The organism is Arthrobacter sp. alpha11c (assembly GCF_054149985.1).
The window spans coordinates 1,606,346-1,837,031 of the sequence record NZ_CP196747.1 but is presented as its reverse complement, the minus strand read 5'-3'; the positions used below and the strand labels follow the sequence as shown (position 1 = coordinate 1,837,031).

At 62.0% G+C, this 230,686-nt stretch carries 204 protein-coding genes, 1 tRNA gene, 3 rRNA genes and 5 pseudogenes (1 of these 213 only partly in view); 144 read left to right on the top strand and 69 right to left on the bottom strand.

Annotated features, from left to right (window positions below):
• On the top strand, positions 1-1,840 hold the 3' portion of the coding sequence (locus ACTAQJ_RS08440) for an ATP-dependent DNA helicase (protein ID WP_498701685.1). The gene continues 218 nt to the left of window position 1, outside the view; the window shows 1,840 of its 2,058 coding nt (coding positions 219-2,058); its start codon lies off the left edge, out of view; its stop codon occupies positions 1,838-1,840.
• Between the two features lie 9 nt (positions 1,841-1,849).
• Here ACTAQJ_RS08440 and lexA read toward each other — a convergent pair whose 3' ends face one another.
• Positions 1,850-2,593 carry a transcriptional repressor LexA gene (gene lexA / locus ACTAQJ_RS08435; RefSeq protein ID WP_224093932.1) on the bottom strand — a complete coding sequence of 248 codons (744 nt, stop codon included), beginning with the start codon at positions 2,591-2,593 and terminating at the stop codon, positions 1,850-1,852.
• Positions 2,594-2,949: 356 nt separating this feature from the next.
• On the opposite strand from lexA, the gene ACTAQJ_RS08430 reads away from it, so the two are divergent.
• From ACTAQJ_RS08430 to ACTAQJ_RS08395, 8 genes are all read left to right on the top strand, one after another.
• Positions 2,950-3,309 (top strand): LysM peptidoglycan-binding domain-containing protein, encoded by a 360-nt coding sequence (locus tag ACTAQJ_RS08430; RefSeq protein WP_431119515.1) that lies wholly within the window; start codon positions 2,950-2,952, stop codon positions 3,307-3,309.
• Positions 3,310-3,386: 77 nt separating this feature from the next.
• Positions 3,387-4,505 carry a histidinol-phosphate transaminase gene (locus ACTAQJ_RS08425; RefSeq protein WP_498701684.1) on the top strand — a complete coding sequence of 373 codons (1,119 nt, stop codon included), beginning with the start codon at positions 3,387-3,389 and terminating at the stop codon, positions 4,503-4,505.
• Between the two features lie 46 nt (positions 4,506-4,551).
• On the top strand, positions 4,552-5,178 hold the full coding sequence (gene hisB / locus ACTAQJ_RS08420) for an imidazoleglycerol-phosphate dehydratase HisB (protein ID WP_216925246.1): 627 nt from the start codon (positions 4,552-4,554) through the stop codon (positions 5,176-5,178).
• On the top strand, positions 5,175-5,936 hold the full coding sequence (gene hisH / locus ACTAQJ_RS08415) for an imidazole glycerol phosphate synthase subunit HisH (protein WP_431119519.1): 762 nt from the start codon (positions 5,175-5,177) through the stop codon (positions 5,934-5,936). Before hisB ends, hisH begins: the two co-directional genes overlap by 4 nt.
• Positions 5,937-6,095, top strand: coding sequence for a CG2302 family histidine operon protein (locus tag ACTAQJ_RS08410; RefSeq protein WP_216925244.1), 159 nt, complete (start codon positions 5,937-5,939; stop codon positions 6,093-6,095). It begins immediately after the preceding gene.
• A 34-nt stretch (positions 6,096-6,129) separates the two neighbouring features.
• Positions 6,130-6,873, top strand: a complete 744-nt coding sequence (gene priA, locus ACTAQJ_RS08405; protein ID WP_431119520.1) for a bifunctional 1-(5-phosphoribosyl)-5-((5-phosphoribosylamino)methylideneamino)imidazole-4-carboxamide isomerase/phosphoribosylanthranilate isomerase PriA — start codon at positions 6,130-6,132, stop codon at positions 6,871-6,873.
• Positions 6,873-7,751: an SseB family protein gene (locus ACTAQJ_RS08400; RefSeq protein WP_431119522.1), complete on the top strand. Its 879-nt coding sequence runs from the start codon at positions 6,873-6,875 to the stop codon at positions 7,749-7,751. The genes priA and ACTAQJ_RS08400 overlap by 1 nt, the downstream gene beginning before the upstream one ends.
• A gap of 53 nt (positions 7,752-7,804) precedes the next feature.
• A complete protein-coding gene (locus ACTAQJ_RS08395; RefSeq protein ID WP_477513579.1) occupies positions 7,805-9,109 on the top strand; it encodes an MFS transporter in 1,305 nt (434 codons plus the stop codon).
• Between the two features lie 104 nt (positions 9,110-9,213).
• On the opposite strand, the gene ACTAQJ_RS08390 is transcribed toward ACTAQJ_RS08395, so the two are convergent.
• Positions 9,214-9,618 (bottom strand): DUF1844 domain-containing protein, encoded by a 405-nt coding sequence (locus tag ACTAQJ_RS08390; protein ID WP_431119524.1) that lies wholly within the window; start codon positions 9,616-9,618, stop codon positions 9,214-9,216.
• A gap of 308 nt (positions 9,619-9,926) precedes the next feature.
• Between ACTAQJ_RS08390 and infC the strand changes: the two genes are divergently transcribed.
• From infC to ACTAQJ_RS08365, 5 genes are all read left to right on the top strand, one after another.
• Positions 9,927-11,057 (top strand): translation initiation factor IF-3, encoded by a 1,131-nt coding sequence (gene infC, locus ACTAQJ_RS08385; RefSeq protein WP_498701683.1) that lies wholly within the window; start codon positions 9,927-9,929, stop codon positions 11,055-11,057.
• Positions 11,058-11,176: 119 nt separating this feature from the next.
• On the top strand, positions 11,177-11,371 hold the full coding sequence (gene rpmI, locus ACTAQJ_RS08380) for a 50S ribosomal protein L35 (protein WP_059387794.1): 195 nt from the start codon (positions 11,177-11,179) through the stop codon (positions 11,369-11,371).
• A gap of 119 nt (positions 11,372-11,490) precedes the next feature.
• Positions 11,491-12,171: a 50S ribosomal protein L20, sunset domain variant gene (rplT, locus tag ACTAQJ_RS08375; RefSeq protein ID WP_431119525.1), complete on the top strand. Its 681-nt coding sequence runs from the start codon at positions 11,491-11,493 to the stop codon at positions 12,169-12,171.
• A 26-nt stretch (positions 12,172-12,197) separates the two neighbouring features.
• Positions 12,198-13,118, top strand: a complete 921-nt coding sequence (locus tag ACTAQJ_RS08370; RefSeq protein ID WP_498701682.1) for a TrmH family RNA methyltransferase — start codon at positions 12,198-12,200, stop codon at positions 13,116-13,118.
• Between the two features lie 92 nt (positions 13,119-13,210).
• Entirely contained in the window at positions 13,211-14,128 is a 918-nt protein-coding gene (locus tag ACTAQJ_RS08365) for a cation diffusion facilitator family transporter (protein ID WP_498701681.1), read from the top strand.
• Positions 14,129-14,221: 93 nt separating this feature from the next.
• On the opposite strand, the gene ACTAQJ_RS08360 is transcribed toward ACTAQJ_RS08365, so the two are convergent.
• A complete protein-coding gene (locus tag ACTAQJ_RS08360) occupies positions 14,222-15,433 on the bottom strand; it encodes an MFS transporter (protein ID WP_498701680.1) in 1,212 nt (403 codons plus the stop codon).
• Positions 15,434-15,595: 162 nt separating this feature from the next.
• On the opposite strand from ACTAQJ_RS08360, the gene ACTAQJ_RS08355 reads away from it, so the two are divergent.
• Positions 15,596-16,030 carry a (deoxy)nucleoside triphosphate pyrophosphohydrolase gene (locus tag ACTAQJ_RS08355; RefSeq protein WP_498701679.1) on the top strand — a complete coding sequence of 145 codons (435 nt, stop codon included), beginning with the start codon at positions 15,596-15,598 and terminating at the stop codon, positions 16,028-16,030.
• Positions 16,031-16,057: 27 nt separating this feature from the next.
• Here the strand turns inward: ACTAQJ_RS08355 and ACTAQJ_RS08350 are convergent, their stop codons facing one another.
• Entirely contained in the window at positions 16,058-17,152 is a 1,095-nt protein-coding gene (locus tag ACTAQJ_RS08350; RefSeq protein ID WP_431119534.1) for an Rv2578c family radical SAM protein, read from the bottom strand.
• A gap of 77 nt (positions 17,153-17,229) precedes the next feature.
• Between ACTAQJ_RS08350 and pcp the strand changes: the two genes are divergently transcribed.
• The gene (gene pcp, locus ACTAQJ_RS08345) at positions 17,230-17,877 is read left to right on the top strand and encodes a pyroglutamyl-peptidase I (RefSeq protein ID WP_498701678.1); all 648 of its coding nucleotides are present in this window, start codon (positions 17,230-17,232) and stop codon (positions 17,875-17,877) included.
• Here pcp and ACTAQJ_RS08340 read toward each other — a convergent pair.
• Both ACTAQJ_RS08340 and ACTAQJ_RS08335 read right to left on the bottom strand, forming a co-directional pair.
• Entirely contained in the window at positions 17,846-18,478 is a 633-nt protein-coding gene (locus ACTAQJ_RS08340) for an SIMPL domain-containing protein (protein WP_498701677.1), read from the bottom strand. The two genes, pcp and ACTAQJ_RS08340, sit on opposite strands and share 32 nt — an antisense overlap.
• A complete protein-coding gene (locus ACTAQJ_RS08335) occupies positions 18,475-18,894 on the bottom strand; it encodes a hypothetical protein (RefSeq protein ID WP_498701676.1) in 420 nt (139 codons plus the stop codon). Before ACTAQJ_RS08335 ends, ACTAQJ_RS08340 begins: the two co-directional genes overlap by 4 nt.
• A gap of 163 nt (positions 18,895-19,057) precedes the next feature.
• Here ACTAQJ_RS08335 and pheS point away from each other — a divergent pair, with 163 nt between their 5' ends.
• The 5 genes from pheS to ACTAQJ_RS08310 all read left to right on the top strand — a co-directional run bounded on the left by pheS (position 19,058) and on the right by ACTAQJ_RS08310 (position 25,451).
• Entirely contained in the window at positions 19,058-20,119 is a 1,062-nt protein-coding gene (pheS, locus tag ACTAQJ_RS08330; protein ID WP_223936608.1) for a phenylalanine--tRNA ligase subunit alpha, read from the top strand.
• Between the two features lie 2 nt (positions 20,120-20,121).
• Positions 20,122-22,665, top strand: coding sequence for a phenylalanine--tRNA ligase subunit beta (gene pheT / locus ACTAQJ_RS08325; RefSeq protein ID WP_498701675.1), 2,544 nt, complete (start codon positions 20,122-20,124; stop codon positions 22,663-22,665).
• Positions 22,666-22,873: 208 nt separating this feature from the next.
• On the top strand, positions 22,874-23,836 hold the full coding sequence (locus ACTAQJ_RS08320; RefSeq protein ID WP_498701674.1) for an aldo/keto reductase: 963 nt from the start codon (positions 22,874-22,876) through the stop codon (positions 23,834-23,836).
• A gap of 134 nt (positions 23,837-23,970) precedes the next feature.
• Entirely contained in the window at positions 23,971-24,792 is an 822-nt protein-coding gene (locus ACTAQJ_RS08315; protein ID WP_498701673.1) for a nuclease-related domain-containing protein, read from the top strand.
• Positions 24,789-25,451, top strand: coding sequence for a 4'-phosphopantetheinyl transferase family protein (locus tag ACTAQJ_RS08310; protein ID WP_498701672.1), 663 nt, complete (start codon positions 24,789-24,791; stop codon positions 25,449-25,451). The genes ACTAQJ_RS08315 and ACTAQJ_RS08310 overlap by 4 nt, the downstream gene beginning before the upstream one ends.
• Here ACTAQJ_RS08310 and ACTAQJ_RS08305 read toward each other — a convergent pair.
• From ACTAQJ_RS08305 to ACTAQJ_RS08290, 4 genes are all read right to left on the bottom strand, one after another.
• Positions 25,448-26,791 carry a M1 family metallopeptidase gene (locus tag ACTAQJ_RS08305; RefSeq protein WP_498701671.1) on the bottom strand — a complete coding sequence of 448 codons (1,344 nt, stop codon included), beginning with the start codon at positions 26,789-26,791 and terminating at the stop codon, positions 25,448-25,450. The genes ACTAQJ_RS08310 and ACTAQJ_RS08305 overlap by 4 nt on opposite strands.
• A gap of 13 nt (positions 26,792-26,804) precedes the next feature.
• Positions 26,805-30,728, bottom strand: coding sequence for a Pls/PosA family non-ribosomal peptide synthetase (locus ACTAQJ_RS08300; protein ID WP_498702165.1), 3,924 nt, complete (start codon positions 30,726-30,728; stop codon positions 26,805-26,807).
• A 166-nt stretch (positions 30,729-30,894) separates the two neighbouring features.
• Complete coding sequence (locus ACTAQJ_RS08295) at positions 30,895-31,860, bottom strand: quinone oxidoreductase family protein (protein WP_498701670.1); 966 nt, start codon at positions 31,858-31,860, stop codon at positions 30,895-30,897.
• A gap of 85 nt (positions 31,861-31,945) precedes the next feature.
• Positions 31,946-33,034, bottom strand: coding sequence for a fatty acid desaturase family protein (locus ACTAQJ_RS08290; protein WP_498701669.1), 1,089 nt, complete (start codon positions 33,032-33,034; stop codon positions 31,946-31,948).
• Positions 33,035-33,212: 178 nt separating this feature from the next.
• Here ACTAQJ_RS08290 and argC point away from each other — a divergent pair, with 178 nt between their 5' ends.
• From argC to ACTAQJ_RS08245, 9 genes are all read left to right on the top strand, one after another.
• The gene (gene argC, locus ACTAQJ_RS08285; protein WP_498701668.1) at positions 33,213-34,244 is read left to right on the top strand and encodes an N-acetyl-gamma-glutamyl-phosphate reductase; all 1,032 of its coding nucleotides are present in this window, start codon (positions 33,213-33,215) and stop codon (positions 34,242-34,244) included.
• Entirely contained in the window at positions 34,241-35,407 is a 1,167-nt protein-coding gene (gene argJ / locus ACTAQJ_RS08280) for a bifunctional glutamate N-acetyltransferase/amino-acid acetyltransferase ArgJ (RefSeq protein WP_431119554.1), read from the top strand. Before argC ends, argJ begins: the two co-directional genes overlap by 4 nt.
• A gap of 10 nt (positions 35,408-35,417) precedes the next feature.
• Complete coding sequence (gene argB, locus ACTAQJ_RS08275; RefSeq protein WP_431119555.1) at positions 35,418-36,362, top strand: acetylglutamate kinase; 945 nt, start codon at positions 35,418-35,420, stop codon at positions 36,360-36,362.
• On the top strand, positions 36,359-37,633 hold the full coding sequence (locus ACTAQJ_RS08270) for an acetylornithine transaminase (protein WP_498701667.1): 1,275 nt from the start codon (positions 36,359-36,361) through the stop codon (positions 37,631-37,633). Before argB ends, ACTAQJ_RS08270 begins: the two co-directional genes overlap by 4 nt.
• Complete coding sequence (gene argF / locus ACTAQJ_RS08265) at positions 37,630-38,637, top strand: ornithine carbamoyltransferase (protein ID WP_477519066.1); 1,008 nt, start codon at positions 37,630-37,632, stop codon at positions 38,635-38,637. Before ACTAQJ_RS08270 ends, argF begins: the two co-directional genes overlap by 4 nt.
• Positions 38,637-39,173: an arginine repressor gene (locus ACTAQJ_RS08260; RefSeq protein ID WP_216925220.1), complete on the top strand. Its 537-nt coding sequence runs from the start codon at positions 38,637-38,639 to the stop codon at positions 39,171-39,173. The genes argF and ACTAQJ_RS08260 overlap by 1 nt, the downstream gene beginning before the upstream one ends.
• Before the next feature lie 88 nt (positions 39,174-39,261).
• Positions 39,262-40,467, top strand: a complete 1,206-nt coding sequence (locus ACTAQJ_RS08255; protein WP_091466547.1) for an argininosuccinate synthase — start codon at positions 39,262-39,264, stop codon at positions 40,465-40,467.
• Complete coding sequence (gene argH, locus ACTAQJ_RS08250; protein WP_431119561.1) at positions 40,467-41,882, top strand: argininosuccinate lyase; 1,416 nt, start codon at positions 40,467-40,469, stop codon at positions 41,880-41,882. Before ACTAQJ_RS08255 ends, argH begins: the two co-directional genes overlap by 1 nt.
• 100 nt (positions 41,883-41,982) lie before the next feature.
• The gene (locus tag ACTAQJ_RS08245; protein WP_498701666.1) at positions 41,983-42,720 is read left to right on the top strand and encodes a maleylpyruvate isomerase family mycothiol-dependent enzyme; all 738 of its coding nucleotides are present in this window, start codon (positions 41,983-41,985) and stop codon (positions 42,718-42,720) included.
• Positions 42,721-42,732: 12 nt separating this feature from the next.
• On the opposite strand, the gene ACTAQJ_RS08240 is transcribed toward ACTAQJ_RS08245, so the two are convergent.
• Positions 42,733-44,262, bottom strand: coding sequence for a DNA-3-methyladenine glycosylase 2 family protein (locus ACTAQJ_RS08240; RefSeq protein WP_498701665.1), 1,530 nt, complete (start codon positions 44,260-44,262; stop codon positions 42,733-42,735).
• Between the two features lie 94 nt (positions 44,263-44,356).
• On the opposite strand from ACTAQJ_RS08240, the gene ACTAQJ_RS08235 reads away from it, so the two are divergent.
• The 7 genes and pseudogenes from ACTAQJ_RS08235 (at position 44,357) to rrf (ending at position 56,555) form a co-directional block, all read left to right on the top strand.
• Entirely contained in the window at positions 44,357-45,004 is a 648-nt protein-coding gene (locus ACTAQJ_RS08235; protein WP_498702164.1) for a DNA-3-methyladenine glycosylase, read from the top strand.
• Positions 45,005-45,103: 99 nt separating this feature from the next.
• Positions 45,104-47,332: a HelD family protein gene (locus ACTAQJ_RS08230; protein WP_498701664.1), complete on the top strand. Its 2,229-nt coding sequence runs from the start codon at positions 45,104-45,106 to the stop codon at positions 47,330-47,332.
• Between the two features lie 37 nt (positions 47,333-47,369).
• Positions 47,370-48,680 carry a tyrosine--tRNA ligase gene (tyrS, locus tag ACTAQJ_RS08225; RefSeq protein WP_431119567.1) on the top strand — a complete coding sequence of 437 codons (1,311 nt, stop codon included), beginning with the start codon at positions 47,370-47,372 and terminating at the stop codon, positions 48,678-48,680.
• A 397-nt stretch (positions 48,681-49,077) separates the two neighbouring features.
• Positions 49,078-50,339: pseudogene (locus ACTAQJ_RS08220) on the top strand (IS110 family RNA-guided transposase).
• Positions 50,340-51,021: 682 nt separating this feature from the next.
• Positions 51,022-52,542 (top strand): 16S ribosomal RNA (locus ACTAQJ_RS08215).
• A gap of 569 nt (positions 52,543-53,111) precedes the next feature.
• Positions 53,112-56,256: ribosomal RNA gene (locus ACTAQJ_RS08210) — 23S ribosomal RNA — on the top strand.
• Positions 56,257-56,438: 182 nt separating this feature from the next.
• Positions 56,439-56,555 (top strand): 5S ribosomal RNA (rrf, locus tag ACTAQJ_RS08205).
• The 16S, 23S and 5S rRNA genes sit together here, the layout of an rRNA operon.
• Positions 56,556-56,837: 282 nt before the next feature.
• Here the strand turns inward: rrf and ACTAQJ_RS08200 are convergent.
• The gene (locus ACTAQJ_RS08200) at positions 56,838-58,034 is read right to left on the bottom strand and encodes a hypothetical protein (protein ID WP_498701663.1); all 1,197 of its coding nucleotides are present in this window, start codon (positions 58,032-58,034) and stop codon (positions 56,838-56,840) included.
• A 6-nt stretch (positions 58,035-58,040) separates the two neighbouring features.
• Between ACTAQJ_RS08200 and ACTAQJ_RS08195 the strand changes: the two genes are divergently transcribed.
• The 9 genes from ACTAQJ_RS08195 to xerD all read left to right on the top strand — a co-directional run bounded on the left by ACTAQJ_RS08195 (position 58,041) and on the right by xerD (position 67,362).
• Positions 58,041-58,892, top strand: coding sequence for a hypothetical protein (locus tag ACTAQJ_RS08195; protein WP_498701662.1), 852 nt, complete (start codon positions 58,041-58,043; stop codon positions 58,890-58,892).
• Positions 58,885-59,871, top strand: coding sequence for an HAD-IIA family hydrolase (locus ACTAQJ_RS08190; protein WP_431119572.1), 987 nt, complete (start codon positions 58,885-58,887; stop codon positions 59,869-59,871). The genes ACTAQJ_RS08195 and ACTAQJ_RS08190 overlap by 8 nt, the downstream gene beginning before the upstream one ends.
• Before the next feature lie 9 nt (positions 59,872-59,880).
• On the top strand, positions 59,881-60,144 hold the full coding sequence (locus ACTAQJ_RS08185) for a hypothetical protein (RefSeq protein ID WP_431119574.1): 264 nt from the start codon (positions 59,881-59,883) through the stop codon (positions 60,142-60,144).
• Positions 60,145-60,147: 3 nt separating this feature from the next.
• Positions 60,148-60,960 (top strand): TlyA family RNA methyltransferase, encoded by an 813-nt coding sequence (locus ACTAQJ_RS08180; RefSeq protein ID WP_431119576.1) that lies wholly within the window; start codon positions 60,148-60,150, stop codon positions 60,958-60,960.
• Positions 60,961-60,973: 13 nt separating this feature from the next.
• Positions 60,974-62,050: an NAD kinase gene (locus tag ACTAQJ_RS08175; RefSeq protein ID WP_431119578.1), complete on the top strand. Its 1,077-nt coding sequence runs from the start codon at positions 60,974-60,976 to the stop codon at positions 62,048-62,050.
• A gap of 3 nt (positions 62,051-62,053) precedes the next feature.
• On the top strand, positions 62,054-63,793 hold the full coding sequence (recN, locus tag ACTAQJ_RS08170; protein ID WP_498701661.1) for a DNA repair protein RecN: 1,740 nt from the start codon (positions 62,054-62,056) through the stop codon (positions 63,791-63,793).
• Between the two features lie 146 nt (positions 63,794-63,939).
• The gene (gene pyrG / locus ACTAQJ_RS08165; RefSeq protein WP_431119582.1) at positions 63,940-65,685 is read left to right on the top strand and encodes a CTP synthase; all 1,746 of its coding nucleotides are present in this window, start codon (positions 63,940-63,942) and stop codon (positions 65,683-65,685) included.
• A gap of 52 nt (positions 65,686-65,737) precedes the next feature.
• Positions 65,738-66,400, top strand: coding sequence for an NUDIX domain-containing protein (locus ACTAQJ_RS08160; protein WP_498701660.1), 663 nt, complete (start codon positions 65,738-65,740; stop codon positions 66,398-66,400).
• Positions 66,373-67,362 carry a site-specific tyrosine recombinase XerD gene (xerD, locus tag ACTAQJ_RS08155; RefSeq protein ID WP_498701659.1) on the top strand — a complete coding sequence of 330 codons (990 nt, stop codon included), beginning with the start codon at positions 66,373-66,375 and terminating at the stop codon, positions 67,360-67,362. Before ACTAQJ_RS08160 ends, xerD begins: the two co-directional genes overlap by 28 nt.
• A 9-nt stretch (positions 67,363-67,371) precedes the next feature.
• Here xerD and ACTAQJ_RS08150 read toward each other — a convergent pair whose 3' ends face one another.
• A complete protein-coding gene (locus ACTAQJ_RS08150; RefSeq protein WP_498701658.1) occupies positions 67,372-68,157 on the bottom strand; it encodes a hypothetical protein in 786 nt (261 codons plus the stop codon).
• 112 nt (positions 68,158-68,269) lie between these two features.
• Between ACTAQJ_RS08150 and ACTAQJ_RS08145 the strand changes: the two genes are divergently transcribed.
• Positions 68,270-68,767: an 8-oxo-dGTP diphosphatase gene (locus ACTAQJ_RS08145; protein ID WP_498701657.1), complete on the top strand. Its 498-nt coding sequence runs from the start codon at positions 68,270-68,272 to the stop codon at positions 68,765-68,767.
• A gap of 107 nt (positions 68,768-68,874) precedes the next feature.
• On the opposite strand, the gene ACTAQJ_RS08140 is transcribed toward ACTAQJ_RS08145, so the two are convergent.
• The 9 genes from ACTAQJ_RS08140 to ACTAQJ_RS08100 form a co-directional block, all read right to left on the bottom strand.
• Entirely contained in the window at positions 68,875-70,014 is a 1,140-nt protein-coding gene (locus tag ACTAQJ_RS08140) for a bifunctional 2-methylcitrate synthase/citrate synthase (RefSeq protein WP_498701656.1), read from the bottom strand.
• Positions 70,015-70,089: 75 nt separating this feature from the next.
• Positions 70,090-70,995: a methylisocitrate lyase gene (gene prpB / locus ACTAQJ_RS08135; RefSeq protein ID WP_498701655.1), complete on the bottom strand. Its 906-nt coding sequence runs from the start codon at positions 70,993-70,995 to the stop codon at positions 70,090-70,092.
• Positions 70,996-72,516, bottom strand: coding sequence for an MmgE/PrpD family protein (locus ACTAQJ_RS08130; protein ID WP_498701654.1), 1,521 nt, complete (start codon positions 72,514-72,516; stop codon positions 70,996-70,998).
• Between the two features lie 39 nt (positions 72,517-72,555).
• Positions 72,556-73,197, bottom strand: a complete 642-nt coding sequence (locus ACTAQJ_RS08125) for a GntR family transcriptional regulator (RefSeq protein WP_498701653.1) — start codon at positions 73,195-73,197, stop codon at positions 72,556-72,558.
• A gap of 68 nt (positions 73,198-73,265) precedes the next feature.
• Positions 73,266-74,369: a class I SAM-dependent methyltransferase gene (locus ACTAQJ_RS08120; RefSeq protein WP_498701652.1), complete on the bottom strand. Its 1,104-nt coding sequence runs from the start codon at positions 74,367-74,369 to the stop codon at positions 73,266-73,268.
• A 151-nt stretch (positions 74,370-74,520) separates the two neighbouring features.
• Positions 74,521-75,033, bottom strand: a complete 513-nt coding sequence (locus ACTAQJ_RS08115; protein WP_498701651.1) for a helix-turn-helix transcriptional regulator — start codon at positions 75,031-75,033, stop codon at positions 74,521-74,523.
• The gene (locus tag ACTAQJ_RS08110; protein WP_498701650.1) at positions 75,011-76,147 is read right to left on the bottom strand and encodes a helix-turn-helix transcriptional regulator; all 1,137 of its coding nucleotides are present in this window, start codon (positions 76,145-76,147) and stop codon (positions 75,011-75,013) included. Before ACTAQJ_RS08110 ends, ACTAQJ_RS08115 begins: the two co-directional genes overlap by 23 nt.
• A gap of 57 nt (positions 76,148-76,204) precedes the next feature.
• The gene (locus ACTAQJ_RS08105; protein ID WP_431119600.1) at positions 76,205-76,918 is read right to left on the bottom strand and encodes a response regulator; all 714 of its coding nucleotides are present in this window, start codon (positions 76,916-76,918) and stop codon (positions 76,205-76,207) included.
• Positions 76,915-78,561, bottom strand: coding sequence for a sensor histidine kinase (locus ACTAQJ_RS08100; RefSeq protein WP_498701649.1), 1,647 nt, complete (start codon positions 78,559-78,561; stop codon positions 76,915-76,917). The genes ACTAQJ_RS08105 and ACTAQJ_RS08100 overlap by 4 nt, the downstream gene beginning before the upstream one ends.
• A 139-nt stretch (positions 78,562-78,700) precedes the next feature.
• Here ACTAQJ_RS08100 and ACTAQJ_RS08095 point away from each other — a divergent pair, with 139 nt between their 5' ends.
• The 10 genes and pseudogenes from ACTAQJ_RS08095 (at position 78,701) to ACTAQJ_RS08050 (ending at position 88,453) form a co-directional block, all read left to right on the top strand.
• A complete protein-coding gene (locus ACTAQJ_RS08095; protein ID WP_431119602.1) occupies positions 78,701-80,047 on the top strand; it encodes a cation:dicarboxylate symporter family transporter in 1,347 nt (448 codons plus the stop codon).
• 273 nt (positions 80,048-80,320) lie between these two features.
• Entirely contained in the window at positions 80,321-81,220 is a 900-nt protein-coding gene (locus ACTAQJ_RS08090) for a ParA family protein (RefSeq protein WP_216922900.1), read from the top strand.
• A gap of 7 nt (positions 81,221-81,227) precedes the next feature.
• Positions 81,228-82,115 (top strand): segregation and condensation protein A, encoded by an 888-nt coding sequence (locus ACTAQJ_RS08085; protein ID WP_498701648.1) that lies wholly within the window; start codon positions 81,228-81,230, stop codon positions 82,113-82,115.
• A 79-nt stretch (positions 82,116-82,194) separates the two neighbouring features.
• Positions 82,195-82,764, top strand: coding sequence for an SMC-Scp complex subunit ScpB (gene scpB, locus ACTAQJ_RS08080; RefSeq protein WP_498702163.1), 570 nt, complete (start codon positions 82,195-82,197; stop codon positions 82,762-82,764).
• A 143-nt stretch (positions 82,765-82,907) separates the two neighbouring features.
• A complete protein-coding gene (locus ACTAQJ_RS08075; RefSeq protein ID WP_431119606.1) occupies positions 82,908-84,113 on the top strand; it encodes a pseudouridine synthase in 1,206 nt (401 codons plus the stop codon).
• A gap of 3 nt (positions 84,114-84,116) precedes the next feature.
• The gene (locus ACTAQJ_RS08070) at positions 84,117-85,223 is read left to right on the top strand and encodes a prephenate dehydrogenase (RefSeq protein WP_498701647.1); all 1,107 of its coding nucleotides are present in this window, start codon (positions 84,117-84,119) and stop codon (positions 85,221-85,223) included.
• A complete protein-coding gene (gene cmk / locus ACTAQJ_RS08065; protein ID WP_431119609.1) occupies positions 85,223-85,936 on the top strand; it encodes a (d)CMP kinase in 714 nt (237 codons plus the stop codon). The genes ACTAQJ_RS08070 and cmk overlap by 1 nt, the downstream gene beginning before the upstream one ends.
• Positions 85,926-86,674, top strand: a pseudogene (locus ACTAQJ_RS08060) (lysophospholipid acyltransferase family protein). The gene cmk and the pseudogene ACTAQJ_RS08060 overlap by 11 nt, the downstream one beginning before the upstream one ends.
• Before the next feature lie 10 nt (positions 86,675-86,684).
• Positions 86,685-88,235 (top strand): ribosome biogenesis GTPase Der, encoded by a 1,551-nt coding sequence (gene der / locus ACTAQJ_RS08055; RefSeq protein WP_431119613.1) that lies wholly within the window; start codon positions 86,685-86,687, stop codon positions 88,233-88,235.
• Between the two features lie 141 nt (positions 88,236-88,376).
• Positions 88,377-88,453 (top strand) — tRNA-Pro (locus ACTAQJ_RS08050).
• Between the two features lie 53 nt (positions 88,454-88,506).
• On the opposite strand, the gene ACTAQJ_RS08045 is transcribed toward ACTAQJ_RS08050, so the two are convergent.
• The 5 genes from ACTAQJ_RS08045 to ACTAQJ_RS08025 all read right to left on the bottom strand — a co-directional run bounded on the left by ACTAQJ_RS08045 (position 88,507) and on the right by ACTAQJ_RS08025 (position 89,910).
• Positions 88,507-88,827 carry a tyrosine-type recombinase/integrase gene (locus ACTAQJ_RS08045; RefSeq protein WP_498702162.1) on the bottom strand — a complete coding sequence of 107 codons (321 nt, stop codon included), beginning with the start codon at positions 88,825-88,827 and terminating at the stop codon, positions 88,507-88,509.
• Between the two features lie 86 nt (positions 88,828-88,913).
• Positions 88,914-89,060 (bottom strand): hypothetical protein, encoded by a 147-nt coding sequence (locus tag ACTAQJ_RS08040; protein ID WP_498701646.1) that lies wholly within the window; start codon positions 89,058-89,060, stop codon positions 88,914-88,916.
• Between the two features lie 141 nt (positions 89,061-89,201).
• Positions 89,202-89,486 (bottom strand): tyrosine-type recombinase/integrase, encoded by a 285-nt coding sequence (locus tag ACTAQJ_RS08035; protein WP_498701645.1) that lies wholly within the window; start codon positions 89,484-89,486, stop codon positions 89,202-89,204.
• Positions 89,487-89,562: 76 nt separating this feature from the next.
• Entirely contained in the window at positions 89,563-89,760 is a 198-nt protein-coding gene (locus ACTAQJ_RS08030) for a hypothetical protein (protein ID WP_498701644.1), read from the bottom strand.
• Positions 89,761-89,766: 6 nt separating this feature from the next.
• Complete coding sequence (locus ACTAQJ_RS08025; protein ID WP_498701643.1) at positions 89,767-89,910, bottom strand: hypothetical protein; 144 nt, start codon at positions 89,908-89,910, stop codon at positions 89,767-89,769.
• 672 nt (positions 89,911-90,582) lie between these two features.
• On the opposite strand from ACTAQJ_RS08025, the gene ACTAQJ_RS08020 reads away from it, so the two are divergent.
• The 9 genes from ACTAQJ_RS08020 to ACTAQJ_RS07980 all read left to right on the top strand — a co-directional run bounded on the left by ACTAQJ_RS08020 (position 90,583) and on the right by ACTAQJ_RS07980 (position 95,071).
• Positions 90,583-90,804 carry a helix-turn-helix domain-containing protein gene (locus ACTAQJ_RS08020; RefSeq protein ID WP_498701642.1) on the top strand — a complete coding sequence of 74 codons (222 nt, stop codon included), beginning with the start codon at positions 90,583-90,585 and terminating at the stop codon, positions 90,802-90,804.
• Between the two features lie 200 nt (positions 90,805-91,004).
• Positions 91,005-91,154 carry a hypothetical protein gene (locus tag ACTAQJ_RS08015; protein WP_498701641.1) on the top strand — a complete coding sequence of 50 codons (150 nt, stop codon included), beginning with the start codon at positions 91,005-91,007 and terminating at the stop codon, positions 91,152-91,154.
• Positions 91,155-91,243: 89 nt separating this feature from the next.
• Positions 91,244-91,513 carry a hypothetical protein gene (locus tag ACTAQJ_RS08010; protein WP_498701640.1) on the top strand — a complete coding sequence of 90 codons (270 nt, stop codon included), beginning with the start codon at positions 91,244-91,246 and terminating at the stop codon, positions 91,511-91,513.
• A gap of 23 nt (positions 91,514-91,536) precedes the next feature.
• The gene (locus ACTAQJ_RS08005; protein ID WP_498701639.1) at positions 91,537-91,752 is read left to right on the top strand and encodes a hypothetical protein; all 216 of its coding nucleotides are present in this window, start codon (positions 91,537-91,539) and stop codon (positions 91,750-91,752) included.
• 206 nt (positions 91,753-91,958) lie between these two features.
• Entirely contained in the window at positions 91,959-93,314 is a 1,356-nt protein-coding gene (locus tag ACTAQJ_RS08000) for a YfjI family protein (RefSeq protein ID WP_498701638.1), read from the top strand.
• Between the two features lie 253 nt (positions 93,315-93,567).
• Positions 93,568-93,765, top strand: a complete 198-nt coding sequence (locus tag ACTAQJ_RS07995) for a hypothetical protein (RefSeq protein ID WP_498701637.1) — start codon at positions 93,568-93,570, stop codon at positions 93,763-93,765.
• Positions 93,766-93,937: 172 nt separating this feature from the next.
• Positions 93,938-94,162 carry a hypothetical protein gene (locus tag ACTAQJ_RS07990; RefSeq protein ID WP_498701636.1) on the top strand — a complete coding sequence of 75 codons (225 nt, stop codon included), beginning with the start codon at positions 93,938-93,940 and terminating at the stop codon, positions 94,160-94,162.
• Between the two features lie 24 nt (positions 94,163-94,186).
• The gene (locus ACTAQJ_RS07985; protein WP_498701635.1) at positions 94,187-94,324 is read left to right on the top strand and encodes a hypothetical protein; all 138 of its coding nucleotides are present in this window, start codon (positions 94,187-94,189) and stop codon (positions 94,322-94,324) included.
• 9 nt (positions 94,325-94,333) lie between these two features.
• Positions 94,334-95,071: a hypothetical protein gene (locus ACTAQJ_RS07980; protein WP_498701634.1), complete on the top strand. Its 738-nt coding sequence runs from the start codon at positions 94,334-94,336 to the stop codon at positions 95,069-95,071.
• Positions 95,072-95,212: 141 nt separating this feature from the next.
• On the opposite strand, the gene ACTAQJ_RS07975 is transcribed toward ACTAQJ_RS07980, so the two are convergent.
• Positions 95,213-95,626: a hypothetical protein gene (locus ACTAQJ_RS07975; RefSeq protein WP_498701633.1), complete on the bottom strand. Its 414-nt coding sequence runs from the start codon at positions 95,624-95,626 to the stop codon at positions 95,213-95,215.
• Positions 95,627-95,817: 191 nt separating this feature from the next.
• Between ACTAQJ_RS07975 and ACTAQJ_RS07970 the strand changes: the two genes are divergently transcribed.
• Both ACTAQJ_RS07970 and ACTAQJ_RS07965 read left to right on the top strand, forming a co-directional pair.
• A complete protein-coding gene (locus ACTAQJ_RS07970) occupies positions 95,818-96,177 on the top strand; it encodes a phage terminase small subunit (protein ID WP_498701632.1) in 360 nt (119 codons plus the stop codon).
• Positions 96,178-96,486: 309 nt separating this feature from the next.
• On the top strand, positions 96,487-97,245 hold the full coding sequence (locus ACTAQJ_RS07965) for a hypothetical protein (RefSeq protein ID WP_498701631.1): 759 nt from the start codon (positions 96,487-96,489) through the stop codon (positions 97,243-97,245).
• Here ACTAQJ_RS07965 and ACTAQJ_RS07960 read toward each other — a convergent pair.
• Positions 97,242-97,661, bottom strand: a complete 420-nt coding sequence (locus tag ACTAQJ_RS07960; protein WP_498701630.1) for a hypothetical protein — start codon at positions 97,659-97,661, stop codon at positions 97,242-97,244. The two genes, ACTAQJ_RS07965 and ACTAQJ_RS07960, sit on opposite strands and share 4 nt — an antisense overlap.
• A 76-nt stretch (positions 97,662-97,737) precedes the next feature.
• Here ACTAQJ_RS07960 and ACTAQJ_RS07955 point away from each other — a divergent pair, with 76 nt between their 5' ends.
• On the top strand, positions 97,738-98,004 hold the full coding sequence (locus ACTAQJ_RS07955) for a hypothetical protein (RefSeq protein ID WP_498701629.1): 267 nt from the start codon (positions 97,738-97,740) through the stop codon (positions 98,002-98,004).
• 574 nt (positions 98,005-98,578) lie between these two features.
• Here the strand turns inward: ACTAQJ_RS07955 and ACTAQJ_RS07950 are convergent.
• Positions 98,579-98,728, bottom strand: coding sequence for a hypothetical protein (locus ACTAQJ_RS07950; protein ID WP_498701628.1), 150 nt, complete (start codon positions 98,726-98,728; stop codon positions 98,579-98,581).
• Positions 98,729-98,780: 52 nt separating this feature from the next.
• Between ACTAQJ_RS07950 and ACTAQJ_RS07945 the strand changes: the two genes are divergently transcribed.
• Both ACTAQJ_RS07945 and ACTAQJ_RS07940 read left to right on the top strand, forming a co-directional pair.
• Positions 98,781-98,906: a hypothetical protein gene (locus ACTAQJ_RS07945; RefSeq protein WP_498701627.1), complete on the top strand. Its 126-nt coding sequence runs from the start codon at positions 98,781-98,783 to the stop codon at positions 98,904-98,906.
• 103 nt (positions 98,907-99,009) lie between these two features.
• Complete coding sequence (locus ACTAQJ_RS07940; RefSeq protein ID WP_498701626.1) at positions 99,010-99,387, top strand: helix-turn-helix domain-containing protein; 378 nt, start codon at positions 99,010-99,012, stop codon at positions 99,385-99,387.
• Between the two features lie 289 nt (positions 99,388-99,676).
• Here the strand turns inward: ACTAQJ_RS07940 and ACTAQJ_RS07935 are convergent, their stop codons facing one another.
• Positions 99,677-100,123: a MarR family winged helix-turn-helix transcriptional regulator gene (locus ACTAQJ_RS07935; protein ID WP_216922909.1), complete on the bottom strand. Its 447-nt coding sequence runs from the start codon at positions 100,121-100,123 to the stop codon at positions 99,677-99,679.
• Between the two features lie 175 nt (positions 100,124-100,298).
• Here ACTAQJ_RS07935 and ACTAQJ_RS07930 point away from each other — a divergent pair, with 175 nt between their 5' ends.
• Complete coding sequence (locus tag ACTAQJ_RS07930) at positions 100,299-101,507, top strand: MFS transporter (RefSeq protein ID WP_498701625.1); 1,209 nt, start codon at positions 100,299-100,301, stop codon at positions 101,505-101,507.
• Between the two features lie 99 nt (positions 101,508-101,606).
• Here ACTAQJ_RS07930 and ACTAQJ_RS07925 read toward each other — a convergent pair whose 3' ends face one another.
• Positions 101,607-102,188, bottom strand: a complete 582-nt coding sequence (locus tag ACTAQJ_RS07925) for a hypothetical protein (protein ID WP_498701624.1) — start codon at positions 102,186-102,188, stop codon at positions 101,607-101,609.
• Between the two features lie 117 nt (positions 102,189-102,305).
• Between ACTAQJ_RS07925 and gcvH the strand changes: the two genes are divergently transcribed.
• The 5 genes from gcvH (at position 102,306) to ACTAQJ_RS07900 (ending at position 105,381) form a co-directional block, all read left to right on the top strand.
• The gene (gene gcvH, locus ACTAQJ_RS07920; protein ID WP_216922914.1) at positions 102,306-102,692 is read left to right on the top strand and encodes a glycine cleavage system protein GcvH; all 387 of its coding nucleotides are present in this window, start codon (positions 102,306-102,308) and stop codon (positions 102,690-102,692) included.
• Between the two features lie 138 nt (positions 102,693-102,830).
• A complete protein-coding gene (locus tag ACTAQJ_RS07915; RefSeq protein WP_431119621.1) occupies positions 102,831-103,307 on the top strand; it encodes an FHA domain-containing protein in 477 nt (158 codons plus the stop codon).
• 23 nt (positions 103,308-103,330) lie between these two features.
• Complete coding sequence (gene ftsR / locus ACTAQJ_RS07910) at positions 103,331-104,047, top strand: transcriptional regulator FtsR (protein WP_431119622.1); 717 nt, start codon at positions 103,331-103,333, stop codon at positions 104,045-104,047.
• Complete coding sequence (locus tag ACTAQJ_RS07905; RefSeq protein ID WP_216922920.1) at positions 104,047-104,550, top strand: bifunctional nuclease family protein; 504 nt, start codon at positions 104,047-104,049, stop codon at positions 104,548-104,550. Before ftsR ends, ACTAQJ_RS07905 begins: the two co-directional genes overlap by 1 nt.
• Positions 104,551-104,787: 237 nt before the next feature.
• Complete coding sequence (locus ACTAQJ_RS07900) at positions 104,788-105,381, top strand: MerR family transcriptional regulator (protein ID WP_275965381.1); 594 nt, start codon at positions 104,788-104,790, stop codon at positions 105,379-105,381.
• 90 nt (positions 105,382-105,471) lie between these two features.
• On the opposite strand, the gene ACTAQJ_RS07895 is transcribed toward ACTAQJ_RS07900, so the two are convergent.
• Positions 105,472-106,281 (bottom strand): ParA family protein, encoded by an 810-nt coding sequence (locus ACTAQJ_RS07895; RefSeq protein WP_431119624.1) that lies wholly within the window; start codon positions 106,279-106,281, stop codon positions 105,472-105,474.
• Positions 106,282-106,585: 304 nt separating this feature from the next.
• Here ACTAQJ_RS07895 and ACTAQJ_RS07890 point away from each other — a divergent pair, with 304 nt between their 5' ends.
• Positions 106,586-109,981, top strand: coding sequence for a pyruvate carboxylase (locus ACTAQJ_RS07890; protein ID WP_498701623.1), 3,396 nt, complete (start codon positions 106,586-106,588; stop codon positions 109,979-109,981).
• 88 nt (positions 109,982-110,069) lie between these two features.
• On the opposite strand, the gene ACTAQJ_RS07885 is transcribed toward ACTAQJ_RS07890, so the two are convergent.
• Positions 110,070-111,881, bottom strand: a complete 1,812-nt coding sequence (locus ACTAQJ_RS07885; RefSeq protein ID WP_498701622.1) for an AMP-dependent synthetase/ligase — start codon at positions 111,879-111,881, stop codon at positions 110,070-110,072.
• A 187-nt stretch (positions 111,882-112,068) separates the two neighbouring features.
• On the opposite strand from ACTAQJ_RS07885, the gene ACTAQJ_RS07880 reads away from it, so the two are divergent.
• Positions 112,069-113,127, top strand: coding sequence for an ROK family protein (locus ACTAQJ_RS07880; RefSeq protein ID WP_498701621.1), 1,059 nt, complete (start codon positions 112,069-112,071; stop codon positions 113,125-113,127).
• Positions 113,128-113,191: 64 nt separating this feature from the next.
• Here the strand turns inward: ACTAQJ_RS07880 and ACTAQJ_RS07875 are convergent, their stop codons facing one another.
• From ACTAQJ_RS07875 to ACTAQJ_RS07865, 3 genes are read right to left on the bottom strand one after another with little or no spacing between them, the layout of a single operon-like run.
• Positions 113,192-113,770 carry a hypothetical protein gene (locus tag ACTAQJ_RS07875; RefSeq protein WP_498701620.1) on the bottom strand — a complete coding sequence of 193 codons (579 nt, stop codon included), beginning with the start codon at positions 113,768-113,770 and terminating at the stop codon, positions 113,192-113,194.
• Complete coding sequence (locus tag ACTAQJ_RS07870; protein ID WP_498701619.1) at positions 113,757-114,560, bottom strand: alpha/beta hydrolase; 804 nt, start codon at positions 114,558-114,560, stop codon at positions 113,757-113,759. Before ACTAQJ_RS07870 ends, ACTAQJ_RS07875 begins: the two co-directional genes overlap by 14 nt.
• Entirely contained in the window at positions 114,557-115,345 is a 789-nt protein-coding gene (locus ACTAQJ_RS07865; RefSeq protein ID WP_498701618.1) for an alpha/beta hydrolase, read from the bottom strand. The genes ACTAQJ_RS07870 and ACTAQJ_RS07865 overlap by 4 nt, the downstream gene beginning before the upstream one ends.
• Before the next feature lie 109 nt (positions 115,346-115,454).
• Here ACTAQJ_RS07865 and ACTAQJ_RS07860 point away from each other — a divergent pair, with 109 nt between their 5' ends.
• Entirely contained in the window at positions 115,455-116,246 is a 792-nt protein-coding gene (locus tag ACTAQJ_RS07860; protein WP_431119634.1) for a lysophospholipid acyltransferase family protein, read from the top strand.
• Positions 116,247-116,312: 66 nt separating this feature from the next.
• Positions 116,313-117,716 carry a class II 3-deoxy-7-phosphoheptulonate synthase gene (locus ACTAQJ_RS07855; protein ID WP_431119635.1) on the top strand — a complete coding sequence of 468 codons (1,404 nt, stop codon included), beginning with the start codon at positions 116,313-116,315 and terminating at the stop codon, positions 117,714-117,716.
• 93 nt (positions 117,717-117,809) lie between these two features.
• Here the strand turns inward: ACTAQJ_RS07855 and pknB are convergent, their stop codons facing one another.
• Complete coding sequence (gene pknB / locus ACTAQJ_RS07850; protein WP_498701617.1) at positions 117,810-119,924, bottom strand: Stk1 family PASTA domain-containing Ser/Thr kinase; 2,115 nt, start codon at positions 119,922-119,924, stop codon at positions 117,810-117,812.
• A gap of 77 nt (positions 119,925-120,001) precedes the next feature.
• Positions 120,002-121,348: a lytic transglycosylase gene (locus ACTAQJ_RS07845; RefSeq protein ID WP_498701616.1), complete on the bottom strand. Its 1,347-nt coding sequence runs from the start codon at positions 121,346-121,348 to the stop codon at positions 120,002-120,004.
• A 260-nt stretch (positions 121,349-121,608) separates the two neighbouring features.
• Here ACTAQJ_RS07845 and ACTAQJ_RS07840 point away from each other — a divergent pair, with 260 nt between their 5' ends.
• Positions 121,609-121,962, top strand: a complete 354-nt coding sequence (locus tag ACTAQJ_RS07840) for an Rv2175c family DNA-binding protein (RefSeq protein WP_216922937.1) — start codon at positions 121,609-121,611, stop codon at positions 121,960-121,962.
• 107 nt (positions 121,963-122,069) lie between these two features.
• On the opposite strand, the gene ACTAQJ_RS07835 is transcribed toward ACTAQJ_RS07840, so the two are convergent.
• Both ACTAQJ_RS07835 and ACTAQJ_RS07830 read right to left on the bottom strand, forming a co-directional pair.
• The gene (locus ACTAQJ_RS07835; RefSeq protein WP_498701615.1) at positions 122,070-123,164 is read right to left on the bottom strand and encodes a polyprenyl synthetase family protein; all 1,095 of its coding nucleotides are present in this window, start codon (positions 123,162-123,164) and stop codon (positions 122,070-122,072) included.
• Complete coding sequence (locus ACTAQJ_RS07830; protein WP_498701614.1) at positions 123,161-123,730, bottom strand: hypothetical protein; 570 nt, start codon at positions 123,728-123,730, stop codon at positions 123,161-123,163. The genes ACTAQJ_RS07835 and ACTAQJ_RS07830 overlap by 4 nt, the downstream gene beginning before the upstream one ends.
• Positions 123,731-123,804: 74 nt before the next feature.
• Here ACTAQJ_RS07830 and dinB point away from each other — a divergent pair, with 74 nt between their 5' ends.
• From dinB to dnaE, 23 genes and pseudogenes are all read left to right on the top strand, one after another.
• Positions 123,805-125,064, top strand: coding sequence for a DNA polymerase IV (gene dinB, locus ACTAQJ_RS07825; RefSeq protein ID WP_431119645.1), 1,260 nt, complete (start codon positions 123,805-123,807; stop codon positions 125,062-125,064).
• A gap of 239 nt (positions 125,065-125,303) precedes the next feature.
• On the top strand, positions 125,304-125,672 hold the full coding sequence (locus tag ACTAQJ_RS07820) for an SCO2097 family morphological protein (protein ID WP_431119646.1): 369 nt from the start codon (positions 125,304-125,306) through the stop codon (positions 125,670-125,672).
• A 453-nt stretch (positions 125,673-126,125) separates the two neighbouring features.
• Positions 126,126-126,557 (top strand): division/cell wall cluster transcriptional repressor MraZ, encoded by a 432-nt coding sequence (mraZ, locus tag ACTAQJ_RS07815; RefSeq protein WP_223936683.1) that lies wholly within the window; start codon positions 126,126-126,128, stop codon positions 126,555-126,557.
• 136 nt (positions 126,558-126,693) lie between these two features.
• The gene (gene rsmH / locus ACTAQJ_RS07810; protein ID WP_431119648.1) at positions 126,694-127,722 is read left to right on the top strand and encodes a 16S rRNA (cytosine(1402)-N(4))-methyltransferase RsmH; all 1,029 of its coding nucleotides are present in this window, start codon (positions 126,694-126,696) and stop codon (positions 127,720-127,722) included.
• Positions 127,719-128,381, top strand: coding sequence for a cell division protein FtsL (ftsL, locus tag ACTAQJ_RS07805; RefSeq protein WP_431119649.1), 663 nt, complete (start codon positions 127,719-127,721; stop codon positions 128,379-128,381). Before rsmH ends, ftsL begins: the two co-directional genes overlap by 4 nt.
• A 42-nt stretch (positions 128,382-128,423) precedes the next feature.
• Positions 128,424-130,220, top strand: a complete 1,797-nt coding sequence (locus tag ACTAQJ_RS07800) for a peptidoglycan D,D-transpeptidase FtsI family protein (RefSeq protein WP_431119650.1) — start codon at positions 128,424-128,426, stop codon at positions 130,218-130,220.
• Between the two features lie 104 nt (positions 130,221-130,324).
• The gene (locus ACTAQJ_RS07795) at positions 130,325-131,962 is read left to right on the top strand and encodes a UDP-N-acetylmuramoyl-L-alanyl-D-glutamate--2,6-diaminopimelate ligase (RefSeq protein ID WP_431119651.1); all 1,638 of its coding nucleotides are present in this window, start codon (positions 130,325-130,327) and stop codon (positions 131,960-131,962) included.
• A gap of 6 nt (positions 131,963-131,968) precedes the next feature.
• A complete protein-coding gene (locus ACTAQJ_RS07790; protein WP_431119652.1) occupies positions 131,969-133,459 on the top strand; it encodes a UDP-N-acetylmuramoyl-tripeptide--D-alanyl-D-alanine ligase in 1,491 nt (496 codons plus the stop codon).
• Positions 133,456-134,565 carry a phospho-N-acetylmuramoyl-pentapeptide-transferase gene (mraY, locus tag ACTAQJ_RS07785; RefSeq protein ID WP_431119653.1) on the top strand — a complete coding sequence of 370 codons (1,110 nt, stop codon included), beginning with the start codon at positions 133,456-133,458 and terminating at the stop codon, positions 134,563-134,565. The genes ACTAQJ_RS07790 and mraY overlap by 4 nt, the downstream gene beginning before the upstream one ends.
• A complete protein-coding gene (murD, locus tag ACTAQJ_RS07780; protein WP_431119655.1) occupies positions 134,547-136,136 on the top strand; it encodes a UDP-N-acetylmuramoyl-L-alanine--D-glutamate ligase in 1,590 nt (529 codons plus the stop codon). Before mraY ends, murD begins: the two co-directional genes overlap by 19 nt.
• A 2-nt stretch (positions 136,137-136,138) precedes the next feature.
• Positions 136,139-137,440 (top strand): putative lipid II flippase FtsW, encoded by a 1,302-nt coding sequence (gene ftsW, locus ACTAQJ_RS07775; RefSeq protein ID WP_498701613.1) that lies wholly within the window; start codon positions 136,139-136,141, stop codon positions 137,438-137,440.
• A 6-nt stretch (positions 137,441-137,446) separates the two neighbouring features.
• Positions 137,447-138,565, top strand: a complete 1,119-nt coding sequence (gene murG / locus ACTAQJ_RS07770; protein WP_498701612.1) for an undecaprenyldiphospho-muramoylpentapeptide beta-N-acetylglucosaminyltransferase — start codon at positions 137,447-137,449, stop codon at positions 138,563-138,565.
• Entirely contained in the window at positions 138,562-139,932 is a 1,371-nt protein-coding gene (murC, locus tag ACTAQJ_RS07765; protein ID WP_498701611.1) for a UDP-N-acetylmuramate--L-alanine ligase, read from the top strand. The genes murG and murC overlap by 4 nt, the downstream gene beginning before the upstream one ends.
• Complete coding sequence (locus ACTAQJ_RS07760; protein ID WP_498701610.1) at positions 139,925-140,785, top strand: cell division protein FtsQ/DivIB; 861 nt, start codon at positions 139,925-139,927, stop codon at positions 140,783-140,785. Before murC ends, ACTAQJ_RS07760 begins: the two co-directional genes overlap by 8 nt.
• Before the next feature lie 216 nt (positions 140,786-141,001).
• The gene (gene ftsZ / locus ACTAQJ_RS07755) at positions 141,002-142,222 is read left to right on the top strand and encodes a cell division protein FtsZ (RefSeq protein ID WP_431119664.1); all 1,221 of its coding nucleotides are present in this window, start codon (positions 141,002-141,004) and stop codon (positions 142,220-142,222) included.
• A gap of 24 nt (positions 142,223-142,246) precedes the next feature.
• A pseudogene (locus ACTAQJ_RS07750) lies at positions 142,247-142,958 on the top strand (purine nucleoside phosphorylase YfiH/LACC1 family protein).
• Positions 142,951-143,709: a YggS family pyridoxal phosphate-dependent enzyme gene (locus tag ACTAQJ_RS07745; RefSeq protein WP_498701609.1), complete on the top strand. Its 759-nt coding sequence runs from the start codon at positions 142,951-142,953 to the stop codon at positions 143,707-143,709. The pseudogene ACTAQJ_RS07750 and the gene ACTAQJ_RS07745 overlap by 8 nt, the downstream one beginning before the upstream one ends.
• Before the next feature lie 85 nt (positions 143,710-143,794).
• The gene (locus ACTAQJ_RS07740; protein WP_216922977.1) at positions 143,795-144,328 is read left to right on the top strand and encodes a cell division protein SepF; all 534 of its coding nucleotides are present in this window, start codon (positions 143,795-143,797) and stop codon (positions 144,326-144,328) included.
• A gap of 132 nt (positions 144,329-144,460) precedes the next feature.
• Positions 144,461-144,748, top strand: coding sequence for a YggT family protein (locus ACTAQJ_RS07735; RefSeq protein ID WP_431119670.1), 288 nt, complete (start codon positions 144,461-144,463; stop codon positions 144,746-144,748).
• Positions 144,749-144,918: 170 nt separating this feature from the next.
• On the top strand, positions 144,919-145,614 hold the full coding sequence (locus tag ACTAQJ_RS07730; protein WP_431119671.1) for a DivIVA domain-containing protein: 696 nt from the start codon (positions 144,919-144,921) through the stop codon (positions 145,612-145,614).
• A gap of 99 nt (positions 145,615-145,713) precedes the next feature.
• Positions 145,714-146,319 (top strand): signal peptidase II, encoded by a 606-nt coding sequence (gene lspA, locus ACTAQJ_RS07725; protein WP_498701608.1) that lies wholly within the window; start codon positions 145,714-145,716, stop codon positions 146,317-146,319.
• A complete protein-coding gene (locus ACTAQJ_RS07720) occupies positions 146,312-147,238 on the top strand; it encodes an RluA family pseudouridine synthase (protein WP_431119675.1) in 927 nt (308 codons plus the stop codon). The genes lspA and ACTAQJ_RS07720 overlap by 8 nt, the downstream gene beginning before the upstream one ends.
• Positions 147,239-147,308: 70 nt before the next feature.
• Complete coding sequence (dnaE, locus tag ACTAQJ_RS07715) at positions 147,309-150,866, top strand: DNA polymerase III subunit alpha (protein WP_431119676.1); 3,558 nt, start codon at positions 147,309-147,311, stop codon at positions 150,864-150,866.
• A 30-nt stretch (positions 150,867-150,896) separates the two neighbouring features.
• On the opposite strand, the gene ACTAQJ_RS07710 is transcribed toward dnaE, so the two are convergent.
• Positions 150,897-151,397 carry a flavin reductase family protein gene (locus ACTAQJ_RS07710; protein ID WP_416418636.1) on the bottom strand — a complete coding sequence of 167 codons (501 nt, stop codon included), beginning with the start codon at positions 151,395-151,397 and terminating at the stop codon, positions 150,897-150,899.
• 115 nt (positions 151,398-151,512) lie between these two features.
• On the opposite strand from ACTAQJ_RS07710, the gene ACTAQJ_RS07705 reads away from it, so the two are divergent.
• From ACTAQJ_RS07705 to nrdR, 3 genes are all read left to right on the top strand, one after another.
• Positions 151,513-152,043 carry a hypothetical protein gene (locus ACTAQJ_RS07705; protein WP_498701607.1) on the top strand — a complete coding sequence of 177 codons (531 nt, stop codon included), beginning with the start codon at positions 151,513-151,515 and terminating at the stop codon, positions 152,041-152,043.
• A 4-nt stretch (positions 152,044-152,047) separates the two neighbouring features.
• On the top strand, positions 152,048-153,421 hold the full coding sequence (hisD, locus tag ACTAQJ_RS07700) for a histidinol dehydrogenase (RefSeq protein WP_498701606.1): 1,374 nt from the start codon (positions 152,048-152,050) through the stop codon (positions 153,419-153,421).
• A gap of 197 nt (positions 153,422-153,618) precedes the next feature.
• On the top strand, positions 153,619-154,140 hold the full coding sequence (gene nrdR / locus ACTAQJ_RS07695) for a transcriptional regulator NrdR (protein WP_431119681.1): 522 nt from the start codon (positions 153,619-153,621) through the stop codon (positions 154,138-154,140).
• Here the strand turns inward: nrdR and ACTAQJ_RS07690 are convergent.
• The 3 genes from ACTAQJ_RS07690 to map all read right to left on the bottom strand — a co-directional run bounded on the left by ACTAQJ_RS07690 (position 154,137) and on the right by map (position 156,666).
• On the bottom strand, positions 154,137-154,904 hold the full coding sequence (locus ACTAQJ_RS07690) for an SDR family oxidoreductase (RefSeq protein WP_498701605.1): 768 nt from the start codon (positions 154,902-154,904) through the stop codon (positions 154,137-154,139). The two genes, nrdR and ACTAQJ_RS07690, sit on opposite strands and share 4 nt — an antisense overlap.
• 7 nt (positions 154,905-154,911) lie before the next feature.
• Positions 154,912-155,715: a polyphosphate--glucose phosphotransferase gene (gene ppgK / locus ACTAQJ_RS07685; protein WP_431120183.1), complete on the bottom strand. Its 804-nt coding sequence runs from the start codon at positions 155,713-155,715 to the stop codon at positions 154,912-154,914.
• 72 nt (positions 155,716-155,787) lie between these two features.
• On the bottom strand, positions 155,788-156,666 hold the full coding sequence (gene map / locus ACTAQJ_RS07680; protein WP_431119683.1) for a type I methionyl aminopeptidase: 879 nt from the start codon (positions 156,664-156,666) through the stop codon (positions 155,788-155,790).
• Between the two features lie 109 nt (positions 156,667-156,775).
• On the opposite strand from map, the gene ACTAQJ_RS07675 reads away from it, so the two are divergent.
• Positions 156,776-156,940: an SPOR domain-containing protein gene (locus tag ACTAQJ_RS07675; protein WP_216922998.1), complete on the top strand. Its 165-nt coding sequence runs from the start codon at positions 156,776-156,778 to the stop codon at positions 156,938-156,940.
• Positions 156,941-156,956: 16 nt separating this feature from the next.
• Here the strand turns inward: ACTAQJ_RS07675 and panB are convergent, their stop codons facing one another.
• Positions 156,957-157,862, bottom strand: a complete 906-nt coding sequence (gene panB / locus ACTAQJ_RS07670; RefSeq protein ID WP_498701604.1) for a 3-methyl-2-oxobutanoate hydroxymethyltransferase — start codon at positions 157,860-157,862, stop codon at positions 156,957-156,959.
• Between the two features lie 188 nt (positions 157,863-158,050).
• Between panB and ACTAQJ_RS07665 the strand changes: the two genes are divergently transcribed.
• From ACTAQJ_RS07665 to ACTAQJ_RS07645, 5 genes are all read left to right on the top strand, one after another.
• Entirely contained in the window at positions 158,051-159,391 is a 1,341-nt protein-coding gene (locus tag ACTAQJ_RS07665) for a glutamine synthetase family protein (RefSeq protein WP_224089573.1), read from the top strand.
• A gap of 9 nt (positions 159,392-159,400) precedes the next feature.
• Positions 159,401-162,412 (top strand): bifunctional [glutamine synthetase] adenylyltransferase/[glutamine synthetase]-adenylyl-L-tyrosine phosphorylase, encoded by a 3,012-nt coding sequence (locus tag ACTAQJ_RS07660; RefSeq protein ID WP_498701603.1) that lies wholly within the window; start codon positions 159,401-159,403, stop codon positions 162,410-162,412.
• Positions 162,413-162,424: 12 nt separating this feature from the next.
• Positions 162,425-162,982 (top strand): GNAT family N-acetyltransferase, encoded by a 558-nt coding sequence (locus ACTAQJ_RS07655; RefSeq protein WP_431119688.1) that lies wholly within the window; start codon positions 162,425-162,427, stop codon positions 162,980-162,982.
• Between the two features lie 47 nt (positions 162,983-163,029).
• On the top strand, positions 163,030-163,230 hold the full coding sequence (locus ACTAQJ_RS07650; protein ID WP_498701602.1) for an AsnC family protein: 201 nt from the start codon (positions 163,030-163,032) through the stop codon (positions 163,228-163,230).
• Between the two features lie 571 nt (positions 163,231-163,801).
• Positions 163,802-164,155: a hypothetical protein gene (locus tag ACTAQJ_RS07645; RefSeq protein WP_224089577.1), complete on the top strand. Its 354-nt coding sequence runs from the start codon at positions 163,802-163,804 to the stop codon at positions 164,153-164,155.
• Between the two features lie 169 nt (positions 164,156-164,324).
• Here the strand turns inward: ACTAQJ_RS07645 and glnA are convergent, their stop codons facing one another.
• Positions 164,325-165,749: a type I glutamate--ammonia ligase gene (gene glnA / locus ACTAQJ_RS07640; protein ID WP_431119690.1), complete on the bottom strand. Its 1,425-nt coding sequence runs from the start codon at positions 165,747-165,749 to the stop codon at positions 164,325-164,327.
• A gap of 325 nt (positions 165,750-166,074) precedes the next feature.
• On the opposite strand from glnA, the gene ACTAQJ_RS07635 reads away from it, so the two are divergent.
• Positions 166,075-166,512, top strand: a complete 438-nt coding sequence (locus tag ACTAQJ_RS07635; protein WP_431119692.1) for an RDD family protein — start codon at positions 166,075-166,077, stop codon at positions 166,510-166,512.
• Between the two features lie 137 nt (positions 166,513-166,649).
• Here ACTAQJ_RS07635 and ACTAQJ_RS07630 read toward each other — a convergent pair whose 3' ends face one another.
• The 3 genes and pseudogenes from ACTAQJ_RS07630 to lipB all read right to left on the bottom strand — a co-directional run bounded on the left by ACTAQJ_RS07630 (position 166,650) and on the right by lipB (position 169,196).
• Positions 166,650-167,411, bottom strand: coding sequence for a DUF4191 domain-containing protein (locus tag ACTAQJ_RS07630; RefSeq protein ID WP_431119694.1), 762 nt, complete (start codon positions 167,409-167,411; stop codon positions 166,650-166,652).
• 113 nt (positions 167,412-167,524) lie between these two features.
• Positions 167,525-168,531, bottom strand: a pseudogene (gene lipA / locus ACTAQJ_RS07625) (lipoyl synthase).
• Positions 168,528-169,196 (bottom strand): lipoyl(octanoyl) transferase LipB, encoded by a 669-nt coding sequence (gene lipB, locus ACTAQJ_RS07620; protein ID WP_498701601.1) that lies wholly within the window; start codon positions 169,194-169,196, stop codon positions 168,528-168,530. Before lipB ends, lipA begins: the two are co-directional and overlap by 4 nt.
• A gap of 149 nt (positions 169,197-169,345) precedes the next feature.
• On the opposite strand from lipB, the gene ACTAQJ_RS07615 reads away from it, so the two are divergent.
• On the top strand, positions 169,346-170,998 hold the full coding sequence (locus ACTAQJ_RS07615) for a serine/threonine-protein kinase (RefSeq protein WP_498701600.1): 1,653 nt from the start codon (positions 169,346-169,348) through the stop codon (positions 170,996-170,998).
• 57 nt (positions 170,999-171,055) lie between these two features.
• On the opposite strand, the gene ACTAQJ_RS07610 is transcribed toward ACTAQJ_RS07615, so the two are convergent.
• On the bottom strand, positions 171,056-171,955 hold the full coding sequence (locus ACTAQJ_RS07610; protein ID WP_498701599.1) for a TIGR01777 family oxidoreductase: 900 nt from the start codon (positions 171,953-171,955) through the stop codon (positions 171,056-171,058).
• Between the two features lie 97 nt (positions 171,956-172,052).
• On the opposite strand from ACTAQJ_RS07610, the gene ACTAQJ_RS07605 reads away from it, so the two are divergent.
• A complete protein-coding gene (locus ACTAQJ_RS07605; RefSeq protein WP_498701598.1) occupies positions 172,053-175,550 on the top strand; it encodes a S41 family peptidase in 3,498 nt (1,165 codons plus the stop codon).
• 76 nt (positions 175,551-175,626) lie between these two features.
• Here the strand turns inward: ACTAQJ_RS07605 and ACTAQJ_RS07600 are convergent, their stop codons facing one another.
• From ACTAQJ_RS07600 to ACTAQJ_RS07580, 5 genes are all read right to left on the bottom strand, one after another.
• Positions 175,627-176,055 (bottom strand): OsmC family protein, encoded by a 429-nt coding sequence (locus ACTAQJ_RS07600; RefSeq protein ID WP_026005506.1) that lies wholly within the window; start codon positions 176,053-176,055, stop codon positions 175,627-175,629.
• A 187-nt stretch (positions 176,056-176,242) separates the two neighbouring features.
• Positions 176,243-176,596, bottom strand: coding sequence for a hypothetical protein (locus ACTAQJ_RS07595; RefSeq protein ID WP_224089587.1), 354 nt, complete (start codon positions 176,594-176,596; stop codon positions 176,243-176,245).
• A 182-nt stretch (positions 176,597-176,778) separates the two neighbouring features.
• A complete protein-coding gene (gene sucB / locus ACTAQJ_RS07590) occupies positions 176,779-178,527 on the bottom strand; it encodes a 2-oxoglutarate dehydrogenase, E2 component, dihydrolipoamide succinyltransferase (protein ID WP_498701597.1) in 1,749 nt (582 codons plus the stop codon).
• A gap of 114 nt (positions 178,528-178,641) precedes the next feature.
• The gene (gene lpdA, locus ACTAQJ_RS07585) at positions 178,642-180,024 is read right to left on the bottom strand and encodes a dihydrolipoyl dehydrogenase (RefSeq protein ID WP_431119701.1); all 1,383 of its coding nucleotides are present in this window, start codon (positions 180,022-180,024) and stop codon (positions 178,642-178,644) included.
• A gap of 298 nt (positions 180,025-180,322) precedes the next feature.
• Entirely contained in the window at positions 180,323-181,846 is a 1,524-nt protein-coding gene (locus ACTAQJ_RS07580; protein ID WP_498701596.1) for a leucyl aminopeptidase, read from the bottom strand.
• Between the two features lie 336 nt (positions 181,847-182,182).
• Here ACTAQJ_RS07580 and ACTAQJ_RS07575 point away from each other — a divergent pair, with 336 nt between their 5' ends.
• The 4 genes from ACTAQJ_RS07575 to ACTAQJ_RS07560 all read left to right on the top strand — a co-directional run bounded on the left by ACTAQJ_RS07575 (position 182,183) and on the right by ACTAQJ_RS07560 (position 187,481).
• Entirely contained in the window at positions 182,183-183,121 is a 939-nt protein-coding gene (locus ACTAQJ_RS07575) for a proteasome assembly chaperone family protein (RefSeq protein WP_216923036.1), read from the top strand.
• Between the two features lie 35 nt (positions 183,122-183,156).
• Complete coding sequence (locus tag ACTAQJ_RS07570; RefSeq protein WP_498701595.1) at positions 183,157-184,518, top strand: MFS transporter; 1,362 nt, start codon at positions 183,157-183,159, stop codon at positions 184,516-184,518.
• Positions 184,519-184,638: 120 nt separating this feature from the next.
• The gene (locus tag ACTAQJ_RS07565) at positions 184,639-185,907 is read left to right on the top strand and encodes a DUF4192 domain-containing protein (protein WP_498701594.1); all 1,269 of its coding nucleotides are present in this window, start codon (positions 184,639-184,641) and stop codon (positions 185,905-185,907) included.
• 254 nt (positions 185,908-186,161) lie between these two features.
• Complete coding sequence (locus ACTAQJ_RS07560) at positions 186,162-187,481, top strand: RNA polymerase sigma factor (RefSeq protein ID WP_431119705.1); 1,320 nt, start codon at positions 186,162-186,164, stop codon at positions 187,479-187,481.
• A gap of 228 nt (positions 187,482-187,709) precedes the next feature.
• Here ACTAQJ_RS07560 and ACTAQJ_RS07555 read toward each other — a convergent pair whose 3' ends face one another.
• A complete protein-coding gene (locus ACTAQJ_RS07555) occupies positions 187,710-187,931 on the bottom strand; it encodes a DUF7455 domain-containing protein (protein ID WP_021473125.1) in 222 nt (73 codons plus the stop codon).
• 220 nt (positions 187,932-188,151) lie between these two features.
• Between ACTAQJ_RS07555 and ACTAQJ_RS07550 the strand changes: the two genes are divergently transcribed.
• Positions 188,152-190,260, top strand: a complete 2,109-nt coding sequence (locus ACTAQJ_RS07550; protein ID WP_498701593.1) for a DNA gyrase/topoisomerase IV subunit B — start codon at positions 188,152-188,154, stop codon at positions 190,258-190,260.
• A gap of 2 nt (positions 190,261-190,262) precedes the next feature.
• Here ACTAQJ_RS07550 and ACTAQJ_RS07545 read toward each other — a convergent pair whose 3' ends face one another.
• From ACTAQJ_RS07545 to ACTAQJ_RS07535, 3 genes are read right to left on the bottom strand one after another with little or no spacing between them, the layout of a single operon-like run.
• Positions 190,263-191,510, bottom strand: coding sequence for an MFS transporter (locus ACTAQJ_RS07545; RefSeq protein WP_498701592.1), 1,248 nt, complete (start codon positions 191,508-191,510; stop codon positions 190,263-190,265).
• Positions 191,511-191,567: 57 nt separating this feature from the next.
• Positions 191,568-192,569 (bottom strand): M56 family metallopeptidase, encoded by a 1,002-nt coding sequence (locus tag ACTAQJ_RS07540; RefSeq protein ID WP_498701591.1) that lies wholly within the window; start codon positions 192,567-192,569, stop codon positions 191,568-191,570.
• 5 nt (positions 192,570-192,574) lie between these two features.
• Entirely contained in the window at positions 192,575-192,961 is a 387-nt protein-coding gene (locus ACTAQJ_RS07535; protein WP_189016115.1) for a BlaI/MecI/CopY family transcriptional regulator, read from the bottom strand.
• A gap of 281 nt (positions 192,962-193,242) precedes the next feature.
• On the opposite strand from ACTAQJ_RS07535, the gene ACTAQJ_RS07530 reads away from it, so the two are divergent.
• From ACTAQJ_RS07530 to ACTAQJ_RS07515, 4 genes are read left to right on the top strand one after another with little or no spacing between them, the layout of a single operon-like run.
• Positions 193,243-194,853 carry a cytochrome ubiquinol oxidase subunit I gene (locus tag ACTAQJ_RS07530; protein WP_431119711.1) on the top strand — a complete coding sequence of 537 codons (1,611 nt, stop codon included), beginning with the start codon at positions 193,243-193,245 and terminating at the stop codon, positions 194,851-194,853.
• 17 nt (positions 194,854-194,870) lie between these two features.
• A complete protein-coding gene (gene cydB, locus ACTAQJ_RS07525; protein ID WP_431119713.1) occupies positions 194,871-195,947 on the top strand; it encodes a cytochrome d ubiquinol oxidase subunit II in 1,077 nt (358 codons plus the stop codon).
• A 7-nt stretch (positions 195,948-195,954) separates the two neighbouring features.
• Positions 195,955-199,377, top strand: a complete 3,423-nt coding sequence (gene cydD / locus ACTAQJ_RS07520) for a thiol reductant ABC exporter subunit CydD (protein WP_498701590.1) — start codon at positions 195,955-195,957, stop codon at positions 199,375-199,377.
• Positions 199,378-199,386: 9 nt separating this feature from the next.
• Positions 199,387-200,409 (top strand): GNAT family N-acetyltransferase, encoded by a 1,023-nt coding sequence (locus tag ACTAQJ_RS07515; protein WP_431119715.1) that lies wholly within the window; start codon positions 199,387-199,389, stop codon positions 200,407-200,409.
• Positions 200,410-200,419: 10 nt separating this feature from the next.
• Here ACTAQJ_RS07515 and ACTAQJ_RS07510 read toward each other — a convergent pair whose 3' ends face one another.
• Positions 200,420-200,938, bottom strand: a complete 519-nt coding sequence (locus ACTAQJ_RS07510; RefSeq protein WP_498701589.1) for a DinB family protein — start codon at positions 200,936-200,938, stop codon at positions 200,420-200,422.
• A 128-nt stretch (positions 200,939-201,066) separates the two neighbouring features.
• Here ACTAQJ_RS07510 and ACTAQJ_RS07505 point away from each other — a divergent pair, with 128 nt between their 5' ends.
• Positions 201,067-201,450 carry a VOC family protein gene (locus ACTAQJ_RS07505; RefSeq protein ID WP_431119718.1) on the top strand — a complete coding sequence of 128 codons (384 nt, stop codon included), beginning with the start codon at positions 201,067-201,069 and terminating at the stop codon, positions 201,448-201,450.
• Between the two features lie 90 nt (positions 201,451-201,540).
• Here the strand turns inward: ACTAQJ_RS07505 and ACTAQJ_RS07500 are convergent, their stop codons facing one another.
• Positions 201,541-204,066 (bottom strand): DNA gyrase/topoisomerase IV subunit A, encoded by a 2,526-nt coding sequence (locus ACTAQJ_RS07500; RefSeq protein ID WP_498701588.1) that lies wholly within the window; start codon positions 204,064-204,066, stop codon positions 201,541-201,543.
• A 54-nt stretch (positions 204,067-204,120) separates the two neighbouring features.
• Between ACTAQJ_RS07500 and ACTAQJ_RS07495 the strand changes: the two genes are divergently transcribed.
• The 4 genes from ACTAQJ_RS07495 to ACTAQJ_RS07480 all read left to right on the top strand — a co-directional run bounded on the left by ACTAQJ_RS07495 (position 204,121) and on the right by ACTAQJ_RS07480 (position 209,598).
• Positions 204,121-206,808 carry a bifunctional acetate--CoA ligase family protein/GNAT family N-acetyltransferase gene (locus ACTAQJ_RS07495; protein ID WP_498701587.1) on the top strand — a complete coding sequence of 896 codons (2,688 nt, stop codon included), beginning with the start codon at positions 204,121-204,123 and terminating at the stop codon, positions 206,806-206,808.
• A gap of 81 nt (positions 206,809-206,889) precedes the next feature.
• Positions 206,890-207,615 carry a DUF5998 family protein gene (locus tag ACTAQJ_RS07490; RefSeq protein ID WP_224089611.1) on the top strand — a complete coding sequence of 242 codons (726 nt, stop codon included), beginning with the start codon at positions 206,890-206,892 and terminating at the stop codon, positions 207,613-207,615.
• A 20-nt stretch (positions 207,616-207,635) separates the two neighbouring features.
• The gene (locus ACTAQJ_RS07485; RefSeq protein WP_431119722.1) at positions 207,636-208,841 is read left to right on the top strand and encodes an alkaline phosphatase family protein; all 1,206 of its coding nucleotides are present in this window, start codon (positions 207,636-207,638) and stop codon (positions 208,839-208,841) included.
• Positions 208,834-209,598 carry a thymidine kinase gene (locus ACTAQJ_RS07480; RefSeq protein WP_498701586.1) on the top strand — a complete coding sequence of 255 codons (765 nt, stop codon included), beginning with the start codon at positions 208,834-208,836 and terminating at the stop codon, positions 209,596-209,598. The genes ACTAQJ_RS07485 and ACTAQJ_RS07480 overlap by 8 nt, the downstream gene beginning before the upstream one ends.
• A 42-nt stretch (positions 209,599-209,640) precedes the next feature.
• Here the strand turns inward: ACTAQJ_RS07480 and sepH are convergent, their stop codons facing one another.
• Positions 209,641-211,035 (bottom strand): septation protein SepH, encoded by a 1,395-nt coding sequence (gene sepH, locus ACTAQJ_RS07475; RefSeq protein ID WP_498701585.1) that lies wholly within the window; start codon positions 211,033-211,035, stop codon positions 209,641-209,643.
• Positions 211,036-211,341: 306 nt separating this feature from the next.
• Between sepH and ACTAQJ_RS07470 the strand changes: the two genes are divergently transcribed.
• Positions 211,342-211,641, top strand: a complete 300-nt coding sequence (locus tag ACTAQJ_RS07470) for a DUF4193 domain-containing protein (protein WP_431119728.1) — start codon at positions 211,342-211,344, stop codon at positions 211,639-211,641.
• A gap of 47 nt (positions 211,642-211,688) precedes the next feature.
• Here ACTAQJ_RS07470 and ACTAQJ_RS07465 read toward each other — a convergent pair whose 3' ends face one another.
• The gene (locus ACTAQJ_RS07465; protein WP_431119729.1) at positions 211,689-212,180 is read right to left on the bottom strand and encodes a DUF3093 domain-containing protein; all 492 of its coding nucleotides are present in this window, start codon (positions 212,178-212,180) and stop codon (positions 211,689-211,691) included.
• A 79-nt stretch (positions 212,181-212,259) separates the two neighbouring features.
• Here ACTAQJ_RS07465 and dut point away from each other — a divergent pair, with 79 nt between their 5' ends.
• From dut to ACTAQJ_RS07445, 4 genes are read left to right on the top strand one after another with little or no spacing between them, the layout of a single operon-like run.
• Positions 212,260-212,769 (top strand): dUTP diphosphatase, encoded by a 510-nt coding sequence (gene dut / locus ACTAQJ_RS07460; RefSeq protein WP_431119731.1) that lies wholly within the window; start codon positions 212,260-212,262, stop codon positions 212,767-212,769.
• Positions 212,770-212,825: 56 nt separating this feature from the next.
• A complete protein-coding gene (locus ACTAQJ_RS07455) occupies positions 212,826-213,599 on the top strand; it encodes a DUF3710 domain-containing protein (RefSeq protein WP_431119733.1) in 774 nt (257 codons plus the stop codon).
• Positions 213,592-213,969, top strand: a complete 378-nt coding sequence (locus ACTAQJ_RS07450; protein ID WP_498701584.1) for a hypothetical protein — start codon at positions 213,592-213,594, stop codon at positions 213,967-213,969. Before ACTAQJ_RS07455 ends, ACTAQJ_RS07450 begins: the two co-directional genes overlap by 8 nt.
• On the top strand, positions 213,966-214,748 hold the full coding sequence (locus tag ACTAQJ_RS07445) for a DUF3159 domain-containing protein (RefSeq protein ID WP_498701583.1): 783 nt from the start codon (positions 213,966-213,968) through the stop codon (positions 214,746-214,748). Before ACTAQJ_RS07450 ends, ACTAQJ_RS07445 begins: the two co-directional genes overlap by 4 nt.
• Here ACTAQJ_RS07445 and ACTAQJ_RS07440 read toward each other — a convergent pair.
• Positions 214,718-215,452: a potassium channel family protein gene (locus tag ACTAQJ_RS07440; protein ID WP_431119735.1), complete on the bottom strand. Its 735-nt coding sequence runs from the start codon at positions 215,450-215,452 to the stop codon at positions 214,718-214,720. The genes ACTAQJ_RS07445 and ACTAQJ_RS07440 overlap by 31 nt on opposite strands.
• Positions 215,452-216,123 carry a potassium channel family protein gene (locus ACTAQJ_RS07435; RefSeq protein ID WP_498701582.1) on the bottom strand — a complete coding sequence of 224 codons (672 nt, stop codon included), beginning with the start codon at positions 216,121-216,123 and terminating at the stop codon, positions 215,452-215,454. The genes ACTAQJ_RS07440 and ACTAQJ_RS07435 overlap by 1 nt, the downstream gene beginning before the upstream one ends.
• A 114-nt stretch (positions 216,124-216,237) precedes the next feature.
• On the opposite strand from ACTAQJ_RS07435, the gene ACTAQJ_RS07430 reads away from it, so the two are divergent.
• From ACTAQJ_RS07430 to acnA, 3 genes and pseudogenes are all read left to right on the top strand, one after another.
• On the top strand, positions 216,238-218,214 hold the full coding sequence (locus ACTAQJ_RS07430; RefSeq protein ID WP_431119738.1) for an APC family permease: 1,977 nt from the start codon (positions 216,238-216,240) through the stop codon (positions 218,212-218,214).
• Positions 218,211-219,579: pseudogene (locus ACTAQJ_RS07425) on the top strand (class I SAM-dependent RNA methyltransferase). Before ACTAQJ_RS07430 ends, ACTAQJ_RS07425 begins: the two are co-directional and overlap by 4 nt.
• A gap of 265 nt (positions 219,580-219,844) precedes the next feature.
• Positions 219,845-222,655, top strand: a complete 2,811-nt coding sequence (gene acnA, locus ACTAQJ_RS07420; protein ID WP_498701581.1) for an aconitate hydratase AcnA — start codon at positions 219,845-219,847, stop codon at positions 222,653-222,655.
• 183 nt (positions 222,656-222,838) lie between these two features.
• Here acnA and ACTAQJ_RS07415 read toward each other — a convergent pair whose 3' ends face one another.
• The 3 genes from ACTAQJ_RS07415 to ACTAQJ_RS07405 form a co-directional block, all read right to left on the bottom strand.
• Positions 222,839-223,681, bottom strand: coding sequence for an MBL fold metallo-hydrolase (locus ACTAQJ_RS07415; protein ID WP_498701580.1), 843 nt, complete (start codon positions 223,679-223,681; stop codon positions 222,839-222,841).
• 37 nt (positions 223,682-223,718) lie between these two features.
• Entirely contained in the window at positions 223,719-224,558 is an 840-nt protein-coding gene (locus ACTAQJ_RS07410) for a shikimate dehydrogenase family protein (protein ID WP_498701579.1), read from the bottom strand.
• A gap of 172 nt (positions 224,559-224,730) precedes the next feature.
• Positions 224,731-225,066 (bottom strand): carboxymuconolactone decarboxylase family protein, encoded by a 336-nt coding sequence (locus tag ACTAQJ_RS07405; RefSeq protein WP_431119745.1) that lies wholly within the window; start codon positions 225,064-225,066, stop codon positions 224,731-224,733.
• 133 nt (positions 225,067-225,199) lie between these two features.
• Here ACTAQJ_RS07405 and ACTAQJ_RS07400 point away from each other — a divergent pair, with 133 nt between their 5' ends.
• From ACTAQJ_RS07400 to ACTAQJ_RS07380, 5 genes are all read left to right on the top strand, one after another.
• Positions 225,200-226,096 carry a helix-turn-helix transcriptional regulator gene (locus ACTAQJ_RS07400; protein ID WP_498701578.1) on the top strand — a complete coding sequence of 299 codons (897 nt, stop codon included), beginning with the start codon at positions 225,200-225,202 and terminating at the stop codon, positions 226,094-226,096.
• A 110-nt stretch (positions 226,097-226,206) separates the two neighbouring features.
• Complete coding sequence (locus ACTAQJ_RS07395; RefSeq protein WP_498701577.1) at positions 226,207-226,641, top strand: cupin domain-containing protein; 435 nt, start codon at positions 226,207-226,209, stop codon at positions 226,639-226,641.
• Positions 226,638-226,778, top strand: a complete 141-nt coding sequence (locus tag ACTAQJ_RS07390; protein ID WP_498701576.1) for a hypothetical protein — start codon at positions 226,638-226,640, stop codon at positions 226,776-226,778. The genes ACTAQJ_RS07395 and ACTAQJ_RS07390 overlap by 4 nt, the downstream gene beginning before the upstream one ends.
• A 446-nt stretch (positions 226,779-227,224) precedes the next feature.
• Positions 227,225-229,168, top strand: coding sequence for a beta-glucoside-specific PTS transporter subunit IIABC (locus ACTAQJ_RS07385; protein ID WP_498701575.1), 1,944 nt, complete (start codon positions 227,225-227,227; stop codon positions 229,166-229,168).
• Between the two features lie 27 nt (positions 229,169-229,195).
• A complete protein-coding gene (locus ACTAQJ_RS07380; protein ID WP_498701574.1) occupies positions 229,196-230,614 on the top strand; it encodes a glycoside hydrolase family 1 protein in 1,419 nt (472 codons plus the stop codon).
• Positions 230,615-230,686 lie beyond the last annotated feature (72 nt).

Genomic DNA, 230,686 nt, shown 5'->3' with positions numbered 1-230,686 from the left:
CGCCCATTCCATGGACAGCGACAAACCCACGCTTGTGTCCACCGCTACCTTGGCCCTGCAAACGCAGATTGTGGGCAGGGACCTGCCCCGGCTGTTGGAGACCATAAGCCCGGCCCTTGAGCGTCCCGTGAACGTGGCGCTCGTCAAGGGCCGGGCAAATTATGTTTGCCTGCAAAAGCTGGAGGGCGGCTTCCCCAGCGAAGAGCCGTCCGAGGGCCAACTTTTTTCCCTGGGTGAGGACACCAGCGTGCCGCATTTCGCAGCGGCGGTTGGCGGCCCGTCGTCGCAATTGGGTAAGGAAGTCATCCGGCTCCGTGAATGGGCCGAAAAGACGGCCACAGGCGACCGCGATGAACTGATGCCGGGCGTTACCGACCGCGCCTGGAGGCAGGTCTCCGTGACGTCCATGGAGTGCCTGGGAGCGCAAAAATGCCCACTTGCCGAGGAGTGCTTCAGCGAACAGGCACGGGCCAGAGCGGCTGAGGCCGACGTCGTGGTGACCAACCATGCCATGCTGGCCGTCAGTGCCTTCGAAGGGCTTGCTGTCCTGCCCGAGTACGACGTCGTGGTGGTTGACGAAGCGCATGAGCTGCAGGACCGCGTCACGGGGGCCGTTACAGGGCAGCTGTCCGTGGCAATGGTGCATGCTGCCGCTTCGAGCGCGCGCAAACACACTGCGATTACCGTAGACGCCCTGAACGCGGCAGCCGATCGACTGGACATGGCCATTGCCGGAGTCCCCAACGGTCTGCTGCCCAATGGGCTCAACGACGAACAACTGGACTGCCTGGACCAACTGCGCGATGCCACACGCGCCGCACTGTCTGACTCGAAGACTGACTCTTCAAACGCGGTCGACGGCGGCAGGCAGCTTGCGCGCTCACGGCTCATGCTCATTCTGGAACTGTGCGAGCGGATGCTCGCAGCCAAGGAGAACCGTGAAGTGGTGTGGTTCTCCAGGAACAGCACCTTCGATCCCCAGCAGGGGTACTCGCACCCGGACGAGACCGCCCCCGCACTGATCAACATCGCCCCGCTTAGCGTTGCTGGCCGGCTGCGGGAAGGCCTTTTCGCGGGGCACACAGTGGTGCTTACTTCTGCCACGCTGGCTATTGGATCCGCCTTTGAGCCCGCAGCAGGTGGCCTGGGCCTCATTGGAGATGGTGCGCCCAGCTGGACCGGGTTGGACGTCGGATCGCCTTTTGATTATCCGAAGCAGGGTGTCCTTTACGTGGCCAAGCACCTGCCCAAGCCCGGCAGGGGCACTTCTCCCGAGGCACTGGATGAGCTTGAAGACCTCATCCGTGCATCCGGTGGGGGAGCCCTGTGCCTGTTCTCCTCACGTCGAGCGGCCGAGGAAGCCGCAGACGCGATGCGGCCACGGCTGGATGTGGATATCCTCTGCCAGGGGGAATCCACTATGGCCGCACTGGTGAAGCAGTTTGCCGATGAACCGGACACCTGCCTCTTCGGCACCATGTCCCTGTGGCAGGGCGTCGATGTCCCTGGCGGTTCATGCCGCCTTGTGGTGATTGACCGCATTCCGTTCCCGAGGCCCGATGACCCGCTGATGACCGCACGCTCGCGAGCCGTTGCACAGTCCGGGGGCAACGGGTTCATGGCGGTGTCAGCTACCCACGCGGCAATTCGTCTTGCACAGGGAGCAGGACGCCTTATTCGATCCACCAGCGACAAAGGCGTGGTCGCTGTCCTGGACTCACGGCTTTCCACCGAACGGTACGGCGGGTTCCTGCGTGCCGCTTTGCCGCCATTTTGGGCAACGACGGACCGCAACGTGGTGCGCGGCGTCCTGGAACGCTTGGGCGCAAAGAAAACGTAGGCGAACGCCCTAGAGGGAGCGCAGGACCGAGACGACCTTGCCCATAATGGTGGCTTGGTCTCCCAGTATCGGTTCGTACTGCGTGTTCTGGGGGAGCAGCCAGGTGTGGCCGTCCCGCTGGCGGAAGGTTTTTACTGTGGCTTCGTCATCCAGGAGTGCTGCCACGATGTCACCGTTGATGGCGTCATTCTGGCGGCGGACAACCACCCAGTCACCGTCACAAATTGCGGCATCGATCATTGAGTCCCCAGCGACCTTCAGCATGAACAGTTCGCCGTGGCCCACCAGTTGCCGTGGCAGGGGCAAGACGTCCTCAATAGTCTGGTCTGCCAGGATGGGCCCACCGGCTGCGATGCGTCCCACCAAGGGCACCATCGCGGTGTCGCTGGCGCTGGCCAATTCCGTCACGGCGAGTCCACCTGCGCTGCGCAGTGTAGTAGCTGCTTCAACTCCGGGAATTGTGCCGCCGTCAAGGGTCAAAGGCATGAGTACTTCCATGGCGCGGGGGCGCTTGGGATCTCTGCGCAAGTAGCCGAGCTTCTCCAACTGGGAGAGTTGGTGCGTGACGCTGGAGAGGCTCGCGAGACCAACGGTGTCGCCAATTTCGCGCATGCTGGGCGGATACCCGTTGTCATTGACAGAGCGCTGGATGGTTTCCAGGATTTTCTTCTGCCGGACAGTCAGGCTTTTGGGACTCTTTTGAGGCTGCTGGCTCCGCAGGGGTGCCCCGCCGCCGGTGGCTTTCGCTGCCATGTTCGCCAATGCCCTTCCGTTCCGCCCGGTCACGGTCTGAAGTGCGCCCGGGGATGTTGGATCTGAAAAAATGTCAGACCCTCCTGTTCCACTGAAACAGTGCCTGTTTCTTCACTCAAACCTAGGCCAGGCACAGGCGTTTATCAAACATTCGTTCTAGCGAGTCTCGACACCGTTCGTTGATAAGTGCTAAAAATGTCATAGCAAGGTTCGAATATGTGTTCTATAAAAGTTGAACGCAGCTCGGATGTTCGAAGAAAGTGTTCGAACATTCGGGCCGGGTCCAAACGAACACAAGGAATTGGCAGCCGGCAACGGGCATCCGATGCAGGCAATCGCTCAGAAGGGCTCAGCTCATGTCCGCAATCTCAACGTTCCATGAATTCCGCAACACTCCGGCTCCTGCGCGTCTCCGGCTTACCCAACGCGGCAGGATCGTCTTCTTCGGAATCCCCACCATGCTGCTCCTTGCCGCGCTGCTGAGCCTTGCCGGCTTCATTAACTCCCCGGCCAAGGCCTCTGACTCCCAAGGCCAGCTGCAGCCGCCGGTGGCCGTCACGGTGACTGTCCAGCCCGGGCAGTCCCTGTGGGGCATCGCCGGTGCGGCCGCGCCGGAGCGGGACCCCCGTGATGTCATTGCAGAAATTATCCAGTTGAACGATCTCCGTGGGGGACGCATCCAGCCGGGCCAGCAGCTGTTCGTTCCCGCCAATTGAGCGGCCGGCGGGCTATGGGTCGCCTTCCTTGGCGTCACAGTTACTCCGCAGTCGCACCGGCACCTTAAACTGTCTTGGTGAGTGACCAGCTTGAGCGACTTGACCGACTTCCCCTCCGGACCAACCTGCGTGGACTGAGCCCTTATGGCGCACCGCAGCTTGATGTCCCCATTTTGCTCAACGTCAACGAGAACACCCATGGTGTGCCGGCCGATGTGCAAGCGGCCATTACCGAGGCTGTTGCGGCCGCGGCCACCGGTCTGAACCGGTACCCTGACCGCGAATTTACGGAACTCCGCGAATCCCTTGCCGACTACCTCGGCCACGGGCTTTCCGCGGAGAATATCTGGGCGGCCAACGGCTCCAACGAGGTCCTGCAGCAGATTCTGCAGGCCTTTGGAGGTCCGGGGCGCAAGGCACTGGGCTTCCCTCCCACGTATTCCATGTACCCGCTTCTTGCCAGTGGCACAGACACTGAGTATCTCCGCGGAGTGCGGGCTGATGATTATGGCCTTGATGCGGCCTCTGCTGCTGCCCAGGTGAAGGAGACTGGCGCAAATATCGTGTTCCTGTGCTCTCCGAACAACCCCACCGGAACGGGACTGGGCTTGGACGTGGTCGAAGCCGTGTACGAAGCCGGCCAGGCCAGCCAAGCCATCGTCATCGTGGACGAGGCCTACCACGAGTTCGCGCACGACAACACGCCCAGCGCGCTGACGCTGCTTCCCGGGCGGGAGCGTTTGATCGTCTCGCGCACCATGAGCAAGGCCTTTGCCCTGGCAGGTGCGCGCCTGGGCTACATGGCTGCCGCACCTGAGGTTACCGATGCCATCAGGCTCGTTCGGCTGCCCTACCACCTCTCTGCCGTCACGCAAGCCACGGCCCTGGCCGCCCTCAACCACCGCGAAGCGCTCATGGCTGACGTCGAGGACATCAAGGTCCAACGGGACCGGATTGTGACCGAGCTCCTCCGAATGGGACTCAAGCCGGCCGCCTCGGACTCAAACTACGTCTTCTTCGGTGGGCTTTCGAACCCGCACGCGATCTGGCAGGGCTTGCTGGATGCGGGCGTCCTGATCCGCGACGTCGGCATTCCAGGGCACCTGCGGGTGACTGCGGGAACAGAAAAGGAAACAACGGCCTTCCTTGAGGCCTTGGAAGCCCTTCTGGACAACCCTGCGTCCCAGCCCAACTAAACTTGTCAATAGACCCACCCCATTCTTCGTGTATAAGGACGTCCCAATGAGCGAAACCGGCGCCAAGCCGTCCGCGGACCGCACTGCGCGCATGGAGCGCACCACCAGCGAATCCTCCGTCCTGGTGGAGATCAACCTGGATGGCACCGGTGTCTCGGACATCAGCACCACGGTTCCCTTCTATGACCACATGTTGACGGCGTTGTGCAAGCACTCCCTGATTGACATGACCGTCAAAGCCACGGGTGATACCCACATCGATGCCCACCACACCGTGGAGGACGTGGCCATTACCTTTGGTGAGGTCTTGCGTACTGCCTTGGGTAACAAAGCCGGAATCCGCCGCTTCGGCGAAGCAACGGTTCCTTTGGACGAAGCCTTGGCGCACGCTGTCGTGGACGTATCGGGGCGCCCGTATCTGGTGCACGGAGGAGAACCTGCAGGGCAGGAGTACCACCTGATCGGTGGCCACTTCACGGGTTCGCTGACCCGTCACGTCTTTGAGGCCATCACGTTGCACGCCGGCATCTGCCTGCACATGAACGTTCTTGCAGGCCGCGATCCCCACCACATCGTCGAGGCCCAGTTCAAAGCCTTTGCGCGGGCTCTTCGCTCGGCAGTGGAGTCGGATCCCCGCGTCGAGGGCATTCCATCCACCAAGGGGGCGCTATGAGTGGGCAAATCCTGAAGGACGGTGCGGTTACTGACGCTTCGGCTACCGTCAAGCCGGAGTCGCCTGAAGGTAAGCCCACGGTTACGGTGCTGGACTACGGTTCGGGCAACGTCCGTTCGGCCGTTCGCGCCCTTGAGCGTGCAGGCGCCGAGGTGGTTCTCAGCTCCAAGCCTGAAGACGTGCTGAATGCCGACGGGCTGCTGGTCCCCGGCGTGGGTGCCTTTGAAACGGTGATGAGGGAACTCAAGGCCGTCGATGCCATCCGCATGATTGGCCGCCGCGTCGCAGGTGGACGGCCCGTCCTGGCAATCTGCGTTGGGCTGCAGGTGCTCTTCGAAGCGGGAGTCGAGCACGGCACCGAGTCCGAGGGCATGGCCGAATGGCCCGGCAAGGTTGAACTCCTTCCGGCCCCCGTGGTTCCCCACATGGGTTGGAACACGGTGGACGTGCCTGAAGGATCCAAGCTTTTCGCAGGCGTCGAGCAGGAACGCTTCTACTTCGTGCACTCATACGGCGTGCAAGAGTGGAACTTCGACGTCGTTCAGCCCCGGATGGCTCCACCTTTGGTGACGTGGTCCGAGCACGGTGCCCGCTTTATCGCTGCTGTTGAAAACGGCCCCCTGTGCGCAACCCAGTTCCACCCCGAGAAATCCGGAGACGCCGGGGCGCGCCTCCTGCGCAACTGGGTGGATGGGCTTCGCAAACCTGGATCCACGGTGGCACAGGCTCCGGCAGCGGATGATCGTGGTGCAGCCTAAGTGTGGTCCGTAGTGCTTATGGGCCTTGCCGGCGTGCTGGTGGGTGGAGGTATCTCTTTCCACCAGCAGAAGAAGCCACTGTGGGTTTCCGTTTCCTTCTATGTGCTGGCGGGGATGTCCCTGCTTGCCGCCTATCTCCTGACGCTGCCGGGCAACTGAACGCCTCGCGTCCCTATCAACTCCTAGGACACACATGACCACCTCTGCCCAGTCCGTTCTGGAACTCCTCCCCGCCGTCGACATCGTTGATGGCCAGGCAGTCCGCCTGCTGCAAGGCGAGGCAGGCTCGGAAACCAGTTACGGCACGCCTCTGGAAGCTGCCTTGAACTGGCAGAACGCCGGTGCTGAATGGGTGCACATGGTGGACCTCGACGCCGCTTTTGGCCGTGGCAACAACGCGGAACTCATCAGCGAGGTCGTGTCCCAGCTCAACGTCAAAGTTGAGTTGTCCGGCGGTCTGCGGGATGACGAGTCGCTGGAACGCGCCTTGGAGTTGGGCGTGGAGCGGGTGAACCTCGGTACAGCAGCATTGGAGAACCCCGAGTGGACACGACGCGCCATCGACCGCTTCGGTGACAAGATCGCCGTCGGCCTCGATGTCCGTGGTACCACGCTGGCCGGTCGCGGCTGGACCAAAGAAGGCGGCGACCTCTGGGAAGTTCTTGCCCGCCTGGAGGACGCCGGCTGCGCACGCTACGTGGTCACCGACGTCACCAAAGACGGAACGCTGCAGGGCCCTAACGTTGACTTGCTGCGCCAGATGGTGCAGAAAACAGGCAAGCCCGTCGTGGCTTCAGGCGGTATCTCCAGCCTTGAGGATCTTCGCGTGCTCCGTGAACTCGTGCCCTTGGGCGTCGAGGGCGCGATTGTTGGCAAAGCCCTCTATGCAGGTGCTTTCACTCTGCCCGAAGCCCTGGATGTAGCCGGTCGTCGCTGATGGCTGCTTCACGACGCGAACTTCCAGGCCACATTGCCGCTGCCTTGGCTGGCGCCGGCGGTGCCACAGACTCGGCGGGGCAACCTTGGGAAGGCCGCAGCCTTAGTGGTGACGATGCCAGGATCCACAATTTCGAAGACGACGACGGTACGGCTGACTCCGGTTACCTCGCCGCCGTTGTTGCATTGCTGAACGGGACGGGCACTGAGGCAGAGGTCGTAGCTTCACTCGCTACCGCCCGGGTCTTCGTTCCCGTGGTAGCCCAGCTCGCCGAGGAAGCTGAAGGTGTTGATGGGCTGCACGCGGACAAGCAGGCCGATATGGCATTAGTCACACTCAAGGCACCTGATGGTCGGAAGGCAATGCCGGTCTTCACCACTGCCGCCGCTCTCGAAGCGTGGCATGCCCAGGCCCGGCCCGTAGCTGTTTATGCGGCAAGGGCGGCCCTTTCGGCCGTTTCAGAAGAGGCGCAATTGTTGGTGCTGGACCCCGGTTCAGCGTTCACCTTCGTGGTTCGGCGGCCAGCTATGTGGGCGTTGGCGCAGCAGCGGGACTGGACGCCGTCATACCTTGATGATCAACTGGAGTTTGCTCTCGCTTCACAGGCTGAGGCGTTTCCGGCGGTGCGCCGGCTCGAAACACAGGCCGGTGGTGGCGTCGCTTCCTTGACTGCGGACGGCCGCACGGTCCCGGGCGGAGGCGCTGGCCCGGAACTGCGAATAGTGCTCTTCCTTGAGGACGGACTCGACGCCGCTGCCGTCCAATCGCTGGTGGCTGACCTGAACGAGGCGTGGGCGCAGGTGGAGTCGTTTGCCGAAGGCGTCGATTCCATTGAAGTAAAACTGCAACGTGCGGCGCAGGAGCCTGGGCGGCACTAACGGCAGTACCCGTCCACCGGGGACTGCCCCGGGGGAACAAGAGGAATTAGCCCGTGAACTTCGCTCTGTACAAAGAGATGCTGTCCATCCGCCCTGTCCGGCGGCTCCTGCTGGTGGGCATGATCGCCCGCATTCCGCATTCGGCGGCTGGCGTGCTCCTGACGTTGCACATTGTCCTGTCGCTGGGGGAGGGGTATGCCGCGGCCGGCGCGGCTGCTGCCGTCATGACCATAGGCATTGCCTTGGGGGCGCCCTGGCGTGGTCGGCGCGTTGACATGGTGGGCCTGCGGAAAGCCCTGATCCCATCCGTCATCTCGGAAACAGTGATTTGGTCAATTGTTCCGCACGTCCCGTACGCCTGGCTGCTTCCCTTGGTCTTTGTGGGGGGCTTGTTCACGTTGCCGATCTTCAGCGTGGTCCGTCAATCGCTGGGTGTCATGGTGGACGGCGACCAGCGACGCTCGGCGTTTGCGCTCGATTCCATCGCTACTGAGCTCGTGTTCATGATTGGTCCCGCCGTTGGTGCGATCGTCGCCACGAGCGGCTTCTCGGCCGTGGGACTTACCGCGGTGGGAATTTCTGTCTCCGTGGCTGGCCTGTTTTTGATCTGGTTCAACCCTCCGACCCGCAGCGATGCCAATTGCACTCCGGAGGAATCCGCGGCACGGGCCGCCGCGGACCTTGCCGCTGCCGAGGCGGCCATGGTGGCCTCCGCACCGGGCCATGTGCAGGAGGCGGCGTCTGAAATGGCGCCGGCAGCCACGTCCCGCACAGGAGGACTTCGGAACCGCGTGGCCCGCAATTTCACGTGGTTTACGGTTTCCGTTGCGGCCCTTTTCGCCGTAGCTGCGGGATCGGGGATGGTACTTAGCGGCTCGGACGTCAGTATTGTTGGCCTGTTGGAGCGCGGCGGCCACCAGAACGAGATTGGCATCGTCTTCTTCTTCTGGTGTGCGGCATCGGTTGTGGGTGGGCTCATCTACGGCGCCATGAACCGTTCGGTCTCTCCCATGCTGCTGCTGTTGGGCATGGCCGCGCTCACCATCCCGATGGGTTTCGCACACGATACCTGGACGCTTGCGGTGCTCTCGATTCTCCCTGGCCTTCTTTGCGCTCCGGTGTTGTCGGCGTCATCGGAGAAGGTGGCGGACCTCGTAGATGAGGAACGACGCGGCGAGGCCATGGGATGGTATGGATCCGCGCTGACGGCCGGGATTGCCTTCGGCGCGCCGCTAGCCGGGATTTTTATTGACACTGTTGGGCCATCCGGAGGTTTTGCCTCCGTCGGTTCCGCGGGAGTCGTACTGTGCATCGCGGGATTCGCCCTCATGTCCAGGCGGCGCCGCGCCCGGGTATAGCTCCAGCGTCGGTAAATCTTCAGTAATTGCACGGCATTAACCACGACGGCGGCCCGACCACATGTGGTCGGGCCGCCGTCGTATGTACTTGGGGCAGCTCCTGGCTAGTTCACCGGCCCGGTGAACTTCTCACCGGGGCCCTTGCCCGGTGCGTCGGGGATAAGGGAAGCTTCGCGGAAAGCCAACTGGAGGGAGCGCAGTCCATCACGCAAGGGCCCGGCATGCTGTGAACCGATTTCGGGGGCAGCCGCCGTTACGAGGCCGGCCAACGCAGTGATGAGCTTGCGGGCCTCGTCCAGGTCTTTGAGGTCTTCTGCGTTGGGGTCATCGGCGAGGCCGACCTTCACAGCGGCGGCGCTCATCAGGTGGACCGCGCCGGTGGTGATGACTTCTACTGCCGGAACTTCCGCGATGTCACGGATCTGCTGGGATACCCCGGCATCGGCGGCGGGGGCTGTGGCGGTGTCCTCGGAGTAGGAGTTGCGCGAATTGCTGTCTTCAGTGCTCATACTGGTAAGCTTGTCATAGACCGACTGGAAGTCGTTATTCGCATTAAATGCTCCCGCCGCGTGCAATGTGCGCTTGGCGGGTTATTTCTGTAGAATTGATTTTCAGTTTGCAAGCGGAGTTCTCTCCCACCCGCGTCAGCCGTTTTCCCTTCGGGGAGCAGGATTCCTTCACGGAACAAGAGGTTGCCGGGTACAGGTCGGACACTCGGAGGCGTAGCCTCCGGAGTGCGTGCTTCTCTTCAAGGGAGCACACCCGATCCTTGAGGCCTTCGATTGCACCAGCAATTGGAGGCCTTCTCTATTTGCCGGTGAAACTCACCACAACCACAGGAAGCTTTAACATTAGCGAGCCAAGAATCAATGAGCGTATCCGCGTCCCCGAGGTGCGGTTGGTCGGCCCTGCCGGCGAACAGGTAGGAATCGTCCGCATCGAGGACGCCCTGCGTCTTGCTGCCGAATCCGATCTCGATCTCGTTGAAGTTGCCCCGCAGGCTAAGCCTCCTGTTTGCAAGTTGATGGACTTCGGCAAGTACAAGTACGAAGCTGCCGTGAAGGCGCGCGAGGCCCGCAAGAACCAGACCAACACGGTTCTGAAGGAAATCCGTTTCCGCCTCAAGATCGACAAGCACGACTACGAAACCAAGCGCGGACACGCACTTCGCTTCCTCGGCGCTGGTGACAAGGTCAAGGCAATGATCCAGTTCCGTGGCCGCGAGCAGCAGCGTCCGGAGATGGGCATCCGCCTGCTTCAGAAGTTTGCTGAAGACGTTGCCGAGGTGGGCATTGTTGAGTCCAGCCCGCGTATCGATGGCCGCAACATGGTCATGGTGATCGGTCCGCTGAAGAACAAGGCCGAAGCCAAGGCTGAAGCCCGGCGTGCAGCCCAGCGTGCTGAAGCCAAGGCCCAGAATGAGGCCAAGGCATCCGGACGCGTGGACACCACGGGTGACCAGGCTCCGCTGACGCAGACCCTGGGCGACCTTCTTCCGGCAGGCTTGCTGGCTTCCGAAGAAGAGCCCAAGCAAGAGGCTGTGGAGGCTTCCGAGGTTGAAGCACCTGTTGCCGAAGAGGCTCCGGTTGTTGAAGAAGCTGAGGAAGCTCCGGTTGTTGAAGAAGCGCCCGTAGCTGAAGAAGCTCCCGTAGTCGAAGAGGCTCCCGTAGTCGAAGAGGCTCCGGTTGTTGAAGAGGCTCCGGTAGTCGAAGAAGCACCCGTGGTTGAGGAAGCCCCGGCTGTGAAGGCTCCACCGGCGGAGAAAGCCCCGGCCCCCAAGGCAGCCCCCGCACCGGCAGCTCCGAGGCCAGCTGTTCCGGCTGCTGCCCCGAAGCCTGCAGTTCCTTCGGCTCCGAAGCCCGTCGCCAAGCCGGCAGCTCCCAAGCCGGCAGCTCGGCCCGCAGCCCCCAAGGCTGCGCCGAAGCCTGCATCACGCAAGACCAACTAGTTCAACGCCGCGGTGGCCCTGGCCTCCAACGGCAAGCAACCAGCACGCCGGCCCTTGTAGGCCGGCTGCACGAAAGAACTGCGGACTTTGTCCGTGGACACGTAAGGAGATCGGTTCCCATGCCGAAGATGAAGACCCACAGCGGTGCTAAGAAGCGCTTCAAGCTGACCGGTACCGGCAAGCTGAAGCGTCAGCAGGCCAACCGCCGCCACTACCTGGAGCACAAGTCCTCCACGCTGACCCGTCGCCTCGCCGGCGACAAGATCGTCTTCAAGGGCGATGCCAAGGTCATCAAGAAGATGCTCGGCGTCTAAGTTCCAAGTTCTTTGGTTGCTGCCATCCGGTAGCGGCCGACTACACCAAAAGCCTTCTCAGGCCGGCCGGATTTCCGGCAGTAGCAGCTTGGGATAAAGATTTCTGAAGGAGTACGCACGTGGCACGTGTGAAGCGGGCGGTAAACGCCCACAAGAAGCGCCGGGTTATCCTCGAACGCGCCAAGGGTTACCGCGGTCAGCGTTCGCGCCTGTACCGCAAGGCCAAAGAGCAGCTGCTGCACTCGTTTGTGTACAGCTACGGCGACCGCCGCAAGAAGAAGGGCGACTTCCGTCGCCTCTGGATCCAGCGCATCAACGCTGCATCCCGCGCCAACGGCCTCACCTACAACCGCCTGATCCAGGGCCTGAAGGCCGCTGAGGTTGAGGTTGACCGCCGCATGCTGGCCGAACTGGCTGTTTCGGACGCCAACGCATTCGCTGCACTGGTGAACATCGCCAAGGCTGCCCTCCCGGCCGACACGTCTGCTCCGGCTGCCAAGGCCGAGGTTGCAGCTCCGAAGGCTGCCAAGGTTGCTCCGGCTGCTGCTACCGCAACGGCTGTCAAGGCTTCTGTCTCCGAGAAGCCGGCCATCGATGGCGCCATTGCTGCCGTTGAGGGCGAAGGTGCTCCGGAAGGCCATGCCATCAAGGGCAACGCCGAGTCCAAGAAGTACCACGTACCGGGTTCCACTTGGTACGAGAACACTGCTGCTGAATACTGGTTCTCCACGGTTGAGGCTGCAAAGGCTGCTGGCTTCGAGCCGGCCGGCGGCGAAGCCCGCCAGCAGATCAAGAACTAGTCGCAACTGCCACTAAAGTTCTTTATATGAACCAAACCGGGCGCCCGCAAGACTTTCCGATGACCAACCCCCGAGCAGATCGGGTGAGGGACGTCGCCAAGCTTGCCGGGCGCCCGGCCCGTTTAAAGCGCGGCCGTTTCCTGGCTGAGGGTCCACAGGCGGTTCGCGAGGCTTTGACCCTTCACCGGGAGCGCACTGCGGCAGGGGGTTCCGCCGTCGTGCATGAAGTCTTTGCGAGCGAGGCCTGCCTGGAGCGGCTCCCGGAACTCGCAGACCTTGCAGAAGGAACACAGCTTCGGCTGGCCAGCGACGACGTCCTGGCAGCCATGGCGGACACCGTCAACCCGCAGGGCATTGTTGCCGTGTGTAGTTTTGTGGATGTCAGCCTCGAATCAGTCCTCGACGCCGGTCCTCGTCTTATTGCGGTGATGTGCCAGGTCCGGGACCCCGGCAATGCAGGCACAGTTTTGCGCGCGGCCGACGCTGCAGGTGCCGACGCTGTGATCCTGACGGGTTCAAGCGTGGACATCTACAACCCCAAGGCGGTGCGGTCCACGGCCGGTTCGTTGTTCCACCTGCCGGTGGTCCTGGGGGCTGATGTTGAAGATCTCGTAGGGCGCTGCCGGGAACAGGGGATAGGGGTCCTGGCTGCCGACGGCTACGGGACAGTAAACCTGGACCAGCTCCAGGACGAGAATGCTGCCCGGAGGCTGGGAAATGGCTCTGTGGCCTCTGCTTACGCCCTTGAAGCACCCACAGCATGGTTGTTCGGGAACGAAGCTCAAGGGCTGTCCGATGCCGAACTGGCACTCGCGGATCACCGCGTAGCCGTGCCTGTTTATGGCGCAGCCGAGAGCTTGAATCTGGGTACAGCCGCCACCGTTTGCCTCTATGCAAGCGCCCGTTCGCAGCAGGGCGCCGGGGTCCGGAATGTAGAAATAGCCTGACGCCCGGTACGGTATTTCTTGCAAGATCGTCACGATGACGACTCTTCCTGGCCCATTCCAAACTTTCCCAAAACCGAAGAGGTGAAGCTTTCGTGGCTGCAAGTGGCGGTACCAACGCGATCGTGGCGGCGCTCGCCGCGAACCTGACCATCGCTGTCCTGAAGTTCGTTGCATTCGTCCTGACGATGTCATCGTCCATGCTCGCTGAGGCCATTCACTCGGTAGCTGACTCCGGCAACCAGCTCCTTCTCCTGGTAGGTGGCAAGCGCGCACAGCGTGCGGCAAGCCCCGAGCACCCCTTTGGTTACGGCCGCGAGCGGTACATCTACGCGTTCATCGTCTCCATCGTCTTGTTCAGCGTGGGCGGCCTCTTTGCCCTGTACGAAGCGTGGGAGAAGTTCCAGCACCCGCACGGCATCGAAGGCGACTTCTGGTGGGTGCCGTTGGCCGTCCTGGTTGGCGCCATCGTTGCCGAGTCATTCTCCTTCCGAACCGCCATTGTGGAATCGAACCATATCCGTGGCAAGCAGACGTGGGCCAAGTTCATCCGCAACGCCAAGCAGCCCGAGCTGCCGGTGATCCTCCTGGAAGACTTCGGCGCCTTGCTGGGCCTGGTGTTCGCGCTCTTCGGTGTCAGCATGACCCTCGTAACCGGCGATGGCATCTGGGACGCCTTCGGTACAGCCATGATCGGCCTGCTGCTTGTCGCCATCGCCGTCATCCTTGCGGTCGAGACCAAATCGCTCCTGCTGGGTGAGTCGGCCACCAAAGACGACGTCGCACGCATCACGGAGGCACTGCAGGCGGATGGCACCCGGATCATCCATCTCAAGACCATGCACCTGGGTCCGGAGGAACTGCTGGTTGCCGCCAAGATCACCATGGGTGCCGCCGATACCGGTCAAGCAATTGCCCGGGTGATTGACGACGCCGAGCAACGGATCCGGGCGGCCGTACCGATCGCGCGGGTCATCTACCTTGAACCCGATGTTGAGCGCGTCCAGGCGTAGTCAGGTCAGCATTAACCAAAGATGGGCTCTTCACGTTGAAGAGCCCATCTTTCTTTGCAGCGGTATCCAGCAGGTGGATTACGCTCTAGCGATTCATGAGGTAGCCAGCGGCTTCTTGCGTTCCAGCAGCCCGCTGATGATGGCAACTCCCAAGCCGAGGATGGCCAGGACCGCACCCACGAGGGCCGGAGCCACGTAGCCCCAACCCCAGGCGATCACGGTCCCGCCGAGGAAGGCCCCCAGGGCATTGGCAATGTTGAGGGCGGAGTGGTTCAGCGACGAAGCGAGCGAGGCTGCGCCTGGGGCGGCATCCAGGAGGCGAGTCTGCAACGCTGGCGTGAGCATGGAGCCTATGCCACCAACGACGAAGGCCATGATGAAAGCGGACCAAGCCCAGTGGGCTGCGATGGCGTAAACCACCAATGCTCCGGCGATGCCCGGCATGACCCAGTAGATGGTGCCCATAACGGACTTATCTGCAATGCGGCCACCGATGATGTTGCCCGCAACCATGCCTAGCCCATAAAGCGCCACCACTGCCGGAATGAGGCTTTCGGGTATGCCTGCCACGCCCGTCATGGTGTGCGCGATGTAGGTGTAGACGGCGAAGAATCCACCAAAGCCAATGATGCCGATCAGCAAAGCAAGCCATACCTGAAGCCGTTTGAGGGCACCGAGTTCGCGTCGAATACTCGCCTCAGGGTGCGCTGGTTCGAAGGGGACGAATTTCCAGACCATGACCACGGTCAGCAGGCCTATGACCCCCACGATGATGAACAGAAGGCGCCAGCCGAAGGTCTGCCCCACCCAGGTGGCCAGAGGCACGCCGATGACGTTGGAGACTGTGAGGCCTGCCATCACCATGGAGATGGCCCAACCGCGTTTTGTGGGTGCCACCAAGCCGGCAGCGATGACAGCAGCCACACCAAAGAATGCTCCATGGGGGAGCCCGGAAGCGAAGCGGGAGAGCAGCATAAAACCGTAGTCAGGAGCAATGAAAGAGGTCAGGTTGGCGATGGAGAGGAACAGCATCAAACCCAGCGCCAGGTGCTTCCTGGGAAGTTTGGCCCCGAACGCAGCGAAGATGGGCGCTCCGATGACAACGCCCAAGGCATAGGCGGAGATGAGGTTGCCAGCCTCGGGAGTGCTGATGCCCAGTCCTTCCTCAATTTCCTTGAGAAGACCCATCATGGCGAACTCGGTGGTGCCGATGGCGAACCCGCCCGTGGCCAGCGCGAGGATAGCCAAGCCTAGGTGGCGCCTTGCTTTTTTGGCGACGGCGGGTGGGGACACGGTGATAGTCATGAGCCTGCTTCGTGAGGTGCCTTGAGGGCTGGGAAAAGGTGGAGAAAATCCGATAACAAGCTTAGTCCTGTGACCGTGTCTTGACGTCGCTATGTGACGATGCCCAGTCTTGACGTCGCTATGTGACGATGCCCATGATTCCCACACCCATAGACTGTTTCAGTGACTGGATTGATAAACGTGGTGGGCGCCGCCGTCGTCGACTCCCTGGACGCCCCGGCCCGACTCCTTGTAGCACGTCGGACTGCGCCGCCGCAGTTCGCCGGAATGTGGGAATTTCCCGGCGGCAAAGTAGAGGAGGGCGAGTCGGCCGAAGCTGCCCTTCATCGGGAGCTTGCGGAGGAGTTGGGAGTTACTGTTCGGCTCGGGCCGGAGCTGGAGTCCGGTGAGGCCGAGGGGTGGCCCCTCAATGAGCGCGCGGCAATGCGTGTCTGGTTGGCGGAACTCGCTGAAGGCACACCTCGTGCCCTTGAGGATCACGACGAGCTGCGTTGGGTATCCCTGGTTGATGACGAAGAAGCTCTTGGCCTTGCCTGGATCCCGGCTGACTTCCCTATAGTCCGGGCGTTGCTGGAACGCGTGACTGCGCGGGCGTAGCTGCCGTTACTGCAGTGGCCCAGCGGCTTAGAAAAGTGGATCCTGCCCTGGCAGCGCCGCCCCAAAGGCATCATCCGTGCCCGAAGCTGGAGTGGTGGCTGGCCGGGCATTGCGGTGGCTGAAGCCTTGCGTTCCGGTAAAGCCATGCTTGGCTTTGAAGTGATTGATCCTGGCCGACAACCAGGAGCGGTACTCTTTTGACGCATACGATCCCTGCCCGTACAGGCGACGGTACCGTCCTACAAGTTCGGGATGGTGGGCGGCGAGCCACTTCATGTACCACTCACGTGTACCGGGCTTGAGGTAGAGGGCTCCTGCAGTGACGCCCGTGGCGCCGGCCTTGGAGAGTTCTGAGAACAAGGACTCAAGGGCTTCGTCTGAATCCGTGAGCCAAGGCAGAATGGGCATGGCCATGACTCCGCAACCCAGACCTGCCTCACGTAGCCGCGCAATGAGCTTGAGGCGGGCTCTCGGCGAGGGGGTGCCGGGCTCAACAATCTCGGCAAGGTCCTCGTTGGTCATGGCCAGTGAGATGCCCAGGTCCACTGGAACCTGGGTCGCCGCATGCTTGAGCAGGGGAATATCCCGGGCAAGCAACGTGCCTTTGGTCAGGATGGAAAACGGTGTGCCGGAATCGGCGAGGGCCCGGATGATCCCCGGCATCAGCGCGTATCGGCCTTCGGCGCGCTGGTAGGGGTCTGTGTTGGTTCCGAGGGCAACCTGGTGCCGTTCCCACGATGGTTTGGCCAGTTCCTTCCGAAGGACCTCTGCAGCGTTGATCTTCACTACCACCTGGGAGTCGAAGTCGCGTCCGGCGTCGAACTCCAGGTAGGTGTGCGTCTTCCGGGCGAAGCAATAGACGCAGGCATGGCTGCAGCCCCTGTAGGGATTCACTGTCCATTCGAAAGGCATGTTGGAACCGGAAGGCACCTTGTTGAGCACTGACTTTGCGGTGACCTCATGGAAGGTGACTCCGGAGAATTCGGGTGTTGAGATGGAACGCACAAGCCCGGCCAGCGGCAGCAGGGCGTCCATGGCCGGGGCAGGGCCAGGTGCCATACTGTCAAGGCCTTCGGACGCCGATCCATGCGTTGGCGAAAGTGCTTGTGCGTCCCATCTCATGCACTCCATTCGAATGTATGTTCGAACGAATGTCAAGCACTACGAATGTCGATTCCGGACATTGCTAAGGTTGGCCCATGATTCTGTTGACTGGCTTCGAACCGTTTGGTGAAGAGAAGGTCAATCCTTCCTGGCAGGCTGTCCTGCGCGCTCGCGACATCCTTCGTTCGGAGGGGCACAAGGTGGAAGCTTTAGAGCTGCCCTGCGTGTTCGGTGAAGCGGCAACCCTCCTGCTGGCCGCCGTAGAAACCCTGACGCCGGACGTCGTGGTGTGCGCTGGATTGGCGGGAGGGCGGGGAAGGGTCTCCCTGGAGCGTGTAGCCATCAATTGCGATGACGCCCGCATCCCGGATAACAAGGGCAAGCGTCCCATCGACGAGGAAGTGGTTCCTGGCGGCCCGGCTGCTTACTTCTCGACGTTGCCGATCAAAGCCGCGCTACGGAACCTGCAGATCGAAGGCATCAAGGGTGAGATCTCACAGTCTGCAGGAACCTATGTCTGCAACCACGTGTTCTATGCGCTGATGCATGCCCTCGCAACCAAGGCCGGCATCCGGGGAGGATTTGTCCATCTTCCCTACATTCCGGAGCAGGTACCCGAGGGGAGCGCGACGCCGTCCATGCCGCTTGAGGCCATGGCTGCTGGCATCGCAGTGGTCGTGCGGACGGCAGTCCAGGCGCCGGTGGATGGACCTAAGGCTTCAAGAGTTCCCATTCCACAGTGACGCTTGCCGCTACGGACGACTCGCCGGCCTGGATGGGAAGTGCTTCAGCAGCAGAAGCCCTGACGAGTCCACCCATCGGAATGGGAGAGCCCGGCAGAGGTTGCTGGGAAATGGAAACCACCGAGCCCAGCCGGACGGACGCCAAGGACGCGTACTGCTCCGCCCGCTGAAGCGCGTCCTGCCACGCCGCCTCCTGCGCCTGGCTCGTGACCGCAGAGGCATCTGCAAAGCCTTGCTCTATCCCGTTGATCCGGATGTCGTCCCCACCGGCGGCCACCGCCGCAGCAATGGTGGCAGGCGCGTCCGTTTGCGAGCGGATGCCGACGCGCACATTGGTGGACGCCACATAGGCAGCGACCTTCTGTCCCTGCCCCTCCACCCACACCAGGTCTGCTCGAAGGTTTAAGCCGCTGGTGTGCAGATCTGCATCCTGCACGCCAGCCGCGCGCAAACTGGCGGCGACGGCGGCCGCTGCCTTGCCGGCGTCGTCATATGCCTTGGATGCAGTCTCCCTTCGCGTCTCGACGCCCAAAGTCATTGTCACCAGGTCCGGAACTGCCTTGGCGCTCGCCGTTCCCGTGACGGTAATGGTGCGTTTCATGCTTCGGTCTCGATTCGGTTGTCAATGTAGCCGCCCGCTGCAAGTCCAGCTTGCCGTTCAAAGAAATTCCTCGACGCCGGATTGCCCGCACGCAGCGTGGACCAGCCGGCGGCGACACCGTAGAAAACGAGGAACGGCAACCCCAGACAGTAGGCGTACTGAGTGCTGTGCCGTTCCTCGTGGGCAAGGAGCAGCTCATTGCGTCCTGCCACGCCGTGGGCTGCGCGGTAGAGGATGACGTTCCCCACCGTAAACGCCCCGGCGCGTGGAAGCTTCCACGCATACCCTGCTGCTATCAGCAGTCCCCGGGGCCCACGCGAAATGCGCGATCGGGACGTCCACGCGACCAGCAGCCCCAACGGTGTGGTCAGGTTCAGGATGTTGGCAACTTGCCGTAAGCGCTGCCCGGGAGTCATGAAGCCATGCTAGACCCGTGGCGTACACAAACCAGGGGTTAAATGGCGCCTGTGAGCTTCAACTAGACTGAAGGGTAGTGCCTGCCATCCGTGGTGAGCACTGCCCTTTCGTTTTGCAGGCCAGCCATGCCGGCCGCTCCCGACTCGTAGCTAAGAACAGTAGATGACTGACACTTTGCCAGGCGCTGCCATCCCGAATCCGCTGGATGAAGCCGCCATCAACGCCGCCGTTGAGGATGCGATCGCCGCGATTGCGGCTGCCTCCTCCCTCGAAGAACTCAAGGCTGTCCGCCTCGCCCACACCGGAGAGAAGTCGCCCCTGAGCCTGGCCAACCGTGAAATCGGTGGCCTCGCCAAGGAGCACAAGGCTGCGGCCGGAAAGCTCATGGGATCCTCGCGCGGCCGGGTCAACCAAGCGCTCGCAGCCCGGACCGAAGTCCTGGAAGCCGAGAACGACGCCCGGATCCTGGTGGAGGAAACCGTTGATGTCACGGCTGCTCCGCGTCGACGCCGGGCGGGAGCGCGTCATCCGCTGTCCACGCTGCAGGACCGTGTTTCGGACATCTTCGTCGGCATGGGCTGGGAAATTGCCGAAGGCCCTGAGGTCGAGTCCGAGTGGTTCAACTTTGACGCCCTGAACTTCAAGCCGGACCACCCGGCCCGTGAAATGCAGGACACGTTTTTCGTGGAGCCTCCCGAGGCACACCTGCTCATGCGCACGCACACGTCTCCGGTGCAGGTGCGTTCGATGCTGGAGCGCGAAGTTCCCATCTACGTGCTGTGCCCGGGCAAGGTGTTCCGCACGGATGAACTCGATGCAACGCACACGCCTGTCTTCCACCAGTTCGAAGGCCTGGCGATCGATAAGAACCTGAGCATGGCCGACCTCCGTGGAACGCTGGAGCACTTCGCCCGCCAGATGTTTGGCGACGAAGCCTCCATTCGCCTGCGCCCGAACTACTTCCCGTTCACCGAGCCCTCTGCTGAGCTGGACATCTGGCACCCCGGTGCCAAGGGTGGTCCCCGCTGGATCGAATGGGGTGGCTGCGGCATGGTCAACCCCAACGTCCTCCGGGCTGCCGGCATCGATCCGGACGTCTATTCAGGTTTTGCCTTCGGCATGGGCATCGAGCGCACGCTCATGTTCCGCAACGAGGTCGGCGATATGCGCGACATGATCGAGGGCGATGTACGTTTCAGCGAGCACTTCGGGATGGAGATCTAACAGTGCGTATCCCACTTTCCTGGCTGCGCGAATTTGCGCAGGTTCCGGCCGATGCTACGGCCGAAGATGTCATGGCGGACCTGGTCAAGGTCGGTTTTGAAGAAGAAGAAGTCCACCGTCCCACGGATGAACTCACGGGTCCCATTGTGGTTGGCCAGGTGCTGAGCCTGGTCAAGGAACCGCAATCCAATGGCAAGACCATCAACTGGTGTCAGGTCCGTGTTGTCCCTGAAGGGCAGGAACAGACCCTGACTGGCGAGGGAATCGATCCCTCCGGCGTGCAGGGCATCATTTGTGGTGCACACAACTTCGTGGAAGGCGACAAAGTTGTTGTCACGCTTCCCGGAGCTGTGCTGCCCGGAAACTTCCAGATTTCGGCGCGGAAGACCTACGGTCACCTGTCCGCAGGCATGATCGCTTCCGTTCGCGAACTGGGTATCGGCGATGACCACGATGGAATCCTGGTCCTCTCACGGATCGGGCTGGATCCGGAAATCGGCACGGACGCGATGAAACTCCTTGGCCTCTATGACCAGGCTGCAGAAATCAACGTCACCCCGGACCGCGGCTACGCCTTCTCCATCCGTGGTGTGGCACGTGAGTACGCACACGCCACCGGAACATCCTTCGTTGACCCGGCCTCCAAGGTCAACGCTCCGGCCAGCCTGCAAGGCGGCTACGGCGTCAAGCTCAACGACGACGCCCCCATCTATGGCAAGCCGGGCTGTGACCGGTTCGTGGCACGCAGAGTGCGTGGCGTGGACGCTTCCCGTCCCACTCCGCCGTGGATGTCCGCGCGTCTTCGTCTGGCCGGCGTCCGTTCCATCTCCCTGCCGGTTGATATCTCCAACTACGTCATGCTTGAGCTCGGCCAGCCAAACCACTGCTACGACCTCGACAAGCTTGCGGGCGACATCGTGGTCCGCCGTGCCGTGGCGGGGGAGAAGATCACCACCCTGGATGACAAAGAGCGCACGCTCGACGTCGAAGACCTGCTGATCACTGATGACTCCGGAGCCATCGGCATCGCCGGGGTCATGGGCGGTGCCCACACCGAGGTTTCGGATTCCACCACGAACATCCTGGTGGAAGCCGCGCACTTCGATGAAGTCTCGATTGCCCGTTCGCGTCGTCGGCACAAGCTGCCGTCCGAGGCTTCCAAGCGTTTCGAGCGCGGCGTTGACTGGCACGTTGCCAGTATCGCCGCCCAGCGCGTCGTGGACCTTTTGGTTGAACTCGCTGGTGGCACAGCTGACGAGACCGGTACCGACGTCGGAACGGCCCCTGACGCCGTCACGATTGAACTGCCGGCCGAGTTCGCTGCCGCCCGTATCGGCATCGACTTCACGGAAGAGCAGATCACCACATCCCTGGTGGATCTTGGTGCTGCCGTGGAAAAGACTGCCACCGGCTACCTGGTGACTGCTCCGAGCTGGCGCAACGACCTTGAAACCAAGGAAGACCTCTCCGAGGAAATTGCCCGCTTGGTTGGTTATGACAACATCCCGGCCACCCTGCCGGTGGCGCCTCCTGGCCGTGGCCTGAGCCGCAGCCAGCAGCAGAAGCGCCGCGTGGTGCAGGCACTGGCAGATGCCGGACTGACGGAAGTCTTGTCATATCCGTTCGTGGCCAAGGCAGCCAACGACACCTTCGGCGTGCCTGCGGAAGGCGAAGAACGTCCCGCCCTGAAGCTGGCGAATCCCATCAGCGAGGAACACGGTTACCTCCGTACGTCCATCCTGCCGGGTCTGATCGAGGTTGCCCGCCGCAACCACTCCCGCGGCTTCCGTGACCTGGCACTTTACGAGGCGGGCTCTGTCTTCCTCCCTGGCGAGAAGCTCGGTACCGAATCCATCCCGCCGCTGGGCGTTAAGCCTTCCGACGAGGTACTGGATGCACTGTACGACGGCGTCCCGCACCAGCCGCTGCATATCGCCGCTGTCTTGACTGGCCATGACTCGCCTGCGGCCGCTACGCACACGCCGCGTGCCTGGGACTGGGCCGATGCTTTGGATGTGGCCCGGCTCATCGCGGATGTTCTCGGCGTTGAACTTGTCGTCAGCCAGGGAAGCCACCAGGCATTCCATCCCGGACGTGCCGCCCAGCTCGCGCTGCGGTCCGGCGACGTAGTGGGCTACGCCGGTGAGCTGCACCCGAAGCTTCTCGCAGCCCACGACATGCCAGCACGCTCTGTGGCGGTTGAGGTCAACGTGGAGGCGCTCTTTGAAGCTGCCGCCGACGTCATTGTTGCCAAGCACATCTCCGGATTCCCAGTGGCCACCCAGGACGTGGCGCTGGTTGTTCCGCAGGACGTGCCGGCTGACCAGGTGCTTGCCGCGTTGCGTGAAGGTGCCGGCGAACTCCTCGAAGACGTCGCCTTGTTCGATGTCTACGTTGGACCGGGCATTGAGGAAGGCAAGAAATCCTTGGCCTTTGGCCTTCGCTTCCGTGCCGCTGACCGCACGCTCACTGCGGACGAGGCCTCAGAGGCCCGCGCTGGCGCCGTGGCTGTTGCTGCAGAGCGCTTTGGAGCAGTCCAGCGCTAGGCCTCTCGCTGTGCGAAGAAATCCCCGGAACCTCCTGGTTCCGGGGATTTTTTTCAGTTGCCTCCCCACGCGGCGGTGCTGGCGTGCCGAAATATGACCAATTGGTTAGTGTTTAAACTCAGCCTCGGCTCGTAGCAGCCGTCACGGACGTCCTCAACGAACGCTCCACGTCCCAGTCGGACCGAACTCGCAGATGGGAATCCTTAGGATGAAGTACTCCGTTCTCGGCCCGACCGGCGTGCGTGTCTCCCGCATCTGCGTGGGCACCGCGACCTTCGGTGTGGCACCGAGGGCACACGAAGCTGATGGTGTCGTCGAAGCAGCCCTGGACCTGGGCATCAACTTCTTCGACACCGCAGACGTTTACGGCTCCACGCCGACCTTCGACCGGCCTGGTGCCCCGCCTGCCTCGGAGCGGGCGTCCGCCGAGGAGATACTAGGCCGCGCACTCGCTGGTCATCGGGATGAGGTGGTGCTGGCCACGAAGTCGGGGGAGCGGCGCTTCGACCCGGATGCCGGTCTCTCGCGCCGGTACATCATCCAGCAGGTTGAGCAGAGCCTGCGCCGGTTGCGCACAGACCGCATCGATCTCTATTACGCGCATTTCCCTGATCCGGACACGCCGCTGGAGCAGACACTCGCCGTCTACGACGACCTGATCCGTCAGGGAAAGCTGCGCTACGTCGCACTGTCCAACCATCCTGCCTGGCAGGTCACCGAGTCACTGTGGATCGCCGATGACCGTCGGCTGGTCTCCGCTCCAGTCGCTGCGCAGGTGATGTACAACCTCCTGGACCGAAGCGTCGAGCGCGAGCTGAGCGCCGCGTGCATGCGGTTCGGTCTGTCGATCATTCCCTACGCGCCGCTGCACGGCGGCCTGCTCGCGGATCTTAAGGTTCTGGACCGCGAAATTGCAGGGGACCAGCGCTACGGCGGAGCCGGATATTCTGAGTCAGAGATCGCCGTTGCGCACAAGCTTGACCGTTTGGCCAAAGAATGGGGGCTCGGAATGCAGCAGGTCTCACTGGCGTGGCTGCTCTCCCGCCCGGCCGTGGCCTCGGTGATCGTCGGGGCGGAGACCGTCGACGAGCTCCGCACCAACGCCTCGGCAGCGGACCTCGAGCTCACCCCGGAGCAGCTGGATGCGGTCTCGGCGCTGACAGGGCTGTAACCGCCGTGAGCGCGACACGGCGGAAAAACTCCTGCGGTGGGTGAGGATTGAGCCATGGCAAAGCGTATCCACGGTGTAACCGCCGTGATTCACCAACCGACGGGGTCCGTGTCAATGTTCCACCGCGTATCCTCATGAAGCAGATGCGGCTCCGATACGGCGGAGCGTGCCGGCTGTGCGGTGTATCTCTTCCGGCCGGGACAGAAGCGATCTATGAGAGCGAGACAAAGACTGTCCGTTGCTTGGAGTGTGCCACCGAGGCTACGGAAACTACGTCCCCCTACACGGGACCACCTGGTTTGGAGTCACCGGCCACTGAGCCCGGAGTAGCCGGTGCATCCGCTCGACGCGAATATGTTCGCCGCAAGGCGAAGGACGAGGAAAGGCTTCGCGGGAAGTGGGGTCGATTCGGTGGCCTGGCGGTCGCGCTCTCTGACGAGCGGCCGCAGACCAAATCCTGGGATCGAGGCGCGATCGGTGAGGAACGCCTCGGCGCACGGCTAAATGCGCTGTCCACCGATGCTCTGGCTGTTCTCCACGACCGAGGCATCCCCGGCTCCAAGGCCAATATCGACCATATCGTCATCACTCCGGCTGGAATCTGGGTGATCGACGCCAAGCGGTACAAGGGACGGCCTGAACTGGAGATCGAGGGTGGCATCCTTCGCCCACGCGTCGAGAAGCTGCTAGTCGGCAGGCGCAATTGCACGAAACTGGTCGATGGCGTGCTCAAACAAGTCGACGTCGTTCGTAATCTGGTCGGAGATATCCCGGTCACGGGCGTGTTGTGCTTTGTTGAGGCCGACTGGCCCCTCATCGGGGGCGCGTTCTCGACTCGTGGCGTTCACGTCTTGTGGCCCAAACGGCTGGTCAAGGTGCTTTCGGCGGAGACAACCGGCGATGTTGATGTGGCGACTGTGCTGGAAGTGGTCGCCGCTCGATTCAGGTCTGCGTGACCCCTGTGCAAAGCCCTGTGCTTGAGCTGCAGAAGCTCGCCGACGTTCCTGTTCCGGACTCTCCCGTCCAAGATCTGGGGCAGGCAGCTATGGAACGGGCACGGCGGTTTGCCAGAGCCAAGGATCGGGAGGAATTCATTGCTGGCCGGGTTGCCCTGCACCGCTTCGCCGCCGCCCTCCTTGAGGTAAGCCCGAACCGGTTGAACCCCGATTATCACTGCCCTCAGTGCGGTCAAGGACAGGACCACGGCCGTCCCGGTTTCATGCTCGACGGCGCCCCCGCGCCCCTGGCGTTGAGCGCATCCAAAGCGCGGGGCTGGTTGTTGCTGGCCGGCGTCGTGAATCCAGGGCTTGGGATCCGGCTGGGAGTGGACCTTGATGCGACTGATCAAGCAGCGTTCGTGGGCTTTGACGATGTCGCCCTGTCAGCAGGGGAAAAGCACTTCCTCACGACAGTGCCGGATGAAGAGCGGGCCGGGCAGCGCGCGCGGCTGTGGGCGCGCAAGGAGGCCTGGCTGAAGATGACAGGGGAAGGCCTTCGAAGGAACCCCGCGGAGGTGGATGTGCTCGAGCGTCCGGGCTTGCGGGACCTGAACAGCAACAGCGGTGGGGGCATTGACCTGCCGGAAGGTTTCGTCGCCGCCTTGGCCGTGGGCTAAAGAGGCGATGGCAGCGAAGGAAGTGCTGCCTCGTAGAGCCACGGCCCAAGGATGCCCGCGGCATCAAACCCCGGAATGAAAGAGTCGGCGGCGTCGATGAATGCCGCCGTGGAAATGGATCCGTGCCGGTTCCGCTCCGTCCAATGCTGCAGGAGCCCGAAGAACGCTTCGTCCCCGGCTGCCAGTCGGACGGCGTGGACAGCAAGGGCGCCTCGCTTGTACACGCGGTCATCGAACATCAGCTCGGGACCGGGGTCGCCAACCAGCAGGTCCTGCGGCCCGGCGTCGAGCTTTTTCCACGCGGCGAGGGCACGGGCCGCAACTGGCATGGTTTCGGACTCCTCGGACCACAACCACTCGGCGTAGCAGGCGAATCCCTCGTGGAGCCAGATGTCCTTCCAATTGGTGACGGTCAGGGAGTTGCCAAACCACTGGTGGGACAATTCATGGGCGATCAGTCGTTGGGCCTCCCACGTGCCGCGCATGTGATTGCGGCCGAAAATGGAGACGGTCTGTGCCTCCAGCGGGATTTCCAACTCATCTTCGGTGACAACCGAGGTGTAATCGCTGAACGGGTAGGGGCCGAAGCAGTCCTCAAAGGTCTTCATCATGTCCGGCTGGCGTTGAAGCCCCTGGCGGGCGTCGTCAGCCATGTCTGCGGTGACCGCGGCGAACTGCGGGACCCGATGATGGGTGTCTGCCGGGTTGAGCGGGACCATGACATACCGGCCGATCTGCATCGTGGCGAGATATGTGGCCATGGGTTCGGAATGTTCGTAGACCCAGGTCTCACGGCTCGATTTTCGTGATCGGGACACCAGCTGGCCGTTGCACACCGGCCGGTAATTGTCATCCGTGGTCACTGAAATCCGGAACGAGGATTTGCTGCGGGGATGATCGTTGCAAGGAAACCACGACGCTGCGCCGTTGGGCTGGCCGGCCACCAGGACGCCGTCATTCAGTTCTTCCCAGCCAACCTCGCCCCACAAGCCTCGGCGCGGTTGCGGGTTGCCCTCGTAACGGATCTCGAGGATGAAGGGCTGACCGGCCTTCAAAGGGGACGCAGTGGTGACCACAAGGTGTTCGGCCCGTTGGCTGAACTTCTGGACCTTCTTGCCATCCATCTGGATTTTGGACGCCCGGAGTCCCACCAGATCCAGGATTATCTGGGAAGCCGGCTCCAGGGCAGTGCAGCGGAGGATCGCCTTTCCGATCAGCTTGTTACTGCCGAGCCTGACATCGAGATCCAATTCATACCGATCCACACGGTAGCTAGTGCTGCCGTGGTCCAGGGTATAGGGGTCAGCAGGGGTCACAAGTGTGGTGATCGGTTCCGTCATGATCTGCCCTAATCTACTTGAGCCGGGCGGCCAGTGCCGCAGGACCCTCCCAAGGGCTCACCGGATTTCCCATCCAGTATGTTCCGGCCGGCACGGTTTCGCCGCGCATGACCAACGACGCCGGCCCAACAGTTCCGCCGTTCCCGATGCTGGCCGCGGGGAGGATGACGCCGTGTGGTCCCATTGTGGCACCATTTCCCAACGTGACCGTATCCAGGCTCATGACCCTGTCGTGGAAAAGATGTGTTTGGACAACGCAGCCCCGGTTGACGGTTGAATTCTCCCCAAGTGTCACGAGGTCAGCCTCGGGCAGCCAGTAGCTTTCACACCACGTTCCCCGTCCGATTTTCGCTCCGAGGCCACGAAGCCACCACACCAGGGCCGGGGTGCCCGCGGCCGAACGGGCGAACCAGGGTGCACTCACCATCTCGATGAACGTGTCCACTACCTCGTTCCGCCAAATGAACGAACTCCATAGTGGGTGCTCGCCGGCCCGGATGGCACCCACCAGGACCCACTTGGCAATGACGGAACTGAACGCGGCCACGGCGCCTGCTGCCAAAACCACAACACCGCCCAGCAGGGCCGCCACCCAGTAACCCCAACCACGGGCGATCCAATCCAAAGCCAGCATCACGCCGGCTGCAATCGCCACCGTGAGGATGACAGGAACAAGCCGGCAGGCCTCCCACAGTGCTCTGGCTACTTTGAGTTTCAGGGGTGGCTGGAACGTGCGCGTCTGGTCGGCATCGACGGCGGTGCGGCGCAGCCTGACGGGTGGGCTGCCCAGCCAGGACGTCCCTGACTTTGCTTTTGCGGGCGTTGCTGACAGCACCGCCACCAGCGAGTTCTTGGGTACATTCCGTCCAGCTGCCGTCATACCCGAGTTGCCCAGGAATGAGCGCTTTCCGATCTTGGCAGGGGCGATCCTCATCCAACCGCCGCCGAGTTCATAGGAAGCCACCATGGTGTCGTCCGCGAGGAAAGCACCATCGCCGATGGTGGTCATCCGGGGCACCAACAGCACGGTTGACGCCTCCACGTTCTTGCCCACTTTTGCCCCCAACAGGCGTAGCCAGACGGGAGTGAAGAGGCTCGCATAGATCGGGAAGAGCAGGTCCCTTGCCATGTCCAGCAACCGCTCGGTGGCCCAAACCTGCCAGCCAATGCGGCTTCGGACCCGGTAGTAGCCTTCCTTCAACCCCAAGCCAAGGAGCCGCGCCACGGCCAGGATGAGGATGAGGTTGCCGAAGAACCAGACGAGGGCTGCAAGAGGCAGTGCCAGTGCAATCCGGGGGACTGCAGTCTCCAGGGAATCTTGGCCCTGGATGAAAGCAAGGACCACCATCGCGCCCGCGAAAGCTGAGACGTAGGGGATCAATGCCAGCAATGCAGACGCAGCAGCGAAGGCGGAGAACCAGAGCCGGTCCATCAGGGAACGCCGGCTACCGGGCTCGGGCCACTCGTGTTTCGCTTTTCCGCGGCGTTCGGCCGGGGAGCCGGCTACGAGGTGTCCGGCCTTGACCTTGCCCAGCACGGCAGACCCGGCTTCAACGTGTGCGCCTGCGCCGATGGTGGCACCAGGCATGAGCGTACTTCGGGAGCCCACCACTGCTCCTGCTCCAACGTGGATTTGGCCGATGTGGACAGAATCACCGTCCACCCACCAGCCGGAGAGGTCCACTTCCGGCTCAATGTTGGCCCCTGTTCCCAAGGACAGCAGGCCGGTGACCGGCGGCAATGAATGCAGATGGACGTCTCTTCCGATCTTTGCCCCGAGGGCCCGTGCGTAGTAGGGCACGAAGGGTGCGCTGGCCAGACCAATGGCACCGGAGAGGTCCTGTATTTGCTCTGCCAGCCAAAGCCGCAGGTGCGTCTTGCCGGACCGCGGATATGTTCCTGGCTCAACCTTGCCCAACAGGATGCGGGCAGCTGCCACCGAGATAACCATGCGTCCAAGCGGACTCACAAATACCAGCCAGGAAGCCCCGATCCACCACCAGGAAACAACGGGGGCTGCGGTGAACCCCGCGAAATCGGACAACAGCCTGTTGGCAGCCATGAGGTAGGTCAACCATCGCATGCCGACGAGGATGTGCAGGGGTACGCCCATGAGCACCTGGAAGAGCTGTGACTTAAAGGCTGTGGGCCGTACGGTGCGCTCCGCGGCGGGACCCGGCATGCCGCCGTCGGGAAGAGACTGCCGCGCAGTATCTATCAATGCGCCAACCCGGGGTGTCGCGTAGATGTCCGCCACCGTGATGGTCGGGTAGCGGACACGCAACGCGGAAACAAGCTGTGCAGCCGCCAGTGAGCCGCCACCGTAGGCGAAGAAGTCGGCGTCAAGGGAGCTCACAGGGCTGCCGAGGACCGACTCCCACTGCTCCACAATCCATCGGGCGTCGTCGGGCAGATTCAGTGGTGCTTTGCCTGCCTCCTTTGCTCCGGCGCCAGCAAGAGGCCATGGAAGCGAATGACGGTCCACTTTGCCGCTGGTCTTTGTCGGCAACGAATCAACAACCGTCAGCAGGGGGACCAACGCTGCCGGCAGGCTCTCGCCCAACTGTCTGCGTGCTTCGTCCAGGTCCAGTACGTAGCCCTCGGTGGGCGCCAGGTAACCGACAAGAATTTGGTTACCTGCCGCTGTCGTTTGCACCGCGGCGGCCGCACCTCCCACCCCAGGCAGCGACTGCAGTGCGGCATCGATTTCGCCCAGTTCGATCCGTCGGCCACCCAGTTTGACCTGTTCGTCGGCCCTCCCGATGAAGACCAGCCCCTCGGCTTCGAAGCGCACAAGGTCCCCGGACCGGTAGGCGCGTTCCCAGCCCAGGGTCGGCATGGCTGCGTACTTCTCAGCGTCTTTGCCGGGATCCAGGTATCGGGCCAGTCCGACTCCGCCGATGATTAATTCCCCAATTTCCCCTTCGGCCACCGTAACGCCGGCGGAGTCGACGACGGCGAGATCCCAGCCATCCAGCGGAAGTCCGATCCGAACCGGGCCGGGTCCGCCCAAGGGAGCCGCGCAGGCGACAACAGTGGCCTCGGTGGGCCCGTAGGTGTTCCAGACTTCACGGCCGTCGACGGCGAGCCGCTCGGCGAGTTCAGGTGGGCAGGCCTCCCCACCAAAGATGAGGAGACGCACGTTCTCGAGGGCTTCGACTGGCCACAAAGCAGCGAGGGTGGGCACTGTGGAAACAACGGTGATGCCGTGGTTGATGAGCCATGGGCCCAGATCCATGCCGGTCCGTACAAGGGCGCGTGGAGCCGGTACCAGGCAGGCACCATGCCGCCAGGCCAGCCACATCTCCTCACAGGAAGCATCGAACGCAACCGATAGGCCGGCCAGGACCCTGTCCTGCGGGCCGATCGGATCGGTCTGCAGGAAGAGACGGGCTTCCGCGTCCACGAAAGCGGCCGAGGAGCGGTGCTTGACGGCCACGCCTTTCGGCGTACCAGTGGAACCCGAGGTGAAGATGATCCATGAGTCATCATCCAGCCCGGGTTTCTGCAGCTCCGTGACAGCGTTCCGTGCCGCGCCTGCCAGCTCAACGGCCAGACCGGCACCAATGACGGCGGCCACCTTGGCTTCGCCAAAAACCAGCCGGGCGCGCTCCTCGGGGTCGTCCGCATCCACGGGGACGTAGGCTGCCCCGGCCATGAGGATTCCCAGGATGGCGACGTAGAGATCACTGGTGCCTGATGGGATGCGGACGCCGATCTTGTCCCCTCGGCCAAGACCGGCGGCGTTCAGGACGTGCGCGAACGTGCGGACTGCTGCGAGCAGCTCGGTGTAGCTCAGTGATTTCCGGCCATCGTCCAGTGCCGAGGACTCCGGAAAAGCGGCTGCGGTCCCTTCGAGGATATCCACCAGGGTCCGCTGGGCCGGTGCTGCAGACGCCCCCGGAAACTGGGGGCGGTAGCTGGCCAAGTCATGCATGTTCCCGGCCACGGCAGATTGTTCTGTGCTCACGTAGTCAGCTTTGCCCAGAAAGGTGAACAAAAGGTGTCGGACGCTTCCTGCCTGTCACCGTTTGTTGCACCGATGTTCGCTTTGCCGTCACAGCCGGCCGGCCCACTAGAGGTTCTTCCGTTAATCGGGGCGATCAGGGAAGCAGGAGGACCTTCCCCGTGGTGAGGCGCCCTTCAAGGTCTCGGTGCGCCTGCGCCGCTTCGGCCAAAGGGTAGGTAGCGCCGACGCGAACCGCCAGCGTACCGTTCGCTGCGGCCTCGAAGATCTCAGCTGAACGCCAACGCCGTTCATGGGTGTTCTGGACGAAATGGCCCATCGTGGGTCGGGTCAATGACAGGGAGCCGCCGGAGTTCAGGCGTTGGGGATCGAACGGGGGGACGGGCCCTGAAGCGGCGCCGAAGAGCACCATGGCACCCCTGATGCGCAGGCTTCGCAGGGAGTCGTCAAACGTATCCTTGCCGACGCCGTCGTACACCACGTTGACGCCCTCGCCGTCGGTGAGTTCGCGGACCTTGTCCGCGAAGCCTTCATAGCGCAGGACTTCGTCGGCGCCGGCGAGCTTGGAGAGGTCGGCCTTTTCGTCGGAAGAAACCGTGGTGATGACCCTTGCGCCACGTGCCTTCAACAGTTGGGTCAGGAGCAGTCCCACACCACCGGCTCCCGCGTGCAGCAGCACCGTGTGCCCGGGTTCCACACGGAAGGAGGAGTTCATCAGGTAGTGGGCGGTGATTCCCTGCAGCGGCAGGGCAGCGGCAGTGTGATCATCGACGCCGGCCGGCACGGGGAGTGCCTTTGAAGCGTCCACAAGTGCGTAGTCAGCGTAGGTCCTGGAGCCTTCGGCGGTGGCAATCCTGTCACCTACCGAGAAGTCCTCGACGCCCTCACCGATTGCTTCGATCGTTCCGGCGGCTTCCGCGCCGGGGGTGAAGGGGTAGGCAACCTTGTAGGTGCCGCTGCGCTGGTAGGTCTCAATGAAATTGACCCCGGCAGCTGCGACTTTGATCAGCAGCTGCCCGGGACCTGGTACGGGTGGCTCCACGGAGGCGTATTCGAGGACTTCAGGTCCTCCGGGCTCCTTGGCAACAATGGCGTGCGTCATGGTGGCTCCTTACTCCGGGACGGTCCTTCCGGTGCCCGGTTCCAGAACCCATCCTATGAAGGATGCCGCCTTTGGTTGTGGAGGCCTAGAAGCGTCCGTGCGTCGAAGCCACGGGGCAGTCGAAGCCACGTCCAGCTGCCAGGCCTACCTCGTTGAGGTAGCTGACCACTATCCCGTAGGACTGAATCAGCGTGGTTTCCGTGTAGGGGATGGAGTGCTTCGTGCAGAACTCCCGGACGATTCCTGCTGCCTTGTGAAGGTGGGGCCGGGCCATGTCAGGGAACAAGTGGTGTTCCACCTGGCGGTTCAGTCCGCCCAGCAGGAAGTCCATGAAGCGTCCGCCCGAGATGTTGCGGGAGGTAAGGATCTGGCGGTTGAGGAAGTCGACGCGGCTGTCCTTGGGAAGGACCGGCATGCCCTTGTGGTTGGGGGCAAACGAAGCACCCATGTAGAAGCCGTAGACCATGATCTGGACGCCGAGGAATGCAAAGGCCATACCGATGGGCAGGAAGGTGAAGGCGAGGACGGGAAGTGCGGTAAGACGTGCCACGAGGATAGGCGTCTCCACCCAGCGGTGGCGTACCTTCTGCTTGCCGAAGATAAAGCGAAGAGAGTCGAATTGCAGGCTCAGGCCTAGGAGTGTCAGGAGCGGGAAGAAGAACCAGCCCTGCTTCTTGGTCAGGAAGGCCAGGCGTCCCTTGCGTTCCGCGGCTGCATCTTCGTAGAAGACCAACGCGTTGTTCCGGATGTCGGGGTCCTTGGAAATGACGTTGGGATGGTTGTGGTGGGCACCGTGCTTTTGCTCCCACCAGGAGTAGCTGATGCCTGCGATTCCTGTTGCCAGGAGGCGGGCTGACCAATCGTTGGCACGACGGGAAGCGAAGATCTGCTTGTGTCCGGCCTCGTGGGCCAGGAAGCTCAACTGTGTACAGAAGATACCCACGGCGGCAGCGATCAGGAGCTGGAACCAGGAATCACCCAAGAGGGCGAAGCCTGTCCAGGTGGCGGCCATGAGGATCATGAGGGCTACGAAGAGCCAGATGTAGAACCCGCTGCACCGTTCAAGAAGGCCGGCAGCTTTCACGCTCTTAAGGAGCTCCGAATAGCTTTGGACAACGGGGTTTGGCTGAATTGCGCGTGTTTTGGGGCGCTCAGCGGTGGACGTGGGTGCCATATATGTGCCCCGTATCGCTAACGGGCAACGCTGCAGCCGACGTTCGGACTGCACGGTCTGGATCACCCTCCACTAAGCATACGCCGTCGGCACTAACCTATGTGACGCCGTGCACTTACCAGAAGACGGCATGCATAAATATCGGCAACCATGAATAGTTTTGCTGTACAGTGGAGCTATGACTATTTCTGTTGCCGTCTCCGGTGCCAGCGGCTACGCCGGGGGAGAAGTGCTGCGGCTGCTTGCAGGCCATCCGAACGTCACTATCGGTGCCATCACTGCGCACAGCAACGCAGGTTCCAGACTAGGCGAGTTGCAGCCTCATCTCCACGGTTTGGCCAGCCGGATTCTCGAAGACACCACTGTGGAGAACCTGTCCGGGCATGATGTCGTGTTCCTGGCACTCCCGCACGGCGCTTCGGCAGAGATCGCTGCACAATTGCCGGAAGGCACAGTGGTCATCGACGCGGGTGCCGACCACCGTCTGCAGGATGCGGCTGCATGGGAAAAGTTTTATGGCTCGGCCCATGCCGGCACCTGGCCGTACGGGCTCCCTGAGCTGCCGGGCCAACGCGACGCCCTCAAGGGTGCCAAGCGCATCGCCGTTCCCGGTTGCTACCCGACGTCGGCCCTGCTCGCCTTGACGCCCGGGTTCGCCAACAATCTCCTTCTGACGGACGACGTCGTGATTGTCTCGGCCTCTGGAACCTCCGGTGCCGGCAAGGCCGCAAAGGTGAACCTGATCGGCTCCGAAGTCATGGGTTCCATGAGTCCCTACGGTGTTGGCGGCGGCCACAGGCACACGCCGGAAATCGAGCAGGGACTGTCCAATGCCGCAGGGGAGCCGGTGACAGTGTCCTTCACTCCCACACTGGCCCCGATGAGCCGTGGCATCCTCACCACGGCCACAGCAAAAGTTGGCCACGGCGTTACCTACGCGGAGCTGCGCCAAGCCTGGGTGGACTCCTACGACGACGAACCGTTCGTGCACCTCCTGCCTGAAGGCCAATGGCCGACGACCAAGTCGGTGCAGGGTTCCAACCATGCCGTCATGCAGGTGGCCTTTGATCAGCACGCTGGCCGTGTGATCGTGACGTGCGCCATCGACAACCTCACCAAGGGAACTGCCGGCGGAGCCGTGCAGTCCATGAACATTGCCCTCGGCCTGGACGAAACCGCCGGCCTGAACCTGCAGGGAGTTGCACCGTGACCATTACCGCACCCAAGGGATTCCGGGCATCCGGCATCAAAGCCGGCATCAAGGCATCCGGCAACCCGGACCTGGCCCTCGTGGTCAACGACGGTCCGCAAAAGTCCGCTGCTGCCGTCTTCACCTCAAACCGCGTAGCCGCTGCCCCGGTTCACTGGTCACGCCAGGTGGTCAGCGATGGGCGTGTGGACGCCGTGATCCTGAACTCCGGGGGAGCCAACGCCTGCACTGGTCCGCAGGGATTCCAGAACACGCACGCCACAGCCGAGAAAGTGGCGGAAGTGCTGGGAGTCTCAGCTTCCGACGTCGTGGTTTGCTCCACTGGCCTGATCGGCGAGCAACTGCCCATGGACAAGATCCTCCCGGGCGTTGAAGCCGCATTCGGTGAGCTGTCCGCAGACGGCGGTTCGGCTGCTGCAACAGCCATCATGACGACGGACAGCGTGTCCAAGGAAGCCGTCTTCACAGGGACTGATGCTGAGGGCAAGCAATTCACCGTTGGTGGCATCGCCAAGGGTGCCGGCATGCTGGCCCCTGGCCTGGCAACGATGCTGGTTGTCCTCACTACCGACGCCGAGGTACCTGCGATCGAGCTCGACGTCGTCCTCCGCGACGCCACGCGTGTCACCTTTGACCGTGCCGACTCTGACGGCTGTATGTCCACCAACGACACCGTGGTGCTGCTGGCATCAGGTGCCTCGGAAGCTTTGCCCTCAGCGGAGCAGCTGAGCGAGGCCATCACGAAGGTCTGTGCCGAGTTGGCCCGTAAGCTCATCGGCGACGCCGAAGGTGCAAGCCACGACATCGCCATCCGTACCTTCAATGCAGCAAGCGAACGCGACGCCGAGATCGTCAGCCGCGCCGTAGCACGCTCCAACCTTTTCAAAGCCGCCATCTTCGGCAAGGACCCCAACTGGGGACGGGTGCTCTCCGCCGTGGGCACCACCGATGCTGTGTTCGAGCCGGACCAACTCAACGTGTCCATGAACGGTGTGCAGATCTGCCGCAACGGTAGCATCGGCGAGGACCGTAACCTTGTTGACCTGGAACCGCGTGAGGTGCTCGTCGACATCGACCTTCAGGCCGGCGACGCCGAGGCAACCATCTGGACCAACGACCTCACGCACGACTACGTGCATGAGAACAGCGCATACTCGAGCTGAGCGGATGACTATGACTGCGCACACCCGCGAGACCACGTCCATGAGCGACGCCCAGGACAAAGCGGGCACGCTGATCGAGGCACTGCCGTGGATCCAGCGTTTCGCCGGCACCACCATGGTGATCAAGTACGGCGGCAACGCCATGGTCAACGATGACCTTCGGCGTGCCTTCGCCGAGGACATCGTGTTCCTCCACCACGTGGGCATCCACCCTGTGGTGGTTCACGGCGGCGGCCCCCAGATCAACTCCATGCTGGGCAGGCTTGGCATCGAGTCCGAGTTCAAGGGTGGACTCCGCGTCACCACTCCGGAAGCCATGGACGTGGTGCGCATGGTCCTCACCGGTCAGGTGGGACGCGAACTGGTGGGCTTGATCAATTCCCATGGTCCGTACGCTGTTGGCATGTCCGGCGAGGATGGCGGCCTGTTGCGCGCAGTCCGCACCGGCACCGTGGTGGACGGCGAGGAAGTTGACCTCGGCTTGGTGGGCGAAGTCGTAGGCGTGGACCCCGCCGGGATCAAGGACATCCTCGACGCCGGCCGCATCCCGGTGATCTCGACGGTCGCCCCCGAAATTCTCGACGACGGCAACGGTTCCGGTCCCACTACCGGCCAGGTCCTGAACGTCAATGCGGACACGGCGGCCGCAGCTGTCGCATCTGCATTGGGCGCCACGAAGCTCGTCATCCTAACGGACGTCGAGGGCCTCTACGCGAACTGGCCGGACAAATCGTCGCTGATCTCTTCGCTGACGGCATCCGAACTCCGCGAGATGCTGCCCAGGCTCGAGTCGGGCATGATCCCCAAGATGGCCGCGTGCCTGAAGGCGATCGACGAAGGCGTGGAACGCGCGCACATCGTGGATGGCCGCCTCCCGCATTCGATGCTTCTTGAAACTTTCACCACCGCCGGCATCGGCACGCAGGTAGTACCCGACGAGGAAGTAGACGCATGAGTACCGAACTGAGCCATTCCGCTATCGCTGCGGAGGCTGCCGCAACCACGCTCGTTTCCCAGAGCTCAGGCGCTGACTGGCTGGCCCGTTACTCGTCGTCCCTCATGGGTGTCTTCGGCACGCCGCAGCGGGTCCTCGTTCGGGGTTCGGGTTGCCTCGTGTGGGACGCCGACGGCAAGGAATACCTGGACCTCCTGGGCGGTATTGCCGTGAACGCCCTGGGCCACGCCCACCCGTTCGTCACCTCGGTCATTTCCAGTCAGCTCGCCACGCTGGGACACGTGTCCAACTTCTTTACGAGCCCCACGCAGATTGCCCTGGCTGAAAAGCTCCTGGCCATCACTAACGCTCCCGCCGGTTCCAAGGTTTTCTTTGCCAACTCCGGCACGGAAGCCAACGAGGCAGCGTTCAAGCTGGCCCGCCGGAACAGCGACGCCAAACGCACCAAGATCATCGCCCTTGAAGGCGCTTTCCATGGGCGCACCATGGGTGCCCTCGCACTCACGGCCAAAGAGGCTTACCGGGCACCGTTCGAGCCCCTGCCCGGCGGCGTGGTCCACATCCCGTTCGGTGACATCGAAGCCCTGCGCTCCGCCGTCGACGAATCCACAGCAGCCGTCTTCCTGGAACCAATCCAAGGCGAAGCGGGTGTCCGGCCGCTGAGCGCCGAATACCTGCAGGCAGCCCGCGAGGCCACCACTGCGGCTGGTGCCTTGTTGATTTTGGACGAGGTCCAGACCGGCATCGGCCGGACCGGCAAGTGGCTCGCCAGCGAAGATGCAGGCATCGTGCCAGACGCCATCACGCTTGCCAAGGGACTTGGTGGCGGGTTCCCGGTTGGCGCGCTGATTACTTTCGGAAGCACGACGTCGGCCCTGCTCACCGCCGGACAACACGGAACCACTTTCGGTGGAAACCCCGTGGCCACGGCGGCCGCTCTTGCCACGCTGCACGCGATCGAGAGCCAGGGTGTCCTCCAGAATGTCCTGAGCGTCGGGGCACACCTACGCGAGGGCCTTGCCGGAGTGGACGCCGTGACCGAGGTCCGCGGTGAGGGCTTGTTGATCGGGTTTGACGTGGACGCACCCGTTGCGGCCGCCATGGTCACCGCCGCACTGGACGCTGGATTCATCATCAACAGCCCGGGGCCCAAGACGATCCGGTTGGCACCGCCGCTGATCCTCACGATCGAACAGGCAGACCGTTTCCTGGCGGCCCTGCCTGAGCTGATTGCCACGGCTACCGCCCAAACTGCTAAGGACGCACAGTGACTACATCCACCACCACCCGTCACTTCCTCAAGGACACAGACCTGAGCCCGGCTGAGCAAGCCGAGGTTCTTGAGCTCGCTGCCCGCATGAAAGCGGCGCCGTACAGCGTCCAACCCTTCGCGGCCGATGGCAATGGCCGCAAGACCGTGGCTGTCATTTTCGACAAAACCTCCACCCGTACCCGTGTTTCCTTCGCAACCGGCATTGCGGACATGGGCGGCAACGCCCTCATCATCAATCCCGGTGAAGCGCAGATCGGCCACAAGGAATCCGTGGAGGACACCGCCAAGGTCCTGGAGCGCATGGTGTCCACCATCGTGTGGCGTACAGGGGCCCACTCCGGCCTTGTGGCCATGGCGGAAAACTCCAAGGTCCCCGTCATCAACGCCTTGTGCGACGATTACCACCCCTGCCAGCTCCTCGCGGATCTTCTGGCGGTCAAGGAGCACAAAGGTGAACTGAAGGGCCTGAGCATGGCCTACCTCGGTGATGCGGCCAACAACATGGCCAATTCATACCTTCTGGCTGGCGTTACAGCTGGCATGCACGTCCGCATTTCCGGTCCCGAAGGCTACCTGCCGGCAGCCGACATCGTCGCGGCTGCAGAAGAGCGTGCTGCTGAGACCGGTGGTTCTGTGCTCATCACGAGCGATGCCGCCGAGGCCCTCAAGGGCGCCGACGTCGTCGCTACAGATACCTGGGTGTCAATGGGACAGGAGGCGGAGAAGGAAGCCCGGATGCAGTTGTTCCGCGACTACTCCGTCGATGAGGCAGCCATGGCACAGGCCGCACCCGACGCCGTCGTTCTTCACTGCCTTCCGGCCTACCGTGGCTATGAAATTTCCGCTGGCGTTATCGACGGCCCGCAGTCCATCGTCTGGGACGAGGCGGAGAACCGCCTCCACGCCCAGAAGGCGCTGATGGCCTGGCTGATGCACCGTTCCGGACTTGCGTTCGTGGACGGGCTTTCTCCCGTTGAAGGCACTGGGGAGAGCACGTTCTAGTGTCCACGAATCCGTCGGTTCCGGGCGCAAGCCCGGCCACCAAGACTGCCCGCCAGGCGCGTATCACCGCGATCCTGACGGGTGAGTCCGTGCGTTCCCAGGCAGAGCTTGCAGCCCTGCTGGCGGACGACGGCGTTCAGGTCACCCAAGCCACGCTGTCCCGGGATCTCGTGGAACTTGGGGCGGTGAGGGTCCGGGGCAAGGAAGGCGCCCTGGTCTATGCCGTTCCGGGGGAGGGCGGGGACCGCAATGCCAAGAGCGGCGTCACGCAGGAGATCCTGGACGCACGGCTTTCCCGGCTATGCGGTGAACTGCTGGTAACTGCCGAGGCCTCGGGCAACATTGTGGTCCTGCGGACACCTCCGGGTGCCGCGAACTTCCTGGCACTGGCCATCGACCACTCGGTGATGCCGTCGGTATTAGGTACGATCGCAGGCGACGACACTCTGCTGTTGGTTGCCAGGGATCCCGACGGCGGGGCGGAACTCGCGGCTCGCTTCCTCCAGCTGGCCGAGGAAGCCGGACCCGGAAACTAACCTCCGTGGACGCGGCCCATGAATTTACAGCATTGATTCACACAGCATTGATTTCAAATGAACCAAGCAACAACAAAGGAGCACTCTCGTGACTGAGCGCATTGTTCTGGCCTACTCCGGTGGCCTTGATACGTCCGTAGCCATTGGCTGGATCGGTGAAGCCACCGGCGCCGAGGTCATCGCCGTGGCCGTCGACGTCGGACAGGGCGGCGAGTCCCTGGAGACCATCCGCCAGCGCGCATTGGGTTGCGGCGCCGTCGAGGCTTACGTGGCCGACGCCCGCGACGAATTCGCCAACGAGTACGCCATGCCCACGCTGAAGGCCAACGCCCTCTACCAGGGCCACTACCCGCTGGTGTCCGCTATCTCGCGTCCGGTTATCGTGAAGCACCTCGTGAAGGCTGCCCGCGAATTCGGCGCCACCACCGTTGCCCACGGTTGCACCGGCAAGGGCAACGACCAGGTCCGCTTCGAAGTTGGCATCCAGACCTTGGGCCCGGACCTGAAGTGCATCGCACCGGTCCGCGACCTCGCCTTGACCCGCGACAAGGCCATCGCCTTCGCCGAGGAAAAGGGTCTGCCGATCGAGACCACCAAGAAGAACCCGTACTCGATCGACCAGAACGTCTGGGGACGCGCCGTCGAGACCGGTTACCTCGAGGACATCTGGAACGCTCCTACCAAGGACATCTACGACTACACCGCCACTCCGGAATTCCCGCCGGCGCCGGATGAGGTCACCATTTCCTTCCAGGCCGGTGTGCCGGTAGCGATCGATGGCGTGAAGGTCACCCCGCTGCAGGCCATCCAGGAACTGAACCGCCGTGCAGGCGCACAGGGCGTTGGCCGCATCGACGTCGTCGAGGACCGCCTGGTGGGCATCAAGTCCCGCGAAATCTATGAAGCCCCGGGTGCCATGGCGCTGATCACCGCGCACAAGCACCTCGAGGACATCACCATCGAGCGCGAGCAAGCCCGCTTCAAGGCAACTGTTGGCCAGCGCTGGGCTGAGCTGGTCTATGACGGACAGTGGTTCTCCCCGCTGAAGCGCTCCCTGGACGCCTTCATCGAGGACACGCAGCAGTACGTTTCCGGTGACATCCGCATGGTCCTCCACGGAGGCCAGGCAATCGTCAACGGTCGTCGCTCCGAGACCTCGCTGTACGACTTCGACCTCGCCACCTACGACACAGGCGACACCTTCGACCAGTCCATGGCACGCGGCTTCATCGAGCTGTGGGGCATGTCCTCCAAGGTTGCCTCCGGCCGCGACCTGCGCGTCGCAGGCGAGTAATGACGTCCGCAACTAACGAAGGTGCACTGTGGGGCGGCCGGTTCGCCGGCGGCCCCGCGGATGCGCTGGCAGCATTGAGCAAGTCCACGCATTTTGACTGGCGGCTGGCCCGCTATGACATTGCCGGCTCCAAGGCGCACGCCCGCGTGCTGGCCAAGGCCGGTCTGCTGGACGACGCCGAACTTGAAGGCATGCTCGCAGCCCTCACCCAGCTGGACGAGGACGTCGCGAGCGGCGCTTACCTGCCGGCCGAGAGTGACGAGGACGTTCACGGTTCGCTGGAACGTGGCCTGATCGAGCGTGCCGGAACACAGTTGGGCGGCAAGCTTCGTGCCGGCCGTTCCCGCAACGATCAAGTCGCAACGCTCGGCCGCATGTTCCTGCGCGATCACGCAAGGATCATTGCCAGTGGGGTCCTTGCCACGATCGATGCCCTGGTTGACCAGGCCCAGGCACACCAAGGTGTGGCCATGCCTGGCCGGACGCACCTGCAGCACGCCCAGCCGGTATTGCTGAGCCACCACCTCCTTGCCCACGCGTGGGCATTGCTGCGCGATGTCCAGCGGCTCCAGGACTGGGACAAGCGTGCTGGCGTTTCGCCGTACGGTTCGGGTGCCTTGGCAGGTTCGTCGTTGGGACTGGACCCCGAGGCCGTTGCAGCTGATCTTGGCTTCTTCTCGGCTGTCCACAACTCGATCGATGGCACCGCCTCCCGCGATGTCTTCGCCGAGTTCGCCTGGGTCTGCTCCATGATTGGCGTTGATCTGTCCCGGATCTCCGAGGAAGTCATCTTCTGGGCAACCAAGGAATTCTCCTTCGTGACGCTGCACGACTCGTACTCCACTGGGTCCTCGATCATGCCGCAGAAGAAGAACCCGGACGTTGCCGAGCTCGCGCGCGGCAAGGCAGGACGCCTCATTGGCAACCTGACCGGACTGCTGGCAACGCTCAAGGGCCTGCCGCTCGCGTACAACCGCGATCTGCAGGAGGACAAGGAACCGGTCTTCGACGCCGCCGACACCCTGGAGCTGTTGCTTCCGGCCGTGTCCGGCATGATCGCGACCCTCAAGTTCAACACCGAGCGCATGGAGTCCCTGGCTCCCCAGGGCTTTGCGCTGGCTACGGACATTGCAGAATGGCTCGTCCGCCAGGGCGTTCCCTTCCGTGAAGCACACGAGCTGTCCGGTGCTGCCGTCAAGCAGGCCGAAGGCCGTGGCGTGGAGCTGTGGGACCTGACGGATGAGGAATACGCAGCAATCTCGGAGCACCTCACTCCGGAGGTTCGCAGCGTGCTCAGCACTGAAGGTTCGCTCAACAGCCGCAACTCGCAGGGCGGAACTGCACCGGCCGCCGTCGAACGCCAATTGGTGGCGCTCAAGGCAGAACTCGACGCAGCGCGCAGCTACGCCGGCTGAACCGTTTCGCCAGTGAACTACGACGGGACGGCACCCCGCAGGCAGGCTTCCAGGCCTATCTGCCACGGGGTGCCGTCCCGCTGTGCGTTAACATGGCGCTATGACCGCAATCACAGCTGAGACGCTGCCCGCCGAGCTTCACAAAGCCGCTGACGTCGTCACCCGCATCCTTGCCAAACTCGATGACGCTTCGATCCCGGAACCGTCCGAGCTCCCGGACTGGACCCGCGGCCATGTTCTGGCCCACCTCGCCGGAATTGCGAATGCCATGGCCAGGCAACTGGAGTTCGCCCGGCGTGGCGAAACCATCGAACTGTACGACGGTGGAGTTCAAGGCCGCACGAAAGCGATCGAACTTGCCGCCGGGCACAGCCTTCAGGAACACAAGCAGTCCGTGGAAACCGCCTTGACGCGGGCGCTCTCAGCGTTCGACGCCTTGGGACCCGACGACTGGGCTGCACGTATCAGTTACCGGAACGGAACAGTCCTCGACGGCGGCCTGGCGCTGTGGCGAGAACTCGTCATCCACGCTTCGGACGTGGGTTTGGGCTACGGCCCGGAAACCTGGAGCCGCCCCTTCTGCGAGCACCTGTTCACTTTCCTCGAAGCACGCGTTCCGGAGACGTACAAATTTGTCTTGCAGCCCACGGGCCTGCCGCAGCAAGTTATTGGCCACGGGGGCACATCGATTGCCATTACGGGCATGCTCACGGACATTGCTGCATGGCTCGCCGGCCGCGAACCGAACCTGGGAAGTCTGCGAGCTACCGCGGCTGCCGACGGCGTCGACTTGCCGGACCTGCTCCCATGGCCCGCCGCACTTCCCGCAGCTCGCTAGGCCGATCTTCTCTCACGTCCTGACGCTTTTGGGCCGATCTTCTCTCACATCCTGACGCTTTTGGGGCGATGCGTCGTTGGGCTTTGCTGCCGCGCGCCACAAGTGCATGGTGGCGTAGGACCGCCAGGGGCTCACTTCCCGGAAGTCAGAGCTGAGGCCCGGGCCAGGCGGGAGGACTTTCAATCCGTTTCGAACTGCCGCGTCATTGCCCAGGAAAACGTCCGGCGCTCCGAGCACCCGCATGGCGACGTACCCTACGGTCCACGGCCCAACTCCTGGCAACGGCAGCAGCTTGCGCTCCAGCGCGGCAACATCGTCGCCGTAGCCAAACTCAAGGGCCCCTGTGGCCATAGCTTCGGCCGCAGCAATGACGGACTCGATGCGACGCCGGGGTCCCCGCAGCAGCTCGCGTCCGTGTCCGGCGATTTCAGTCGGCGTCGGAAACAGCCGCTCCAGCCCGGGGGTGGGGGTCTCGGCGAGGGAGCCAACAGCGGACAACTGTGTCAGTGCTGTTCGAGCAGCAGCAACTGTGATCTGCTGACCAATCATTGCCCTGACAAGCAATTCCTGGGGGTCCACTGCTCCCGGCACGCGAATTCCGGGAATCGCCGTGATGCTCCCCGTGAGCCGCGGGTCTGTTCCCAGTGCTTCGTCGATTGCCTGCGGGTCCGCGTCCAGGTCGAACAACCTCCGGACGCGGCTCAACAACGCAGGAAGATCGTGCAGGTCCACAGCCGTGGCCGTCAATTGCAAGGATTTGCCCGACGTCGAGGGGCTGTAAACCACGGAGAAAGAGGCGGTGCTTCGGGGGAGGCGGAGGGTGCGGCCATAGCTCCTGGTTCCGTCGGCTTCGGTACGTGCCACTTCAATTCCGGGCACCGCACGGACGGCCAGGAAGTCGAAGATGCCTGGATCAAATGGTTCCCGGTAAGGCAGGTTAAGCGTCAGGGCAGTCGGCGCGGCAGCACCCCGGCGAACGCCGGACTTTGAGCCTGTGGCACGCAACGCCGTCGGGGTCATCGCAAAAACCTCGCCGATGGTGTCGTTGAATTGCCGCACGCTATTGAACCCTGAGGCGAAGGCGACATCGGCGAGGAGCATGTCCGTTGAGACCAACAGCGCCCTGGCCGTCTGCGCCCTGCTGGCCCGTGCCAGTGAGAGGGGGCCGGCGCCGAGTTCGTGGCTAAGGATCCGGTTGAGCTGGCGGGCGGAGTACCCCAGGCGGTGCGCCAGGCCGTCGACGCCCTCGCGGGTGATAACGCCGTCGTTGATCAAACGCATTGCACGGCCGGCAACGTCAGATCGGATGTTCCACGCCGGTGTTCCGGGGACGGCCTCGGGGAGGCATCGCTTGCAAGCGCGGTACCCGGCTTCGTGGGCAGCGGCCGAGGTCTCGTAGAACGTGACGTTCTCGGCCTTCGGCGTCCGGGCGGGGCAGGACGGCCGGCAGTAGATGCCTGTGGAGCTGACGGCCGTGAAGAATTGTCCGTCGAAGCGTGTGTCGCGGGCGTCAATTGCCCTGTAGCGCTGCCAGAAGTCCATTCCCTCATCCTGTCAGGAGTCCATGCCCGCTGCTAGCGGTAATCGGACATGGCCGTTCCACGATTTTTGCTAGGGTCTGGGCATGAGCTCGTCCATGGAGAAAGGAGTCAGCGATCCCGAAAAAGTGCGCAAGTTCCTCGAGGGCGACCCCCGTGCCATCGCTCCACTGATCCTCGGCGCCGTGCTCACCCACCACTCCGAAGCCGGCCCGGTCGCGGTGAGGCTCACCGAAGTGGAGGCGTACATGGGCCCACGCGATTCCGAACACCCCGATCCCGGATCGCACACTTTCGGCGGTCCCACGGCGCGTAACGCACCCATGTTCGGACCGCCAGGATTCCTGTACGTTTACTTCACCTATGGCATGCACTACTGCGCCAACATCGTCTGCGGTCCCCAGGGTTCGCCGTCTGCGCTGCTCTTGCGGGCCGGCGAGATTGTAGAAGGGGAGGGGCTTGCCACTGTCCGCAGGCCTGCCTCCAAAACGCACAAGGACTTGGCCAGTGGACCTGCACGCCTGGCATCGGCGCTGGGACTTACGACGGCGGACACGGGCCGTGACGCGCTCGCCTCACCGTTCAGCTTCTGGCTGCCTAAGACGCCGGCAGCGGCCGTGGCCAGCGGACCTCGGGTAGGGGTGGCTGGCCCTGGTGGAAGTACGGACTATCCCTGGCGATTCTGGATCGAAGATGATCCAACGGTGTCACGGTACAAAGCGGCGCGGCCCCGCAACCGGGCGTGAACTTTGGCCGCTGGTCCGCCATATGACCTGGACCCCACGCGTTTACCAAAATCGCTGTAGAATGGACGGTCTGTCTTTTGCGATAGGGGTTACGGTTCGATGCACGACGCTGATTTGGTCCACGAGCAGGAATACGTTGCTGGGCTATATGCCCGGCTCGATGAGCTGCGCGAAGAAAAGCGCGCCCAGCTGGCCCAGGTGCGCAAGGCCGGTGCAGTGGGAACCATGCAAAACGTGTCCGAACGTGACGCGTTCGCCGCGCTGTATGAGGACCGCCTTGCCCAGCTCGACGCCGTCGATGACCGTTTGGTTTTCGGCCGCCTGGATCTGGACTCGGGTGAGGCCCAGTACATTGGCCGCATCGGGTTGTCCACGGCCGATCTGCAGCGGCTCATGGTTGACTGGCGCGCGCCCGAAGCCGGCCACTTCTACCAGGCCACCGCGTTCGACCGCCAAGGTGTGCGCCGCCGTCGACACCTGATCCTGCAAGGCCGCGACGTGAAGGCGATCGAGGACGATGTCCTGGATGCCGGGATGCTCGCGGACAACGATTCCCTGCAGGGCGAGGGCGCGCTCCTTGCGGCCCTGAATTCCAAGCGCACGGGCCGCATGTCGGACATCGTGGGAACCATCCAGTCGGAGCAGGACAGGATCATCCGTTCCTCAATCTCGGGCGCGCTCGTCGTGCAAGGTGGTCCGGGGACGGGTAAGACCGCAGTGGCACTCCACCGTGCCGCCTACCTTCTGTACACGCACCGTGATCGACTTAAGAGTGCCGGCGTGCTGCTGGTGGGACCGTCGTCGTCCTTTATGCACTACATCGAGCGTGTGCTGCCGTCGCTGGGCGAGACCGGCGTCGTCATGGCCAGTCTTGGCCGGCTTATGCCCGGAATCCACGCTGTTCCCGAGGAAGATCCCGACGTCGCTGCCCTCAAAGGCAAGCTCGACATGGCCACGGTGGTGGCCAACGCTGTAGCGAACCGGCAGCGCACGCCTGCGGAAGACCGCATTCTCGAAGTGGATTCCCGCAAGCTGACGCTGACTGTCCGCCAGGTACGCCGGGCACGGGAAAAGGCCCGGGCCACCGGCAAACCCCACAACGAAGCCCGGCTGACGTTCGTCAAGATCCTCCTCCGTGAGCTCACGGAGCAACTGACGGACCTCGTCGAGGAATCGAACATCGGCAATAACGCCGATCGCGCCTACCTCGCCGAAGACGTCCGGTCTGCCCGGGACGTCCGTATCGCGTTGAACCTGTGCTGGATGCCAATGACACCGGAGAAGCTGATCTCCGAGCTCTTCAGCAAGCCCGCCATCCTGGAAGCCTGCACGCCGCACCTCACACCGGAACAGCGATCCCTCCTGCAGAGGCCCGTCGATGCTCCCTGGACCGAGGCGGACGTGCCGCTCCTGGACGAAGCTGCCGAGCTGCTCGGTGAGCTGGACCCTGCCGCGGGCAGGGGACTGGCCCAGCAGGAAGCCGACCGCGCCCGCGATCTCGCCAACGCCAAGCAGACCCTGGCCAACATGGAAGCCATGGGCGTGGATGTCCTGGTGAGCGCCGAAGAACTGGCAGACCAGAACCAGGAACGCGAGAACCGGCTCACCGCAGCCGAGCGCGCCACGAGTGACCGTTCCTGGGCTTTCGGCCACATCGTGGTTGATGAGGCACAGGAGCTTTCGGCCATGCAGTGGCGGCTCCTCGTGCGTCGCTGCCCGTTGAAGTCCTTCACGATCGTGGGGGATATCGCCCAAACGAGTGCCGCGGCCGGCGCCAATTCGTGGCAAAGCGCGCTGGCGCCGTCGTTCGGTGACCGCTGGCAACTCGAAGAGCTCACCGTCAACTACCGCACGCCGTCCCAGATCGCGGAAGCCGCTGTCCGGATGGCCAACCGCGCAGGCCTTGTGGTCTCAGCTCCGAAGGCCGTGCGCGAAGGCAAATGGTCGCCCATTGTGGACCGCGTCGATGCGGACGGAATTGTCTCCCGCTTGGTCGAGGTCCTGCCTGAGGAAGTGGAAGCAATCGACGGCGGCCTGCTGGCTGTGATCGCCGATGGCCCCCTGCTGCCGCAGGCGGCTGCGGCGCTGCGTGAAATCTACGGTCGGCGCATCGGCTCCGGGGCCGGAAGCTACGAACAGGACATCGTGGTCATCAGCCCCAAGGAAGCGAAGGGCCTCGAATTTGATGGCGTCATCGTCCTGGAACCAGCCGCCATGCTCAATCACGAGCACGGCAAGGTGGGCGACCTCTACGTCGCCATGACCCGACCCACGCAACGGCTCAGGCTCATCGCTGCGGCACCGCTGCCTGCCGGCATTGAACGCTAGGAAAAGCAGGCTCAACAATCCTGCTAACTTAGAACTCGTGTCACACGTAAACAACATCGAGTCCCAGCACAACGATCCCGCCTTTGCCAACATCTGGCAGGAGCTCAAATGGCGCGGCCTTGTCCACGTTTCCACCGATGAAACGGAACTGGAAAAGCTGCTCGCCGGGGACCCGATCACGTATTACTGTGGCTTCGACCCCACCGCGCCGTCCCTTCACCTGGGTAACCTCGTGCAGCTCCTCCTGATGCGTCGATTGCAGCTGGCCGGCCACAAGCCGCTCGGCTTGGTGGGCGGCTCCACGGGCCTGATCGGCGATCCACGTCCGACGGCGGAACGCACCTTGAACACCAAGGACACCGTTGCGGAGTGGGTCGGCTACCTTCAGGGCCAGGTGCGCCGTTTCCTCAGTTTTGAGGGCGACAACGCAGCGCGCATGGTCAACAACCTGGACTGGACCGCGCCGCTGAGCGCCATCGACTTCTTGCGTGAAATCGGCAAGCACTTCCGTGTGGGCACCATGCTGCGCAAGGATGCTGTCGCGTCGAGGTTGAGCTCCGACGAGGGCATCAGCTACACCGAGTTCAGCTACCAGATCCTGCAGGGCATGGACTACCTCCAACTGTTCCGTGACTACGGCTGTGCACTGCAGACCGGTGGCTCGGACCAGTGGGGCAACCTCACCAGCGGTACCGAGCTCATCCGTAAGGTGGAGGGCAAGAGCGTCCACGCCCTGGGTACGCCGCTCATCACCAACTCGGACGGCACCAAGTTCGGCAAAAGCGAGGGCAACGCCATTTGGCTGGACCCCGAAATGTGCAGCCCGTACGCGTTCTACCAGTTCTGGCTGAACACGGCCGATGCCGATGTTGTCGATCGGCTGAAGGTCTTCACCTTCCTTTCGCGTGCGGAAATTGAAGCGCTTGGCCAGTCTGTTGCTGAGCGGCCCTTTGCCCGCGAAGGCCAAAAGAAGCTTGCGTTCGAAGTGACCTCGTTGGTACACGGCATCGATGCGACCGAAAAGGTCATCGCCGCCTCCGCAGCGCTTTTCGGCAACGGCGACCTCACCGTCCTGGACGAGCACACCCTGGAATCAGCGACGGCGGAACTTCCGTCCGCGAAGATCAGCGCCGACGGTCTGGGCATCATTGACTTGCTCGTGGCCTCGGGTCTGTCCGACAGTAAGTCGGCAGCCCGACGTACCGTGGGGGAGGGCGGCGCGTACGTGAACAACACGAAGGTGTCCGATCCCGACGCCGTCATCGCCCAGGACGAGCTCCTCCATGGCCGGTACCTGCTCCTTCGACGGGGCAAGAAGAACCTGGCGACCATTGAGGTTTCAGCCTAGGTTTTCTCAGTAGTCCCGTTTCGAAAGGGCCGGCAGCCGTTATGGTTGCCGGCCTTTTCTGCGTTTAAGCGTGCTTGTCCTGGACCCGGGGGTGGAGTGGTGCCGTCCCGCCCCCGGTTGTTCTCTCACATCGTCGTTGTTTTCGAGCATCCTTCTCTCACATCCGGATGCGTTTGGACCGTTCTTCTCTCACGTCGGGGCGTGTTTGGGGATCCCTCGTTACCTTTTTCGTAGCCCGTTTCCTGGTGCAGGATGTGGGTGTGCTGGCCTGCTGCCCCGGCATGATTGCGTTCCTCTGTCGATCCGATGATCTTGAGAGTGTTGTCACCGGGGTTGGTAGGTGCCGGGAGACCGCTGATAGGGGCAGGACAGTTCGGGAACGTCGTGCGTAACGTGGGTGCCGGGTCCTGACACCGCTGCCGGGCCAGCATGGGAGCTGACTACGACTGGAGGGACCGGATGATCGCGAACCACGATGGTGTCGAAGTGTTTATTGGTCTGGATGTTGGCAAGGGCGTCCATCATGCCGTTGCCGTGGACCGGGCCGGAAAGAAATTGCTGGACCGGGCGCTGCCCAACGATGAAGCCAAAATCCGGGAAATCATCGCCGAACTCGAGGACGCCGGACGAGTGTTGTTGGTCGTTGACCAGCCAGCAACCATCGGCGCGTTGCCGGTAGCGGTGGCCCAGGCCGCCGGTGTTCTTGTCGGGTATCTGCCGGGGCTGGCGATGCGCCGGATCGCGGACCTGCACCCCGGAGAGGCGAAAACCGATGCCCGGGATGCGTTCATCATCGCCGAGGCCGCCAGGACCATGCCGCATACATTGCGCTCGGTTCAGTTGGCCGATGAGCAGCTCGCTGAGCTGAGCATGCTTTGTGGTTTCGATGATGACCTGGCCAAGCAGGCCACGGCGACCTCGAACCGGATCCGCGGGCTGCTCACCCAGATCCACCCTGCTCTGGAAAGGGTGTTGGGACCCTACATGGATCATCCTGCGGTGCTGGACCTGCTGCGGACCTGGCCTACCCCCGAAGCGCTCCGTCACGCAGGCCGGCGCCGGATCGGGAACCGGCTGACCAAACTCGCGCCGCGGATGGGCGAACGCCTTGCCGATGAAATCATCGAGGCCCTGGGCCGGCAAACAGTCACTGTTGTCGGCACGAATGCCGCGACCATCGTGCTGCCCCAGCTCGCGGCCATGCTCTCCGGGCTTCACGAAAACCGCGCCATGGTCCTCACCCAGGTCGAAGCTCTCGTGGAGGCCCACCCTCTTCACCCGGTCCTGATGTCTCTGCCGGCCGTGGGCATCAGGACCGCCGCACGAATCCTCACCGAAGTCGCCGGGAAAGACTTCCCCACCGCCGGGCACCTGGCCTCTTACGCCGGGCTGGCCCCAGTCACCTGGCGATCCGGGTCCTCCATCCGCGGCGACCACTCCTCCAGAAAAGGCAACAAAGTCCTCAAACGAACTCTTTTCCTCTCCGCGTTCGCTGCGCTCCACGACCCGCCGTCCCGGGCCTACTACGAACGCAAACGCGCCGAAGGAAAACGCCACAACCAGGCAATCATTGCCCTGGCACGACGCCGCTGTGACACCCTCTACGCAATGCTCCGCGACGGCGCCCTCTACCAACCCCCAACACCCGCCACCACTTGACGAAAAACATAGGGGCACTCTCATGTCCTGTCGCCCATTGGTGGCGGGTTGGGAATGTTCGACGGCGGTGGTTGGGTTTGGTGTTTGGCGGCCGGGTCGCGGGGTGTTGGCTGGTGTGACGGGCTTCACGGGTGGTTGTTTTCGTGGTTTTGGGGTGGTTTTGGGTTTGGGTGGCCTTGTTTGGCACGTGTTTGCGGGGTTTTTGGTTGGTGTGGGGGTGGATTTGTGTCGGGGCTGGTGGGCGTGTAATGTCTTCTGAGTCGCCGCGAGTGAGACAGCCTGGTGCTGGGAACTGCGGGGGCCAACCCCTTTGATAACAGCCTGGAAAATGGTGCGCTTTTGGGCGTGCCGGTGCCGGGTGGGGCCGAAGATCGGATCGGAAATCGCGGAAACGTTGATTTGCATGGATCGGGTTGATCGGGTAAGTTTGAAAAGTTGCTCCGGAGCGATCCTGTGGCCCTGTAGGGGTCCGGTGGTGCCGGTTAGTGTCTGTTGTTTGAGAACTCAATAGTGTGCCAAGTTTGTTGATGCCGATTGTTTTATTGATTGGTTGAAATTATGGCCGGATTGCTGCGCACCCCCGTGTGTGGTGGTCTGGTTTTCAGCTGGTTTCGAATTTTGTGCAGCCGCGTCCGTCGTTATTTCCGGTGGGTGTGGTTGTGTCTGTTTGATTTGTTTTACTTCAACGGAGAGTTTGATCCTGGCTCAGGATGAACGCTGGCGGCGTGCTTAACACATGCAAGTCGAACGATGATCCCAGCTTGCTGGGGGATTAGTGGCGAACGGGTGAGTAACACGTGAGTAACCTGCCCTTGACTCTGGGATAAGCCTGGGAAACTGGGTCTAATACCGGATACGACCATCTGGCGCATGTCATGGTGGTGGAAAGCTTTTGTGGTTTTGGATGGACTCGCGGCCTATCAGCTTGTTGGTGGGGTAATGGCCTACCAAGGCGACGACGGGTAGCCGGCCTGAGAGGGTGACCGGCCACACTGGGACTGAGACACGGCCCAGACTCCTACGGGAGGCAGCAGTGGGGAATATTGCACAATGGGCGAAAGCCTGATGCAGCGACGCCGCGTGAGGGATGACGGCCTTCGGGTTGTAAACCTCTTTCAGTAGGGAAGAAGCGAAAGTGACGGTACCTGCAGAAGAAGCGCCGGCTAACTACGTGCCAGCAGCCGCGGTAATACGTAGGGCGCAAGCGTTATCCGGAATTATTGGGCGTAAAGAGCTCGTAGGCGGTTTGTCGCGTCTGCTGTGAAAGACCGGGGCTCAACTCCGGTTCTGCAGTGGGTACGGGCAGACTAGAGTGCAGTAGGGGAGACTGGAATTCCTGGTGTAGCGGTGAAATGCGCAGATATCAGGAGGAACACCGATGGCGAAGGCAGGTCTCTGGGCTGTAACTGACGCTGAGGAGCGAAAGCATGGGGAGCGAACAGGATTAGATACCCTGGTAGTCCATGCCGTAAACGTTGGGCACTAGGTGTGGGGGACATTCCACGTTTTCCGCGCCGTAGCTAACGCATTAAGTGCCCCGCCTGGGGAGTACGGCCGCAAGGCTAAAACTCAAAGGAATTGACGGGGGCCCGCACAAGCGGCGGAGCATGCGGATTAATTCGATGCAACGCGAAGAACCTTACCAAGGCTTGACATGAACCGGAAAGACCTGGAAACAGGTGCCCCGCTTGCGGTCGGTTTACAGGTGGTGCATGGTTGTCGTCAGCTCGTGTCGTGAGATGTTGGGTTAAGTCCCGCAACGAGCGCAACCCTCGTTCTATGTTGCCAGCGCGTTATGGCGGGGACTCATAGGAGACTGCCGGGGTCAACTCGGAGGAAGGTGGGGACGACGTCAAATCATCATGCCCCTTATGTCTTGGGCTTCACGCATGCTACAATGGCCGGTACAAAGGGTTGCGATACTGTGAGGTGGAGCTAATCCCAAAAAGCCGGTCTCAGTTCGGATTGGGGTCTGCAACTCGACCCCATGAAGTCGGAGTCGCTAGTAATCGCAGATCAGCAACGCTGCGGTGAATACGTTCCCGGGCCTTGTACACACCGCCCGTCAAGTCACGAAAGTTGGTAACACCCGAAGCCGGTGGCCTAACCCTTGTGGGGGGAGCCGTCGAAGGTGGGACCGGCGATTGGGACTAAGTCGTAACAAGGTAGCCGTACCGGAAGGTGCGGCTGGATCACCTCCTTTCTAAGGAGCTGCTAACAGCTGTGTTGTTTGCCTGCATGGGTGGATGACGGGTTGTCAGTGTTGCCCATTGCGCAGGCGTCTGTTCTGCGGTGGGTGCTCATGGGTGGAAACATCAACGAATCAAGAGTTTTTTTGGCATGGCCTTACCGGTTGTGTCCTGGTGTTAGTACGGCAGTGCCGCGTCCCCTTGGGGGTGTGGTGGTGTCAGGAACGCGCTGGGGCGTGGTTTGTGTGGGTTGTGTTTGGCGCACTGTTGGGTCCTGAGGCAACAGGACCTTTTTGCAGCAATGCATTTGGGGCACTTCTGGTGTTTCTTTTGTTCCTGCTTCCGGTATCACCGGTCACTGTCAGCAGCTCCGCTCCTTTTATGGGTGTGTGGGTTGTGGTGTCCGGGGGTCTGGTTGATGGGGTTGTTGTTTGAGAACTACATAGTGGACGCGAGCATCTAGAACATGCACGGTGCCGGCTCCCTTGGGGGTTGGTGGGTGTGTGTTCTTACAGCAATTTCTTATGAATGAACCTGGCCCTTGTGGTCATGGTTCTCTCGAGTAAGTTTTTGATCTTTGTGTGGTCAAGTTTTTAAGGGCACACGGTGGATGCCTTGGCATTAGGAGCCGAAGAAGGACGTAGGAATCTGCGATAAGCCTGGGGGAGTTGATAACCGAGCGTTGATCCCAGGATGTCCGAATGGGGAAACCCCGCACAACGCTTTTGGGTGATTGTGTGACCCGCATCTGAACACATAGGGTGCGTGGGGGGAACGCGGGGAAGTGAAACATCTCAGTACCCGCAGGAAGAGAAAACAAGAGTGATTCCGTTAGTAGTGGCGAGCGAACGCGGATCAGGCTAAACCGTTTCCATGTGTGATAGCCGGCGGGCGTTGCATGGGCGGGGTTGTGGGACTTTCCGTACTGGTTCTGCCGGACTGGTGGGGTGTGTAGTGCAGGCATAGGTGAACGGTCTTGAAAGGCCGGCCAGAGAGGGTGTGAGCCCCGTAACCGTAATGTTGTGTACCGCCTGGAGAGGATCCCAAGTAGCACGGGGCCCGAGAAATCCCGTGCGAATCTGTCAGGACCACCTGATAAGCCTAAATACTTCCTAATGACCGATAGCGGACCAGTACCGTGAGGGAAAGGTGAAAAGTACCCCGGGAGGGGAGTGAAACAGTACCTGAAACCGTGTGCTTACAATCCGTCGGAGCCAGTCTGATTCTGGTGACGGCGTGCCTTTTGAAGAATGAGCCTGCGAGTTAGTGTTACGTCGCGAGGTTAACCCGTGTGGGGTAGCCGTAGCGAAAGCGAGTCTGAACAGGGCGAGTGTAGTGGCGTGATCTAGACCCGAAGCGGAGTGATCTACCCATGGCCAGGTTGAAGCGACGGTAAGACGTCGTGGAGGACCGAACCCACTTCAGTTGAAAATGGAGGGGATGAGCTGTGGGTAGGGGTGAAAGGCCAATCAAACTCCGTGATAGCTGGTTCTCCCCGAAATGCATTTAGGTGCAGCGTTGCGTGTTTCTTGCCGGAGGTAGAGCTACTGGATGGCCGATGGGCCCTACAAGGTTACTGACGTCAGCCAAACTCCGAATGCCGGTAAGTGAGAGCGCAGCAGTGAGACTGTGGGGGATAAGCTTCATAGTCGAGAGGGAAACAGCCCAGACCACCAACTAAGGCCCCTAAGCGTGTGCTAAGTGGGAAAGGATGTGGAGTTGCGAAGACAACCAGGAGGTTGGCTTAGAAGCAGCCATCCTTGAAAGAGTGCGTAATAGCTCACTGGTCAAGTGATTCCGCGCCGACAATGTAGCGGGGCTCAAGTACACCGCCGAAGTTGTGGATTTCACACAGTACCCTAGCCTTCGTGGTTCAGGGGTGTGGAGTGGTAGGGGAGCGTCGTGTGGGCAGTGAAGTCGCGGTGGAAACCAGCGGTGGAGCCTACACGAGTGAGAATGCAGGCATGAGTAGCGAAAGACGGGTGAGAAACCCGTCCGCCGAATGATCAAGGGTTCCAGGGTCAAGCTAATCTGCCCTGGGTAAGTCGGGACCTAAGGCGAGGCCGACAGGCGTAGTCGATGGACAACGGGTTGATATTCCCGTACCGGCGAAAAACCGCCCATGCCAAGCGGGGGATACTAACCGCCCGGAGCCTGCCCGCCCACCCTTGTGGTGTGTGGGTTTTGGCCGAGCGCGGGACCTGATCCCGGGAGGTAAGCGTATTAACAGGTGTGACGCAGGAAGGTAGCCGGGCCGGGCGATGGTTGCCCCGGTCCAAGGATGTAGGGTCAGGGATAGGCAAATCCGTTCCTGTGTGCTTCGAGCACGCTCCTGAGATCTGATGGGACCCCCGTTCGGGGGGATCCGGTGATCCTATGCTGCCTAGAAAAGCATCGACGCGAGGTTTTAGCCGCCCGTACCCCAAACCGACACAGGTGATCAGGTAGAGAATACCAAGGCGATCGAGAGAATTATGGTTAAGGAACTCGGCAAAATGCCCCCGTAACTTCGGGAGAAGGGGGGCCTGCCCCGTGATACAGACTTGCTCTGTGGAGCGGGTGTGGGCCGCAGAGACCAGGGGGAAGCGACTGTTTACTAAAAACACAGGTCCGTGCGAAGTCGCAAGACGATGTATACGGACTGACTCCTGCCCGGTGCTGGAAGGTTAAGAGGACCGGTTAGCCCCTTCGGGGGCGAAGCTGAGAATTTAAGCCCCAGTAAACGGCGGTGGTAACTATAACCATCCTAAGGTAGCGAAATTCCTTGTCGGGTAAGTTCCGACCTGCACGAATGGAGTAACGACTTCCCCGCTGTCTCAACCATAAACTCGGCGAAATTGCAGTACGAGTAAAGATGCTCGTTACGCGCAGCAGGACGGAAAGACCCCGAGACCTTTACTATAGTTTGGTATTGGTGTTCGGAGTGGCTTGTGTAGGATAGGTGGGAGACGTTGAAACCCGGACGCCAGTTCGGGTGGAGTCATCGTTGAAATACCACTCTGGTCACTTTGGACATCTAACTTCGGCCCGTGATCCGGGTCAGGGACAGTGCCTGATGGGTAGTTTAACTGGGGCGGTTGCCTCCTAAAAAGTAACGGAGGCGCCCAAAGGTTCCCTCAGCCTGGTTGGCAATCAGGTGTCGAGTGTAAGTGCACAAGGGAGCTTGACTGTGAGAGAGACATCTCAAGCAGGGACGAAAGTCGGGACTAGTGATCCGGCGGTACATTGTGGAATGGCCGTCGCTCAACGGATAAAAGGTACCTCGGGGATAACAGGCTGATCTTGCCCAAGAGTCCATATCGACGGCATGGTTTGGCACCTCGATGTCGGCTCGTCGCATCCTGGGGCTGGAGTAGGTCCCAAGGGTTGGGCTGTTCGCCCATTAAAGCGGTACGCGAGCTGGGTTTAGAACGTCGTGAGACAGTTCGGTCCCTATCCGCTGCGCGCGCAGGAAATTTGAGAAGGGCTGTCCTTAGTACGAGAGGACCGGGACGGACGAACCTCTGGTGTGTCAGTTGTACTGCCAAGTGCACCGCTGATTAGCTACGTTCGGATGGGATAACCGCTGAAAGCATCTAAGCGGGAAGCTCGCTTCAAGATGAGATTTCCATACACAATTTGTGTGAGAGGCCCCCAGCCAGACCACTGGGTTGATAGGCCGGATGTGGAAGCGAGGACCAAAGACTCGTGAAGCTGACCGGTACTAATAGGCCAACAACTTACACCACACACAACACTGCACGCGTCCACTATGTGGTTCCCGAACAACAACCCGTTGCTCACAGGAACCAACAACTGAATAACAACACCACAGGACCCTCAACACCGAGGGAACACACATGTTGTAACCACAAAGTCTTCCCACCCCCGCCACCCAAACCGGTGCACACAGGGGTTCGGGTAACAAGGTTACGGCGGTCATAGCGTGGGGGAAACGCCCGGTCCCATTCCGAACCCGGAAGCTAAGACCCACAGCGCCGATGGTACTGCACCCGGGAGGGTGTGGGAGAGTAGGACACCGCCGGACACACATTAGGTCGAGACCCCCCAACCCACACCAGGGACGGGGGGTCTCCCACATTTAAGAGACAACCAGCCACACCAGAACCAACCAAGCCCCGACCACCACGGCCGGGGCTTGCCCCACTTAAGCCCAGAAGACGCAGCGCCAACAATGCTGTGAGACTTGCCACGGGGCGCCCATGGAGGTGCCCTGACGTTCGGCGCCTGAGGCGCTGTCGCCTAGAATTGCATAAGACATACGAGTCGGCAGCCCAGTGCTGCAGACGGCGTGACAACGAAATAAGGGTTATGAGCGACTACGCACGCGCCAGTGGTCGGCTCGCAACAGGAGGAATCCACCATGGCTGAGCACAACGGCGGCAATCGCGACGGCAATCGCGGGAACTTTGGCGGGAATCGCGGTGACCGCGGTTCTTTCCGCCCCAACAACAACTCCGGTGGAGATCCTCGCGGATTCCGTTCCAGGGAGAATCGCGACGGCAACGAGCAGGGTCGTTCCTTTAGTGGCGATCGTGACCGTAAGCCCTTCGGCGACCGTGGTGACCGCGCTGATCGTCCGGCCCGTGATGGTGAGCGTCGTCCGTTCAACAGCGACCGTGGCGAGCGTAAGCCGTTCGGCGACCGACCGCCCCGTGATGGTGAGCGTCGTTCCTTCGGTGGCGATCGTGACCGTAAGCCCTTCGGCGACCGTGGTGACCGCGCTGATCGTCCGGCCCGTGATGGTGAGCGTCGTCCGTTCAACAATGACCGTGGCGAGCGTAAGCCGTTCGGCGACCGACCGCCCCGTGATGGTGAGCGTCGTTCCTTCGGTGGCGATCGTGACCGTAAGCCCTTCGGCGACCGTGGTGACCGCGCTGATCGTCCGGCCCGTGATGGTGAGCGTCGTCCGTTCAACAGCGACCGTGGCGAGCGTAAGCCGTTCGGTGACCGCCCGCCCCGTGATGGTGAGCGTCGTTCCTTCGGTGGCGATCGTGACCGTAAGCCCTTCGGCGACCGTGGTGACCGCGCTGATCGTCCGGCCCGTGATGGTGAGCGTCGTCCGTTCAACAGCGACCGTGGCGAGCGTAAGCCGTTCGGTGACCGCCCGGAGCGTGGAGGTGAGCGTCGTCCGTTCGGTAACGACCGTGGCGAGCGTAAGCCCTTCGGTAGCCGCCCTGAGCGTGGCCCGCGGAACTTTGATGGCCCGCGTCGTGATGGCGAGGAGCGTCGTCCCTTCAACAACGACCGTGGCGAGCGCAAGCCGTTCGGTGACCGTCCTGAGCGTGGCGGCGAGCGTCGTCCCTTCAACAATGACCGTGCCAACTCCTGGGAAGAGCGCCCGGCCCGGGTCCCCAACGCGAAGGACATTCGCAGCGCCAACCGCCCTGACCGCGAACGTTCTCCCGAGATCGATGAGGATGTCACGGGTAAGGAACTTGACCGCGCAACCGGGCATCAGATCAAGACCCTCGAAGAGCAGAGCGCAGGCTGGGTTGCCAAGCATCTGGTCATGGCTGGACGCCTGATCGACATCGAGCCGGAGCTGGCCTTCCAGCACGCTTTGGCCGCCAGCCGAAGGGGTGGCCGGCTCTCGGCTGTCCGGGAAGCTGTTGGCTTGACGGCTTACGCTGCGGGTCACTATGGCGAAGCGCTGCGCGAATTCCGTACGTACCGCCGTATCAGCGGATCCAACGTTCACCTGCCCGTTATGGCGGACTGTGAGCGTGGCCTTGGCCGCCCTGACCGTGCACTGGACATGGTCCGGTCTCCTGAAGCGCAGGACCTGGATGCTCCGGGCAAGGTAGAGCTGGCGATTGTGGCGTCGGGCGCCCGCGCGGACCTCAACCAGCTTGATGCTGCTGTTGCCGAGCTTGACATCCCGCAGCTGGACATCAACCGGGCGTTCTCTTACAGCCCCCGCCTGTTCCGTGCGTATGCGGAAGCGCTGACGGCGGTGGGTCGCACTGAGGAAGCCGAAAAGTGGGCTCGTCAGGCCTTGGTTGCCGAGAACGCGCTGGGTGTTGGCGACTTCGCGGAACCGGAAATTCTTGATCTCGGCTGGGACGAGCAGGAAGAAGCAGCAGCGGCACGGAAGCCGCGCTTCGAGAAGCGTGGGGAGGATTCCGACGTCGTTAGGCCGGAAAGCGACTCGGTGATCGCCGAGGCGGCTGCTGCAGATGCCGAACAAGACGACGTTGACATCGATGATGCCGAGTCGGATTACTTCGAGTCGGACGACGCCGAATCGGACATCGATTCAGCCGAGGAAGCAGAAGAAGCTGAGGAAGCAGAAGAGGCCGAGGAATCCGTTTCCCACACGGAACCCACCGAGGAACAGGGCACTGACTCCCAGCATGGCTGATTCACTCATTTCGTCCTTTGACGCGGTTCTTTCCGATCTTGATGGTGTTGTTTATGCAGGTCCCCATGCCATTCCCGGCGCTGTGGAGTCGCTGCAGCGCCTGGAAACGGTAGGCGTCGGGTTGGGTTACGTGACGAACAACGCCTCGCGTACTCCCGCCCAGGTTGCCGCGCACTTGAGGGAACTCGGGGCGCCTGCGGAGGATCACCAGGTGGTCAGCTCTTCGCAGGCCGCGGGGGAGTTGCTTGCTTCCATGCTGCCGGCCGGGGCTCACGTGCTCATCACGGGCAGTGCGGCCTTGGCCCACGAGATCGAACTCGTGGGCCTCAAGCCCGTGCATAGTGCGGCGGAATCGCCGGTGGCTGTTGTCCAGGGCTTCAACCCGGAGATCGGCTGGAAGGACCTCGCTGAGGCCTCCTATGTTGTTGCCGGTGGCGCCCAATGGTTCGCGACCAACACGGATATGTCCATCCCGCAGGCGCGCGGTATGGCTCCTGGCAACGGTACGCTCGTTGCGGCAGTTGCCGCCGCAACGGGCAAGACGCCGTTGGTAGCCGGTAAACCCGAAGCGCCGTTGTTCCACGCTGCTGCCAAGCGCTTGAAGTCTGATCGCCCTTTGGTGGTGGGGGACCGTTTGGATACGGACATCCTGGGCGGCAACCGTGCTGGATTTGCGACGGCGGCGGTACTCACCGGCGTCGATACCACGCTGACGATTCTGGCTGCACGGACGGAAGAGCGTCCCGATTACCTTCTGGCGGATCTGGGTGATCTTTACAGTCCATACCCGGAAATCGTGAGCGACGCCGGCACTTACCGCTGCGGTGCAGCATCGGCAATTGCCGAGGACGGGAAGGTCACGCTCACGGGGGATAAGGATGACCTCGACGCCTGGCGGGCGGCGTGCGCCGCGTGGTGGGCTGCGGTGCCGGACACTGCCGTGGCCCAAGCGCCGCAGCTGGAATGGCGAACTCATTAGACTGGTGCGATGACTGAGCCCAACAATCTCCCGGAAGCTGAGGCTGAAGGGACCGCTGTGCACTGGCCGGAGGCTCTCGATTCCACCGGCGACGCCCCGGTGGACCGTGCCCTAAGCTTGCTGGAGGGCGTTCATGGTGCTCCGGTGGCCGATCATGCTGGGTTGTACGCAGCAATTCATGACTCCCTCTTGGAGGCTCTGGATGCTGAGCCTGGCCTGCCGCCTGCTGCGGACCTGGATACCACTCGTTCCCGCCCGGCAGGCGGGAATTAGCGAATGGCAAGACTTGATCAGGAACTCGTCACCCGTGGGCTGGCGAGGTCCCGGACGCATGCTGCCAAGCTCATTAGCGACGGCAAGGTGAGTTCGGGCGGGGTTGTCTTCGCAAAGGCTGCCCAGCAAGTGGACGCCGGTACAGACCTGGCCGTCCAATCCCACCTTGAGGACATCTACGTGAGCCGCGCTGGGCACAAGCTGGCGGGCGCGCTGGCCGCGTTTCCGGGGGTCGCTGTATTCGGCCGGCGGTGTCTCGACGCCGGAGCCTCCACTGGCGGCTTCACTGACGTGTTGCTTCGGCAAGGAGCGGCACAAGTGGTGGCGGTCGACGTCGGGCACGGCCAACTGGTGCCGCTGCTTCGCAATGATCCCCGGGTGGTGGTCCATGAGGGGCTTAATGTCAGGTACATGACGCCGGACCAGATCGGCGGCACCGCGGCGCTGACCGTTGCGGACCTGTCCTTCATTTCGCTGACGTTGGTCCTGGGCGCCCTTGCTGCCTGCACGGAACATGGCGGAGACCTTGTCCTGATGGTCAAGCCGCAGTTTGAAGTCGGCAAGGAGCGGTTAAGCCGCACGGGCGTTGTGTCTTCCGAGAATGAACGACGCCGGGCGGTGGCCCAAGTGGCCCGCGCTGCAGTGGATGCCGGGCTGGAACTTCATGGCCTGGCGGCAAGTCCACTCCCGGGCCAGGACGGAAATGTTGAGTACTTCCTGTGGATGAAGCGCAGGATGTCCGCTGTGTTGCCTAAGATCGAAGAGCGGGACGAGGACGTTGCTGCGTTGATAAAGAACCTCTGGCCAAACGACTAGAAAGCAGAACCCGATGAGCAGGCATGTACTTGTCCTTGCCCACACAGGGCGGGAGGAATCGCTCCGGGCGGCGTGGGATGCTTGTACGCAATTGCACTCGTCGGGCCTGGTGCCCGTCCTTCAGAAGTCAGAATTGGCAGATGTCGAGCGCTTCTTTGGTGCCGTTGATACCCCCATTGAGATCCTCCACGACGACGTGAGTTTGGAAGACGTGGAACTGGTGATGGTTCTGGGTGGCGACGGAACCATCCTGCGCGCGGCGGAACTGGTCCGGGAGGTGGACGTTCCCTTGCTGGGCGTCAACTTGGGCCACGTGGGCTTCCTTGCAGAGAGCGAACGTGCTGACCTGGCGCAGACGGTTGAGTGGATCGCCAGCCGCCAGTACACCGTTGAAGAGCGCATGACGATCGATGTCCAAGTGTGGATCAAGGGCCAGAAGATCTGGCATACCTGGGCCCTGAACGAGGCCGCTATCGAGAAGGCCAATCGGGAACGGATGCTCGAAGTCGTCACTGAGGTGGATGAACGGCCGTTGACGTCGTTCGGCTGTGATGGCGTGGTCCTTGCGACGCCAACAGGATCAACGGCGTATGCGTTTTCGTCGGGTGGGCCAGTGGTGTGGCCTGAAGTCGAAGCGCTCGTCATTGTCCCGATCAGCGCCCACGCTCTTTTTGCCAAACCTTTAGTGGTCTCTCCGCGATCCAAGCTGGCTGTGGAAATCATGAATCGAACGGATGCCTTAGGTGTCCTTTGGTGTGATGGCAGGCGCTCCGTTGACTTGCCTCCGGGAGCGCGTGTCGAGGTGACCCGCTCAGCCACGCCTGTACGACTGGCACGGACGCACAAGACTCCATTTTCGGCGCGTCTTGTGCGCAAGTTCCAGCTTCCCATCCACGGCTGGCGCGGTCCGGCTCCCCGGTCAGGGGAAGTCCACACTGGCCCCATTCCCGTGATCCGAACCCTTTCACCGGCTCCTTTGCCCACTCCCCGGGACGCGAGTGATTCCCGGGAAACGAGTGCTCCCCGGGACGCCGAAACATCCCTGAACCCGGGGCACGGTGAGCCATCCGATCCCACGAATGCGAAGTGAAGCATGCTTGAAGAACTCCGAATCCGTGACCTCGGTGTCATTACCGATGCCGCCCTGCCTCTAGGTCCCGGCCTTAGCGTCGTTACCGGTGAAACAGGTGCCGGCAAGACAATGGTGGTGACCGCCGTCGGGCTCCTCCTGGGTGCCCGTTCGGACGTCGGCGCCGTTCGGAGCGGCGCCAAATCTGCCTCCGCCGAGGCAGTCCTGAAGCTTGATCCAGGGCACAGTGCTGTGGAGCGTGCCAAGGAGGCCGGCGGCGAGGCTGAGGAGTTCGACGGCGTCGCCGAACTCCTGCTGGCCCGCACCGTTGGTGCCGATGGCCGCAGCCGGGCTTACGTTGGGGGACGGGCGGCGCCGGTTGGAGTTCTGGCCGAACTTGGCGAGAGCCTGGTGGTGGTGCACGGCCAGTCGGATCAGATCCGGCTGAAAAGCGCCACCGCGCAGCGACACGCCCTGGATCGCTTCGCTGGTGCACAGCTGGCCAAGGTCCTGGGGGAGTACCAGGACCTGTATAACCACTGGAAGTCCATTCAGGCCGAGCTGGAGACCCTTCGCAGCGAAGCGCGGGAAAGGCTTCGTGAGGCGGAGTCGCTGGACGCGGCGCTCAAAGAGATCGATGACGTGGATCCCCAGCCGGGTGAGGATGAGACACTCAAGGCTGAGGCCGTGAAGCTTGCCAATGTTGAAGAACTCCGGCTCGCAGCGGCCGCGGCGCATGAGTCGCTCATTGCCGAGGAATTCGGCGATGCCGGCGATGCCACATCGATGGTCGATGCGGCAAAGCGGACGCTGGAGCACGTTGCAGAACATGATGAGGCGTTGGGAGCCGCTGCTGCACGCCTTGCAGAAGTTGGCTTCCTGCTGAACGATATCGCCGCTGACTTGTCCAGCTACCAAGCCGCATTGGACACCGAAGGCCCGGAACGGCTCTCTGAAATCGAGGAACGCCGTGCCGCCTTGGCCAAACTGATCCGCAAGTACGCCCCCAGCATCGATGAAGTGCTGGAGTGGGCGGCCACGGCCCGGATGCGTTTGGACGAGCTGCAGGACGATTCAAGCCGCATCGAATCCTTGGATGCCGAGGTGGCTTCGACCGAAGCTACCCTGCGTAAGCAGGCCGCAGCGATCACCAAGGCCCGGCTCAAGGCGGCCAAGGACCTCTCAGCCCGCGTGAGTGCAGAGTTGAAGGCATTGGCCATGGCGGATGCCACGTTGATCATCCAAATAGAGGACAGTGGATCGCTTGGCCTCTGGGGAACCGACGAGATCGCCTTCCTCCTCCAGCCACACTCCGGTGCTCCGGCGCGCCCACTGGGCAAGGGAGCCTCCGGCGGTGAACTCTCAAGGGTGATGCTGGCCATCGAGGTAGTGCTCGCTGCGGTGGATCCTGTTCCTACCTTCGTCTTTGACGAGGTGGACGCCGGAGTAGGTGGACGGGCCGCCGTCGAGATCGGGCGCCGGCTGGCGATGCTGGCCCGCCACGTCCAGGTCCTCGTGGTGACGCACCTGCCGCAGGTTGCTGCCTTCGCTGATCAGCACATCCGGGTTACCAAAACTTCAGTGCGGGGCGCCGACGGAAAAACGTCCACCGGATTCACCTCCAGCGATGTGCAACTGCTGGACGACGACGAGCGCGTGAAGGAGCTTGCCCGTATGTTGGCCGGGCAGGAAGACTCAGAATCTGCCCAGGCGCACGCGCAGGAATTGTTGGACGACGCGAAATTGCTTCCCCAGCGAGCCTAGAAAATTCCGGGCACACGGCTGCTGCCGGACTGCGACCACTATCACATCCGTGCACTTGGTCCCGCCCGGCTCTTGATTGCAGGCATGGTCTTGGGCAACTATTGACCATTTGGGGAATCCGGACGGACGCTTGGAAGGCGTAATTGATGATAAGCTCGAATTCCGTGGTGCAGCGATCAAATTCCCGTGTAAATTCCCGGTTCCCGGGCTCGTCCAAGACGACCAAACACATCTTCGTCACCGGTGGTGTGGCGTCCTCGCTCGGTAAGGGTCTGACGGCTTCCAGCCTCGGCCACCTGCTGCGGGCACGCGGTTTGTCTGTAACTATGCAGAAGCTCGATCCTTATTTGAACGTGGATCCGGGCACGATGAATCCCTTCCAGCACGGCGAAGTTTTCGTAACTGATGATGGCGCCGAAACCGACCTCGACATCGGACACTACGAGCGCTTCCTCGATGAAAACCTCGAAGGTTCGGCCAACGTCACAACGGGCCAGATCTACTCCACGGTCATCGCGAAGGAACGCCGGGGTGAATACCTCGGAGACACCGTTCAGGTCATCCCGCACATCACGGATGAAATCAAGCGCCGCATGCGCCTTCCCTCCGAAGGCAAGAACGCTCCGGATGTCATCATCACCGAAATCGGTGGCACGGTTGGCGACATCGAGTCGCAGCCCTTCCTTGAGTCGGCCCGCCAGGTGCGTCAGGACATCGGCCGGAACAATGTCTTCTTCCTCCACGTTTCCCTGGTTCCGTACATCGGTCCTTCCCAGGAACTGAAGACCAAGCCTACGCAGCACTCCGTGGCAGCCCTTCGTTCCATCGGTATCCAGCCCGAAGCCATCGTGATCCGTTCGGACCGCGAAGTGCCGGACGCCATGCGCGAAAAAATCGGCCGCATGTGCGATGTCGATATCGACGCCGTGGTCAACGCCGCTGACGCACCCAGCATCTACGACATCCCCAAGACGCTTCACTCCCAGGGCCTGGACTCTTACATCGTCCGTGCGTTGGACCTGCCGTTCAAGGACGTTGACTGGAGCAAGTGGGACAAGCTGCTCGAAGCCGTCCACAACCCCAAGCACGAGGTCGAAGTCGCCCTGGTGGGCAAGTACATCGATCTTCCCGATGCCTACCTTTCGGTGACCGAGGCCCTCCGCGCAGGTGGATTCGCGAATGAAGCCAAAGTCAAGATCCGCTGGGTCCCCTCTGACGAGTGCGAAACCCTTGCGGGGGCCACTAAGTCCCTTGCCGGCGTCGACGCCATCTGCGTGCCGGGCGGCTTCGGTATCCGTGGCCTTGAGGGCAAGCTGGGCGCGTTGAAGTTCGCCCGCGAATCCAAGCTTCCGGTGCTGGGCCTGTGCCTTGGCCTTCAGTGCATGGTGATCGAATACGCGCGCAACGTGGTTGGCCTGGAAGGCGCCTCGTCCAGTGAGTTCGAGCCGGACTCCAAGTACCCGGTCATCGCCACCATGGAAGAGCAGCTGGACATTGTGGAAGGCAAGGGAGATCTTGGCGGCACCATGCGCCTGGGCCTCTACGAAGCCAAGCTGGACGAGGGCTCCGTTGTCGCAGAGACGTACGGCACCACGTCCGTGAGCGAACGCCACCGCCACCGCTACGAGGTCAACAACAAGTACCGTGACCAGATCGCGGCAGAGGGCCTGGTCTTCTCGGGTACCTCTCCTGACGGCAAGCTGGTTGAGTACGTTGAACTTCCCCGCGAAGTGCACCCATACTACGTCGCTACGCAGGCACACCCGGAGCTCAGCTCCCGCCCGACGCGTCCGCACCCGCTCTTCGCAGGCCTCGTGAAGGCTGCCTTGGAGCGTCGTGAAGGCAGCGTTGCGGGAACGAACACCGGTGCCCGCGCAGTAGCTGCCAAGTAAGCAGTAGCTGCCAAGTAGACGGTAAACGCAAGCACTAACGAAGGACGGCGCGATGCCCGGCATTTCTGAAACCCCCAGCACCTCAAGGCAGGTTTCGGATATGCCGAGCCCGCGCCGTCTTTTGTCCACCAGCAAGGTCTACGAAGGCCGTATCTGGGATGTGGTCAGCGACGCCTTCCAGCTCAGCGAGGATACGGACACCCTGGTCCGGGATTACATCGACCACCCTGGGGCGGTGGCCGTGCTGCCGATGAACGTTGACGGCGAAATCCTGCTCCTGAAGCAGTACAGGCACCCCGTTGGCATGGACCTTTGGGAAATCCCGGCCGGCTTGCTGGACGTTGAGGGCGAGGATTTCGTGGTGGGTGCTGCCAGGGAGCTCGCTGAGGAAGCTGATCTTGTTGCGGCCACCTGGAATGTCCTGGTGGATTTCTTTAACTCTCCGGGATCCTCCAGCGAGGCTGTTCGGATTTATTTGGCTCGTGGGCTGAGCGCTGTTCCCGAGGCTGACCTGCATGTCCGCACGGACGAAGAGTCAGAAATTGAGTTCCACTGGATTCCGCTCGACGACGCCGTGAAAGCCGTCCTTGAAGGGCGCCTGCACAATCCGTCCGCGGTTCTGGGAATCCTTGCAGCGGCCGCCGCGAAGGCTGACGGCTTTTCCAGCCTGCGCCCCGCTGACGCGCCATGGCCCGCGCACCCGAGCCAGCGCTGAGAATGGCCGAGGCCGCCACCCGTACCGCCAACGGCATTGATCGCGGAGTTACGGACTACCTCCAGCACGTCGGAGTGGAACGTGGCCTGGCCGCCAACACCTTGGATGCCTATCGCCGTGACCTTACCCGATATTCGAACTTCCTGGCTGGTCAAGGCGCGGAACGGCCCGAAGACGTTACACGGCATGATGTCACCGCCTTTGCCCAAGCCTTGTCCGACGGCTCCGATGGAGCTGCGGCCCTGGGTGTCCGCTCTGCTGCCAGGACCATAGTGGCCGTGCGGGGGCTTCATAAGTTTTGGGCCCTTGAAGGAACCACGACGTCGGATCCCGCCAGCGATGTCCACCCGCCGATGCCGGGCAAACGGCTTCCGAAAGCCATCAGCGTTGGTGAAGTAACGCGGATCCTTGAAGCTGCGGGTTCGGACTCTGCGACCGGCCTGAGGGACCGGGCCTTGCTTGAATTTCTTTACTCCACCGGTGCGCGCATCAGCGAGGCCGTAGGGCTGGATGTTGACGATGTATCCCTGGAGCACGCCGGTGGCGAACCTGCAATCGTCAGGCTCTTCGGCAAAGGTTCCAAGGAGCGGTTGGTTCCTTTGGGCTCTTACGGTGCACGCGCCGTCGGGGCCTATGTGGTCCGGGGCAGGCCGCTGCTCGCTTCCAAGGGCAAGGGAACGCCAGCGTTGTTCCTGAACGCCCGGGGCGGCAGGATCAGCAGGCAAAGTGCCTGGACCATCCTCAAGACTGCTGCAGAGAAGGCAAACATCACCAAGGATGTTTCGCCGCACACCTTGCGGCACTCGTTTGCCACGCATCTTCTGGAAGGCGGGGCTGACGTCCGCGTAGTCCAGGAGCTGTTGGGGCACGCATCGGTAACCACCACCCAGGTCTACACGTTGGTCACGGCTGACACTTTGCGGGAAGTCTACGCTGCAGCCCATCCCAGGGCGCTCGGCTGACGTAGCCCGCTAGTCCAGCACACTGAACGTCAGCTCCACGGCATCGACGAACAAGGCCAGAAGCGACGTCCCCAAACCGGCCACGAGCAAAAGCCCCGGGTGGGCCAGGCCCACCACCACCCGCTTCAACCGCGGCTGTCCCTTGAGGAACTTTTTGGGTACCCGCGTCTTCAACGGTATTTGCCGCCAACCGCGTAGCCGCCGGAGGAACCAGGCGCACCGCACGATGAACGCCATCCACAGGACAGAGAGCACCAGCGGGACCGAGGCCAGCATGAGGTTGAAGCCGAGTGCGGTCACCTCCTTTTCGGAGTCACCGATGACGGTTTGCACTGTGGTGGAGATGGAAGCACTCATCACCACGGAGGCAGCCCACACCATGAAGGCCACCACCAGGGCGAGGAAGCGGACGAAAAAATGGCCCAGGACCGTGGCGTCAACTGCCTTGAGGTGGCTGCGGGGCGTGGCATGCAGCACCGCCAGCGTGGACAGCAGCGTTGGCAGGGCAGCGACGAGGACCAGCAAATACCAAGTCCATCCAGCCAGGTCCACCACTTCATCCAGAACAATGAGTCCGGCCCACACCACCGTCCAGGCCCAGCCGGCGTAGAGGGGATGCGCCACCACCCAACGGGGCAGCCAGGCGTCGCGCTCCTGCCCGGCTCTGGTGTGTGATGGGGCCTCGGCCACAGGGGCTGCTTCGACATCTTCCCCGGCTTGGGATTTCACCTCATGGTTGATGGCCTGCGGCTGTGCCTGTGTCTCCGCACGCGTTTCGCCCCCACCTTCGCTCATGGGCTCACTGTAGGCAACTGGGCTCACTGTAGGCAACTGGGCTCACTGTAGCAATTGGGCTGACTGTGGCAATGGCAGCCCTGCTACACGAGATCGGGTTAAGGTAGGCAGCATGACAGCAGCCCATGTGACACTGTGCTTCCTTCTCCGTGACGGAGCGGACGGGGAACACGTCCTCCTCGGTACCAAGAAGACCGGTTTTGGGCGTGGGAAAGTGGTGGGCGTGGGTGGGCATGTGGAGCCGGGGGAGACGGCAATGCAGGCGGCGTGCCGCGAGGTCATGGAGGAGATCAGCGTGGTGGTTGAAGCCGCAGACCTCATCCCCGCCGGCATCATTGATTTCGTGTTTCCTGCCAGACCCGAATGGAACATGTACACCACCGTGTATCTGACGCGTGCTTGGGTAGGCGAACCGTCCGAGAGCGATGAGATTGCGCCGGAATGGTTCCCGGTGTCCAAGCTACCGGTGGAACGCATGTGGGCCGACGCCGAGCACTGGCTGCCCGCGATGATTTCGGGGCAGCGGATCGCTGTTCGAGTGAACCTGGCTGCCGATAACGAGAGCGTGGCCGAAGTGCACACCATCGATTGGATGGGAACCGAGCAGTAAACAGTTTTCCCAGCGTACGACGGCGGGCCGGTCGCCTTTCGGTGACCAGCCCGCCGTCGTATGCTTCCCCGCCGTCGTCTGCTTCCAGCGCGGCCAGGCGCCAGAGGCTACGGCACGTGCCGCTCCTCCGGTCCGTTGTATTCGCTGAGCGGACGGATGAGGGAGTTCGAGGCGAACTGTTCCATGATGTGCGCGGTCCAGCCGGTGATGCGGCTGGCGACGAACAGCGGGGTGAACGTCTGGGTGTCGAAGCCCATGAGGTGGTACGTGGGCCCGGCGGGGTAATCGAGGTTGGGCTTGATGGCCTTGGCTTCGTCCATGGCTTGTTCAAGTCCGTTGTAGAGTCCCAGGAGTTCGGGCCGTCCGTAGTGGGCGATCATTTTGTCCAGGGCGGCCTTCATGGTGGGCACGCGGGAGTCGCCGTGCTTGTAGACGCGGTGCCCGAAGCCCATGACCTTTTTCTTCTGGGCCAGGGCGTCTTCCATCCATGCCCGGGCCCGGACCGCTGCTTCCTCCATGGATTCTTCGCTGCGGATGCCAATCTCGTCGAACGTGTGCATGACGGCCTCGTTGGCGCCGCCATGCAAGGGGCCTTTGAGGGCACCGATGGCAGCGGTCACGGCTGAGTGCAGGTCCGAGAGCGTGGAGGTGACCACGCGGGCGGTGAAGGTGGAGGCGTTGAAGGAGTGCTCGGCGTAGAGGATCATCGAGACGTTGAATGCCTCCACCACCTCGACTACTGCCTCTTCACCGAAGGTCATCCAGAGGAAGTTGGCGGAGTAGTCTAGGTCCTCACGCGGTTCCACCACGTCCTGGCCGCGGCGGCGGCGCTGGTCATAGGCGACGACGGCAGGCATGGCAGCCCAGAGGTCGATCGCCTTCTTCATGTTGGCATCGGGGGATGAATCTTCGGCCAGCTCATGCCGGGCTCCCAAGACGGAAGCAGCTGTACGGCAAACGTCCATGGGGTGCGAAGTGGTGGGCAACGTGTCAATAACTGACTTGACCACCGGGTCCAGGGCACGTCCCGCGCGTTCGCGGGCAACAAATTCAGCCAGTTGGGCATCGTCCGGCAGTTCGCCGTTCCAGAGCAGGTAGGCAACCTCTTCAAAGCTGCACTTGGCGGCCAGTTCCTGGACCGGGTAGCCGCGGTAGAGCAGCGAGTTGGTGTCCGGGTTGACCTTCGAGACGGCGGTGTAGTCCACCACGACGCCGGCAAGGCCTTTTTTGATGTCTTCAGCAGCCATGCTGAACTCCTTCGTTCATTATGCAAGCGCCCCGGTTTGCCGGAGTGCTTGCTTTCCCCTTGGTGATTCCCGGACCTAGCGGATGCCAGGGACCTGGAAGTTAAAAACGCCGGTATCGAACTGGTTGTATGCCTCGTAATCAACGAGTTCATAGAGGCGCGCACGCGTGAGCATGTTTTCCACTTGTGCCTCTTGGGTCCCCGCAGCCTTGATCGATTCCAGCGTACGCTCTGCAGCGCCCATGGCAATGCGCAGGAGGGTGACAGGGTAGATGACCATGTTCACGCCGACGCCCTGGAGCTGGTCCACGGTGAAGAGGTCGCTTTTGCCGAACTCTGTCATGTTGGCCAGGATGGGCACGTCCACGGCGTCGCGGATGGCCTGGAACTCGCTCAAATCGGCCATGGCTTCGGGGAAGATCGCATCGGCGCCGGCGTCCACGAGGGCTTTGGCGCGGTCCTGGGCGGCTTGGATTCCGTCGGTGGCGCGGATGTCGGTGCGGGCCATGATGAGGAAGTTGGGGTCCCGGCGTGCGTCTGTTGCGGCGCGGATGCGTTTGGTGGCGGTGTCGATGTCGACGACGTTTTTGCCGTCCAGGTGCCCGCAGCGTTTGGGGTTGAACTGGTCTTCGATGTGGCAGCCGGCCAGGCCGGCGTTTTCGAGTTCCTGGATGGTGCGGGCCACGTTCATGGGTTCACCGAAGCCGGTGTCCGCGTCCACGAGGGAGGGCAGGTCGGTCATGCGGGCGATCTGCCCGGCCCGGGTCGCTACCTCGGTGAGGGTGGTCAGTCCGATGTCGGGCAGGCCGAGGTCGTTGGCCAGGACCGCGCCGGAGATGTAGACCCCGGCGAAGCCCTTCTCCTCGATCAGCCGTGCCGATAACGGGTTGAACGCGCCGGGGAACTGGTGCACGGTCCCGGAGGCCAGCAGTTCCCGCAGTTTCACCCGTTTCTGTTCGGGGGTGACTTTGGAGTACAGCATTTAGAACAGTCCTTTCGGCGCGTTGCTGGGGTCGATCACGCCGGGGGCTGCGGTGATGTTCAGTTGGTCCAGTTCGCCCGGGCCGAGGTCGGTGACGCGTTCGACGGCGGTGAGGAACCGTTCGATTTCGGCTTCCTCCACGAGCCCGGCGGCGAGGGTGCGGAACTTGTTGATGTATTGCTCGCGGGCGAACGGCCGGGCGCCGAGCGGGTGCGCGTCGGCCACGGCGATCTCATCGGTGATGACCGTGCCGTCCGTGAGGGTGATTTCCACGGTGCCGCCGAAGGCTTTCTCGGTGATGTCCAGGGAGTGGTAGCGGCGGGTCCATTCCGGGTCTTCGACGGTGCTGACCTTGTGCCAGAGTTCCACGGTGTCCGGACGGGCTGCGCGTTCGGGGGCGTAGGAATCCACGTGGTGCCAGGCGCCGTCCTGCAACGCGACGGTGAAGATGTAGGGGATGGAGTGGTCCAGGGTTTCCCGGGACGCGGTGGGGGAGTACTTCTGGGGATCGTTCGCTCCGGAGCCGATCACGTAGTGGGTGTGGTGGCTGGTCTTGATCAGCACCGAGGCCACGTTGGCCGGGTCGGTGGTTTCAGGGTGCTCGCGGTTGAGTTTGCGGGCGAGGTCGATCCACGCCTGGGCCTGGTACTCGGCGGAGTGTTCCTTCGTGTACGTGTCCAGGATGGCGCGCTTCGCTTCACCGGGCAGCGGCAGCGGGACCTCGTAGGCGGCGTCCGGGCCGTCCAGCATCCAGGCGATCACGCCGTCTTCGCCTTCGTAGATCGGCACGGGAGAAGTCTGACCGCGCATGGAACGGTCCACAGCCTCGACGGCCATCTTCCCCGCAAAGGCGGGGGCGTGGGCCTTCCACGTGGAGATTTCGCCCTTGCGGGACTGCCGGGTGGCGGTGGTGGTGTGCAGGGCCTGGCCCACGGACTGGAAGATCGTCTCAACATCCAGGCCCAACAGAGTGCCGATACCGGCCGCGGCGGACGGGCCGAGGTGGGCGACGTGGTCGATCTTGTGCTTGTGCAGGCAGATGGCCTTGACCAGGTTCACCTGGATCTCGTACCCGGTGGCGATGGCCCGGACCAGGTCGGCGCCGTTGGAGCCTACGTGTTGGGCGACGGCGAGGATCGGCGGGATGTTGTCTCCGGGGTGGGAGTAGTCCGCGGCCAGGAAGGTGTCATGGTAGTCCAGCTCCCGCACGGCCACGCCGTTGGCCCAGGCGGCCCACTCCGGGGAGACCCGCTCCGTGATCCCGAAAACGTGCCCGCCCGTGCCGTTGGCGGACGGGGCGTGGGTCAGGGCCTGGGCGCGTGCTGCGATGATCGGGGCGCGGTTCAGCGAGGCGATGGCTACCGAGGCGTTGTCGATGATCCGGTTGATCACCATGTCGGTCACCTCGGCGGTGACGTCGACGGGGTCGGCGGCGACCACGGCGATTTTGTGCGCGAGCTGTTCCTCACGCGGGAGGTTCTCTTCGGACTTGTACACGCGGACGTGATGGTTCTTAACCATGATGCTCCTTCTAGGCAGGGGTGGTTCTAGGCAAGGTCTTCAGCGGGCCACATGAGCGGCCTTGACGTGGGTGAGGCTTCGGTGCAAATGAACGGTGGTGGCGGCTTCGGCGAGGCGTGGGTTGCCTGCGGCGATCGCTTCGGCAATCGCGGCGTGCTCGGCGGCGGCTGCGTGGAGCCTGGCGGCGTCATCGGCTGCCAGCCGGCGCACCCGGACCAGGTGCACGCGCAGGCTCCGCATGGCCTGGGCAAGGTAGGAGTTGGAGACCGCGGCGTCGATGGCCTCATCGAGGCGGCCCACCAACGCGTAATACTCGTGCCGGGCAGGATCGGTATCGCGCAGCAGATCCGGGGCCCCCAGCAACTGGGCGTGCAGTTCGGCGAAAACGCCGGGCTCTCCGCGCTGCGCGGCCAACGCCGCGGCCCTGACCTCCAGCGTTTCGCGCAATTCAAACAACTCATCGATGCTGTCCAGCGAAATATCGGTCACGACGACGCCGCGGCCACCGGCCGCCGTCGTCAATCCCTCAGCGGTCAGCCGGCCCAGCGCCTCCCGGACCGGCGTGCGGGAGACCCCGAGACGTTCGGACTGCTCCACCTCCGCCAGAACCGCCCCCGGCCGAAGACGCCACTCAATGATGTCTTCACGAAGAGCCGCGTAGGCCCGATCACTGGCGCGCATGGCTTCAGTGTATACACAAACGTCGATTTAGTCACCCAAAAAGGTTCAGTTTGTTATTTATGTATACATCACTGGCGCCCGGCAACGTAGTACACGTTAAATGGATCTTCCTCGAGTTCCTTGACTTCCACGCTGCTGAAGCCGGCATCACGGATCATGGCTGTTGCCAATTCCTTTCCCCAGACGGTCCCCAAACCCTCCCCGCCTTGTCCCAAGGAGACGGCCATGCAGTGAAAAGTGGAGATGGTGTAAAGGAAGGAAGCCCACGGAAGGTCGGTGTTCTTTTCCAGGTTGCTCGACGCGTTGATATCCACCATAAGGAATGTTCCGCCGGGTTTGAGCGCCTTGTGAATATTCTCCAGGACCTGCGCAGGATGCGCTTGGTCGTGGATGGCGTCGAAGGCTGTCACAAGGTGGTATCGGCCTTCTTCCTCAAGCTGGGTTACGTCCCTGGACACGAACCGGACGTTGGGAAGTTTCATCGCGGCGGCTTCGGCTCTGGCCGCAGCCAGCGCGTTGTCAGCGAAGTCGTAGCCGGTGAAGGTGCTGTGGGAAAAAGTGCTGGCTAGCAGGTTTACTGCATGGCCTTCGCCGCAGCCAATATCGGCTACGGCGATTCCTGCGTGCAATGCATCTTCGCAGCCAGTCAACGGGAGGATTGCGTCCAGGAGCGCCGCGTCATTCACTGCTGCACTTTCGGAGGCCATGATGTGGTGGAACTGCGGGTAGTCACCGTAGTTTGTTCCACCCCCCTCCCGGAACGCCCTGACGATCTTGGGAGCCACCTCACCCATCAGTGGGAGATACTGCAATGTGCGGGCCAGGTTTTCCGTTCCCGTCCCGCACAGAACCGGAACAAATTCAGGACGAAGGTAGTACGTGGAATCGCTGGGTTCGAAGTGCACGAATCCTGCGGTCGTCATCCCTCCCAACCATTCGCGGACGTAACGCTCATGTGCTCCAGCAGCGTCCGCCACAAGCTGGCTAGTCGCCGGAGGGAGCGCGGCGAGGGTCTCAAAGAGGCCGGTTTGGTGGCCCACGGCAATGAGCAGTCCGATGGACGAGCTGTTCAGGATGTCAAGCAACCTGCCGGTCGCTTCCTGCAGCGCTTCCTCAAGTGACAGTTCGGGCATCGTCGCCGTTTCATACTTCCCGGGCTGGGTGGTCTCCATGGCATTTCCTTGGTCTTCAGGGGGCCGGTGGATCCGGCCTGTTGTCCCAATCCCCACGGTAGATTCAGGTCCCCATGAGCCTCTTCGGGCATTTTCTGCATTTTTTCGACCGAGAGTGGGTCGAACCATGCAGGGCCCGGTGGAACGGCAGCTACGCTCCAGGCCGCTCGGAGATCCCGTGCTGGTGCGCCCAAGCGGCGGCGGCCGTCCTGGAAGTTACGCCGATCTTGGTGAAGATGTTGGCCAAATGACGTCCGGCTGTTTTTTCTGAAATAGTCAGCGACTTGGCAATTTGCCTGTTGCTGGAACCAGCCAGGACGCAGCCCAGTACTTCCACTTCCCGGGACGTCAGGCCGCCAGGCTCCTGGGCAGGCCGCGTCCAGGAGATGTGCTTGGCGCCGAGCTGGTTCCGGATGGCGGCCGCGGTAGCGCGCTCGGCCTCTGCACGTCCAGTTTCACGCAGGGCAGCCCGGACAGTTGCCAGGCGTTCGTGGATCCGTGCCAGTTCGTAGCGCATGTGTTGGGAGCGGTAGGTTTGTGCTGCGGATTCAAGCTCATTGATCGCCTCAGGCCAACGCCGCTCCTCCATCAGCACGGCACCACGCGCATGGTGGCTCCAGGCCAGGAAACCGGGGGTCCCGTCAGAAAGCTGCGGTCTGTTCAAGTTCCAGGCAATGGGTGGCCGCCGCGCCGGGATCCCGGGGAGCCAGCAGTTCCACCAGGGGCAAGAGAAGGCTGGCCCTCCCCAGGGTTCCGCGGTCCGCCAAGGCAGCCCGAAGGGCCTCTATGGCGGCGTCTGTCTTTCCCGCATCCGCGAGTAGCAGGGCACGTCCTGGCTGCGCATCCAGCCCGAGCCCGCAGGCCAGGGCAAAGGCGGACTCTGCGCCGACCACGTCACCCCGGCGCCGACGGATCTCACCCAGCTCACAGTAGCCGTCCGCAGCGATCCAGCCGTGGGCATTCCTGAGGCGCTCGGCTTCGTGGGGCATCTCAGCCTCAACCTGTCCCCAATTGCCCTCAGTGCCGAGCAATTGAAGTTCGTGAACGCGCGATATCCCGCTGTACATGAAGGATTGGGAGAGCCCGGCGCACCACGTGGCCAGCGCGTCGGTCCAAGCGCGCATCCGTGCGAAGTCAGCCATCTCGTAGCAGAGGTGGATGATCGAGCAGTAAATGTCTCCGCCCCACTCTGCCGGAACCTGCCCCGCCATCACGGGCAGCATGGCCTCGTCCAGGTCCTGGAATCCTCGTGCGGATTGTCCTGTCCGAACCGCCGCCAAGCCAGACAACATGTATCCAAAGCTGGCCAGTTCGGGTGAATCGTGCCTCAGGGTCATCTCCTTGAGGGAAACCGAGGCGGCGAGGGCAGGAACCGGATCACCTTCGAGGTTCATTGCGTCATTGGCCTCGAGGTAGAGAAGGTAGCCGTGTTCGGGCACCTCGGGCATATTCTCCAGCAGCCGGCGCGCACGATTGAGCCACGCCGAAGAAACTGCGAGGTTGCCGCGGATGCCCCACTGCATGGACAGCGTCAGTGCTGTCCGGGCCGCGGCCTGCGTCTGGTGATCGTCATCCAAGCGATGGAAGATCTCCTCCGAGAGGGACATGGAGCGTTGAACATCTCCCACCCACCAGGCGGAACGGGACAGGATTTCAAGGTCCGGCGAGCTGAGTGGAGCGTCCTCGGCTGCCCGTTCCAAGTTTCGGCGCGCCACGTCCCATTCCCCACGGGCAAAGGCTTCGCGGGCCTCGGAAAGTTGCTGCAGCTGTTGGGACATGGGCTCTCCACGGGTTCGGCTCCAGCTTACTGCGCGAGCCGTTCCTTCGGCAGAAGGCTAGCCCCGGTTCCAGCCGTACTCGTTCTCCGGACGGCCTGGTGTTCCGTAGCGCGGCGCCCTGGTGACCGTCCCGGCGTCGGCCAGGTACTCCAGGTACCGGCGGGCCGTGACTCGCGACATTCCCAAGGCATCCATGACTTCACTCGCCGAGACGGCTTGTTGCCGGGCGCGAACCAAATCCTTGACCGACTCCAGCGTGGAACCGGACAAACCCTTCGGCAGTGGCAGTTCAGTTGGCGCCCGAAGACTCGCGAAGGCCTGGTCCACATCGCTCTGGGAAGCTCCGGCCTTGGAGATGCCGGAAATCGAGCCCGCCAATTGATCACGGAAAGTGCGGTAGCTGTTCAGCTTGTCGGCAAAGGTTGCGTACGTGAATGGCTTGATCAAATACTGCACGACGCCGATGGAAACGGCGCTGCGCACGATGTTCAGTTCACGGACGGCTGTGATGGCAATAATGTCGGCGAAGACTCCCGCAGAGCGCATGCGTCGGGCAACATCCAGCCCGTGGAGGTCCGGCAGGTTCATATCAAGCAGGACCAGGTCCACGGGCGAGCCGGACGCCGCGAACTCGCCAAGAATGCGCAGGGCAGATTGTCCATCCGGGGCCGTCCCCACCAACGTGAACCCTTGGAGCCGGCCCACGTAAATGGAGTGGGCGTCCGAGGCGATGGGCTCGTCCTCGACCACCAGGACGCGGATGTCTGTCATGCCTTCTCTTCCTCGGGGATGGGCGTGGGCAGCACAACATGGAACTGGGCGCCGCCTGGATTGCTGATCGTCATAGTACCGTTCAGCCGCTGGACAGCCTGACGGACCAAGGCAAGGCCGACACCACGTCCATGGGCTCCCCGCGGATTCTCTTGCGCGGACTTGGTGCTGTACCCGTACTGCAACACGTCATCGATCGAAGCAGGATCGATCCCGGCCCCGGAATCCCGAACGGTAAATCCAACGCCGGCCGCACCGGCTTCGACGTCCAGTTCCACCTTTCGAGGCATCTCACCGGACGCCGCAGCATCAATGGCATTGTCCAGGAGGTTTCCCAGAATCGTCACGAGGTCCTGGATTTCCAGACCGCGGACCCCCGAACTCCCTGACGTCCGAACCACCAGTTCCACCCCGCGCTCATGTGCTTCGGCGGCCTTGCCCATCACCAAAGCACTCATCACCGGTTCATCCACCGAAGCAAGCATGTCGTCCGTGAGCTGCTGGCTGAGCTCCAGGTCCTTGGTGGCGAACTCGAGCGCTTGGGGCGTGCGGCCCAACTCAAGAAGGGAAACGATCATATGCAGGCGATTCGCGTGCTCGTGGGTCTGGGCCCGCAACGCATCCGAGAGAGTCTTCATGGTTTCCAGCTCGGTTCCCAAGGATTCAATCTCAGTGCGGTCGCGAATGGTGGCCACTGTGCCGTAGACCGATGGCTTTTGCCGGCTGCGGGCAGGAACCGGGCCCACGGCAGGGGCTTGGTTTACCACCAGGATCCGCGAACCAGTCAAATGGATTTCGTCGTGGGCTGGCCTGCCGGATTCAAAGAGCGCTCGCAGGCTCCCGTCGAAGGGGAGGTCGGACAGCTTGGGAGCATCATCGGGGGAGCGGTCGGCCTCGGAAGGTTCCAGTCCCAACAACTCCGCGGCTTGATCGTTGTACATCACTGCTTTTCCCCGCGTATCGATCAGGATCACGCCTTCACGGACGGAATGCAGGACTGATTCGTAGTAGGCGAAGAGCTGCGCAAGCTGTTCCGGACCCCAGCCGCGCGTCACGGATCGCAGGTAACGTCCGAGCAGCCAGGAGGCTATGGAGCCAAAGAACAACACCACCAGCGCGATGCCGCCAATCACTCCCAGCCTTTCGGCGACATCGGTATCCACTGTTCTTACGGTGATGCCTGCCGCCACCAAAGCCTTGACGGTTCCACTGGAGTCCTTGACCGGGACGATCGTCCGGACCGAGGGCCCCAAGGTACCCGCAGTGACTTCGGTGAAAGCCTCGCCTCGCAGGGCAGGCTCGATCGTGCCGATATAGGGCTTGCCCAGCTCTTCGGGACGGGGGTGGGTCCACCGGGTCCGGTCGGGAGCCATGATGGTGATGAAATCTGCGTCCGCGTCCTTCATGACCTCCAGCGCGTAGGGCTGCAGTATCGACGACGGATCAGAAGTTGCCGCCGCCTGCAACACCAAGGGGTTGTTGGCAATGGACGTTGCGATCGCAAGCATCCGGCTGCCCGCATCCTCGTATGCCCTGTCCCGCGCCTCCAGTACCGAGAACGCGCCGAAGACAGCTGTCAGCACCAGCACGAACAGCAGGTTTGCCACAAACAAGCGGCGGGCGATGCTCCAGCGATGAAACAAGTAGGCCTCCCATGACCAATATGACCGCAACGGTGATGTGTGTCACCCGTGGCTGAATGATGGATATCACACAAGGGCAGCGGATTGGACACAAGTGCAGGACCGCAGCGCCTTACACAGTATCCAGAAGGAGAATCCCATGACCTCTCAACGAGGAGAGTCGGCAGTAGCCACCACAGGTGGACGCAGGGGGCTCGACAAGTCGCATTACCTGTACATCGCGGTCATCCTGGCCGTAGTGCTCGGTGCCGTGGTCGGCCTGCTGTTCCCTGAGGTTGGAAAGTCCCTGAAGCCGCTCGGGGACGGCTTCATCAAGCTCATCAAGATGATGATCGCTCCGGTCATCTTCTGCACCATCGTCCTTGGCATCGGTTCCATCGCCAAAGCTGCCACCGTCGGAAAGGTCGGCGGACTCGCACTTGGCTACTTCGTGGCCATGTCGACCTTCGCGCTGGCTATCGGCCTGGTTGTCGGCAACCTCATCCACCCCGGTGAGGGCCTGAAGCTGACTCCGTACGATCCCAACAAGAAGGCGGCCACGGACAGCACCGTGGACTTCCTTATGGGCATCATCCCCAGCGACATTCCTGTCCTGCCCACCCTCCTCGCAGCCATCCTGGTGGGCTTCGCGCTCCAGAAGATGGGTAAGCAGGGCACCCCGATCCTCACCGCAATCGGCCACGGACAGCGCCTTGTCTTCCGAATTCTCATCATGATCATGTGGCTGGCTCCCGTCGGCGCTTTCGGTGCGATCGCCGCCGTCGTTGGTGCCACTGGCGCCCAGGCAATCCTGAGCATGTTCACACTGATGCTGGCCTTCTACATCACCTGCGCAGTGTTCATCGTGGTCATCCTTGGCTCCCTGCTCCGTGCGGTGGCCGGCGTCAACATCTTCAAGCTGATGAAGTACCTGGCCCGGGAATACCTCCTCATCTTCTCCACGTCCTCCTCCGAGGCGGCCCTGCCCCGCCTCATCGCCAAGATGGAACACCTGGGTGTCTCCAAGCCGGTTGTCGGCGTGACGGTACCCACCGGCTACTCCTTCAACCTTGACGGCACGGCCATCTACCTCACCATGGCCTCCTTGTTCGTCGCCAACGCCATGGGTACGCCGCTGGACCTGGGTGCCCAGATCTCGCTGCTGGTGTTCATGATCATCGCTTCCAAGGGCGCCGCAGGCGTCACCGGAGCTGGCCTGGCAACGCTCGCCGCTGGCCTGCAGGCACACAAGCCCGAGCTCCTGGGCGGCGTGGGCATGATCGTTGGCATCGACCGCTTCATGTCAGAAGCCCGTGCACTGACGAACTTCACGGGCAACGCCGTTGCCACCGTTCTGATCGGCACCTGGGTCAAGGAAATCGACAACGACCAGGTGGAGCGCGTCCTTTCCGGCAGCGAACCGTTCGACGAGACCACAATGATCGCCCACGGCGCAGAGGCTGAGGCGGCTCCGGAACCTGAAACCCGCCACAAGGCAACCATCTAGCCGCAACAGCTTCGCGGGATACGAAGCAACGAGGACCGACACCCATGCAGGGTGTCGGTCCTCTGCCGTTCGCCGGGGGAAACCAGCGAAGCCAAGGGAAATAGCCCTCAACCTCCTAACCTTCGACCTCAACTAGAGGGTAAAGGCTCAAAGATCAGCGAAAGTCAAGTTCCCCGAAATGCCGTGTCGGGCGCTGTAGCCTAGGTGGGTAGCAGCGCTGTACCCAGGGGAACAGCGGCAGGGAAGATCGTCGTCGAAAGAGTGGTTAGATACGTGAGCAGCGAACGGGGAACAGCTACGCTGGGAGACACCGAGCTCGATCTGGAAGACGCCATCATGGGGCCCACGGGCCGTCCTCACCGCGACTTCCCGGAACCGGCTCCGCTTGCCTCCCACGGCCCTGCAAGGGTCATCGCCATGGTGAATCAGAAGGGCGGGGTGGGCAAAACCACGTCCACCATCAACCTTGCCGCGGCGCTCGCGGAATATGGCCGGCGCGTGCTCTTGGTGGACTTTGACCCACAAGGTGCTCTTTCTGCCGGGCTCGGCGCCAATCCGCACGAACTCGATCTCACCGTCTACAACGTCCTCATGGATCGCAAAGTGGACATCCGGGATGCCATCCAGCAGACCGGAGTGGAAGGCGTGGACCTTCTGCCGGCAAACATCGATCTCTCCGCGGCTGAAGTGCAACTGGTCAACGAAGTCGCCCGCGAGCAAGTCCTGGACCGCGCGCTCAAGAGGGTTGAAGATGACTACGACGTCGTTCTGATCGACTGCCAGCCATCGCTCGGCCTGCTGACGGTCAACGCACTGACCGCCGCCCACGGCGTCATCATTCCGTTGATCTGCGAGTTCTTCGCACTTCGCGCAGTAGCGCTCCTCGTGGAAACCATCGAGAAAGTGCAGGACCGTTTGAATCCGCGCCTGCAGGTGGATGGCGTCCTCGCCACCATGTACGACGCCCGCACCCTGCACAGCCGCGAAGTCATCTCGCGCCTCGTGGAGGCCTTCGGTGACAAAGTTTTCGAGACCGTCATCAAGCGTTCCATTAAGTTCGCGGACGCCACCGTGGCCGCGGAGCCTATTACGAGCTATGCCGGCAACCACATCGGTGCAGACGCCTACCGCCGCCTCGCAAAGGAACTTATCTCGCGCGGCGGCGCGCCGTAGCGAACACGTGGGACCGTCACTCGCCGAGGCGGCAAGTCCGGAAAAAACGTCCGACGCCGGCACCTCCGAGGCCCGCAAGGCGGGCTTTGAGGTTCGGCTCGCAAACTTCACCGGGCCGTTCGACCTCCTGCTGGGCCTGATATCCAAGCACAAGCTGGACATCACCGAGGTGGCGCTGGCCACCGTCACCGATGAGTTCATCAAGTACATTCGCCGCCTGCAGGAACTGGGGGAGGACTGGGCATTGGATGAGGCCAGCGAATTCCTGGTGATTGCCGCCACGCTCCTGGACCTCAAAGCTGCCCGGCTCCTCCCCGCCGGCGAAGTAGAGGATGAGGAAGATATTGCCCTTCTGGAAGCCCGGGATCTGCTGTTCGCCCGCTTGCTCCAGTACAAGGCGTTCAAGCACGTAGCAGGTCTCATCAATGAAACCCTCGAACAGGAGGGCCGGAGATTCCCGCGCCAAGTGGCGTTGGAAGGGCATTTCGCGGCGCTACTGCCGGAACTCGTGTGGCGGCACACCCCCGAACAATTTGCGGAGCTTGCCGCCAAGGCACTGAAACCAAAAGACGCGGCGCCCGCAGAGGTGGGATTGGACCACCTCCACGCGCCACCGGTGAGCGTCAAGGAGCAAGCCGGGATCATCGGCGACCGGCTTCAACGTGGAGCCCCGCTCTCCTTCCGAGCGCTGATAGCCGACGCCGAGACGACCCTGGTTGTCGTGGCCCGCTTCCTGGCCTTGCTGGAGATGTTCCGGGACAGGGTTGTGGCATTCGAACAGGCAGGTCCGTTGGCAGAACTCACCGTTAGGTGGACCGGGGACGTCGCCGAATGGGACAGCTCGAACTTGAGCGAAGAGTACGAGGAAACGACTGAAGGGACAGGCAGTGACTGAGCAGGATATAGCCGCCGACGGCCTTGCTGAACTCGAAACCCTGCCTGGCGGGGCGCGGGCAGCGTTGGAAGCTGTGCTTATGGTCATCGACGAGCCAGCCACCTCGGAGGAGTTGGCCGCGGGATTGAACGTAACGGTCGCCGTCGTCGAGGATTTGCTGCAGGACCTGCAGCGGGAGTATAGCGGCTATACTGTTAAAGCCCCGGACGTGGATGCTGTCGGCTTTGCCGTTGCCAGCTCTGCCCCCCGGGGTTTTGAATTGCGGAACGTCGCCGGTGGGTGGCGGATCTATTCACGGTCTGATTTTGCGGACATCGTGGGCAGGTTCGTCCTCGAAGGGCAGACCACCAGGCTCACTCAGGCAGCGCTTGAAACACTGGCGGTCATTGCCTACAGGCAACCGGTCTCCAGGGCCCGGGTATCCGCAATTCGAGGCGTCAACGTCGATTCTGTGGTCCGGACTCTAACCCAGCGTGGTCTGATCGAAGACTCCGGGAACGATCCCGAATCAGGGGCTGTCCTGTATAGGACAACCTCCTACTTCCTGGAGCGGATGGGAATCGGCTCGGTGGCGGAACTGCCCCAGCTCTCGCCGCACCTTCCGGGTTTGGAAGGGATCGACGAGTACTACGACGCCAGCCGGATGTAAGCCCGGCACCGCACGATAACTACATACTGATTCACGGCACCGCATGGACGGTGCCACGGCAACAAGGGGCAGACGATGTCTGCCCGGCTGGCTAGTGTTGATTGCAGCACTAAATGCCGGCCATTACTACACAAGGACGGGTCATGACACAGGCGGGACGCCAGGGTTCACCACGTAACAGTTCGGGACGCAACAGTTCTGGACGCAATGAGGCAAGGGGCGGCACAGGCCGCTCCAACGCCGGCGGCTTCTCCGGCCGCGGCGGCAGTGCCGGCGCTGGAAAGCGCAACTTCACTCAGGGCGAGGGCCGCCCGTTCAAGGCTTCAAAGCCACGGGAAGCGGCCCCTTTCGATCCCGATAACCCCACAACGGCTGGCGATTACGATCGCGGCCAGGCCGCCCGGCCTGCCAAGCCCTTCCGCAAGCCCGGCTCCAACAAGCCCGGTTACGGCAAGGCCCCCGGAACACCCGGTGCGTTGAAGCCCAAGGCGAAGCCCGCCAGGCAATACGGCTCCAAGGCTTTCGGCAGCGAACGCTTCGGCCAGAACCTGGGCCCCATCCGCAAGCCTGGCCGCAACCGCGGTCCGCGCCAGGAAGTCCCGCAGTCGGACCTTCACGATGTGGACGGCGTGCGCCTGCAAAAGGTCATGGCGCAGGCCGGCGTGGCTTCACGTCGCGTGTGCGAGGAAATGATCCTCGAAGGCCGCGTCGAGGTGGATGGCGTTGTCACTACCGAGCTTGGCATGCGTGTTGACCCCAAAACCGCCGTGATTCACGTTGACGGTATCCGCATCCAGCTGGACGAAACCCTCGTCTACATGGTCTTCAACAAGCCCAAGGGCGTTGTCTCCACCATGGAAGACCCCGAGGGCCGGCCGTGCATCAGCGACTTCCTGAAGAACGCCAAGGGTGAGCGTCTCTTCCACGTCGGGCGTTTGGATGTCGGCACCGAAGGGCTGCTGTTGTTGACCAACGACGGCGAACTCGCCAACCGCCTGACCCACCCGTCGTATGAGGTGCCCAAGACGTACCTGGTTCAGGTTCGCGGCCCCTTCCCGCAGGGCGTCGGCGCGCAGCTGAAGTCCGGCGTCGAGCTTGAAGACGGTCTGGCAACAGTGGATTCGTTCCGCCTTGTTGACTCCACCCCTGGCCACGTGCTCATTGAGGTTGTCCTGCACTCCGGCAAGAACCGCATCGTTCGCCGTATGTTCGATGCTGTTGGTTTCCCGGTAGAGCGTCTTGTCCGTGTCAAGATCGGTCCCATTGGCCTGGGAGACCAGCGCCAAGGAAGCATCCGCAACCTCGGCAGGCAGGAAGTCGGTCACCTTCTGGCATCTGTGGGGCTCTAGGGCATGTCGGCATTCCGCTCGCACGGCCGCGGCCATCTTGATGGCCCGGTCGTGGTTCTTGGTACAGGCTTGCTTGGTGCCAGCATTGGCCTTGGCCTGCGCGGGCGCGGCGTTCCCGTTTTCCTTTTCGACCTCTCGCCGACGAACCAGGCGGTCGCGGTGGACATTGGTGCTGGCCGGCCCTTGGCTGAGCTTGACGAGCAACCTCAGTTGGTTGTTGTCGCTGCACCGCCTGACGTGACGGCCGACGTCGTGGAGAAAGCCCTGGCGGACTACCCGTCCGCCGTCGTCGTCGACATTGCCAGCGTCAAGGCCACTATCCAATCCCAATTGCGGGAGCGCGGCGTGGACCTGGCCAGGTACGTGGGGACCCATCCGATGGCCGGACGGGAAAAGTCCGGGCCGGTTGCAGCCAGGGGCGAGCTTTTCACGTCCATGCCGTGGGTGGTTTGCCCAACGGAGGAAACCGACACCGACGCACTGCAGACGGCACGTTCGCTGGCGGGGGACCTAGGGGCAATCGTCTCCCAGTTCACCGCTGATGAGCACGATGAAGCGGTGGCTTTGGTCTCGCATCTGCCGCAGATCATGTCTTCGCTTCTGGCGAGCCGCTTGCAGGGGACACCCCTGCATGCGCTGTCCTTGGCCGGGAACGGATTGCGGGACACCACCCGCATCGCTGCCAGTGATCCCACCCTGTGGGTGCAGATCCTGGGTGGCAACGCGGAAAAGGTTGTTTCCATCCTCCACGGCGTTCGTGAGGACCTGAATCGCTTGATCGGGACTTTGGAAGCGCCGAGTGCACCCGGAGCGCGGTTGGATCTCGCCCAGCTCATCAGTGAAGGCAACGCCGGACAGGCCCGGATTCCGGGCAAGCACGGCGGGCCTCCACAAGCGTATTCCTGGCTTACGATCCTCGTGGATGACAAGCCTGGCCAGATCGCGCAGCTCCTGACCGAAATTGGGGAGATCGGCGTGAACGTCGAAGACCTCCGGCTCGATCATTCATCGGGCCAGAACGTGGGCATGGTGGAGCTCTCAGTCCTGCCGAGCAAGCACGACCTCCTTGTTGAAGCCTTAACCGACCGTGGATGGCGGGTACTCCAGTAATGACGCGTGAATTCTTTGGGCCGGAGACAGTCGCCCGCCCCGGCAAGCCGCTCGTGATCGCGATCGACGGCCCCTCGGGGTCGGGCAAGTCCAGCGTCAGCAAGGAAGTTGCCCGGCGCTTGAAGCTGGCGTACCTGGATACCGGTGCGATGTACCGCGCACTCACGTGGTACTGCCTCAAAACAGGGCTCGACCTCCAGGACGGCGCTGCGGTGGAGCAGGCTTCCAAGCTCATGCCCCTGGAAATCAGCACCAGCACCGCTACCGAGTATGTGGCAGTAGACGGCACGGACATTACCGATGAAATCCGTGATCCCTTGATTTCGTCTTCCGTGAGCGCCGTCGCTACTACATTGGGTGCCCGCACGGAGCTGATCCGCCGCCAGCGCCAGCTCATCGACCAGCACCATCACCGGATGGTGGTGGAGGGACGCGACATCACCACAGTGGTTGCCCCCAACGCCGAGGTCCGCATGCTCCTGACCGCAAGCGAAGAGGCCAGGCTCCGGCGTCGTGGTATTCAGTTGGGCGGTACGCAGACCAAGGAACAGCTTGCCGCGCAGGTGACACAGCGTGATGCCAAGGACTCCACGGTGGTGAACTTCACCCAAGCGGCTGACGGCGTTGTGACGCTCGATTCCTCGGACCTGGACTTTGAGGAAACAGTGGAAACAGCTCTGGCGATCGTTAGCAAGGTCATCTATGGCGACTAATAACCAGCTTCCTGCGCTCCACCTTCCGGCTAGGTGGACACGCATTTGGAGCCGGCCCGTTGGCTGGTTCCTGGATCATGTCATCTACCGGACGGTGGTGTCGGGCAAGAGCAACATACCCGCCGCTGGTCCAGTGATCTTTGCCGCTAACCACATCAGCTTCCTGGACGGTCCAGTGATGTTCGGCGCTTCGCCGCGTCCCATGCACATCCTGGTCAAGAAAGAGATGTTCCGTGGATTCCTGGGCCGCGTCCTCAAGGGATCAGGGCAGATTCCCGTGGACCGAAGCGGTGACCGCAGCGCCCTGCACGTGGGCAAGCAATTGCTCGACGCCGGCCGTTGCGTTGGGATCCTGCCCGAAGGTACCCGGGGAGCGGCTCTGCTGAGAGCATCAGCAACGGTGTCGCCTGGCTGGCTATCAACTCCGGAGCCACCGTCATACCCGTCGCGATTCTCGGAACCCGTGCGGGTGATGAGCACCGCGACCATATTCCCAAACCCCGCCGCAGGCTGTATGTCAGCTTCGGCGAACCCCTCACGGTGCAGCGCCGGAAGGGCGAACCGGGGCGTGTTTCAATGGACAGGGCGGCTGCGGCAATCCGCGATGCACTGGCCGAACACGTCCAGGATGCAGTCAGGACTACAGGGCAGGGCCTTCCCCAGGAACCTCCGTCCGGACCATCCACACCGCAGCACCGCCAAACAGAAGTAGCCGGGACGCCGGCAGACCACCGTTAAGGAACGTGCAATGAGCGATACGACTCAAAAATCCGGCCTCCACGGAGCCGGCGACGACGAATACACGCCCACCGGCACCGACCAGGTGGCTGAAAACCTGGCTGCCCTGGACGACGAAGAGGCCGAACTCCGTGCGGCCACCCTCCGGGCCGGCCTGGACGATTACGACCTCGACGAAGAAGATGCCGCGCTGCTCAGTGGCGAATACGGCGATGAAGGCGACGAAGGTCCCCTCAAGCTGGACCCGGTTTTGGCCATCATCGGCCGCCCGAACGTGGGCAAGTCAACCTTGGTCAACCGCATCCTGGGCCGCCGCGAAGCTGTGGTTGAGGACACCCCGGGTGTTACCCGCGACCGCGTCATGTACTCTGCCCGCTGGAACGGCCGCAACTTCACCTTGGTAGACACCGGCGGATGGGAACACGATGCCAAGGGCATCCACGCCCGTGTTGCCGAGCAGGCCGAGATGGCTGTTGAGCTTGCCGACGCTGTTCTCTTCGTCGTGGACTCCGCCGTTGGCGCGACTGCAACGGATGAAGGCGTCATGAAGATGCTGCGCAAGAGCAAGAAGCCGGTCATCATGGTGGCCAACAAGGTGGATGACTTCGCGCAGGAAGCTGACTCCGCTGCACTGTGGGGCTTGGGCTTCGGCCAGCCGTACCCGGTGTCCGCCCTCCATGGCCGCGGTGTAGCCGACCTCCTGGACCACGTCATGGACACCCTGCCTGAGTTCTCCCTCGTGGAGGGCGTAGAGCGTTCCGGTGGACCCCGCCGTATCGCCCTGATCGGTCGCCCGAACGTCGGTAAGTCCTCCCTGCTGAACAAGCTTGCAGGCTCCGAGCGCGTAGTGGTGGATCCGCTAGCCGGCACTACCCGTGACCCGGTTGACGAATTCATCGAACTTGGCGACCGCACGTGGCGCTTCGTGGACACCGCAGGTATCCGCCGGCGCCAGCACATGGCACAGGGCGCCGACTTCTACGCCTCACTGCGTACGCAGGCCGCGCTCGAAAAGGCGGAGGTCGCCGTCGTGCTCCTCGCCGTGGACGAAGTCCTCAGCGAACAGGACGTCCGCATTCTGCAGTTGGCTATTGAGTCCGGCCGTGCCCTGGTGCTCGCGTTCAACAAATGGGACCTGCTGGACGACGAACGCCGCCGCTACCTCGAGCGTGAAATCGAGCAGGACCTGGCCCACGTTGAGTGGGCTCCGCGTGTCAACATTTCCGCGAAGACCGGCTGGCACAAGGACCGCTTGGTTCCTGCTTTGGATACTGCGCTGGAGAGCTGGGACCGCCGTATCCCCACTGGCCGCCTGAATGCATTCCTTGGTGAACTGGTTGCTGCCCACCCGCACCCGGTTCGCGGTGGCAAGCAACCGCGTATCCTCTTCGGCACCCAGGCTTCCAGCCGCCCGCCGAAATTCGTCCTGTTCACCACCGGTTTCCTGGATCCTGGATACCGCCGCTTCATCACGCGTCGCTTACGCGAAACGTTCGGCTTCGAAGGCACGCCCATCGAGGTCAACATGCGCGTTCGTGAGAAGCGCGGCAAGAAGCGCTAAATGAGACGGGCATCACAGTCGACTTTGGCTCTGATGGCATTGGCACCCTCCAACTTCGTGTAAGCTTTTGGAGGTGGTTCGGCCGGACTGCTTAGGTGGGACTCTTCGGAGGAAAACCTAGGCGGAGAACGGTGGAACCAGCGGGCTGTAGCGCAGCTTGGTAGCGCACTTGACTGGGGGTCAAGGGGTCGCAGGTTCAAATCCTGTCAGCCCGACCAGCAAAATCCGCTCCATCACTGGGAAAGCATCCCGGAGGTGGGGCGGTTTTTGTTTAAGCGCTACTCGTAACAGGGGCTTGTGTGTGCACTGTGCGTGCACCGCCTTTTCTCACCGGCACCATGGCAGCTGCCTTCTCCGCGGCATTCGAAGCTGCGGAGCCAATGAGGTGACCATACGTGTCTGATGTGATCGTGATTGACGAGTGCCTAAGTAGCTTCTGGACAATAGCGATGTCTTCACCAGATGAGAGCAGCAAGGAAGCGTACTCATGGCGCTGGCCGTGGAATGTCAGTTTAGGAAGCCCTGACTGTACCCGCAGTTTCTCAAATAGACGTGTCGCGTACTGGGGCTTGAGGGGTCGCCCGTCCTCCATTGTGAACACATAGCCACTGTGGGAGTATGCCTCTTGGCCGGCGTCGCGTTCCTGGTCCTGTTGGATCCGCCAAGCCACCAAGGCACCTACAGCCGTTCACTGAGATCGATCGTCGCATAGCTGTCTTCGGTCTTCGTGTCGTTGTCCAAAACGCGCCCGTCTGCCTGCACGCGGTTGTTTCGGATGCTCAATTGCCGACGGGTGAGGTCAACGTTCGATCCATCGAAGTCCAACCAGCTCGCCGCGGCGCAGGCCTGTGAAGGTAGCTCAGCTCGAACAACGCCCCAAGTCTGTGTGTTGCTGCGATGTCCAGGAAGTGCCCTACCTGTTCGGGCTCCCACGCCGTGATCCGCTTCTTATCGACCTTGGGTAGTTCAAGCTCCGTGGCTGGGTTTATGTCGATCCCGCTGTGACCGTGCAGCAGCCCGCAGGGAGGCCTGTAGGACAGCGGCGATACGTCTGACGGTAACTGCGCCTCTGCCCGCATCAGAGAGGCTCTTGAGGAAGTCGTTGAGGTGGTAGCGACGGATGTCCGAGAGCATCATTCTGCCAAGCTCAGAGCCCTTGATGTCATTGCGAATGTATCGGGAGTAGTTGTCGTAGGTGGTAGCCCGGATCCCTTTGCCGGTGTCCCGGTGGCGTTCTAGCCAGCCGTCCAAGTAGTCTCCGTACCTCTCAGTGTTCCGCTTCAGGAAAGTGCCCTGGTCCAACTCGCGCGCGACTTTGTTCCTGGCTTCACGAGCGGCCTTCTGTGTAGGAAACCCGTTTTGCCGGATCTGCCGGCGCTTTCCCGTCAGCAGGATCAATCCCCGCTGCGACGTAGAAACCCCACGTTCCGTGTTTAGGTTCCGCCGCAAGCTTCGGGCACTTGGAGCCGTACTGCTTTTTGTTCTCGTCCCGGCAGCCGCAGCGCCGGAAAATGTCATTCGCCATCTTGTGTCACTCCTTTGTCCCGGATTCGATTTCGATCTTCACTTGGGCGTAAATCTCCTTCAGGTCATCTGGAACTTCCCACGTGGGGATATTGGCCTGCTCCATTTCCTTGCGCTTGGCGTAAGCCCTTCTCACTGTCTGGATGGCCACGTTCCTATACGTCTCAGCCTCGCGGCTGCGACGTTCTTCATCTAGGGCTGCTTGCTCAACAAACTCCTTGGGGCTCGCCCCGGTAGGAAACTTTGAGTCGGCATGACCTACCAGCGTCGACCGGGCCGCGCGCAATGAGTAGTGCGCGGCTTGCTCTAACCCCCTTACTGACAGCGTTAGCTCGAGCAAAGAACCTAGCCCGGATTCCTCTCCCTCTCCGTCAAAGCAAAACTTCTCGGCGGCATCGACGGACAGTTCTACGTCTGACGGGGTGACGTCGGTTAATGGCCGTAGCCCCGTCGTAGGGGGAGTAGATGAGGGCGAGGGGCGGAATCGCCCAGGATTCGCCCGATGATGAGCACTTCTTGAAGTGAAACCGTCTCCTTTCGCCCCGTACTCAATGTTGGCGATTGTGCTTCGGGGGATCGGGTAGCCGATTGCTTCACAGGCCGCGCTTAGGTCCTGCGCAGACATGGAAGCGAGCTTCCTTGCTGACTGGATGTTTTTACCAACGCGAGCAGCAACAGATGACGCCCAATGCCGCGGTTCGATTTGTCCCATAACAACACAATCTCATGACCTATTGTGCTTTCGCAACACCTATGGTTATTATTGTTGCAGAGGGACAAGATACGCAGCTTCTGTCCCGTCAGAACACAGAAGGGAAATCTGATGTCAGTTGCCTACTCGGCAGAGGTGGAGCGAATTCTCACCAAAGCTACTGCGACCGTTGACGAACTAGCCGCGCTTATGGGCATTGGTCGGCGCCAAGCTTACGAGGCTGTACAGCGTGGGGATATCCCCTGCATACGCCTTGGGAGCCGAATCCTGATCAGCACCCGCGTCATCAACGAAATGCTCGACTCAGGCACCGTGCAGCAGAGCGCAGCCTAATGAGCCTCGAAGAAATGAAAGCGAAGTTCGCGGGCAAGCGAGTGCAGTTTGTTGGGATTTACGGCCAGACCCGCGGCCCGGTAGGGAAGGTGTGGCGCGTGACTAGGCATGGCGTCTTTGTCACTTACCCTGACGGCCACCGCGAGCAGCACCACCCAGAGGACCTGACCGTCGTTACAGATGAGTTACTCAGGTGACTCATGGCTACCACGGTCAGGAGCACCACGGGCACGGCGCCCATTGTTTTTGACCTCGTTGGCCCAGATCTGGTGCTGATCGTCCTCGAAGACGGATCACAACAGTTGTACAAAGCCAGCGAAATAATCGCGGCAATCAGCCCACCACGCTGACGCGAAACCCCCCGAACCGCTCTCTGGGAGGGAGCCCAAGGGATGCACTACCAAAACCATCACAAATACTGACAAAAGGTCTTATTCATATGAGTAACAGCACTAACACCATGCCCGATGTCCGCCGCATGACGATGAACCAGGCAATCAAGCTTGCCGCGTTCGTTGCTGAAATCCGCCCCGAGTGGTCAGCAGGCCCGATACGCGGACTGCTTCAAGCGCACACTTACGGCAGCGGTGGAGTAACCGTCATGGGCGTAGAGGAACTGACGCGCCGCACCGTCGCCGCAGCGTTCACCTCACCTCAGACACAACTCACCGAACTGCCCGCAGAACGCGGCGTGATCAGCAGACAGTAGACACCAACCAAGCCACGCAGGACATGAGCACCCTGCGCTGGCCAAAGACACCAACAACATTCTTTGTCCCGACCGAAACCAAGGACACCATGCACAGGCTCAGAACATATCGACCCGCCGCCCCAAGCGCGCAACCCTTCATCAGCACCAGCCTCTATATCAGCTTGGAGATCAAGAGGCACCTCGAAACCACCGAAACACCAGGCGTGCACGGCTACTTTGGCGAGGTGACCGAGTGAAGGAAGTCACCCCCGAAATGGCAGAAGCCATCTCGTCTGCCGAACACGAGGCATCGCTTACAGTTCCGTCACCGTTGCATGTGGAGCCCACCGTACCGGCCTTTCCTACTAGCGCACTCCCGTCATGGTGGCGGGCCTTTGTTGAAGCGGCGGCAGAAGCAACGCAGACCCCGTTGGACCTTGCCGCTTCCGTGACACTAGGGGTCATGTCCGCTGCCGTATCAGGTAAGAACAGGATCCAGGCGGCGCCCGGTTGGGAAGAACCTTTGAACCTCTATTTAGCGTGCGCACTGCCTCCAGGCAACCGGAAATCAGCAGTATTCAACCTCGCCACAACGCCACTACGCGAAGTGGAAATGGAACTTATTGAGGCCGCCAAGCCAGAAGTGCTGCGCCAAGCAACGCTCAAGAAGCTGCGCGAAGACACCGCCGAGAATGTTCGCAAACAGGTCATGAACGGGAAGAAGACTGAGGACCAGTATCTCGCAGCCGTACAAGCCGCCGATGACATCCCGATCCTCACCCTGCCGAGGCTCCTGGCAGATGATGCAACACCCGAGGCTCTTACTTCATTGGCTGCGGACAACGGTGGAAGGATATCTGTCGCCTCGGCTGAGGGTGGGATATTTGACATCTTTGCCGGCCGGTACAGCGGGGGCATGCCAAACATGGACATTCTTCTCAAGGGCCACGCTGGCGATGCAATGACTGTGGACCGAAAGGGGCGACCCACCGAGCGGATACCCTCAGTCTGCCTGAATATGAACCTCACGGTTCAGCCTGCGGTCCTTCGACAGATCGGTTCGGGATCCCCTGAGAAATCGAAAGGTGAACTGGAACGCTTTCTGTTCACAGTGCCCAAGTCCAGTGTTGGCTTTCGATCAGTGGAGGCGCAACCTGTCCCCGCCGCGGTCAAAGCTACCTACCACCACCACGTAAGGACTTTGGCACGGTCAGCAGTAGTGCCGGGTGAGCCGACAGTAATCCGGATGGACCCAGACGCTACAAAGCTCTTTACGGACTGGCAGAGGGTCATAGAGGCGGATCTAAGGCCGGGAGGCCTGCTGGGTGATCCTCGTGTCATTGGCTGGGGATCGAAGCTTGCAGGGACAACAGCCAGGTTCGCGGGAATCCTCCACTTAGCATCCGGCAAATCACCGAACGAAATGCTTTCTGCGGATACTGCGGATTGTGCGGCAGCAATGGCAGATCACTTTTCTCAACACGCAATCGCTGCTTTCCATCTCATGGGTACGGCGGATCCTCACAGGAAGGCAAAGGAACTGAGGATGCTGATAAAGAACACCAAGCTATTCAGCTTCACCGAAAGGGATCTGCTGACTAAGGCAAGCAGATCAGTCTTTCCTGATTCAGCATCCATAAGAGAAGCGCTGATGGTTCTCCTGGAACACGACTGGGTATTCAGAGTGGAAATGCCCGTCCACTCAGGACCGGGCCGGAAAGCGTCACAGATGTACGTGCCTCACCGGAGCATGTTCGAAACCGAAGACGGCACCGCACAATCCGCACAATACGCAGAACCATTCGGGGAGGCAGCGTGAAGACATACCGGATCCACAAGTGCACCCGCCAGCATCGAACGTCACGGACCTTCCTAGCCTGCGCAATACCGCGTCACCTATGGATCCGTGGCAAGGGAAACATTGCGCTCATCGCATGGTGCGACGCTCCAAGCGTCTCTCTGTGGACCGATGCAGCACAGGCGGAAGCGTCCAAACAATTCATCGACGCAACAGGCTGCGGACGCCGCTGCAACGGCCACCACGACATCATCCTCGTGCAAGGAGTTACGGCATGAATGATTCGGAATTGACCGCCTATTGGAAGTTTCGAGCAATGCACTTCCAACGTCTTGCCGTCTCCTACCAACAAGAACTTCTAGCGCTCAAGAACTCCCCGGCCCGTGAACGAAGCCACGGACGCGGACTGCACGCCGATCCGACCGCGACACGTGCTGTCGCCAACGTCACCCGTCACCAGAAAGGGAACTAGCCGTGGCTTACGACTGGACCGAAAAACAAATAGCTACCTACGACTACCCAGCTCAGTCCGCCGTGTGGAAGCTGAAAGCCGAGCACGCCCAGCAAGAAGCCACTCATTGGATGCGCAGAGCTCGCGCCGCTGAGGCGCAACTATCCATGTACCAGCAACGAGAGAGGCAAGCATGACGGTTACCCGCTACCCGCATGGATCCCTTGAGTACTGGAAGAAGCTGGCCGCTACACGGCAGGACATCATCACTCGTGCGCACCGGAAGCTGAACTTGCTACAGCAGGAGTACGACGAGGTGGAAGCCGAACTACGCACCTATGTAGGCCAGGGGACCATAACCCAAGAGGCCCCGATCAACACCACCGAGGGTGAGCACCTTCGCAGTCCACGGACCTGAAATGTTGCCACGAAAGAAGCAGAAATGACCAACGATCCACAGACCGACGACCCGCAATCCAACGAAGACGACGCGTTCTACGACAGCATCTACAAGCCAAAAGGCATCGAGCTGACCGAAGAAGAAGACGCGCTCTACAACCAGATCTTCCCCACCAAGTAAGGAACGTCCATGGCTTTCAAATTCAGTCCACTCCTCAACATCAACGACCTCCGCGACATCGTAGACGGCGCCGCGCCCTACGGTATCGAACCCAACGAAAAGGTATCCCACGGGCTCCACCTCTACGAAGTCCTCATGCAGCAAACAATCTCGGCCGTTCCCGCCGTGAAGTTGATTGACCTCACCGAAGAACAAGCAGTCGAACATGCCTTTCAAGTCGCCAGGGTCCGGGCCATAGCGTTCCCCGGTCAGCCCGCAATCAACATGATCGCAGCCAACCTCCAAGACCAAGTGGTGAAGGAAACAGCCGAAGCTATGGCGGACGACGCTTCGAGGTACATCAAGGAACTTCGCCCAGTCTTCGACGAGGCAGCAGATCACCTAGCACGTTCCGTGAAGGCTGGCATCACCCCGACCTCAACAGCACAAGACGTGCTCGACCTCAACAGTCAGACAGCAGCGACACTCTGGAATGAACTGCCCACCCACATCACATCACTTGAACGCATCAAGAACCTGCGCGTGAGGCTGTCCCGCACCCTCGGACTCCCACCGCAGCCCTTCTACACCAACTCAGACCCCATCACCGACTACACCGCCTGCTTCGTCCACCCAGACACAGGCATCACCTCAGGTGCGATTACCAACTTCCCGAACAACGCAACCGGGCAGCGAGTATTCAACACGCCCAAACAGGAATGGCTGAGCCTCGCCACGATTACAGCCGGCAACATGCAGCTCAACTGAACCAAAGGCAACAGGTGGTGCGCGCACCTCGCTGACGCGCACCACCTGGGGACTTTCCCTTACGCCACCCCTCAGAAATTTTCCCGCCGGGGAGGCTGATTATTCTCTGTACGCTTTGGGGGATTTTCAACGAGACAACAATTACGGCGCAGCCTCGGTAGCAACTGGCGCTGCTGGGGCTTTCACGGACAGCTTCTTAACGATTCCGATGATGAGAGCTGGAACGCTAGTAGCCATCGAAAGCAGCGCAATCATCGTCAGTAATGGGAAGTGGGATACAGCGGAAACGAATACCAGGACGAAGCCAAGAGGGAATGCAATCACCGCGAAGATAAGCGGAGTGTTACCCGGCTTACGCCCTTGTTCCTTATAAGCGGCCAAAGCAACACAAATGGCAATAGCTCCAAGCACCAGAAGGGCAACAACCGCCGTTGTGAGAACACCGACTGCGCCACCAGTCACCCCGCCAAAAGCAACCATTAGAACTACAGATAGTAAGACGCCCGCAGCGCCAGCAATAGCAGTGACCTTAAAGAGTTTCCCTTGGTTATTCATGGTGCTCACTGTAGCCACGAACAAATAAAGCACAAGCCCGGCATGACCACGTGTCTTAAAACACCCTGGCCCACACCCTTCCCCCACCCCCATCAAACGACACCGATGGTGAGGTCGTCGGGAAGTGTGCCAACCGCTCAACCTCATTCACGACCCTGAAAGGAGGCCCATTCTTGGGTACTCAAAGGAACATGACCAAGCCGAATTCACGGGCTTACAGACCTCAGTCAGCGGCTATCCGGGCCGCACTCGTGGAGCTTCCTGCGGAGGGTTGCACGCTGCCTGTCCCGGATCTTCCTCAGTCGCGGGACTGGAGCGACGTTGAACAGGCTCGCTGGGCTGAGCTTTGGGAGTCGCCGCAGGCTACGCAGTGGGACGATTCGTGCCGCGGGACTGTTGCCTTGCTTGTGGCCTATGAAACTAGGTTGCTGACTGGGGATGGTGGCACTGCATGGGTAGCTCAGGAGTGCAGGTATGCCGCGGAAGCTCTCGGATTAACGCCTAAGGCGATGGCATCGCTGGGGTGGAGGATCGCTGATGGCAAGCAGTAGGAGGGCAGCCAGGGGCGTCCCGGCTGTGCAGACGGAGGTTGACCCTAATCGCATCACTCAGGAGGGATTCCAGTCTCCCCGTGGTGAGGTCAGGGCTTGGTTCCGGGGCGGTGTTTGTTACCGCGTCAAGATTGCTGGGCGCCCTTACGGATGGGGTGAAGGCCCCGCGGTTTGGGCCGCCGTGCTAGATGGCACGTTCCGACCTGATGACTTCGGCAAGCACAACAAATAACTAAATAAGCACCACGCAACGGAGCCCGCACGTGGCGGGCTTTTTTACACCCAAAATCAGAATTGGAGTCACCCCAAATGGGACAGATCGACAACCTTAGTCAGGGCAACCTGAACGATATTCTGCGCCGGCTGAGAGCTCTTGAGTTCAATACGAACCAGAACGCTATGGGCATCGGGCGCGGCGGTATAACCGTCTACGGCGGCGGCGGTATAACCATCGAAAACGGTGGGCTTTCCGTAACTGGAACCGCAACCATTAGCGGGACCCTCACGAACACCGGCACAACCAATCTCACAGGTACGCTGACCGCTACCGGCCCTATCAACCTCAACGGCCCGACAACTATTGCCGGCGATGTCACTTCGACAGGCGACTTCACAGTGAATGGTCCGACCGACCTGAACGGCCCAACTACCGTAGCGGGTGACACTACGGTTACAGGTGACTTGAACGTGAACGGACCAATGAAAACGACAAGCACGCTGTCCGTTGAAGGCGTGACCACGCTCAAGAACGACCTCAATGTAACTACTGGCAAGATCAACGCTGGCGGCATGACCGTCGATCCGTCATTGTTTGGTGGCAGCGTCCAGTTCAGCGCGGGGGGCTACCTCTCCGGGACTGCATCAGGTCCGCAGATCACCGGCCCAGCGGGGAACTCATTCGTCTTCACCAGGAGCGGCAAGGCAGGTTTGCAGGCCGCCGCGATCGATCTTATCGGCGCGGTTGAGGTTCAAGGCGGGCTGAAAGTCACGAGCCCTGGAACCACGACCGGCGTAACGCCAAACCTCTACATGGACGGCTCAGGGAACATCAAGAAGATCCTGCCCTAGAGGTTGTCCGTATTGTGCTTGGTGCAGAACACGCGGCTGGCATATACGGCAATAGCGCCGGCGTTGTCCCACTCGATTTCTGTACTTCCGCCTCGCTCGCCAATCTCGCCCATGGTAAGTCCCTGATCGAAGAGTGCGCAGGATTCGGCGCCCCGCTGAACTAGCGCGTCATCGGATGGAAGATTGCCACCGCGCCAGTTCTTCTTTACGCCCTCAAGGAACCGGGCACGGGCGCTCTCGTCTGTGAAAGCAGACGGGAGCGCTTCGGCTGGGGCGGGCGCGGCCAGTAACGGTGCGGCAGCAGATGACGTATCGCTAGTGGATGGCTCACTGCTCGGAGTGGAGCCCGCGCCAGCGCTTGAACATCCTGTCAGGCCGACAGATACAAGCAGGATAAGCCCCCAAATTTTCCTCATGTTCCGCATCTTAATCGGAACCGCCACCAATTAAACCCCACGTCGAAGAGCAACAACGAACCCAAAGGTGAACACCATGGCATTCATCCTCTACCAAGGCCAAAAGATAGCGATCCCGGACAACGTAAAGGTGGACGAAGTAGCAGACGCAATCAAAGCAATACAGAACTCCGGTACGTACTCCTATGTGACGCTGAACTTAGAAGGCGAAGTGCCAAAACGGATAAGGCTCATGGTTGGCCCAGGCATCCCCATCGGAATCGTCAGCGACCCCCTAGACGGACACGAACCCAACCTCACCGACGACAGCCTCGCGAAGTTCGTAGACGAATCGGAGGGTTAGTCGCTCGGTTCTAACGAAGGACATGGGCCTATGCACCCTCCCCACCCCCGTTTTTGTGCCTCCTCTGGCTTAGGCGCAGATATCCCCCCGTGGATTTTTTTCCACGGCGTGAGGGCTGGGATCCCTGTATTGGCGGGATTTTTGCCACTTTTCAAGACCCTTTCGTGGGGTCTTTTTGCGTATCTAGAAGATGGTGATTTTTTGACATGAAAACGTACCGGAATGATCGGCGGTATGTGGCGCAGCGGGAGGCGTTGAAGCGGGCGTACCAAGCTCAAGGGCTCCCGTGCGCTGGTTGTGGTGGTCCGTTCTTATGGGACTTCGAGAATAGGAAGCTTTACCCGGAGTTCTGGAAGGATCCTCGCAGCTTCACGGCGGATCACATCGACGCGGTGAATGCTGGGGGGAAGATGGCCCCAGGCGTCAACGGCTTGCGCGGGATGCATCGCGGTTGCAACTCATCCCGCGGGGATGGGTCCCGTGACGCGGCAAAGGTAGCCGCCGCACCCCTCAGGACTAGTCGGAAGTGGTGAGGCGGGTTGTGGCCCTTGAAAGGTGAAGCCTCCCGGTACGGTCAGGCCCGTGGTTGTCTGGCACATGCCTCATCGTGCCGCCGCTGCATGTCCTCGATCAAACTCTTATCGTTTTCATTGGCAACCAGTCCGTGGATTGGGCAGTGCAGCGCGAAGCCGGTCTTGCCGATCTTCTCGATCCTTGAGTTCATGCTGCAAAGTATCCCACGAGGACTGTCGCACCTTGCTCGTATCGTGGCAGTTATGGCGAAGTTTGACCGTGATGGTTTCCAGAAGATGATGGCCGAGTTGAACACGGAGGATCGTACGGGCGTGGTTGTGCCGTCCCCGCTTGAGGATTTGGAGCCTGATCCGGACTACCTGACGTAATGCACATTTTTGCAGATGCACTTGCGTGAGTGTGCAGATGTGTTAATGTAATTGCAGATCAGACGTGATGGTTTGATGAAGACGCTTTGAAGGGTCCGTTGCCATGGTAGGCGCGGACCCTTCGGCGTTTCTGGGCATACTAGTTCTCGTGACTCTCCTTGACGCCCGAATCGGGTACATCATCAGACGTGAACGAAGGAACCTAAAGCTCAGCCTCGACATGCTGGGGAAGATGGTTGGCGTCAACCACTCAACGATCAGCAACTATGAGACAGGCGTTCGGCCCGTACCCTTTGATCGAGCGCAGCTGCTCGCTTTGGCCCTGGGCTTGGATTTGCGTCTGATTGATCGGACAGCAGACCAAAGCGGGCCACCCCCAAAGATCCGCCCCGATGTAAAAGTCAACGTCGGCCCCGTACATAGGGGATGTGTGTGCACAGGTGAGTGCACGCTGGGGGATGTTCCCGAATTCTTGAGTTAACTGTCGGAAACGACACCCCTCTATATATAAGGACAGAGGCCACCACGTACACCCCTTGGATATAGGGGGACATGGTGGCCTCGTTACTGGGGGTCAAGGGGTCGCAGGTTCAAATCCTGTCAGCCCGACCATAAAGGCCGGAATCACGCGGAAACGCGGGGTTCCGGCCTTTGGTCGTTAAGTCCGAATCTGCGTGGGCAGCGGCAAGCCCGCTCTTGTTCGCTCCTCTCGCCGTTGTGCGGTGAGGAGGGCGAACAAGGGCGGGAATGGCCGACCCCGACGTCGAAGCTCAGGCCTTCTGCAGCGCCCCCAGCGCGCGTACCAGGGGTTCGAGTTCGGGAACCTGCTCAGCGGCTTCCAGGGCCGACGCCAGGGTCTCATCGTGGACAGGCTTTGCTGCCTCAAGCAGCTTTTGGCCGGCGACTGTGAGCTCGGTATAGATCCCGCGCCGATCATCCGCGCAGAGGATCCGCGTCAGCAGCCCCCGGTCCTCCAGGCGGTTGACCAGGCGGGTGGTTGCGCTGCTGGAAAGAGCCGTGGCCCGGGCAAGTTGCTGCATGCGCATGTGCCATCCATCCTGGCGGCTCAGGGCGTCAAGAACCGTGTATTCCACCACCGACAGCTCGGTGGAAGCCTGGAGTGCTTTCTCGAGTTCCGCCTCGATGCTTCCATGCAGGGCAGCGAGGGTGCGCCAACCCTGTGCCCGTACTTCTACGGCGTCATCCTTGATGCCCATGCCTGTTGTGCTCCTGCCTTGGTTTGCGTATCAGTGCAGCCGACCGAAAGTAGTTGCTTGCGCAATTATCTAGCGTGTGCAACTATATACACAGCGTCTGCAACTATTATTCTACGGGTTCCCAGAGGCGCACATCCACTTTGCTTTTGGGAGCCACCCATTTAAGGAGTTCCACATGCCCGCAGGGTTGATAGCCCTTGCCCTTGGCGGATTTGGCATCGGATTAACCGAGTTCGTCATCATGGGCCTTTTGCCGGAAGTAGCGGCAGATTTCCAGGTGAGCGAGGCCTCGGCAGGCTGGTTCATTTCCGGCTATGCGCTCAGCGTGACAGTCGGCGCCCTTCTGGTTACTGCCGCCGTTACCAGGCTTCCGCGCAAGCCCGTCCTTGTTGGACTGCTTGTTCTGTTCATCGTCGGCAACTTCCTCTCCGCTATCGCCGACTCGTACCCGGCGATGCTTGTGGGCCGCATTATTGCGGCGTTGTGCCACGGTGCGTTCTTCGGAATCGGCTCGGTGGTGGCGGCCAGCCTGGTCCCTGCGCACAAAAAGGCCGGTGCCATTGCCATCATGTTCACTGGACTTACTGCTGCCAACGTCCTTGGCGTTCCTTTCGGCACGCTCCTTGGCCAGAACCTGGGCTGGCGTTCAACGTTCTGGGCCATCACCGGAATCGGTGTGGTGGCACTGCTTGGTATCGCGGTGATGGTGCCGAAGGGGAGTGCGGAGCCGACCAAGGGCCTCCGTAGCGAACTGGGTGCCTTCAAATCCGGCCAGGTCTGGCTGTCCCTCCTGGTGACGATTTTGGGTTTCGGCGGCATGTTCGGCGCTTTCACGTACATCGCCTTCACGCTTACTGAAGTCTCCGGGTTTGAGCCTGGCGCAGTTCCGTGGTTGCTGGTGCTCTTCGGCGGCGGACTGTTCGTCGGCAACTTCCTGGGCGGGAAGGCGGCCGACAAAAACCTGGACGGATCGCTCGTCATCATCCTCGCCGGCTTGGTGCTGGTCCTGCTTTTCTTCGCCCTCACCGCATCCAGCAGCATCGCTACTTTGGTCTCATTGGCCCTCATGGGCGGCTTCGGTTTCGCTACAGTCCCCGGTCTGCAGATGCGCGTGATGCACTTTGCCTCCTCCGCGCCCACGTTGGCATCCGGTGCCAACATTGGTGCCTTCAATCTGGGTAATGCTCTGGGGGCCTGGCTCGGAGGAGTCACCATTTCGGCTGGCCTGGGCTACACCTCGCCCATCTGGGCAGGAACCGCGATTACTGTGGCCGCGTTACTGGTCATGCTTGCTGCCGCTGCAGCAGCCAAGCGCAAGGAAGTTCCCGCAGCAAAAGCCACGCCCGACGTCGAACGCGAACCTCAAGGGGCGGCCGTCACCTGACGTCCCATCAGGGAAAGTGAAAGCCGACCGGGGAAAATGAAAGCCCGCCGTGGAACGGTTCAACCGTTCCACGGCGGGCTTTCAGCGTCTCAGGTCTGGTTATGGCTTGGGTGTGCTGTCGCGGGCTTCCTGCTCTGCTCTCTTGGTAGCCTTGGTTCGTTCGCTCTCTGCATGCTTTAACACCCGCATCTGCTTGCCCCGCCGGCGCCACAGGGCCCAAAGAACAGTAACCACCACAAAAATCACTGCAGCCGCTACGGCCGAGATCGCGGTCCAGGTGGTGAAGAATCCGGCATCCACGCTTAAGGTGCGTTGGCCGGCGTGCGCTGATTCGGTGGAACCGAACACAATGCCTGCCGTCAGCAGGTTGGGCGTGGCGATGGCGACGGCCGCCAGCAGAATGACGATCTTCCAAGGCCATGAGACAGCCTTGTGGGTTGCCTGCCACGCCACCACAAGGGGAATGAAGGTAAAGACGAAGCCGTAGAACATGCCCACCAGTACGCTCGCCGCGAGGTCCCGCCGGATCTGCCCCGCCACGACGTCGGACCACCAACGCGGCAGAATGGCCCCGAGGATGAAGTATGCTGCCACAGCGACAAGCAATGCCACCAGGATCAGAATAATTTTGACGCCCCAATTGCGTTTTTTCCGAGCCGGTACTTGTGCTTGTTCAGTCATGGGTCAATCATGGCAGAGACCTCATCAGGCACAGGGGAATTGTGCCTATACTTTCAGCGGTGGCCGGATGCCCGGGCCGCCGTCGAGATCCGTAAATGTCCCGATGAAAGGCGACCCATGAGCAATATTCCAGCCGATCTTTCCTACACCGCAGAGCACGAGTGGGTTTCTGCCCCTGACGCCGATGGCGTGGTGCGGATTGGTATTACCGACTTCGCGCAGGACGCCCTGGGTGACGTCGTTTACGCCCAGATGCCCGAACCCGGCACCAAGATCACCGGGAATGAAGTTGTTGGCGAGGTGGAATCCACCAAGAGCGTCAGCGATATCTATGCTCCTGTTAGCGGAGAAGTCATTAATCGGAATGACTCTTTGGACCAGGATCCGGCACTGATCAACTCTGATCCTTATGGCGATGGTTGGCTTTTTGAAGTGAAGCTGGCAGAAGCCGATGCAGTGGATTCCCTGCTCAGTGCATCGGAGTACGAACAACAGGTAGGCTAAAGTTATCTGGCCCGCCCGGCTGCATTCTTTTAGCCAAGGACGCGGGAAGGCGGGCCAGCAACCGATTTGCCCGGCGGTACCGGGAGGCGGAAGTGCCTGGCAGGGTTTGGAACTGCCGGCGGATGAGGAGGAAATTCCATGGTTGGCGGCGAACAGAATCAAGCCAATGTCGGGAAGGGCGCGGAAGAGCAACCCACGTCGGAGACCACCTCGATCAGCATCACGCCAACGTGGGACGAGCCCAGCGTTGCACCCAGGCTTGCACCCGAAGAGCGTGCGTCCGTTGATGCCCTGCCGCCGGACTCTGCCTTGCTCATTGCGCACAGCGGACCAAACGCAGGAGCCCGGTTCCTCCTGGACGCCGATACCACGACGGCCGGCAGGCACCCCGACGCCGACATCTTTCTGGATGACGTCACGGTGTCCCGCAAGCACGTGGAGTTCCACCGCACCCCAACGGGCTTCGAACTCGTGGATATGGGCAGCCTCAACGGAACCTACGTGAACCACGACCGCGTGGATCGAGTGCAGTTGAAGAGTGGTAATGAGGTTCAGATCGGCAAATTCCGGCTGACCTACTACTTGAGCCTTGGCCGCCCGGCGGGCCAAGTCTGACCCCGGGGTACCTGCCTGTGGCAATGGCCCAGCCGGAACGTCGCGGACCGCAGGTCCTGAACATTGGGGAAGTACTGGCTCAATTGAGCGACGACTTCCCCGGTATGAGTGCGTCCAAAATCCGCTTCCTTGAGGAAAAGGGCCTCATAAATCCCAAGCGGACCCCTGCCGGATACAGGCAGTACGCGGACAGTGATGTTGAGCGACTCCGTTTTGTCCTTGCCCTTCAGCGCGACCAGTACTTGCCGCTGAAAGTCATCAAGGATTACCTGGACGCGATTGATCGCGGCGAGCGGCCTGAGAACCTTCCTCCGGGTGTCACGGTGTCACCCCGGGTGGTTTCGGCGGAGATGGCTGCGGAAATCCAAGGCCGTGCGCGCGCCCTGACCGAAGAGCAACTCCGGACCGAATCAGGTGCAAGCGTGCCCTTGCTGGAGTCACTCCTGAGCTTCGGGCTGATCAGCCACGTTGGCGGCAAGTTCGACGAACACGCCCTCCAGGTTGCGCGTGCTTGCGTCCAGTTGGAGGGTCACGGTTTGGAGCCTCGCCATCTCCGGCCGTTCCAGGCTGCAGCCGAGCGCGAGTTCGGCTTGGTGGAAAGAGCGGTTGCGCCGCTGACATCCAGGCGCGACGCAGCCTCCCAAGCACGGGCTGCCGAGGCAGCGCGTGAAATCAGCGAACTGTGCCTGACACTGCACAGGGCGCTCGTCCACGACCGTATCTCCCGGATGGACACCTGATGATCGAAGTTGAAATTGTCGGCGTCCGGATAGAACTGCCGTCCAACCAGCCCTTGGTCCTCCTTCGCGAAATCAAGGGGGAGCGGCACGTCCCCATCTGGATTGGAACACCTGAAGCCAGTGCCATCGCCCTGGCCCAGCAAGGTGTTGTCCCACCGCGACCCATGACCCACGATCTCCTGATTGACGTCGTGGAGTCCCTGGGGCATTCAATCATCAGCGTTAACATCGTGGCGGTTGAAGACAACATCTTCTATGGGCAGTTGCAATTCGATGACGGCACGGTAGTCAGTTCGCGCGCTTCTGATGCGTTGGCCCTTGCATTGCGGGCCAAATGCCGCATTTGGTGCGCGGATGCAGTCATGGAGGAAGCCGGTGTCCGGATCACCGAGCATGATGAAGGCGAAGATTCAGAGCCGGATCCCAGTGTGGACGAAGAACGTGAGATGCGGCGTTTCCGCGAGTTCCTGGACGACGTGGAACCTGAGGATTTCGAAGGCTGAATCACCCTAAGCCTAAAGTTGAGGGTGAAACTTTCGACACGACCGGATTTTGCGCCCGGGGTCTTTGACCTAGGGCCCTCCCGGGCCTAACGTCGAAGGTATCAAGTTCCCGTTGCATACACTGCCCGCGCAAGTCACACTGGAAGGTGCCGACTTGTGGGAATTACACGGCTGATTTTCGGCGTTGTGATCAGTGGTACGCACCGTCCCCAAGGGAACTGAGAACAAGGAGGTCACGTGAGTCCGAAAGGCGAAGCAGGCGAGCTGAAGCAGGCCTCGACCGGCATTGCTGCGCCCGCATCCGGCGCCCAAGGTTTGCTCTTCACAGAGGACCTTCCCGTGCTGGACGAGGACGCGGGCTACCGCGGGCCGACTGCCTGCAAAGCTGCAGGTATCACGTACCGTCAGCTGGACTATTGGGCACGCACCGGCTTGGTCGAGCCGGCCGTCCGTGGAGCTGCGGGTTCCGGCTCGCAACGTCTCTATGGATTCCGCGACATTTTGGTGCTGAAGGTGGTCAAGCGACTGCTTGATACCGGTGTTTCCCTCCAGCAGATCCGCACTGCCGTTGAGCATCTTCGCGAGCGTGGCGTTGAAGACCTTGCGCAGATTACGCTGATGAGCGATGGCGCCAGTGTCTACGAATGTACCTCTGCCGACGAAGTCATTGACCTCGTGCAAGGCGGACAGGGTGTCTTTGGCATAGCGGTGGGACGTGTATGGCGGGAAGTCGAGGGAAGCCTTGCCGCGCTTCCGAGCGAGCACGCCGCCGAGCAGTCCTTTCCGGACGACGAATTGAGCAAGCGGCGGGTTGCACGCCGTATTGGCTGAAAAAGCCCAACTGGATCTCTTAGTAACGGAAGAAGCCGCCCCTCGATGCAGGGTGCGGCTTCTTCCGTTGTGCGGCTGGTGCGTTGCGGGTTAGCGCTGCTGCCGATTCCGCGAGCTGGTTTGGCCCTGAAGCAGGCTCTGCAAGAGTGCGTCGAAAAGTTTTGCGGAGTTTTTGGCGGAATCGCCTGGCCAGTGGTGAACGGAATGCGCCGCCCCTTGGATCTGCTGCCAATTCGCTTGTTCTGGAATGTGCGGGGTCAGGAGCAACTCGCCGAACATGGACTCCATCTCGGACAGCCGGAAGGTGTGCTCGGCTGACCCGGTGCGAACGCGGTTGGCGACAATTCCCGCTGGCGCCAGGTGCGGAGCAAATTCCTGCCGGAACAACTGGATGGCGCGCATGGTTCGTTCGGTACCGGCCACGGAGAACAGACCGGGCTCGGCCACGAGTACTACGCGGTCGCTCGCGCTCCATGCCATGCGCGTGAGCCCGTTCAGCGAAGGAGGGCAGTCCACAAGGATCAGTTCGTAGTTGGTGGTGCCTGCAAGAACGGCGGAGAGCCTGCGAAGGTCGCGTCGGCCGAGGTCCGGGCGATCGTAGATGCCCGTGAACGCGGATCCGACAGCAACGTCAAGCTTGCCGCCGCTGGAACCGTTGGAGACCCAGCTGCTGCTGGCGACGTTCTCGGGGAGTTTGGCTTTCCGGGGACTCTTGAGCATACGGCCAATGTCCAACTGCTCGCCTCGCTGGACGCCGAGTGCCGTCGTAGCGTCGGCATGGGGATCGAGGTCCACCACGAGGGTTGGAATGCCGGCCGCGAGGGCCGCGGACGCCAGGCCGGTGGTCACGGACGTCTTTCCCACTCCGCCTTTGAGGCTGCTGATGCTGACTACTTGCACTTGAAAACCCAAAACCTAACGCCGGTTGCCGTATCGCGCTGTTTTCCGCTCCGGGAACGCCGGAGCCGGGGCTTGCCGAAGCCCCTCCAACATCATATGGGGCGGGGCCGTGGATTCCCGCTTTCTACGCGCCCGGACGCCGGGGGATGCTGAGAGCATTAGCACGATGGGGAGTCGCGCGCACGCATATACAGCCCAGATGACGATTCCATTGTGATGGTTGCCACAAAGATTTGTGTTTGATGCTGGCGGCACTACACACTGTGACCACCGACCGATCCACCCGCAATGATGCAGGAGAAGTATGTTTTCGAAAATTCTGGTGGCCAATCGCGGCGAAATCGCGATCAGGGCGTTTCGCGCTGGTTATGAACTGGGCGCCAAGACCGTAGCCGTCTTTCCGCACGAGGATCGCAACTCGATCCACCGGCAGAAGGCCGACGAAGCTTACCTGATCGGCGAGGTGGGCCACCCTGTCCGCGCCTACCTGGACGTCGAGGAGGTCGTCCGCGTCGCCAAGGAAGCCGGCGCCGACGCCATCTACCCCGGCTATGGCTTCCTCTCGGAAAACCCGGACCTGGCCCGTGCAGCCAAGGCTGCGGGAATCACCTTCGTGGGTCCGCCCGCGGAGGTCCTGGAGCTCGCAGGCAACAAGGTTGCTGCCTTGGAAGCTGCCCGCAAGGCAGGTGTCCCCGTGCTGAAGTCGAGCAAGCCTTCAAAGGACCTCGACGAACTGATCGCGGCAGCCGACGAAATCGGCTTCCCGATCTTCGCCAAGGCCGTTGCCGGCGGTGGTGGACGTGGCATGCGTCGCGTGGAGACCCGTGAAGCCCTCCCCGAGGCCCTGCAGTCCGCCATGCGCGAGGCCGATGCCGCGTTTGGCGATCCCACGATGTTCCTCGAGCAGGCGGTGCTGCGCCCGCGCCACATCGAGGTGCAGATCCTGGCGGACGCCGAAGGTAACGTCATGCACCTGTTCGAGCGTGACTGTTCGTTGCAGCGCCGCCACCAGAAGGTAGTGGAAATCGCGCCAGCGCCCAACTTGGATGAAAACATCCGCCAAGCGCTCTACCGTGACGCCGTAGCCTTCGCCAAGGCCCTGAACTATGTCAACGCCGGAACGGTTGAGTTCCTGGTGGACACCGAGGGTGAGCGCGCCGGCCAGCACGTTTTCATTGAAATGAACCCCCGCATCCAGGTTGAGCACACTGTGACCGAAGAAATCACGGATGTGGACATCGTGCAGGCGCAGATGCGTATTGCCTCGGGGGAGACCCTCGCGGACCTTGGCCTGAGCCAGGAAACAGTATCCATCAAGGGTGCCGCGCTGCAGTGCCGCATCACCACGGAGGATCCGGCCAACGGCTTCCGCCCGGACGTCGGAAAGATCACCGGCTACCGTTCCGCAGGTGGCGCGGGCGTGCGTCTCGACGGCGGTACGGTCTACTCCGGTGCCGAGATCAGCCCGCACTTCGACTCCATGCTCGTCAAGCTGACGTGCCGAGGCCGCGATTACCCGGCTGCGGTTGCCCGTGCGCGGCGTGGCCTGGCGGAATTCCGCATCCGCGGCGTGTCCACCAACATTCCGTTCCTGCAGGCCGTGCTGGCCGATCCGGACTTCAACGCCGGTAACGTAGCCACGGACTTTATCGACAAGCGCCCTGAACTGCTCAAGTCCCACATCTCTGCCGACCGTGGAACCAAGCTGCTCACCTGGCTGGCCGAGGTCACCGTGAACAAGCCCAATGGCGAGCTCAAGGTCCACTCTGACCCCGCCAGCAAGCTGCCCGTGGTCGATGGCCCGGTTCCCACATCAGGTTCGCGCCAGAAACTGCTGGAACTTGGACCGGAGGGCTTCGCCAAGGCACTTCGCGAGCAGCAGGCCGTGGCCGTCACTGATACCACTTTCCGTGACGCACACCAGTCGCTCCTGGCAACACGAGTCCGCACCCGCGACCTCGTAGCGGCCGGCCCGGCCGTCACGGCGTTGCTGCCGGAGCTGCTTTCCGTGGAGGCCTGGGGCGGTGCAACGTACGACGTCGCGCTTCGCTTCCTTGGGGAGGACCCTTGGGACCGCTTGGCTGCTCTGCGCCAGGCGCTGCCGAACACCTGTATCCAGATGCTTCTCCGCGGACGCAACACTGTTGGTTATACGCCTTACCCGGAAGAGGTGACCGAGGCGTTCGTCAACGAGGCAGCGGCTACCGGCATTGACATCTTCCGCATCTTCGACGCCCTCAATGACGTCAACCAGATGGCCCCGGCAATCCGGGCTGTGCGTGCAACAGGGACTGCCGTCGCAGAGGTCGCACTCTGCTACACCGGTAACCTCCTTGACCCCAACGAGGACCTGTACACCCTCGACTACTACCTGGACCTTGCCCAGAAGATCGTCGACGCCGGTGCCCACATCCTCGCCATCAAGGACATGGCAGGTCTCCTGCGTCCCGCTGCGGCTGCCAAGCTCGTCTCCGCCTTGCGAGAGCGTTTCGACCTGCCCGTGCACCTGCACACGCATGACACCGCGGGTGGGCAGCTCGCAACGCTTCTGGCGGCCGTCGACGCCGGAGTGGACGCCGTTGACGTCGCTGCTGCCTCCTTGGCCGGGACTACGAGCCAGCCTGCCGCTTCGGCGCTGGTGGCGGCATTGGCCAATACGCCGCGCGATACCGGGATGAGCCTTGCCAACGTCGGTGCACTGGAGCCTTACTGGGAAGCGGTTCGGCGTGTCTACGCGCCGTTCGAGTCCGGCCTGCCGGGTCCCACAGGGCGTGTGTACCAGCACGAGATCCCAGGTGGCCAGCTATCCAACCTTCGCCAGCAGGCCATTGCCTTGGGCTTGGGGGAGCAGTTCGAAGCCATCGAGGACATGTACACGGCGGCAGACCGCATCCTTGGCCGCCTGGTCAAGGTGACTCCTTCCTCCAAGGTGGTGGGTGACCTTGCCCTGCACCTCGTTGGACTGAACGCGGACCCGGAAGACTTCAACGAGAATCCGCAGAACTACGACATCCCGGACTCCGTCATCGGCTTCCTTTCCGGCGAACTCGGAGATCCTCCCGGAGGCTGGCCCGAGCCGTTCCGTACCAAGGCACTCCAAGGCCGCAGCATCAAGGTCCGCGACGTCGAGATCAGTTCAGAGGACAGCGCCGCGCTGAAGGGTGATTCGAAGACCCGCCAGCACACTCTGAACCGGTTGCTCTTCGCAGGTCCTACCAAGGACTACCTCAAGAGTGTGGAGACCTACGGCAATATCTCCGTGCTGGACACCCGTGATTACCTCTACGGTTTCCAGCAGGGCTCAGAGCACGTGATCGAGCTGGAGAAGGGTGTCCGCCTCATTGCCCAGCTTGAGGCCGTGTCCGAGGCTGACGAGAAGGGCATGCGTACAGTGATGTGTACGCTCAACGGCCAGTCGCGTCCGGTGGTTGTCCGTGACCGTTCCGTAGTGAGCAACGTCAAGGCGGCGGAGAAGGCCGACCCAGCACAGCCCGGCCAGGTCGCAGCCCCGTTCGCTGGAGCCGTCACGGTCACGGTCAAAGCGGGCGACGTCGTCAACGCCGGCGATACCGTTGCCACCATAGAGGCAATGAAGATGGAAGCATCCATCACGACGCCGGTGGCCGGCACGGTCTCGCGCCTGGCCATCTCCTCGGTGGAGCAGGTGCAGGGCGGCGATTTGCTGCTCGTGATCGGCTAACGATCCACAAACGATAAACCCCTTCCGGAGGAATTCCGGAAGGGGTTTTTCGTTTACGGTGGTGTTTTTGCTGTGCTGTGTTCAGTAACTACTGCGCGCGGGGCGCTGAATACATCTCTTCGATCACGGCGTCAAAGTCCTTCATGACCTGAGCGCGCTTGACCTTCAGCGACGGAGTGAGGTGGCCTGAAGCCTCCGTGAAGTCCGCGGGGACTATCCGGAAGGACTTGATCGCCTCCGCTTGGGAGACAGACTGGTTGGCTTTGCTGATGAGGTCCTGGACGGCAGCCCTTACTACCGGGTTCCCGGCAGCTTCCGCCAGGGAGGTACCGGATGGAAGTCCGTGGCGTTCCAGCCATCCCGGCAACGCCTCCTCATCCAAGGTCACCAAAGCACCGATGAACGGACGGTTATCGCCCACTACCAGGACCTGGGAAACGAGCGCGTCTGCGCGGATCTGGTCTTCCAGCAGCGCAGGAACCACGTTCTTTCCACCGGCCGTAACGATGATTTCCTTCTTGCGCCCGGTGATCTTGAGGAAGCCATTGCTATCCAGTTCACCGATGTCCCCGGTGCGGAACCACCCGTCGGCAAAGGTTTCCCCGGTGAGGTCTTCGCGCTTGTAGTAGCCACGCATGACGCAGACGCCCTTGGCGAGAATTTCGCCGTCGTCCGCGATCTTGACGGCGTTGCCCGGAAGCGGGGCGCCGACGGTGCCGATCCTGATCATCGAGGGTGTGTTGACGGAGATGGGCGCCGCGGTTTCTGTCAGACCGTATCCCTCCAGGATCTGCAGGCCTATGCCTTGGAAGAAGTGGCCCAGGCGTTCGCCCAGGGGTCCGCCACCGGAGACGGCGTGTGCCACATGTCCGCCCATGGCGTCGCGGAGCTTTCCGTAGACGAGTTTGTCGAACACTGCATGCTTGAGCTTCAACCCCAAGCCCAGGGAGCCGGCCTGGCGCGCCTTGGAGTACTCGATCGCCGTGTCCACCGCACGGTGGAAGATGGCGCCCTTGCCGCTGTCCTCGGCTTTGGTCAGTGCCGAGTTGTAGACCTTCTCGAAGACACGCGGCACAGCAAGGATGAACGTTGGCTGGAAGCTCTGCAGATCGGCCAGCAGATGCTTGATATCCGGAGTGTGGGCAACTTTGACGCCCCCTGCAACGGCCAGGACGGAGATGAAGCGCGCAAAGACGTGGGCCAGCGGGAGGAACATGATGGTCTTGGCCGACTCGTTGATGATTTCGCCCAGCGCCGCACGGGCATTCTCGGAGAGTTCCACGAAGTTTCCGTGGGTCAGCTCGCAGCCCTTGGGCCGGCCTGTGGTTCCGGAGGTGTAGATGATGGTGGCCAGGTCCGTCAGGCCCGCAGCGGAGCGGCGCGTCTCGAGTTCCTCATCGGTGACGCTGGTGCCAGCGGCGCGAAGGGCATCAAGGCCGGCACCCTCAAGCTGCCAGACGTTGGCCACTGACTGAATGTCTTCGGCCGCGACAGCTTGCCTGATGATGTCCTCGTGATGGGCGGCTTCACCGAAGGCGGCCACAGCACCGGAGTCGCCCAGGTTCCATGCCACCTGCGACGGGGAAGAGGTCTCATAAATCGGGACAGAAACGGCTCCGGCGAACCAGATGGCAAAGTCCACCAGCGACCATTCATAACGGGTCCGGGACATAATGCCGACGCGGTCACCGGCGCCCACTCCACTGGCGATCAGGCCCTTTGCCAAGGCCTTGACGTCGGCAAGGAAGTCCGTGGCACGGATGTCCTGCCATTGTGCATTGCTGTCCAGCTTGGCGAACAGGGCCGGATTTGAAGGCTTGGCGGCTTCCCGGACCACGAGGTCCGTGATGTTGGTTTCAGGGGCAACATTGACAAGAGGCGGAACACTGAATTCACGCACGGTAGCTCCTTTGATATCCATGGGCCGCGAGAGGCTGCTTTCACTCTAGTATGTCCACTCGCGGAGGTGTGTCCTATTTAACCTACTGGCGAGTAACTTTACGGATGACCGTCCGTTTCGAGCAACTTGGCGTTGTCCAGCGCTTGGCGATGTCTGCTTGCCCTGCCCGGCAGAATAGGATGTTGGGATGCCTTCACTACGGTCCAGTTCCCGTGCCCGGCCCCGGCCGCCAGTCGCTGCCTGGAAGGACGTTCCCTGGGCTGGGCGCAGGAGTCATTTAGGCCGGCGTGGGCTGGCCATCGGCATTGATATCGGCGGCACCAAGGTAGCTGCCGGCGTGGTTGACGCCGAGGGCAGGATCCTTGCTGAGGCGCGCAGGTCCACTCCCGGCGCCGACCCCCGGGCCGTGGAGCAGACCATCGTGGAACTGGTTGACGAACTCAGCGCGGACCACCGGATTGCCTCCGTGGGTATTGGCGCGGCAGGTTGGATGGACCTCGACGGCGGTACGGTCCTGTTCAGCCCGCATCTCGCCTGGCGCAACGAACCCCTGAGGGAAAGCCTGCAGAATCTCCTTAGGCGGCCGGTTTTGCTAACGAACGACGCCGACGCGGCCGCCTGGGCGGAGTGGCGCTTTGGCGCCGGCCAGGGTGAGAGCCGCCTGGTGTGCATCACGCTGGGCACGGGCATCGGCGGTGCAATGGTGATGGACGGGCGGGTTGAACGCGGCCGCTACGGTGTGGCTGGCGAATTCGGCCACCAGATCATTTTCCCCGGCGGGCACCGTTGCGAATGCGGCAACCGTGGCTGCTGGGAACAATACGCGTCAGGCAACGCCCTCGGCCGTGAGGCCCGCCAATTGGTGCGAACCAACTCGCCTGAGGGCCGCGCACTCCTTGAGCGGGCGGGAGGTGTGGAGGAGAGCATCACCGGTGCTGCAGTTACCGCGTTGGCGCTTGCCGGGGACTCCACGTCAAGGGAACTGTTGGCGGACCAAGGTGAATGGTTGGGCTTGGGGCTTGCCAACCTGGCGGCGGCACTGGATCCGGGTATGTTCGTGATCGGCGGCGGATTGTGCGACGCAGGAGATCTGCTTGCCGGACCGGCCCGTGAGGCATTCGCCCGAAATTTGACGGGGCGTGGATTCCGTCCGATGGCAAGGATTGAGCTCGCCGCTCTCGGACCCCGTGCAGGCATGATCGGCGCTGCTGACCTTTCCAGGGTCAGCGGCCGTGCCCACAGCTGATAAAGACCACATACAGGAAAGCCAACAGCGAGGAAAGCCCACAATTCAGCAGGCGCGAGAGCAGCTAGATGCGGGCGCCGTCGTCGTCCTCGTTTTTCTCGTGCGGTAGCCGCATGATCAGGTAGACGACGGAAGCTGCAAAGGCCACCACGATGCCAAGGATGGCCAGCAACGGTGCCGAACGCCAAAACATCGCCGTGAAAAGCAGGGCGAGGGGGCCGCCCACAGCGCCGATCCATGCCAGCATGGTCAGCGGGTCGGTTCCTACCAGGCTGGGAGGCTCCTCGGGCACGAAGGCGCCGTCGTCGTCGTCCACCTCGAAATCGCGGGGACCCAGGGGCCCGCCGTCTGATTGTTCCTTTTCTCCTTGTGGTGTCCGGGCATCAGGCGCTGGCGCCGTGGCCTGAGACGACAGTCCCAGCGGATCAAAGTCCCTGAAGGCCTTTGGTGCGTCTTCCCTGGCTGGCGCGTCTTTCCCGGCCGGCGAGGATCCTGCCTGGTCCCTTTCCAGCCGACCCGGTTCGGAGGCCTCTCCGAGTGGTGAGGATTCCGTCGCTTCCAGCCGGGCCACCAAATCCAACCAGACGGCGTCGTCATCTTTGTTGGCGCTCTGATCGGCAGAGTTGGGATCAGGCCTGTTCATCGGCTTTGTCCTTTTCGAGGGAAGACCCGTTGCCGGCCAGTGCCGCCATGGTCTTTTGGATGAAGTTGACAGTTCCCGTGAAGATTTCAGGGGCGTCATTGTCCAGGGTCGCAACATGATGGCTGTTGCTGAGGTAGGTGACGTCAACGGGCGCCTGGACCCGTGCACGGAGGAACTCGAGGCTGGCGTTGGAGATGACATTGTCCACTGTGGAGCGAAAGACCCGGACGGGCGAACTAATGCGGGGCAATAGCGCGGCAGTATCCTTGTACATCTTCTTCAACTCGTGGGCCGCTGCAACCGGGGTGCGGGAATATGCCCCTTCGTCCTGGTCCGGCTTCAAAATGTCATTGGCGATCGCCGGAGTGCTCTTCACGACGTACTTCAGGGCCGCAACGATGACAGCCCGAGGGTCATCAAGTACCAGACCTGGGTTGACCACAATAGTGCCGGCCACGGGCCGTGTCGCCGCAATGCGCAGGGCCAGTGTTCCGCCCATGGACAGTCCGGCCGCGAAGACGAAATCGCATTCGCCTGCCAGTTCCCTGTAGGTATCGTCAACGGCCCGGTGCCATTCATGCCATGAACGCGTGGCCATATCCTGCCAGGTAGTTCCATGCCCGGGGAGCAACGGAACCCTGACGGCATATCCCGCTGCTGCCAGGTGCTCGGCCCAGGGCCGGACGCTGTGGGGGCTTCCCGTAAACCCGTGTGACATGACGACGCCAACCCGGGGGCCTGAGCCAGTCCAGTTGCTGAGGAACGGGGAGAAGTCGGGAAGCATTTTCATGATGACTCTGAGGCTACTCTGTCCGCGGCATGCTGACGGAAAAACTCCGCCGATTCTTCAAAGATGGTGGGTGCATCCACATCCAACGTGGCCACGTGCCCGCTCGCCGGGAGGGTCACCACCTTGAGCCGTGATGGGTCCATATGCCTGCTGATCATCGCTACGGAACTGGGCGGGATGACACCGTCCACTGAAGATTTGAAGACAAGTGCCGGTGCTTGAATTTGTGGGAGGGCACGGGTTGCTTGGCGAAAGAGCTTCTTCAGTTCGTGCACGGACTTCAAGGGCGTCTTTGAGTAGTCACCGTCCTGTGTGGCGGCCGCCGTCGGCTTTTCTTCCTCAATGGGTGAGGTGGTCCGCATGACGTACTTGAGTGCTCCGACGTACCTGACGCGGCGATCGTAGAAACTCAACCCCGGGTTCACCAGGACCAGGCCCGGAACATCGTGCAGTGAAGCGACGCGGAGGGCAACTGCACCGCCCATGGACAGGCCTGCCACAAAACACCTTTCGGTCCTGGCGGCAAGGTCCAGATAGCTTCGCTCAAATGTCCTGTACCAATCCTGCCAGCGTGTGGTGGCGAGATCGTGCCAGCTGGTTCCGTGACCGGGAAGCAAAGGCACTGAAACGGAAAAGCCCTGCCCGGCCAGATACTCGGCCCAAGGCAGGACGCTCAGCGGGCTACCCGTAAATCCGTGGCAGATGGCCACTCCGGTGGAAGCATTGGCTCCGTGGCCGGGATGGTGGAAGGCGAGCGGCGCGGCTGGTTGGTTGCGTTCCGTCATGGCTCCATCGTGTCACTCTTCCCGACATTTCTCACTGGAGTAGGGTTGCTGTTGAGCGCCGCCGGCTTGGCCGGAAGGACGCCCGTAAACCGGCCGTGAGAGGACAAACGTGTTCTATTGGGTCATGAAGAGGATCTTTCTTGGTCCTGTTCTCAAACTCCTGTTCAGGCCATGGGTCAAAGGGCTGGACAACGTCCCCGAAAACGGCCCGGCGATCCTGGCGTCCAACCATTTGTCTTTTTCGGACTCCATATTCCTTCCCCTGATGGTGGATCGGCCCGTGATCTTCCTTGCCAAGTCCGAGTACTTCACCGGCAAGGGCATGAAGGGCCGCTCGACGGCGCTGTTCTTCAGGTTGACCAACCAACTGCCCATGGACCGTTCCGGCGGAGCCGCATCGGAGCTATCGCTGCAAGCCGGGAAGGACGTCCTGAATTCCGGCGGGCTCTTGGGAATCTACCCCGAAGGCACCCGCAGTCCGGACGCCAAGCTCTACCGCGGCAAGGTGGGTGTTGCCCGGCTCGCACTCCAGACCCGTGTCCCTGTAGTGCCGGTGGCCATGATTGGCACGGAAAAGGTCCAGCCCATTGGCAAGAGGCTGCCCAGCATTCGCCGTATCGGTGTGATCTTTGGGCAGCCCATGGACTTTAGCCGCTATTACGGCATGGAAGATGACCGGCTCATTCAAAGGGCCGTAACTGACGAAATCATGTACGAGTTGATGCGGCTTTCCGGCCAGGAGTATGTGGACGAATATGCAGCTGTGGTCAAAGCCCGGATGGATGGGAAAGGTCCCGGGACTGTTGGGAAAGTCAAAGCAGCCGAAGAGGCTCCTTCAGACATCGCTGATGACAAGGACGGACCCACGGAAGACGGGGGAGCAGCCAGCGGGGGACTGTGACGCATCCGGCAGGGACAGTTACGCCTGCAGTGCCCCAACATTGGCGGAGGCTACTACTCTTGAAGGGTGACTGAGCTAACCGCGAACACCGCACCCCCCGTAGTAGACCCACTCGCCAGCACGGCTCAGAGTGGGGCTGCAAATTACCCCGGTCTCGACGCCTGGCGGGACCTGCCGATTTCCCAGCAGCCCACGTGGTCTGACTCTGAGGTCTTCAAGGCCTCCGTTAAGGAACTTTCCGTCGTTCCGCCTTTGGTATTTGCCGGCGAAGTTGACGTTCTTCGGGAGCGCTTGGCTGCGGCCGCCCAGGGCAAGGCTTTCCTCCTGCAGGGGGGAGACTGCGCAGAAACCTTTGAAGCCGCCACGGCGGACAAGATCAGCGCACGGGTCAAGACGATCCTCCAGATGGCCGTCGTGCTCACGTACGGTGCTGCGATGCCGGTCATCAAGATGGGCCGCATGGCGGGCCAATTCGCCAAGCCACGCTCATCCAACGATGAAACCCGCGACGGCGTGACACTTCCCGCGTACCGGGGAGATATCGTCAACGGCTACGACTTCACACCCGAGTCCCGCGCGCACGACGCCGGCAGGATGCTGCAGGCATACCATACCTCGGCATCCACACTGAACCTGATCCGCGCATTCACCCAGGGTGGCTTCGCGGACCTTCGGCTGGTCCATCAGTGGAACAAGGGCTTCACTGAGAACCCGGCACATGCCCGGTACGAGTCCCTTGCCCGTGACATTGACCGAGCCATCATGTTCATGGACTCGTGTGGTGCTGACTTCGAGGCCCTCAAGCGGGTTGAGTTCTTCGCCAGCCACGAGGCACTGCTGCTCGACTACGAACGGGCATTGACCCGCATCGACTCCCGCACTGGCCTGCCGTACGACACTTCCGCCCACTTCCTCTGGATCGGCGAGCGGACCCGCGAACTCGATCATGCCCACGTGGACTTCCTTTCCCGTGTGCGGAACCCCATCGGAGTCAAGCTCGGCCCTACCACCAGCGGCGACGATGCCCTGCGCCTTATCGACAAGCTGGACCCGAACCGCGAACCCGGGCGCCTGACATTCATTACGCGCATGGGAGCCACCAACATCCGCGAAAAGCTGCCGGCCGTCGTCGAGCGCGTTACCGCTTCCGGTGCCCAGGTCCTGTGGGTGACAGACCCGATGCACGGCAACACGGTGACCTCGCCAAACGGGTACAAGACCCGCAACTTCGACGACGTCATCGATGAAGTACGTGGATTCTTCGAGGTACACCACTCCCTGGGAACGGTTCCGGGCGGCCTGCATGTCGAAATGACCGGCGACGACGTCGCCGAGTGCCTCGGTGGCGCAGATCCGATCGACCAGGACGCTTTCCTGGACCGTTATGAGTCTGTCTGCGATCCGCGCCTGAACCACATGCAGTCACTTGAGATGGCGTTCCTGGTAGCAGGAGCCCTGTCCAAGCGATAGTAAACGCTGGTAAATACGAGAAAAGGGGCGGTCCGGATGAATCCTGACCGCCCCCTTTCCGTTAAACTTTCGGACCGTCGTCCCGCCGACTCGCTAGACCACGGTCAATGTCACCACTGACTCCTCAGGTACTTCGGTGTTCACGGGGTTTTGATCGCGGACTGTGCCGAAGAAGCCCCCCAAGATCTTGTTGATCTCTACTTTGAAGCCGAGCTTTTTCAGTTCCTTCTCGGCATCATCCGCCTGCTTGCCAATAAAGCTCGGCACCTTCACCAGCTTGGGTCCCTTGGACAGCGTCAGGGTCACCGTTTCGCCGCGGACGAGCGTGCCGTTGCCAGGGGACTGTGCCACAACGGCGCCCTTGGGAACAGATTTGTCGTTGACTGTCTCCGGAGCGACAACGGCCTTCAACCCGGCATCCTGAAGTGCTTTCACGGCAGCATCCTGCGGCAAACCCCGAACATCGGGGACGGGGATGGGCTGGGGTCCCTTGGACACAACGAAGGATACCGGCGTGCCATGGCGGACTTCTTTGCCCGGGGCAGGGTCCTGGGAGATGACAGTGCCCGCGGGGATCTTTTCGTCGAAAGCCTCAGCGACATTGCCGAGGGTCATTTGGGCGGCGTTCAGGGCAGCCTTTGCTTGATCCAGGGTTCCGCCTGTCAGCGCGGGCAGCGCGAAGAGCTGTGCGCCTTTCGAAACGAAAAGGGCGATGGGTTGAAATTTCCGTACCACTTCCCCCGATTTGGGTTCAGTCCCGACGGCGAGTCCAGCCTGGACGTCGTCGTCGAACACGTCCTTGGGCTCGGACTGGAATCCTGCTGTTCGCAGGAGTTGTTGGGCCTCGGCCACTGTCTTGTTCTTGACATCGGGAACGGTGCCTGGAGATCCAGGCCCCATGCCGAAGAACCATCCGGCAGAACCTGCCAGCAGCGCCAGGATCACGATCACGACGGTCCAAATAACAGCGCGTCGCCGCGGATTTCCTTCACGCAAGGGGCGCACCGGGGTGGCAGCAGCCCGGGCTTGGTCTTTAGCCTGTTGCCGCTCCAGTTTTTTCTGCTCCCGTTTGCCAGGCTGGCGCAGGTCATCATCCACACCGGGAAGGGCCAAGCCGGCGTTGCGTGGTTGCCGCGCAGACGCTGCCATCACGGTTGTCGGGTTGCTCTGGTGTGGGATGAATTCGGTGGGCGATGCTGTCGCGGCAAGGGCCTCGGTGGGATTCTCCTGCGGGGTGGCCCCCTGTCGGGCGGCGCCGGAAGCAGGACCCGCGGAAGCGACTGCCCCGATGGAACCCGCTGCCCCAGCAGCAGCGCCAGGGGAGAGGGGCCGGGAGGACGGCTGCCTGTGGTCCAATTGTTCGTCGCTCAGTGTGGTCCGGATGTGGCGCAGTTCGGATAGCAAGGCGGAGCCGTCCACGGGTCGGTTTTCGGCGTCCACAGCAGTACACCACTGCACCAGTTCGTCCAGGTCTTCGGCAAGACCGGGAGCAGCCTCGGAGGGGCGGCCAACCACGGCGTTGACGTGCTGGTACGCAACTTGAATCGGGGACTCGCCAGCGTATGGCTGCTTGCCTGTGAGCATTTCGTAAAGCATGATGCCCGCTGAGTAGACGTCGCTGCGCGCATCGGCGGGTTTGCCGAGCACCAATTCGGGAGCGAGGTACGCCACCGTGCCGATCAAGGCGCCAGTGCTTGTGGTGGCAGTGACAGCCCTGGCTAGTCCGAAGTCGCCTACCTTGATCCGGCCGTCTTCGGCTATGAGCACGTTCTCGGGCTTGATGTCCCGATGGATGAGTCCGGATCCGTGGGCTGCCGCCAGACCTTCGATGACCGGGTCGATCAGGGCGAGGGCAAGGCGCGGTGGAAGTGCACCCTGCTGGTTGATGACGTCGCGGAGTGTATGGCCTTTGACATACTCCATCACCAGATAAGCGATATGACCGTCTTCGCCCTGGTCCAGCACGCTGACAACGTGGGGATGGGACAGGCTGGCGGCGGCCTTGGCCTCGCGGCTGAGCCGCTCCAGGAACGTCTCGTCATTGGCCAGGTGCGGGTGCAGGACTTTGAGGGCCACGTCGCGCTCCAGGCGCTGGTCCGTGGCCAGGTAAACGGTGGACATTCCACCCCTGGCAAGGCGTGATCGGACATGGTAGCGCCCGTCCACCGTGGTCCCGATGAGGTGGTCCTGCGTTTGTTCCTGCACCATACGATCCTAATCGAGGCAGGGAGGAGGCCCGAATCCGCAAAGGACCCGGGCCTCGTCCGAAGGTGCTTGGGGACGGCCTAGCCGAAAGTACGTTGGCGGGCCTTGATCGATTCGACGTAGCGCTTGGTGTCGTCGTACATGCCGTACTTGCTGACCGAGTACTGCCCTTGGTAGTAACCCGCGATGGCGTTGTCCAGGTCTTTGCTGGTGGCGATGAGTGCCCTGATGATGGCGACGCCGGCCGTTGCATTGTCATATGGATCCAGGAGGTTGAGCTTGCGTCCCACCAAATCAGATGCCCATTGGCCGGAGGAAGGAATGACCTGCATGGTTCCAATGGCGTTGGCGGGGGAAACCGCGCGCTGGTCGAAGCCGGATTCCTGCTCGGCGAAGGCAAGTGCCAATGAGGGGCTGACTCCCATGCGCCGGGCGGTATCAGCCACGATTGCTTTCATTTCATCCCGGCTAGGCACAGGCGAAGCGTTCAGCAACGCCTTGTTCTCGTTGGCGGAGCTGACAACAGCGGGCGGGTACGTAAAGCCGAGGAACGAGCTCGGCACCAGGGGCTTGGTTTCCCCGGCGGGCTGCAGTGACGTAGTGCCGGGGATGGTGAGCTTCTGTCCTGGGTAAATAACAGTCGTTGCTGAAACTGTATTGACGCTCATCAGCGCTGACAACGAAACGTTGTGACGCGATGCGATGGAGCTCAGGGTGTCGCCCGCTTTGATGGTGTAGGAGCCCGTATTGGCCACGGGAGTGGCCGCAGGTGCGGGTGCGGGCGCAGGTGCAGGAGCAGAGGGAGCCGAGGGCGAAGAGTCGCCACTGACCTTGATCTTCTGGCCGGGGTAGATGATGGAGCTTCCACTGAGATTGTTCCAGCTGAAGATGCTGGACAGCGGGACGCCGTGCCGGGCGGCGATCGCGCCCAGCGTATCGCCCGAAACCACCGTGTAGGTGGTGGCACTTGAAGGTGCGCTTGGCGCCGGGGCCGGCGCCTGGTCAGGGGCGGCCGGGGCAGTGCCAGTGAGTTTGATGGTCTGGCCAGGGTAAATCAGCGTTGTTGCCGTGAGCTTGTTCAACTGCAGGACAGCGGACGTGTCCAGGTTGAAGCGGCGCGCAATGGCACTGATGGTGTCTCCGCGGACGATCTTGTATGTGTCCGGCACGGAGGGAGCCATAGGCCGCAGGGCGGCAGGAAGCGTTGCCGCAACCGCTTGGGCGGGAATCACATTGCCCACTTTGGTGGCCTGGGCCTTCATGGCAGCAGCGAGGGTAGCGGGAACCTTGCGCGGCTGGGGTGCCGGTGCAGCCGTGGCTGGCTGGGCCAAGGCAAGCGAGGACAAAACCACGGCGGGAAGCGCAGCCGTGGTTGCCGCAATTACCGGCATGCTCATGGTTCGTTTCGGCGAGCGGGGCGTCGTCATGGAGTGTGTCCTCATCTCAGCAGCGGGAATAGTTTGTGTTGCCGCTGTTACCAGTGTTGCCAATGTTACTGATGTTATCAATGTTGCAAGTGTGATCAGTGTGAATCTCTCACACTTATTCATCCCGCACAACAATTCCTGCACCATGGAAATCTCTTCGCGGAATTCATACCCCTCAAAAGGCGACTTTCTCCCGCACGGAGGGACCGCCGTCGTGCTCCGGCTAGGCGACTGGCAGCCCGGCGTGGCAACCTTGTTCCGTGAGTAATGTAGAAAGCCTTGTTTCCGACTGGTTGCCGCTGCCGGATGTCGCCGAGCTGTTGGGAGTTTCCATCACCAAAGTCCATGGACTGTTGGATGAGCGTGCGCTGGTGGCCATCAGGCGGGGAGAGCGGAATATCCGCTCGATTCCGGCGCTGTTTATTCAGGATGGACACGTCGTAGACAGCTTGAAGGGAACCATTGCGGTTCTTAGCGATGCTGGTTATAACGACGAAGAACTCATCGTGTGGTTGTTTACGCCTGATGATTCATTGCGGGGACGGCCTGTGGATGCGTTGCGCGAAGGACGCAAGACGGAGATTCGGCGTCGCGCCCAGTCTCTCGCCTGGTAGTCGGCAGTTCAGATTCCGTCATAAGCAGTTAAACAGCGGACGACGGCGGTTCTTGACCGCCGTCGTCGTCTCAACGCCTGGAAGAACTTAACGCCTGGAAAACCCAGTCAAGCAGCCCGACTGACAGCGGCCTCAGCCAGTTGGCGCAATGCCGTGAGCGGTAATTCTTCCAGTGGCAGCTGTTCCAAGGCGGCGAAGGCTTTGTCGCTCAGCTCGGCAATTAGCGACTCCGTGGCATCAAGGGCTCCACAGTCGACCATTATGTGGCGGATTCTGGAAACTTCGTCCTCGCCGAGGTCCGGCTTCCCCAGCATTTCGTCCAAGTAGGTGGCCTCGTCCGCGGGAGCGAGGTTAATGGCAAATCCAACGAGCACTGTCCGTTTGCCCTCGCGGAGGTCATCGCCCGCAGGTTTTCCTGTCGTCTCCGGATCGCCGAAAACGCCCAGGACATCATCGCGCAATTGGAACGCCTCGCCCAACGGCAATGAAAATGCCGAATATGCCTTCAGCAGGTCCTTCGATGCGCCTGCCAACGCTCCACCCAGGGCCAGAGGGTGCTCGGTGGAATATTTTGCGGACTTATAGCGAATAATCGAGGTGGCGCGCTCCACGGAACCCGCGCGATCGCGTACAGGACCGGCTACTTCCTCGAGAATGTCCAGGTATTGCCCTGCCATTACCTCGGCCCGCATGAGGTTGAAAATACGGCGTGCTTCGCTTCCTGCAGCTGCCCTGGGGCCGATTTCCGTGAAGGATTCCTCGCTGAAGGAAAGGCACAAATCGCCGGTCAAGATCGCCGCTGCATGGCCGAACCGTTCATTGTCCAGCGCCCATCCATTGGCCTCATGGAGTTGGCTGAAGCGACGGTGCACACTGGGACCTCCGCGACGCGTATCCGAACGGTCAATGATGTCGTCATGGATGAGGGCCGCGGCTTGGAAAAGTTCCAAAGCGCAGCCGGCCGTCAGGATGTCTGCGTCACCGGCGGGACCGCCCGCACCCCGCCAGCCCCAGTAGCACATCAGTGCACGGAGCCGTTTTCCGCCTGTGACGAGGTTCGATATTGACCCCATAAGGGGCGCGACGTCCGGCGAAATCGTAGCCATCATGTCCTGCTGGACGGCCAGGAACTCATTCAGCTTCCCGGCTATGCCACCAATAAACTCGAGTTGCTCCGTGTGGAGTTGGGAAGCCGGCGTCACTTGACGGACCCGGCCGCCACGTTCGCGCCAATGGTGAACGTGGAAACGCCTTCCTTTTGCCTCACCGATACGTTCACGGTTTCACCGTCACCGCGGATGAAGTCGATCGACGTGACGTTGCCTACGGCTTGGGCGCCCGGAACAACCTTGAATCCTTGCGCTTCAAGCGAAGTCTTGTAGTAATCCACCACGCTTTCCGGCGGGGCTTTCACCGTTCCTACGAGGGCAACGGTGGCAGGAGATACGTTTTTGTCAAAGCTGCTTGAGCGCACGGACGTCTTGGGCATCACCGGGATGAGCTGTTCCGGAAAGCCGGGGACCAAGGCGCCCACCGTAGCCGTCGCGCCGGGAACAGGTCCGGCTGATCCGGATGAGTCAGGAGCCTGTGACGAGGATGAGGGGGAGGCTGGGGAAGAGGGCGCAGCCGTGGCGGAATCAGAGGAGCTCCCCGATGCGGATGGGGCAGCCGGGCTGTTGGTGGACGGAGTACAGGCGGAAACCGCCAGGGCGACACTCGCTGCGAGCAGGGCAAACCCTCGCGATTGAGGAGTTCCAAAGAGCTTCACAGGGGTATCCTTCCTTGGGCTGACGGGGGACAATGCCTCCAGTTTAGTCAGTGGCCGGGCATAGTATTGCCGTTGTGAGTCAGGAAGCATTCGGTAGCGCCCAAAGCGCGGGCAGCGAACCGGCCCGCAGCGCTCAAGATGCACTGCGGGAACAGCGGCGAACCAGCATCCTGCACGTGGACATGGACGCCTTTTTCGTCTCCGTGGAATTGCGCAGCCGGCCGGACCTGCGGAGCAAGCCAGTGATCGTCGGCTTCCCTGCTGAACGTTCCGTCGTGTTGTCGGCGTCCTACGAAGCCCGGGCCACAGGTGTGAAGTCAGCGATGCCCATGGCTATTGCCATGCGGATGTGCCCGGGAGCTGTCATCATCCAGCCGCGCCACAAGCTCTACTACGAGGTCTCAGCGCAGCTCATGGAGATCTTCGCCTCCATCACGGACCTCGTGGAGCCGCTGAGCGTTGACGAGGCTTTCCTGGACGTCGGCGGTGCAATCCGCCGTCTCGGATCTCCCTTGGACATCGGCCACCTCATCCGCAAACGGGTTCGGTCTGAGCTTGGTATCACCGCTTCAGTGGGGATTGCCGGAACCAAGTTTGTGGCCAAGATCGCATCCACCCGTTGCAAGCCGGATGGCATCCTCCAGATCGACGCCGAGGACACCATCCCGTACCTCCACAGCCTGCCGGTCAGTGCCCTCTGGGGCGTCGGTGGAAAGACCGCCGAGGTGCTGGCACGCCTCGGTATCCGGACCGTGGCCGACGTTGCGGCTACGCCGGTGGCATCGCTGAAAGGGGTCCTTGGCGCAAGCGGAGAGCATGTGCACCGGCTGTCCATGGGAATAGACCCCAGGCCAGTCACACCTACGAGGCTGGAAAAGAGTATCGGGGCGGAAGAGACCTTCGCCACAGATTCGGCAGACGACGCCCTGCTGCACCGCGAGCTCCTCAGGTTGTCCCATCGCACGGCAGCGCGGCTGCGCAGTTCCGGGATGCTGGCCCGAACCGTAGCTTTGAAACTCCGATACGCCGACTTTTCCACTGTGACCCGCAGCCGGACGGTGCATACTCCGGTTGACAGCGCCCAGCTTATTTACCAGGTTGCCGTGCAACTGCTGGAATCCCTGGGGGCACGATCCATGAGTGTTCGTCTTGTGGGTGTCCGTGCGGAGCAGTTGGAACCGGCGGGCCAAGCGTCCCTGCAGCTCAGCCTTGATCGACGCGATGACAACTGGCGGGCCGCGGAGCAGGCCCTTGACCGCGTTGCGGAACGATTCGGCTCCAAAACGTTGCTCCCGGCCAGGCTCCTGGATCCAGGAAAGACTCCTGACGTCTAATGACCGCATCGATGCCCCGCAGGTGCCTTCCGCGCGTCTTTCAGAACAGCGCCTGACAAACTATCCTAATTAGTACAGATATTTAGATCGTCTGGACAGCTGTTTCCTGAGCAGTCGGTCCCAGGATGTCCGCTAACAAAGCGGAAATTTTTGGGAACGCTTTTCGTGGCCCGATCGTTTTGGAAACAGACGCACAGGCCGCGATTCGTCCAGACGCTGGCTGACTAAAGGAGGTCGCGATGCCCCTCTCGGAGCATGAACAGAAGCTGCTTGAGCAACTTGAGAAGCAGCTTCATGAGGACGATCCGAAGTTTGCCAACACCATGGGTTCGGATCCCATCCGCAGCTGGTCAACCCGGCACGTGATAATTGGTGTCCTTGGTGCCATCGCAGGCATCCTTTTGCTACTGGTCGGCGTGTCACTCCAACAGATTTTCGTGGGTGTCCTCGGCTTCGTGGTGATGGGCGCAGGTGTCTATTTTGCGACTCTTAGGGGCGCGGCGTTCGGCAAGGCCCGGAAAGGGAAAGCCGGAAGGTCAAAGTCCAAGAGTTCGTTCATGAGCAACCTTGAGGAGCGCTGGGACGAGCGCCGCCGCGACGATAATTGAGCGTGAGCGCCAGCATAAGCCTGGAGCTGGAACCTTTCCAAGCGACGATTCCTTAATACCTGCGCCGATAAATGGTGCATGCCCCTGAGTTGCAGGGGACACAAAGGACCCTTGATGGGTCTTTTTGCGTTTAACCCCCAGTCCTCCTTGCTGCACCGTCCTCCACTTTCCACCCCTTCAGGATTGGCAGCCCACTGTGGAGTCGCAGCGCCACCACCTCTGCGCCTGATTCCAGCCGTGGCCCATTGGGCGTGCACCCAGGCCTTCCTCTGTCCTCCACTTCCCACCAGACCTCTTGGATCCGCGCAATTACGGGCCTCCGGAAACTCAAAGTGGTGGAGAAACACCCTGTAGTGCGTTGACTGTGGGGCTTTGTGGAGTAAAGTGGAGCGCATAAGAGGGTAATGGCAGGTTTGGTATGAACGGGCACCTTGACTGAGGGGCGGTGGGCCGGTGTTTCTTGGCACCCATTCCCCACGCCTTGATGAAAAGGGCCGGATCATACTTCCCGCGAAGTTCCGTGAGGAACTTGCCGAGGGCCTGGTTCTCACAAGGGGTCAGGAACGTTGCATTTACGTCTTCAGCCAGAAGGAATTCGAGCGGATTCACGAATCGATGCGGGAGGCACCACTGTCCTCCAAGCAGGCTCGTGATTACATTCGGGTTTTCCTGTCTGGGGCCTCTGACGAGGTACCTGACAAGCAGGGGCGCGTGACGATTCCGCCGGCGCTCCGGGCCTATGCGGGGCTTGGCCGGGAATTGGCAGTTATCGGTGCCGGTACCCGCGCGGAGATCTGGGATGCCGAGGCTTGGAATGAATACCTCGCCGAGAAGGAAGCAGCCTTCTCGGAAACCGACGATGACAATCTGCCCGGGTTCATCTAACCGGGGGATGGGGCCTTGGCCCCGGTCCTTGGATGGGATCTCCAGCCGCCCATCGAACTGTCTTCCTGGCTCAACTTCCCCTGAGCCAGGCCGGCGGAACGATAGGCGCGGATGGGGATCCGATCCAAGGAACTGAATGCAAGCGATTGAAGAAAGAGGAGGCAACGTGGAAGAGCAGGACGCGGCAAAGCCCACATCTGAGCGCCACGTGCCCGTCCTGAAGGACCGCTGCATCAATTTGCTCGCCCCCGGCTTCGAAGCAGCCCGGGACCGTGGTGAGACTCCGATCGTCATCGATGCGACGCTGGGGATGGGTGGTCACTCCGAGGCCATGCTGCAACGTTTCCCTGATCTGCACCTCGTGGGGATCGACCGCGATGAGGAAGCGCTGGCCTTGGCCGGTGCGCGGCTGGAACCCTTCTCGGACCGCACGGATCTGGTTCACGCGGTCTACGACGAAATCGAGGACGTCCTGGCCGATCTCGGCATCCCTGAAGTCCACGGCATCCTCATGGACCTGGGCGTATCGTCCTTGCAGTTGGACGAAAGGGAGCGTGGCTTCGCCTACTCCTACGATGCTCCGCTGGACATGCGCATGGATACCAGCCGGGGTCAAACCGCCGCAGACGTCGTCAACAACTACAGCGAAGAAGAGCTCGTTCGTATCATCCGCAAGTGGGGCGAAGAGAAGTTTGCCGGACGGATTGCGAACAGGATCGTCGCTGCCCGGGCTGAGAAGCCCTTTGCCACCACCGGCGAACTCGTTGAGCAAATCCGCAGTGTAGTACCTGCTGCTGCAGCCAAGAGCGGTGGCCACCCGGCCAAGCGGACCTTCCAGGCGCTGCGTATCGAGGTCAACGAAGAACTCGACGTCCTGGAACGGGCTATTCCAGCGGCCGTCGCAGCGACGGCCATGGGTGGGCGGATAGTCGTGATGTCCTACCACTCATTGGAGGACAAGATCGTAAAGTCTGTTTTCCAGGCCGGCTCCAAGTCCTCAGCACCGCTTGGATTCCCCGTTGAACTCGAAGAACACAAACCCGAACTGAAAACGCTGACCAAAGGCACGGAAGTGCCTACGGCCGCAGAAATTGCCGAGAACCCCCGCGCGGCGTCTGCCCGACTCAGGGCCGTGGAGCGCATCAAGCCAAGGAGAGTCGCATGAGCACCGCCGCAGCGAAGACACTGCCCTCCGTGGTAGGCAACACGGCCAGAGCACTCCCGGCTCCAGCCGGCAAGCCCGACGTCGGCCGAAAGGCGCGTACGCCGCTTTCGATTGTGCGCAGCGCCCCCGGGAAGCGGCGCACTCCCTTTGTTGTCCTATGCTTCGTGGTGATGGCGGCCGCCCTGCTGACGGTGCTCGTCCTCAACATTTCTGTATCCACAGCCCAGTACCGGTTGGTGCAGCTCAAATCGGAAGCAGCCACGCTGAACAAGGAAAACCAGGACCTGACACAGAAGAAGCAGAACTTCGAGGCTCCCCAGAATCTGGCTGCAAAGGCTGCAGAATTGGGAATGGTACAGTCCACCGTCAAGGGTCAGATCGATCTGAACACCATGACGGTCACCGGAAAGGCAACCCCGGCCGTCAAGGGAGACAACCCCTCGGCCGTGATCGCCCCTCCGGCCGTTGCCGGTCAGCTTGATGTGGTGCCTTCGGTGACTACCAAGGATCCGTTGGAGAACCTCAAACGGGCAACACCTGCAGGGCCCGCGGCCACACCGGCTGCGCCTGCTGCCAAGCCCGCAACTCCGGCGGCTGCGCCTGCGGAGCTTCACGGCGGATCCGTTCCGGCTCCCCAGCAGAAGGCACCAGGGCACTAGCCCGCAAGATCACCGACGCAAGGCCAGCAGCAAGGAATCCACGTGGCGCGAAACCCCGGCAAATCAAAAAAGACGAAGGTGCCGGCGGCAAGGAAGCGGCTCCGGGTTGGTCTTGGCATCATGCTGACACTGCTGTTGGTGGTGGGCGGGAAACTCTTCATGGTGCAAGGCCTTGATGTCGGTGGCATGGCCGAGGCCGCCCTCGCGAACCGTCTCACGCCGCAGGTTCTGCCGGCCGAACGGGGCAGGATCCTGGACGCCAACGGCACCGTCCTGGCCAGCAGTGTCATCCGCTACAACATTGTTGTGGATCAGGTCCTGAACACCGCCACCGCTGAGTTCAAACGCTACAACGAGAAGACTGAGGAAGTGGAGACTATCCCGCGCGACCAGGGTATCTCCGAACTGGCTTCGCTCCTCGGGGACGATCCCGCCAAGGTCAGGGAGTCGCTCACTGGTGACAAGAAGTACTTCACGGTGGCCAAGGATGTGAAACCCGAGCTTGAAGACCGCATCTCCAAGCTGCATATACCCGGTGTGGCCGCCGAAGGCGTCAGTAAGCGTGTCTATCCGAACGGCAGCGTGGCAGGCGGAGTGGTGGGTTTCCTCCAGGACGGCACAACAGGCCAGGCAGGCATCGAACAAACCCAGGACCAGGTCCTCCGCGGTACCGAGGGCAAGCGTGTTTTTGAGATTGGCGCTGATGGCCTCAGAATCCCCGTGGCCACTGATGAACTCACGCCGGCTGTGGATGGAAGCGACGTCAAGCTGACCCTCAACACGGACATCCAGTACTTCGCACAGCAGGCCATCCAAAGCCAGGTCAACAAGATGAACGCCGAGTGGGGTTCCATCATTGTGATCGACACCAAGACGGGCAACCTCATCGCCTTGGCCGACACGAATGCCCCGGACCCCAACGACCCCGGGAAAGTTGATGCCAAGGACCGGGGTGTGCGTTCCGTGACGGCCGCCTACGAGCCCGGATCGGTCGAGAAAATGATCACTGCCTCTGCCGTGATCGAGGAGGGCAAGTCCTTTCCGCTGGACCATTTCACCATCCCGCCGTCGTACACCATTGACGGCCAGACGTTCACGGATGCGTTCGAGCACGGCACCGAAGAACGCACGCTGGCCGGAATCCTGGGCTGGTCCATGAACACCGGCACCGTGATGGCGGGAAGCAGGCTGAGCAAAGAGCAGCGCTATGAATGGCTGAAGAAGTTTGGCGTTGGCGAACAAACGGATATCGGCCTTCCCGCGGAAGCGACGGGTATCCTCGCCAAGCCTGATCAGTGGGACGAACGCCAGCAATACACGGTCCTGTTCGGTCAGGGAGTTTCGCAGTCCACGCTGCAAACCGTGCGGGCCTTCCAGTCGATTGCCAACGGCGGCGTGATGTTGCAGCCCAGGCTTATCGACAGCTACATCACCCCCGAGGGCGAAGAGCAGAAGGTTCCGGCCAAGGAGTCCCGGCAGGTGGTGTCCAAGGAAACTGCACAACAAATGCGGGACATTCTGGAAAGCGCAGTGACCGAGGGCCAGATCAAGGACGCAGCCATTGACGGCTACCGCGTGGGCGCCAAGACGGGTACCTCACAGGCACCCCGCGAAGATGGACTCGCCGGCTTTGACGGGTACACGGCCTCGATGGTGGGCATGGCGCCCATGGATGACCCCCGGTTCATCGTCGAGGTCGTCCTGCAGCGGCCCAGGGGAAATATCTACGGCATCACCAATGGTCCCGTGTTCCGTTCCGTCATGTCCCAGGTCCTCAGGACCTACAACGTGGCACCATCCACCGGCACCCCCGCGCGCCTGCCGCAGTTCGTCAAGTAAGCTTCTTGGGCGTCTGTTTCGGCCAAAGAATTTGATCCATCACTACCGGCTGGGCGCCGCTGGCCCCAAGCCGGTCGTTCCACCGAGCATCAACGGAGAACCACGTGTCAGAGCACAATGAGGCCGCTGTCCACGCCGAGACGCCGGAGACCGGCACATCCGGCTTCCGTCCGGCGTCTGTGGCTGCAGTGCCTTTGTCGACCCTTGCAGAAGCCCTGGGTGTTGCCGTCCCGGCGGACGGCGGGACCAGGGGAGTGACGGGGATCTCGCTGAATTCCCGGGCCATTGAACCTGGTGACCTTTACATGGCCCTGCCCGGGGCTTCGCGCCATGGTGCCGACTTCGTCCCACAGGCCGTTGAGGCTGGCGCCGTCGCCGTAGTCACGGACGACGCCGGGGCACGGCAGCTTGCCCTGGCAGGCGAGCAGCCCGTGCCTGTCCTTATCGTCGACGAGCCGCGCACCGTCGTCGGGCGTTTGGCTGCCCTGATCTACCGCAGCCAGCCGGACGACGGCGGGTTCCCGACGCTGTTTGGAGTGACCGGGACCAACGGTAAAACGACCACAACGTACTTCATCAACTCCCTGCTCCGTGCCTTGGGTAAAACCCCGGGACTTATCGGAACAATCGAGATCCTGGCCGGGGGAGATCCTATTCCGAGCCTGTTGACGACGCCGGAATCCACAGACGTCCATGCACTGCTCGCCTTGATGCGGGAACGCGGGCTGGAGGCGGCCTCCATGGAGGTGTCCTCCCACGCCGTTGCTTATCACCGCGTGGACGGCGTGATGTTCGACGTCGCCGGGTTCACGAACCTCACCCAGGACCACTTGGACCTGCACGGCAGCATGGAAGAGTACTTCCGCACCAAAGCTGAGCTGTTCACCGCAGGACGGGCACGCCAGGCAGTGGTGATGGTCGATGACGAGTGGGGCCGCAACCTGGCGCGAACAGCGGACATTCCGGTCACCACACTTACTGCAACGACAGGAGGCAGCCCTGCCGATTGGTCCGTTGCCTCAACCACCGCCCGTGGACTCGGCACCGATTTTGAACTGCGGCACACAGACGGCCGTGTCCTGCGCGTACACACTGGCTTGCCGGGTGACTTCAACGTGGCGAACGCGGCCCTGGCCACGATCATGGTCCTGTCATCAGGCATGGATGTAGAGACCCTCCAGGACGCACTCGACGCCCACGATCCCTTTACTGTTGCCGTTCCGGGCCGCATGCAACTCATCTCCACTGCGCCGGCGGCCGTGGTTGATTTTGCCCACAATCCCGATGCCCTGGCCCGCGCGCTGCAGGCTGTGCGGTCCCGTGAAGAAGGCTCCCGCGTGATCGTGGTGTTCGGGGCTACCGGGCAGCGGGACCAAAGCAAGCGTCCTACCATGGGCGCCATTGCGGCACGCTTGGCGGATATTGTCATTGTCAGTGACGACGACCCCCATGACGAGGATGCCGCGGCTATCCGGTCAGAGGTCCTGGCAGGTGCCCATGCTGCCCGAGAGGCTGGGAACTTGACCTGTGAAATCATCGAGTCCTCGCCTCGGGATGCCGCCATCCGACTCGCAGTGGAGTTGGCCACCCCGAAGGACACCATCCTCATCGCAGGTCGCGGCCACGAGGTATGGCAAGAGGTCAAGGGGGTCAACCTTGCCCTTGACGACAGAGTGGAATTGCGGAGCGCCTTGACATCCAGGGGATTCAGCGTTTCAACGGACCAGCGGATAGAGTCCTAAACCGAGATGATTGCACTTACTGCGGCGGAGATCGCCCACATCACCCATGGCCGTTTGACCGGAGACGGGGACATCGCGCCCACTTCCGTCGTCACTGACTCCCGGGAAGCTACACCTGGTTCGATGTACGTGGCGAAGCCCGGCGAGCACGCGGACGGTCATGACTTCGTTGACGCTGCCTTCGAGCGGGGTGCCGTCCTGGTGCTGGCCGAACGCGATGTCACCGACGTCGACGGCAAGCCGTATCCCGCCGTCGTTGTTGACGATGCTGTGCTCGCCATGGGAGCCCTTGCTGCCGAAGCCGTCCGCCGGATCCGCTCTGCCCGCAAAGAGCGCGGCGAGGAATTTACGGTGATCGGCATTACCGGCTCAGCCGGCAAGACCACCACCAAGGACCTCCTCGCCGGCGTGTTGTCCCAAGCCGGGCCCACGGTGGCTCCGCGGGGCTCATACAACGGTGAGGTCGGCGTCCCCCTGACGGTCTTTGCTGCCGATACGGACACTCGTTTCCTCGTCATCGAGATGGGAGCCACCGGCATCGGCCACATCAAGTACCTCGTTGGGATGGTGCAGCCGGACATCGGAGTGGTGCTGGTGGTCGGCACCGCCCACGCCGGGGAATTCGGCGGTGTCGAAAACATCGCCACGGCCAAGGGCGAACTCGTTGAAGGGCTCAGTGAGCACGGCACGGCCGTCCTGAATCTGGACGATGGCCGCGTTGCCGCCATGAAGAACCGCACCAGGGCCAAAGTCCTGGGCTTTAGTGCCTCTCCAGCGACGAACGAAGACGTGGAAGCGCGCAACGTTGTGGTCAACGCCGAAGGCCACCCCGAGTTTGATCTTGTACTGCCCGACGGCGGCCCTTCCGTCCGCGTCCGAAGCCGCCTGATCGGCGGCCATCACGTCACGAACCTGCTGGCTGCTGCTGCTGCGGCATTTGCCGCGGGCATCCCGGCGGCAGACATTGCTTCCTCGCTTAGTTCCCAATCCGCGGCCAGCCGATGGCGCATGGAACGAACCGAACGCGCCGACGGCGTCACCATCATCAACGACGCCTACAACGCCAATCCTGAGTCGATGCGAGCTGCATTGCGCACACTCGCTGATCTTGGCCAGGGCAGGCGGACCTGGGCCGTCCTTGGCGCCATGCTGGAGCTCGGTGAGGATTCCATCCGCGAGCACACCGCCGTGGGAACACAGGTGGTGCGCTTGAACATTTCCAGGCTCGTGGTGGTAGGACGCGAAGCGCGGGCCCTTTATATATCGGCCATCCAGGAAGGCTCGTGGGGGGACGAATGTTCGTTCACGGAGACTGCCGAAGAAGCCTACGAACTCCTGCAAAGGGAGCTGCAACCCGGAGACCTGGTCTTGTTCAAGTCCTCCAACGGAGTGGGGCTGAGGCATTTGGGTGATCGGATAGCATTACCCCCACGGGCCGAGTCCACCGGGGAAAGCGCGGCTGAAGATGCCGCAAGCGAAGGGAACGAGCTGCTGTGATTGCACTTTTGATCGGCGCCGGCGTCGCCCTTCTGGTGGCCCTGATAGGGACGCCCCTGTTCATCAGGTTCCTGGTGGCCAAGAGCTATGGGCAGTTCATCCGCGACGACGGCCCTACCTCGCACCACACCAAGCGCGGCACTCCCACCATGGGCGGAACCGTGGTTGTTGCCGCGGTTCTGATCAGCTACTTCGTGACCCACTTGATCATGTGGATGATGAATCCGCGGTCCGAGGGACCCTCCGCGTCCGGGCTGCTTCTGCTGTTCCTGATGGTAGGAATGGGCTTCGTTGGCTTCCTGGATGACTACATCAAGATTTCCAACAAGCGCAGTTTGGGCCTGAACGCCCGGGCCAAGCTGATCCTGCAAGCCGCCGTCGGCATCATTTTTGCCGTTCTGGTGCTGCAGTTTCCCAACGAGGACGGACTCCGTCCGGCGTCCACGCAAATTTCGCTCGTCCGCGACATCCCCTGGCTGGATCTCGCCTTTGGTGGGACCATCCTGGGCGCGATTCTTTTTGTCGTTTGGTCCAACCTCATCATCACCGCAGCTACCAACGGCGTGAACCTGACGGACGGCCTGGATGGCCTCGCGTCGGGAGCGTCCATCATGGTGTTCGGCGCGTACACCATCATGGGTATCTGGCAGAACAACCAGGCCTGCGGTTCGCCCCGTGAGGCCGGCAGCGGTTGTTATCAGGTGCGCGACCCCATGGACCTGGCGCTCCTGGCGGCCATCCTGAGCGCTGCTTTGGTGGGCTTCCTCTGGTGGAATACCTCACCGGCCAAGATCTTCATGGGAGACACCGGTTCCCTGGCAATCGGAGGCGCTGTTGCCGCGTTCGCGATCCTGTCCCGCACGGAACTTTTGCTGGCCTTCATCGGTGGTTTGTTCGTCCTGATCACCCTTTCCGTCATCATCCAGGTGGGTTTCTTCAAGCTGTCAGGTGGCAAACGGGTCTTCAAGATGGCCCCACTGCAACATCACTTTGAACTGAAGGGTTGGGCAGAGGTCACCGTTGTTGTCCGCTTCTGGATCCTTGCCGGGCTCTTCGTGGCAGCGGGCCTGGGAATCTTCTACGCTGAATGGGTGGTGCTGCTGTGAACGCAAACCAGGAGAGCGCGGCCTCGGCCAACGACCGCCTCGAGGATCTCACCAGCTGGGATGCTGATTGGCGTGGCCTGCGGGTGGTGGTGACCGGAATCGGCGTGTCCGGTTTTGCTGCCGCAGATACCCTCATCGAACTTGGTGCAAAAGTTGTGGTGGTGGACTCCTCGACCACGGCGAAAGCAAAGGCGCAGGCTGACACCCTGAAAATCGTGGGTGCGGTGGATGTGTTGCTGGGCGAAGACGCCGTGAAGGTCCTTCCCCTCATTGACGGCAACAAGCCGGAGCTCATTGTGACTTCGCCGGGATGGCGCCCGGACCAAGCCCTGCTGGCCGCCGCCAAACGTAAGCACATTCCCGTGTGGGGCGACGTCGAATTGGCGTGGCGCGTCCGCGAACGGGCTGGCCGGAAGACCGCTGATTGGCTCACCATCACCGGCACCAACGGTAAGACCACCACGGTAGGGATGACAGAGTCCATGCTGCAGGCGGCCGGACTCAAAGCCATTGCCGTAGGCAACGTGGGCACGCCCATCCTTGACGCGCTCAGGGATCCGGTGGAGTACGACGCTTTTGCAGTGGAACTCTCAAGCTTCCAGTTGCATTGGAGCCATTCGTTGTCACCGGTGGCCAGCGTATGCCTGAACGTCGCCGAAGACCACGTGGACTGGCATGGCTCTTACGCCTCGTACCTTGCCGATAAGGCCAAGGTCTACGAGAACACGCAGAAGGCGGCCATCTACAACGCCGATCAAATTGAAACCGAACGCATGGTGGAGAACGCGGACGTCGTGGAAGGCTGCCGCGCGGTCGGATTCACCACGAACACCCCCGGCATCAGCATGCTGGGCGTCGTGAATGGGTTGTTGGTTGACCGCGCGTTTATCGAAGAGCGGAAAGACTCAGCCGCCGAACTCGCATCCATTTCCGATCTTGGGCCAGTGGCACCACGGCATATGGTGGCCAACGCTCTGGCCGCCGCGGCCCTCGTCCGTGCTTACGGGGTTGAGCCTGCCGCCGTGAAGCAGGGCCTGGTCAACTATCTGCCCGGCGCGCATCGTATCCAGCTCGTGGCCAAAAACGACGACGTCCTGTGGATCAACGATTCAAAGGCCACCAACCCCCACGCTGCCTCGGCCGCTCTTTCTGCTTTCCACAACGTGGTGTGGATCGCAGGGGGCCTCTCCAAAGGCGTCAATTACGATGACCTCGTCAAGGAGCACGCTCCCCGCTTGAAGTCCGTGGTTCTCATCGGCACGGACACCGAGGCCCTGGAAGCGTCCCTCCAGCGACACGCACCGGATGTCCCCGTGATAGCCCAGCCCAAGGGCGACACTGAAAGTGTGCAGACCGCAGACGGTAACGCCTCCTCGCCGATTTTTGGTGAGACCATCATGGCCCAGGCTGTGAGGGCAGCGGCCAGCGTGGCGGAGCCGGGGGACACCGTGCTCATGGCTCCAGCGGCTGCATCCATGGATCAGTTCTCTTCCTACGCTCACCGTGGCGACGCTTTCGTCCAGGCAGTACACGAGCTTGTGGAAGGGCAGGCAAAGACCACCGAGGAGTAACAATGGTCAGCACGCCCACCCGCAGCCGCGGCAGGGTTTCCGGGGACCTCGGAGCCCAGGCTTCGCCGGCTGCCCGCAAGAAACCCGCCGGGCTTCGGGGCCACGTCCGCTCTTTCTGGGAAGGCCTGGAAGGCAAGAGCAAAGCGCCGAACAGCTCCACGTACTACCTCATTCTTGGATGCGCCCTTGCCCTGACCGCCATCGGTGTGATGATGGTGCTCTCTGCTTCCAGTGTGGAAGCGATCTCTGAAGGCAAGTCGCCGTACGCCGATGCCTTGAAGCAGGCGATGTTTGGCGTCGTCGGACTTGTGGCGATGTACCTGATTTCCCGGACCAACGTCAGCTGGATGAAGAGGCTGTCCTGGTGGGGACTCGGTGCCGTTGTGGTCCTGCTGATACTTGTCCAGGTTTTCGGTCGCAGCACACTGGGCAACCAGAACTGGATCGATATCGGCGGGATCAGCATCCAGCCCTCGGAAATTTCGAAGCTGGTTCTTTGTGTTTGGATAGCGGCGGTCCTGGCACGCAAGGAGAAGTACCTGCATCGCTGGATGCACGTGATCATACCGGTGGTCCCCGGTGCTGGCCTGGTCCTTGGGCTGATCCTCGTGGGCAATGACCTGGGCACCGCGATCGTTGTCATGGCCATTGTGGCTGCGGGGTTGTACTTTGCCGGGGTTCCCACCAGGATGCTGGCAATTGCGGGCGTCGCGGGAGCCATTGGCGCTACAGCCATGACAATCATCAGTCCCAACCGGATCTGCCGGGTGACGGCTTGGCTGGGCATGGCAGGGGATTCATGCACGGCAGATTCCGACTTCACCTACCAGTCCACCAATGGCATGTACGGATTGGCGCAGGGCAGTTGGACGGGACTTGGGCTGGGGCAGAGCCGGCAAAAGTACAACTGGCTTCCTGAGGCCCACAATGACTTCATCTTTGCCATCATCGGCGAGGAACTCGGACTGGTGGGCACCCTTGTGGTCCTGGTGTTGTTCGCCATCCTTGGCATCGCCATTTTCCGTGTCGTTGTCCGGCAGACCGATCCGTTCCAGCGCACGCTCGCCGGTGGCATCATGGTGTGGCTCCTGGGACAGGCAAGCATGAACATGGCAGTGGTGACCCAGCTGCTTCCAGTGATCGGTGTCCCGCTGCCTTTCATTTCGGCAGGTGGCTCGGCCTTGGTGATGTCGCTGTGCGGCGTGGGCGTAGTGTTGTCCTTGGCCCGCGGACAGTTGCCACCACAACAGCGTCCCCGGCTCTTGCCGCGTCGTTTGTCCAAGACCGCACGAAAGCGTAAATAGCACTTCATGACTTCAGATTCCCCCCACGCGTCCAAGCCGTTGTCCGTCGTGCTTGCAGGCGGTGGTACGGCCGGCCATGTCAGTCCGTTGCTGGCCATCGCGGACGCAATCAAGGAAAAGCGTCCGGAAGCTGCCATCCTGGCTGTCGGCACGCCGTCGGGCCTGGAAACCAGGCTTGTCCCGGCGGCCGGGTACGAGCTCGCCACTATTGACCGGGTCCCGTTGCCACGAAAACCGTCCCTTGATCTCCTGAAGCTTCCGGGGCGCTTGCGGGGAGCTGTCAAGCAGGCAGAACGAATCCTGGATGACGCCCAGGCCGATGTCCTGGTGGGTGTGGGCGGCTACGTATGCACTCCCATGTACTTGGCAGCCCGCAGGCGCGGAACACCTATCGTGATCCACGAAGCCAACATGAAGGCGGGGCTGGCGAACCGCGTGGGTGCACGGTTCAGCCGCCATGTTGCCGTGGCGTTTGCCGGTACGCGCCTTCGCGGCGCCCGCCACGTGGGAATGCCCATGCGCCGCGCCATCTCAGGACTGGACCGCTCCGAGGCAGCGCCTGCTGCCAAGGCTTCGCTGGGCCTCAATCCGGACCGTCCTGCCTTGATCGTGACTGGCGGGTCCTCCGGAGCACTGAGCATCAACCGTGCTGTGGCTGCGGCCTTGCCCGCGCTGGCAGCTGCGGGGATCCAGACACTGCACATCACCGGTACCGGCAAGGCTGTTTTGGATCACGACGGCGGACTCCTTGCCGCTGATGGCTACCGGCAGGTGGAGTACGTGGATGGAATGGAGAATGTCTACGCTGCTGCTGACGTCCTGCTTGCCCGTGCCGGGGCCGCAACTGTCAGCGAAGTGGCAGCAGTAGGCGTTCCTGCAGTGTTCGTGCCCTTGCCTATCGGTAACGGTGAGCAAGCGCTGAATGCAGCTGCCCTGGTGGAAGCCGGCGGTGCGCTGATGGTCCAGGACAAAGAATTCACCCCGGAATGGCTCAAAGAAGAACTCATTCCACTCGTATCGGATCGCGGCAGGCTGGATGAAATGGCCCGCAGGTCCGAGGCCCTTGGCATCAGAAACGCCGATCAGCGCATGGCTGATCTTGTCTTGGAAGCGGTATCCGCATGACGCACGCGATTGCACCACTTGAGTCCCTTGGACGAGTACATTTCATCGGCATCGGCGGCGTGGGAATGTCAGCCATCGCCCGGATCATGGTGGCGCGCGGTGTTCCCGTGAGTGGTACGGACGCCAAAGACCTTCCGGTCATGCACGACCTGGCCGCAGCAGGTGCCCGTATTGCTGTGGGATACGATTCCGGCAATCTGGGTAACGCCGAGACTGTTGTCGCGGGCTCCGCAATCCGTGCCGACAATCCTGAGTTGTCTGCGGCACGTCAGGCCGGTTTGCCCGTGCTGCATCGTTCCGAGGCATTGGCTGCGACCATGGACGGCCACAGGGTGGTCACCATCGCCGGTACGCACGGCAAGTCCACCACCACCTCCATGGTCGCGGTCCTGCTCAAGGAAGCAGGACTGGATCCCTCGTTCGCCATTGGCGCGAACGTCCCGGCACTGGGAGTCAACGCGGCTCACGGATCCTCGGACATCTTCGTGGCTGAAGCGGACGAGTCCGATGGTTCGTTCCTCAACTACCGTCCCCTGATCGCCGTCGTCACCAATGTGGAAGCGGACCATCTGGACCACTACGGAACCGCTGAAGCTGTTTACGCCTCCTTTGATAGCTTCGCGGCACTCCTGCCGCCCCACGGAGTCCTTCTGGCATGTGCGGACGACTCCGGCGCCCGCGCCCTTGCGGACCGGACAGCCGCCAAGGGAACCACGCGTGTGCTTACGTACGGAACAAGTCACGACGCCGATATCCGCCTTCACGATGGCGGCCCGGGTGATGTCTCGGTAGCGGTGGATGGAGCCAGGTACACCTTGGAACTGCAGGTCCCGGGAAGGCACAACGCGCTCAATGCCGCTGCGGCGTTCGCCGTCGCCTTGGAGCTTGGTGTAGCGCCCGGGACGGCGGCTACTGCACTGGGACACTTCACTGGTGCGTCCCGGCGCTTTGAACTCAAAGGGCAGGGGAGGGGCGTGCGTGTGTACGATGACTACGCCCACCACCCAACCGAAGTGCGTGCGGCCCTGTCCGCCGCCCGCTCTGTGGCTGGCGGCAACAAAGTCCACGTTCTCTTCCAACCGCATTTGTTTTCACGGACCCGGGAATTTGCTGCGGAGTTTGCAACGGCACTGGACGCCGCGGACACAGCGCTGGTCCTTGATATCTACCCTGCCCGTGAAGACCCCATCCCCGGTGTCACTAGTTCGTTGATTGCTGACCGACTCTCCCGGGGGCGGCTGGTCTCTGGTGACGAAGCCGTGGAAGCTATTGTGGCGGCCGCTGGTGAGGGGGACATAGTGCTGACCGTGGGAGCCGGCGATGTCACCGCTTACGGCCCGGTGATTGTGGAGGCATTGGGTGGCTAGCACCCGCAAGCCAACCTTCAAGCCCGGGGCAGATTCCGGCCGGGAGAATAAGAGCCGTCCGGCCGGCGGTTCCGGGGAAAGTGTCATCAGCGCACAACGGTCAGTAGAGGCTTCGCCAAAAAACAGCGCCGACAATGTCATTGCTTTTCCCGAGCCGAAGGGCAAACGCAAACGCAGGCTCCTGCTGTGGACGCTCTCCATCGTTACGGCTTTCGTCGCGGTGCTAATAGCGGGTGCCATCTATTCGCCCGTGCTCGCGGTCCGGACCATCACTGTGGATGGCACCAAACTGCTGACGCCCGAGGCTGTGCAGAAGGCTTTGTTGGGTGTGGAGGGCAAGCCGCTGCCGCAGGTGAGCGAGCAGGAAGTCAATGAGCTCCTGAAGCCCCTGATCCAGGTGCGTTCGGCAACTGTGGAGGCAAGGCCGCCGTCGGAATTGCTGGTGCACGTCCATGAGCGCGTACCGGTGGCCCTGTTGAAGCAAGGTGACTCGTTTGTGATGGTGGATGTAGATGGGGTTCAGCTTGGAGCCACGCAGGATCAGTCTGCGGTGGCGCTGCCCCTGATCGACGCTGGTGCAGGTGCCACCAACACTGGGTTGTTCAAAGCGATTGCTGCTGTCCTGAACACTTTGCCGGCCGATGTGCTCGCCAGGATGTCCACCGCGTCTGCTGCGTCGGCTGATGCCGTTGAGCTAAAACTGGTGGACGGAAAGACGGTAGTGTGGGGCAATGCCGAGGACAAGGAACTGAAGGCGAAGGCACTTGAGGCACTACTGAAGATGCCGCCGGATCCCAAAGTTCCCGTGAACGTCTACGACGTCAGTGTGCCCCGGCATCCATTCACCAAATAAAGAGCATTGAGCACGTAACCTGCGGGCCTCGGTGACCTTATTTCGCGACAATCAAGCGACACGCGCAAGCGGTCATTGCATGTGCGAAGCGGAGGAAATACCGTCGCAGTAGAGTTACTTGACATAACTATAACCTTCAACTAGAGGGTTAAGGTCCAAGTATTCAAGTTGGACTCGATCAGTTTCGCTATAGGACACAAGCAAGGGGCACGAAACGTGGCAGCACCGCAGAATTACTTGGCCGTCATCAAGGTCGTCGGCATCGGCGGCGGTGGCGTGAACGCAGTCAACCGCATGATCGAGGTCGGCCTCCGGGGCGTCGAGTTCATTGCCATCAACACTGACGCGCAAGCGCTCCTCATGAGCGATGCCGACGTCAAGCTCGACGTCGGGCGTGAGCTTACGCGCGGCCTTGGCGCCGGAGCCAACCCAGAGGTCGGCAAGCAGGCCGCCGAAGACCACGCTGACGAGATCGAAGAAGTTCTCCGCGGCGCAGACATGGTCTTCGTGACGGCTGGCGAAGGTGGTGGCACCGGCACGGGTGGAGCCCCTGTAGTCGCGCGCATCGCCCGCTCCCTGGGTGCCCTGACTATTGGCGTAGTGACCCGCCCCTTCACTTTCGAGGGCCGTCGTCGTGCAGGCTCCGCCGAAGCCGGTATCGACGCCCTGCGTGACGAAGTCGACACCCTGATCGTCATCCCCAACGACCGCCTTCTGTCCATCAGCGATCGCAACGTCTCCGTCCTGGACGCTTTCCGCTCAGCTGACCAGGTCCTGCTTTCCGGTGTCCAGGGCATTACGGACCTCATCACCACCCCGGGCCTCATCAACCTCGACTTCGCCGACGTCAAATCCGTCATGCAGGGTGCCGGCTCCGCGCTCATGGGTATCGGATCCGCCCGTGGCGAAGACCGCGCAGTGAAGGCTGCCGAACTGGCCATCGCTTCGCCACTCCTGGAAGCCTCCATCGACGGCGCGCATGGCGTGCTGCTGTCCATCCAGGGTGGTTCAGACCTCGGCCTGTTCGAAATCAATGAGGCAGCCCGCCTTGTGCAGGAAGTCGCGCACCCGGAAGCGAACATCATCTTCGGTGCGGTCATCGACGACGCCCTCGGCGACGAAGCACGTGTCACCGTCATCGCCGCCGGATTCGACGACGTCAAGGCAACCTCTCCGTCCATGGACCAGTCGCGTCCCGCGCAGAACCCCGTGCCTGCAGAGCGTCCTGCTGCGCCAAGCACGGCTCCTTCCAGCGCGAACGCGCCGCAGCATGCAACTGCAGGCATCGGCGCCGCAGGCCTGAGCAACTGGGGCCAGCAGCGTCCGTCGGCGCTCCCCGCGGACTCCGGCTTCGACGTCGACCTTCCGGCCGTTGTGGAGCCGGATCTGTCCGGTAGCCGCTCGGATGACCTCGACGTTCCCGATTTCCTGAAGTAAGCGGGCTTCGAGAGTCAATATCCCGTGTTTTGGTGGCGCAATGAAGTACAGCCCGGCGTTTCTGTTGCTTTCACGGACATAGACGCCGGGAACCTGGCCCTCCACGTTGGGGACAACCCCGGGGATGTGACTGTGCGTCGTGCCCGGTTGGACGATGCCGCAAACCTGGGCAACCGTAGCTTTCAGTACATGGACCAGGTTCATGGCAATGAGGTCGCCCTCATTTCGAGCTACGGTTCCGGACCCACTGCGGATGCAATGGTCTCCATGCCTACGGGCAGCCAGGCTCCGCAGCCATTGTCCGTCATGGTGGCTGATTGTGTTCCTGTGGTCCTCGTTGGAGATGCAGGCGATAACGGTCCCCTCATCGCTGTCGCGCACGCAGGACGGCCAGGCGTAGCCTCCGGCGTTGTCCGGGCAACCGTCAACGAGATGCGCAGGCTCGGTGCCCTGAACATCAGTGCCTGGCTGGGGCCCTCTATTTGCGGCTCCTGCTATGAGGTTCCCGAGCAGCTTCGCGAAGAAGTTGCCGCGGTGGCACCTGCCGCCTGGTCGAGTACATCGTGGGGAACGCCGGCCTTGGATCTTCCCGCCGGTGTTCGCGCCCAGCTGGCCGAAGGCGGCGTCACCGTTGAATATTCAGGGGAGTGCACCCTGGAAAATGAATCCCTTTTTTCCTGACCGGCGGGATTCCCGTACGGGTCGATTCGCAGGTTTGGTGTGGACGCATGACTAGCCACTTACAAGACGACGCCCAGTCCGGCGTTGCAGCTTCGGATGCCCGCACCGCCGAACTTGCCCGGCGGCTCGAGGTTGTTCGGACACGGATTTCGGCGGCGACGGCTGCTGCGGGACGTGTAGATCTTCCTGGGCTGATCGTCGTGACCAAGTTCCACCCGGCAGCTGATGTCCGGCGACTGTCTACACTGGGCGTCCGGGATTTCGGCGAGAACCGTGACCAGGAGGCTGCAGGCAAAAGCGCCGAACTCACCGACCTGGACATCCGATGGCACTTCATTGGCCAGTTGCAGAGCAAAAAAGCGAAATCAGTGGCCAAATACGCCTACTCGGTGCAGTCAGTAGATCGTCCCCAGGTGATCGAGGCACTTGAAAAGGCAGTCGCCCGTGAACAGGACGCCACCGGGCGGAATGACCTTGAGTGCTACATCCAAGTCAGTTTGGATGACGACGCCGGGGCGCACCGTGGTGGGGCGCGGCCCTCAGAGGTGGAATCCCTGGCGGCAATGATCGCTTCCGCACCAGGACTGAGGCTCGCCGGGGTGATGGCTGTGGCCCCCCTGGGTGTCGATCCCGAAGCCGCCTTTGAACGACTTGCGGTTGTTTCCGGGGAACTGCGGACCAATCATCCGGCTGCTTCAGGGATTTCAGCGGGGATGAGCCAGGACCTTGAGGCCGCTATCAAGTTCGGGGCGACACACCTGAGAATTGGCTCCGATATTCTCGGTTCGCGTCCGGCCGTGGGGTAGCGTCAAAGTATTGGAATGACGGGCCGGGGTTCCAATATGTCAAGTCATGGCGGCCCGCCTACTGCAGAAACGATAGGAGTGCACCATGGCTGGCGCTCTGCGCAAGACAATGATCTATCTTGGGCTCGCCGACGGCGATGAACACTACGAATCTGAGCAGGCCGTCGCGCACCACGACGAAGAACGCCCCCAGGCACAGGACCGGGAAGAGCGCCGAGCGCCTGCACCCGTCCGGGAAGTTGTCCGTGAAATGCCCACTGTTGACGCCGAAGAGGAATACCGCGCACCCGTGACACCCATTAAGCGTGCGGCGTCGAGCCGCGAAGATGCCTCGGGTTTGAGGCAGATCACCACAGTTCATCCGCGTTCCTATAACGACGCCAAGATTATTGGCGAGAGCTTCCGGGATGGCATTCCCGTGATCATGAACGTCACCGATATGGGCGAGGCAGATGCCAAGCGTCTGGTGGATTTCTCGGCCGGTTTGGTCTTTGGCCTCCATGGCAGCATCGAGAGGGTGACCAACAAGGTCTTCCTGTTGTCGCCGTCGTATGTTGAAGTCATCGGGGACGACAAGAAGGCCAGCGAAACGCAGGCCAGCTTCTTTAACCAGAGCTAAGAACGATCGCTACGAGGATGCCAGGCGGGTCAACCTGCCTGGCATCTGTGTTGCAATAGTAAGGACCGATCGGCGTTTCAAGAGCAGGGACTGATCGGCATTCCGGAACAAGTGGGAGATCTGAGCTAACTCGTGGGCATTGTTTTCGGCCTTATCTATATTGTGTTGTTGCTGTTTTTCATTGCCCTTATCATCAGGCTGATCTTCGAATGGGTTCAGATGTTCGCCCGTCAATGGCGGCCCCGCGGTGTGGCATTGGTAACAGCCCATGTTGTCTACTCTGTGACAGACCCACCACTGAGGAGGCTTCGCAGGTTGATACCGCCACTGCAACTGGGTGGAATCTCCTTGGACCTGGGCTTCCTGATCCTGATTATCGCCGTGAGCATTGCCATGGCGGTGAGCAACAGCCTGGCGTAGCTGCGCAGTGATGCTGTACCGCGGAACCGGGGGCTCGCAAGGGTCCGAGGGCCGCAAATTCTCCAATTCAACACGATGGTGTTGAATTGGAGGAACCAGATGATATTTAGGTACCGTAGTTTTGAACGGCCGGAAGGCCTACTGACTAACTAGACCAACGAGGTGACCAGATGGCTTTGACGCCAGAAGACGTTGTCAACAAGCGCTTTCAGCCGACCAAGTTCCGCGAAGGCTACGACCAGGACGAGGTAGATGACTTCCTCGACGAGATCGTGGTTGAACTGCGCCGCCTGAACCAGGAGAACGACGAACTTCGCAAGAAGCTCGGCGAAGCTGGCTCGGCTGTGCCCGCGGCAACTGCTGCGGCTCCGGTCGTCGAGAAGGTTCCGGCCCCGGTCAAGGTGGACAAGGAAGCCGAGGCCAAGGCGGAAGCCGAAGCGAAGGCTGCTGAGGCTGCCAAGAAGAAGGAAGCCGAGCAGGCCGCTGCGGCTGCTGCCGCCAAGGCACCGGCTCCCAGCAACGGTGTTACGCCTACCGCTGAGTCCGCTGCAGGCCTGTTGGCCATGGCGCAGCAGATGCACGACAAACACGTTGCCGACGGTGCACAGCAGAAGGAAAAGATTATCGCTGAGGCGCAGATCGAGGCTTCCAGCCTCGTCAACGACGCCCAGGAGAAGTCCCGTAAGATCCTTGGCGCCCTTGAGCAGCAGCGTTCGGTCCTTGAGCGCAAGGTTGAGCAGCTCCGTGGTTTCGAACGTGACTACCGCTCGCGCCTGAAGGCCTACATCGAGGGCCAGCTGCGCGACCTCGACGCCCGTGGTTCCGTCGCTGCCCCTGAGGTCGGCGAAGCAACCGCTGACGTTTAGCAAGTATTCTGAAAGCCGGTGGCTGGGGTCTCCTCTGCCACCGGCTTTTGCTGTTAACACCCCGCCAGCAACCCGCAACGCTCCACGAACGAAAGCACTATGACCGACGACCTCACCGACGACGCATCGCGGCCGGAACTTCCCGTCCGAAAATGGCGTCCTGCAATGCTGTGGCTTTTTGCCGGTTTTGCAGTTTTTGCCTATGCCTTTGACCAGCTCACGAAGCTCTGGGTGACCAGCACCATGACAGAAGGTGAGCGCATTCCAGTGCTGCCACCACTGCTGCACTGGTACTACATCCGGAATTCAGGGGCAGCTTTTTCCATCGGTGAGAACGTCACGTGGATCTTCACGATCGTCATGGCCGGTGTTTCCGTTGCCATCCTTTTGCAGTTGCGGCGGCTCGGCTCCGCCTGGTGGGCGTTGTCACTTGGGCTGCTGCTCGGTGGTGCATTGGGCAACCTGACCGATCGGTTGTTCCGTGAACCGTCCTTCGCCATGGGCCATGTAGTTGATTTCGTCCAGGTACCGAATTTTGCGATCTTCAACATCGCCGACTCAGCTGTGGTGTCCGGCGTTGTCATCATTTGCCTGCTGACCCTGCGCGGGGTGGGCATGGATGGCACCCGGCAAGTGGCAGCACCGAAGTCCGCGAAGCCAGCCAAGCCGGTTCCTGGCTCCAGCGAGGAGACCGTTGGTGAGTGAGTCGGTTGTTGTACCTGAGGATCTTGCAGGAGCGCGGGCTGACGCCGGGCTTGCACGGTTGCTGGACATTTCCCGTTCTGCTGCGGCGCTGCTCATTGCCGAAGGCAACGTCACCAGCGGCGGTGCGGCCCTCGGCAAATCAGCAAAGCTCATTGCGGGCGCGGTGCTGGACGTCACGGTTCCCGAGCGGCCGGATCCCTTGGAAGTCGTGGAGGAAGTTGTGGAAGGCCTGAAGATCCTGTTGGATGACGAGGAATTCGTTGTCATCGATAAACCAGTGGGAGTGGCGGCGCATCCATCGCCTGGCTGGGTGGGACCCACGGTGGTCGGCGGCCTGGCTGGAGCCGGCTACCGGATTTCAACGTCGGGAGCACCCGAGCGTGCGGGCATTGTCCACAGGCTCGACGTCGGCACTTCCGGCGTGATGGTCGTGGCCAAAACGGAGCATGCCTACACAGTCCTCAAAAGGGCTTTCAAGGAGCGCACGGTGGACAAGGTCTATCACGCGGTTGTGCAAGGACTTCCGGATCCACTCGAGGGCACTATTGATGCCCCGATCGGCCGCCATCCTGGCCACGATTGGCGCTTTGCGGTGATCGAAGACGGCCGGCCCTCAGTGACCCACTACGAGGTCCTGGAAGCCTTTGGTAAAGCTACGTTGGTGGAGGTGCACCTGGAAACGGGCCGGACGCACCAGATCAGGGTCCACTTCTCTGCATTGCGGCACCCTTGCGCCGGCGATCTCACCTACGGTGCTGATCCCCGCCTCGCGGCAAACCTGGGACTGACCCGGCAGTGGCTTCATGCACGGCAACTGGGCTTCACACACCCACGGAGCGGCGAGTGGGTGGAAGTCACCAGCGACTACCCAGCGGACCTTCAGTACGCCTTGGACCTGCTGGCCACGGGCTCAGCGTAGGCGACCCTTCCGGGCCTGCCCGGTCCAAGGGTTCCGCATTTTGTCGGGGGCGGGACGGTAGACTGTCGTGGTGACTTCCAGCAATGATTCGTTCGTCCACCTGCACACCCACACCGAATACTCCATGCTGGATGGAGCTGCCCGGCTCGGTGAGCTGTTCGATGAAACCGAACGCCTGGGGATGCCCGCCCTGGCCACCACTGATCACGGCTACCTCTTTGGTGCCTTCGATTTTTGGCGTAAGGCCACCGACAAGGGCATCAAGCCGATCATCGGCGTCGAGGCCTATGTAACCCCGGGTACCGCCCGCGGGGACAAGGAACGTGTGCGCTGGGGCGACGAAAGCCAGCGCAAGGACGACGTCTCGGGTGGTGGCTCGTATACCCACATGACGCTCCTGAGTTACAACAACGTGGGCATGAGGAACCTGTTCAGGGCCTCGTCCATCGCTTCATTGGATTCAGTCTTTGGCAAGTGGCCCCGCCTGGACCGGGAATTGCTCAATACGTACTCCGAAGGCTTGATCGCCACCACAGGTTGCCCTTCCGGGGAAGTCCAGACCAAGCTGCGGCTCGGCCTTTACCGTGAGGCTGTCGAAGCCGCAGCAGAGTTCCGCGACATTTTTGGAGCGGAGAACTACTTCTGCGAACTGATGGACCACGGGCTGGACATTGAACGGCGCGTTACTGGCGACCTCCTTCGCCTTGCCAAGGAGCTCAACCTCCCGCTGGTGGCCACCAATGATCTCCACTACACGCATGAACACGATGCCAAGGCCCATGAAGCTTTGTTGGCTATCCAGTCCGGTTCCACACTCCTGGAACCGACGTACGACAACGGCGGTTCCCGCTTCGCCTTCTCGGGCAGTGGCTACTACCTGAAATCTCCACAGGAAATGCGGGAGCTGTTCCGCGATCACCCGGAGGCCTGCGATAACACGCTGCTCATCGCCGAGCGCTGCGAAGTTTCGTTCAACACCGGCGCCAACTACATGCCACGCTTCCCTTGTCCTCCCGGGGAAGACGAGACTTCCTGGCTCGTCAAGGAAGTAGACACTGGCCTTAAGTACCGCTATCCGCAAGGCATTCCGGACAAGGTCCGCAAGCAGGCGGACTACGAACTCGGGGTTATTACCTCCATGGGCTTCCCCGGGTACTTCCTGGTGGTTGCCGACTTCATCAACTGGGCCAAGAACAACGGGATCCGCGTTGGTCCGGGGCGTGGTTCCGGTGCAGGCTCCATGGTGGCCTACGCCATGCGCATCACCGACCTCGACCCCCTGCAGCACGGCCTGATCTTTGAACGCTTCCTCAACCCGGACCGCGTTTCCATGCCCGACTTCGACGTCGACTTCGATGATCGCCGTCGCTCCGAGGTGATTGACTACGTCACCAAGAAGTACGGCGACGAGCGCGTGGCAATGATCGTCACGTACGGAACCATCAAGACCAAGCAGGCGCTTAAGGACTCCTCGCGAGTGCTGGGCTACCCGTTCAGCATGGGCGAGACGCTGACCAAGGCACTTCCGCCTGCCGTCATGGCCAAGGACATTCCCTTGGCGGACATTCAGAACCCGGAATCCAAGCGTTACAGCGAAGCAGGAGATTTCCGCCAGCTGATCGCCACCGATCCCGAGGCCGCCAAGGTCTTCGAGACTGCGCTGGGCATCGAGGGCCTGAAGCGCCAATGGGGTGTTCACGCCGCCGGCGTCATCATGTCCTCGGACCCCATCATCGATGTCATTCCCATCATGCGCCGTTTCCAGGACGGCCAGGTCATCACGCAGTTCGATTATCCGACGTCCGAAGGCCTCGGCCTGATCAAGATGGACTTTCTGGGCCTCCGAAACCTGACGATCATTTCGGATGCCCTGGAAAACATCAAGATGAACCGCGGCGTTGACCTGGACCTGGAAAACCTGGAACTGGACGATGCTGCATCCTACGAGCTCCTTGCGCGCGGTGACACCTTGGGTGTGTTCCAGCTCGATGGTGGACCCATGCGGTCCCTGCTCAAGCTCATGAAGCCTGACAACTTCGAAGATATTTCCGCAGTTCTCGCGCTGTACCGGCCTGGACCCATGGGCGCCAACGCCCACACCGACTACGCCCTGCGCAAAAACGGGATACAGGAAGTAATTCCCATCCACCCGGAGTTGGAAGAACCGCTCAAGGAAATCCTGGGTGGGACATTCGGCCTGATCGTGTACCAGGAACAGGTTATGGCGGTGGCGCAGAAGCTTGCCGGCTACTCGCTGGGCCAAGCGGACATCCTGCGCCGTGCCATGGGCAAGAAGAAAAAATCGGAGCTGGACAAGCAGTTCGCCGGCTTCTCCCAAGGCATGCAGGACAACGGCTACTCCATGGCCGCCGTCAAGACGCTCTGGGACATTCTGCTTCCGTTCTCCGACTACGCCTTCAACAAAGCGCACTCGGCCGCTTACGGGGTCATTTCTTACTGGACTGCCTACTTGAAGGCACATTATGCGCCCGAGTACATGGCTGCCCTGCTCACGTCCGTCGGTGATGACAAGGACAAGTCCGCTATCTACCTCAACGAGTGCCGCCGGATGGGCATCACCGTTCTTCCGCCGGATGTCAATGAATCCTCGTTGAACTTCACTCCTGTGGGAACGGACATCCGTTTCGGCATGGGGGCCATCCGAAATGTCGGCGTGAACGTGGTGGAAGCCATGGTCTCTGCGCGGACCACGGAAGGCAGCTACACATCCTTCAAGGACTTCCTGATGAAGGTCCCGGCAGTTGTCTGCAACAAGCGCACCATCGAATCCTTGATCAAGGCTGGTGCCTTCGACTCGCTGGGACACCATCGCCGTGCTTTGGCCATGATCCACGAAGAGGCCATCGACTCCGTCATCACCCTCAAACGCAACGAGGCAATCGGCCAGTTCGATCTCTTCGCCGGCTTCGAGGACCAGGAACCTGAGGCCTCGCTGACCACTGAAATTCCGGACCTCCCGGAATGGGAGAAGAAGGACAAACTCTCCTTCGAGCGCGACATGCTGGGTCTCTATGTTTCGGACCACCCCTTGCAGGGCTTGGAAGGCGTCCTCAGCCAGCATGCGGAGCAGTCCATTACGTCGATCATCGCCGAGGACGGACCGCACGACGGCGCGATAGTCACCATCGCGGGCATGATCACCTCGTTGAGCCGCAGGATTGCCAAGGCCAGTGGCAACGCCTACGCCCGCGCGGAAATTGAAGACCTGGGCGGCTCCATGGAGGTCATGTTCTTCGGCCAGGTGTACGGGCCCATCGCCTCCGTCCTGGCTGAAGACCTGATCGTGGTGGTCAAGGGTCGCCTGCAGCGCAGGGACGACGGAGCCGTGACGCTGAACTGCATGGAACTCTCGGTACCGGATCTTAGTGAGAGCGTGAACGGACCGGTCGTGATCACCATTCCAACGTTCAAGGCCACCGAGGCAGTGGTTACTGACCTTCGGGATGTGCTGCGGACACATCGGGGCAACTCCGAGGTCCGGCTCAAGCTCATGGGGGACACCAAAGTTGAGGTCATGGGGCTTCCCGTGCACCTGCGGGTCAACCCCAGCCCGTCGCTCTTTGGCGACCTGAAAGTCCTGTTGGGTCCGGCCTGCCTGGATAATTAGCGCACTGGAAGGCCGGAATCCTGGAGAAGGCTAGATTTCGTAGTCCAGCGGCCTCGGCTGGCTATAGCCGCCACCGTGATAGAGCAGGGGAGCGCCGTCGTCGCCCACTTGGCCATCCACGACCTCCACGACCACCACAGCGTTGTTCTCAAACGACAACCGCATTTGGATCTTTCCCACCAGCCAACCTGCGACGTCCTTGAGAATGGGGACATCATACGGACCTGGCTCCCAGTGGTCTCCTTCGAAGCGGTCCCGCGTCTTGGCGAAGCGATCTGCCAGCGCCTGGTTCTCCAGTCCGAGCATGTGCACGCCAATATAGTTGGCATTGGCGATGGCGGGCCAGGAACTTGAGCTTCGGGCCATGTTGAAGGTGAAACGTGGCGGCTCGGCGGACAGGGATGCAACGGAAGTGGCAGTGAAGCCGAAGGGCTTGCCATTCAGGTTGGCTGTGATGATGGCCACCCCGGCGGCATGGCGGCGAAACATTTCCCTGAACGTCTTTTCGAAGCCGGATAGTTCGCTTGCCACGTTGATGAATCTCCTGGAACTGGGGTCGGGGGCGTCTTCCTCTCAGGGTATTCCTCCCTGTGCCCCACTTCTCCATTTTAATGAGCACACGTGAACGTTTGTTAATGTGAGTTCCATGACTGAGCCCACTGTGCACGTTCCCGCGGAAGTCCAGCCCGACGCCGCAACTCGCTGGCGTTCGCGGGACGCCCTGTGGCTTGTCCTGCCTGCGGCCGCGGGGGTAGTCATAGGCATTCTTTGGTGGATCCTGGCACCGGGTGGGGGAAACCTGGTATCGGGCAACCCCGAACTGGCAAATCCTGCAAACCCTGATTCGTGGTTGCCGCGCGACTTGGTCCTTGCCGGGCTGATGTTGGTGGCCGGGTGTGTCACCGGCCTCATGCTCGACGGAAAGCTCCAGGGGACTGGGGGCGGCAGGCGGTTGGCCTTGGCACTGGCAGGGGGCGCGGCCGGCGCAGCGGTTGCCTGGGTGGTGGGCTTGGTTGCAGCGCAGCTATGGGGTCCCGCTCCGGACCCTTCCCTGGGTGCGGACTACGGTTTCACCCTTCGCTCCTACGCCGTCCTCGTCCTGTGGCCCGGCGCGATCGCCTTCGTGACGTTCATACTTGCGCTGTTCGGGGTTCTTTCAAGGAAGCCCGTAAAATAGCCGGGTGACCACTTCTTCGGATACCTCCGCCCCTGCCGCTGCGTCCTTGAATTTCCTCAGTATCGATTTCCGCGGCCGCCACCTCTCGCTGGCTGAGCTGCGCGCTGCGGTACCCAGGGCGAAGCATCAGACGATGGCAGATGCGGAGCAGAAGGTCCTGGACATTATGGGAGCCGTCCGCAGCCGCGGTTTTGCCGCTCTGACCGAACTTGCAAAAAACTTCGACGGCGTTGAACAGTCCCACCCGCGCGTACCGGCGGAGGCACTTGCCAAGGCCCTGGCTGACATTGATCCCACTGTCCGCGCCGCGCTGGAAGAGTCGATCAGCCGGGCCAGGCAGTTCGCCGATCAGCAGCGTCCAGCCAATGTTGACGTCGCTTTGGCTGATGGCGCGGTTGTCAGCCAGAACTGGATTCCCGTGGGGCGTGTTGGGCTGTATGTCCCGGGTGGCCTCGCGCCCCTGGCCTCCTCCGTGATCATGAACGTTGTTCCCGCCGTTGCTGCAGGTGTCGAATCCATCGCCCTGGCTTCGCCGCCTCAAAAGGACTTCAGCGGCCTCCCGCACCCAACCATCCTCGCGGCGGCAGCGCTGCTGGGAATCGATGAGGTCTACGCAATTGGCGGTGCCCAGGCAATCATTTCCTTTGCCTACGGCATCCCCGGTTCGGACGGAGTACCTCCTATCGAACCTGTGGATCTCGTCACGGGGCCTGGCAATATCTTCGTCGCCACGGCCAAGAGGCTGGTGAAGGGAGTCGTTGGCATCGATTCCGAGGCAGGAACTACCGAGATCGCTATCCTGGCCGATTCCTCTGCCCAGCCCGCGCTGGTGGCTGCGGATCTCATCAGCCAGGCCGAGCACGATCCCAAAGCCGCCTCTGTCCTGGTGACGGACTCCGCTGACCTGGCGGACGCCGTCGTGGGTGAATTGGCACGCCAGGCAGCCGCCACGAAGCACAGCGCACGCGTCCTTGAGGCACTCTCCGGTCCGCAATCGGGTGTAGTGCTGGTGGATGACCTGGAACAGGGGATTGCGGTGTGCAATGCCTACGCCGCTGAGCACCTTGAGATCATGACGGCGGACGCACTGGCGGTGGCGGCGCGGATCCGCAACGCGGGCGCCATTTTCGTGGGGGACTACAGCCCCGTGAGCCTTGGGGATTATTGTGCAGGGTCCAATCACGTGCTGCCCACCAGCGGTACCGCTGCCTTCTCCTCGGGGCTGAACGTCACCACCTTCCTGCGGGCAGTGCAGGTCATCAATTACAACCGTGCGGCTTTGGAGCAGGTCAGTGGCCACATCGTGAGTTTGGCTGGGGCCGAGGATCTTCCAGGCCATGGGGATGCGGTCAGGATCCGCTTCAGCGCACAAAGCTGACATTGCAACCCAGACAGGCTAAACGGGACCTGACCACAACATATACGGGTCAAGACCACTACATGTAGTAATTACAAGCTTGTCATTACAGTGTCATCGAACGTAAACTGGTGCCGGAAGAGAATCTTCCGGCACCTTTGCGTTTTCGGCTCCCGGCCGGAAGGACGCGGGCCGGAGCTGATCAGGGGAGGCCCAGCGTGTACTGTCCGTTCTGCCGGAATCCTGACTCGCGCGTCGTTGATAGCCGCATGGCTGACGACGGAACTTCCATCCGGCGCCGCCGGCAATGCCCTGAGTGCGGGCGACGCTTCACCACGGTGGAAACCACCAGCCTGTCCGTCATCAAGCGTTCAGGAGTCGGGGAGCCGTTCAGCCGCATCAAAGTCATCAGCGGTGTGCGGAAAGCGTGCCAAGGCCGTCCTGTCACCGAAGACGATCTCGCCATGCTGGCGCAGGAAGTCGAGGAAAACATCCGTTCTTCGGGTGCCGCTGAAATCGACGCCCACGAAGTAGGCCTGGCCATTCTCGGTCCGTTGCGGAAACTGGATGAGGTGGCATACCTGCGGTTCGCGAGCGTCTATCAAGCATTTGAGTCGCTCGAAGACTTCGAATCCGCAATATCCTTGCTACGGCATGAGGCCCAAGCCCACGCCAAAGCCGGGACGCAAGCCATAGCCGGGGCCAAGGAAGCCAAAGGTTCCGAGAAAAGCCAGCTCTAGCGGCCGCCGGATACGGGGAGGACTGCTCCAGTAATGTAGCCGGCCTCGCCGGACATTAACCACATCACAGCTGCTGCCACCTCGTCAGGTTCAGCGCCCCGGCCCATGGGAATGGTTGGATTGAGTCGCTCTACGCGGTCGGGCATTCCTGCAGCTGCGTGGAGTCCGGTGTTGGTGCTGCCGGGAGCCACAGCGTTGACACGAATGCCCTGCTTTGCCACTTCCGCTGCCAGGCCCACGGTCAAAACGTCCACGGCACCTTTCGACGCCGCGTAGTGAACCCATGTCCCGGGGGAACCGGCCTTTGTTGCTGTCGAGGAAATGTTGATGATGGAACCACCCGAACCGCCGTGGTCGGTAGATAGTCTTCGGACTGCTTCCTGGCACATGAAGATCATGCCGGCGACGTTCACATCCATGACGCGCTGCACTGTCTCGGCAGGCACCTCGGCCAGCGTTCCAATCAGGTTGCCCGTAATGGCCGCATTGTTGATGACCGCTGTTACGGGGCCCCAAGCTGCGGCTGCGTCGAACAGACGCCCGACGTCGGCGGGCTGGCTGACGTCGCCCTGCACGGCCACCGCCTTGCCCCCTTGTGCCTGGATGTCCTTCACCACCGCATCAGCACCCTCAGCATCCAGGGAGTAGTTGACCACGACGCCATAGCCGGAACGTGCCGCCGCGTTTGCAACTGCCGCGCCAATTCCGCGGCTGGCACCCGTGACGATTGCGATTCCAGCTATGGCGTCGTTGTCCACAGTCACTTCGCGGCTACTTGGCGAGTTTGTGGTGCAAGGCGACCTCAAGTGCGGCGCCCACGATGCCGGCGTCGTTCTTCAACTTGGCGGTGACAATGTTGGTGCGCAATTCCAGGTGCGGGAAGTATTCATCCGAGCGCTTGGAGATGCCGCCGCCAATAATGAAAAGTTCGGGGGAGAACAGGAACTCGACGTGCTGCAGGTAGCGGTTGAGCAGGACGCCGTACTCGTCCCAGCTCAAGCCATCGCGTTCGCGGGCCACGGCTGAGGCCTTGGTTTCGGCGTCGAATCCGTCCACCTCAAGGTGGCCGAGCTCGGCGTTGGGAACCAATTGACCGTTGAAGATGAAGGCGGAGCCGATTCCCGTGCCAAGCGTGATGACGAGGACGGTGCCGTCCACGCCCTCGCCGGCGCCATAGCGGGCCTCTGCGAGGCCCGCGGCGTCGGCATCGTTGATGACTTCGACGGGACGGCCCAGACGGTCGGTAAACTTTTTGTCGATGTCGGTGCCCAGCCAGGACTTGTCCACATTTGCGGCTGAGTTGACCACACCGTGCTGGATGATGCCCGGGAAGGTGACACCCACAGGGGAATCCGCGGCAGGGGCGTCGGGGCGGCTGGAAAGTTCTTCGACGATCTGGGCCACAACTTCGGCAACTGCTTCGGGGGTGGCCGGCTGCGGCGTGGGAACCCGGAAGCGTTCGCCGATCAGCTTGCCCTTCTTGAGGTCGACGATGCCGCCTTTGATGCCCGTGCCGCCGATGTCGATTCCGATCAGCGGAGCGTTCTTGTGGGTCTTCTCATCCTTCTTGGACAATGCAATTCCGATCATGGCAGGAGGGGTGGGCATGGCGCAGCCGCCCGGGGCTGCGATGGACCTTCCGGAAAGCTAGGGAAGGGTCAGGATTTCCGCGCCGGTCTCGGTGACCAGCAGGGTGTGCTCGAATTGGGCCGTGCGCTTGTGGTCCCTGGTAACAACCGTCCAGTCGTCGGACCACATATCCCAATCGATCGTGCCAAGGGTCAGCATGGGTTCGATGGTGAAGACCATGCCTGCCTCGATCACGGTGTTGTACGCCGGGGCTGCGTCGTAATGCGGAATGATGAGGCCCGTGTGGAACGCCTCACCAACACCGTGGCCAGTGAAGTCCCGCACCACGCCATAGCCGAAGCGCTTGGCGTAGGACTGGATCGCGCGGCCGATTACGTTGATTTCGCGGCCGGGGGCCACGGCCTTGATGGCCCGGTTGAGCGACTCCTGCGTACGCTCAACCAGCAAACGGGATTCCTCGTCCACGTCGCCAACCAGGAAAGTGTAATTGGTATCTCCATGCACTCCGCCGATGAATGCGGTGATGTCAATGTTCAGGATGTCCCCATCCTGAACCACCGTGGAATCAGGGATGCCGTGGCAGATAACTTCATTGAGGGAAGAGCAGAGGGACTTCGGGAAGCCACGGTAGCCCAGCGTGGATGGGTAGGCATTGTGGTCCACAAGGAACTCATGGCCAATCTTGTCCAACTGGTCCGTCGTCACGCCGGGCTGGATGTGCTTGCCAACTTCAACGATGGCCTGGGCAGCAATCCTGCTGGCGATACGGATCTTCTCGATGGTCTCCGCTGACTTCACTTCGGAGCCGGTGAACTTGCTGGGTGCCTTCTTGCCGACGTACTCGGGACGGGGGATCGACGCCGGGACGGGCCGTTCAGGGCTGATGAATCCCGGAGTGAGCGTGCCGATGGGTGCGGTCGAAGCAAGAGAAGGCATAGATTGATCATATAAGGCACACAAGAGACGCAAGTAACAAAGCGCGGCTGGGCCCACGTGACTGACGCCAACGTTACGCGTTTGAGGGCAAGCGGGACGAGGAGGAGACGTGACGGAGTACTGGTACAACGTCAAGACGCATGAGATCGAAGAGGACGCCATGTCCGATTGGACGCAGCTGATTGGCCCCTACAAGACCAGGGAAGAAGCCGAGCACGCGCTGGAAAAGGTCAAGCAACGCAACGATGCCTGGGACGCCCAGGACGACGACTAAGGCGCCCCTGACTTAGCTAGAAGGAATGCTCGGGTCCGGGGAATTCCCCGGACCTGACGTCCTCTCCAAAGGCGGCGGCGGCATCCGTGAGCGTCGTGCGAAGGTCTGCATACTGCTTGACGAATTTCGCCATCTTGCCCCCTCGGAGTCCGGCCATATCTTGCCAGACCAGCACTTGGCCGGTGGTGCTCTTGCCCGCTCCGATGCCTACAGTCGGTACACGCAACGCGGCATCGACGGCAGCAGCAGTATCCGCGGGCACCATTTCCATGAGGACGCTGAAGGCGCCCGCATCCTGCAAGGCCACTGCGTCCTCGATCAGCCGCTGGGCGTCATCGCCCCTGCCCTGGACCCGGTAGCCACCCAGGGAATGTTCACTCTGGGGAGTGAATCCAATGTGGGCCATGACAGGAATGCCCGCCTGGACCATGGCCTTCACAGTCTCCGCATAGTAGGCAGAGCCTTCGATCTTGACCGCGTGGGCCAATCCCTCCTTGAGGAAGCGGACGCCGGTGGCGACTGCCTGCTCGGCTGAAACCTCGTAGCTGCCAAAGGGCAGGTCCGCCAGGACCAGGGCGCGCTTGGCTGAACGGCTTACCGCCCGGCACAGAGGCAGCAGCTCGTCCACAGTGACGGGAAGGCTGGTCTCGTTGCCGAAGACGTTGTTTGAGGCAGAATCGCCCACCAGGAGGACTTCGATCCCGGCTTGGTCGAAGATCTCAGCGGTGTATTGCTCGTAGGCGGTGAGCATGGCGAAGTGCTCGCCGTTGTCCTTGGCCTGCTGAAGGTGATGGATGCGCACCCTGCTGAGCTGCTTCTTGGCGCCCGCTGACGGTGCCGGGACTGCCGCCGCGGGACCGTTGCCATAGGGCGCGGGGACTTCGGCGGGCGTGGTGGACTCAGGAAGGTTGCTTGGGGCCATGGATAGAGCCTAAGCCGTGCCGACGACGCCTGCCAGCAGTGTGCCAAGCGTCACTGTTTGTAAACGCTGTGTTACGCGCAGCTACTGCGGCGGCATTCCCACCGAATGCTTAGTAGAGTGAAGTCTGAGCTGCCGTGGCTTCAATGATGGGAACTGCGGCATGGACACCGAACCGGAAAAGAGGCCCTATGGACCGCCAGCAAGAGTTCGTTCTGCGGACGATCGAAGAGCGTGACGTGCGCTTCGTACGCTTGTGGTTCACCGACGTCGTGGGTTCACTGAAGTCGGTGGCTCTGGCGCCGGCAGAAGTTGAAGGTGCCTTCGAAGAGGGGCTGGGATTCGATGGTTCAGCGATCGAGGGCCTTGCGCGGGTTTTTGAGTCGGACATGCTGGCACAGCCTGACCCCTCAACCTTCCAGATCCTGCCTTGGCGTGGTGAGACCGAGCAAACATCCAGGATGTTCTGTGATGTCTTGACGCCGGACGGGGAACCCTCAGCAGCAGATCCCCGAAACGTCCTCAAGCGGACCCTTGCCAAGGCCGCGGATATGGGTTTCACCTGCTACACGCACCCTGAAATCGAGTTCTACCTGCTGAAGTCGAAGGAGCTTGGGCCCAATGGTGCCCCGGTCCCCGTTGACGAAGGCGGCTACTTCGACCACGTCCCTGGTGGTGTTGCGCAGGACTTCCGGCGTACAGCGGTGACCATGCTGGAATCAGTCGGGATCTCCGTGGAGTTCAGCCACCACGAAGGCGGCCCGGGCCAGAATGAGATTGACTTGCGTTACGCGGATGCCCTGCAGACTGCGGACAACATCATGACGTTCCGCACGGTCATCAAGGAAGTTGCCCTGCAGCAGGGCACGTATGCAACGTTCATGCCCAAGCCGTTTACGGACCACCCCGGCTCAGGAATGCACACACACTTCTCCCTCTTCGAGGGCGATACCAACGCGTTCTTTGAGGCCGGCGCGGAGTTCCAGCTGTCCAAGACGGCCCGCCAATTCATTGCCGGTATCCTCAAGCACGCTCCCGAATTCACGGCGGTCACCAACCAGTTCGTCAACTCCTATAAGCGGCTCTGGGGCGGCGGTGAAGCACCGAGCTACCTGAGCTGGGGCCACAACAACCGCTCCGCTCTGGTGCGCGTGCCGTTGTACAAGCCCGGCAAGGGCCAGTCGGCGCGCATCGAGTACCGCGGCATCGACTCCGCAACCAACCCGTACCTGGCCTATGCCGTCCTTTTGGGTGCCGGTTTGAAGGGTATCGAGGAAGGCTACGAACTTCCGGCAGCTGCCGAAGACGACGTTTGGTCGCTGACCACCGCAGAGCGCAAAGCCATGGGCCACGCTCCGCTGCCGGCCAGCCTCCACGATGCCATCCGTGCCATGGAGGAATCGGAGCTGGTGGCCCAGATCCTGGGTGAGCAGGTCTTCGAACACTTCCTGCGCAATAAGCGCGCGGAATGGCAGGACTACCGCCTCCAGGTCACGCCGTACGAGCTGCAGCGCAACCTCGGCATTCTGTAGGCAGGGCCAATGAGCCTTGCACGTCGGCTCATCTCAGCCGGATTCAGTGACCTGGAAAAGGGCGAGCGTTTTCTTGCTGCCCCGGAACTGGAAGGCATCGAACAGGATGCCCTGTTCGCCGGGCTCTCCTTGGCGGCGAGCCCGGATACCGCGTTGCAATCACTCGTCCGGCTGATTGAGAAGAATCCCGGCCTCAAGAAGTTGGCGGGCGCTGACCCGGACACGAGCGAATCCCTGTACCGGCTGTTGGGGGCATCGGAGGCGCTGGGTGAGTTCCTCATGCGCAGGCCGGAGCATCTGGACGTTTTTCATGCCCGGGTAAGTCCGGAGCCACTCCCGGCATCAAGCGAAGAGCTCAGGTCCCTGCTTCTTCGTTCGGTCAAGGCAGAGCCAGGCGCGCAGCGTCCAGTGGCTGGGTTGACGGGGCTTCCGGCGTATGCGGCCTTGCGGACGGCGTACCGCCGCGGGCTAACGGAGCTTGCCATTAAGGATCTCTGCGCTGCGTCGCCGCAGGACTTCATGCCCGCCGTGGGTGCAGAGCTCGCCGATCTCGCTGGTGCCGCCATTGAAGCTGCCCTTGCCGTTTCCCGGGCCGAGGCGGCCGCCCAGTTCGATGCCTCCGAGGTGGCCGACGTCGGACTCGCAGTCATTGGCATGGGCAAATGTGGTGCCCGCGAACTTAACTACATTTCCGACGTCGACGTCATTTACGTCATCGAGGCAGAGGACCTGGACGACGCCCGCGCCGCGACCATCGGGACCGCCCTGGCGTCCGGCATCTCGCGGGCGATTTCCTCATCCGCGCCTGAGCCGGGTTTGTGGGAAGTGGACCCCAACCTTCGCCCGGAAGGAAAATCCGGGCCGTTGGTGCGGACCCTCCCCTCACACCTGAGCTACTACGCCCGATGGGCTGAGAGCTGGGAATTCCAGGCGTTGCTGAAGGCCCGTACGATTGCCGGCGACCGGGAACTGGGCCAGCGCTATGAAAAGGCAGTGGAACCACTCGTGTGGGCTTCCGCAGGCCGTGATGGCTTCGTCGAATCCGTCCAGGCAATGAGGCGCCGGGTCACGGACTACATTCCGGCCGCCGAGGAACAGCGGCAGATCAAACTTGGGCGTGGCGGGCTGCGCGACGTCGAATTCACTGTGCAGTTGTTGCAGCTGGTTCACGGCAAATCGGACGAGTCTCTTCGCTGCCGCGATACCACCTCGGCCATCGCGGCACTGTCCGCCGGCGGCTACATCGGACGTGCCGATGCCGCCGGTTTCGACAACGCGTATCGCTACCTTCGGCTTCTGGAGCACCGGATTCAATTGTTCCAGCTGCGCCGGACTCACCTCATGCCAGTGGCGGAAGATGCGCAGCGGGTGCTGGCGAAGGCTGTCCTGGGGCCTTTCTCGCTTGAACGCCCCCATCCAGACCAGCTGATGGCCACCTGGCAGAAGACCAAACGGTCCGTTCGGGAACTGCACGAGCGTATTTTCTACCGGCCGCTGCTCAACACCGCCGCGAAACTCAGCAGCGAAGACGCCAAACTGAGCCCGGAAGCAGCCCAGGGCCGTCTGGCCGCCCTCGGCTACCTCGATCCCAAGGGTGCAATGCGTCACATTGAGGCGCTGACTGCCGGTGTAAGCCGGCGGGCGGCACTGCAGCGGCAGCTGTTGCCCATTCTTCTTGGCTGGCTTGCCGAAGGCGTGGATCCCGACGCCGGGCTCCTGGCGTTCCGAAGGGTCAGCGAAACGTTGGGCACCACGCACTGGTATTTGGGGATGCTTCGTGATTCCCAAGCGGCAGCCGAACGCCTCTGCCAGGTACTTGCCAATTCCCGGCTCATTTCGGACCTCCTGGAAGTCTCACCAGAGTCCGTGGCCTGGCTTGGCAGCGACAAGGACCTGGCTCCGATTCCCTTTGAGGCGCAATGGCAGGAAATCCGGTCCAAATTGTCCCGGCACCCGGATCCGGAGAGTGCCATGCGCCTCATCCGGTTGATCCGTCGCCGGGAGATTCTGCGGACCGCGATTGCCGATAGTGCCGGTTTGCTTGACCAGGACGCCGTGGGACTGGCGTTGGCCGAAACAGACCGGGCGGCCGTGCTCGGAGCCCTGCATGTGGCCGAAGCCATCGCTACCCAGTCCCATCCCCTGAAAACCGAGGTTCTGGTGGTGGCGATGGGCCGGCAGGGTGGCCGTGAGATCGGCTACGGCTCAGACGCCGACGTCATGTACGTTCATCGTGCCCGGCCCGGATTCACCGATGAGGAAGCGCAGGAACAGGCGACGGCGATAGTCGCCAAAGTCTCCAGCCTCCTTACCCAACCGCTCAAGCCCGCCATCATGGCCGAGCGGGTGTTGATGGTGGACGCAGACCTGCGGCCCGAAGGCAAGAACGGCACCATGGTCCGGTCTTTGGAGTCCTATGCCGAGTACTACCGCCGGTGGTCGCTGATCTGGGAAGCGCAGGCACTGCTGCGGGCGCGTCCCATGGCAGGTTCAGACGACCTGGGAGCGGATTTCCTTCAGCTTATTGATCCCATCCGCTACCCGGCAGAGCTCTCCGAACAGGATGTCAGGGAAATCAGGCGCATCAAGGCGCGCGTGGAATCGGAGCGGCTGCCTCGTGGCGCTGATCCCGCCCGCCACGTGAAGCTTGGCCGGGGTGGATTGAGTGATGTTGAATGGCTTGTCCAGCTCATCCAGTTGCAGCATGCGGGCAAGCAGCCTGCATTGCGCACTACGTCCACGTTGGGGGCACTTGCCGCGGCCGAGACCCTTGGGCTTGTTGGCAAGGACGACGCCGGACTCTTGCGGGAGGCATGGAAGCTCGCCAGCCGTATCCGCTCGGCAAACGTCATCGTGACAGGCCGGGCCTCGGATGTACTTCCATCGTCACGGAGGGATCTTGAAGCTGTGGCGCGTTGGTGTGGCTACGCGCCCGGGGCCGCAGGACAGTTCGAGGAGGACTACCTGCGCCTTAGCCGCCGTGCCCGGGCTGTCTTCGAAAAAGAGTTCTACGGTAACTGAGGCCGGCTGGTGATGAGTATCTGGCTTATTCCGCTCAAGCTGCTGGACGATGACGCGCGCGCAATTCAGTTGGGCGCGGTGGCGGAAATGGCGGTGGAGCAAGCGCAGCGTGATTTCGTGGGGGACCCCCTGCGCATGATGCTGATCAGCCTCGAAGAGGAGTCCCGGTTGCCCTACGTGATCGAGGCCGAAGGGGCGGGTGTGGGAGTCCTGACCCTCCAATCCGGCGCCGCCAGCCTCGCGGGATGGCAGGATGACGATTCGGTGTGGCTTCTCAGGGGATTCCTCATCGACTCGAAATGCCAGGGGCGGGGGCTCGGCGCGCTGGCTGCTGAGGCCGCAGTGGAGGAGGCCCGCAAACTGACGGCCAGGCACGCTGGCGGCCAGTCCGGCGTCGTGCTTTCCGTCAACGAGCGCAACCCCGCAGGCATTGCAGCCTATACAAAAGCTGGCTTTGTGGACGCCGGCCGCTACCTCGACGGCAACTCCGGCCCTCAACGCATCATGTACAAGGCCTTCGAGGATGCCCACGTTTCGTCCTCCGGAGAAACTGGTGTCAACGAACGTTGACGACGATCATGGCGTCAACTATGGTTGACGCCATGGAGGTGGACAGGATGAAAACACTTGTTGGATCGATGGACGGCATGGGGCCCGCGGAGGCGCTGTATGCCGTAGCTGAACTTCACAAGGAAGTTGGCAGGGCTGAGGCTTCCCTTGTACGCGCAGCCAGGCAGTCCGGTTTGTCGTGGGAGGCAATCGCACTTTGCCTCGGCGTGACCAAGCAGGCGGTACATAAAAAGTTCGGGAAACAGTAGGACCAGTCCGGGCGACCAGCGTCGGGGGTCCCTTGGGGTCTGTTCGTCCGGGCATGGTGTCCCTTAGGATTCTCGCGTGACAGTCAGGCGGGATTCGGAGGGGGCACCCTTCTCAGATGCGTCGTGCTTCCGGTGTGAGCAGGCGGGGCCGCACTGGTCTTCCAGGCATGGCCGCGGCGACGTCTATGCGTGCCGGCGCTGTTTCGCCACTTTTACTGACGCCGAGTGGCGGCAAGATGATGGGGGAGCGCAGGGCCTTTTCGAAACCAAGTAGTTGGCTGTGCCGGAAGGGTGAAAAACGAGTACACACTACTCGTGCCCTGACCTGCCCTGGGTAGGCACCATATTTGCTATGACAACCTATGTGATTGAACAAGCGGCACTGGTTCACCGCTGTCAGTGCTGCGGCGAAGAAACCGATCGGGTGTTTTGCGCGGACTGCGCAGCACCACAACAACATGGAGAAGTCCCGAAAACCAGGCACTAAAGACCAAGGCAAGGTGCTGGTTCGTCCGTTGAAAAGCCTTATAGACTCGATTCCGTAACTACTCTCGATGCTTAGGAGAAGTACATGGAATACAACGGAAGTTCGTTTGAGAAGGCCATTCCTGCTGGAGAGTTGGATCGCCGCCACGTGGGTCAATCCATTAGCTTTCAGCCCAACGATTTCACGGTTGTCTTCGGGACGATCGCGGGCATCGCAAGAACTGAGGCGCTTGTATATTTGTCGCTCGATGGCGTTTCCGGCGGCACGCATTTGAAGGACGAGTACGATCTCCCGATCGATCAGCACGTCTACCTTCAATTGGATCCCCTGAGCACAGCGGAAAAGGGCCTTGCGGATGCCGCGAAGGCCGTCAGGGAGAAGCTGGACGAGTTCGGAAAAAACATCCGGGACCGTGATCAGGGCAAGGAATCCGAATAGATCGCAGTTCGCCACAGCTCTGGTTCGCCGGAGCCTTGCGGGTCTTGCTGACTCGGGCGGCGGCAGCAAAAAAGAAGGCCGGCAACAGGTAAAACCTGTTGCCGGCCTTTCTTAACCGGGACCCCGCAGGGTTCTGTGCAGACTAAACGTGGTTTAGCCGCCGGTGTTGCTAGACGCCGTAGTAGAGCTCGAACTCGTAAGGGTTCGGGCGCAGTGACAGCGGGCGAATCTCATTCTCGTACTTGTATTCGATCCACGTATCGATCAGGTCCTGGGTGAAGACGCCGCCAGCCTGCAGGAACTCGTTGTCCTCGCGCAGGGCCTCAAGGGCTTCTTCCAGGGAACCCGGAGCCTTGGGGATGTCCTTCGCTTCCTCGGCCGGGAGCTCGTAGAGGTCCTTGTCGATGGGAGCCGGGGGCTCGATGCGGTTGCGGATGCCGTCAATGCCGGCCATCAGCTGGGCAGCGAAGGCCAGGTACGGGTTGGAGGAGGGGTCCGGAGCGCGGAATTCGATGCGCTTGGCCTTCGGGTTGGAGCCCGTGATGGGGATACGGATACCAGCAGAGCGGTTGCCCTGCGAGTACACCATGTTGACGGGAGCTTCGAAGCCCTTGACCAGGCGGCGGTACGAGTTGACCGTCGGGTTGGTGAACGCGAGGACTGCTGAGGAGTGCTTCAGCAGGCCGCCGATGTACCAGCGAGCGGTGTCGGAGAGGCCAGCGTAGCCCTTTTCGTCGTAGAACAGCGGGTCGCCGTTGCTCCAGAGCGACTGGTGGCAGTGCATGCCCGAGCCGTTGTCACCGAAGACCGGCTTCGGCATGAAGGTTACGGACTTGCCCCATGCGTCTGCAGTGTTCTTGATGACGTACTTGAACTTCTGGAGGTCGTCAGCAGCTGCAGTCAGCGTGGTGAACTTGTAGTTGATCTCTGCCTGGCCGGCGGAGCCAACTTCGTGGTGGGAACGCTCGACCTCAAGGCCGGCCTTGTCCAGTTCAACGCACATAGCGTCGCGGAGGTCGGCCTGCTTGTCGGTGGGGGAAACCGGGAAGTAACCGCCCTTGACGGGGGTCTTGTAGCCGAGGTTTCCGCCCTCTTCCTTGCGGCCGGTGTTCCAGTGGGCTTCTTCAGAGTCGATCTTGTAGAAGCTGCCCTGCGGGGAGGACTGGTACTGGATGTTGTCGAAGACGAAGAACTCGGCCTCGGGGGCAAAGAATGCAGTGTCCGCAATACCGGTGGAAGCCAGGTACGCTTCAGCCTTCTCCGCTACGCCACGGGGGTCGCGGTGGTAGGGGTCGCCCGTGCGGGGGTTCACGATGGAGAAGTTCAGCGCAAGCGTCTTCTCAATGCGGAATGTGTCGATGAAAGCCGAGGTCACATCCGGGATGAGCTGCATGTCGGATTCAGCGATGCCCTGGAAGCCGCGGATCGAAGATCCGTCGAAGAGCTGACCGTTCACGAAGAAGTCGTGGTCTACGCTCTTTGCCGGCACATTGAAGTGCTGCTGGACGCCCGGAAGGTCGGTGAAGCGGATATCGACGAATTTGACGTCTTCGTCTTTGATGAACTTGAGGACTTCGTCCGCAGTCTTGAACATCTATGCTCCTTATGCATATCAAGTAACAGGCCCGGAAGGCCGCGTGAGCCAGCCCATGCCGGAGGCCCGGAGACACAAAAAATTCCCCTTGCCGCGGTGGCTAGCAACTCATACCACCTTAGGGAGATGGGATTTCCCGGGAGTGTCAGTATTGTTTCGGGCAGGTTACAGAATGATCTGTTGTGTAAACGGTAGTCGGCTTTCCGGTGTCAGGTCCACGCGGGTCCAGTGGGCGAACACTTTCGCGCAATATATGCCCAGAGGAAGGCGCGAAAGGCGGCCTTCGTCGTCGGACTGTCCGTCCGCCAGCCGTTAGGCTTGGAGGGTGGTTGATCGAAAAGACATAGGTTCCTGGCTGAGCGGGCCGGATACGTCCGGCATCTCCAAATACCCGGGCGAGAGACTCGGCCTTCCTGAGGCCGGACCAGGCTCGATGGCACGGGCCGGACGACGAATCCTTGCTATCGTGATCGACTGGACGATTGCCCTGGTTATCAGCAACTTCGCATTTGGCGGCGACCAATGGGCAACGCTCGCAATTTTTGCCGCGGAGCAGATTCTCCTGATCGGCACCCTTGGGTACAGCATCGGCCACAGGATTGCCGGCATTCATGTGGTCCGCTTGGGCGGAGGTCCCGCCGGCCCCCTGGCCGCTGTGGTGCGTACCTTGCTCCTCTGCCTGGTTATCCCCGCCGTCATCTTTGATCCGGATCAGCGTGGACTTCACGATAAAGCCATGAACACCATCCTCATTCGGATGTAGCGTCTTCAGTCCTCACCGGTTGGAACCAACCCCATAGCAAGCAAGCATCAATAAAAAGCATGGACCAATAAAAACCGCCCCTGTCTCCTTCGAGACAGGGGCGGTTTTTTTGTGGGGCAATCAGCACCTGCGGACAATCAGCGTCCGCGTGCAGCCTTGCGGTCCGGGCGGGCCTTGTAGGGGTCGATGCCCTTGGGGATCGGCAGGCGGGTACCAAGGGAGTTGATGCGCTTGGACACAGCGTTGACCTCCACCTTGGTGAGTTCGTTCTTCATCTTGCCCATGGTCTTGGCGAGTTTGTTCAAAGGCACCTGGCCCTCGCCGCGACCGGATTCCAGGACGTGGATGGTGACGTTGGGCAGGATGCGCGTGAGGCGCTTGCGCTCCGCTTCCACCAACGGCTTTACGCGATGCGTGGGACCTTCACTGACCAAAACGACGCCGGGACGGCCAATTGCCATGAACACGGCGTCCTGAGTGCGCGGGTTAACCGCGACAGGCTGGTCCTGGGTGACCCAGCCGCGACGTAGAGTACCCAAGGCCGCGCCGGAAGCACCAGGTTGGTTCTCGATCTGCGCGAAGGCAGCCTTCTCTGCGCGACGGGAGAGGATGAAAACGGCGGCCAGGAGACCCAGCGGAATACCGATAATGAGGCCGGTAACCCAGTTTTCCAGGAGGTAGCCGACGAGGAAGGCCACGGCAACTACCGCCAGGAATGCCAGCAACATGATCCACACAACCTGGGGATCATTGCGCCGCGTCATCTTGAAGACTTCAGCGATCTGCTTCAGCTGGCTCGGCTTCTTGGCCTTGGCTTCCTTGGGCTTGCGCTGGAACAGCCCACGCTTGGGGGCGTCGGCCGAGGGGGTCGATTTGCTGGAATCAGAGGAATTCGCCATAGTGCCTTAATTCTACGTGATGGACGCCGAAGGACCGGACGCCATTACGCTTGGCATCCGGCCCTTCGGTGTTGCTTCATGGTATTGCTGGTGAAGTGTTTGCCGACCCGGGTTTAGGCGTGGGCGGCGAGGATGGTGGAGGCTTCCTGGCGGGTGGTGCCGGAGGACTCGATGTGGGCCAGGGCGGCGGGATTTCCCAGCCTTTCTTGCGCATTGCGGTGGCCCACAAACGTCCGGCCCGGTACGAGGAGCGGACCAGGGGACCGGACATGACACCGAGGAAGCCGATTTCTTCGGCCTCGTGCTGGAGGTCCACGAATTCCTGGGGCTTGACCCACCGATCCACGGGCAGGTGCCGTTCGGAGGGGCGCAGGTACTGGGTGATCGTGATCAAATCACACCCGGCCGCGTGCAGGTCCCGCAGGGCTTCGGAGATTTCCTCGCGGGTTTCGCCCATGCCCAGGATCAGGTTGGACTTGGTCACCATGCCCAGATCCCGGCCCTGCGTGACGACATCCAGGGAACGTTCGTACCGGAACGCCGGGCGGATCCGCTTGAAGATCCGGGGCACGGTCTCGACGTTGTGCGCGAATACCTCGGGCTTGGAATCGCAGATCGCGGCGATGTGTTCGGGTTTGCCGGAGAAGTCCGGGATCAGCAACTCCACCCCGGTGCCCGGGTTCAGTTCGTGGATCTTGCGGACCGTTTCGGCGTACAGCCAGACACCTTCATCGGCGAGGTCATCACGGGCCACGCCGGTGACCGTGGCGTAGCGCAGCTGCATGGCCTGCACGGAGCGGGCCACCTTGGTGGGTTCGAACATGTCCACCGGGGAGGGTTTGCCGGTATCGATCTGGCAGAAATCACAGCGCCGGGTGCATTCGGACCCGCCGATCAGGAACGTCGCTTCCTTGTCTTCCCAGCACTCGAAAATGTTCGGGCAGCCGGCCTCTTCACAAACCGTGTGCAGGCCTTCCTTCTTCACCAGGTTCTTCAACCCGACGAACTCCGGCCCCATCTGGACCTTGGCCTTGATCCACTCGGGCTTGCGTTCAACCGGGACAGCCGAGTTACGCTGCTCAACGCGCAGCAACTTACGGCCTTCAGGTGCCAGGGTCACTGGAGTGCTCCTTCTGGGGTGGAAACGAGTGCTTCTTCATGCTTGCGGAACTCTTCCACGAAGCGGTCAACGATGTCTGCCGGGTCGATGGTCCGGCCAGTCTCCAGCGACATGGTGGTGACACTGGCGTCGGTGATTCCGCACGCGATGATCTGCGCATACGGCGCGAGGTCGTTGCTGCAATTGATGGCGACACCATGCATGGTGACACCGTCAAGGACGCGGATGCCGATCGCGGCAATCTTGCGGTCCGGTCCCTTGTCATCGGCGAGGATCCATACGCCTGCCCGGCCCTTCACGGTGACTGCCGGGATTCCGTAGTCCGTCATGACGGCGATCATGGTGGCTTCGAGCCGCTCGACATAGTCCCGGATTCCCGCGCGGTTCTTGAGCTTGAGGATCGGATAGGCGATGAGTTGTCCCGGGCCGTGCCACGTTAACTTCCCACCACGATCCACGGGGACCACGGGGGTGCCATCAAAGGGGCGTTCGTGGTCCTCGGTGAGTTTGCCTGCCGTGTAGACGGCGGAGTGCTCAAGGAGCAGGACGGTGCTGTTTTTCTCGCCGGCAACAACTTTGTTGTGGATCTCGCGCTGTAGGTCCCAGCCCTGCACGTAATCAACGAAATCCGGGGCAAGACCCAGTTCTGAAAACTCAAGAGTCATGGGTTCAAGCTTAGACCCAGCAGGTCACTCACCATGATTTTGTGGTGAACCTCTCAGTCGCATCCGTCGGCGTAGCTTTCTTGCCCCGCACCTGAGCCTGCCTGTGGATAACTTCTGCGGGAAATCCGATCATCCGGTAGACCTTGGATATGGAAACTACGGATGCTCCTGCCCCCTTGGTCCCGCACATTCCGGGATACACGCCCTTACGCCCACTGGGTAGTGGTGGCTCCTCGACAGTCTGGCTTGCCAACAGGGACAAGGACGGAGCCCGCTTCGCTATCAAATGCCTCACGGGCAGGCCCAGCGAGGACTCCCGTGGGCCGGCGGGACCAGATTCCGAACGCGGCTTCCGTGAGGGGCGGATCCTGTCCGGCCTCCAGCATGAGCACCTCATCCGACTTCACGACGTCGTGAAGCTGCCCGGCGTGGGTACAGGCGCCGTTGGGCTCGTCATGGACTTTGCCGCAGGAGGTTCCCTCGCGAATCTGATGGGCGGCCGGCGCAAGCTTGGAGTCGGTGAAGCGGTGACGATTCTGACCCCCGTTGCCCAGGTCTTGGCTTACCTGCATGACGAGGGAACGGCCCACGGGGATATTTCTCCAGGCAACGTGCTGTTTACGGCACAGGGGAAGCCCCTGGTGACAGACCTTGGCGTCGCCGGCGTTGTGGGTGAGGAGAATCAAAGCCTCGACGTCGGCACTGACGGCTTCGTTGATACTTCTGTTGCCGCCCGGGGCGGGTCCGATAATGGAGCCAGAGAAGCCCTGCACCCGGAACGGGATGTCTATTCGCTGGCGGCGCTCGGCTGGTATTGCTTGACGGGCATGGCGCCGGAAATCGCCAAGCACCGCCCGCCACTGCCTCTCTTGGTCCCTGATGTCCCCAAAGGGCTCGCCGCTGCCCTTGAGGCGGGACTGGATCCTGATCCCCGGGCGCGTCCCACCGCCCGGGAGCTGGGAACAGCTATCTATCGCAGCGCCGCCGCACAGCCCGTGGATCTGGCTGGGTCCGTCCATTCGTCCGTGATTCCGGAGCTGCTCACGCGCCGGCAGGCCGGGGGACGACCTCAGCGGAGAAGTCCGCTGAGCAGGAGTCCACTGAGCAGGAGTCCATTGACCGGGGCTGTGTTGCGGCTTCGGCCCTTGCGGACAGCAATGACTCCGCGTCCCGAACGTCGAACGCGAAAAAGGCAACCGCAGCGGAGAACGCAACCGCAGCGTGGGCGACGGTTAAGCATCCGGGTCGGCTTGCTGGTGGCTGCGGGAGTGTCGGTTGGTGCGGTTGGGTGGGCCTTCTGGCTGGGAATACAGGAGCCCGCGTCGGGTTCGACGTCCGTAGTAAATACAGCGACAACGACCCAGGCAGCCGAAGCCTCCCAGCCCATTCCGGACGCGCGTTTGGATGCGCTCCGCTCTGAGGATCCAACCATCGCCGTGCACGCGTTATCGGCCGTGCGGGACATGGCGCTGGGGCTGGATCGTCTTGACTTGCTTGCAAGCGTCAACGCAGCAGGCTCACCTGCCCAAGCTGCAGATGAGACGTTGGGGCATCAATTGAGGGCTGACGGTATCCACTTTGCCGGACTCACCACCAGCTTGAGCAATGTATCGGTGCAGGATCCCCACGAGGTTGATCGCGCCGTCGTTGCCCTGACCGCAACGACCTCCGGCTATGACGAGCGCGACCGGTCGGATCGTTTGGTGAAGTCCCAGCCCGCCGGGGAGCCCCAGCAATTGCGCCTCGTCCTTGTCAGATTGGCAGGGCAGTGGAGCATCTCGGAGATTCTCGGCCCCGGTTAGCCGTACTGTCATGGGACGCGCGTAGACGTGGGGTGGGAATTTGAGGTGCGGACCGGTTCAGCTGGAGGGCTTAGTCTTCAGCCACTCCATGGCTTCATCGAGCCCGGGGTGTTGCCAGTGAAAACCAGCGGCGGCAAGCTTTGCTGGCTCCATTCTTTGGTTCGCCAGGACGAGTTCGTCAGCAAGCTGGCCAAGGACAAGCCGGAGGGCGGGCCGGGGGATGCGTACGAAGGCTGGGCGGTGGAACGCTTTCGCGAGCCGCTCGACGATGGTGTTGACGTCTGCGCTTTCCGGGGCGCAGACATTGACCCCACCTTCCAGATCGGACTTGAGGAGGAAGGCCAGGGCAGCGGCTTCGTCGGCAAGGGTGATCCACGGCCAGAATTGTCGCCCGTTTCCGAAGGGCCCGCCAAGCCCAATCCTGAGCAGCGGAAGCAACGGTCCGAGCGCACCGCCGGAAGTACTCAGCACCACTCCGGTCCGGGGTGTCACTACCCTCACGCTGGATGGAGCGGTTCTGGCAGTTTGCTCCCACTCGACGCATAGCGAGCCCAGCACTCCCGCACCTGGGCCCGAGTCCTCGCGGAGCGGGCCTTGCCGGGAGGCGCCGTAGTAGCCCGACGCTGACTGGCTGACGAAGGACAACGCAGGCTGGCCAAGGCGGCGCATGGCCGCAGTGAGTGTCCGGGTGGCCTGAAGGCGCGAGTCACGAATGACAGCAATTCTGCTCCTGGTCCAAGGCCGGTCGCCTATGCCGGCGCCGGACAAGTTGACCACAGCGTCAGCGCCTTCCAGGACGGTCTCGTCCAAGACTCCCTTGGCTGGATCCCAGGTCCTTTCATCGTCAGTCTTTGCAGGCCGCCGCACCAGGCGGATGACGTCGTCACCTGCACTTTTCAAGTGCTCGGACACTGCCGTCCCGATCATCCCTGAGGCTCCGGACATTACGATTCGCATGACTCATCTCATCACGAGCCAAGCATGAGGCAGAAACAGCGTGCGAAGCGCGGGGCGGGTGCCTCTTGACACCGTGCCTCTTGACTATGATCGAACAATGACCTCCTCCAGCTACCTCCGTTTCCCGCATGTGCATGGCGAATTGGTCACGTTCGTGGCCGAAGACGACATCTGGATCGCCCCCGTTTCAGGTGGCCGGGCCTGGCGTGTTTCGTCCCAGCAAATGCCGGCAAGGAACCCACGCTTCACTCCCGATGGCAAGCGGCTCGTGTGGACTGCTGTTGTTGGTACCTCACCGGAGGTTGTCACCGCGGACGTCGATGGTGGCGGGTACAAGCAGCTGAGCTACTTTGGACACGCCACAACCCGGGTCAAGGGTTTCACGCCTGCTGGGAACGTCCTGGTGACCAGCGCGTTCCAGCAGTCCGAGAGCCGCCACACGTACGCCTATAGCCTCCCCCTGGAGGGAGGCGCCGCCGTCGAACTTCCGTTCGGACCGGTGGAGGGCGTTGCCTTCGGACCTGAAATCGGTGACGAGAAGCCCGTTGTCCTGGCGAGCGTCCTTTCCCGGGAACCGGCTTGGTGGAAGCGTTACCGGGGTGGCACTGCCGGCAAGTTGTGGATCGACGCAGACGGCAATGGTGAGTTCGAGCGCTTGATCCCCGAAATTGAGGGCAACCTGACTGACCCGCTGTGGATCCAGGGGCGCATCGCTTTCCTTTCGGACCACGAAGGCTACGGAAATCTCTACTCCGTTCTTCCTGATGGGTCAGGACTGCGCCGCCACACAGACCATGAGGATTTCTATGTTCGGCACGCCAGCACGGACGGCCGGCGGGTTATCTTCGAATCTGCCGGTGAACTCTGGATCCTGCCCTCGCTCGATGCCGATGCTGAAGCTGTGAAGCTGGAGATCACGCTCGGTTCTGCGTCACCGGCGCGGCGTCCTGCCCCACTGAAAGCATCTGCGCATTTGGGCGACGTGTATCCGAACGTTGCAGGAACAGCCAGCGCCGTGGAGTCACATGGCACTATCCACTGGCTCCGCCATAAGGACGGGCCGTCGCGGGTGGTCGAAGCGACGCCGGGTGTCCGTGCCCGCCTTCCGCGTCCGTTGACGGATGGTCGGATCGCCTATGTGGCCGACCACGGGGGAGTGGAGGCTTTGTACGTCAAGCGCATCGCCGCACGCTTGTCCGGAGTTGTTGAGGTGCCGAAGGCCGCGGAACCCGCTGTTGTTTCCAGTGAAGCAGACGCACTCCCTAAGCCGGTCTCTGCATCCAACGTCCTGGGCCAAGGTTCCTCCGCAAACCAGTCCGTGAATATGGGCCAAGCGGCCGAACCCTCGGATGAAGCCGCCCATGCGGACCCCTCACCAGACACTGTGGGGGGAACGGCGGTACCTGTCGCATCCACAGGAGAAGATCAAGCGGACGATCTCCGGCTGGACTTCCCTGCACCTACAAGGACGAGCGCACTGGAGGCCAGCCCCGATGGCCGTTGGCTGGCCATCGGCACGGCTTTTGGCGACGTTTTCGTAGCCGACACCGCCTCCGGGGCACTGACTCGTTTGGTCAGTATTGGGGAAGGCAGCGTGGATCAATTGTCGTGGTCCGCTGATTCGCAGTGGCTTGCCTGGTCTGAGCCAGTGACGTCCTTTGGTTCCCGCAGCAAACTTCGCCTGGCAAGGCCTTCGGCATCCGACGCCGGCATCATCGATGCCACCGACGGACGCTTCTGCGATGAATCACCCCGGTTCACCCCCGACGGGAAGTTCCTGGCATTCCTGTCCAACAGGAGCTTCGACCCCGTCTATGACGGCCATTCGTTCGACCTCTCCTTCCCGAGTCCCATCAAGCCGTACCTGCTGGCCCTGGCCGCTGATACGCCGTCCCCTTTCGGGCCGTCCGTAGACACCCTTGAGGACGCGCCCACCACAACAGCCAAGCACGACGACGGCGACGCGCCAGTTGTGCGCGTGGACGCGGAAGGCCTGGCACACCGGGTCATCACGGTTCCCGTGCCACAGGGAAACTACTCCGGACTCGCTGCCGGTGACGGAGCGCTGCTGTGGCTTGATACTGAGCTGTCCGGTGTCACCGGCGAAGGAAAGGGCACTCTGCAGGATAAGAAGACAGCCCCCTCCCTGGTGCGCTTTGACCTTGCCAAGCGCAAGGAAACCACCCTCCTCGCTGCTGTGGACAGCTACCGGTTGTCTGGCGATCGCAAGAGGGTTGTCTACGTCCTTGATAAGCAGATCATGTCAGTTCCGTCAGACAGCAAAGTGGACGAGGAATCCGGGGAACTGGTCAAAGTGGACCTGAACAGGATCCGTGTGATCCTGGATCCCGTGGCTGCCTGGGGCCAGGCCTTTGATGAAGCATGGCGCTTGCAGCGGGACTTCTTCTGGGCTCCGGACATGGCTGGCCAGGACTGGGATTCCGTCTACAAACGCTACCGTCCGATCGTGGACCGTCTGGGGTCCCATGACGACCTCGTGGACCTGTTGTGGGAGATCCACGGCGAGCTGGGAACCTCGCATGCCTATGTGCGGCCCGCCGCCGTGACTGAACCTGGCCGTAATGGTCAAGGCAGGCTTGGCGCGGAGTTGCAGCTCGGCAGCAAAGGCTGGGAGATAATCCGAATCCTGGCTGGAGAGTCTTCCGATCCCCTCGCAACCTCGCCCTTAACGCGTCCCGGCGCGGATGCGAAGGTGGGCGACGTCCTTTTGGCGATTGACGGCGTCGAGCTTTCCGCGGCGCTGACGCCTGCCATGCAATTGGTGGGTGCAGCGGGGAGAACCGTTGAATTGACACTCTTGAATGGCCCAGGACATGGCGGAGCTGCGGGTGCCCAGCGCCGCGTTGCCGTTGTCCCCATCCGGGACGAGGAGCGGTTGCGCTACCAGGACTGGGTCCGGGCCAACCGGCGCACGGTGCGTGAGGCATCCGGCGACAAGTTCGGCTACCTGCACATCCCGGACATGATGGCCAATGGTTGGGCACAGTTGCATCGTGACCTCGATACAGAAACCGCCTTGGACGGGTTGATCGTAGACGTACGGCGTAACCGTGGGGGCCACACCTCGCAGCTCGTGGCTGAGCTCATTGGCCGGAAGGTCACTGGCTGGAGTATGCCGCGTGGCGAGAAGCCGCGGACTTACCCCCACCATGCTCCGCGGGGTCCAGTAATCATCCTGGCAGACGAATTTGCCGGATCAGATGGCGACATCATCACCCAAGTGTCCAAACTGAGGGGCATTGGCCCTGTCATCGGAGTACGGACATGGGGCGGCGTGGTGGGTATTGATAACCGCTTTGCGCTGGCAGACGGTACCGGGGTAACGCAGCCCCGCTACGCCACGTGGTTTGGCGGTGGGATCGGCTGGGATGTTGAAAATCGTGGTGTGGAGCCGGATATCGAGGTGCTCTTCCCGCCGCACGCCTATGCAGCAGGCAGCGATCCGCAACTCGAGTATGGCATTGGTGCCCTCAAGGAGATGATCCAGGAGCTACCTACTGACCGCCCGCCGTTGCGTGAAGGCTACCGCCAGGTGCGGCCAGCGCCGTTGCCCGCCCGTCCGCAAGAGGGCTAGCAGCGGGTGAGCGCAGAAGAGCCCCGCCACTCTCCTGAGGGGAGTGGCGGGGCTCTTCTGCACTTTGAAGGTGGTGCTACTGCGCGAGGGTGGCATCCAAGGTGATTTCGATGCTGGCCAGCGCGCCGGAAACGGGGCAGCCCGTCTTTGCGTCTTCGGAGATACGGCGGAAGTCCTCTTCGGACAGGCCCGGAACCTTCGCGGTCATCGTCAGGTGGCTGCCCGTGATGCCTGTGCCGGGAACGAAGGTAACGTCAGCCTTGGTCTGAACTTCTTCAGCCGTGAATCCCTCGCCGGCAAGGGCGTGGCTGAACGCCATGGAGAAGCATGCAGAGTGGGCTGCAGCGATCAACTCTTCCGGGCTGGTCTTACCACCGGACTGCTCGGTGCGTGCCTTCCAGGTGACATCGAAGGTGCCCAGGCCTGAGCTATCCAGCGTCGTGTTTCCAGCGCCCTCGATCAGGTTGCCGTTCCAAACCGTGTGTGCGGTGCGTGTTGCTGCCATGTCCACTCCTTGGGGTCGTTTGTGCGTCGGCAACCAGCCATCGCCGGATGCCACCGGGATCAATCCTATGGATTTGCCGGCTACGCTGCACTGTCATTCCGCTGTCAGTGGATTGTGACCCCTGGCTTGCCTTGAAGAAAGCAGCCTACCCGCCCTGCAAAGGCGGATGGGCTGCTTCTGCGTACGTTCAGTTCCAAAGTGTTGCAATGGCGATGTTCACCAGGGCCAGGCCGCCCACGCCGTGAGCCAGGCCGGTGGAGACGGGTTCGCCGTTCTTGACCTTGCGGGAGCCGATCACGGCCAGAACGGCAACAGCCACACCGATGGCGAACTTGATGCCGAGCTTGAAGTAGTTGGGATCGGCGTCCGGCATCAGTGGCAGGAGGCCCATCATGGCAATGCCCGTGAGCAGCTGAAGGAATGCGCCATCCCGCTGGCGGGGGTGGACGGTAGGCGTCTTGATGGTGGCGATCCAGTAGCCCACAATCATGGCTGCGCCGACGATGTGCAAGAACACCAGGATGCTGAAGAGAATACTCATGGCCCCAGCTTATCCAGTTGGTTCTACGTCCCGTAGCAAAGCCACGCTTAGGCAGAGAAACAGCGCGGCGGACAATACGGTGTGGGACAACGAAGCGGGGCAGGCTACCGGGTTTCCCCGAAGCCTGCCCCGCCTGGTTGACCAGAGCCCTCCGTGAGGAGGGTCTCTGCTAACGCTTGGGCTTAGAGACCAAGATCTGCTTCGAAAGCACCTTCCTCAAGGCGGGCCTTGAGGGTCTGGAGGAAGCGGCCAGCGTCCGCGCCGTCCACCAAACGGTGGTCGTACGTGAGGGACAGGTACATCATGGAGCGGATGGCAATCGAGTCGTCGCCGTTTTCGTCGGCCACCACCACCGCGCGCTTGACGATTGCGCCCGTACCGAGGATGCCTACCTGCGGCTGGTTGATGATCGGGGTGTCGAACAGGGCGCCAACGGAACCGATGTTGGTGATGCTGAACGTACCGCCGGACAGCTCATCAGGGCCGATCTTGCCATCGCGGGTGCGTCCTGCGACGTCGGCGATCTTACCGGCCAGGCCTGCGAGGTTAAGGTTGCCGGCGTCGGAGATGACCGGCACCAGGAGGCCCTTGTCGGTGTCTACCGCAATGGCCAGGTGTTCGGCGTTGTGGTAGGTGATTTCCTGCTTGGACTCATCGTAGGCAGCGTTCAGCTTGGGGTGCTGCTTCAGTGCTTCCGCCACAGCCTTGGCGATGAACGGGAGGAACGTCAGCTTCACGCCGTTCTGGGCCTGGAACGAGTTCTTGGCCTTGAGGCGGAGCTTGGCGATCTTGGTCATGTCGACCTCGTGCACCTGCGTCAGCTGGGTGGAGACTTCCAGCGACTCGCGCATGCGGCGTGCGATGACCTGACGGATACGCGGAGCCTTTTCGGTGGTGCCGCGCAGGGAGGAGGCAACAACAGGTGCCGCAGCCTTGGCGGCTGGAGCTGCAGCAGGAGCCGCGGCCGGCGCTGCTGCGGCGGCTTGCTTGGCTTCGGCAGCGGCAAGGACATCCTGCTTGCGGATGCGGCCACCGACGCCGGTGCCGGACACCGATGCGATGTCCACGCCCTGCTGGTTTGCCAGCTTGCGTACCAAGGGAGTGACGTAACCAGACTCGGAGGACGAGCTGGCTTCTGCCGGTGCAGCAGCAGCAGCAGCGGGTGCGGGGGCAGCAGCCGGAGCCGGTGCAGCAGCGGGTGCGGCAGCAGGTGTCGGAGCGGCAGCGGGAGCCGGTGCAGCGGCAGGAGCCGCGGGAGCCGGAGCAGCGGCAGGAGCCGCGGGAGCCGGAGCCGCAGCGGGGGCGGCCGCGCCGGAGCCGATGACAGCCAGAACCGATCCAACTTCGGCGGTTTCGTCTTCGTTGACGCGGATTTCCTGCAAGGTGCCTGCAACCGGGGAAGGAATCTCGGTATCGACCTTGTCAGTGGAAACCTCAAGAAGCGGCTCATCCACCTCTACGGTGTCGCCAATAGCCTTGAGCCAGCGGGTGACGGTGCCTTCGGTAACGCTCTCGCCCAAGGCGGGGAGGGTTACTTCGTGGCCTTCGCCACCGGAGGCGGCAGGAGCTTCAGCCTGGGTTTCCTCGGCAGCCGGGGCAGCGGGAGCCTCTTCGGCGGGAGCAGCCTGCTCGGCAGCAGCGGGTGCTTCCTGAGCGGCGGGTGCTTCCTCAGCAGCCGGTGCGGCAGAGCCGGAGCCGTCGCCGATGCGTACCAGGGGGGCGCCAACCTCTGCAGTCTCGTCTTCAGCGACGAGGATTTCTTCGATGACGCCTGCGATCGGAGAAGGGATTTCGGTGTCTACTTTGTCGGTGGAAACCTCGAGCAACGGCTCGTCGATCTCTACCCGGTCACCAACCTGCTTGAGCCAGCGGGTGACGGTTCCTTCGGTGACACTCTCACCGAGGGCGGGCAAGTTAACGGATTCAGACATGTCGTCCCCGTTCTCCTTATTGATCTTTTGTGCGGATGAATTCTGCTGGTCCGGACAGGGTGCATGCGGCAGATTCCGCCGCATGCACCCTCTCCGTTTGTCTTGGGTAAAGACTTAGCCGTGGAGCGGCTTGCCCGCGAGGGCGAGGTGGGCTTCGCCCAGGCTTTCGTTCTGGGTGGGGTGGGCGTGGACCAGCTGGGCCACGTCCTCGGGGTAGGCTTCCCAGTTCACGATGAGCTGGGCTTCACCGATCTGTTCACCCATGCGGGAGCCGATCATGTGGATGCCGACGACGGGGCCATCCTTTTGGCGAACGAGCTTGACGAGGCCACCGGTACCGAGGATGGAACTCTTGCCGTTGCCGGCCAGGTTGTATTCCTGGGTCTGCACTTGGTCGTCGCCGAACTTTTCCTTGGCGGCCTTTTCGGTGTAGCCGACCGTTGCGATTTCAGGCTCGCAGTAGGTGACCTTGGGGATGTTGATGTCTTCGACGATCGCGGGGTTCAGGCCGGCGATTTCCTCGGCAACGAAAATACCCTGCTGGTAGCCGCGGTGTGCGAGCTGGACGCCGGGTACGATGTCGCCGACTGCATAGATGTTGCCTACGCCCGTGTGGAGGCGTTCGTTGGTGATGACAAAGCCGCGGTCGATGGTCAGACCTGCTTCTTCGTAACCAAGGTTCGCGGTGACGGGACCACGGCCGACTGCAACGAGCAGGAGTTCGGCTTCGAACGTCTGGCCGTCCACAAGGGTGACCTTGACGCCGTCGTCGTTCTGTTCCACGCCCTGGAAGAAGATGCCGGTGGTGAACTTGATGCCGCGCTTCTTGAAGGCGCGTTCCAGGTTCTTGACGATGGCGGCATCCTCGTTGGGAACCAGGGAGGGCAGGCCTTCGATGATGGTGACGTCCACGCCGAAGGACTTCCAAACGGAAGCGAATTCGACGCCGATGACTCCGCCGCCCAGGACGATCGCACTCTTGGGAATGTAGTCCATGGTGAGGGCCTGGTCAGAGGTAATGACCCTGCCGCCGATTTCCAGGCCCGGGAGGGAGCGTGAGTACGAACCGGTTGCCAGGACAATGTTCTTGCCCGTGTATGCGGTGCCGTTCACGACGATGGTGTTGTTGCCCTGGAGCTTGCCTTCACCCTCGATGACGGTGATGCCCTTGGACTTGATGAGTCCCTGGAGGCCCTTGAACTTGCCGGCAATAATGCCGTCCTTGTACGCGTTCACGGCCGACATGTCGATGCCATCGAGCGTGACGTTCACACCGTACTTGGCGGAATCGCGTGCGTGATCGGCCAGTTCAGCCGAGTGCAGGAGTGCCTTGGTGGGGATACAACCGTTGTGCAGGCAGGTTCCACCGAGTTTTGCCTTTTCCACAAGGCCAACGGTGAACCCAAGCTGTACGGCCCGCAAAGCTGTGGCGTAGCCGCCGCTGCCGCCACCGAGTACCAGGATGTCGAATTCTTGCGCAGTTGCCTGATCGGCCACTAAAACGCTCCCTCGCGTGAATGATGACACGGGACTGGTGTCATCGGGTCTTTGGAACTTGTTCTGCCGTGATTATGCCAGCACCTAAGTTCTCTTGCATTTGTGACTATCGAGTTCACCTTAGCGAACCACCTACCCATGCTCCACCCTCCACGGGCGTTTGTGGAGCGCTTGTGTCCAGACTCACGTTCACTTGTGACACAGCGCTACACACCGCATAATTCCGGGGTTGTGCGGGTAGCGCGGACCTATCCGCCCTACCCGCACTGCCCGTTTTAGCCGCAGTGGAGTGCGTTGCTTACGCGGAGGGTGCCAACAGATCCTCGGCGTAGGCCACCAAGGTACGGACTGTGCATCCGGTTCCTTGCTTCGGGGTGTAGCCGTAGGGGCTGCCGTTGTTGAACGATGGGCCGGCAATATCGACGTGGGCCCAGGGGATCTGCTGGCCGTCGCCGTTCTGGCCCACGAATTCACGCAGGAAGACGGCTGCTGTCATCATTCCGCCGTTACGTTCGCCGATGTTGGCAAGGTCCGCGACCTGGGAGTCCAAGCTGGGGCGCAGTTCCTCGGGCAGCGGCATTGGCCAGACAAGCTCGCCTGCCCTGTCAGCGGCGGATTTCAATGCTGCTGTCACCGAATCGGAACCCATCACTCCTGCCGTGCGCAATCCGAGCGCGATGAGCTGGGCACCGGTGAGTGTTGCGACGTCGATGATTGCGTCCGGCTTTTCCAGGCTTGCGGCCACCAGGCCGTCGGCCATGACCAGACGGCCCTCGGCATCGGTGTTCAGGACTTCGACTGTCTTTCCGCCATAGACAGTAAGGACGTCGGCGGGCCGCTGGGCAGCGCCGGACGGCATGTTCTCCGCAATGCAAAGCCAAGCGGTCGCCTTGATGGGCAGGCCGAGCGAGGCGATGGCGAGGACTGTATTAAGAACGACGGCGGCGCCCGCCATATCGCTCTTCATGTCACCCATGCCGAGGGCGGGCTTAATGGAGATACCGCCGGTGTCGAAGGTGATGCCCTTGCCTACGAGCGCGATCTTCCGGGTGGCCTTTGCCGGAGCGTATTCCACCTTGACCAGGCGTGGCTGACGGGTTGAACCCTTGCCAACGCCAAGGATGCCGCCGAAGCCTTCCTTTTCCAGGCGCTTTTCGTCCCAGACCGTCACCTTTACGGGAAGACCCTTTGCGAGTTCCTTGGCAGATTCGGCGAATGACTCGGGGTACAAGTGGCTGGGCGGCTGGTTCACGAGCGTACGCGTTGCGTTGACGGCCCTGCCCAGTACTGTTGCTCGGTCAAGTGCAGGCTGGGCAGCTTTGGCGTCAACGCCGGTGAAGATCAGAACCTTGGCAACCGGGTCCTTGAGCCCGTCCTTGCTGGAACGGTGTTCGGTGTAGGAATAGGCGCCCATCGCGGCACCTTCGGCGACTGCGGCGACGTCGGTGACGGACGCCGTCGGGAACGCCAAGGTCACTGAGGGGACTCCGGCGAGTTGCCTGACCGCGGAACCGGCCGCCCTGCGCAGCGCTTCTTCAGGGATGGTGCCGACCTCGGACAACTTACCCACGCCTGCCAGGACCAGGATCCCTGAGCCGGTTTCCGGCAAACCCGGAAGGCGGTGCGCCTGGTCGGGGGCACCCGAGACTCCAAGGAGCTTCAGTGATTTCTCAAGGGATTCGGCGGCCTTGGCACTCAGCGGGTTCTCCAGCAGCTCTGGTCCGTCTGAGCCTTGGGCAACTCCGATCACAAGTGCGTCGCTGGGTGACTTTTTCAGGTCCTTGGCGATGACGCCGAGGATGATGTCAGTAGTCTTGACCACGAGGATGTTTCCTCACTTCTCTCTGCATTGCATGGCGGGGCCGCATGTTTGGCGGGCCTGCCCCCGGTACGCGCCCGACGTCCTGTTCCGACGACGGCCTTGGTCTTCAGGTCCAGCGTCGCAAAAGGACGTCGGCCCGTTTCGATCGTAGTCTCTCGCAGGCTGCTGACAGCAATTAAATGAGAGCTGCGGCACACCAAGGGCAGGAATGCCTACTGGACGTGCAGCGTTGTACAAAGAGACACAGAGTCCCCACACCACATTCATGGAGTCAGCGACGCCATAAGCAGTGGTGCATGGGGACACCGAACTTTGCCACTGCGAAAGGAACACGCCGTGTTTGAACGGATATCCGGCTCCCTCCTGGACCCCGAGGCGCTCTATGCGAGCAACATCGAGATTTTCCACAGCCCGGAACTGCGGGGGCTGAATATGGTCATGGGTTTCACGGGTTTTGCCGATGCCGGTCATGTGGTCAGGCAGATCAACGCGGAACTCCTGGACCAACTCGACGCTGAGGTCGTAGCCATGTTCGACGCCGACCAGCTCATCGACTACCGCTCGCGGCGTCCCCACATCAGCTTCGTCGAAGACCATTTGCAGGACTATCAGGCACCCAAGCTGGCGCTCTACAAGCTCACGGACGGCCTGGGCCAGCCGTTCCTGCTGCTCGCCGGCTTCGAACCCGACTTGCAGTGGGAGCGATTCTCCCGTGCAGTCGTGGGAATCGTGGAGAAGCTCGACGTCAACCTGGTGACCTGGATTCACTCCATTCCCATGCCCGTACCGCATACGCGGCCAGTGGGAGTGACCGTTCACGGCAACCGGCCCGAACTCATCGAAGGCATCTCGAGTTGGAAGCCAACGGTGGAAGTTCCCGCCGCCATTGGCCACATCCTTGAACTCCGGCTCACCGAGGCCGAACGCCATGTTGCTGGCTACGTCATTCATGTGCCCCACTATCTGGCCGAGGCCGAATATCCTCCAGCGGCCGTGGCAGGGCTGGAGTACCTCGGAGCGGCCACATCCCTGATGCTTCCCACTGACCGGCTCCGGGAAGCCGGCCGGGAAGTAGGCCGCCAGATTGCCGAACAGATTGAAGCCTCGGAGGAAGTGCAGGCTGTAGTCGCCAACCTGGAGGCCCGGTACGACGAGAAATCCGAGGGAATCGTCCGGCGTTCGTTGCTCGCCGATGAGAACGACGAACTGCCCAACGCCGAGGACATCGGAGCGGCTGTGGAGGCGTACCTGGCGCGTAAAGACTCGCCTCAATAAATCAGCTTTGAACCCTAGACGGGCATAATTGAGGAGTGACTGCTCCCCGCGCCTGGCTCATCTGGACGATCGGCGTCTTTGCCTACCTGGTGGCCGTAGCACAGCGAACCTCCTTTGGTGTCGCGGGTTTGGAAGCAACAGAACGCTTCCATGCCAGTGCTTCGGCCATCTCCTTTTTTACCGTATTGCAGTTGCTTGTCTACGCCGGCTTACAAATTCCGGTAGGCGTCCTGGTGGACAGGTTCGGATCGCGGGTCATGATTGCCGGCGGTGCCATCCTGATGGGACTGGGGCAGTTACAGCTCGCCTTCGCCGATAGCATCCCTGGAGGGGTTTTGGGGCGCGTCCTGGTGGGAGCCGGTGACGCCATGACATTCATCTCCGTCATCCGGCTCGTTCCCTTGTGGTTCAGCCCGGCCAGGGTCCCCGTTGTTACGCAGCTGACCGGGATGTGCGGGCAGTTGGGCCAGCTCTTCAGCGTGGTGCCTTTCGCCTTGCTTCTTCACTCTGCCGGCTGGACGCCCGCGTTCATGTCACTCGCGGCGATGTCCGTGCTGGCTGTCGTCCTGGTCCTCGTGCTGTTGCGGGACCAGCCTCCCGGGCATCCGCCTCGGGAAACGGGGCAGGGCCTTCGGGCTACCGGAGTCTCCCTGTCACGTGCTTGGAAGCAGCCAGGCACCCGACTTGGCTTGTGGAGCCATTTCACCGTCCAGTTCAGTGGCAACCTCTTTGCGATGACGTGGGGTTATCCGTTCCTCCTCTCTGCCCAGGGACTTGATGCGGGGACGGTTTCAGCTTTGATGGCCTTGTTCGTGGCAACCGCCATCGTCTCGGGGCCTGGATTTGGACGGTTCGTCTCCAAACACCCCATGCGCCGCTCGGCCATGGTCCTGCTGATCACTGCGTCCACTGCGCTGGCTTGGGCAGCGGTGCTGATCCTTCCGGACCGCGCGCCACTGTGGCTCCTCGTGATCCTGGTGGTGGTGTTGGCAGTTGGCGGCCCGGGTTCCATGATTGGCTTCGACTTCGCGCGGACGTTCAATCCTTCCCACCGTATTGGTACCGCAACAGGGATCGTCAACGTGGGCGGGTTCATCGCTGCCTTGGTGGCGATCTACCTCATTGGCCTGGTCCTGGACGTCCTGAATGCGATCGGATTCTCAGGCGGGGATTTGTACGGCCTTGATCCGTTCCGTGTAGCCCTCAGCGTCCAGTTTGTCCTGCTGGGCATCGGGACGGTCCTTATTATGCTCACCCGGCGGAAGGTGAGGTTGCAGATGGCCGAGCAGGGCGTCCACGTGCCTCCGTTGGCTGCAACCTTGGCCCGGCAGCGCCGCGAAAGGATCGAGCGCCGGCGTGCGGCACGTGCACAGTCCGATGAAGGCAACAAGGGATAACTGCAGGCACCATCCTCCTGTAAGGGGCAGTTTCGGTGGTTTACCCATATGTGGCCACCTTTATCCACATAAGCGTGATGGTCCCTGTTTTCAACCATTGGTGTTGCCCAAGCTTGAAGCATGACCACCAAAGAGACGCTGAGCATTCATCAACCAGAAGACATCCTGGGCTACATCCCGCATTTGTTGGGCTATTGGCCCGAGGACAGCCTTGTGGCCATCACGATGCAGGGGAAATTGCTTGGAGCCGCTCTCCGCGTCGACCTGCCTGCCCGGGCTTCGCGCCGTGTGCTTGCTGATTTTGCGGAGCATGTACGTCATTACTTGGCGGCGGACACCCTTGCCGACGGCGTGGTGCTTGCCCTTTACACCGACGACGGTTGGGACGACGGCATGGTTATCACCAGGACACTCCCACTGCTGGCTGAACTTCAAGAAACACTTGGCCACGCTGATTTGCCTGTCCGGGATGGGTGGTTGGTTGGTCCTGAGTATTGGCGCGGCGCGTTCTGCGCCGACCAGGAGTGCTGCCCGGCACCGGGCCTGCCGATAGAACGAATCCGGAACAGCCGGCTCAGCGCAGAGATGGTCTATCGAGGCAGCACCATCGGAGCTTCTCCAAGGAGCAAGCAAAATCCACCCGTTCCGGAATGTCCTGGTGCCCTCGATCCCGCCGTGTCAGAGGCCGAATCAGATTTTGCAAAGCGGATGCGAACGTCATGGCGCAGTGGGAGGTGCTTTGATGCCGTGCTGGAGGTGTGGCGGAAGGTGCTGGACGACGCCCGGATCCGTCCCGACAGTGAAACGGTGGATGTGCTGACCCCGCAACTCGCGGGTTTCCTCAGGTCGACCCTCGGTGTTCCTGCATGGCGGGACGCTGTCATGATCATGGCAGCAGCTGGAACCGGCTCCGCGAAGGCAGGGGCAGCAGCGTTCGGATTATGCAGTGCCGACGACGACTCTGGCGCACTTCCCTTCGACGCCGGAGAGCTGGCACTCCCGCCAGCTGACACCCACCAAGGGGCTGGGACGGCCTTTGAAGCGAATGGGATGCTCAGCATCTTTGCTTACGCAGACATCCTTCTAGGCGTGGAACCAGCTATTCCTGACTGGGGCCAGCTTGATGCCTTGCAGCGCGTCCTGTCGCACCTGTGCGTCCAAGGAGAAATGGGGGAAGTTGCTGCTGCTGCATTGACCTTGCAAGGCTGGATTGCCTGGTGCAAGGGGAGTGGGTCCTCTGCACACGCCTGCCTTATGCGCGCCAATTCGGCCAGCCCCGGCTACAGGCTCGCCGAATTGCTGGACGAGATTCTGGGGCAGGGAAGCATCTGCGCCTGGGCAAGTCGTCCCGAGTCCGCATGGGGAACCTACAAAGGATCCCTTCGGTAGCCATTAGTAGCCTTTACGCTTCATCAAGCGTGGGATTCATAAAACCGTGAGACAATGGATGCCGAGACCCGGTTGGGTCCGCGTTTGAATGCCCGCAATGAGCCCGGAATCCGGGAACATTACGGTGTCGTTGGCAGTTGTACATAGTGACTCTGCAGACGGCGATCGCATTTGAAATTGATCGCGGACTTGACAGGGTCATAGTGGTGTTGCCCGCATGGTGATTCCACAGACCGCCGCTAGAAAGGTTTTCTGTGACCCCGTCTTCCGTCGAGAAGGAACCCGCCGCCCAGGCCGAACTGTCCGCTGAGGAAAACAAGGCGGCCACTTCGGCAAAGCGTGCGGCGACACGTGTTGCCACCAAGGCCTCAGAGGACACCTCTGACAAGCCGGCACCAAAGAAGCGTGGACCCAAGCCCGGCGCCAAGGCCGCGGCCGAAGCCGCGAACAAGTCTTCGGACTCCGAGGCCGACACCGAAGAAGTGGCTGTCGAGGACGAAGATTTCGATCCCGCAGCAGCTGAGGAAGTTGAAGTCGGAGACGACGATGTCGAGGACGGCGCCGCAACCGGCAAAGACAAGGCAGCGCCCTCCGGATCCGGATTCGTCTACTCGGACGCCGATGACGACGACGCCCCTGTCCAGCAGGTCATGTCGGCCGGTGCCACGGCTGACCCCGTCAAGGACTACCTGAAGCAAATCGGTAAGGTCGCCTTGCTGAACGCTGAACAGGAAGTCGATCTGGCGCTTCGCATCGAAGCCGGCCTGTTTGCCGAAGAAAAGATCAACGCCGACGACGGTTCCATGGACCCGAAGCTCAAGCGTGAACTTGAATTCGTTATCCACGATGGCAAGCGGGCCAAGAACCACCTGCTCGAAGCCAACCTTCGCCTCGTTGTTTCCTTGGCCAAGCGCTACACCGGCCGTGGCATGCTCTTCCTGGACCTCATCCAGGAAGGCAACCTGGGCCTCATCCGCGCCGTGGAGAAGTTCGACTACACCAAGGGCTTCAAATTCTCCACGTATGCAACGTGGTGGATCCGCCAGGCCATTACGCGCGCCATGGCTGACCAGGCTCGCACCATCCGCATCCCGGTGCACATGGTGGAAGTCATCAACAAGCTCGCCCGTGTCCAGCGGCAGATGCTTCAGGACCTGGGCCGTGAACCCACGCCGGAAGAATTGGCGCTGGAACTGGACATGACGCCTGAGAAGGTCGTGGAGGTCCAGAAGTACGGCCGTGAACCGATTTCGCTCCACACGCCGCTGGGTGAAGATGGCGACTCCGAGTTCGGTGACCTCATCGAGGATTCTGAAGCTGTTGTTCCGGCTGATGCCGTGAGCTTTACGCTCCTCCAGGAGCAGCTGCACTCGGTTCTGGACACACTGTCCGAGCGCGAGGCCGGAGTCGTAGCAATGCGCTTTGGCTTGACCGATGGCCAGCCTAAGACTTTAGACGAAATCGGCAAGGTCTACGGCGTTACGCGTGAGCGCATCCGCCAGATCGAATCCAAGACCATGTCCAAGCTGCGGCACCCGTCCCGCTCGCAGGTCCTGCGGGATTACCTGGACTAAAGAAGGACTATCTGGACTAAAGAGTCCACAGTCAAACCGTAACGGCCCGGTCGGAGTATCCGATCGGGCCGTTACTGTGTGGGGCATCCTGGCTTTGTTTGCGATTCCCGATTCAACAAAAAGCGATCCTGGCTTCAAACTAAACAGGGCCCCTCCCGGATGGGAGGAGCCCTGTTCTTGCTCGAAGTGATGTGGCAGGAGAGTGTCCAGCCTTACCGCCACTCCTGTCTAGTCGACCGGAACCGGTGCCTTCTCGTTGAGGCGCTCGGTCTCATCGTGCCAGTCGGAGGTCAGGGGCCGAAGCGTGGCCTCAACTGCGCGTGCGTGGTGGCCGCAAAACAGCAGCTCACCGCCGGAGGACTCGAGTACAACGCGGACATATGCTTGAGCCCCGCAACGATCGCATCGGTCAGCTGCGTTCAGTGTGCGGTCTGCAACTGCTGTTGTCATGTCGGCCTCCTTAGTAGTTCTGTACATCCATATAACCAGTATTCGGAGCAGAACCATGGCAAGGATGGATCACTTTCGCTGTCCGCGTATCACATGTGCGTAACGTAACGAAGTAGAATGCCGGTTTCCGGGAGTGGCAACCGGTGCCGATGGGGGACCGCGACTAGCCTAAGATGGGCAGTGTTTGCCTTGAGATATACCCCGAAGGAGCACACCGCGAGTGGCACCGAGTTCTGAATACAACGCCCGGCATCTATCTGTCCTGGAGGGCCTGGAAGCCGTTCGCAAGCGCCCGGGCATGTACATCGGTTCCACGGACTCCCGTGGCCTTATGCACTGCCTGTGGGAGATCATCGACAACGCCGTTGATGAGGCCTTGGCCGGCTTCGGACATGACATCAAGGTCATCCTGCATGCTGACAATTCGGTCGAAATCCATGACGACGGCAGGGGCATCCCCGTAGACGTCGAACCGAAGACGGGACTTTCCGGCGTCGAGGTTGTCTTTACGAAGCTGCATGCAGGCGGCAAGTTCGGCGGCGGTTCTTACACGGCCTCCGGTGGCCTCCATGGCGTGGGCGCCTCCGTGGTCAACGCTTTGTCCAGCCGGCTGGATGTTCAGGTCGATCGTGGCAGCAAGACCTACCAGATGTCTTTCCGCCGTGGTGAGCCGGGACGTTTCATTGATGCCGGCGCCAAGCCCAGCCCGAACGCGACCTTCGAGCCTTTCGTTGAAGACTCTGTGCTGGACGTGGTTGGCAAGGCCAAACGCGGCGTCACCGGTACCAGGGTGCGGTACTGGGCCGACCGCCAGATCTTCACTCCCGATGCCAAGTTCTCTTACGATGACCTCGCCTCGCGTGCACGCCAGACGTCGTTCCTGGTCCCCGGATTGAAGATCACGGTCCGCGACGAGCGCAAGCTTGCGGGCACTCCTGGTGAGAACGGTGTGCACGAGGAAGTCTTCCACCACGACGGCGGCATTTCGGAATTTGTGGAGTTCCTCGCGGCCGACTCCGGAGTGACTGACGTGTGGCGTCTCCACGGTTCGGGGAAGTTCAAGGAAACGGTCCCTGTCCTTGACGAAAACGGGCACAGCAAGATCGCCGAAGTTGAACGCGACTGCGAAGTCGATATTGCCTTGCGTTGGGGGATCGGTTACGAGACCACGATGCGCAGCTTCGTCAACATCATCGCGACCCCCAAGGGTGGCACGCACCAGTCGGGCTTCGAGGCAGCCCTGCTGAAGACCTTCCGTAAGGCCGTGGAAACGAACGCCAGGAAGCTCAAGGCGGGCAACGACAAAATCGAGAAGGACGACGTCCTGGCCGGCCTCACCGCTGTGCTCACCGTCCGCTTGGCCGAGCCACAGTTCGAAGGCCAGACCAAGGAAATCCTTGGCACGTCCGCTGTTCGCGCCATCGTCGCCAAGGTGGTGGAGCAGGAAATTTCGAGCAGGTTGTCCTCTGCCAACCGCAATGACAAAGCACAGTCGGCGCTGTTGCTGGAAAAAATCGTTGCGGAGATGAAGTCGCGCATTTCGGCCAGGGTGCACAAGGAGACCCAGCGCCGAAAGAACGCACTGGAAACCTCCTCGATGCCCACAAAGCTTGCCGACTGCCGCACGGATGACGTGGCGCGATCCGAACTCTTCATCGTTGAGGGTGACTCCGCGCTCGGTACCGCCAAGCTTGCCCGGTCTTCGGATTTCCAGGCCCTGCTTCCTATTCGAGGCAAGATCCTCAATGTCCAGAAGGCGTCGGTAGGGGACATGCTCTCCAACGCAGAATGTGCTGCACTCATCCAGGTTGTCGGCGCAGGCTCAGGCCGGAGTTTCGACCTCGATGCAGCGCGGTACGGCAAGGTCATCCTGATGACAGATGCCGACGTCGACGGCGCGCACATCCGCACGCTGCTGCTGACGCTCTTCTTCCGCTACATGCGGCCCATGGTCGAGGCGGGCCGGGTGTTCGCCGCAGTTCCGCCCCTGCACCGCGTGGAGGTCATCAATCCGGGACAGAAGGCCAACGAGATGATCTATACGTACTCCGAGGCAGAATTGCATGTTCTCCTGGCCAACCTGGCCAAGGAGGGCAAGCGCTATAAGGAGCCCATCCAGCGTTACAAGGGCCTGGGCGAAATGGACGCACAACAGCTCGCCGAGACCACCATGGACCCGCGCCACCGGACCCTTCGGAAGGTGGGCATTGACAGCGCCCAGCGTGCGGAAGAGGTTTTCGATCTCCTCATGGGTTCTGACGTCGCGCCCCGTAAGGAATTCATCATCGCAGGGGCAGCGACCCTGGACCGGGAACGCATCGACGCCTAGGTTCAGACCCGCGGTTTCCGGCTTGGTTTCGTAACGGAGCCCGAAGCCGCCGAAGCTGGTGCCGCAAAGGCCGCTGCTCCTACGGCCAGAGCCAGCGTCCCCAGGCCCCAAGGGAGACCCGCGGCTACGGCAACCCCGCCCACCAACAAGGGGCCGCCGGCGTCGCCAAGCTCCCGGCCAAGTTCGGCCGAACCCATGGTGCGGCCGAGGCGTTCAGCGGGAGTCGCGTCGGCCAAGTGCGCGAAGGCCAGTGGGGTGGCAACGCCAATTCCCAGGCCGATAAAAATGGCAGCACAGTAGATCGGCACGGCGCGATACATGGAAATTGCACCGTCCATGGCTACTGCTCCGGGTAGAAGGCCCGCGATGAGTACGCCGAGGGCTATGGCGAGCAGACCGGCCACCATGCCTGGTCGGTCTGCGAGGACTCCCCGGTCACGCAATCGTCCGATCCTTGGCTGGACCAGGGATGACGCCAAGGCCAATACCGTGACGACGGCGACACTGCCGGCGGTGCCGAGCCCTTCCCTTGCCGCCAGCGCCGGGAGGAAGCCTACTGCTGCCCCCAAGGCGCCAGTCGAGGCCGCCAGCACCACGGTAGGTCCAAGGAATGATCGCTCGGTACTTTGCTTCCAGACGTCAATGATGGTGTATCTGGGTCGGGGCAGGGGCACCAGGCGCGGCACCGAGATGGCCGCCCACGCGGCTACTGCCAAGCCCAATAAGGAGAGGATGAGGAAGAGCAGACTGAACCCGCCTGCGATGATCGCGACAGCGCCCAATAGAGGACCGATCGCGTATCCAAGGCCCTTCCATGAGCCGTAACGGCCAAAGTAGCGTCCCGTGTGCTTGCCCGCCAGCCTGGCAACGCTGGCAGAAGATGCCGGTGAAAACGCCGAAGCAGCCATGCCTTGGCCAAGACGCGCTGCGGCCAGCATGAGGGGTTCATCAGCCCACAGTCCGATCAGGGACGCGGCGGAGAAGGCCAGGAGCCCTCCGATGATCACGGGTTTGGGCCCGATGTGGTCGCTGACGGCCCCAAAGACCGGTTTGAGGAAAACTTCCGCGATGTCGTACAGGGCCAACAGGACGCCCAGGCCAAGCAGGCTCAAACCGATGTCCGCGCTCTCGGCGCCAAGTCCGGCGGCTACGGCATGGGCGCCAAAAGCGGTGGTGAAGCCGGCCGCATAGAGGGGCCATCGGTGGCTGGGGGAGATGTCTGCACTCAAGCGTGACTTATCGACGTTCACGCCCCTCAATGTAACAACACCGCCGTGAAACAACACCGCCAGCGCGGACCTTTGTCCTTAACCAAGCAATCCCGGGACGATAAGGAGCCCCGTGGGGACAGCGAGGAGCAAGGCTGAGGTGGCCAGCACCAGGGCGCGAAGAGCCGTGGCGAGTGGAGGCTGTGGCGAGAGAAGGCGGCTGACGCGTGACGCCGTCGTGCGGGGTGAATCTGCCCCGCCGGTGGCGCTGATGCTGCCACCCTCGACGACGGCGCCCCCGCCGCCGAGTGCCTGCGGGCTGAGTGCCTGGCCGCCACGCCCTGGCGTTGAGGACCCGCTGGAGACAATGGCGATGGCCTTGATCAAGGTGCCTTTGCTTTCGGTCCTGAGGGCGACGTCATCCGCCAGCATTTCGATCAGGGAGTTCACGGCTGTCTGGGCAAGTCGTGTGGTGGGGAACCAGGGGAGTGCCTGCCGCCATGCTGCGAACGCCCAGAGCAGGAGATCGTGACGCTGGGAAAGGTGGGCGTTTTCATGGATGAGCACAGCCCGCAACTCCGCAGGTTCCAAGGCAGCCATGAGGCCGTCGGACAAGACTGTCACCGAGCGCGCGCCGCCGGGTAAGCAGTAAGCCACAGGGGAGTCGTGGTTGATCACTACGGTGCCCGGGCCGTCGTCCGAGGGTGATGCCAGAAGAGTCAGTAATTCGCGGTGTCGCCTGCGTTGCCGTTCAATCTTGTAGTAGGTCAAGAGCAGAGTGAAGACCAGGTGCGCCGTTAGGAGTGCGGCCGCAGACAGGGCGAAGAGGTGCCAGAAGCCCAGCGCCGTGGTTGGCTCATTGTTGAAAACCATGCCGGCCAGGCTCCTGAGCCCCGCGAGGAGGTTCTCGCCGATCGGTTCCAGTCCGTAGACCAGCATTGCGCCGATCATGGACAGGCCACCTGCGAGGGCAATTGCCTGCCAGAGGACCATTGCGGTGAAGGGGGAGCGGGCAGGCCACTGCGCGCGCGAAAGCAAAACGGGTACCGGCCACGCCAGTATCAATGCCAGGACCGCCAGGAAGTATGAGGTCCAGAACATACTGGCTAATTGTAGCCGAGCAGTTTGCGCAGGGTAGCGGCTTCACTTTCGGAGACAGAGCCAATGAAGCGGGCAAGGACCGCTTCGCGGTCGGGAGCCGAGCCAAGGACTTCGTGCATGAGTTCCGCGGTGTGGTCCGCACGGCTCGAAACGGCCTGGTAGCGGTGTGGCCGGGTCCCGCGTTCGCGTTCCACCAGGCCCTTCTTCTCCAGTCTGGAGAGCACGGTCAGGACTGTGGTCACTGCCAGGTCCTTGCCCTGGTGTCCTGCTGTGCCGTCCCCGGCTTCGGAGTCCTGCGCGAGAAGGTCACGCAGAGTGTTGGCAGTTGCAGCCTCTTGGCCCGCCCAGAGCAGGTCCATCACTGCCCGTTCCAGTTCCCCAAGACTCGCCATCAATACTTCCCTACCTTCCGCGTCCCGGTGGCAAAAGCCGCAACCCGGGAGCGATGATCCAACATTCCACAACAAATCTACCGCTTTTCAGCCCTTCATTCTACGTGAGGTAGAACTATCGGCGCGCCGCGGACGTCGATTCACCCTTGCGGGTGTGTAACGCCACTTGAAGAATGGGCATGTGGTTCGGCTATTTGTTCTACACTGTGTAGAAGAATTAGTTTTCTACACAACGTAGAAGTAAGTACACCGCACTTCGGGCCGCCGGACAAAGGACAGCCATGGACGCCTTGGAAATCGCACGCTGGCAATTCGGGATCACCACCGTCTACCACTTCATGATGGTGCCCCTTACTATCGGCCTTGGCCTGGTGGTGGCCGTCATTCAGACGCTGTGGTACCGCACAGGAAAGCCCGAGTATCTTCGGATGACCAAGTTCTGGGGCAAGCTCTTCCTCATCAACTTCATCATGGGTGTGGCAACCGGCATCGTCCAGGAATTCCAGTTCGGCATGGCCTGGAGCGAATACAGCCGGTTCGTTGGTGATGTCTTTGGCGCACCGCTTGCCCTCGAAGCCCTTCTCGCGTTTTTCGTAGAGTCCACCTTCCTTGGACTCTGGATCTTTGGCTGGAAGCAACTCAAACGCGGTGTCCACCTGGCATGCCTTTGGATCGCCGTGATCGGTTCCGTCTTCTCCGCCTACTTCATCATCGTGGCCAATTCATGGATGCAGCACCCTGTGGGCGTTGAGATGGTGGATGGCCGGCCTGTCATGACGGATGCCTGGGCGGTGTTTACCAACAACACTGCACTCGTTGCCGTACCGCACACTCTCTTCGGTGCCCTTGGTGTTGCCGGTGCCTTCCTGCTCGGCATCGCCTGGTACCACTTGTGGCGCCGCCGCCATGACGGCATTGACGTGGTTGGCGCGGACGGCCGGCTGGTTGTCGGAGAAGCTGACATCCCGGGCCGCGACAAGGGTGACTACACCGTATGGATGCGTTCCCTCCGGATCGGCGCCGTGGTGGCGATGATCTCCTTCGCCGGCACCGCCCTCACAGGAGACCTGCAAGGCAAGCTCATGTTCGAGCAGCAGCCCATGAAAATGGCCGCCGCGGAGGCAGCATGCCACGACGGCACCGGTTTTTCCGTACTGAGCGTCGGCAACCTGGGTGCCAAGAACTGTGACGACATCGTGGCTGTCATCGAAGTGCCCGGGATCCTTTCCTTCCTCGCCAAGGGCGACTTCACCACCGAAGTGAAGGGTGTGAACAGCCTGCTTGGGGAGTACAAGGAGAAGTACGGCACGCACTTGCCGGACAATCCGCTGTATGGCGACCGGGCCGGCCAGGAAATCCAGTACGTGCCCGTCATGGAAGTCACCTACTGGGGCTTCCGGATGATGATCGGCTTCGGGGGCGTCGCCGCACTGGCAGCGCTGGTGGCCCTGTGGGTTACCCGCAAGGGCGTCGTCCCGGGGTCAAAGTGGCTCATGCGCCTTGCCGTCTTCGGAATCCTGGCACCGTTCGGGGCCAACGCCGCAGGCTGGATCTTCACGGAAATGGGCCGGCAGCCCTTCGTCGTAGCCCCAAATCCTGACATGAACGGTATTGACCAGGTCTTCATGTTCACCGCCGCTGCCGTTTCACCCGGTGTCAGTGCCGGCGAGCTCATGACCTCCCTGGTTGTCCTGACTGCGATCTACGCCGTCCTGCTGGTGGTGGAAGTCAAGCTCCTGGTCAAGTACGTCCGTGGCGGCGTCGCCTCAGCCATGCCCGAACTCGCCCACGCCAAGGGCGAGCATCGCGTCAAGGATGAAGCAAGTGACAATAACGACGACGGCGCACCCGGCCCCGACAAAGCCGACGACGTCCTGGCGTTCGCGTACTAGAAACAGAGGAATAGACCATGGAATTGTTGCCAACCATCTGGTTCGTGGCCATCGCAGTACTGTGGACCGGCTATCTCTTCCTTGAGGGCTTTGATCTCGGGGTAGGCATGCTCATGAAGCTGTTTGCGCGGAACAACACGGACAGGCGCGTACTGCTCAATACCATCGGCCCTGTCTGGGACGGCAACGAGGTTTGGCTTCTCACTGCAGCCGGAGCCACGTTCGCAGCTTTCCCCCTCTGGTACGCCTCCTTGTTCTCGGCGCTCTACCTTCCGCTTCTGTGCGTCCTGGTGGCGTTGATCTTCCGGGCGGTCGCCTTCGAATACCGGGGCAAGGTGGACACTGAACGCTGGCGCACCACCTGGGACTGGGCAATCGCCATTGGATCCTTTGTGGCCGCCTTTGGCATCGGAGCAGCCCTGGCGCTTACCACCACGGGGTTGCCGCTGGATGCCAACGGGGACCGCAGCGGTGGACCGTTCGCCTGGTTCAGCGGCTACGCACTCCTGGGCGGCTTCGGTGTTGTCGCCTTCGCCTTGGTTCACGCCCTGGCCTTCCTGGCATTGAAGACCGACGGCGGGGTGCGGCTGCGTGCCCGCCGCTGGTTTGTGCGGCTGGTGCCGGTTGCCGTCCTGCCCATGCTCGCCTGGATGGTTGCGGTGCAGTTCCTGAGCGGCAAGGCCTGGACCTGGGTCATTGTGGTGGCTGGAGTCGTGTCCGTGGTTTTGGCCTGGCAGTGGGCCCGCAACGGGTCCGAGGGCCGGGCGTTCGCCGCGATCGGAGCTTTCGTGGTGTGCGCCACGGCATCGATCTTCGGCGCCGCATTCCCGGTGGTCATCCCCTCAACCATGGATCCCGCGTTCAGCCTGACTATTTCCAATGCTTCCTCCTCGGACTACACGCTGGGCCTGATGAGCATCGTGGCTGCGGTGGGGCTTCCCTTGGTTATTGCCTACCAGGCCTGGACATACTGGGTGTTCCGGCGCCGTGTCAGCGCAGCACACATTCCCGAAGCCCACGGTTTCCTTCCGGCCATCGCCGCCAAGGTGTTGGTTGCCAAGGAAAACACCAACCCTTCCAACCCGGGAGCCTAGCCGCCACATGAAGCCCGTGTTCCCCTCCGGCCCGGCCACCCGATCTGCGCTCTACGGAATAGGACTGCTCTCAGCCCTCAAGGCACTTTCGCTGGTACTCATGGCGCAGGCGGTGGCCGGTGCACTGGCCGGTCTGGCCGGAAGTCCCTCCGAATGGACCAACGGGCTGGTATGGGGGGCAGTCGGAGCGGTGCTACGGTCCCTGACCGTCTGGGGCCAGGGCGTTGCGTCGCGCCGTGCCGCGCTGGGGGTCAAAGAGGAACTGCGGTCGCAGCTTCTCAAGCGCTCGCTGGCGGAGGGCGGAACACCTGCCGTTGAGGGCACCAACGACGGCGGGCTGGCGATCCTCGCCACGCGGGGCCTGGACGCACTGGATGACTACTACACCCAATACCTGCCCGCCCTGGTGAACTGCGCCACCGTTCCGCTGCTCATCGGCGCCCGGATTCTGTTTGCCGACTGGGTGAGCGTCGTGGTCATTGTCTTGACTGTTCCCTTGGTGCCGCTGTTCATGATCCTGATAGGCCGCCACACGGAAGACAGCGTCAGGGACGCCCAAACCACGCTGCGCAGATTGTCCGGGCACATCCTTGAACTTGCCAAAGGCCTGCCTGTGCTGGTGGGTTTGGGACGGGCCAGCGAGCAACGCGCAGCACTTGAAGACATCTCCGAGCAGTATCGCAGCCGAACCATGGCCACGCTGCGGACGGCGTTCCTCTCGGCTCTTGCCCTGGAACTCATCGCAACCATCTCAGTAGCTGTCGTGGCGGTTTTCATCGGCGTGCGCCTGGTTGCCGGGGACATGGCCCTGGAAGCCGGGCTTTTGGCGCTGATCCTTGCTCCTGACTGCTACTTGCCCCTGCGTGAGCTCGGTACCGCCCACCATGCCAGCGATGACGGCAGGGCGGCCTTGGAAACTGCCAACACCGTGTTGAAGGCACCCACACACCAGCAACTTACCGACAACCAGACATCCCCCGCCGGGCTGGCTGACATCGTGGTCACAGGCCTCACGGTCACCTATACCGGACGGTCCGCACCCGCCGTCGAACATTTGGACTTTACGGCACCGGCAGGGGCGGTTACCGCTCTGGACGGAGACAGCGGCGCCGGAAAAAGCACAGTCCTGGGCGTCCTGGCAGGCCTTATCGGGCCGGGCCCCGGCGCATCCGTGACCGGCACGGTAACTGGCGTGGCAACGGGCACCGTGGCCTGGGTACCGCAACACCCCGTGATGGTGGCCGACACCGTGCAGGAGGAAATCGAGCTGTACCTTGGCGGGCAGCACACAGTAGATACCGCACAGGCTGTGAAAAGCATCCTGAGGAAGGTCTCTGCTGACCACCTCGCTGCCAAGCACCCTGCCGAACTCAGCCCGGGGGAGTTGCGCCGCGTGGCACTTGCCCGCGGTCTGGCCCGCCTCGAGTCCGGTGCTGCCGTGCTGCTCCTGGACGAGCCGACTGCACACTTGGACCACTACTCAGCCAGCGTTGTCCGCTCTGCCATCACGTCCCTTCGGGACTCTGCCACCGTGATCCTCGTAGCTCACGACTCCAGCACGAGGGCGCTCGCCGACCACGTAGTCCAGATCGAGCACTTAACCGCAGCGAAGCGGCACACCGGCGTGCCGGAACGAAGTGCTGCTGCTACCGCCCCAGTCGTTTCACCCCACGCGTATCAGTCCTCCCTGACTGTCACTGCCGGGGCGAACGCAGGCAGCCTGAAAGCACAGAACGGGGCCCTTCACACAGCCTTCAACCAGGGATGGCTTCCCAACGTGCAACGGCTCGCGCTGGTCCTCCGGCCGGTTCAGGCCAAATTCGCCGCGGCGGCCTTGGTAGGAGTCCTCGCCGCACTTTTCGCAGTCGCCCTGTCCGGCCTGTCCGGGTGGCTCATCATCCGGGCCAGCGAACAGCCACCCATTCTGTACCTCCTGGGAGCGATCGTTGGTGTGCGTTTCTTCGGCATCGGCAGGGCTGTCCTTCGCTACTGCGAGCGACTTCTGACGCACGACGCCGTCTTTGCTGCGATGACACGCCTCCGCGGGACGCTCTGGGCCAGCCTGAGCCGCCGTGCACTCTCACTCCGCCGGCTATTGCAGGGCGGCAACGTCCTGGGCTCCATCGTGGACGACGTTGACACACTCAGGGACCTTCTCCCGAGGGTCGCCCTCCCTCCGTTGACTGCCGTGGGCGTGGGCGGTGCGGCCATCGTCGCAACTGCCGTGGTGTTGCCCGTTGCTGTGCCCGCCGTTGCCTCTGCCACCGTAGTGGGACTCATTGTTGCGCCGCTCCTTGCCATACTTGCAGACCGGAACGCCGCCAAGGCAGAACAACAGCTGCGCTCGGTGGTGCTCCGAGGTGTCGCGGCCGCCCTGGATGCCCGCGCTGAACTAACCGCCAACGGCGTGGCCGGCCGCATCCTGACCGCACTCAGGGACAAGGATCGTGCCGCTACTGTTTCGGCGCAACGTTCTGCCTGGGCCGAAGGCCTCGGCCAAGCCGTCACCGTCCTCGCCTGCTCGCTCGCCGCCCTGTGGGCGGCACTCCTGGGCGCTGAATCCGTGCAGGATGGTTCCGCCGCGCCTGCCCTGGTTGCCGTGATCGTACTCATGCAGCTGGCCCTCGTGGAGCCTTTTGCGGCAACCGTTTCCGCCGTCCGCCAAGGCCCGGCGCTCGCAGACATCCTGGGCCGCGTGGCAGCTACCGGGTCGCTGTCCGCCCCCGTCGATGCGGACAACGCAGAACACGACGCCGGTACGCACCCTTTGCCCGACCGCGATGGCAAGGCGGGGCTGGAGTTGAACGGAATTGCCGCTGCATGGCCAGGTGGCCCCACTGTGTTCTCAGGAGTTACCGCTGAGGCAAGGCCGGGCCGATGGCTGGCAGTCACCGGCCCGTCGGGTGCGGGCAAATCGACGCTGCTTTCCGTCCTCCTTGGCTTCCTTCCTGTGAAGGAAGGCAGGGCACTGCTCACGGGGACCGCGGCGTGGTGCCCGCAGGAAGCCCATCTCTTCGACTCCACCATCCGGGGGAATCTTCTTCTGGCGAGGCCCGCGGGGAACAAGCCCAACGAACAGGAAATGCACGAGGCCTTGCAGGACGTGGGGCTTGACGTGTTGGTGGACACTTTGCCGGAGGGGCTCGACACGCGCATTGGATCAGGCGGGGCTTTCCTCAGTGGTGGTGAGCGGCAGCGCCTGGCCATGGCCAGGACACTCCTGACCGGCGCACGCGTGCTGTTGCTGGATGAGCCTACGGCGCACCTTGACGCTGCGGCGGCACGCGAAATGATGGCCACCCTTCGCCGGGGTTTGCGGAACGTCACAGTGGTGTTGGTGACGCACAATCCGGAGGACATCGATCCAGCCGATGCCAGGCTCGAGCTCCCCAGCGCGGCCGAGCTGGTGAGAGTGCCTACTCCCCAGTAGCCTGTTGGCATGCCTTCTGAGGTTCCACCCCTGATTCAGCCCGATGCCAGCCAAACGGGCCTGCAGTGGCGGCCTGCAACAACTGCAGACCTGGACAACTGGGCGGAACTGATCGCCCGGACTGCCGCCGTCGAGCATCCTGTCTGGTTCGAAAAGCGTGGCGATCTTGTCCACGTCCTGGAGTCCACCAAGAATGATCCCAGGACTAACACGATTCTGGGATTCGATGCGGATGGCGTTGCCCGCGCGTACGGGAGAATCACGAAAAACCCCGAAGGGGACAAGGCCACAGGCATGGGCTGCGTAGACCCGGACTGGCAACGCCGCGGCGTCGGTTCGGCTGTTCTCGCATGGCAGGAAGCACAGACCCGGAGAAGGTTTCACGCTGACAAGGCTGCAGGGCACAGTACTGCGCCGCCCCGCCTCCGCATTCAAACGGAAGAACAGCACCCGCACCAGGCGGCGGTGCTCCGGGCCAGGGGCTATGACATTGTGCGCTGGTTCAATGAAATGCATAGGCCGTTGTCAGGGCCTGCTTCCAAGCCTGCTCCAGGAGCACGGCTTGAGCCCGGATTGGAACTATGCACGTTTGACCCATCCCTGCACGAGGCTGTTCGCCTGGCCCACAACGATGCCTTCAGGGACCACTGGGGAAGCGAGCCACGCGACGAAGAAACCTGGCGGTTCACCGTTGAGGAACCCACTGCACGGCCTGATTGGAGCGCCGTGGTGATTGACGCTTCCACACGCGAGGTAGCTGGGTACCAGCTGGCCAGCTACGATCCGGCTTCAGCGGTTGACCGGGGTTTCAAGGAGGGCTATACCGAACTGCTTGGTGTCCGGCGTGCCTTCCGTGGCCGGGGAATAGCACAAGCACTGCTGGCAGACGCCCTGCGCCGGTTCACCGCCGCCGGGATGGACATTGCATCGCTGGACGTCGATTCTGCCAATCCCACCGGTGCCTTGGCACTCTACCTTGGCATGGGATACAGCCCGGTGAACCGGAGCATGACGTGGGAGAAGATGCTATAGCCCGGCGCTGTTAGCCGTCCACATCGTGGAGGTGATGGACAACATCGTGCAGGAAGTACTGCGAGAACGTGAGCACTGTGAACTCGGAACCGTTGCTTCGCCGTCCTGTGCGCTGCCATTCATCCTGCACAACACGTGCGAAGGATTCGGCGATCTGCTCCCCTTCCGCGATCAGCTCGTCAGAGACAGTGCGGGGATCCGAACGTCCATATTCGCCGTCGATGGCCGCTTGGTCTTGGTCCCAATTGGCAAATTCGGCGTTGTCATCGCTGAGCATCAGGTTCAACCTCTTGTCGAAGAGACTGAAGACATCGCGAACGTGGCAGGCATATTCCAGGGCAGACCACGTGTGGTCATTCGGGCGTACGGCGACGTCCTCGCGGCGCAGGACGGCGCGCCACCTTGGAAGCATATTCAGCACAGTCCCCGGGACCGTGGACGGCGTCACTGTGGAGGCGTCAAAGCCGCATTCGGGGCAGGGCTTTGACAGCACCCACGTCCAGTCTTTTTCGTCAGGGATGATCGGCATGCCGCCAGTCTAAAGGGTCACCGCCGGCAATCTCAGGCATGGGATAAAACCAACATCTGTTTGCCCCTGACTTCGTTGCCCCCCAGGAGTAAAGTTCGCTCCGGGGAGAGAGTCGGAAAGAGAAAAACATGCTCAAGGATCAGCAAGTGGGTGCCGTTCTTCCGGCATCGGATATCGCCCGGGCCCGCGCGTACTACAGCGAGAAACTCGGACTCGAACCAGAAAATCCAGACGCCGACGACAACCTCCAGTACAGGTGCGGGGACGGGACCGGCTTCTTCATTTACCAAACATCCAACGCAGGGACCGCCAAGAACACCCAGATAGGCTGGATGGTCAGTGACGTCGCCGCCACCGTAACGGAACTCCGCGAGAAGGGTGTCAAGTTCGAGGACTACGATTTCCCGGGCCTGAAGACTGAAAACGGCATTGCAACGATGCCGGACGGAAGCGCAGCAGCTTGGTTCCTGGACTCAGAGGGAAACATTCTGAGCATCAACCAGAACGCCTGACCCAGCCGGAAATGGCCTGACAGGGGCCAAGGCAACAGCAGGGCCGGCGGTCTGTAACCGCCGGCCCTGCTGTATTTCCTTGCGGGATTACTACTCGGTTGCCGCAGCCGTTTCGTCCCAGGCCATGCTCGGACCGATCGCCTCCACTGGCTGTGACAGCGGCACCCCTGAGCCGTCCCTGCGGCCATGCTCGTGGGGCAGTGCCCTGGCCACACCGGCGGCCGATGACGCCTTTGCTGGTCCGTGTCCGGCCCACGCAAGGAGCAGGGTGTCTTCGCCCTTGAGGAAGCGGTGTACGCGGACACCGCCGGTGGCGCGTCCCTTCGATGGATATTCGTCGAAAGCAGTCACCTTCGCGGTCCCCGGCGCAGTGCCCGGCAGCGCGCCATTGGTTCCTGCAATAGTGACAACGACGGCGGCGGGATCGTCCGCGCGCACGGTGCCAAAGTGGATGACTTCGTCGCCGTCAGCGAGTTTGATGCCGGCCATGCCACCAGCGGTCCGGCCTTGCGGACGCACGTTTGACGCACTGAACCGCAGCAATTGGGCCTGCTTGGTGACGAAGACGAGTTCGACGTCGTCCTCCTGCGCGGGCTCCACGGCAAGAACCGTGTCCTTGTCCTTGAGCGAGATGATTTCCCAGTCTTCACGGTTCAGCGGGTACTCCGGCTGAACACGCTTCACTACGCCCTGCACAGTTCCAACGGCAAGGATGGCATCCAACGGAACGAACGCAACCAACGTCTCGCCCTTGAGAAGAGTGATGAAATCCTTGGCCGGCACTCCACCAGCCAGGTTTGGAAGGCCTCCGACAGGGGGTAGGGCGGGCATGTCCATGACCTGTAGGCGCAACATCCGGCCCAGGGAAGTGACGGCGCCAATCTCACCACGAGCCGTGGTCTTCACTACTGAACGGAAGACGTCGTGCTTCGCCCGGGGACCAGCCTCGGCCAGCGGTTCCTGGTTCGTTGTCCGTGCGATCTGTCCGGACACGCTGAGGAGGGCCCAGCAGGGGTCGTCCGGGATTTCGAGGGGGAGGGCTGCGGCCTTGCCCTTGGGCCCAGGTACCGCAGCCGCAAGGGCCGCGGCGACCGTGGGTGAGACTGCCTCGGACTCCAGGAGCACGGTGCGTCGGGGAGTACCGTACTTCGTGGCGATTTCGGCCAGCTCACCGGAAACGAGGTCGCGGAGCAGCTCGTCGGAGGCAAGGATGGCCTCCAGGGCTTCGATCTCGCGGCGAAGCTCGTCCTGCTCCTTCTCCAATTCAAGGCGGGAGTACTTGGTCAGCTGCCGTAGGCGCAGTTCCAGGATGTAGTTGGCCTGGATCTCGGTGAGGTCGTAGATGGACATCAGCCGTTCACGGGCTGCGGAAGCTTCATCAGAGGAACGAATGATCTGGATGACTTCGTCGATATCGACGATCGCGATCAGCAGGCCCTCTACCAAATGCAGGCGGTCCTTCTTCTTGCCCAAGCGGAAAGCCGTCCGCCGCCGGACCACGTTCAGACGGTGGTCCACGTAAACCTGCAGGAGCTCCAGCAGGCCAAGTGTCTGCGGCTGGCCGTCAACCAACGTGACGTTGTTGATGCCGAAGGAATCTTCCATGGGCGAATAGCGGTACAGCTGCTGAAGCACGGCGTTGGGGTTGAAGCCGTTCTTCAGCTCGATGACCAGGCGCAAGCCATGGTTGCGGTCCGTGAGGTCCACTACGTCGCTGATGCCGGTCAATTTCTTCGCGTTGACGGCGTCCTTGATCTTTTCGATGACCTTTTCCGGGCCAACCATGTAAGGCAGCTCCGTCACCACCAGGCCGGTCCGGCGGGCAGACAGCTGCTCCACTTCCACCTTGGCGCGCGTCTTGAAGGAACCGCGGCCCGTGGCGTAGGCATCTCGGATGCCGTCCAGGCCCACGATGCGGCCACCCGTGGGAAGGTCCGGACCCGGGACGAACTTCATGATGTCATCCAGCGTCGCGTCCGGGTTCGCGATCAGATGACGTGCGGCCGCGATGACCTCAACGAGGTTGTGCGGAGCCATGTTCGTTGCCATACCGACGGCAATGCCCGTGGTGCCGTTGACCAACAGGTTGGGAAACGCTGCCGGAAGGACCTCAGGCTGGGTCAACTGGTTGTCGTAGTTGGGGACGAAATCCACGACGTCTTCGTCGAGGTGGTCCGTCATGCTCAGCGCAGCCGCTGCCAAGCGCGCCTCGGTGTAACGCGGGGCGGCAGGACCGTCGTCGAGCGATCCAAAGTTGCCGTGGCCATCGATCAACGGCAGGCGCAGGGAAAAGTCCTGGGCCATGCGGACCATGGCGTCATAGATCGCGGCATCGCCATGCGGGTGGAGTTTTCCCATGACTTCGCCCACGACGCGCGCACTCTTGACGTGGCCCCGGTCCGGGCGCAAGCCCATGTCCGCCATCATGTAGAGAATGCGGCGTTGAACCGGTTTCAGGCCATCACGTGCGTCAGGAAGGGCTCGCGAATAGATCACCGAGTAGGCGTACTCCAGGAAGGAGCCCTCCATCTCGGAAGTGACGTCGATGTCGACGATGTTCTCGGTGAAATCGCCGAGAGGCTCGCCTTTGCGTGCGGGAGTTTGGCTGCGGGCCATGGGGTCGGTGGATCCTTAAGGATGTACTGCGGATGTTTTAGCTAGGCTAAGCCTATGGTGGATCAGCCCGGCGTCGGCATTTATCCGGAATATTGGGAGGCCGATGTCGTCCTGCGCGACGGCGGGACAGCCCACCTCCGTCCCATCCGTCCCCAGGATGCAGACGCCCTGCAGGCCTTCCACGCCGGTCAATCGCAGGCTTCCATCTACATGCGGTTTTTCTCCTTCAAGCCCAAACTGTCTGGAAAAGAAGTGCGACGCTTCACTGAAGTGGACCATGTGAACCGGGTGGCATTCGTGATCACGATCGGTGGCGAAATCATGGGCGTGGGCCGCTACGACCGGCTGGAGGACCCCGACGAAGCCGAGGTGGCCTTCAACATCTCGGACGCCCATCAGGGCCGCGGTATCGGCTCGATCCTCCTGGAGCATCTCGCCGCAGCCGCCCGCGAGAAAGGTATTCGTCGATTCATCGCCGAGGTCCTGCCCGAAAACCGCAAGATGCTCATGGTGTTCGCTGATGCCGGCTACGACCTCAAGCGCGGGTTTGACGACGGCGTGGTGAGCGTCGAATTCAATATCGACCCCACCGAGAAATCCCGGGCAGTTATGGAGTCCCGCGAACACCGCGCAGAGGCCCGCAGCGTGCGCGACCTGCTGGCGCCGTCGTCGGTGGCTGTCATTGGGGCCAGCCGCAAATGGGGGACAGTAGGCTACCAACTCCTGGAACACATCATTGAGGGTGGCTTTAAGGGCCCGGTCTATGCGGTCAACCCCGAGGCCTTCGAGCTCGCCGGCATGATCTCCTTTGCGCGCTTATCGGAGATCCCCGGGCCCGTTCAGCTGGCGATTATCGCGGTTCCCTACGAGGAAGTGCCCAAGGTAGTGGACGACTGCGCAGCAGCAGGCGTCAAGGGCATCGTGGTGGCAACCGCCGGATTTGCCGACGACGGCGAAAGGGGCCTTGCGCGCCAGCATGAGTTGGTGCGGCGCGCCCGGGCCAATGGCATGCGGGTGATTGGGCCCGAGTCCCTGGGGATACTGAACACCCATCCAGCTGTATCGCTCAACGCCTCGATGGCTCCGAGCATGCCGCCCCGCGGGGGGCTGGGCCTCTTCAGCCAGTCAGCGGCCGTGGGTGTGGCCGTCTACGCGGCGGCCAGGCGGCGCCGGTTGGGCCTGTCCACTTTCCTCTCCGCCGGGAACCGCGCGGACGTCTCGGGCAACGACGCCATGCAGTACTGGGAGGACGACGCCGATACTTCCGCTGTAGGGCTCTACCTCGAATCCATCGGGAATCCTCGTAAGTTCTCCCGGCTTGCCCGCAGGTTGTCCCGGAGCAAACCGGTGATCGTCGCAAAATCCGATGTCACCGGCCTCCGCCTTCCGCCTGGACATGAAGTCCGGACCACGCAAGCACCCGCCGCCGCAGTGGACGCAATGATGCGGCAGGCAGGCGTCATCAGGGTGGGAACCATCGAGCAATTAATGGACATTGCCCAGATCGTCTCCTCCCAGGCATTGCCCGCCGGCCCCGGTGTGGCTGTCTACTCCAATTCCGTCGCCTTGGCGAAAGTCGTCGCTGACAGTGCCGGACCCCTTGGGCTTGATGTGAACCGGATGGTAACGGACGTCGACCTCGACGCAGGCATGTCACTCGCCCTCCCAGCGCTCCGGGAGAGCCTGCGGGCAAGCCTCGCGGACGAACCTGTCAACGCCGTCGTGGCCGCACTCCTGCCTGCACGCGGACTTACTGTAGAAGCGCTGGCGGGTGTACTGGCCGAGTGTGCGGCGGAAGCCGGCAAGCCGGTGGTGGCAGTGTTCACCGGCATTCTGGACCCCTCCATCCCCGTGGAAGGAATGGTAGGCAGCTCCGATGGTCCGTTACTGCCCTGCTATTCCAATGCAGGCGCCGCAGTAGGCGCCCTGGCCGCGATCGTTCGCTACGCCCAATGGCTGGACCGCGACCAAGGACTCTTCGTGGACCCCGATGGCTGCGACGTCGAAGGGACCCAGGAAAGCCTGGCCACGATGTTGACCGGCGTGACGGGCGAGAAACTCCGCAAGCTCGACGCCGTTGCTGCCGCAGAATTACTCGCTGGCTACGGTATCGCCGTGGTGCCGACAATCGGCTTCGGGACACCGGAGGAAGCTGTTCAAGCAGCCGAACGCGTGGGCTGGCCAGTGGTTCTGAAGACCACTGATCCCGCTCTGAGGCACCGCCTGGACCTGGGCGGCGTCCGGCTGGACATCCAGGATGCAGAGTCCTTGCTGCAGAACATCGCCCAGATGAGGCGGGCACTGGAACCTTACGGTTCGCCGTCGCTTGAAGTTCAGGCAATGGCCCCGGTAGGCCAGGCGTGCACCTTCCGTGCCATGGAGGATCCCTTGCTGGGTCCAGTGGTGTCATTCGGCTTGGCAGGGGACGCAGTGAATCTGCTGGACGATTGGGCACACCGGGTCCCACCTTTGTCCGCGGCAGACCTGCACGACCTCATCCGCTCACCGCGGGCTTCCAGGAAACTGTTCGGCTACCAGGGCCTGCCCGCCGTGGACGTACCTGCCCTTGAGGACATCGCCGCCAGGCTGGCCAAACTCAAGGATGACCACCCCGGAATTGCCCTGGTGGAGTTCAATCCTGTGCTCGCCGGCCCGGCCGGTGCAACGATTCTGGGTGCCGATGTGTGGATAGGTAACGCCGCCCGGCGCACCGACAGCGCTCGCAGGGCAATGCGTGGTTAAGCGCTCCCTGCACGCCAGCGACCGGCCCAGTGGCGAAGCCGGCAGTTAGGAAGTCCCCAGTGGATCTGTGAAAATGGGGGAATGAGCACCCAGTCTCCGACGCCTCAATCCCGTCCGTCCAATGCCGGGCACCACAGCGCCCATAACCACAGCTTGCAGGGACAGAGCCTGGACCAAGCGCTGCAACAGGCTGGTTTCTACCCCCGGCTGGTGGCCGACGTCGTGGATGACGCCTTGGATGGCCGCGATTGCTTGTCACACCTGGTGCACCTTGAGACGCACTTCGATCGCGCCGAGGTTCGCCGTCACATCACAGTGCTGGTGCTCACGGAAGACATGCTGGTGATCACGCACGTTGACGATCAGCAGCTGGATGAAGCCGGGGAACAGATCGTCGCCCAGATTTCCACGGAGTCCGTACCCGTGGCACAGATCCGTTCCGTGGTCCTTAGCTACATGTATTCCCAGCCGCAGGACTACAAACCGTCGGATCCCGTTCGGGAAATGACGGTGTCCATTGCCTGGTCCGGTGGGCAGCGACTGGATATGGGCCCGGCAAGCTGCGGTGATCCGCAGTGCGAAGCGGACCACGGCTACAGCGGAACCATCGCCCAGGAGGACATCGTCCTGCGCATCAGTGCCGAAGCGGACGGCCTCCAAGCGGTCCAGGATGCCAAGGTCTTTGCGCGCGCCCTTCGTGCCGTGAACACGGCAAATCCCACACCCGTCCCGCACACCGGCATTCCCGCGCCGCGGCCACGTTCGGGGGTCTTCAGCAACCGCTTGAGCCGCGGACACCAGCGTTGAGGGTGACTGCACAGGAGCACATGCAGCCAACGTCCGGTACAGCACCGGCCCTCGACCTCCCTTCGCCCCCGCTTTTTGGGAGCAGATCGATCGCCGAAGTCTTCACCAGTGCTGCCGCGAGCATGGGCATCCCCGGATTTGCCAACCAGCTTCACCTGCCTGCTGCGCAGCGTGTCTGTGTAGTCCTCGCCGATGGCCTGGGCCGCAGCCTGCTCAAGCAAAAGGCTTCGCACACACCGTTCCTGCGTTCCATCCTGTCCGGCGGACAGGGCAGCGTCCCCAACTGGATTGATTCCGCTTTTCCCAGCACCACCGCGGCTTCCCTGGCCAGCCTGGGTACAGGGCTTCCCGCCGGGCAGCACGGCATGGTGGGCTATGACGTCCTGGATCCTTCCCAGGACAAAGTAGTGAACCTGCTTGGCAACTGGGACGCCCACGTGGACCCTGCGCTTTGGCAGCCGCACGCTACCGTGTTCGAACGCATAGGGGCCGAAGCGGACGTCGTCACCGTGAGCCTCCCTCAGTTCGGAAATTCCCCGATGACGCAGGCAGCCCTCCGGGGCAGCCGTTTCGTGGGCGGCACAAGCCTGCATGCGCGCACAGCTGCCGCAGCAGAGGCAATGTCCGGTGGGGGCCGCTCCCTGATGTACTTCTACGTCAACGAGTTGGACAAAGCCGGTCACCGCTACGGCTGCCAGTCCGACCGCTGGGAACACCAGCTTGAAGAGCTCGACTCCACTGTCAAGAGACTGTCCGCGACACTGCCGCCGGGAACCACTATCGTGTTGACCGGGGATCACGGAATGCTGGACGTTCCCGAGTCCCAGCGCATTGACTACTCAGCTGATGCTTCACTCGTTGCCGGGGTCCGCCACACTGCAGGTGAACCCCGCATGGTTCATCTTTACCTTGAGCCCGGCCTCCCGGATACGCAGCGCGAGTTGCTCATCTCGGCCTGGCGGGTAAGGTTTGGCGAACGCATCTGGGCTTTCACCCGTGAGCAGGCGATAGGCGCCGGGTTGTTCGGTGACGTCCAGCCGGAGGTAGCGCCGCGCATAGGCGATGTCATGATCGCCGCCCGGGACACCCTTGCCCTTTACGACACTCGCAGGGTCCGTCCGGCATCCTTGGAAGTAGTCGGCCAACACGGTTCCCTGACCAAGGCGGAAAGAGAAGTGCCATTCCTTTGCTTCCCGGCAGCCGGTAAAAAGGGCAAGCGTGGCTGAACTCGTCTTCTTCTCGGGCACCATGGACTGCGGTAAGTCCACACTGGCTTTGCAAATGGACTATAACCACCGCGCGCGGGGCAGGGGCGGGGTACGTTTCAGCTGCAACGACCGCGCGGGTGATTCGACGATTTCCAGCAGGTTGGGCCTGAAGACAGACGCCGTTGAAGTCCATGCGGACACGGACTTCTGGGACGAAGTGGTTGTACGCCGGACCAGTGGGCTTCGCGTCGACTATCTGATCTGCGATGAAGCCCAGTTCTACTCCGCTGCCCAGGTGGAGCAGTTGGCGCGCCTGGTGGATGAGATGGAGGTGGACGTCTTCGCGTTCGGGATCACCTCGGACTTTCGAACCACCTTGTTTCCCGGCTCCCAACGTCTGATCGAACTCGCCGACAAAGTGCAGGTGCTACAGGTCGAAGCACTGTGCTGGTGCGGGCGCCGGGCAACTCAAAATGCCCGAACGGTGGACGGCATCATGGTGGTGGAAGGGGACCAGGTCATGGTTGGCGATGTCGCTCCCCAGACCGCCAGCGACGTCCCGGGCGTGAGTGATCAAGCTCAGACAGCGGAAGCTGTTGGCCACGAACCCGTGGTTGGCTATGAGACCTTGTGCCGACGCCATTACATGCGCCGCGTGACAGCCCACGGGGCCAACCTCATGGCTGGAGGAGACCCGACTCTTCCGTTCGACGTCGATGCCTGCCTGTGGCCGGGAGCCGGCTCCGGCAGTGGCTCCGGCTTGACGCGTAGCTAGGGGCTGGTCGCCTTGGCTAAGTGCTGGTCGCTGCGCCAGGGGCTAGTCGCCGCGGGCGCCGAAGACGATCTCGTCCCAACTGGGGATGCTTGACCGCTTTGGACGGGAGGGCTGGCGCTCGACGGGTGCTTCTGCATCCTTGTGCGTATTCCGGTCCCCGGCTTCCAGGGGTGCCTTGTCCTGTGCGGCTGTCTCTGTGCGCGACGCAGCACGATCAGTCTGTGTTTGCGGGGTGGTGGCTCCGCCAAGCAGTTCGTCCAGCCCTGCCCGTGGCGTCTGGTTTGTCCCGGAATCAATTCGATCCGCGTCCTTGGGCTCAGGAGCACTGGCCGCCCCCGGCTTGCGGTCGGTTAAGGAAGTCACGGGCCGCAATGGGCTGGCCACAACGGTGATTTCGCGCGTCTCCGTGCTGACGCCGTCGTGGAGTTTCAGTGAGTCGTCGTCGTCGTTTGAGTCATGGTTCCGGGGCGCGAGGCTCAGCCGGGACAGCATGGAAGGGCGTCCGTCCTTCCGCGCAGGCTCAGCCACAGGAGAAGCCTCCGGTTCTGGTTGATCCCCGGCGGGTTCCTCGGCCGGCTGGTGATCTTCACCGCCAGAACGGGGGTGGGCTGCCGGAACGTTGCTGAGCAGGACGGCCAAGGCGTCATCGCCGTCTTCGTCCACGCCCAGGCGCTGCCCGCGGCGTGAGCGGAGCATTTCCAGAAGGCTGTCGGATTCCTTCGCAGACGCGCGTGCCGCAGTTTCGGCGTCCGTCTCGAAGTCGAAAGGACGATCCGAGACGGCGGCAAGCCGGCGTGCAGGAACGGGGCCGTCCAGTGGCTCCAACTCACTGAGCTGCTGGGCCCAGCGGTTGGCGTTTTGCAGGGATTTCCGCTGCGGACTGAACGTCCACATCGCCGGTGGCTCCTCGCCGATGCTTCCGTGCGTACCGGGGACCGTTTCAAAGCGCGCGACGACGGTCCAGGAACCATCCGAACGGCGCCAGGAGTCCCATTCAACAGTTGAAGAATCGATGCCGTGCGCGGACAGGCGGTGGGCCACCATTTCGCCGAGCGTCGCTGGATTGTCGCCAAAGGCGGAGCGATAGATGTCCTGGCCCGGGGCCGGGGAAGCTACTTCAATGTTTCTGGCTTGCTGCGCAACGTACTCACGTTCGGCCAGGACAGGACCCTCGTAACGTTGCACGTTGGCAAGGGGCAGCCCGGACAACTCCGCTACTTCGGCCGCCGTGGCTCCACTGCGGATTCTGGACTGAATATCCCTGGGGGACATGGCAATCGGGGTGTTTGACGCCCGCGCAGCGACCTGGGCGGGGGTCCTGCTCGTCGCGGCACGAAGTGCCTCGTCGATCGGAAGCTGGAACATCGCACCGCCGGGTCCGCTCAGGAGCAGATGCCCGCCGTCGTCGTGGACGCCTACCAGCCGTAGATCCTGCATAACACCCTCCACCACATGGCATAACTGACATTCGAAACTCTGCCACCCCCATTGCCCTTTTCCTACTAGGACAAAGGGCGTGCCGTGATATTCCGGCGAAAGTGGCACATTATCGGGCGGATCCGTCCCCGCAATCCGAGCGTAATTTGCCGCCTCTGGACAATCGCTGGACAGGGGAGGACAATCTGGCCGATATCGGGCACAAATCCGGGGCGTCCGGCGTTACACCCTTAGACCGGCGGCGGGCAGGAAATCCGCCAGGCCGGAATCCTACCCGGAGCAAGTACGACAGGATGAAGAAGGACCATGGCCACGGATTACGATGCCCCTCGAAAGACCGAGGAAGACGTCAGCGAGGACTCGATTGAGGAACTCAAGACGCGCCAGTCGGGGAAGCAATCCTCTGCGGTGGATGTCGATGAGACCGATCTTGCCGATGGCTTCGAGCTACCCGGAGCGGACCTCTCCGGAGAAGAGCTCCTGATTCAGGTCATGCCACCACAGGCTGACGAATTCACGTGCTACAACTGCTTCCTTGTGAAGCACCGCTCCCAGATTGCCACTGAGAGGGACGGGCACCTGTACTGCACGGAATGCGAGAGCTAGCAGGACCAGCGCACCCAGCGCAGCGCTAATGCCCACCCAGGGCAGAGCTAGTGCGCGCCCAGCGCAGCGACGAGTTCGTCCGGGCGGCGCGAAGACACCAGCCAGTACGGCGTCCGATCGGCGGGATCAGTGATGTCGATTTTAACTACGGCATCGATCCACCCGCGGAAGCACATGTAGGCGAGGCCATTGAGGCGGGTTCCACGTTCGGCGGTGGCCTCGCCTTTTTTGAATGCCTCGGCGGTGCCGACGAATTTGCGGTCGATAGTGGCGCGTCCCACCCTAAGGCTGTCCCGCGTAACGGTGATGGTGGGTGTTGAAACCACCAACAGGGTGGTCATGACGGCCAGAAGCACCAGGGCGGCGATGATGCCCGCGGCGGCACTGATCGGTGCGAACATCAGGATTCCAGCGCTCGAGAGGCCCACGACGACAACCCAGATCCAGATGGTCGGCCATAATTTCTCGGTGAACAAGACCTCGGAGGCGGAGGGACTATTCCGGGCAGGCATGGGGGCGGACTGGTCAGGCGTAGGCATGGGTCCAGCTTATCGGCCCTTGGGCCGGCTATTTGCCCGGAGTGCCCGCATGGAGGTGCCCCACGTAGAATGGTCCACTGTGAGCAACGAGACCGCAGTATTCAGTAATGACACCACCGCAGCGTATGGCGCGCCCACTTTGGACGTTCAGCTGAAAATGCTCGACGCCGGGCTGGAAGCACCGTCCTACGCGCACCCGGGCGATGCCGGCGCGGACCTGCGTGCCCGTGAGGACGTGAAACTGGCCCCGGGTGAACGGAAATTGGTTCCTACGGGCGTTTCGATTGCCCTCCCGGACGGCTTCGTGGCACTGATCCACCCGCGGTCCGGCCTCGCGACCAAACATGGCCTCACCGTTGTCAACGCACCCGGGACTGTGGACGCAGGTTACCGCGGCGAAATCGCGGTCACGCTGTTGAACACTGACCAAGACCACGCCATTGAGCTCAAGCGCGGCGATAGAATTGCCCAGATGGTGATTCAGCGCGTCGAGTACGCGCGCTTCGTGATGGTTGATGATCTATCCGACTCCGCCCGCGGTACGGGCGGCTTTGGTTCCACTGGCGGATTCAACGCACCGGTGGCCTGATAACCCACGGGGTTGCGGTTTACTTGGGGATAGACCACTACTAAGGAGACAACCCAATGCTTTTTGGGCGCGGCAAAAAGTCCAAGGCCGAGCGGCCGGAAACCGCTGGCACCGTCGAGGAAAACGATGCGGCTGAGGCAACAGCCCCTGCGACCGGCGCGTCCGGTACCAAGGGTGATTTCCGGCTTGGCAAAGGTCCTTGGGACATCGATGAGATCGAGGACCGCGACGGGTACGTGGACCTCGGCGCACTGCTGATCGCACCCGCCGATGGGCTCCAGCTGCGGCTGGAAGTGGAAGAAGCTACCCAGCGCGTTGTGGCGGTGACCATGGACCTGGCTGGCTCAAGCCTTCAGCTCCAGGCGTTCGCTGCTCCGCGTTCGGAGGGCCTGTGGGACGAGATCCGCGAGCAGATCGGCCAATCCGTAGCCAGCCAGGGTGGCGAGACAGAGGAAGTATCTGGAACGTTTGGCACAGAGCTCGTCGCGAAGCTCCCGGCGGAAGCTACCGACGGCAGCCGGGGTTTCCGCGCCGCCCGCTTCATGGGCGTGGACGGTCCCCGGTGGTTCCTGCGAGGTGTCCTCGGCGGCGAAGCCGCACTGGACCGGGAGGCCGCGGCAGCCCTGGAGGAGCTCTTCCGGCGCGTAGTTGTTGTCCGTGGCGACAATCCGATGCCGCCGCGCGAACTGTTGCAGCTGCGTCTGCCCAAGGACGCTGCTACCCAAGCCCCAGCCCAGGCCCCCGCTGGAGTTCCAGATCCCGGTGCACAGCAAGGTGGTCCCGCCCTGCACCAGCCGGAGCGGGGACCGGAGATTACCCAGATTGGCTGATACGCCCGGCTCGCCAGGATCCGCCGGGCAGCAGTCGCAGCAACACGGCGTCCGTGATCTCCCTGCCCGCGGCAGGGCCACCTGTACTGGATTCGTCGAATCTGTCACGTACCAGCCGCCAAGTGAGCAACCCTTCTTTTCAGCGATTGTCGTGGACGCGCTGGAGCACAGTTCCCAACCATCAGTGGGTGGCGGGGGCGTGAAAAGGCCGTATGCACGCTTGCGCGTCATCTGGTTGGGCAGGAACCGGGTACCTGGGATTGAAGCAGGAGCGGAGTTGCGCTTGAACGGCGTGGTGACACAAAAGGACGGCGTGCCTGCGATGTTCAATCCACGCTACGAAATACTTTCCCGTCAGGAGCACCTATGACAGTGGCCAATGGATCAGAGCCGAAGGATTCCGCCGAGCCTACGTCAGGCATGAGTGAAACCACGGCCGCGGGGTCAGCCAAGACCCCGGCAACCCAAAGCCCGGGGGTCGCGGATTTAGCTGCGGGCTATGCAGAAAAAGCGGGGCTTCAGCGCAACAGTGCCGGCCATGTGGACATGTTGAAGTCTGCCGGGGGAGTGCAAGGCATCGCCGAGAGCATCCTGCCGGGCCTTGTTTTCCTCGTGGCCTTCACCATAAGCCGCGACTTGACGGTTTCCCTGGTCGCGGCGTTGGCGACGGCAGCAATCTTCACTGTTGTCCGCCTGATCCAACGACGCCCGTTGACGCAGGCACTTGCCGGTGTGGTCGGCGTCGGGATTTCTGCCTGGTTGGCCAACACCACAGGGAAGGCTGAGGACTTCTACGTTCTCGGCTTCTTCACCAACATTGCCTATATCGCGGGCATGGTGCTTTCCGTCGTCCTCAAATGGCCGCTTGCCGGGTTGCTGTTCGGATTCGTCCGCAACGAGGGTCTCGAATGGCGCAAGGATCCTGAACGGCTGCGGGCGTACCAGCTTGGCACCTGGATTGTTGTGGCGGTGCTTGCGCTGCGGCTGGTGGTGCAGGTGCCGCTGTACTTCCTGGGTGAGCCAGGCTTGACGGCGTTGGCCACTACCAGGCTCCTCATGGGTGCACCGCTCTACATCCTGGGCCTTTGGGTGGCCTGGCTTGTTACCAAGCCCGCACCTCAGCCGTCGAAGCCGTCGTCCTCCGCCTGATCAGCAACGTTGGCATCACCGTCGCGGGGTCCTTGGCCTGCCATCGACGACGGTGACAACAGTGCCCGCAGGCCGTCCTCTGCCTGTATGGTGGTGACGAAGAACAGTTCGTCACCACCATCGAGGACGTCGTCCCGGCTTGGGGTGATGGGTGCCTGATCGCGCAGGATGGCCACCAAGGTGGCGTCTTCCGGCCACTCAATGGCGCCCACTGTGCTGCCAATGACGTGGGAGTCGTGGGGAACGGTAAATTCCACGATCGAGGCGACGCCTGTCTGCAAAGTCAAGAGCCTTACGATGTCGCCGATTTCCACGGCTTCCTCAACCAGGGCAGTCATGAGCTGGGGAGTATTGACGGCGACGTCCACACCCCAGGAGTCATTGAACATCCAGTCGTTCTTGGGGTTGTTGACGCGGCCAACAGTGCGGCCAACGGCAAATTCCGTCTTGGCCAGCAGGGACACCACCAGATTCACCTTGTCATCACCCGTCGCGGAAACCACGACGTCGGCATCCTCAAGTTTTGCGTCCTGCAGGGTACTGAGTTCGCAGGCATCGCCCACCAGCCAGCGCGCACCCCGAAGGCCGCTGCGGCCAATGACTTCAGGCTTGAGGTCGATGAGCAGGATTTGATGGTTGTGGGCCAGGAGCTCACGGGCGATGGACGAGCCGACGCTGCCTGCGCCAACGATGACAACTTTCACTAAGACTCCTTGACCGGTGCTTTGGCGAGGACCCGGCTGATCTCCGAGGTCCTGTCCAGGCTCAACATTGCGTGGACGGTATCGCCCTCCTGGTAGGCCGTGCCCGGCAGGGGCAGGAGACCTTCACCAAAACGCGTCAGGAAGGCGACACGGATGCCTGCGGCAGCTTCAATGGACGTCACGCTATGGCCAATCCATCCCTCGTGCAGATCCACCTCCGCCAGGACTAGCCGCCCGGATGGCTCCCGGTAATCGCCGGCGAGATGCTGTTCGGGAAGGATGCGCCTGAGGACCTGGTCGGCGCTCCAGCGCACCGCGGCCACGGTGGGAATGCCGAGGCGCTGATAGATTTCGGCGCGTCCGGGATCGTAGATGCGGGCCACGACGTGTGCGACATGGAAAGTCTCACGTGCTACCCGGGTGGCCAGGATATTGGAATTGTCACCACTGGAAACAGCGGCGAATGCGTAAGCCTCTTCCACGCCTGCCTGCTTGAGTGTGTCCCTGTCGAAACCTACGCCGGTGACCTTGCGGCCGGTAAACGTATTGCGAAGCCGACGGAACGCCCGCTCGTCCTGGTCGATGATGGCCACCGAATGGCCGGCGTCTTCCAGAGTGTGTGCCAGGGTTGCGCCAACACGGCCGCAACCCATGATCACGAAGTGAGCCACCGTGTCTCCTTATGTGTGTTTACCGTGCGCTGCGTATGACTTTACCGGTGCGATGGACGTAAGGCGGAGACCGCCGTCATGACATCGCTGGGGATTCAGAGTAGTTTTGCGAAAGTGTTGACAATACTGAATGCTGCGAAGCGTGTGTTGGTGGGCCGGCCAGTCCGGAATGACCGCTTATCCCACACCCTCTTGCCCAAACGCATCGCTTTGCCGATCTTCGCCTCGGACGCCCTGTCTTCAGTGGCCTACGCGCCGGATGAAATCCTGCTGACCCTGGCTCTGGCCGGTGTCAGCGCCGTGGCGTTCTCCCCCTTCGTCGGCTTGGCCGTGATGGTGGTGTTGCTCACAGTGGTCGCCTCCTATCGGCAGAACGTGCACGCCTACCCATCGGGCGGAGGCGACTATGAGATCGCCAACGTCAATCTGGGCAAATATGCCGGGCTCACCGTCGCTTCGGCGCTCCTGGTGGACTACGTCCTGACCGTTGCGGTGTCGATGTCCTCCGCCGCCGCCTATCTCACCACGGCGATCCCTTCATTGCACGGCCAACAGGCGATGATCGCGACTGTTGGCGTGATCGTTCTCGCCCTGGTCAACCTGCGCGGCATCAAGGAGGCCGGTACGGTCTTCGCCGTCCCCACTTACATTTTCATGGCCTCTATCCTGGGCATGACCCTCGTGGGCATCTTCCAGGCGCTGACGGGACAACTGGGCCAGGCGGCGTCCGCCAACTTCACTATCGTGCCCGAGGCCGGCTTCGATGAAGGCCTCGTCGGCCTTGCCGGTGCGTTCCTGCTGCTGAGGGCCTTTTCCTCCGGTGCTGCTGCCCTGACGGGTGTGGAGGCGATCAGTAACGGCGTGCCCAACTTCCAAAAGCCCAAGAGCAAGAACGCTGCCACTACATTGCTGCTACTTGGCGCGATCGCGGCAGCCATGCTTGCGGGGATCCTTTACCTCGCCAACGCCACGAAGGTCCACATCGTTCTGGATCCCGCCAAGGAATTCCTTCTTGACGGCAAGCCGTTGCCTGAGGGCTATATCCAGAATCCAGCCATCAGCCAGATCGCGGACACCATTTTTGGGGCCGGTTCCATTCCGTTTTACATAGTGGTGGCTGCCACCGGCGTCATTCTGGTGTTCGCTTCCAACACGGCGTTCAATGGCTTCCCGGTGCTTGGGTCCATCCTGGCCCAGGACGGCTACCTTCCCCGCCAGCTCCGAACCCGCGGCGACAGGTTGGCCTTCAGCAACGGCGTGCTGGCCCTGGCTGCCGGAGCGCTGGTCCTCATCATTGCGTTCAACGCCGATGTCACCAAGCTCATCCAGCTGTACATCGTGGGGGTCTTCATTTCCTTCACCGCCAGCCAGCTCGGCATGGTCCGCCACTGGGGCCGTGAACTGAAGCTGGCGCGGGACAAATCGGTACGCCGCAGGATCATCAAGTCGCGGACCATCAACATGGTGGGCTTCGGCATGACTGCGTTGGTCCTGGTCATCGTCCTCATCACCAAGTTTGAGCAAGGTGCCTGGATCGCACTTCTGGCAATGTTCGTGCTGTTCCTCATCATGTGGAGTATCCGGGCGCACTATGACAATGTTGCCAAGGAGTTGGCTGTCGACGAGGATTCATCGCCCCGCGCGCTACCTACCCGTGTCCACGCTGTCCTGCTTGTTTCGCACGTCCGCAAGCCTGTACTGCGGGCATTGGCTTACGCACGGGCGTCCCGGCCGTCGCGACTGGATGCGATTACCGTGGATATCAACTCCGAAGAGACAGAACATACCGTTCGGGATTGGGAGAAGCTGGAAATTCCAGTACCGCTCACCGTCCTGGCCAGCCCCTACCGTGAGACCGTGACTCCCATCATGGAGTACATCAAGAACATGAGACGCGACTCACCCCGGGACTTGATCGTGGTGTACATCCCTGAGTACGTCGTGGGCAAGTGGTGGGAGCAGCTGGTTCACAACCAGACGGCACTCAGAATCAAGACGCGGCTCCACTTTGAACCTGGAGTCATGGTTGCCAGCGTTCCGTGGCAGCTCAAGTCCTCCGAAGAAGCAAAGGCACTGCAGGATACCCAATGACCTCCCACAGCATTTCCCCCCTTACTGACAACAACGGAGGCCAAGGCACGCCCGGCACCGAACTGACCGTTGACGTTGGCCCTGTCGCGCACGGCGCGGCATTTCGTCGCACGCCATGCAGGCCGCGTCATCTTCGTGCGTCACGGCATTCCGGGGGAGAAGGTCCGGATCCGGTTGACCGACTCCGGCGACTCGTCCCGCTTCTGGCGTGCCGACGTCGTGGAGGTCCTGGAAGCCTCGCCGGACCGCGTGCAGCACTTCTGGAAGCCGGCCGATTCGTTGACGGCCTGGCAGCACGGGAATCCACCCGTGGGCGGTGCCGAGCTCGGCCACATTTCCCTGCAGCGGCAGCGTGCCCTGAAGGCTGAAGTGTTGTCCGAACAGCTCAAGAGACTCGCTGGCCTGGACCTTGCGGTCGAGGTTGAGGGCGTAGGTGCCAACGACGACGGCGGACTCGGCTGGCGTACGCGCGCCAGCTTTGCTGTGACCTCCAAGGGGCGGCTGGGTATGCATGCCCACCGTTCCGACGTCCTGGTGCCCATCCGGGAGATGCCGTTGGCGCTTCCCGGAATCAACCACCTCAAGTTGTGGGACCTCGATCTCAGCGGGATAGCACGTGTAGAAGTGGCGGCGCCGGCCAATGGCTCCAGGCCGCTGGTGTTGCTGGCGCCGGAGGAAACGACCAGTCCCAAGCGGCTGCACGGCATCCTTTCGCAATTGCCGCCCGACGTTTCCGTAGCCAGCTTCGATCCCGGCAAGGGCCAGGTGCTGCAGCTTCGGGGGCGGACCTGGGTGCAGGAATCGGCGGTGGGGCATGAATACCGTGTGACAGGCGAGGGCTTCTGGCAGATTCATAAGGACGCGCCGGACACCCTGGTGGACGCGGTGACCAGCTACCTCGCAGGTGGAGGGTATCTCCAACCCGGTGCTGCGGTGGCGGACCTCTACGCCGGTGCCGGCCTGTTTACTGCACCCCTGGCTGATGCGGTAGGCGTCACGGGTTCGGTATTGTCCGTTGAAGGATCGCCTGGCACCAGCCGTGATGCCCGCAAGAACCTGCATGGAGAATCCCATGTTGAGATCGTGCAGGGACGAGTGGAGCGGGTATTGCATCAGCGTCCCCGGAACTTCGATTCCCTGGTGCTGGACCCGCCGCGCGTGGGGGCTGGAAAAGCCGTGGTTAACCAACTCATGGCCTCACATCCCCGGGCAATCGCCTATGTGTCCTGTGATCCGGCTTCTTTTGCACGTGATCTGGGTTACTTCCAGCAAGGCGGTTGGCGCCTGGAGTCGTTGAGGGCATTGGACCTGTACCCCCACACGCATCACTTGGAGACCGTAAGCCTCATCGTTCCCGCCGGTTAGCCCTCTATCGCCCGCCACGCCACCGGATGGCGGGCGATGCCTGGGGTGCCGCATTTCGTGGAGCTGCCCTGGAGCGGTGCTTGAACATGATCGCTACCACTACGATGGGCATAGTAGTCCCACATAGCAGCCCCACTCCGCATGGTTCCGCGCGGGGGACAGGGGTTGACCAACTGAGAGTGCCGCCCGGCTAAGTAAGGTGCGCCTAACTGGCTAGCGGCCAACCACGCGACAAAGATGAAACTGTTGCGAGAGGAGTCCTGCCATGAGCACTGTGGACAGCTTCGGTTCCAAAGGCGTACTGAATGTAGCCGGCACCGATTATGAAATTTTCCGGTTGAACTCCGTAGAGGGCGCAGACAGCCTTCCGTTCAGCCTCAAGGTATTGCTTGAAAACCTCCTGCGGACTGAGGATGGCGCCAATATAACGGCTGACCACGTCCGCGCCCTGGCCGGTTGGGACCCCAATGCGGAGCCCGACACGGAAATCCAGTTCACCCCGGCCCGAGTCATCATGCAGGACTTCACCGGCGTACCCTGCGTTGTAGACCTCGCCACGATGCGCGAGGCCGTGAAAGAACTTGGCGGCGACCCCAAGCGCGTCAACCCCCTGGCACCCGCCGAAATGGTCATCGACCACTCCGTCCAGATCGACGCCTTCGGTAACTCCGGTGCGCTGGAGCGCAACATGGAGATCGAGTACCAGCGCAATGGTGAGCGCTACCAATTCCTGCGGTGGGGCCAGACGGCCTTTGATGACTTCAAGGTTGTTCCCCCGGGAACCGGTATTGTCCACCAGGTCAACATCGAGTACCTGGCCCGCACCGTCATGACCCGCGAGATCGACGGCGTGCTTCGTGCTTACCCGGACACCTGCGTTGGAACCGACTCCCACACCACCATGGTCAACGGCCTGGGCATCCTGGGCTGGGGCGTCGGCGGCATCGAAGCCGAGGCTGCCATGCTTGGCCAGCCCGTCTCCATGCTGATTCCCCGCGTCGTGGGCTTCAAGCTCAGCGGCAGCATCCCGGCAGGCGCCACCGCAACGGACGTTGTGCTGACCATCACCGAAATGCTGCGCAAGCACGGCGTGGTGGGTAAGTTCGTCGAATTCTACGGTGAAGGCGTTGCCGCTGTGCCGCTGGCAAACCGCGCAACCATCGGAAACATGAGCCCGGAATTCGGTTCCACGGCCGCCATGTTCCCGATTGATGATGTCACCCTGGAATACCTGCGCCTGACCGGCCGCTCCGAAGAGAATGTCGCCCTTGTGGAGGCGTACACCAAGGAACAGGGCCTCTGGCACGATCCTTCCCGCGAGCTGCGCTTCTCCGAGTTCCTCGAGCTGGACCTTTCAACGGTTGTTCCGTCCATCTCCGGCCCGAAGCGTCCGCAGGACCGCATCGAGCTGACGGATGCCAAGGAGCAGTTCCGCAAGGACATCCACAACTACGTCGCCATTGAAGATGGCAGCGTAGACGAATCCCTGGACGAGTCCTTCCCGGCTTCGGATTCACCGTCCTTCACGCACGCCGACTCGCACACCACGGAGACAGCACGCGTTGCGTCCGCCGCCAACGGTGCGCACGGCCGCCCGTCCTCCCCGGTGCACGTGAAGACAGCCGACGGCCGCGAGTTCGAGCTGGACCACGGTGCAGTGTCGATCGCCTCGATCACGTCCTGCACCAACACGTCCAACCCTTCGGTCATGCTGGCAGCGGCGCTTCTCGCCCGCAACGCCGTGGACAAGGGCCTTACCTCCAAGCCGTGGGTCAAGACTTCCGTCGCCCCGGGCTCGAAGGTAGTCACGGACTACTACGAAAAGTCCGGCCTGACGCCGTACCTGGAGAAGCTTGGCTTCTACATCGTGGGCTACGGCTGCGCTACGTGCATCGGCAACTCCGGCCCGCTGGAGCCGGAGATCTCCGAAGCCATCCAGGCCAACGACCTCTCGGTGACGGCTGTCCTCTCGGGCAACCGCAACTTCGAAGGCCGTATCAACCCGGACGTCAAGATGAACTACCTGGCTTCCCCGCCGCTGGTCATCGCTTACGCCCTGGCCGGTTCCATGGACTTCGACTTCGACACCGATGCCCTGGGCACCGACTCCGAGGGCAACGAGGTCTTCCTGAAGGACATCTGGCCCAACCCCATCGAGGTGCAGGAAGTCATTGACTCCTCCATCGACAAGGCTATGTTCGCCAAGGGTTACGAGGGCGTCTTCGACGGCGACGAGCGCTGGAAGGCACTCGACACCCCGGCAGGCGACACGTTCGCCTGGGCCGAGGACTCCACCTACGTCCGGAAGCCCCCATACTTCGAAGGCATGAAGGCGCAGCCGGATCCCGTCAAGGACATCGCAGGTGCCCGCGTGCTCCTGAAGCTTGGCGATTCCGTCACCACGGACCACATCTCCCCGGCCGGCTCCTTCAAGTCGGACACTCCGGCAGGCCAGTACCTCCTGGCCAACGGCGTGGAGCGCAAGGACTTCAACTCCTACGGCTCGCGCCGTGGCAACCACGAAGTCATGATCCGCGGTACTTTCGCCAACATCCGCATCAAGAACCAGCTGCTGGACGGCGTCGAGGGTGGCTTCACCCGCGACTTCAGCCAGGAAGGTGCACCGCAGGCCTACGTTTACGATGCCGCACAGAACTACCAGGCTGCGGGAACGCCGCTGGTTGTCATTGCAGGCAAGGAATACGGTTCAGGATCGTCGCGTGACTGGGCAGCCAAGGGCACTGCGCTCCTGGGTGTCAAGGCCGTCGTCGCCGAGAGCTACGAGCGCATTCACCGCTCCAACCTCATCGGCATGGGCGTTCTTCCCCTGCAGTTCCCCGCTGGCGAGTCCGCGGCAACGCTGGGCCTGACCGGCACGGAGACCTTCTCGGTAGAAGGCGTCACGGCGCTGAACAACGGCACCACGCCAAAGACGCTCAAGGTGACGGCAACGGCCGAGGACGGCACGTCCAAGTCCTTCGACGCCGTCCTGCGCATCGATACCCCGGGTGAAGCGGACTACTACCGCAACGGTGGCATCCTGCAGTACGTGCTTCGGCAGATTAGCGGTTCTTGAGCTGATTGGCTCGGATACCAGAGGATCTGGGTGCTGACTTGCTGTCACCGGCGGTCACACTGGAGTCTCGCATAAGTGCCCCGTCAGGCTTCGGCTTGGCGGGGCACTTGTGCTTTGTGGGTCCGGCTCCGTCAAGTGTCACGGCCGCCACCTCGGTTGCCTCAACCGCTGATTGCTTCGCGCCTACGCGGACGCGCCGCCCAGCCGGAAAGGCTCGCCCGGGGCAAGTACATGGATGCGCTTGGGGTTGACCACGGCGTCCCAGAGCGTGTCCGGGTCGGCGTTGAACGGGGAGAAATCGGGGGAGTCCACCGAGCCCCAGTGGTGCAGGAGCAGGTCCGCGTCGGGGTAGGCATTGGCAATCTCGACCGCGCCGTCGAAGGTGAAGTGCCACTCGCTGTCCGAGAAGTCGAACAGCAGCGCGTCCGGGGTCGGCATGGTCAGATGGTGTTCGAGGATCAGCCGTGAGTCCCCTGGTGCCCAGATCACGCCGTCACGGGTCTCGATCCAGAAGCCGCACGAGTCCTCATCGCGGAAGGTGCGCTGCCCCGGCTTGGGCGCGGCATTCTGCCAGGCATGGTCGGCCGGTGTGACCGTGACACGGACCCCGCCGATGGAGAAGGCATCGCCGATGCCGTGGCCCTCGGCGGGCATGCCCAGTTCCTGCATCAGATCGGAGACGTAGCGGGTCGAGTGGAACCGCTGGGTGACTTCATTCAAGGCATTACATGTCGGCACGCTGAAGTGGTCATTGTCCGCGTGAGTGACCAGGATCCCATCGACTCGGGGGACGTCTGCCGCCCGGAGCGGGAAGTCGATGAGCACAGGCATGTCAAAGTCCTGGAGCAGCGGATCGACCATAATCAGCGTCCCCCGTGCATTGATCAGAAATCCCGCCATGCCGAGCCAGTAAAGGACGGTACCGTGCGGGTCATCGAAGGCCTCAGCACGAATTGGCATAGTTGGCGGGGCCATGGCCTGCCCGCGGGGGCTGCGCCGGAGCGGTGGGTGCGAATGGTTCATCATGTCTCCTTGGGTCTATTCTGCGGTGCAATGCGAGTGGTCACTGTTCACTCCGGCGACCGAGCATGAAATCAGCCATAAGATCTTGCACGGCCGCAACCATGTGCTCACCGGCGGCAGTTCCGCAGCCAACGGAACGGGCGGCAGCAATGAGAGGTGTAGTGCCGTGTCCCGAGACCACGTCGCCGACAAACATTGAGGAGGTCAGCAATGTGCGATCCACCGGCAACGGGTCCTTGTCTCCCATCCCCAGAGGGGTCGCATTGAAGACCAGGTCGAAGCCCGTTGGGTCGGCCGTCCCGGCACGCGCCCGGCCAGGATCCATCGTCTCCAGCAGGTCCAGTACACCGTTCACGCGCGACAGGTCAGTGTCGTGGACCACGAGCTCCCGCACCCCGGCTTCGATGAGGGCGATTGCGATCGCGCTGCCCGCGCTTCCGGTGCCTACTAGCAGCGCTCGTGAGCCGTGGATGGTCGCGCCGTGGTCCTGCTGCGCCTTGACGAACGCGAGGCCGTCGAGCATGTCCCCGTGCCAGGTGCCGTCCGGGTTGCGGCGCATGACGCTGACGACGCCAGAGCGGCCCGCACGGTCGGTGCTGGTGGAGCAATAGGTGAAGGCGTCGTGCTTGTGCGGCATCGTGACCAGGATCCCGTCGACGTTCGGCGTTGCTGTGAGTCCGGCCATGACAGCATCGAGTGCGCCCTCGGGTACATGCATCGGTACGCAGATCCCGTTATGGCCGCGCTCGGCGAAAGTCCGCGTGAGCCATATGGGGGACTGCACGTGCGTGATGGGGTCTCCGATGATGGGAAACAAGCGGGTGGCTCCGCTGAGACGTTGCGGCGTCTCTGGTGTTCCGTCCGGGATCCATGTGGTCATGGGTGGTGTCTCCTTCTTATTGGGTGGTGTAGCCGTCGTCGACGGGCAACGCGACGCCGACGACGAAGCTGGCTGCCGGGCTGCACAGCCACAGCACCGCGGCCGGTGCCGGGCCGTGCGGTGAGGGTTTCCCCGCCGCGTCGGGTGTTTCGCGTGTATCTAGAGACCGGTGTCAGGCGTCCTCCACGACGTTTTTCAGCACGGTCGTCGCGCCCATACCGTTGGGCCAGCCGGCGTAGAAGGAAAGGTGCAGTAAGGCCTCCTTGAGCTCCTCGTCGGTGACGCCGTTCTGGCGGGCGAAACCGAGATGGAACTTCAGCTGGTCCATCTTGCCCAGTGCGGTCAGCGCCGCGACCGTGATCAGGCTCCGATCGCGCTTGGACAGCTCCTCTCGCTCCCAGACCTCATCGAAGAGGACACGGTCGGTGTAATGGACCATTCCGGGTGCGAAGTCGCCGAAGGCGTTGTTCCCGCCGCTCCAGCCGGTGCTCTGCTCTTCATTGCTCATCGTCTTTCTCCTTCGTCGTAGTTGCACGAATGCCTCTATTCCATCGCCACTGCGGCAGGGGAGGGGAGTCTCTAGTGAAGGGTGTACCAGCGGGGACTCCCTCCAAGCCGGTGACCCGAATAGCGTTGCCTGCATGAACACCAAGGACGAAGCACGGGAGTTCCTCATATCCCGTCGGGCGAACATCAGCCCCGAGCAGGCCGGACTGACCGTCTCGGGGCACCGTCGCGTCGCGGGCTTGAGGCGGGGGGAGGTTGCAATGCTTGCGGACGTGAGTCCGGAATACTATGCCAAGATCGAGCGAGGCAACCTCGCCGGGGTGTCCGACTCCGTGCTGGAGTCGGTCGCCCAGGCCCTGAAGCTCGACGATGCCGAGCGCGAGCACCTTTTTGATCTCGCCCGGGCCGCAAACGGAGGAGCGCAGCACGTGCGCCGGCGCAAGTCGAAGACATGGGTGGCGCGGGATAGCCTGACCCGTGCGCTGGACGTCATCGTGAACGGTCCGGCGTTCGTCCGCAACGGACGGATGGACATCTTGGCGACCAACGCCCTGGGTCGCGCCTTCTATGACGAGGTCTTCGACGGGCCCGGGCAGGGGAACCTCGCCCGGTACTGCTTCTTCGACGAGCGAGCAAAGACGTTCTACCCGGACTGGGAGGCGGCGGCCGACGTCACCGTGGCGATCCTGCGCACGGAGGCCGGTCATGATCCTCGTGACAAGCAGTTGCATGACCTTGTCGGTGAACTCTCCACCCGCAGTGACGCGTTCCGTACGCGGTGGGGTGCGCACAACGTCCGCCGCCATGGCTCGGGCACGAAGGACTTTCACCACCACGAGGTCGGCGACCTCACCCTCACGTACGAAGGACTCGAGCTGACCGCCGAGCCGGGGCTTTCGTTCCTCATTTACACCGCCGAGCCCGGTTCGCCGAGCGATCAACGGCTGCAGCTGCTGGCAAGCCTCGCCGCCACCGTAACCGCGACGCCGTCACACCCCGTACTCGACGACACCACCACTACGAAGGACTGACCATGCACACCAGAGCACTTGGCCAGGGGCTTGAGGTCTCCGCGATGATCGTGCCGATCCCCGGCATATGGCTTACGTCAACCGCTGGACGGAACAAAAGGAAAAGCAAAATGACTGACAACGAATTCGACCAGATCTTCCCGCTCGGGGAAAAGAACGACGCCTACGCCCAGTACTTCATCGGCCAGAGTTATCTGGCCCCGCTCGCCTCGGGAAGTGTTCCGGTCAGCAACGTCTCCTTCGAGCCGGGATGCCGCAACAACTGGCACATCCACCACGGCACCGATGGTGGAGGAGACCAGATCCTGATCTGCACTGCGGGCAGCGGCTGGTACCAGGCAGAGGGCACCGAGCCGATCAGCCTGGAGCCCGGAACGGTGATCCACGTCCGGGCCGGCACGAAGCACTGGCACGGTGCGAAGGCCAATTCGTGGTTCTCCCACCTTGCTTTCATCACCCCGGGCGAAGGCGTAAGCAACGAATGGCTGGAGCCCGTCACCGACGAGGTGTACGGCGCGCTTCCGACCAACGGAGGGAACGCATGAGCATCCTGAACGAAAGCTACACCCTGTCCAACGGCATCGAGATCCCGAAGCTGGGGCTCGGCACGTGGTTCATCGACGATGACGGGGCAGCTGGCGCGGTCCTCGCAGCCGTCGGGGTCGGTTACCGGAACTTTTGACACTGCTCAGGCCTGCGGAAATGAGCGCGGCATCGGTGAGGGTGTGCGCGCCTCCGGCGTGCCCCGGGACGAACTGTTTGTCTCCACGAAGCTCGCTGCGGAGATCAGGACTACGAGGGCGCGATCGACGTCTACAGCGGCAAGTGACGCAGGAGGACCAAGTAGCATGACTGCGTGGAACCGGTGACGCCGTTACGTCCCCGATCGTCCGGCCATCTGGACGGCTTGACGTGACTCATGTCACCTGCCATGATGGTTTCTGGTTCTTTCGAGACCTGGGTATGTAACTCGCTTCGGGCGAGGCAAGGCTCAAGCTCTTCGACCTTCATCGGTCAACCGGCTTGGGCCTTTTTCGTGCCCTGAAACAGGATCACCTGAAACAGCTCAAGCCGCGTTGCCTCACACCTCCGCCCAATGAAGGGCGGATCTGAGAATGCGAGGAAATCATGAGCAAGCAATACGCTCCCTTAGCCGCAGACATCGTGCGGCTCGTTGGCGGCAAATCCAACATCATCGAGGCCTACCACTGCCAGACCCGGCTTCGTTTCGCCCTTAAGGATGAATCCGCCGTCGCGCTGAACGACCTGAACGCCACTGAAGGCATCGTAAAAACCCTCTCCAAGGGAGGAGTCTTCCAAGTTGTGGTCGGCATGCACGTCAAGGACGTGTTCAACGAAGTGGAGCGCGAGCTCGGCGATTTGTCTGTCAACGCCAAGGACGACGGCGGCGCAGCCAAGGGCAAGCGCAAAAACGTGGGCAGCGCGGTGATCGAGTTCGTCTCCAGTGTCTTCCAGCCCCTCATCCCAGCATTGTCTGGAGCTGGTATGGTCAAGGCGCTCCTTGCCCTGCTCGTAGTGCTGAATCTCGTGTCCAGGGAATCTCAGACCTACGCTTTGGTCAACCTTTTTGCAGATGCGGTGTTCTACTTCCTCCCCGTGCTGCTGGCCTTTAGTGCGGCTCAGAAGTTGAAGATCAGCCCGATCCTGGCAGCCGCGGTCGCTGCCATGATGCTGCACCCCAACTGGGTCGCCCTGGTGACGAAGAAGGACCCGGTCACCTTCTTCGACATCCTGCCGTTCCCCTTGGTGAACTACTCGGGCGCGGTCATTCCGATCATCCTGGTCGTGTTCGCCCAGTACTACGTGGAGCGTGGTCTGACCCGGGTGGTCCCGAAGTCCGTGAACCTGGTGTTCGTGCCGATGCTGACCTTCCTCATCATGGGTACTCTGGCCCTCGGTGTGCTCGGACCCATTGGCAGCATTCTGAGCGGCTACCTTGGTTCCTTCTTCACATTCCTGAGCACCAACGCAGCCTGGGCCCCGGCCCTGCTGGTCGGTGCGACACTTCCGGTCATGGTCATGTTCGGCCTGCACAACGGCATCGCCCCGCTCGGTGTCGTCCAGCTCGCCCAGACGGGCAAGGAAAGTATCTTCGGTCCCGGTGCCCTGGTCTCCAACATCGCCATGGGCGCAGCGTCCTTGGTGGTCGCTTTCCGAACCAAGGACAAGAAGACGCGTCAGATTGCCACCGCAGGCGGCATCACAGGCCTGATGGGCATCACGGAACCGATTCTCTATGGCATCGCCCTTCCCAAGCGTTACCCGCTCATCGCGGCCATGATCGGCGGTGGCGCGGGCGGCTTGTACGCGGGCTTGACCCAGACGCACCGCTTTGCTACTGGCTCCTCCGGCCTGCCCGCCGTTCTGCTCTACATCGGTGACAACACGCTGGTGAACATGATCAACATCATTATCGCCCTGGTTATCTCCGCCGTCGTCTCCGCCGTGCTGACCTTTGTCCTCTCGTTCAAGTTCGAAAAGCCAGCCGTCGAAACGGCCTCGGCAGCGGACGACGACGCGGCCCCGTCCAGCCGTCGCCCTGCTGCCAACGAGACCGCCGCCGTCGCCGGTGGCACAGCAACTCTGGTGCGGACCGAAACCATCGAATTGGCTGCGCCGTGCGCCGGCACCGTTGTTCCGTTGGCCGACGTCGGCGATCCGGTCTTCGCCTCCGGAGCCATGGGTCCGGGCGTCGCCGTGGAACCGTCCGAGAGCGTCATCGTCTCCCCGGTGAGCGGAACAGTAGCCGTGGCCATGAAGACCGGCCACGCCTTCGGCATCAAGACCGACGACGGCGTAGAGGTACTGGTGCACGTGGGCATCGACACGGTGACCATGAAGGGTGAGGGTTTCCAGGGGGCGCTGGAACGCGGGACACGCGTGGAGGCAGGGCAGCCGCTCGTCACGGCCGACCTGGACGCCATTCGCGCCGCCGGCCATCCGGCCACCGTGCTGGTGGTCGTGACCAACGGACCCAAGGACGCGCCGGTGGAACAGCTTGAAGGCGGCTCCGTGGTGGCAGGCGCGGCGATCGCCGTCGTCGGACGCTGACCAGGAAGCCACGAAAGGAACCGCAGAATGCAGCACGAGCAGCTCACCCCGTTCCCCGAGGACTTCCTCTGGGGAGCCTCCACCTCCGCCTATCAGGTGGAGGGCGGCTGGGACGCCGACGGCAAAGGCCCGTCCGTGATCGACATCCACATGCACCGGCCGCACGGCGTCACGGACTTCACCGTGGCGGCGGGCCACTACCACCGCTACGCCGAGGACGTGGAGTTGTTCTCGGAGATGGGTCTGAACGCCTACCGCTTCTCCATCGCATGGACCCGGATCGTCCCGGACGGCGACGGCGCGGTGAACCCCGCCGGCGTAGCGCATTACCATCGGGTGATTGACGAGCTCCTGGCCAAGGGCATCGAGCCCGTCGTGACCATGTACCACTTCGACCTCCCCGCGGCGCTGGACGCCAAGGGCGGCTGGTCGGAGCGGGCCACCATCGACGCCTTCGAGCGTTACGCCCGGGTACTTTTTCAGGAGTACGGCTCCAAGGTGAAGTACTGGCTCACCATCAACGAGCAGAACATGATGATCCTGCACGGTCGCGCCATCGGGACCACCGGACGCAGTGGCCAGGTGGGAGGAAAGGAGCTCTATCAGCAGAACCACCACATGTTCCTGGCGCAGGCGCGGGCCATGGTGCTCTGTCATGAGCTGCTGCCAGAGGCGAAGATCGGGCCGGCGCCGAACATCGTGTCCGTCTACCCGGCCACCTGCGCGCCGGAGGATATCATCGCGGCGGATGACTGGGATGCCATTCGCAACCTGCTCTATGTGGACCTGTCCGTCCGGGGCAGTTACCACAATCTGGCGTGGGCCTACCTCTGTGCCAAAGGCTGGGAGCCGGAGATCCTGGATGGTGATCTTGAGCTGCTGGCTGCGGCCAAGCCGGATTTCCTCGCGTTCAACTACTACTCGACTCAGACGGTCGGTGCGTCCCGTGGGGACTCATCGGACATCCAAGTGCGGGGTGGGGACCAGCAGATCGTGCGGGGCGAGGTGGGCCTCTACCGTGCGGTGAAGAATGAGCATCTGCCCGTCAATGCCTTCGGCTGGGAGATCGACCCGGTGGGGTTCCGCACCACTATGCGCCGCCTCTGGGACCGGTATCGGCTGCCGCTCATCATCACCGAGAACGGGCTGGGTGCCTTTGACGAGCTGGTGAACGGCAGAGTGCGGGACGATTACAGGATCGAGTTCCTGCGCCTGCACCTGGAGCAGATCCGGCTGGCCATCAGCGACGGCGTGGACGTGTTCGGCTACTGCCCGTGGACGGCGATCGACTTGGTGTCCACGCATCAGGGCATCTCCAAGCGGTACGGCTTTATCTATGTGGACCGCACGGAGGATGATCTGAAGGATCTGGCGCGCGTGCGGAAAGACAGCTTCTTCTGGTACCAGGGCGTCATCGCCTCCGGTGGCGAGTCGCTCTCCGCCTGAGGCTAAGGCGGGATCCCGCCGGGCTGTGGTGCGGGGCAGAATCCGCCCCGCACCACCACCATGATTTTTTGA

Bases quoted from the DNA above. Each gene is read 5' to 3' on its own strand.
- lexA (WP_224093932.1), bottom strand. From the start codon at position 2,593: ATGGCAGCGAAAGCCACCGGCGGCGGGGCACCCCTGCGGAGCCAGCAG.
- ACTAQJ_RS08430 (WP_431119515.1), top strand. From the start codon at position 2,950: ATGTCCGCAATCTCAACGTTCCATGAATTCCGCAACACTCCGGCTCCT.
- hisB (WP_216925246.1), top strand. From the start codon at position 4,552: ATGAGCGAAACCGGCGCCAAGCCGTCCGCGGACCGCACTGCGCGCATG.
- hisH (WP_431119519.1), top strand. From the start codon at position 5,175: ATGAGTGGGCAAATCCTGAAGGACGGTGCGGTTACTGACGCTTCGGCT.
- priA (WP_431119520.1), top strand. From the start codon at position 6,130: ATGACCACCTCTGCCCAGTCCGTTCTGGAACTCCTCCCCGCCGTCGAC.
- ACTAQJ_RS08400 (WP_431119522.1), top strand. From the start codon at position 6,873: ATGGCTGCTTCACGACGCGAACTTCCAGGCCACATTGCCGCTGCCTTG.
- ACTAQJ_RS08390 (WP_431119524.1), bottom strand. From the start codon at position 9,618: ATGAGCACTGAAGACAGCAATTCGCGCAACTCCTACTCCGAGGACACC.
- rpmI (WP_059387794.1), top strand. From the start codon at position 11,177: ATGCCGAAGATGAAGACCCACAGCGGTGCTAAGAAGCGCTTCAAGCTG.
- ACTAQJ_RS08370 (WP_498701682.1), top strand. From the start codon at position 12,198: ATGAACCAAACCGGGCGCCCGCAAGACTTTCCGATGACCAACCCCCGA.
- ACTAQJ_RS08360 (WP_498701680.1), bottom strand. From the start codon at position 15,433: ATGACTATCACCGTGTCCCCACCCGCCGTCGCCAAAAAAGCAAGGCGC.
- ACTAQJ_RS08350 (WP_431119534.1), bottom strand. From the start codon at position 17,152: ATGAGATGGGACGCACAAGCACTTTCGCCAACGCATGGATCGGCGTCC.
- pcp (WP_498701678.1), top strand. From the start codon at position 17,230: ATGATTCTGTTGACTGGCTTCGAACCGTTTGGTGAAGAGAAGGTCAAT.
- ACTAQJ_RS08340 (WP_498701677.1), bottom strand. From the start codon at position 18,478: ATGAAACGCACCATTACCGTCACGGGAACGGCGAGCGCCAAGGCAGTT.
- ACTAQJ_RS08335 (WP_498701676.1), bottom strand. From the start codon at position 18,894: ATGACTCCCGGGCAGCGCTTACGGCAAGTTGCCAACATCCTGAACCTG.
- pheS (WP_223936608.1), top strand. From the start codon at position 19,058: ATGACTGACACTTTGCCAGGCGCTGCCATCCCGAATCCGCTGGATGAA.
- ACTAQJ_RS08320 (WP_498701674.1), top strand. From the start codon at position 22,874: ATGAAGTACTCCGTTCTCGGCCCGACCGGCGTGCGTGTCTCCCGCATC.
- ACTAQJ_RS08315 (WP_498701673.1), top strand. From the start codon at position 23,971: ATGAAGCAGATGCGGCTCCGATACGGCGGAGCGTGCCGGCTGTGCGGT.
- ACTAQJ_RS08305 (WP_498701671.1), bottom strand. From the start codon at position 26,791: ATGACGGAACCGATCACCACACTTGTGACCCCTGCTGACCCCTATACC.
- ACTAQJ_RS08300 (WP_498702165.1), bottom strand. From the start codon at position 30,728: ATGCATGACTTGGCCAGCTACCGCCCCCAGTTTCCGGGGGCGTCTGCA.
- ACTAQJ_RS08295 (WP_498701670.1), bottom strand. From the start codon at position 31,860: ATGACGCACGCCATTGTTGCCAAGGAGCCCGGAGGACCTGAAGTCCTC.
- ACTAQJ_RS08290 (WP_498701669.1), bottom strand. From the start codon at position 33,034: ATGGCACCCACGTCCACCGCTGAGCGCCCCAAAACACGCGCAATTCAG.
- argC (WP_498701668.1), top strand. From the start codon at position 33,213: ATGACTATTTCTGTTGCCGTCTCCGGTGCCAGCGGCTACGCCGGGGGA.
- argB (WP_431119555.1), top strand. From the start codon at position 35,418: ATGACTGCGCACACCCGCGAGACCACGTCCATGAGCGACGCCCAGGAC.
- ACTAQJ_RS08270 (WP_498701667.1), top strand. From the start codon at position 36,359: ATGAGTACCGAACTGAGCCATTCCGCTATCGCTGCGGAGGCTGCCGCA.
- argH (WP_431119561.1), top strand. From the start codon at position 40,467: ATGACGTCCGCAACTAACGAAGGTGCACTGTGGGGCGGCCGGTTCGCC.
- ACTAQJ_RS08245 (WP_498701666.1), top strand. From the start codon at position 41,983: ATGACCGCAATCACAGCTGAGACGCTGCCCGCCGAGCTTCACAAAGCC.
- ACTAQJ_RS08240 (WP_498701665.1), bottom strand. From the start codon at position 44,262: ATGGACTTCTGGCAGCGCTACAGGGCAATTGACGCCCGCGACACACGC.
- ACTAQJ_RS08235 (WP_498702164.1), top strand. From the start codon at position 44,357: ATGGAGAAAGGAGTCAGCGATCCCGAAAAAGTGCGCAAGTTCCTCGAG.
- ACTAQJ_RS08230 (WP_498701664.1), top strand. From the start codon at position 45,104: ATGCACGACGCTGATTTGGTCCACGAGCAGGAATACGTTGCTGGGCTA.
- ACTAQJ_RS08200 (WP_498701663.1), bottom strand. From the start codon at position 58,034: ATGCTTGGCAACCCAGCCTGCGCTCTGCTCTTCGAGGGTCTTGATCTG.
- ACTAQJ_RS08195 (WP_498701662.1), top strand. From the start codon at position 58,041: ATGGCTGGACGCCTGATCGACATCGAGCCGGAGCTGGCCTTCCAGCAC.
- ACTAQJ_RS08190 (WP_431119572.1), top strand. From the start codon at position 58,885: ATGGCTGATTCACTCATTTCGTCCTTTGACGCGGTTCTTTCCGATCTT.
- ACTAQJ_RS08185 (WP_431119574.1), top strand. From the start codon at position 59,881: ATGACTGAGCCCAACAATCTCCCGGAAGCTGAGGCTGAAGGGACCGCT.
- ACTAQJ_RS08180 (WP_431119576.1), top strand. From the start codon at position 60,148: ATGGCAAGACTTGATCAGGAACTCGTCACCCGTGGGCTGGCGAGGTCC.
- ACTAQJ_RS08175 (WP_431119578.1), top strand. From the start codon at position 60,974: ATGAGCAGGCATGTACTTGTCCTTGCCCACACAGGGCGGGAGGAATCG.
- recN (WP_498701661.1), top strand. From the start codon at position 62,054: ATGCTTGAAGAACTCCGAATCCGTGACCTCGGTGTCATTACCGATGCC.
- pyrG (WP_431119582.1), top strand. From the start codon at position 63,940: ATGATAAGCTCGAATTCCGTGGTGCAGCGATCAAATTCCCGTGTAAAT.
- ACTAQJ_RS08160 (WP_498701660.1), top strand. From the start codon at position 65,738: ATGCCCGGCATTTCTGAAACCCCCAGCACCTCAAGGCAGGTTTCGGAT.
- xerD (WP_498701659.1), top strand. From the start codon at position 66,373: ATGGCCCGCGCACCCGAGCCAGCGCTGAGAATGGCCGAGGCCGCCACC.
- ACTAQJ_RS08150 (WP_498701658.1), bottom strand. From the start codon at position 68,157: ATGAGCGAAGGTGGGGGCGAAACGCGTGCGGAGACACAGGCACAGCCG.
- ACTAQJ_RS08145 (WP_498701657.1), top strand. From the start codon at position 68,270: ATGACAGCAGCCCATGTGACACTGTGCTTCCTTCTCCGTGACGGAGCG.
- ACTAQJ_RS08140 (WP_498701656.1), bottom strand. From the start codon at position 70,014: ATGGCTGCTGAAGACATCAAAAAAGGCCTTGCCGGCGTCGTGGTGGAC.
- prpB (WP_498701655.1), bottom strand. From the start codon at position 70,995: ATGCTGTACTCCAAAGTCACCCCCGAACAGAAACGGGTGAAACTGCGG.
- ACTAQJ_RS08130 (WP_498701654.1), bottom strand. From the start codon at position 72,516: ATGGTTAAGAACCATCACGTCCGCGTGTACAAGTCCGAAGAGAACCTC.
- ACTAQJ_RS08125 (WP_498701653.1), bottom strand. From the start codon at position 73,197: ATGCGCGCCAGTGATCGGGCCTACGCGGCTCTTCGTGAAGACATCATT.
- ACTAQJ_RS08120 (WP_498701652.1), bottom strand. From the start codon at position 74,369: ATGGAGACCACCCAGCCCGGGAAGTATGAAACGGCGACGATGCCCGAA.
- ACTAQJ_RS08110 (WP_498701650.1), bottom strand. From the start codon at position 76,147: ATGTCCCAACAGCTGCAGCAACTTTCCGAGGCCCGCGAAGCCTTTGCC.
- ACTAQJ_RS08105 (WP_431119600.1), bottom strand. From the start codon at position 76,918: ATGACAGACATCCGCGTCCTGGTGGTCGAGGACGAGCCCATCGCCTCG.
- ACTAQJ_RS08095 (WP_431119602.1), top strand. From the start codon at position 78,701: ATGACCTCTCAACGAGGAGAGTCGGCAGTAGCCACCACAGGTGGACGC.
- scpB (WP_498702163.1), top strand. From the start codon at position 82,195: ATGGTCATCGACGAGCCAGCCACCTCGGAGGAGTTGGCCGCGGGATTG.
- ACTAQJ_RS08075 (WP_431119606.1), top strand. From the start codon at position 82,908: ATGACACAGGCGGGACGCCAGGGTTCACCACGTAACAGTTCGGGACGC.
- ACTAQJ_RS08070 (WP_498701647.1), top strand. From the start codon at position 84,117: ATGTCGGCATTCCGCTCGCACGGCCGCGGCCATCTTGATGGCCCGGTC.
- cmk (WP_431119609.1), top strand. From the start codon at position 85,223: ATGACGCGTGAATTCTTTGGGCCGGAGACAGTCGCCCGCCCCGGCAAG.
- der (WP_431119613.1), top strand. From the start codon at position 86,685: ATGAGCGATACGACTCAAAAATCCGGCCTCCACGGAGCCGGCGACGAC.
- ACTAQJ_RS08045 (WP_498702162.1), bottom strand. From the start codon at position 88,827: ATGGAGGACGGGCGACCCCTCAAGCCCCAGTACGCGACACGTCTATTT.
- ACTAQJ_RS08030 (WP_498701644.1), bottom strand. From the start codon at position 89,760: ATGGCGAATGACATTTTCCGGCGCTGCGGCTGCCGGGACGAGAACAAA.
- ACTAQJ_RS08020 (WP_498701642.1), top strand. From the start codon at position 90,583: ATGTCAGTTGCCTACTCGGCAGAGGTGGAGCGAATTCTCACCAAAGCT.
- ACTAQJ_RS08015 (WP_498701641.1), top strand. From the start codon at position 91,005: ATGGCTACCACGGTCAGGAGCACCACGGGCACGGCGCCCATTGTTTTT.
- ACTAQJ_RS08010 (WP_498701640.1), top strand. From the start codon at position 91,244: ATGAGTAACAGCACTAACACCATGCCCGATGTCCGCCGCATGACGATG.
- ACTAQJ_RS08005 (WP_498701639.1), top strand. From the start codon at position 91,537: ATGAGCACCCTGCGCTGGCCAAAGACACCAACAACATTCTTTGTCCCG.
- ACTAQJ_RS08000 (WP_498701638.1), top strand. From the start codon at position 91,959: ATGTCCGCTGCCGTATCAGGTAAGAACAGGATCCAGGCGGCGCCCGGT.
- ACTAQJ_RS07995 (WP_498701637.1), top strand. From the start codon at position 93,568: ATGAATGATTCGGAATTGACCGCCTATTGGAAGTTTCGAGCAATGCAC.
- ACTAQJ_RS07990 (WP_498701636.1), top strand. From the start codon at position 93,938: ATGACGGTTACCCGCTACCCGCATGGATCCCTTGAGTACTGGAAGAAG.
- ACTAQJ_RS07985 (WP_498701635.1), top strand. From the start codon at position 94,187: ATGACCAACGATCCACAGACCGACGACCCGCAATCCAACGAAGACGAC.
- ACTAQJ_RS07980 (WP_498701634.1), top strand. From the start codon at position 94,334: ATGGCTTTCAAATTCAGTCCACTCCTCAACATCAACGACCTCCGCGAC.
- ACTAQJ_RS07975 (WP_498701633.1), bottom strand. From the start codon at position 95,626: ATGAATAACCAAGGGAAACTCTTTAAGGTCACTGCTATTGCTGGCGCT.
- ACTAQJ_RS07970 (WP_498701632.1), top strand. From the start codon at position 95,818: ATGACCAAGCCGAATTCACGGGCTTACAGACCTCAGTCAGCGGCTATC.
- ACTAQJ_RS07965 (WP_498701631.1), top strand. From the start codon at position 96,487: ATGGGACAGATCGACAACCTTAGTCAGGGCAACCTGAACGATATTCTG.
- ACTAQJ_RS07960 (WP_498701630.1), bottom strand. From the start codon at position 97,661: ATGAGGAAAATTTGGGGGCTTATCCTGCTTGTATCTGTCGGCCTGACA.
- ACTAQJ_RS07955 (WP_498701629.1), top strand. From the start codon at position 97,738: ATGGCATTCATCCTCTACCAAGGCCAAAAGATAGCGATCCCGGACAAC.
- ACTAQJ_RS07950 (WP_498701628.1), bottom strand. From the start codon at position 98,728: ATGAACTCAAGGATCGAGAAGATCGGCAAGACCGGCTTCGCGCTGCAC.
- ACTAQJ_RS07945 (WP_498701627.1), top strand. From the start codon at position 98,781: ATGGCGAAGTTTGACCGTGATGGTTTCCAGAAGATGATGGCCGAGTTG.
- ACTAQJ_RS07940 (WP_498701626.1), top strand. From the start codon at position 99,010: ATGGTAGGCGCGGACCCTTCGGCGTTTCTGGGCATACTAGTTCTCGTG.
- ACTAQJ_RS07935 (WP_216922909.1), bottom strand. From the start codon at position 100,123: ATGGGCATCAAGGATGACGCCGTAGAAGTACGGGCACAGGGTTGGCGC.
- ACTAQJ_RS07930 (WP_498701625.1), top strand. From the start codon at position 100,299: ATGCCCGCAGGGTTGATAGCCCTTGCCCTTGGCGGATTTGGCATCGGA.
- ACTAQJ_RS07925 (WP_498701624.1), bottom strand. From the start codon at position 102,188: ATGACTGAACAAGCACAAGTACCGGCTCGGAAAAAACGCAATTGGGGC.
- gcvH (WP_216922914.1), top strand. From the start codon at position 102,306: ATGAGCAATATTCCAGCCGATCTTTCCTACACCGCAGAGCACGAGTGG.
- ACTAQJ_RS07915 (WP_431119621.1), top strand. From the start codon at position 102,831: ATGGTTGGCGGCGAACAGAATCAAGCCAATGTCGGGAAGGGCGCGGAA.
- ftsR (WP_431119622.1), top strand. From the start codon at position 103,331: ATGGCCCAGCCGGAACGTCGCGGACCGCAGGTCCTGAACATTGGGGAA.
- ACTAQJ_RS07905 (WP_216922920.1), top strand. From the start codon at position 104,047: ATGATCGAAGTTGAAATTGTCGGCGTCCGGATAGAACTGCCGTCCAAC.
- ACTAQJ_RS07890 (WP_498701623.1), top strand. From the start codon at position 106,586: ATGTTTTCGAAAATTCTGGTGGCCAATCGCGGCGAAATCGCGATCAGG.
- ACTAQJ_RS07880 (WP_498701621.1), top strand. From the start codon at position 112,069: ATGCCTTCACTACGGTCCAGTTCCCGTGCCCGGCCCCGGCCGCCAGTC.
- ACTAQJ_RS07875 (WP_498701620.1), bottom strand. From the start codon at position 113,770: ATGAACAGGCCTGATCCCAACTCTGCCGATCAGAGCGCCAACAAAGAT.
- ACTAQJ_RS07870 (WP_498701619.1), bottom strand. From the start codon at position 114,560: ATGAAAATGCTTCCCGACTTCTCCCCGTTCCTCAGCAACTGGACTGGC.
- ACTAQJ_RS07865 (WP_498701618.1), bottom strand. From the start codon at position 115,345: ATGACGGAACGCAACCAACCAGCCGCGCCGCTCGCCTTCCACCATCCC.
- pknB (WP_498701617.1), bottom strand. From the start codon at position 119,924: ATGGTGCAGGAACAAACGCAGGACCACCTCATCGGGACCACGGTGGAC.
- ACTAQJ_RS07845 (WP_498701616.1), bottom strand. From the start codon at position 121,348: ATGACGACGCCCCGCTCGCCGAAACGAACCATGAGCATGCCGGTAATT.
- ACTAQJ_RS07820 (WP_431119646.1), top strand. From the start codon at position 125,304: ATGCCCCTCTCGGAGCATGAACAGAAGCTGCTTGAGCAACTTGAGAAG.
- rsmH (WP_431119648.1), top strand. From the start codon at position 126,694: ATGCAAGCGATTGAAGAAAGAGGAGGCAACGTGGAAGAGCAGGACGCG.
- ftsL (WP_431119649.1), top strand. From the start codon at position 127,719: ATGAGCACCGCCGCAGCGAAGACACTGCCCTCCGTGGTAGGCAACACG.
- ACTAQJ_RS07790 (WP_431119652.1), top strand. From the start codon at position 131,969: ATGATTGCACTTACTGCGGCGGAGATCGCCCACATCACCCATGGCCGT.
- murD (WP_431119655.1), top strand. From the start codon at position 134,547: ATGGGTGGTGCTGCTGTGAACGCAAACCAGGAGAGCGCGGCCTCGGCC.
- ftsW (WP_498701613.1), top strand. From the start codon at position 136,139: ATGGTCAGCACGCCCACCCGCAGCCGCGGCAGGGTTTCCGGGGACCTC.
- murG (WP_498701612.1), top strand. From the start codon at position 137,447: ATGACTTCAGATTCCCCCCACGCGTCCAAGCCGTTGTCCGTCGTGCTT.
- murC (WP_498701611.1), top strand. From the start codon at position 138,562: ATGACGCACGCGATTGCACCACTTGAGTCCCTTGGACGAGTACATTTC.
- ACTAQJ_RS07745 (WP_498701609.1), top strand. From the start codon at position 142,951: ATGACTAGCCACTTACAAGACGACGCCCAGTCCGGCGTTGCAGCTTCG.
- ACTAQJ_RS07740 (WP_216922977.1), top strand. From the start codon at position 143,795: ATGGCTGGCGCTCTGCGCAAGACAATGATCTATCTTGGGCTCGCCGAC.
- ACTAQJ_RS07730 (WP_431119671.1), top strand. From the start codon at position 144,919: ATGGCTTTGACGCCAGAAGACGTTGTCAACAAGCGCTTTCAGCCGACC.
- lspA (WP_498701608.1), top strand. From the start codon at position 145,714: ATGACCGACGACCTCACCGACGACGCATCGCGGCCGGAACTTCCCGTC.
- ACTAQJ_RS07705 (WP_498701607.1), top strand. From the start codon at position 151,513: ATGACTGAGCCCACTGTGCACGTTCCCGCGGAAGTCCAGCCCGACGCC.
- map (WP_431119683.1), bottom strand. From the start codon at position 156,666: ATGCCTTCTCTTGCTTCGACCGCACCCATCGGCACGCTCACTCCGGGA.
- panB (WP_498701604.1), bottom strand. From the start codon at position 157,862: ATGGCCCCAAGCAACCTTCCTGAGTCCACCACGCCCGCCGAAGTCCCC.
- ACTAQJ_RS07665 (WP_224089573.1), top strand. From the start codon at position 158,051: ATGGACCGCCAGCAAGAGTTCGTTCTGCGGACGATCGAAGAGCGTGAC.
- ACTAQJ_RS07660 (WP_498701603.1), top strand. From the start codon at position 159,401: ATGAGCCTTGCACGTCGGCTCATCTCAGCCGGATTCAGTGACCTGGAA.
- ACTAQJ_RS07655 (WP_431119688.1), top strand. From the start codon at position 162,425: ATGAGTATCTGGCTTATTCCGCTCAAGCTGCTGGACGATGACGCGCGC.
- ACTAQJ_RS07650 (WP_498701602.1), top strand. From the start codon at position 163,030: ATGAAAACACTTGTTGGATCGATGGACGGCATGGGGCCCGCGGAGGCG.
- ACTAQJ_RS07645 (WP_224089577.1), top strand. From the start codon at position 163,802: ATGGAATACAACGGAAGTTCGTTTGAGAAGGCCATTCCTGCTGGAGAG.
- glnA (WP_431119690.1), bottom strand. From the start codon at position 165,749: ATGTTCAAGACTGCGGACGAAGTCCTCAAGTTCATCAAAGACGAAGAC.
- ACTAQJ_RS07630 (WP_431119694.1), bottom strand. From the start codon at position 167,411: ATGGCGAATTCCTCTGATTCCAGCAAATCGACCCCCTCGGCCGACGCC.
- lipB (WP_498701601.1), bottom strand. From the start codon at position 169,196: ATGACTCTTGAGTTTTCAGAACTGGGTCTTGCCCCGGATTTCGTTGAT.
- ACTAQJ_RS07615 (WP_498701600.1), top strand. From the start codon at position 169,346: ATGGAAACTACGGATGCTCCTGCCCCCTTGGTCCCGCACATTCCGGGA.
- ACTAQJ_RS07610 (WP_498701599.1), bottom strand. From the start codon at position 171,955: ATGCGAATCGTAATGTCCGGAGCCTCAGGGATGATCGGGACGGCAGTG.
- ACTAQJ_RS07605 (WP_498701598.1), top strand. From the start codon at position 172,053: ATGACCTCCTCCAGCTACCTCCGTTTCCCGCATGTGCATGGCGAATTG.
- ACTAQJ_RS07600 (WP_026005506.1), bottom strand. From the start codon at position 176,055: ATGGCAGCAACACGCACCGCACACACGGTTTGGAACGGCAACCTGATC.
- ACTAQJ_RS07595 (WP_224089587.1), bottom strand. From the start codon at position 176,596: ATGAGTATTCTCTTCAGCATCCTGGTGTTCTTGCACATCGTCGGCGCA.
- sucB (WP_498701597.1), bottom strand. From the start codon at position 178,527: ATGTCTGAATCCGTTAACTTGCCCGCCCTCGGTGAGAGTGTCACCGAA.
- ACTAQJ_RS07565 (WP_498701594.1), top strand. From the start codon at position 184,639: ATGACCACCAAAGAGACGCTGAGCATTCATCAACCAGAAGACATCCTG.
- ACTAQJ_RS07555 (WP_021473125.1), bottom strand. From the start codon at position 187,931: ATGACAACAGCAGTTGCAGACCGCACACTGAACGCAGCTGACCGATGC.
- ACTAQJ_RS07540 (WP_498701591.1), bottom strand. From the start codon at position 192,569: ATGTTCTGGACCTCATACTTCCTGGCGGTCCTGGCATTGATACTGGCG.
- ACTAQJ_RS07535 (WP_189016115.1), bottom strand. From the start codon at position 192,961: ATGGCGAGTCTTGGGGAACTGGAACGGGCAGTGATGGACCTGCTCTGG.
- ACTAQJ_RS07530 (WP_431119711.1), top strand. From the start codon at position 193,243: ATGGACGCCTTGGAAATCGCACGCTGGCAATTCGGGATCACCACCGTC.
- cydB (WP_431119713.1), top strand. From the start codon at position 194,871: ATGGAATTGTTGCCAACCATCTGGTTCGTGGCCATCGCAGTACTGTGG.
- cydD (WP_498701590.1), top strand. From the start codon at position 195,955: ATGAAGCCCGTGTTCCCCTCCGGCCCGGCCACCCGATCTGCGCTCTAC.
- ACTAQJ_RS07515 (WP_431119715.1), top strand. From the start codon at position 199,387: ATGCCTTCTGAGGTTCCACCCCTGATTCAGCCCGATGCCAGCCAAACG.
- ACTAQJ_RS07510 (WP_498701589.1), bottom strand. From the start codon at position 200,938: ATGCCGATCATCCCTGACGAAAAAGACTGGACGTGGGTGCTGTCAAAG.
- ACTAQJ_RS07505 (WP_431119718.1), top strand. From the start codon at position 201,067: ATGCTCAAGGATCAGCAAGTGGGTGCCGTTCTTCCGGCATCGGATATC.
- ACTAQJ_RS07500 (WP_498701588.1), bottom strand. From the start codon at position 204,066: ATGGCCCGCAGCCAAACTCCCGCACGCAAAGGCGAGCCTCTCGGCGAT.
- ACTAQJ_RS07495 (WP_498701587.1), top strand. From the start codon at position 204,121: ATGGTGGATCAGCCCGGCGTCGGCATTTATCCGGAATATTGGGAGGCC.
- ACTAQJ_RS07490 (WP_224089611.1), top strand. From the start codon at position 206,890: ATGAGCACCCAGTCTCCGACGCCTCAATCCCGTCCGTCCAATGCCGGG.
- ACTAQJ_RS07485 (WP_431119722.1), top strand. From the start codon at position 207,636: ATGCAGCCAACGTCCGGTACAGCACCGGCCCTCGACCTCCCTTCGCCC.
- sepH (WP_498701585.1), bottom strand. From the start codon at position 211,035: ATGCAGGATCTACGGCTGGTAGGCGTCCACGACGACGGCGGGCATCTG.
- ACTAQJ_RS07470 (WP_431119728.1), top strand. From the start codon at position 211,342: ATGGCCACGGATTACGATGCCCCTCGAAAGACCGAGGAAGACGTCAGC.
- ACTAQJ_RS07465 (WP_431119729.1), bottom strand. From the start codon at position 212,180: ATGCCTACGCCTGACCAGTCCGCCCCCATGCCTGCCCGGAATAGTCCC.
- ACTAQJ_RS07455 (WP_431119733.1), top strand. From the start codon at position 212,826: ATGCTTTTTGGGCGCGGCAAAAAGTCCAAGGCCGAGCGGCCGGAAACC.
- ACTAQJ_RS07445 (WP_498701583.1), top strand. From the start codon at position 213,966: ATGACAGTGGCCAATGGATCAGAGCCGAAGGATTCCGCCGAGCCTACG.
- acnA (WP_498701581.1), top strand. From the start codon at position 219,845: ATGAGCACTGTGGACAGCTTCGGTTCCAAAGGCGTACTGAATGTAGCC.
- ACTAQJ_RS07415 (WP_498701580.1), bottom strand. From the start codon at position 223,681: ATGATGAACCATTCGCACCCACCGCTCCGGCGCAGCCCCCGCGGGCAG.
- ACTAQJ_RS07410 (WP_498701579.1), bottom strand. From the start codon at position 224,558: ATGACCACATGGATCCCGGACGGAACACCAGAGACGCCGCAACGTCTC.
- ACTAQJ_RS07405 (WP_431119745.1), bottom strand. From the start codon at position 225,066: ATGAGCAATGAAGAGCAGAGCACCGGCTGGAGCGGCGGGAACAACGCC.
- ACTAQJ_RS07400 (WP_498701578.1), top strand. From the start codon at position 225,200: ATGAACACCAAGGACGAAGCACGGGAGTTCCTCATATCCCGTCGGGCG.
- ACTAQJ_RS07395 (WP_498701577.1), top strand. From the start codon at position 226,207: ATGACTGACAACGAATTCGACCAGATCTTCCCGCTCGGGGAAAAGAAC.
- ACTAQJ_RS07390 (WP_498701576.1), top strand. From the start codon at position 226,638: ATGAGCATCCTGAACGAAAGCTACACCCTGTCCAACGGCATCGAGATC.
- ACTAQJ_RS07385 (WP_498701575.1), top strand. From the start codon at position 227,225: ATGAGCAAGCAATACGCTCCCTTAGCCGCAGACATCGTGCGGCTCGTT.
- ACTAQJ_RS07380 (WP_498701574.1), top strand. From the start codon at position 229,196: ATGCAGCACGAGCAGCTCACCCCGTTCCCCGAGGACTTCCTCTGGGGA.